This is a genomic window from Pseudoalteromonas sp. SiA1, from assembly GCF_018732205.1.
Taxonomy (GTDB): domain Bacteria; phylum Pseudomonadota; class Gammaproteobacteria; order Enterobacterales; family Alteromonadaceae; genus Pseudoalteromonas; species Pseudoalteromonas tetraodonis.
On the sequence record NZ_CP076085.1, the window covers coordinates 288,357 to 519,042 of the forward strand.

187 protein-coding genes and 4 pseudogenes (2 of these 191 only partly in view) are annotated in these 230,686 nt (G+C 40.1%); 112 read left to right on the forward strand and 79 right to left on the reverse strand.

Features of this window, described 5'->3' with window-relative positions; all coding sequences use genetic code 11:
* A protein-coding gene (locus KK487_RS16730; protein ID WP_036955546.1) for a heparan-alpha-glucosaminide N-acetyltransferase domain-containing protein crosses the window boundary here: on the forward strand, positions 1–570 show its 3' portion. Its footprint begins 510 nt before the window's first position; the window shows 570 of its 1,080 coding nt (coding positions 511–1,080); its start codon lies beyond the left edge, outside the window; its stop codon occupies positions 568–570.
* Positions 571–607: 37 nt separating this feature from the next.
* Here the strand turns inward: KK487_RS16730 and KK487_RS16735 are convergent, their stop codons facing one another.
* On the reverse strand, positions 608–1,474 hold the full coding sequence (locus KK487_RS16735; RefSeq protein WP_215522218.1) for a LysR family transcriptional regulator: 867 nt from the start codon (positions 1,472–1,474) through the stop codon (positions 608–610).
* Between the two features lie 104 nt (positions 1,475–1,578).
* Between KK487_RS16735 and KK487_RS16740 the strand changes: the two genes are divergently transcribed.
* Complete coding sequence (locus KK487_RS16740) at positions 1,579–2,079, forward strand: lactoylglutathione lyase family protein (protein WP_008130525.1); 501 nt, start codon at positions 1,579–1,581, stop codon at positions 2,077–2,079.
* A gap of 161 nt (positions 2,080–2,240) precedes the next feature.
* Positions 2,241–2,684 (forward strand): GNAT family N-acetyltransferase, encoded by a 444-nt coding sequence (locus KK487_RS16745; protein WP_033103202.1) that lies wholly within the window; start codon positions 2,241–2,243, stop codon positions 2,682–2,684.
* 38 nt (positions 2,685–2,722) lie between these two features.
* Here KK487_RS16745 and KK487_RS16750 read toward each other — a convergent pair whose 3' ends face one another.
* Positions 2,723–3,142 (reverse strand): hypothetical protein, encoded by a 420-nt coding sequence (locus KK487_RS16750; RefSeq protein ID WP_036955543.1) that lies wholly within the window; start codon positions 3,140–3,142, stop codon positions 2,723–2,725.
* 153 nt (positions 3,143–3,295) lie between these two features.
* On the opposite strand from KK487_RS16750, the gene KK487_RS16755 reads away from it, so the two are divergent.
* A complete protein-coding gene (locus KK487_RS16755) occupies positions 3,296–4,228 on the forward strand; it encodes a ChaN family lipoprotein (RefSeq protein ID WP_036955592.1) in 933 nt (310 codons plus the stop codon).
* A 42-nt stretch (positions 4,229–4,270) separates the two neighbouring features.
* Here KK487_RS16755 and KK487_RS16760 read toward each other — a convergent pair.
* The 6 genes and pseudogenes from KK487_RS16760 to KK487_RS16785 form a co-directional block, all read right to left on the reverse strand.
* Positions 4,271–4,611: pseudogene (locus tag KK487_RS16760) on the reverse strand (hypothetical protein); the annotation flags it as partial.
* A 197-nt stretch (positions 4,612–4,808) separates the two neighbouring features.
* Positions 4,809–4,982, reverse strand: coding sequence for a cupredoxin domain-containing protein (locus KK487_RS16765; protein ID WP_235190268.1), 174 nt, complete (start codon positions 4,980–4,982; stop codon positions 4,809–4,811).
* Positions 4,979–5,722 carry a HugZ family pyridoxamine 5'-phosphate oxidase gene (locus KK487_RS16770; RefSeq protein ID WP_036955541.1) on the reverse strand — a complete coding sequence of 248 codons (744 nt, stop codon included), beginning with the start codon at positions 5,720–5,722 and terminating at the stop codon, positions 4,979–4,981. Before KK487_RS16770 ends, KK487_RS16765 begins: the two co-directional genes overlap by 4 nt.
* Positions 5,719–6,507 (reverse strand): heme ABC transporter ATP-binding protein, encoded by a 789-nt coding sequence (locus KK487_RS16775; RefSeq protein WP_051894367.1) that lies wholly within the window; start codon positions 6,505–6,507, stop codon positions 5,719–5,721. The genes KK487_RS16770 and KK487_RS16775 overlap by 4 nt, the downstream gene beginning before the upstream one ends.
* Positions 6,504–7,556 (reverse strand): FecCD family ABC transporter permease, encoded by a 1,053-nt coding sequence (locus tag KK487_RS16780; protein ID WP_024602445.1) that lies wholly within the window; start codon positions 7,554–7,556, stop codon positions 6,504–6,506. Before KK487_RS16780 ends, KK487_RS16775 begins: the two co-directional genes overlap by 4 nt.
* Positions 7,553–8,362 (reverse strand): heme/hemin ABC transporter substrate-binding protein, encoded by an 810-nt coding sequence (locus KK487_RS16785; protein ID WP_036955535.1) that lies wholly within the window; start codon positions 8,360–8,362, stop codon positions 7,553–7,555. Before KK487_RS16785 ends, KK487_RS16780 begins: the two co-directional genes overlap by 4 nt.
* A gap of 137 nt (positions 8,363–8,499) precedes the next feature.
* Between KK487_RS16785 and KK487_RS16790 the strand changes: the two genes are divergently transcribed.
* On the forward strand, positions 8,500–10,581 hold the full coding sequence (locus KK487_RS16790; protein WP_036955532.1) for a TonB-dependent hemoglobin/transferrin/lactoferrin family receptor: 2,082 nt from the start codon (positions 8,500–8,502) through the stop codon (positions 10,579–10,581).
* A gap of 293 nt (positions 10,582–10,874) precedes the next feature.
* Here the strand turns inward: KK487_RS16790 and KK487_RS16795 are convergent, their stop codons facing one another.
* Both KK487_RS16795 and KK487_RS16800 read right to left on the reverse strand, forming a co-directional pair.
* A complete protein-coding gene (locus KK487_RS16795) occupies positions 10,875–11,483 on the reverse strand; it encodes a hypothetical protein (protein ID WP_036955530.1) in 609 nt (202 codons plus the stop codon).
* 260 nt (positions 11,484–11,743) lie between these two features.
* On the reverse strand, positions 11,744–13,819 hold the full coding sequence (locus KK487_RS16800) for a TonB-dependent siderophore receptor (protein WP_036955527.1): 2,076 nt from the start codon (positions 13,817–13,819) through the stop codon (positions 11,744–11,746).
* Positions 13,820–13,981: 162 nt separating this feature from the next.
* Between KK487_RS16800 and KK487_RS16805 the strand changes: the two genes are divergently transcribed.
* The 6 genes from KK487_RS16805 to KK487_RS16830 all read left to right on the forward strand — a co-directional run bounded on the left by KK487_RS16805 (position 13,982) and on the right by KK487_RS16830 (position 18,978).
* A complete protein-coding gene (locus KK487_RS16805) occupies positions 13,982–14,608 on the forward strand; it encodes a fused MFS/spermidine synthase (protein ID WP_036955524.1) in 627 nt (208 codons plus the stop codon).
* Entirely contained in the window at positions 14,595–15,491 is an 897-nt protein-coding gene (locus KK487_RS16810) for a spermidine synthase (RefSeq protein ID WP_036955522.1), read from the forward strand. Before KK487_RS16805 ends, KK487_RS16810 begins: the two co-directional genes overlap by 14 nt.
* A 77-nt stretch (positions 15,492–15,568) precedes the next feature.
* A complete protein-coding gene (locus KK487_RS16815; protein WP_036955519.1) occupies positions 15,569–16,282 on the forward strand; it encodes a type 1 glutamine amidotransferase in 714 nt (237 codons plus the stop codon).
* A gap of 91 nt (positions 16,283–16,373) precedes the next feature.
* Positions 16,374–16,850: a MarR family winged helix-turn-helix transcriptional regulator gene (locus KK487_RS16820; RefSeq protein WP_008110790.1), complete on the forward strand. Its 477-nt coding sequence runs from the start codon at positions 16,374–16,376 to the stop codon at positions 16,848–16,850.
* A 2-nt stretch (positions 16,851–16,852) separates the two neighbouring features.
* Positions 16,853–17,917, forward strand: a complete 1,065-nt coding sequence (locus KK487_RS16825) for an HlyD family secretion protein (protein WP_036955517.1) — start codon at positions 16,853–16,855, stop codon at positions 17,915–17,917.
* Between the two features lie 11 nt (positions 17,918–17,928).
* The gene (locus KK487_RS16830) at positions 17,929–18,978 is read left to right on the forward strand and encodes a DUF2955 domain-containing protein (protein ID WP_013462802.1); all 1,050 of its coding nucleotides are present in this window, start codon (positions 17,929–17,931) and stop codon (positions 18,976–18,978) included.
* Positions 18,979–19,036: 58 nt separating this feature from the next.
* On the opposite strand, the gene arfB is transcribed toward KK487_RS16830, so the two are convergent.
* Positions 19,037–19,450, reverse strand: a complete 414-nt coding sequence (gene arfB / locus KK487_RS16835) for an alternative ribosome rescue aminoacyl-tRNA hydrolase ArfB (protein WP_028834645.1) — start codon at positions 19,448–19,450, stop codon at positions 19,037–19,039.
* A gap of 163 nt (positions 19,451–19,613) precedes the next feature.
* Here arfB and KK487_RS16840 point away from each other — a divergent pair, with 163 nt between their 5' ends.
* Positions 19,614–19,943 (forward strand): hypothetical protein, encoded by a 330-nt coding sequence (locus tag KK487_RS16840; protein ID WP_215522219.1) that lies wholly within the window; start codon positions 19,614–19,616, stop codon positions 19,941–19,943.
* Here the strand turns inward: KK487_RS16840 and KK487_RS16845 are convergent.
* The 3 genes from KK487_RS16845 to KK487_RS16855 all read right to left on the reverse strand — a co-directional run bounded on the left by KK487_RS16845 (position 19,930) and on the right by KK487_RS16855 (position 24,556).
* Positions 19,930–23,148, reverse strand: coding sequence for an SdrD B-like domain-containing protein (locus KK487_RS16845; RefSeq protein WP_036955513.1), 3,219 nt, complete (start codon positions 23,146–23,148; stop codon positions 19,930–19,932). The genes KK487_RS16840 and KK487_RS16845 overlap by 14 nt on opposite strands.
* 3 nt (positions 23,149–23,151) lie before the next feature.
* Positions 23,152–23,919, reverse strand: coding sequence for a fimbrial biogenesis chaperone (locus tag KK487_RS16850; protein ID WP_232311369.1), 768 nt, complete (start codon positions 23,917–23,919; stop codon positions 23,152–23,154).
* A gap of 127 nt (positions 23,920–24,046) precedes the next feature.
* Positions 24,047–24,556: a hypothetical protein gene (locus tag KK487_RS16855; protein ID WP_036955510.1), complete on the reverse strand. Its 510-nt coding sequence runs from the start codon at positions 24,554–24,556 to the stop codon at positions 24,047–24,049.
* Between the two features lie 1,013 nt (positions 24,557–25,569).
* Here KK487_RS16855 and KK487_RS16860 point away from each other — a divergent pair.
* From KK487_RS16860 to KK487_RS16870, 3 genes are read left to right on the forward strand one after another with little or no spacing between them, the layout of a single operon-like run.
* The gene (locus KK487_RS16860) at positions 25,570–25,914 is read left to right on the forward strand and encodes a hypothetical protein (RefSeq protein WP_033103215.1); all 345 of its coding nucleotides are present in this window, start codon (positions 25,570–25,572) and stop codon (positions 25,912–25,914) included.
* On the forward strand, positions 25,911–27,500 hold the full coding sequence (locus KK487_RS16865) for a PepSY-associated TM helix domain-containing protein (protein WP_036955507.1): 1,590 nt from the start codon (positions 25,911–25,913) through the stop codon (positions 27,498–27,500). The genes KK487_RS16860 and KK487_RS16865 overlap by 4 nt, the downstream gene beginning before the upstream one ends.
* A complete protein-coding gene (locus KK487_RS16870; RefSeq protein ID WP_016899981.1) occupies positions 27,497–27,838 on the forward strand; it encodes a DUF3325 domain-containing protein in 342 nt (113 codons plus the stop codon). The genes KK487_RS16865 and KK487_RS16870 overlap by 4 nt, the downstream gene beginning before the upstream one ends.
* A gap of 207 nt (positions 27,839–28,045) precedes the next feature.
* On the opposite strand, the gene KK487_RS16875 is transcribed toward KK487_RS16870, so the two are convergent.
* On the reverse strand, positions 28,046–28,579 hold the full coding sequence (locus tag KK487_RS16875; RefSeq protein ID WP_036955505.1) for a lipocalin family protein: 534 nt from the start codon (positions 28,577–28,579) through the stop codon (positions 28,046–28,048).
* Positions 28,580–28,647: 68 nt separating this feature from the next.
* Between KK487_RS16875 and KK487_RS16880 the strand changes: the two genes are divergently transcribed.
* Positions 28,648–29,103 (forward strand): YaiI/YqxD family protein, encoded by a 456-nt coding sequence (locus KK487_RS16880; RefSeq protein ID WP_028834651.1) that lies wholly within the window; start codon positions 28,648–28,650, stop codon positions 29,101–29,103.
* Position 29,104: 1 nt separating this feature from the next.
* Positions 29,105–29,641 (forward strand): DUF6942 family protein, encoded by a 537-nt coding sequence (locus KK487_RS16885; protein ID WP_036955502.1) that lies wholly within the window; start codon positions 29,105–29,107, stop codon positions 29,639–29,641.
* 14 nt (positions 29,642–29,655) lie between these two features.
* Here KK487_RS16885 and KK487_RS16890 read toward each other — a convergent pair whose 3' ends face one another.
* Positions 29,656–30,300 carry a LysE family translocator gene (locus KK487_RS16890; protein ID WP_036955500.1) on the reverse strand — a complete coding sequence of 215 codons (645 nt, stop codon included), beginning with the start codon at positions 30,298–30,300 and terminating at the stop codon, positions 29,656–29,658.
* Between the two features lie 114 nt (positions 30,301–30,414).
* Between KK487_RS16890 and KK487_RS16895 the strand changes: the two genes are divergently transcribed.
* The 3 genes from KK487_RS16895 (at position 30,415) to KK487_RS16905 (ending at position 31,760) form a co-directional block, all read left to right on the forward strand.
* A complete protein-coding gene (locus tag KK487_RS16895; protein WP_013462814.1) occupies positions 30,415–30,867 on the forward strand; it encodes an Lrp/AsnC family transcriptional regulator in 453 nt (150 codons plus the stop codon).
* A gap of 289 nt (positions 30,868–31,156) precedes the next feature.
* Positions 31,157–31,366, forward strand: coding sequence for a cold-shock protein (locus KK487_RS16900; protein WP_008463923.1), 210 nt, complete (start codon positions 31,157–31,159; stop codon positions 31,364–31,366).
* A 184-nt stretch (positions 31,367–31,550) separates the two neighbouring features.
* Positions 31,551–31,760, forward strand: coding sequence for a cold-shock protein (locus tag KK487_RS16905; protein WP_007377377.1), 210 nt, complete (start codon positions 31,551–31,553; stop codon positions 31,758–31,760).
* 102 nt (positions 31,761–31,862) lie between these two features.
* On the opposite strand, the gene KK487_RS16910 is transcribed toward KK487_RS16905, so the two are convergent.
* The 4 genes from KK487_RS16910 to KK487_RS16925 all read right to left on the reverse strand — a co-directional run bounded on the left by KK487_RS16910 (position 31,863) and on the right by KK487_RS16925 (position 37,726).
* Positions 31,863–32,519 (reverse strand): class I SAM-dependent methyltransferase, encoded by a 657-nt coding sequence (locus KK487_RS16910; RefSeq protein ID WP_016899984.1) that lies wholly within the window; start codon positions 32,517–32,519, stop codon positions 31,863–31,865.
* Positions 32,520–32,528: 9 nt separating this feature from the next.
* Positions 32,529–36,179 carry an SbcC/MukB-like Walker B domain-containing protein gene (locus KK487_RS16915; RefSeq protein WP_215522220.1) on the reverse strand — a complete coding sequence of 1,217 codons (3,651 nt, stop codon included), beginning with the start codon at positions 36,177–36,179 and terminating at the stop codon, positions 32,529–32,531.
* Positions 36,176–37,423, reverse strand: a complete 1,248-nt coding sequence (locus KK487_RS16920; RefSeq protein WP_215522221.1) for an exonuclease SbcCD subunit D — start codon at positions 37,421–37,423, stop codon at positions 36,176–36,178. The genes KK487_RS16915 and KK487_RS16920 overlap by 4 nt, the downstream gene beginning before the upstream one ends.
* A gap of 66 nt (positions 37,424–37,489) precedes the next feature.
* Complete coding sequence (locus tag KK487_RS16925; protein WP_215522222.1) at positions 37,490–37,726, reverse strand: hypothetical protein; 237 nt, start codon at positions 37,724–37,726, stop codon at positions 37,490–37,492.
* Between the two features lie 428 nt (positions 37,727–38,154).
* On the opposite strand from KK487_RS16925, the gene KK487_RS16930 reads away from it, so the two are divergent.
* The 4 genes from KK487_RS16930 (at position 38,155) to KK487_RS16945 (ending at position 42,845) form a co-directional block, all read left to right on the forward strand.
* Complete coding sequence (locus KK487_RS16930; protein WP_033103223.1) at positions 38,155–40,599, forward strand: M1 family metallopeptidase; 2,445 nt, start codon at positions 38,155–38,157, stop codon at positions 40,597–40,599.
* 2 nt (positions 40,600–40,601) lie between these two features.
* Complete coding sequence (locus KK487_RS16935; RefSeq protein ID WP_016899988.1) at positions 40,602–41,096, forward strand: DUF6702 family protein; 495 nt, start codon at positions 40,602–40,604, stop codon at positions 41,094–41,096.
* A 251-nt stretch (positions 41,097–41,347) separates the two neighbouring features.
* Positions 41,348–41,965, forward strand: a complete 618-nt coding sequence (locus KK487_RS16940; RefSeq protein WP_215522223.1) for an HAD family hydrolase — start codon at positions 41,348–41,350, stop codon at positions 41,963–41,965.
* A 154-nt stretch (positions 41,966–42,119) separates the two neighbouring features.
* Complete coding sequence (locus KK487_RS16945; protein WP_013462824.1) at positions 42,120–42,845, forward strand: YebC/PmpR family DNA-binding transcriptional regulator; 726 nt, start codon at positions 42,120–42,122, stop codon at positions 42,843–42,845.
* 667 nt (positions 42,846–43,512) lie between these two features.
* On the opposite strand, the gene KK487_RS16950 is transcribed toward KK487_RS16945, so the two are convergent.
* The gene (locus KK487_RS16950; RefSeq protein WP_215522224.1) at positions 43,513–45,690 is read right to left on the reverse strand and encodes a malate synthase G; all 2,178 of its coding nucleotides are present in this window, start codon (positions 45,688–45,690) and stop codon (positions 43,513–43,515) included.
* Between the two features lie 239 nt (positions 45,691–45,929).
* On the opposite strand from KK487_RS16950, the gene KK487_RS16955 reads away from it, so the two are divergent.
* Positions 45,930–47,531, forward strand: a complete 1,602-nt coding sequence (locus KK487_RS16955) for an isocitrate lyase (RefSeq protein WP_036955489.1) — start codon at positions 45,930–45,932, stop codon at positions 47,529–47,531.
* A gap of 702 nt (positions 47,532–48,233) precedes the next feature.
* Here the strand turns inward: KK487_RS16955 and KK487_RS16960 are convergent.
* The 3 genes from KK487_RS16960 to KK487_RS16970 all read right to left on the reverse strand — a co-directional run bounded on the left by KK487_RS16960 (position 48,234) and on the right by KK487_RS16970 (position 52,954).
* On the reverse strand, positions 48,234–50,252 hold the full coding sequence (locus KK487_RS16960; RefSeq protein ID WP_036955486.1) for a S9 family peptidase: 2,019 nt from the start codon (positions 50,250–50,252) through the stop codon (positions 48,234–48,236).
* Between the two features lie 154 nt (positions 50,253–50,406).
* Positions 50,407–51,141 (reverse strand): 5-oxoprolinase subunit PxpA, encoded by a 735-nt coding sequence (locus KK487_RS16965; RefSeq protein WP_036955483.1) that lies wholly within the window; start codon positions 51,139–51,141, stop codon positions 50,407–50,409.
* Between the two features lies 1 nt (position 51,142).
* Positions 51,143–52,954 carry a glycoside hydrolase family 3 protein gene (locus tag KK487_RS16970; RefSeq protein WP_036955481.1) on the reverse strand — a complete coding sequence of 604 codons (1,812 nt, stop codon included), beginning with the start codon at positions 52,952–52,954 and terminating at the stop codon, positions 51,143–51,145.
* A gap of 303 nt (positions 52,955–53,257) precedes the next feature.
* Between KK487_RS16970 and KK487_RS16975 the strand changes: the two genes are divergently transcribed.
* The 13 genes from KK487_RS16975 (at position 53,258) to KK487_RS17035 (ending at position 64,795) form a co-directional block, all read left to right on the forward strand.
* The gene (locus KK487_RS16975) at positions 53,258–54,778 is read left to right on the forward strand and encodes a sensor domain-containing diguanylate cyclase (protein ID WP_215522225.1); all 1,521 of its coding nucleotides are present in this window, start codon (positions 53,258–53,260) and stop codon (positions 54,776–54,778) included.
* 86 nt (positions 54,779–54,864) lie between these two features.
* Entirely contained in the window at positions 54,865–55,518 is a 654-nt protein-coding gene (locus KK487_RS16980; protein ID WP_215522226.1) for a thermostable hemolysin, read from the forward strand.
* Between the two features lie 2 nt (positions 55,519–55,520).
* Positions 55,521–56,993 (forward strand): AMP-binding protein, encoded by a 1,473-nt coding sequence (locus KK487_RS16985; RefSeq protein WP_418889449.1) that lies wholly within the window; start codon positions 55,521–55,523, stop codon positions 56,991–56,993.
* Positions 56,986–57,675 (forward strand): iron-containing redox enzyme family protein, encoded by a 690-nt coding sequence (locus KK487_RS16990; RefSeq protein WP_016900001.1) that lies wholly within the window; start codon positions 56,986–56,988, stop codon positions 57,673–57,675. Before KK487_RS16985 ends, KK487_RS16990 begins: the two co-directional genes overlap by 8 nt.
* Positions 57,672–58,442, forward strand: coding sequence for an SDR family oxidoreductase (locus KK487_RS16995; protein ID WP_215522228.1), 771 nt, complete (start codon positions 57,672–57,674; stop codon positions 58,440–58,442). Before KK487_RS16990 ends, KK487_RS16995 begins: the two co-directional genes overlap by 4 nt.
* Positions 58,443–58,736: 294 nt before the next feature.
* Entirely contained in the window at positions 58,737–59,384 is a 648-nt protein-coding gene (locus KK487_RS17000) for a hypothetical protein (RefSeq protein ID WP_013462837.1), read from the forward strand.
* Positions 59,385–59,395: 11 nt separating this feature from the next.
* Positions 59,396–60,055 (forward strand): response regulator, encoded by a 660-nt coding sequence (locus KK487_RS17005; RefSeq protein WP_013462838.1) that lies wholly within the window; start codon positions 59,396–59,398, stop codon positions 60,053–60,055.
* Between the two features lie 62 nt (positions 60,056–60,117).
* Positions 60,118–61,419 carry an ATP-binding protein gene (locus tag KK487_RS17010; RefSeq protein ID WP_029609982.1) on the forward strand — a complete coding sequence of 434 codons (1,302 nt, stop codon included), beginning with the start codon at positions 60,118–60,120 and terminating at the stop codon, positions 61,417–61,419.
* Positions 61,412–61,765, forward strand: a complete 354-nt coding sequence (locus KK487_RS17015; protein ID WP_028834667.1) for a cupredoxin domain-containing protein — start codon at positions 61,412–61,414, stop codon at positions 61,763–61,765. The genes KK487_RS17010 and KK487_RS17015 overlap by 8 nt, the downstream gene beginning before the upstream one ends.
* Positions 61,752–62,492 (forward strand): FTR1 family protein, encoded by a 741-nt coding sequence (locus KK487_RS17020; RefSeq protein ID WP_215522229.1) that lies wholly within the window; start codon positions 61,752–61,754, stop codon positions 62,490–62,492. Before KK487_RS17015 ends, KK487_RS17020 begins: the two co-directional genes overlap by 14 nt.
* Positions 62,489–63,202, forward strand: a complete 714-nt coding sequence (locus KK487_RS17025) for a hypothetical protein (RefSeq protein WP_028834668.1) — start codon at positions 62,489–62,491, stop codon at positions 63,200–63,202. Before KK487_RS17020 ends, KK487_RS17025 begins: the two co-directional genes overlap by 4 nt.
* A 260-nt stretch (positions 63,203–63,462) precedes the next feature.
* Positions 63,463–63,672 carry a cold-shock protein gene (locus tag KK487_RS17030; RefSeq protein ID WP_008467029.1) on the forward strand — a complete coding sequence of 70 codons (210 nt, stop codon included), beginning with the start codon at positions 63,463–63,465 and terminating at the stop codon, positions 63,670–63,672.
* Between the two features lie 364 nt (positions 63,673–64,036).
* Entirely contained in the window at positions 64,037–64,795 is a 759-nt protein-coding gene (locus KK487_RS17035; protein ID WP_215522230.1) for a substrate-binding periplasmic protein, read from the forward strand.
* A 573-nt stretch (positions 64,796–65,368) separates the two neighbouring features.
* Here KK487_RS17035 and KK487_RS17040 read toward each other — a convergent pair.
* Complete coding sequence (locus KK487_RS17040; protein WP_013462846.1) at positions 65,369–66,592, reverse strand: NupC/NupG family nucleoside CNT transporter; 1,224 nt, start codon at positions 66,590–66,592, stop codon at positions 65,369–65,371.
* A 17-nt stretch (positions 66,593–66,609) separates the two neighbouring features.
* Positions 66,610–67,239 (reverse strand): uridine kinase, encoded by a 630-nt coding sequence (gene udk, locus KK487_RS17045; RefSeq protein WP_013462847.1) that lies wholly within the window; start codon positions 67,237–67,239, stop codon positions 66,610–66,612.
* A gap of 192 nt (positions 67,240–67,431) precedes the next feature.
* Here udk and KK487_RS17050 point away from each other — a divergent pair, with 192 nt between their 5' ends.
* The 5 genes from KK487_RS17050 to KK487_RS17070 all read left to right on the forward strand — a co-directional run bounded on the left by KK487_RS17050 (position 67,432) and on the right by KK487_RS17070 (position 72,237).
* On the forward strand, positions 67,432–68,649 hold the full coding sequence (locus KK487_RS17050) for a phosphopentomutase (RefSeq protein WP_013462848.1): 1,218 nt from the start codon (positions 67,432–67,434) through the stop codon (positions 68,647–68,649).
* Between the two features lie 65 nt (positions 68,650–68,714).
* Positions 68,715–69,416: a purine-nucleoside phosphorylase gene (gene deoD, locus KK487_RS17055; protein WP_036955453.1), complete on the forward strand. Its 702-nt coding sequence runs from the start codon at positions 68,715–68,717 to the stop codon at positions 69,414–69,416.
* A gap of 955 nt (positions 69,417–70,371) precedes the next feature.
* The gene (locus KK487_RS17060) at positions 70,372–71,115 is read left to right on the forward strand and encodes a ferredoxin--NADP reductase (RefSeq protein ID WP_016900123.1); all 744 of its coding nucleotides are present in this window, start codon (positions 70,372–70,374) and stop codon (positions 71,113–71,115) included.
* Positions 71,116–71,205: 90 nt separating this feature from the next.
* Positions 71,206–71,907, forward strand: a complete 702-nt coding sequence (locus tag KK487_RS17065; protein WP_215522135.1) for a nuclear transport factor 2 family protein — start codon at positions 71,206–71,208, stop codon at positions 71,905–71,907.
* A 9-nt stretch (positions 71,908–71,916) separates the two neighbouring features.
* Entirely contained in the window at positions 71,917–72,237 is a 321-nt protein-coding gene (locus KK487_RS17070) for a hypothetical protein (RefSeq protein WP_008467890.1), read from the forward strand.
* Between the two features lie 199 nt (positions 72,238–72,436).
* On the opposite strand, the gene KK487_RS17075 is transcribed toward KK487_RS17070, so the two are convergent.
* Positions 72,437–73,321 carry a tetratricopeptide repeat protein gene (locus KK487_RS17075; RefSeq protein ID WP_008467888.1) on the reverse strand — a complete coding sequence of 295 codons (885 nt, stop codon included), beginning with the start codon at positions 73,319–73,321 and terminating at the stop codon, positions 72,437–72,439.
* 920 nt (positions 73,322–74,241) lie between these two features.
* On the opposite strand from KK487_RS17075, the gene katG reads away from it, so the two are divergent.
* Complete coding sequence (gene katG / locus KK487_RS17080) at positions 74,242–76,422, forward strand: catalase/peroxidase HPI (RefSeq protein WP_215522136.1); 2,181 nt, start codon at positions 74,242–74,244, stop codon at positions 76,420–76,422.
* 590 nt (positions 76,423–77,012) lie between these two features.
* Here katG and KK487_RS17085 read toward each other — a convergent pair.
* The 4 genes from KK487_RS17085 to KK487_RS17100 all read right to left on the reverse strand — a co-directional run bounded on the left by KK487_RS17085 (position 77,013) and on the right by KK487_RS17100 (position 81,963).
* The gene (locus KK487_RS17085; protein ID WP_024601143.1) at positions 77,013–78,614 is read right to left on the reverse strand and encodes an ABC-F family ATPase; all 1,602 of its coding nucleotides are present in this window, start codon (positions 78,612–78,614) and stop codon (positions 77,013–77,015) included.
* Positions 78,615–78,756: 142 nt separating this feature from the next.
* Positions 78,757–79,488 carry a substrate-binding periplasmic protein gene (locus KK487_RS17090; RefSeq protein WP_215522137.1) on the reverse strand — a complete coding sequence of 244 codons (732 nt, stop codon included), beginning with the start codon at positions 79,486–79,488 and terminating at the stop codon, positions 78,757–78,759.
* Positions 79,489–79,633: 145 nt separating this feature from the next.
* Positions 79,634–81,145, reverse strand: a complete 1,512-nt coding sequence (locus tag KK487_RS17095) for an ABC transporter substrate-binding protein (protein ID WP_215522138.1) — start codon at positions 81,143–81,145, stop codon at positions 79,634–79,636.
* Between the two features lie 35 nt (positions 81,146–81,180).
* Positions 81,181–81,963 carry a substrate-binding periplasmic protein gene (locus KK487_RS17100; protein WP_215522139.1) on the reverse strand — a complete coding sequence of 261 codons (783 nt, stop codon included), beginning with the start codon at positions 81,961–81,963 and terminating at the stop codon, positions 81,181–81,183.
* 453 nt (positions 81,964–82,416) lie between these two features.
* On the opposite strand from KK487_RS17100, the gene KK487_RS17105 reads away from it, so the two are divergent.
* The 4 genes from KK487_RS17105 (at position 82,417) to KK487_RS17120 (ending at position 87,437) form a co-directional block, all read left to right on the forward strand.
* Positions 82,417–83,016, forward strand: coding sequence for a class I SAM-dependent methyltransferase (locus KK487_RS17105; protein WP_215522140.1), 600 nt, complete (start codon positions 82,417–82,419; stop codon positions 83,014–83,016).
* On the forward strand, positions 83,013–84,551 hold the full coding sequence (locus KK487_RS17110; RefSeq protein ID WP_215522141.1) for an HNH endonuclease signature motif containing protein: 1,539 nt from the start codon (positions 83,013–83,015) through the stop codon (positions 84,549–84,551). Before KK487_RS17105 ends, KK487_RS17110 begins: the two co-directional genes overlap by 4 nt.
* A gap of 499 nt (positions 84,552–85,050) precedes the next feature.
* A complete protein-coding gene (locus KK487_RS17115) occupies positions 85,051–86,550 on the forward strand; it encodes a ParB/RepB/Spo0J family partition protein (protein ID WP_215522142.1) in 1,500 nt (499 codons plus the stop codon).
* Complete coding sequence (locus KK487_RS17120; RefSeq protein WP_215522143.1) at positions 86,550–87,437, forward strand: DNA adenine methylase; 888 nt, start codon at positions 86,550–86,552, stop codon at positions 87,435–87,437. The genes KK487_RS17115 and KK487_RS17120 overlap by 1 nt, the downstream gene beginning before the upstream one ends.
* 70 nt (positions 87,438–87,507) lie before the next feature.
* Here the strand turns inward: KK487_RS17120 and KK487_RS17125 are convergent, their stop codons facing one another.
* Together KK487_RS17125 and KK487_RS17130 are read right to left on the reverse strand one after the other, a co-directional pair.
* The gene (locus KK487_RS17125; protein ID WP_215522144.1) at positions 87,508–89,073 is read right to left on the reverse strand and encodes an AAA family ATPase; all 1,566 of its coding nucleotides are present in this window, start codon (positions 89,071–89,073) and stop codon (positions 87,508–87,510) included.
* 24 nt (positions 89,074–89,097) lie between these two features.
* Entirely contained in the window at positions 89,098–92,250 is a 3,153-nt protein-coding gene (locus KK487_RS17130) for a DEAD/DEAH box helicase (protein ID WP_215522145.1), read from the reverse strand.
* Positions 92,251–92,610: 360 nt separating this feature from the next.
* Between KK487_RS17130 and KK487_RS17135 the strand changes: the two genes are divergently transcribed.
* The 3 genes from KK487_RS17135 to KK487_RS17145 all read left to right on the forward strand — a co-directional run bounded on the left by KK487_RS17135 (position 92,611) and on the right by KK487_RS17145 (position 95,311).
* A complete protein-coding gene (locus tag KK487_RS17135; RefSeq protein ID WP_215522146.1) occupies positions 92,611–93,486 on the forward strand; it encodes a nuclease-related domain-containing protein in 876 nt (291 codons plus the stop codon).
* 330 nt (positions 93,487–93,816) lie between these two features.
* The gene (locus KK487_RS17140; RefSeq protein WP_004589614.1) at positions 93,817–94,116 is read left to right on the forward strand and encodes a helix-turn-helix domain-containing protein; all 300 of its coding nucleotides are present in this window, start codon (positions 93,817–93,819) and stop codon (positions 94,114–94,116) included.
* Positions 94,106–95,311, forward strand: coding sequence for a type II toxin-antitoxin system HipA family toxin (locus tag KK487_RS17145; RefSeq protein ID WP_215522147.1), 1,206 nt, complete (start codon positions 94,106–94,108; stop codon positions 95,309–95,311). The genes KK487_RS17140 and KK487_RS17145 overlap by 11 nt, the downstream gene beginning before the upstream one ends.
* A 553-nt stretch (positions 95,312–95,864) precedes the next feature.
* On the opposite strand, the gene KK487_RS17150 is transcribed toward KK487_RS17145, so the two are convergent.
* The 3 genes from KK487_RS17150 to dgt form a co-directional block, all read right to left on the reverse strand.
* Positions 95,865–96,713, reverse strand: a complete 849-nt coding sequence (locus KK487_RS17150; RefSeq protein ID WP_215522148.1) for a substrate-binding periplasmic protein — start codon at positions 96,711–96,713, stop codon at positions 95,865–95,867.
* 162 nt (positions 96,714–96,875) lie between these two features.
* Positions 96,876–98,357, reverse strand: coding sequence for a hypothetical protein (locus KK487_RS17155; protein WP_058155688.1), 1,482 nt, complete (start codon positions 98,355–98,357; stop codon positions 96,876–96,878).
* A gap of 392 nt (positions 98,358–98,749) precedes the next feature.
* Positions 98,750–100,213 carry a dGTPase gene (dgt, locus tag KK487_RS17160; RefSeq protein ID WP_016899096.1) on the reverse strand — a complete coding sequence of 488 codons (1,464 nt, stop codon included), beginning with the start codon at positions 100,211–100,213 and terminating at the stop codon, positions 98,750–98,752.
* A gap of 150 nt (positions 100,214–100,363) precedes the next feature.
* Between dgt and KK487_RS17165 the strand changes: the two genes are divergently transcribed.
* The gene (locus KK487_RS17165) at positions 100,364–101,584 is read left to right on the forward strand and encodes an alkaline phosphatase family protein (RefSeq protein ID WP_028834310.1); all 1,221 of its coding nucleotides are present in this window, start codon (positions 100,364–100,366) and stop codon (positions 101,582–101,584) included.
* A 120-nt stretch (positions 101,585–101,704) separates the two neighbouring features.
* Here KK487_RS17165 and KK487_RS17170 read toward each other — a convergent pair whose 3' ends face one another.
* Positions 101,705–102,448, reverse strand: a complete 744-nt coding sequence (locus tag KK487_RS17170; protein ID WP_024602595.1) for a M12 family metallo-peptidase — start codon at positions 102,446–102,448, stop codon at positions 101,705–101,707.
* A gap of 72 nt (positions 102,449–102,520) precedes the next feature.
* Positions 102,521–103,234 (reverse strand): protease inhibitor BamI-like protein, encoded by a 714-nt coding sequence (locus tag KK487_RS17175; RefSeq protein WP_013462874.1) that lies wholly within the window; start codon positions 103,232–103,234, stop codon positions 102,521–102,523.
* 367 nt (positions 103,235–103,601) lie between these two features.
* Here KK487_RS17175 and KK487_RS17180 point away from each other — a divergent pair, with 367 nt between their 5' ends.
* Positions 103,602–104,759, forward strand: a complete 1,158-nt coding sequence (locus KK487_RS17180) for a benzoate/H(+) symporter BenE family transporter (RefSeq protein WP_036955364.1) — start codon at positions 103,602–103,604, stop codon at positions 104,757–104,759.
* 156 nt (positions 104,760–104,915) lie between these two features.
* Here the strand turns inward: KK487_RS17180 and hemH are convergent, their stop codons facing one another.
* The 4 genes from hemH to KK487_RS17200 all read right to left on the reverse strand — a co-directional run bounded on the left by hemH (position 104,916) and on the right by KK487_RS17200 (position 110,188).
* Positions 104,916–105,935, reverse strand: a complete 1,020-nt coding sequence (hemH, locus tag KK487_RS17185; RefSeq protein ID WP_013462876.1) for a ferrochelatase — start codon at positions 105,933–105,935, stop codon at positions 104,916–104,918.
* A gap of 78 nt (positions 105,936–106,013) precedes the next feature.
* Positions 106,014–107,351 carry a response regulator c-di-GMP phosphodiesterase, NosR family gene (gene nosR, locus KK487_RS17190; protein ID WP_215522149.1) on the reverse strand — a complete coding sequence of 446 codons (1,338 nt, stop codon included), beginning with the start codon at positions 107,349–107,351 and terminating at the stop codon, positions 106,014–106,016.
* Positions 107,352–107,597: 246 nt separating this feature from the next.
* Positions 107,598–109,007: a sensor histidine kinase gene (locus KK487_RS17195; protein WP_215522150.1), complete on the reverse strand. Its 1,410-nt coding sequence runs from the start codon at positions 109,005–109,007 to the stop codon at positions 107,598–107,600.
* A complete protein-coding gene (locus tag KK487_RS17200; protein ID WP_215522151.1) occupies positions 109,004–110,188 on the reverse strand; it encodes an FIST signal transduction protein in 1,185 nt (394 codons plus the stop codon). The genes KK487_RS17195 and KK487_RS17200 overlap by 4 nt, the downstream gene beginning before the upstream one ends.
* A 473-nt stretch (positions 110,189–110,661) precedes the next feature.
* Between KK487_RS17200 and KK487_RS17205 the strand changes: the two genes are divergently transcribed.
* The 4 genes from KK487_RS17205 (at position 110,662) to arfA (ending at position 117,176) form a co-directional block, all read left to right on the forward strand.
* Complete coding sequence (locus KK487_RS17205; protein WP_215522152.1) at positions 110,662–112,671, forward strand: EAL domain-containing response regulator; 2,010 nt, start codon at positions 110,662–110,664, stop codon at positions 112,669–112,671.
* Entirely contained in the window at positions 112,668–113,825 is a 1,158-nt protein-coding gene (locus tag KK487_RS17210; RefSeq protein WP_215522153.1) for an HDOD domain-containing protein, read from the forward strand. Before KK487_RS17205 ends, KK487_RS17210 begins: the two co-directional genes overlap by 4 nt.
* Before the next feature lie 438 nt (positions 113,826–114,263).
* A complete protein-coding gene (locus KK487_RS17215; RefSeq protein ID WP_215522154.1) occupies positions 114,264–116,792 on the forward strand; it encodes a TonB-dependent receptor plug domain-containing protein in 2,529 nt (842 codons plus the stop codon).
* Positions 116,793–116,975: 183 nt separating this feature from the next.
* Positions 116,976–117,176 (forward strand): alternative ribosome rescue factor ArfA, encoded by a 201-nt coding sequence (arfA, locus tag KK487_RS17220; RefSeq protein WP_013462885.1) that lies wholly within the window; start codon positions 116,976–116,978, stop codon positions 117,174–117,176.
* Positions 117,177–117,462: 286 nt separating this feature from the next.
* On the opposite strand, the gene KK487_RS17225 is transcribed toward arfA, so the two are convergent.
* Positions 117,463–118,446: a helix-turn-helix domain-containing protein gene (locus tag KK487_RS17225; protein ID WP_016899108.1), complete on the reverse strand. Its 984-nt coding sequence runs from the start codon at positions 118,444–118,446 to the stop codon at positions 117,463–117,465.
* 221 nt (positions 118,447–118,667) lie between these two features.
* On the opposite strand from KK487_RS17225, the gene KK487_RS17230 reads away from it, so the two are divergent.
* From KK487_RS17230 to eat, 3 genes are read left to right on the forward strand one after another with little or no spacing between them, the layout of a single operon-like run.
* Complete coding sequence (locus tag KK487_RS17230; protein WP_028834301.1) at positions 118,668–120,068, forward strand: ethanolamine ammonia-lyase subunit EutB; 1,401 nt, start codon at positions 118,668–118,670, stop codon at positions 120,066–120,068.
* Positions 120,069–120,070: 2 nt separating this feature from the next.
* A complete protein-coding gene (gene eutC, locus KK487_RS17235) occupies positions 120,071–120,955 on the forward strand; it encodes an ethanolamine ammonia-lyase subunit EutC (RefSeq protein WP_036955356.1) in 885 nt (294 codons plus the stop codon).
* Between the two features lie 37 nt (positions 120,956–120,992).
* Positions 120,993–122,405 (forward strand): ethanolamine permease, encoded by a 1,413-nt coding sequence (gene eat / locus KK487_RS17240; protein ID WP_036955353.1) that lies wholly within the window; start codon positions 120,993–120,995, stop codon positions 122,403–122,405.
* 64 nt (positions 122,406–122,469) lie between these two features.
* Here the strand turns inward: eat and KK487_RS17245 are convergent, their stop codons facing one another.
* Positions 122,470–123,195, reverse strand: coding sequence for a MauE/DoxX family redox-associated membrane protein (locus tag KK487_RS17245; RefSeq protein WP_036955351.1), 726 nt, complete (start codon positions 123,193–123,195; stop codon positions 122,470–122,472).
* A gap of 362 nt (positions 123,196–123,557) precedes the next feature.
* Positions 123,558–124,580, reverse strand: a complete 1,023-nt coding sequence (locus tag KK487_RS17250) for a LacI family DNA-binding transcriptional regulator (protein WP_036955347.1) — start codon at positions 124,578–124,580, stop codon at positions 123,558–123,560.
* Positions 124,581–125,088: 508 nt separating this feature from the next.
* Between KK487_RS17250 and KK487_RS17255 the strand changes: the two genes are divergently transcribed.
* From KK487_RS17255 to nagP, 5 genes are all read left to right on the forward strand, one after another.
* Positions 125,089–127,779 (forward strand): beta-N-acetylhexosaminidase, encoded by a 2,691-nt coding sequence (locus KK487_RS17255; RefSeq protein WP_036955345.1) that lies wholly within the window; start codon positions 125,089–125,091, stop codon positions 127,777–127,779.
* A gap of 163 nt (positions 127,780–127,942) precedes the next feature.
* Complete coding sequence (nagK, locus tag KK487_RS17260; RefSeq protein WP_024602607.1) at positions 127,943–128,854, forward strand: N-acetylglucosamine kinase; 912 nt, start codon at positions 127,943–127,945, stop codon at positions 128,852–128,854.
* Positions 128,854–129,852 (forward strand): glucosamine-6-phosphate deaminase NagB-II, encoded by a 999-nt coding sequence (gene nagB-II, locus KK487_RS17265; RefSeq protein WP_013462891.1) that lies wholly within the window; start codon positions 128,854–128,856, stop codon positions 129,850–129,852. Before nagK ends, nagB-II begins: the two co-directional genes overlap by 1 nt.
* Entirely contained in the window at positions 129,853–130,980 is a 1,128-nt protein-coding gene (gene nagA, locus KK487_RS17270; protein WP_013462892.1) for an N-acetylglucosamine-6-phosphate deacetylase, read from the forward strand. It begins immediately after the preceding gene.
* A 32-nt stretch (positions 130,981–131,012) separates the two neighbouring features.
* Positions 131,013–132,308: an N-acetylglucosamine MFS transporter NagP gene (nagP, locus tag KK487_RS17275; protein ID WP_215522155.1), complete on the forward strand. Its 1,296-nt coding sequence runs from the start codon at positions 131,013–131,015 to the stop codon at positions 132,306–132,308.
* A gap of 55 nt (positions 132,309–132,363) precedes the next feature.
* Here nagP and KK487_RS17280 read toward each other — a convergent pair whose 3' ends face one another.
* Positions 132,364–133,863 carry a phospholipase effector Tle1 domain-containing protein gene (locus tag KK487_RS17280; protein ID WP_215522156.1) on the reverse strand — a complete coding sequence of 500 codons (1,500 nt, stop codon included), beginning with the start codon at positions 133,861–133,863 and terminating at the stop codon, positions 132,364–132,366.
* 94 nt (positions 133,864–133,957) lie between these two features.
* On the reverse strand, positions 133,958–135,262 hold the full coding sequence (locus KK487_RS17285) for an NAD(P)/FAD-dependent oxidoreductase (RefSeq protein ID WP_013462895.1): 1,305 nt from the start codon (positions 135,260–135,262) through the stop codon (positions 133,958–133,960).
* 234 nt (positions 135,263–135,496) lie between these two features.
* Between KK487_RS17285 and KK487_RS17290 the strand changes: the two genes are divergently transcribed.
* The 4 genes from KK487_RS17290 to KK487_RS17305 all read left to right on the forward strand — a co-directional run bounded on the left by KK487_RS17290 (position 135,497) and on the right by KK487_RS17305 (position 139,489).
* Positions 135,497–137,437 carry a RecQ family ATP-dependent DNA helicase gene (locus KK487_RS17290; RefSeq protein ID WP_024602611.1) on the forward strand — a complete coding sequence of 647 codons (1,941 nt, stop codon included), beginning with the start codon at positions 135,497–135,499 and terminating at the stop codon, positions 137,435–137,437.
* A 107-nt stretch (positions 137,438–137,544) separates the two neighbouring features.
* The gene (locus KK487_RS17295; RefSeq protein WP_013462897.1) at positions 137,545–138,618 is read left to right on the forward strand and encodes a porin; all 1,074 of its coding nucleotides are present in this window, start codon (positions 137,545–137,547) and stop codon (positions 138,616–138,618) included.
* 11 nt (positions 138,619–138,629) lie between these two features.
* Positions 138,630–139,037: a substrate-binding domain-containing protein gene (locus tag KK487_RS17300; RefSeq protein ID WP_013462898.1), complete on the forward strand. Its 408-nt coding sequence runs from the start codon at positions 138,630–138,632 to the stop codon at positions 139,035–139,037.
* A gap of 149 nt (positions 139,038–139,186) precedes the next feature.
* Positions 139,187–139,489, forward strand: coding sequence for a YkgJ family cysteine cluster protein (locus KK487_RS17305; RefSeq protein WP_013462899.1), 303 nt, complete (start codon positions 139,187–139,189; stop codon positions 139,487–139,489).
* 32 nt (positions 139,490–139,521) lie between these two features.
* On the opposite strand, the gene KK487_RS17310 is transcribed toward KK487_RS17305, so the two are convergent.
* From KK487_RS17310 to KK487_RS17320, 3 genes are read right to left on the reverse strand one after another with little or no spacing between them, the layout of a single operon-like run.
* Entirely contained in the window at positions 139,522–140,886 is a 1,365-nt protein-coding gene (locus KK487_RS17310; protein WP_033103020.1) for a TrkH family potassium uptake protein, read from the reverse strand.
* Positions 140,887–140,888: 2 nt separating this feature from the next.
* Positions 140,889–141,542, reverse strand: coding sequence for a potassium channel family protein (locus tag KK487_RS17315; protein ID WP_016899132.1), 654 nt, complete (start codon positions 141,540–141,542; stop codon positions 140,889–140,891).
* 11 nt (positions 141,543–141,553) lie between these two features.
* Complete coding sequence (locus KK487_RS17320; RefSeq protein WP_036955330.1) at positions 141,554–143,008, reverse strand: TrkH family potassium uptake protein; 1,455 nt, start codon at positions 143,006–143,008, stop codon at positions 141,554–141,556.
* Between the two features lie 205 nt (positions 143,009–143,213).
* Here KK487_RS17320 and KK487_RS17325 point away from each other — a divergent pair, with 205 nt between their 5' ends.
* From KK487_RS17325 to KK487_RS17340, 4 genes are all read left to right on the forward strand, one after another.
* Entirely contained in the window at positions 143,214–144,539 is a 1,326-nt protein-coding gene (locus KK487_RS17325) for a DUF4118 domain-containing protein (protein WP_024602613.1), read from the forward strand.
* Positions 144,532–145,200, forward strand: a complete 669-nt coding sequence (locus KK487_RS17330) for a response regulator (RefSeq protein ID WP_024602614.1) — start codon at positions 144,532–144,534, stop codon at positions 145,198–145,200. The genes KK487_RS17325 and KK487_RS17330 overlap by 8 nt, the downstream gene beginning before the upstream one ends.
* A gap of 244 nt (positions 145,201–145,444) precedes the next feature.
* A complete protein-coding gene (locus tag KK487_RS17335) occupies positions 145,445–147,559 on the forward strand; it encodes an ATP-binding protein (protein ID WP_235420451.1) in 2,115 nt (704 codons plus the stop codon).
* Between the two features lie 19 nt (positions 147,560–147,578).
* Complete coding sequence (locus KK487_RS17340; protein ID WP_036955328.1) at positions 147,579–149,114, forward strand: HD domain-containing phosphohydrolase; 1,536 nt, start codon at positions 147,579–147,581, stop codon at positions 149,112–149,114.
* A 51-nt stretch (positions 149,115–149,165) separates the two neighbouring features.
* Here KK487_RS17340 and KK487_RS17345 read toward each other — a convergent pair whose 3' ends face one another.
* The 4 genes and pseudogenes from KK487_RS17345 to KK487_RS17360 all read right to left on the reverse strand — a co-directional run.
* Positions 149,166–149,783: a glutathione S-transferase family protein gene (locus KK487_RS17345; RefSeq protein WP_016899137.1), complete on the reverse strand. Its 618-nt coding sequence runs from the start codon at positions 149,781–149,783 to the stop codon at positions 149,166–149,168.
* Between the two features lie 48 nt (positions 149,784–149,831).
* Complete coding sequence (gene curA / locus KK487_RS17350) at positions 149,832–150,860, reverse strand: NADPH-dependent curcumin/dihydrocurcumin reductase (protein WP_024602617.1); 1,029 nt, start codon at positions 150,858–150,860, stop codon at positions 149,832–149,834.
* 171 nt (positions 150,861–151,031) lie between these two features.
* Positions 151,032–151,208, reverse strand: coding sequence for a GNAT family N-acetyltransferase (locus tag KK487_RS17355; protein ID WP_013462910.1), 177 nt, complete (start codon positions 151,206–151,208; stop codon positions 151,032–151,034).
* Positions 151,209–151,483: 275 nt separating this feature from the next.
* Positions 151,484–151,792: pseudogene (locus tag KK487_RS17360) on the reverse strand (GNAT family N-acetyltransferase); the annotation flags it as partial.
* Positions 151,793–151,945: 153 nt separating this feature from the next.
* Between KK487_RS17360 and KK487_RS17365 the strand changes: the two are divergent.
* Positions 151,946–153,151 carry an anhydro-N-acetylmuramic acid kinase gene (locus tag KK487_RS17365; RefSeq protein ID WP_036955325.1) on the forward strand — a complete coding sequence of 402 codons (1,206 nt, stop codon included), beginning with the start codon at positions 151,946–151,948 and terminating at the stop codon, positions 153,149–153,151.
* 36 nt (positions 153,152–153,187) lie between these two features.
* On the opposite strand, the gene KK487_RS17370 is transcribed toward KK487_RS17365, so the two are convergent.
* Positions 153,188–153,673, reverse strand: coding sequence for a hypothetical protein (locus KK487_RS17370; protein WP_013462913.1), 486 nt, complete (start codon positions 153,671–153,673; stop codon positions 153,188–153,190).
* A 429-nt stretch (positions 153,674–154,102) separates the two neighbouring features.
* Between KK487_RS17370 and KK487_RS17375 the strand changes: the two genes are divergently transcribed.
* The gene (locus KK487_RS17375) at positions 154,103–156,358 is read left to right on the forward strand and encodes a bifunctional diguanylate cyclase/phosphodiesterase (protein ID WP_013462914.1); all 2,256 of its coding nucleotides are present in this window, start codon (positions 154,103–154,105) and stop codon (positions 156,356–156,358) included.
* A gap of 1 nt (position 156,359) precedes the next feature.
* On the opposite strand, the gene KK487_RS17380 is transcribed toward KK487_RS17375, so the two are convergent.
* The 4 genes from KK487_RS17380 to KK487_RS17395 are packed head-to-tail and all read right to left on the reverse strand — an operon-like array spanning position 156,360 to position 162,168.
* A complete protein-coding gene (locus KK487_RS17380) occupies positions 156,360–157,367 on the reverse strand; it encodes an L-threonylcarbamoyladenylate synthase (RefSeq protein ID WP_036955322.1) in 1,008 nt (335 codons plus the stop codon).
* 8 nt (positions 157,368–157,375) lie between these two features.
* Entirely contained in the window at positions 157,376–158,173 is a 798-nt protein-coding gene (locus KK487_RS17385) for a DUF6671 family protein (protein WP_013462916.1), read from the reverse strand.
* Between the two features lie 3 nt (positions 158,174–158,176).
* A complete protein-coding gene (locus KK487_RS17390; protein ID WP_036955319.1) occupies positions 158,177–160,603 on the reverse strand; it encodes a DUF2309 domain-containing protein in 2,427 nt (808 codons plus the stop codon).
* Positions 160,600–162,168, reverse strand: a complete 1,569-nt coding sequence (locus tag KK487_RS17395; RefSeq protein ID WP_036955316.1) for an NADH-quinone oxidoreductase subunit L — start codon at positions 162,166–162,168, stop codon at positions 160,600–160,602. Before KK487_RS17395 ends, KK487_RS17390 begins: the two co-directional genes overlap by 4 nt.
* Before the next feature lie 96 nt (positions 162,169–162,264).
* Here KK487_RS17395 and KK487_RS17400 point away from each other — a divergent pair, with 96 nt between their 5' ends.
* The 3 genes from KK487_RS17400 (at position 162,265) to KK487_RS17410 (ending at position 165,740) form a co-directional block, all read left to right on the forward strand.
* Positions 162,265–163,143: a LysR family transcriptional regulator gene (locus tag KK487_RS17400; protein WP_028834276.1), complete on the forward strand. Its 879-nt coding sequence runs from the start codon at positions 162,265–162,267 to the stop codon at positions 163,141–163,143.
* A gap of 120 nt (positions 163,144–163,263) precedes the next feature.
* Entirely contained in the window at positions 163,264–165,219 is a 1,956-nt protein-coding gene (locus KK487_RS17405; protein ID WP_036955313.1) for a hypothetical protein, read from the forward strand.
* Between the two features lie 62 nt (positions 165,220–165,281).
* Positions 165,282–165,740: a TlpA family protein disulfide reductase gene (locus KK487_RS17410; RefSeq protein WP_029609904.1), complete on the forward strand. Its 459-nt coding sequence runs from the start codon at positions 165,282–165,284 to the stop codon at positions 165,738–165,740.
* 26 nt (positions 165,741–165,766) lie between these two features.
* On the opposite strand, the gene KK487_RS17415 is transcribed toward KK487_RS17410, so the two are convergent.
* Both KK487_RS17415 and KK487_RS17420 read right to left on the reverse strand, forming a co-directional pair.
* Entirely contained in the window at positions 165,767–167,077 is a 1,311-nt protein-coding gene (locus tag KK487_RS17415) for a DASH family cryptochrome (RefSeq protein WP_013462922.1), read from the reverse strand.
* Positions 167,078–167,208: 131 nt separating this feature from the next.
* Complete coding sequence (locus tag KK487_RS17420; RefSeq protein ID WP_036955309.1) at positions 167,209–168,936, reverse strand: DUF885 domain-containing protein; 1,728 nt, start codon at positions 168,934–168,936, stop codon at positions 167,209–167,211.
* A 436-nt stretch (positions 168,937–169,372) separates the two neighbouring features.
* Between KK487_RS17420 and KK487_RS17425 the strand changes: the two genes are divergently transcribed.
* Positions 169,373–169,879: a TFIIB-type zinc ribbon-containing protein gene (locus tag KK487_RS17425; protein ID WP_036955306.1), complete on the forward strand. Its 507-nt coding sequence runs from the start codon at positions 169,373–169,375 to the stop codon at positions 169,877–169,879.
* 54 nt (positions 169,880–169,933) lie between these two features.
* Here KK487_RS17425 and der read toward each other — a convergent pair whose 3' ends face one another.
* From der to ndk, 9 genes and pseudogenes are all read right to left on the reverse strand, one after another.
* Positions 169,934–171,403 (reverse strand): ribosome biogenesis GTPase Der, encoded by a 1,470-nt coding sequence (der, locus tag KK487_RS17430; protein WP_010389444.1) that lies wholly within the window; start codon positions 171,401–171,403, stop codon positions 169,934–169,936.
* Between the two features lie 93 nt (positions 171,404–171,496).
* The gene (gene bamB / locus KK487_RS17435; protein ID WP_028834271.1) at positions 171,497–172,675 is read right to left on the reverse strand and encodes an outer membrane protein assembly factor BamB; all 1,179 of its coding nucleotides are present in this window, start codon (positions 172,673–172,675) and stop codon (positions 171,497–171,499) included.
* 10 nt (positions 172,676–172,685) lie between these two features.
* Complete coding sequence (locus KK487_RS17440) at positions 172,686–173,306, reverse strand: YfgM family protein (RefSeq protein WP_036955303.1); 621 nt, start codon at positions 173,304–173,306, stop codon at positions 172,686–172,688.
* A 45-nt stretch (positions 173,307–173,351) separates the two neighbouring features.
* A complete protein-coding gene (gene hisS / locus KK487_RS17445) occupies positions 173,352–174,632 on the reverse strand; it encodes a histidine--tRNA ligase (RefSeq protein ID WP_036955301.1) in 1,281 nt (426 codons plus the stop codon).
* A gap of 185 nt (positions 174,633–174,817) precedes the next feature.
* Positions 174,818–175,936: a flavodoxin-dependent (E)-4-hydroxy-3-methylbut-2-enyl-diphosphate synthase gene (gene ispG, locus KK487_RS17450; protein WP_013462930.1), complete on the reverse strand. Its 1,119-nt coding sequence runs from the start codon at positions 175,934–175,936 to the stop codon at positions 174,818–174,820.
* 5 nt (positions 175,937–175,941) lie between these two features.
* Complete coding sequence (locus KK487_RS17455) at positions 175,942–176,811, reverse strand: RodZ domain-containing protein (protein WP_036955299.1); 870 nt, start codon at positions 176,809–176,811, stop codon at positions 175,942–175,944.
* Positions 176,812–177,197: 386 nt separating this feature from the next.
* Positions 177,198–178,103, reverse strand: a pseudogene (gene pilW / locus KK487_RS17460) (type IV pilus biogenesis/stability protein PilW); the annotation flags it as partial.
* Between the two features lie 118 nt (positions 178,104–178,221).
* The gene (gene rlmN / locus KK487_RS17465) at positions 178,222–179,352 is read right to left on the reverse strand and encodes a dual-specificity RNA methyltransferase RlmN (RefSeq protein WP_010389431.1); all 1,131 of its coding nucleotides are present in this window, start codon (positions 179,350–179,352) and stop codon (positions 178,222–178,224) included.
* Between the two features lie 183 nt (positions 179,353–179,535).
* On the reverse strand, positions 179,536–179,967 hold the full coding sequence (gene ndk / locus KK487_RS17470; protein ID WP_008111339.1) for a nucleoside-diphosphate kinase: 432 nt from the start codon (positions 179,965–179,967) through the stop codon (positions 179,536–179,538).
* A 270-nt stretch (positions 179,968–180,237) separates the two neighbouring features.
* On the opposite strand from ndk, the gene KK487_RS17475 reads away from it, so the two are divergent.
* The 7 genes from KK487_RS17475 (at position 180,238) to KK487_RS17505 (ending at position 189,439) form a co-directional block, all read left to right on the forward strand.
* A complete protein-coding gene (locus tag KK487_RS17475) occupies positions 180,238–181,563 on the forward strand; it encodes a methyl-accepting chemotaxis protein (RefSeq protein WP_036955295.1) in 1,326 nt (441 codons plus the stop codon).
* Between the two features lie 155 nt (positions 181,564–181,718).
* Positions 181,719–183,107 (forward strand): prephenate-dependent tRNA uridine(34) hydroxylase TrhP, encoded by a 1,389-nt coding sequence (gene trhP / locus KK487_RS17480; RefSeq protein WP_128583202.1) that lies wholly within the window; start codon positions 181,719–181,721, stop codon positions 183,105–183,107.
* A 14-nt stretch (positions 183,108–183,121) separates the two neighbouring features.
* Positions 183,122–183,367 (forward strand): YfhL family 4Fe-4S dicluster ferredoxin, encoded by a 246-nt coding sequence (locus KK487_RS17485; protein ID WP_016900100.1) that lies wholly within the window; start codon positions 183,122–183,124, stop codon positions 183,365–183,367.
* 279 nt (positions 183,368–183,646) lie between these two features.
* A complete protein-coding gene (locus KK487_RS17490) occupies positions 183,647–184,366 on the forward strand; it encodes an SIR2 family NAD-dependent protein deacylase (protein WP_090493440.1) in 720 nt (239 codons plus the stop codon).
* Positions 184,367–184,521: 155 nt separating this feature from the next.
* Positions 184,522–185,337: a TlpA disulfide reductase family protein gene (locus tag KK487_RS17495; protein ID WP_090493438.1), complete on the forward strand. Its 816-nt coding sequence runs from the start codon at positions 184,522–184,524 to the stop codon at positions 185,335–185,337.
* Positions 185,338–185,593: 256 nt separating this feature from the next.
* On the forward strand, positions 185,594–188,521 hold the full coding sequence (locus KK487_RS17500) for a TonB-dependent receptor (protein WP_215522157.1): 2,928 nt from the start codon (positions 185,594–185,596) through the stop codon (positions 188,519–188,521).
* 120 nt (positions 188,522–188,641) lie between these two features.
* Entirely contained in the window at positions 188,642–189,439 is a 798-nt protein-coding gene (locus KK487_RS17505; RefSeq protein ID WP_215522158.1) for a response regulator transcription factor, read from the forward strand.
* A gap of 26 nt (positions 189,440–189,465) precedes the next feature.
* Here the strand turns inward: KK487_RS17505 and KK487_RS17510 are convergent, their stop codons facing one another.
* The 5 genes from KK487_RS17510 to KK487_RS17530 form a co-directional block, all read right to left on the reverse strand.
* Entirely contained in the window at positions 189,466–191,553 is a 2,088-nt protein-coding gene (locus KK487_RS17510; protein WP_215522159.1) for a bifunctional diguanylate cyclase/phosphodiesterase, read from the reverse strand.
* Between the two features lie 182 nt (positions 191,554–191,735).
* Positions 191,736–192,416, reverse strand: a complete 681-nt coding sequence (locus KK487_RS17515) for an SDR family oxidoreductase (RefSeq protein WP_013462942.1) — start codon at positions 192,414–192,416, stop codon at positions 191,736–191,738.
* 258 nt (positions 192,417–192,674) lie between these two features.
* Entirely contained in the window at positions 192,675–194,021 is a 1,347-nt protein-coding gene (astB, locus tag KK487_RS17520) for an N-succinylarginine dihydrolase (protein WP_028834248.1), read from the reverse strand.
* A gap of 429 nt (positions 194,022–194,450) precedes the next feature.
* The gene (locus KK487_RS17525) at positions 194,451–195,545 is read right to left on the reverse strand and encodes an L-dopachrome tautomerase-related protein (protein WP_215522160.1); all 1,095 of its coding nucleotides are present in this window, start codon (positions 195,543–195,545) and stop codon (positions 194,451–194,453) included.
* Positions 195,546–195,592: 47 nt separating this feature from the next.
* Positions 195,593–196,027, reverse strand: coding sequence for a MarR family winged helix-turn-helix transcriptional regulator (locus tag KK487_RS17530; RefSeq protein ID WP_024602753.1), 435 nt, complete (start codon positions 196,025–196,027; stop codon positions 195,593–195,595).
* Positions 196,028–196,156: 129 nt separating this feature from the next.
* On the opposite strand from KK487_RS17530, the gene KK487_RS17535 reads away from it, so the two are divergent.
* The 5 genes from KK487_RS17535 (at position 196,157) to KK487_RS17555 (ending at position 201,640) form a co-directional block, all read left to right on the forward strand.
* The gene (locus KK487_RS17535) at positions 196,157–196,585 is read left to right on the forward strand and encodes an organic hydroperoxide resistance protein (RefSeq protein WP_013462947.1); all 429 of its coding nucleotides are present in this window, start codon (positions 196,157–196,159) and stop codon (positions 196,583–196,585) included.
* Between the two features lie 201 nt (positions 196,586–196,786).
* Positions 196,787–197,143, forward strand: coding sequence for a metalloregulator ArsR/SmtB family transcription factor (locus KK487_RS17540; protein ID WP_013462948.1), 357 nt, complete (start codon positions 196,787–196,789; stop codon positions 197,141–197,143).
* Positions 197,144–197,159: 16 nt separating this feature from the next.
* Positions 197,160–198,173, forward strand: coding sequence for an ArsJ-associated glyceraldehyde-3-phosphate dehydrogenase (locus KK487_RS17545; RefSeq protein ID WP_013462949.1), 1,014 nt, complete (start codon positions 197,160–197,162; stop codon positions 198,171–198,173).
* A gap of 15 nt (positions 198,174–198,188) precedes the next feature.
* Complete coding sequence (gene arsJ, locus KK487_RS17550; RefSeq protein WP_090493424.1) at positions 198,189–199,409, forward strand: organoarsenical effux MFS transporter ArsJ; 1,221 nt, start codon at positions 198,189–198,191, stop codon at positions 199,407–199,409.
* A gap of 113 nt (positions 199,410–199,522) precedes the next feature.
* Positions 199,523–201,640, forward strand: a complete 2,118-nt coding sequence (locus KK487_RS17555; protein WP_215522161.1) for a methyl-accepting chemotaxis protein — start codon at positions 199,523–199,525, stop codon at positions 201,638–201,640.
* A 124-nt stretch (positions 201,641–201,764) separates the two neighbouring features.
* Here KK487_RS17555 and KK487_RS17560 read toward each other — a convergent pair whose 3' ends face one another.
* Positions 201,765–202,352 (reverse strand): TetR/AcrR family transcriptional regulator, encoded by a 588-nt coding sequence (locus tag KK487_RS17560; RefSeq protein ID WP_013462952.1) that lies wholly within the window; start codon positions 202,350–202,352, stop codon positions 201,765–201,767.
* Between the two features lie 113 nt (positions 202,353–202,465).
* Here KK487_RS17560 and KK487_RS17565 point away from each other — a divergent pair, with 113 nt between their 5' ends.
* On the forward strand, positions 202,466–203,008 hold the full coding sequence (locus tag KK487_RS17565; RefSeq protein WP_215522162.1) for a carboxymuconolactone decarboxylase family protein: 543 nt from the start codon (positions 202,466–202,468) through the stop codon (positions 203,006–203,008).
* Between the two features lie 104 nt (positions 203,009–203,112).
* On the opposite strand, the gene KK487_RS17570 is transcribed toward KK487_RS17565, so the two are convergent.
* A complete protein-coding gene (locus KK487_RS17570) occupies positions 203,113–203,643 on the reverse strand; it encodes a hypothetical protein (protein WP_215522163.1) in 531 nt (176 codons plus the stop codon).
* A gap of 51 nt (positions 203,644–203,694) precedes the next feature.
* Here KK487_RS17570 and KK487_RS17575 point away from each other — a divergent pair.
* Positions 203,695–204,058: pseudogene (locus KK487_RS17575) on the forward strand (DUF1294 domain-containing protein).
* A 47-nt stretch (positions 204,059–204,105) separates the two neighbouring features.
* On the opposite strand, the gene KK487_RS17580 reads toward KK487_RS17575, so the two are convergent.
* Both KK487_RS17580 and KK487_RS17585 read right to left on the reverse strand, forming a co-directional pair.
* On the reverse strand, positions 204,106–204,450 hold the full coding sequence (locus tag KK487_RS17580) for a PEGA domain-containing protein (RefSeq protein ID WP_215522164.1): 345 nt from the start codon (positions 204,448–204,450) through the stop codon (positions 204,106–204,108).
* Positions 204,451–204,626: 176 nt separating this feature from the next.
* The gene (locus KK487_RS17585; RefSeq protein WP_058155785.1) at positions 204,627–206,600 is read right to left on the reverse strand and encodes a serine/threonine-protein kinase; all 1,974 of its coding nucleotides are present in this window, start codon (positions 206,598–206,600) and stop codon (positions 204,627–204,629) included.
* Positions 206,601–206,993: 393 nt separating this feature from the next.
* Between KK487_RS17585 and tagH the strand changes: the two genes are divergently transcribed.
* The 19 genes from tagH to KK487_RS17680 all read left to right on the forward strand — a co-directional run.
* On the forward strand, positions 206,994–208,265 hold the full coding sequence (tagH, locus tag KK487_RS17590) for a type VI secretion system-associated FHA domain protein TagH (protein ID WP_215522165.1): 1,272 nt from the start codon (positions 206,994–206,996) through the stop codon (positions 208,263–208,265).
* A 15-nt stretch (positions 208,266–208,280) separates the two neighbouring features.
* The gene (gene tssJ / locus KK487_RS17595) at positions 208,281–208,745 is read left to right on the forward strand and encodes a type VI secretion system lipoprotein TssJ (protein ID WP_013462959.1); all 465 of its coding nucleotides are present in this window, start codon (positions 208,281–208,283) and stop codon (positions 208,743–208,745) included.
* 15 nt (positions 208,746–208,760) lie between these two features.
* On the forward strand, positions 208,761–210,089 hold the full coding sequence (tssK, locus tag KK487_RS17600) for a type VI secretion system baseplate subunit TssK (protein WP_036955230.1): 1,329 nt from the start codon (positions 208,761–208,763) through the stop codon (positions 210,087–210,089).
* 22 nt (positions 210,090–210,111) lie between these two features.
* Entirely contained in the window at positions 210,112–211,392 is a 1,281-nt protein-coding gene (gene tssL, locus KK487_RS17605; RefSeq protein WP_013462961.1) for a type VI secretion system protein TssL, long form, read from the forward strand.
* Between the two features lie 10 nt (positions 211,393–211,402).
* Positions 211,403–214,912, forward strand: a complete 3,510-nt coding sequence (gene tssM / locus KK487_RS17610) for a type VI secretion system membrane subunit TssM (RefSeq protein WP_215522166.1) — start codon at positions 211,403–211,405, stop codon at positions 214,910–214,912.
* Complete coding sequence (gene tagF / locus KK487_RS17615; RefSeq protein WP_215522167.1) at positions 214,894–215,622, forward strand: type VI secretion system-associated protein TagF; 729 nt, start codon at positions 214,894–214,896, stop codon at positions 215,620–215,622. The genes tssM and tagF overlap by 19 nt, the downstream gene beginning before the upstream one ends.
* On the forward strand, positions 215,615–216,412 hold the full coding sequence (locus KK487_RS17620; RefSeq protein WP_033102984.1) for a PP2C family protein-serine/threonine phosphatase: 798 nt from the start codon (positions 215,615–215,617) through the stop codon (positions 216,410–216,412). Before tagF ends, KK487_RS17620 begins: the two co-directional genes overlap by 8 nt.
* 203 nt (positions 216,413–216,615) lie before the next feature.
* Positions 216,616–217,731: a type VI secretion system protein TssA gene (gene tssA, locus KK487_RS17625; protein WP_215522168.1), complete on the forward strand. Its 1,116-nt coding sequence runs from the start codon at positions 216,616–216,618 to the stop codon at positions 217,729–217,731.
* Between the two features lie 15 nt (positions 217,732–217,746).
* The gene (gene tssB / locus KK487_RS17630; protein WP_010389380.1) at positions 217,747–218,250 is read left to right on the forward strand and encodes a type VI secretion system contractile sheath small subunit; all 504 of its coding nucleotides are present in this window, start codon (positions 217,747–217,749) and stop codon (positions 218,248–218,250) included.
* Positions 218,247–219,737: a type VI secretion system contractile sheath large subunit gene (gene tssC, locus KK487_RS17635; protein ID WP_013462966.1), complete on the forward strand. Its 1,491-nt coding sequence runs from the start codon at positions 218,247–218,249 to the stop codon at positions 219,735–219,737. Before tssB ends, tssC (KK487_RS17635) begins: the two co-directional genes overlap by 4 nt.
* A 36-nt stretch (positions 219,738–219,773) precedes the next feature.
* The gene (gene tssC, locus KK487_RS17640; protein ID WP_028834236.1) at positions 219,774–221,300 is read left to right on the forward strand and encodes a type VI secretion system contractile sheath large subunit; all 1,527 of its coding nucleotides are present in this window, start codon (positions 219,774–219,776) and stop codon (positions 221,298–221,300) included.
* A 2-nt stretch (positions 221,301–221,302) separates the two neighbouring features.
* A complete protein-coding gene (locus KK487_RS17645) occupies positions 221,303–222,082 on the forward strand; it encodes a type VI secretion system accessory protein TagJ (protein ID WP_024602744.1) in 780 nt (259 codons plus the stop codon).
* A 15-nt stretch (positions 222,083–222,097) separates the two neighbouring features.
* Complete coding sequence (gene tssE, locus KK487_RS17650) at positions 222,098–222,583, forward strand: type VI secretion system baseplate subunit TssE (protein ID WP_013462969.1); 486 nt, start codon at positions 222,098–222,100, stop codon at positions 222,581–222,583.
* Positions 222,580–224,406 carry a type VI secretion system baseplate subunit TssF gene (tssF, locus tag KK487_RS17655; protein ID WP_013462970.1) on the forward strand — a complete coding sequence of 609 codons (1,827 nt, stop codon included), beginning with the start codon at positions 222,580–222,582 and terminating at the stop codon, positions 224,404–224,406. The genes tssE and tssF overlap by 4 nt, the downstream gene beginning before the upstream one ends.
* Positions 224,403–225,392: a type VI secretion system baseplate subunit TssG gene (gene tssG, locus KK487_RS17660; RefSeq protein WP_215522169.1), complete on the forward strand. Its 990-nt coding sequence runs from the start codon at positions 224,403–224,405 to the stop codon at positions 225,390–225,392. The genes tssF and tssG overlap by 4 nt, the downstream gene beginning before the upstream one ends.
* Before the next feature lie 22 nt (positions 225,393–225,414).
* A complete protein-coding gene (tssH, locus tag KK487_RS17665) occupies positions 225,415–228,033 on the forward strand; it encodes a type VI secretion system ATPase TssH (RefSeq protein ID WP_215522170.1) in 2,619 nt (872 codons plus the stop codon).
* Between the two features lie 220 nt (positions 228,034–228,253).
* Positions 228,254–228,733, forward strand: a complete 480-nt coding sequence (locus KK487_RS17670) for an Hcp family type VI secretion system effector (RefSeq protein WP_013462973.1) — start codon at positions 228,254–228,256, stop codon at positions 228,731–228,733.
* A 73-nt stretch (positions 228,734–228,806) separates the two neighbouring features.
* A complete protein-coding gene (tssI, locus tag KK487_RS17675; RefSeq protein WP_024602740.1) occupies positions 228,807–230,660 on the forward strand; it encodes a type VI secretion system tip protein TssI/VgrG in 1,854 nt (617 codons plus the stop codon).
* Positions 230,660–230,686: the 5' portion of a hypothetical protein gene (locus tag KK487_RS17680; RefSeq protein WP_016900103.1), read on the forward strand. 333 nt of this gene lie beyond the right edge of the window; the window shows 27 of its 360 coding nt (coding positions 1–27); its start codon is at positions 230,660–230,662; its stop codon lies beyond the right edge, outside the window. The genes tssI and KK487_RS17680 overlap by 1 nt, the downstream gene beginning before the upstream one ends.

Consider the following 230,686-nt stretch of genomic DNA (forward strand, 5'->3'; position numbering starts at 1 on the left):
CAATTTACGCTTTCACCTTATATTAGCGATTTGTTTTTTGCTAATAACTATCAAGTGTATTTTCCGGTATTTCCTTGGATAAGTGCGATATTAACGGGGTATGTACTTGGTCGTTTATACCTTAGTAATCAACAAAATGCCGATTACTTATATAAAGTATGTGCACAACTTGGTGCTGCTTTACTTGTTATTGGCGGCATATGGTTAGCCATTGATTTTAAAGGACAGTTTGGCAACTTTTTCCATTTAAATGGCGGCGGTATTAGCTATTTAGTTGGCTTAAATTTATGTGCCCTAGCGGCTATACAGTATATTTTTGCTGATAAATATAATGGTCCTATTACACGTGCTCTTTTATATGCCAGTAAACATGTAACCGCGCTATATGTTATTCAATGGGTACTTATTTGCTGGTTTATGGGGGCGCTTGGTTATCATACCCTTAGCCTTTGGCCGACACTTTGTATGATGGTACTAATGACTTTACTGACTTTTGCTGTGCATAAGGTTTATTTAAAAAGCAAACAGAGCTTCACAGACATTACGCAAAAAACTAAACGTACAGCTTAAGCTGTAAAGGGGCTTTACGGGCGCTGATTTGGGTGCCCTAGCCTGCTTTTATTGCGTTAATAACGCTATGCATACGCTTTGCTAATGGTCTATTTCGGTGGTGACACACATAAATATTTTCGCTAATTGGTTTGGTTAAATGATGCGTTTTAATAAGCGCAGGTTTATTAAAAGCACTTACTGCGTGTGCGGGTAAAACCGTAAAACCCAGCCCTAAACTTACCGGCTCCAGTATTAAACTTATTTGGTTAGAAAACCCCGTTTGCTTAATTTGATCAACATATTCAAATTCTGGGAAATTTTCACTTAATAAAAGCTGTGCATGATGTTTTGCATCGGGGTGGCTAATAAAACCTAGTTGATTTAATGCGCTCCATGTTGGGTTTTCTATATGTGCGGGCGTTACTAATAATAGGCATTCTTTACCAATTTTGTGGCTGGTAACTTCACTAAGGGTAGGCGCTTGAGTTAAAAAGCCAATATCGGCACTATGATTGGCCACTGCTTGTTCAACACTGGTATTTGGAGCAAAGCGGTAATCTATAATTAGCTCCTTGTACTCTACTTGCAATGCTAATAGTTGATTGTAAAACTTTAGCCCGCAACTGCCTGGCGACTGTATTTTAACTAAACCGCTGTAAGGTGAATCATCTTTTAATTGCTGCTCTAAAAACTGCCATTCTTTGAGTAACTGACTACCCTGCTGATATAAATTTTGACCCTGAATAGTAAGCGTAAATTGTTTACCGTGACGCTCAAGCAAGGCGCAATCTAGTTGCTGCTCTAACTTTTTTATATGTTGGCTTACGCCTGACTGGGTCATATAAAGGCGCTCGGCGGTTTGGGTAAAATGATTTACATCAACTAAAGTACAAAACGTGTTTAACCATGTCGGATTTATCATTACAAAATATACTCAAAATGATGATTAATGATAATTTTACTTAATGTTGGTCAATTCGTAAACTAACTCCATCAACTAAACATAGTTAAGTAGGAGTATTTATTATGAGTCATACATATCCACGTAGTTTTTCGCACATTGGTATTTCAGTACCGGATGTTGAAAAAGCCGTAGAGTTTTACACTAAGGTGATGGGCTGGTACACCATAATGGAGCCTACCGTGATCACTGAAGATAACAGCCCAATTGGCGAAATGTGTACCGATGTATTTGGTCCAAATTGGGAAAAATTTAAAATAGCGCACCTTTCAACAGGCGATCGTATTGGTGTAGAAATTTTTGAATTTAAAGACCAAGAAAACCCTAAAGACAACTTTGAATACTGGAAAACCGGTATCTTCCATTTCTGTGTACAAGACCCAGATGTAGAAGGCTTAGCGGATCGTATTGTTGCTGCAGGTGGTAAAAAACGTATGCCAGAGCCACGTTACTATTACCCTGGCGAAAAGCCGTACCGCATGATCTACATGGAAGACCCGTTTGGTAACATCCTTGAGATTTACAGCCACAGCTACGAGCTTATATACAGCGCAGGCGCTTATTAAACTTAGCTAGTCTAAAAAAGTTTAGCTAAAAACAAAGGCCGCAGTATTTATTACTGCGGCCTTTTTGTGCCTAAAAAGAATACATTGCCTAGATGTATTAGTGCTGATAACGTGATAAAACAAAACTACTTATAACTCCATGTTTGAAATTAAGGACAATAATGAACATTTTATTGGAAGATATCACCTCTGCTAATTACGAAGAGGTATGCGATTTAGACGTTACCGAAGCGCAACAAGAATATGTAGCGTGTAATATGTGGTCGCTTGTTGAGTCTCATTATAATGTTGGGCATACCTGTAAAGCTATTTACCAAAATAATGAGCCTGTAGGCTTTTTTATGTGGGTGCAAGAAACCCCTACAAAAGTTTCTATTTGGCGTTTTATGGTAGATGAACATCATCAAAATAAAGGTATTGGCCGCCAAGCACTTACCATGGCAATTGCAGAGATTAAAACGACTTCTAAGCTTGAACAAATCGAGATTTGTTATAACCCGAAAAACCCTGTTGCTAAGGATTTTTATTCTAGTTTTGGGTTTGAAGAAGTTGGCCTAGATGAAGATGAAGAAGATATGTTGGCCATTATTAATATAAAAAGTTAACCCAATTTTGTTTAGCGCGTTGCTTATTGCCATAAAAATTAGTGCTGAGTAAGATGTGGAGGATGTTGCAGTGCTAAATTTTTTAGCTGTGTAATGCATGAAAGCGCTAAGTCATGATATTCATCGTCACTATACAATATCTCGTTTAACAGATTAATAGATTGTATGAGTGCATTGTGCGCAGCACTTTGTTCGCCTAAAAAGTGAAGTGTGGAATAAAGGCGCTCTGTAAGAGAGGTAATTTGTATGATTTGCTGTTTATTCGCACAGTTATACATTTGAGCTAATAAGGACGCACTTTCAAGTGCACACCCCAAGTATGGCAATGCTTGTGCAAATTGGTATCGTTTAAACAGCGCTTCGCCACTTAGCTGTGCGTTTTGAATATCTATAATTGCTTGTTCTGGTTGACATAAAACATGTTGTTTGTGTCGAGCACATAAAAAAGGTAAGGCCATGGGGCGTTCCATATCTGTATATTTTTTAAGACTGTAAAACAGAAACCTCTAAAAACCAAATGATAATTGTTTTTATTTGTATTTGTGGGTTTGAAGCAGTTTGTTGTGTATACTAATGTCATTGTTTTGATTCTTATTTTTATAAAAACCGATATGAAAAACCCATTTTTAGCACTTCTTTTACTCAGTGGATTATCAGGCTGCAGTATAAACACAGTATCAGTATCTCAAAATTCATCCTTGTATAATTATGGGCTTTATAATGCAAAGGGTCAGCGAGTTAATTCAATATTGTCAGAGTCCACGCTTTTGAATGCCGATGTTGTTTTAGTCGGTGAATGGCATACACACCCCGGTGTGCACTTATTTCAGGCTCAGCTATTTCAGCAATTAAGCACACAAAATAAGCCTATTGCCTTATCGCTTGAGCAATTTAGTCGCGCTGATCAGCAAACACTAAACCTTTATCTTGAGAGTAAAATAGGTGAACAATACCTAATTGATAATACTAAGGCTTGGCCTAATTATAAGAGCGATTATCGTGCGTTAGTGGAATTGGCGAAGATACAAAATAGCGATGTAATAGCTGCAAATGCGCCTAAGCATATTGTTACCTGTATTGGTCGCCAAGGTATTAATTATATTAATAAACTCGACCCACAACAGCGTAGTTTTATTGCAAAAGAGATAGATACTTCTCCAAGCCTTTATAAAGAACGCTTTATGCAATCCATGCATCATGGAACGGCGAGTAAAAACGAAAAACTTTACGCCGCGCAAGTTACTTGGGACGAAACCATGGCTGAGTCTATCGTTAACTATATTAGTCAAAATAAGGGCACGCAGGTTATACATTTAGCTGGTGACTTTCATGTGAGAAATGGTGAAGGCATAGCGCGGGTAATTAAGCGAATTGCCCCAGAGCTTAATGTTGTATGGGTTTCGCCAGTATCAAAGGTACAATCTGAGCAAAGTGGTTATCAATTAGAAGTTAACGCTTTGCCTGCTCGCTATGTGCAAAAAGCACATCAACAAGCTGCATTTAAAGCTTTAGCCAAACGAGGGGAGAAAACACAGTGCCAATAATAGGTTGGCACTGTGTTTGTGTAATACACTTTTTAATATTTACTTAAGCGTAAATGTGCCTTTCATCATGGCGTAATGGCCAGGAAAAGAGCAAAAGAAAGTGTAATCGGTTCCGGCGGTTAAGCCGCTGGTTTTAAAAGTAACGTCGGTTGTTTTACCGCCGCCAATAATGTCTGTAGCACCAATCACACGACTATCATTAGGCTTTATGTAGTGGTTGCTAAGCCCTGCAGCGTTGCCATCTGTGATAATACCTTGCATGTTTTAATCGTAGATAGCACCCAGTTATGACCCATTACATTGGCAGGTAATTTACCGGTGTGGCAAGGGCGTGTTGATCTTTGATGGTTGAATTTGCAGCAGTGTGTTTGGTTTTTAGGCAAGACAGAGCCTATGAAGTGTGGTTATTCCACATAAATAGGCGATAACGCAGCATAAATACCAAACATGCGCTGTCCTTCGGGTTCTGCCTAGGGGCGATAAACTCATTGTTGCTCGATTTTTACTTAGCCCACCAGGTTACAAATCTCGCGCCGCGACTTAATCGCCCCTAGATTGAACAAATTCCAATCCGCAAAGTTCAACACGCCCTATGCTTTACGGTCACTTGCTTACAGCTTTTAGGGGCGCTTAGTGTTTTAGTTGAAAACTGCATCATATCGTTTGCATCTATATTTAGTGTGCATTCGTCTGCATATGCAGCATTGGTACTCAGTAGCAGTGTAGTGCTTAGTAAGGCTATTAATTTTTTCATACTGTCTGTGCTAGTTGGTTTGAGCTGTTTCGAGCTTGATTTGTTAAGGCTACAAGTGCTTTTCGCACGGCTAATGGGCTATCGCACTCGTTCGCAAAATTAATAAAGTAATTACGCTTGTGGCTTTGTATATAAAAGCCTGTGGGTAGTAGGCCGCTCATTATTGGGGTGTTATCGGCTACGTTATAGTGCTGCATTAATATCAGCGACATAGCATCTTGATGATCTTCATTCATATGAGTGATCATGCTTTGCTGCTGGCTTTCATCCCACTTTTTAGGCTGAGCTTGCCACTCGTTTTGCTCAAGCCAAAATATTTTTCCAAAACCGCCAATATAACGCACCCGTACTACATCTAATTGCCAAAGCTGAAAATCATGCGCATTGCGATAGCTTGCAGCCTCAGGGTACAAAGCTATATATTTATCAAGTAGCACTTCGCTTTGCTCTTTTGCCACAATAGAGCCATCACCTACGAGTGTTACTCGCCCATGTTCGTTTTGATCGCCATAATCGGCGGCATCAAAAATAGTCAGACTCATGCGTGAGTCCTGTTTTAAATTTTTGGTATGCTGAGCTATGTCACTAATAAAAAAGTAGATGCGACCTTGTTCGTCACACATATAAGGTGTAACAGAGCCAAACGGATAGCCGCGTAAATTATTTGAAATGGTCGACATTACGCCGGCATGGGTTTTAAAAACGAGCGTACGTGCGTCGTTTAATGCTTGTTCTCTCATGAAAACTCCTGACGTTGAGAAAAAACCATGGGCGCATCGTTATAAGGGTGAGGGTTAACGTGCAATTTCATGGCGTACATTTGTTGTAAGTTTTGTGCTGTTAAAACGGTATTTATAGATCCGCTTTGCAGCACTTTTTGGTTGTGTAATAAAATAGCGTTGGTTGCATAAAGGCTTGCTAAATTAAGATCGTGTATAGCAATAATGGCGCTGTTTCCTTGCTCTACAAAGGTTCTAACACAGCTAAGTAAAGCATGTTGATGACGCATATCTAGCGCTGATGTTGGCTCATCGAGTAACATTAATTTAGGCTCAGTTTGCGCAGTAAAAGCATCTAACTGGGCTAATGTGCGCGCCATATGAACACGCTGTTGTTCGCCGCCTGAAAGCGCACTCATTCGACGTGTTAGGTAATGGGTTAAATCCATAAGTGAGGCATATTTTTGAACTTTATTGGCTTGTGTTTTAAGAGACTCTGTATAGGGATAGCGACCCATAGCAATGAGTTCAAATACACTAAAATCAAAGCCAACATGGTTACTTTGCATCATTACAGCGCGCTTGCTAGCTAATTGCTCTTTAGAAAATGAATGCAAAGGCTTGGTATTAAATAGTATATCTCCCTCAAAGGGATGCATGCCTGCCAAAGTATGCAGTAAGGTTGATTTACCTGCACCATTTTCGCCTATCAGAGCGACAAGTTGTCCTGCTTGGATATTGCCGCTAATACCCTCTAAAACACGATGCGTGTTAAAGCCTATATTGAGGTTGTTAAACGTGATCATGACCAATCTCGCTTATTTTTAATGATTAAATATATAAATAGTGGAGCCCCAAGTAACGCCGTTATAATGCCTATCGGCAGCTCCGCAGGCATAACAACCAAGCGTGCTAACCAATCTGAAAGTAGCAACACAATCACACCTAAAAGCATACAAAGTGGCAGCATATTTCGTAAGTGTGGGCCAACCATGAGGCGTGCGATGTGAGGGACAACTAAACCAACAAAGCCAATTAAACCTGTTAGCGCAACCACCGCACCAACACCCAATGCAACTAATATAATGACGTATAATTTAAGCTTGCTGGTATCGACGCCTAAGTATTGAGCTTGTGATTCACCGATAAGAAGTAGATTCATTGGCTCTTTTAATCGCCATAGCCCGATAAGGCTCAGTAAAAGCAAAGGACTCGCCTGTTTTATATTATCCCAGCTCGCACCGCCTAATGAGCCCATGGTCCAATAGTTAATTAACCGCAGTGCGCTGTCATCGGCATAAAAACTTAATAGCCCAATAACAGCGAATGCCAATGCATTAATGGCGACACCGACTAATATAAGTGTATTTATATTAATTTGTTTTTGTTGTTTTGAGACTAAATATACCAGCGACGTTACTGATAGTGCGCCCAAAAATGAGGCATACGGTAAGTAGTGTTGGGCGTTAAAATTAAATTGTGCACTAAGGGCGATAAAAGCAACCGCGACCATTGCAGCGCCTGCGCTTATACCAATAATAGAGGGATCAGCAAGCGGGTTACGACACAGCGCTTGGGTTGCAGCCCCTGTTTGTGCAAGTACTAACCCCACCATCACTGCAAGTACAAAACGAGGCAGGCGTATTTGTGTAACCACATTGATTTGTAGCGCATCAAATTGACTAAAATGTTCAGGAGCTAGCCATGCAATCGCTAAACGCCAATCCCATCCTGCTGCTCCATAACCTATGCTAAGTAATGCTAAAGCAAAAATGCAGCCATAACTTAATAGCATCCACTTATGCGGATTACTGAGTGTTATGGCGTTAAAACGATTCAAAGTTAACGTGCTCATAAGCGTGTTTTATACTCATGCAATGCTTGAATCGCAGTTGCAATACGCGGCGACATGCCCAGTGAAAGTAAGCTGTCCATGACCAGTAACTGACACTCTTGCGCTGCTTTTAATAAACGTAGTGTAGGTTGCTTACAAAAGGCTTGTTTCCCACCAAGGCTTTGCACAACATGCGCTGGCGCCACTAAAAAATCGGGCTGACTTACAGCCAGTACTTCACTGTTAATTGCTTTAAAGCCTTTATGCGTAGCAGCTATATTGGTAATGCCCGCATAATTAAACAGTAAGTTGGGCACCGTTTCTTGCCCTGCTGCGACGAGCCCACGCTCATTAGCTGAAAGTAAAAATAAAGCGTTGTGAGTCTGTGTTTTTGCTTTAGTAGGTAACGATTTTTTTATTTTAGTAATCAGATTTTGAGCTTTTAGGTTTGCATCTAAATCACTACCAAGGTGCTTAATTAGCGCAAGCAGTTCATTTACAGATGTCGGTTTTTTATAGTGAATAACCTTCACTCCGGTCGCTTCTATTTGCTTTAACGCCTGCTCTCTTCCTGCACCTTCAAGTGCAAGTAACAAAGTTGGGCGCATTGAAAGCACTCCCTCTGCGGCTAGATCTCGATAGTAGCCTACCTGTGGCAACTGTGTTGCTTGTTGCGGATACATACTTGATTGGTCAACCGCTACTAAACTATTTTGTTTTTCTAGTGCGTAGATTATTTCAGTTAATGTGCCGCCAGCACTGATCACACGGTCTTTCGCGAGTGCTGATTGAGTGGCTAAAGCCAGAAAAAAAATTAGGTACTTCATAACAAACTCCGATTTTATTTTTTAGTATTATAACCATTTTAATCTAAATGAAAATGATTATCATAATCAATTGATCTTGTTTTGGGTTAGTTGTACCATTTAAAAGTAAATAATAACTATTATCATTTGGAGTGGAGATGAATCCCTTTTCTTTTAAATTTACAGCATTAGCCTCTTTGTTAATTAGCTCTGGTAGCGCACTGGCCGAAAATGTTATTGACGATCATATTGTGGTTAGTGGCTCTCGTTTTGAACAAAAGCTTGAAGATGTGACTGGCTCAGTAACGGTTATTACCGAACAAGATATTGAGCGTCAGCTCGCTGTAGATTTACAAACTATGTTTAAATACGATCCAAGTATCTCAAGTACTGGCAGTGGCGCAGGCGCGCAAACATTAACTGTACGGGGTGTTGGTGGCAATAGAGTTGTTTTTATTAAAGATGGAAGACGCACAAACGATGGCTACGCTGGCGGCGGCGGTTATTTAGTGGGTCGAAACTACTTTGATGTTGCAGGTGTTAAACAAGTTGAAGTTGCAAAAGGGGCGGCATCATCGCTATATGGTTCTGATGCACTAGGGGGGATTGTAGTAATAACAACTAAAGACCCGAGTGATTATTTAGCGGATCAACAAAGCTTGGTAAAAGTAGCGTTAGGCTACCAAGGCCAAAGTAATCAGGTTGCTGCTGATATTACAGCAGCAAAAGATTTAGGTGACTTTGCTATTAGCGCTGTTTATAGCCATCGCGATAGTGAAGAAGTACAAAATTACGTTGAAGATTTACCAGGTTACGATGCCCGCTCGGACGCTTTGCTGCTTAAAGTTGAGCAAAAGCTTGATGAAAAACGCACCCTTAAGTATACCTTAGATTACTTTAATCAAACGACAGAACAAGTAATCTCTCCATCCATTCAAGAAACCGAAGACGAAGACACAAATATCTCATTTGGACTCGATTATGATTCAGATATGGCAACAGCTATATTTGATAAATGGTATGGGCAACTATCTTATAGTCGATACGAGCAACAAAGTGACCAAATAAGCGCAGCTAGAAATTACATCGATTATAATGACTACGGGTTTGAGCAAGATATTCTAGGCCTAAAAGCGGTATTTAGTAAGGAAGTTAAAGGAGTAAATACCGAGCATGAATTTGTTTATGGAGTAGATATTGATTTATATGATACTACTCGACCACGCTTAAAAACCCGTGTATTAAATGATGGTACTGTTGATTTTACGAATGAAAAACAAAAAGCATTTCCTGGCGCCGATACTTCTTTAGTTGGTGTATATATGCAAGACAGTATTAAATTTAATGAGACTGATTGGTCGTTAGTTGCGGGTATTCGTTACGATTATTATGCACTTGAAGCAAAAAAAGATGCGCTATACGCTGACATCGAGCTTGATGATATTACCGAGTCTGCGTTTTCACCAAAGCTGGGTGTGATTTATCAGGTAGACGATAATTTATCTTGGTATGGGCAATATGTTCGAGGCTTTAAAATACCGCCACATGACCAAGCTTATCAAAGCCATGGTGTTGAGCCATTTTATCAAATATTACCAAACGCAGATTTAGACCCTGAAAGCAGTGACTCATTCGAGATCGGATTAAGATACGCAAGTAGCGATATTAGTGTAAATCTAAGTACTTTTTATGCTGCCTATGATGACTTTATCGAAACAACAATCGCGGGTGTTGAACCAACTTATATTCCTAATGTAAATAAAACATTTTACCAATATCAAAATATTAGCGAAACCCAGATCAGCGGTGTAGAAGCTGGTATTGCTATGTATGTTACCGACGATATTTTATTAGAAGCCAATGTTGCTTACGTAGATGGTGAAAACAAAGACTCTGACCAGCCACTCACTAGTATTAGCCCGTTAAATGGTTCTATATTAGTAAGCACTGAGTTTGGCAATGTTAATTGGACCGCTGCTTGGCGTTTAGCTAAGGCGCAGTCTGATGTAGTACTTGATACTAATGGTAATAAAACAACACAAGGTAACGGTTATGGTGTTGTTGATTTATATGCAAATTATCAGTGGCAAGCATGGCAAATGAATGTAGGTTTACTTAACCTACTCGATAAAGAGTACGTACCGTTTGAACTTATTGCTGGTCAATCCAAAGGTACTGATTTTAGCCAATATAGCCAACCAGGACGTAATGTTTCGGCTCGGATAAGCTATCAGTTTTAATTAATATTAAAAGTTGTATATATACCAATCGGCATAAATATCTGAATAATTTAACGGATTGAATTTTTTTATGTCTAAGCTGATTGGTATATAAAGCACTAGAAAACACTGCGTATTGCACCATAGTGTAAAGGGGGTTTACGTCTCTATAATTTTTGTACTGCTCATATATTTCAATAGCACTATGCATGCATTTTCAAAAGAGTGCGTTTAAATCAATATTGGTTTACTAAAGGCACTTATGGCATGCGTATTCAACACCAGAAACCTAAGCTAATTATAAAAAGGAGATATCAGCTCGAACAGGTTACATCACTCATATCAAAAGTATGCGTTAAACCATCAGAATTTTTATCAATTACTATCAGATTATTCTTTTCAATGTAAAACGTATATTCGCGCATCCAATTGAGTTTAGCAATTCGCTTTAGCTCATAACGGCCAAATGCTAGCGGGCAATTTAAATACGCATAATGGTAGGCTTTCCCCATTGCCCCAGGGTCTGCGGTGTAAATATAAATAGTACGATCAGTAAACGTGCTTTGTTTGTGAATATAATCAGGCGTTGATAATGAAGAACCATTGACTAAAATCCCTAAACACAAAAAAGGAATTTGTATTACACCGACTAATGTAAGAATGATATAGAACAACCACTGGGCTATTTTATTTTTAATTATGCTTTTAATTTTTTTAGGTTTGGTGAAAAGCAATATTAAACCCGTAATTACCAACACTAATTTTATATAAAGTAGATTATGGCTTAATGTATCCATAAGCCGTGGTGAGTGCCAATTTAACCCCCATAGCGCTCCACCATGCATGCTTTCTAGGAATGGTAACAATAAACATGCAGAAATAAGAAAAATAATTAACGAGCTATTATTGCTGCTTGTATCCATTTATTTTTGTCCTTTAAATCTAACCGGAGTCGCTGTATTTTAGTGTGATATTTATAACATGTTTTATAATACAGCGTACCTAAAATGTCATAATGCAGACAGCTATTTTATGATATGAAAGTGACTGTAAAGGGGGTTAACAGCGGCTATGTATTATACAAAAAAATAAAAAAAGCGCCTTAACCACTACATTAAGACGCTTTGGATGAAAAACTATAAATAACTAGACGTTAAAATAGCTAATCGGGACTATGAAATTGTTAGAATTGATAGGCCAATGACATCTTAAATTGAGTAGGCGCACCTGGGTAAACCCATAATGCGTTGTAGCTACTTTGGGCATATTCTTCATCAAAAATGTTGTTAACACTGATATTTAACTTGGTGCGCTCGGTTAAATTTACTTGTCCAAAAATGCCAACTAATTGATAACTCGGTAAGTTAAATGTTAAATCGGCGGCATCGCCTAATCGTTCACTGGTGTACTGATAACTAGCCCCTAGCTCAAGCTCTTTACCAAGAACGACCGTTTGATGGCTAAGCGTTAGATTTAAGTTATTTTTAGGCACATTTACTAATGGGCTGCCTTTTTTGATTGGCACGCCCCAATCAGCATTTATTATGTCGTTTGCAGTACTGGCATCTATATAAGCGTAAGATAAATTAAACTTTGTATCATCAGTAATGTAAGTACTTAAATCGAGTTCAACACCTTTACTGTTTGCTTTACCAATAGGCGCTGAAAAGCCAACGTTTACAGGGTCGGCTACTAACATATTACTTTTAGTGGCATCAAATAATGCCAGGGTACCCGCTATGCCTTGGTAGCTAAATTTAGCGCCTACTTCAATTGAGTCACTGTATTCAAAGCCAAATGGGTCGCCACTTGCATCTGTGCCACTTAATGGTAAAAAGCCTTCAGAGTAACTGCTGTATAAGGTTACAGCGTTGTTTAGCTCGTATACTAAGCCTATTCGCGGGCTTACCTGGCTCTGTGAGCTACTTGAAAGCACAGCACTTTTGGTTTCTAAAATGTCTTGATCTACGCTATCGAACCTAAGGCCAACTAATAGCTTAAATTTATCAGTCAGATCCATTTGATCTTGAACGTATATACCATAAGCATCTTGTTGTTCGTTGTTTTCGTAGAGTAAACCTACTTCAGGACGCGCAACGTTATAATTAGGTTGATAAATATCAATTGTGTAGGTGCCGTTACCGCCGCGATAACGATAAAGTCCAGTGCGTAAGTCGTATTTGTATGCGTCGGCTCCCATTAATAAATGATGGGTAATGCCTGCGGTATCAAAATGCCCGCTTAGCTCAAATTTAAGGCTGGTATCATCAACTTCATAATCGCGGTAGCGCTGTTGGCGGGTAAGTGTGCGGCCATCATCGAATAATGATTGGCGCGAGGGTGCAAGTTCAGCATCAGACGAAAACCCAGTTAGTGTAGAGCTGCGGTAGTTTGCGCCTACAACGAGTGACCATTCATTGTTTATATCATGATTTAAAGTCACTTGGTGACCACGAGAATATACTTGCGTGTCACCATCGTTTGGATTGCCTAAATAGCGTGAGCTAGGAACAGTATTAAAATTATCATTAAGTACAACAACCCCACGGTCAAATAGCTGGGCTAAATCAACGTATTCAAATTCATAAGTGATGCTGGTTGAAGCGTTTATTTGATGATAAATAGATGGCGTAATCACCTTTTTATGGGTGTACACCTCATCGCGGTAGCTGTCGCTATCTTGCCATGCGCCATTTATTCTAAATGCTGTGTTATCGTTAATGCCGTTTGTATAGTCACCTTCAACGCGATTAAAATTATCACTACCTAAGCTAAGTTTTAGCTCACCCTGTTGCTCAAATTGAGGTTTTTTGGTTACGATATTTACTGTACCGCCGGGTTCTGAGCGGCCATAAAGTGCAGAGCCTGGGCCTTTTAATACTTCAATGTACTCAATGTTTGATACATCACGAGGGCCGCTGAATCCGCGTCCACCGCTAAAACCATTAATTAAGTAACCCGATGGCATGTTTTCGTTACCCGATAATCCACGAATCGAAAAGCTATCCCATAATGCGCCACTGTTATTTTTACGTGAAATACTGGCAGAAAAATCCAGCGCATCTTGTAATTGAGTTATTCCTTTTTGATCAAGTATCGCGTTATCGAGGGTTTCGATTGATTGTGGCATTTGCTTTTGAGGAATATCGCCTCGGTAAGCTTGTTTATATGTAACCGCAATTTTCTCTATTGGTTGACTTTGGGCAAGGCTTTGTGCGCTTGCACTTAAGCAGGCTAAGTAAATTAATGAGTACTTCATAAAATGCTTTTTAGTAACGTTATATTATAACCAAAACTATAGCATGTGTTACTTTATAACAAAATGTTTTTTTGCGCTCTATGTGTGCGTCTAATTTTTACACTAGCGACTATGCAGCTATCACGTTAAGATGGATAAAAATAACACAATAAGAACAATATAATGTTAACAAAAACAAATGCATTAATTTACTTTTTAGCGTTTAGTAGTGGCTTTAGTATTATGGGAATAGAGCTATTAGGTGGGCGAATTTTAGCGCCTTACTTTGGCAGTAGTGTGCATATCTGGGGCAGTATTATTACTGTATTTATGCTTAGCTTATCATTTGGGTATTTACTGGGGGGAAAGCTGTCTATTCGTCATCCTTCGTTGACCAAATATGGGTTAATCTTTTTAGTTGCCAGTATTATGGTACTACCCATTGCTTTGTTTGCTGAGCCAATTATGGCATTTATTTTTTCGCATATTGAAGACAGTCGCTATGGCTCGTTACTCGCCTCAACCGCGTTATTTTTTATACCCACCATTATTTTAGGCATGATCTCGCCCTACTCTGTACGTTTGCTGGTTACCAATAGTGAGCGCAGCGGCCAAGTGGCTGGCGGCCTTTATTTTGTAAGTACCTTAGGCAGTGCGCTGGGCACCATTATTACCTCTTTTTATATGGTACTGGCGTTTGATGTTAACACCATTATTTTAGGTTTTGCTGGTGTGTTAGGCACGCTTGGGCTAATTGCTATTAGCTTTGATAAACTTAAAGTGCGAGAGGTCGTTTATGCACAAGCTTAAATTATTGTTTATTAGTATAATGGCGCTGCTATTTTCAGCTCATAGTATGAGTAATGTGGTGCATAAAGAGCGCTCTTTATATCGAAATTTACTCGTTGAAGAAACTGGCGATTTACGCTGTTTAAAGTTTGATGAAAAAACCCGACAAAGCAGCCAAAGTTGCATGTACATTAGCGACCCTAAAAAACTGGTATTTAATTATACTAAGTTGGCTTTTTCTAGTTTATTACTGATTGATAACCCTAAAAATGTGCTCATTATTGGTTTAGGTGGCGGTACGCTTTCTAATATGATTCATGAGCTATACCCAAAGGCACACATTGAAAATGTTGAAATAGATCCTTCGGTAATTAAAGTGGCGCGCGATTATTTTAACTTTATAGAAACCGATAACGTAACTACTAAAGTACAAGATGGGCGTATTTTTATTAAACGTGCGGCGCTTAAAAGTCAGCAATTTGATTGGATTATTTTAGATGCGTTTAATGGCGATTACATTCCTGAGCACTTACTCACAAAAGAGTTTTTTGAAGAGATAAAAAGCGTATTAGCCGAAGGCGGAATTGTGGCTGCTAACACGTTTTCATCAAGTAAACTCTATGAGCATGAGTCGGCAACCTATCATGCGGTATTTGGCGATTTTATTAATGTAACAGCCAATAATAATAGTAACCGTATTATTTTAGCCGGTTATAACAAAACCCCTACAGAGCAACAAATAGCACAGCGGGTTAAGCAACTAGCTCCGTTACTTGCCCCTTATGATGTCGATATAGAGGCAATTAGCCAACGTATGTTTTTCACTAAAGATGGTAAGGACTGGCCAAGTGATACTAAGGTGCTGACTGATCAATACTCTCCCGCTAATTTACTTAACTTTTAGCGGCTGATATCACATGGTCACTTATATCCGGTGACCCTAGGGTATTATTAAAAAGATAATATTTTAAGGAAACGGCAATGCACATTCACTTTATTATTCATGAACATTTTGAAGCGCCAGGCGCTTATGAAGCTTGGGCTAAAATGAATGGCCATACGTTGTCTTATACCCGTATTTATTTAGCTGAACCCTTACCTCAGCATACCGATGATATCGATTTTTTAATCGTAATGGGTGGGCCACAATCGCCCGCTACATCGCTTGCAGAATGCCCTTATTTTGATAGCAAAAAAGAACAAGCCTTTATTGCCAGTGCGATCACGGCAAACAAAGTGGTGTTAGGCGTTTGTTTGGGGTCGCAATTAATTGGTGAAGCGTTAGGCGCGACTTATCAACCTAGTCCAGAAAAGGAAATTGGTAAGTTTGCAATTACCCTCACTGATGCAGGTTTGAATCATCCGTTATTTAGCCATTTTGGCAGTGAGCTTAATGTGGGGCATTGGCATAACGATATGCCAGGGCTGACTGCTACGGCCAGTATTATTGCCTATAGCGAAGGTTGTCCAAGGCAAATAGTCGCTTATAGCGATTTAGTATTTGGTTTTCAATGCCACATGGAATTGACCACCGAGGTGGTTACCCTCCTTATTGCCAACGATGATTTAACCAATGCCCATAATTACCGCTTTGTTGAACAGCCCGAAAAGCTCTTAAGTCACGACTATAGTGAAATGAACAATAAGCTTTATACTTTCTTAGATAAGCTTGCCGTACACTATTTATCTAAATAATACTTATTTACGTGAAGTTAAAATACCAAATATTTACTTAGCCTGCTAACTAATGCTAAAATTTGCTGGATATTCACAAGCAAGAGTTCCTATGAGTAGCACTATTCCTTTTCATGAAACACTCGATTTAACCTTATGCGGCAATATGGGCCGAGTGCACCGCTTATGTCGAGAAGCGGTGACACTGGCGGTTGAACCCTTAGGTTTAACTCAGTCGCGCTGGACGGCAATGATTCACTTACATCATTTACCTTTAGGGGCAACACAGCAAGCGTTGGCGACCAGTTTAGGTATTGAAATGCCCTCATTAACGCGCACCATTAAGCAATTAGAGCAGCAAAATCTGGTTATTCGACAAGTTGATGAACACGATAAACGCAGTAAAAAATTGTACTTTACCGATGAGGGTATAAAGTTATTAGAACATTTAAAAGAGCTAACAAGCGATATTAAACAGCGTTTATATGCCGGTTTAAGTACTGAGCAACTTGATGGTATGGCGCACAGTTTAGTGCAAATGGAAGAAAACGCGCGGCGTTGTATTGCAAGCTTATCTGGAGATAAATAAGTATGACACCTGATCAAAAATTTGCCCGCTACGTTAAAGTTTCGCTTGTTGGTTTTATTGTTGTCTTTTTTTATTATATTGTTGCCGATGTGTGGTTGCCGGTTACGCCACAAGCACGGGTTTATCATCCGGTTGTGCAAATATCACCGCAAATAAATGGCCGTGTTACCGATGTATTGATCAGTAATAACCAAGCGGTTAAAGCGGGTGATGTATTATTTGAGATAGATAAAAATACTTACCAACTAGCACTTGAGCAAGCACAGCTTGCCCTTGACGATGCTAAACTTCAAAATAAACGCCTTGATACCAATGTAAAAGCGCTTGAGGCACAAATAAGTGCAGCTAACGCTAAATTGCATGAGCAGCAGCTATTAAAAAAGCGTGGCGAAACGCTTTATAAACAAAACTCTATTTCGGAACAAGAGCTTGAAAGCATTCGTGCAAATTTTGCAGCAAGCCAATCTAATTTAGCCGCCTTTGAAGCACAGCTCGCTGAAGCAGTTTTAGCGCGTGGCGACTCGGGGCAAAATAATTTAGCATTGCGCCATGCGGCCAATCAGTTAGCGCAAGCCGAGCTTAACTTATCCTATACGCAAGTGCGTGCTTTAAGTGATGGTGTAGTGGCTAATTTACAGTTACTTGAGGGTTCCTATGCTGTTGCGGGTAAGCCATTACTTGCTATTGTGGCAAGAAAAGCAGATTTAGTGGCTGATTTTCGTGAAAAGTCACTATTAAATATGCAGCCAGGCAGTTTAGCAAAAGTAGTGTTTGACAGCCGACCAGGTGAAGTATTCGACGCTAAAATTGAAACCTTCGAAGCAGGTGTTAGTGACGGGCAACTTAGTGCGAATGGATTACTTAGCACCACCGAAACCAGCAACCGCTGGGTTCGTGACGCTCAGCGTCAACGTATTCATTTAGTGCTGCCAAATAACACTCAGCTTATAAATAATATGCCCAGTGGTGCGCGTGCCACTGTGCAGTTACTTCCACAATCGGCTATAGGTCAATGGTTGGGATCAGTACAGATCCGCTTTATTAGTTGGTTACATTACATTTATTAGTGGGGCGAGTAATGACACAACATGTTAGCCAAGCGCCACAACTCGATTCAAATGGCTTACGCCAAGCGCTGCGGATTGCCGGTGGTTGCACTATTGGTTTTACTTTGTGCAAGTTAATGAATTGGCCCAATGGAATATTTTTTACAGTTTACCCTATGTTATTACTCGGTTTAGTGCCAAGTATTAACAAAGGCGTGATCCGTCAATTTGTTGCCAGTGCTGCCTACAGTGCGTTTATAGTGCTTATTTTACAGGGCTTATTTTCACACTTGCCGGTGTTAATGACGCTCATTATTTTTGCCAGCTTTTGTATATTGTTTTACTTAATGAGCTCTGGTGGTGCGTTTTTATTTGGTGCGTTAGGTGCGGTGAGTTTATCGATTCAGTTGCACTTTGCCAGCCATGTTGATCAAGGAAGCAGCATTTACCCGCTTATTTTAAGTAATGGTATGGCTATTTTTATTACTATTATTATTGCGCTCTTGATGCATGGTTTGTTTCCTGATGTGACAGCGCGGCCCATGCGGGCTGTGCCACACAAGGATAAAGAAAGTATTCGTCACGAGGTGTTGCTATGCGCTAGCGTTGCGACTTTATCATTCGTGGTTTTTCAGGTACTTGACTTACAAGATTCAATTTCGGCGCAAGCGGCGTCTATTTTAATTTTGTTTTCGTTGTGTTTTAAGGCTGCGGGCACCGCAAGTTGGCAACGTATTATTGGTACACTGATAGGCTGTAATGCTGCCTTAGTTGCGCAATTGTTTTTGTATAACCATACTGACGTTTTGCTTTTTCCGGTGGCTATATTATGGATTTTGTCTTTTATATTCAGTCGTTTTCATATTTTAGGCGGTGGTCCACCGGGTGTTGGGTTTGGGGTATTAACCACGTTTGGCATTTTATTTGGTCAGTCGTTAGGCCCAGGGCAAGATTTAATATACAGCGCCATGTATCGATTTAGCTCGGTGGCTGTTGCAGTAACAGTAAGCTTAAGTGCAGTGTATGTAGTGCATCGAATCCTCAACCGATTTAGCGTCACCCGCCATCATACTTATGATTAAATTAAAGGCTGCATCCGCAGCCTTTTTATATACTTAACCACAGTACAGGTTACTAAAGTTATAGCTTAATATTACCGCGTAGGGCTTTGGTTTGGCCGTGTTTGGTTTTTTTGTCCATGCGTTTACGCTGTGAGTTACGGCTAGGTTTGGTAGCACGACGTGCTTTATTAACCTTAGTGGCGCTTAAAATTAAATCTTTTAGCCGTTTTAATGCATCTTCCCTGTTGAGCTCTTGGGTGCGATGGCTTTGCGCTTTAATAACCAATACCCCTTCTTTGGTGATCCTTGAATCTTTTAAAGCAAGTAATCGTTCTTTATAAAAGTCAGGTAATTTAGAGCGATTAATATCAAAGCGTAAATGTATAGCACTGGCTACTTTATTAACATTTTGCCCGCCTGCACCTTGTGAGCGAATAGCGCTGAGCTCTACTTCCCATTCATCTATGGTTACGGTATTTGAAATAGTTAACATAGTGCCCCGCTCTTTTTGCAAAAAATGTATTATATCATCAGTACATTGACTTGTGGTGAATCAAGCGGTCATTGCTATTTACAGTCTAATATTTGTTAAATAAACACATAAAAACTAATTTATTCTACACTTACTATATTGCTTTTTAATTCGCTTTAATTATATGAAAAAAATATCTATTTTAATGTTTTTGGTGTGTATGCTCGCTATTTCATATGCTGTTTATGCTAAATCATCACAAACATTTAGTGCTGGTGTAATTGCACAAGAACAAGTTTATCCAATCAAAGTATTAGCTTTGGGTGATTTTCAGCGTTGCTTTGTTGTTGCTGCGCAAAAAGAAGATGCTCTGTATTCTGCGTGTTATATCAAAAAGAGCGCGCAATCGATTTGGGTTGCTGAATCTGCGGGAGCGCGTTGTGAAATAAAATGTGAGTCGCATTTAAACCGTGATGGCAAAACACAGGTGCAGTACTTTACTACTGATTTATAGTAAAAATGCTGTGCCAAGGTTTCTTTATCGCGGTGGTGAGCCCTTTTATTTGTTTAATCACTTGCGTATCACAAGCTGTTTGCTTTGCATTATTAGGTCCTGACAGCATCAAATAGTGGGCTTTACCTTTTATTGCTCGTTCTGCTATGAACAGTGATGGGTTTTCCCTTAGTAGTTTTTTGTTAACGGATTTTTTAGAGGTATATGCACCATACTGGCAAAAATAAGTCTCAGTATTTTTGGTTTGCATATCGCTCCACTCCCCTATTTTTCGCCACTGTGGTGAGGCATATCGCCTTGCATCAACCATAAAGCTACCATGAAGCGCTGGTATTGAATAAACATCATTAATGGTTTGTTGTGCTTTAGCTGCATTGTTATATGGGCCTGCAACGAGGTAATAGCTATCACGACGTTCATGCTTATATAACTGCAAAGCATAGGCTGCTTTATCAATTTTATTCGCAACAGTAAGTGCCGATTGAAACTTTTTGAATACGCCTAATTGCACAAAATAAGGTGTTTGTTGGTTTGATTCAGCCGCTATTGTAGCTTGTTCAGTTAAGGTATCAGCGTTATTTGTGTATACAATAATATCTTGCAATATTATGGTATCGCCGCTTTTTTCAGTGATGACCTGCTCAGGAAGATTTTTTATAGTTATGTTTTCTGAGAGTTGCTCATTTTTTTCTATTTCAAGTATATAATTTCCTTGAGAAACATTGGGGAAATAATAATAACCATCATATTCAGTGACCGTTGAATAATGCTTTTCGCCGTCTTTTTCTTTAAGTACAACCGTCAGTCCTGCGATAGGTTTACTCTTTTCATTGCTCGATAGATAAATAGTCCCCTCAACCTCGTTGTAGACCACTAAAGGAATATTTACTTTGGTTTGTCCGCCTCTATGAGCCAATGTTTTAATTTTTCCTAAAGAGGGCTGCAAGTAAGGATTAGACAACGAGCGTAAATTAACATCTAAAACCTGGCCACCGTAACTGCTTGGTAGCAAGACCTTTCCGTCATTATTGGTGTATTTATCTCGCCATAGGTAGTTGCCAGTAAAATTAACGTCTTGAATTGGCTCATCGCCTTGGTCAAAGATTTCATTTTCATTCCAATCTATGAACGAACTAACTTCTATTTGCCCGGAATTTAATGAGCGAGGAGTGTCAAAGTTAAAGTCTGCTTCTAAATGATCAAAACTAAATGTGCCATTTAAACCTAAAGATAAGCGCCAATCTCCTTGATTATCAACTTGCCCTGATACTTGTATATTAAATATCTCATGGCGGTAAGTATATTGATGATTTAAAAGCGTACTTGCCGCAGAGTTAGACTGATACGTCAGCTGGGTTTGATTAAAGGTACTTTGTGTTTGTGGCCAGCGTAAACTACTTCTCAAACGAGTGAGTTCTGCGCCATTATTAGCCTGCCAATCTAAGGTGTTGGTCCATTTCCAAGAGGCAATATCTATTGAAGAATAAAGCCGGTTTATTAGGTTATTGGTATCGTCATCATAAAATAGTTGGCTTGACCATGTTCCTGCGACATAACTTTTATTGATGCCTAATGAGAACCGATTTTTAGTGTTAGTATTTTTACGTACTTCATTGTTCCACCTCATATTCCAGTTAAGGGAGTTAAAAAAATCAGTGCGGCCATTGAGGCTCAGTGACAGCCTATTTTTGAGTGAGTTCTCTTTTGCTACAAATAAAGCGCTAGAAAAGTTATTAAGGGCACTGTATTCAACATTAACATTGATATCGTTATAAAGTTTATTAGAAAGTAGGCCTCTAAAACCGGCAAAATAAGCATAGCCAGCATCGAGTTGTTTTGTGGCTAAAAAACGGTAACTGCCGTGATCTGTAAGTGTGTTTAGCCCAGATGATAGGTAGCTGCTGTTATTTTGTTCAGTTTGCAAATGAGTAATTTGAGCGTCATAAGTAATAAACTCACTAATGCCATAAGAGAGATTACTTTTAAAGGCATTACTCATCGCCGTTGAGGAGTTACTGGATTGATTAAAAACGCTTTTATCTGTTTCTAAAAACTCCACCTGATAGCTTATTTTTCCGGGCGATAGTGCGTCTTGCCCTATTGTATATTTTTGAGTGCGTGTAATTTGCTCACCCTGTGAGCCAAAAAGTTTAATTTCAAAGATATTGTTGCCGTAAAAAGTTTCAACATCGGTAAATCGAACCAAATTTTCGTCGTTAGCTTGAGTCGTGGCAATAAATTGGCCATTTCGATGCAGCTCTGCTTGCCAGCCCGGTAGTGCCGGTTCTTCAATGGTGATAGTTGAAAAATTTTGTGCCGAATGCGGGTTAGCATTTGAAATATAAAATCCCCGGCCTTGGTTTGAGCTAGTAATAAGCTGATCTGACTGAGATTGAATATCTCCCAATTGGTAGTGAATGCGTGCCAGTGAGTGATCTTGTTCACTTAAGTTAAAGTCTTTAGTTATTTTTAAAAAGGTATTAGCGGTGTTTTCGTTTTTGTTGAATCGTAGTTCAGCTCGATGATGAAATAAGTCAAAGTAGCTATTAAGTCTGAGTAGTCCCTTATAACGATTATTAGACGATTTATAGCTTGCTGATAGCGAATATTCAGACACGGGGTAGGTTAGCGCTTGGTATTGGTCGTCTATAAAGTGGTCGTATTGCAGTGCTTTGGACTTAATTTTTTTTGTAATACCACTCGTTACTTGGTTGTTATTATAAGTAAGCAAGTTACTAGAAAATGAAACCTGCATCAGTGAGTAATCAAAGCGCGAGTCGGTATTTAAAAGTGTATTTATAACAGATAAATCAACATAGTGGTCGTAGTCATCGACAGCCCACAATGAAACATTTTCTGAGGGGGCTAAAGTTGAGGAAAGCTCAGCATTCAGCACCTGCTCACTTGAGTCAACGTTAGCAGACAGTGTATTTTGTGACACGTTTAAGCTAATTCCCATGGTCGATTTCAGGCCGCTTATGGGAAGTAGCAACTTATTTGATTTTGAGTAGTAAGCTTCTAAGTCGGAGACAACTGAGCGCCCATTTACCCTGACATTTATAATCACAAAAGACTCCTCATCAATAGGCCATTGATAAAGAGTCGGTAACTGCTTTGCGATGATTGCTTTGGGTACAATTAACAGTAATGTACAAAGTAACAAGCGAGCCGTTATACCATAGTATAAGGCATTAATGTGTAGCATTTGTTATTTGATATTAATAGGGATCGCTAACTCGATTTTACCGCCGTAAAGCTCGTTTTCTTTGTAATTGAGTGTCACAGGCCCTGTCACAGGGGCTTGTAAAGTGATGTATACCTTGCGACGTGATAAAGGGGTATAAACGGCCACATTGGCTATTTCACCAATCATTACATTATTCTCATCGACTAATTCAAAGTTTCCATACACAGAGCGATTCCCTGTGAGTGTTTGCCAAAATGTTAGAGTCGGACGCCCATTTTGAGTAATTAATTGCGGGTTTATTAATTCTGAGTCAGCCTCTAATTGGCCATGACGAACAATAACAGGCACGCTGTAAGCAACTTTAGGTCTAATGCTTATTCCATCAATGTCGGGGTTTTGTGACTCAGAGGCTATGATTTTAAGCACCGCCCTATATTCGCCTACAGCAAGCTCAGCTTTTTTGCGAACGGTCATTCTGATAGCTTGCATCCCTTTTGGGGCAATAGTGCCGCGACGTGGAGAAAACCGTAGCATGTTTTTGGCAGAGCGTCCTTCAACTTGTTGCGGAGTAACATCTATAAGTGCTCCTTCTTCGGTCATATCTTTATGGGTAACAACAAGTTTAAAATCGAGATTTTTATTAGAGGTATTTCTGATAAGTAGTGAATTATTTTTAGTACGTCCATCAAAGTATAAACGGTATTCAGACAGCGCAAGGTTGGCACTACAAATTTCAGGTAGTAAAAGAGTTAGGCAAAGGGCGGCCCAACAAAAAAGTTTAAGAATCATGGGACAACTCAACAACATGATAATAAAAAGTGGAGCGCGTTGCTCCACACATTTTATTTTTAATGCGCAATTGCGCAAAAAAATAAACTGAGGCTAACTAAGTAAGTTAGCCTCAGCTTTCATAGTCTTATTGGAAAGACACATCTACAGTGTAATCTACAGTGTAAGCAGCGCCCGCTGTCAGTGTAGAATCAACTGTCATATCACCATATACACTAACAGTAATATCGGTTGCACTTGCATCAGTAGTGAAAGCAGACGCAACATTGTCAGCAGTTGTTACACTGGTTGTGCCATCTGTAGCCGTTGTTACTGGAACAAAAGTTAAGTTAGTGCCTGTGCTTCCAGATACAGTAATATTCATTGCTGAATTTGGCGCTAAACCAGATACAGTAATTCCACCTAATTGAATGTTTGCATCTGACGCATCACAGTCACCCGATACAGCGCCTGCATTATCCATCGTACAGGTTGAGCTTGTAGATAAGCGAATTTTACCAAAGTGCAGTGGGCTATCTTCTGCAAAAGTAGGCTCAGTCCAACCATTTACACTTGCTTGAAATGTTTGGTTAGATGCAAGTAAAGAAGTTGATGAAATTGCTAGCAAAGCGGAAGCAGCAAAGATTTTTTTATTCATAGTTTTTCCATTTTTAAAAATTATTATTTTTTTACTTCCGTGCAAATTAGTTTTGAGGGTTATCTCAGTCCATTGTTTCGGATTTAAACACAATTGTTATCAAAATGAAATCTTTTGTTAACATTAAGGCTTTTTAAAAGAGATAATTAGTATGAAGTTATTAATTTTGACCAGCAAAATGCAACAAGAAAAATAGCACCGATGTTAATTATTTTTTAACGCTAGAGGGAGTTATTTTAAGGCATAGTCAAAGCGACTTAATTGATGTTGAGCCTATATGAATGTTTATAAACTATTTTTAATCTTTCATAACCACTTTGTAGTTTTTTATGGCAGTCGCTCTGTGCTTAAGCGGTGAAATAAAGTGACTGCAACATCTATGCGAAATGTTTATTTTTTGAGCATAATTTACGCGTTGTATCTCTATTGTTACCTTCCCAGTTAAAATCATTACGGATTAAACTGCATTTATCAAAGATCAGATTTTTACTAACATGTCGGTTTAAAAGTATAAAATTTAATTTTCCAAGCCTGTTTTTTCATCGTTTTGATTGTTTTTTAGCTTTCTTTGGTAATAAGTTAGTAAAAAATCGGTTTATGCCAGCGGTATTTTATGCCTTGTTGGTAAAATACTGATCCAGTGTTATTTGAGAGAAATTTATAGCTTAAAAGGTCTCTAATTATTAGCTTCTTATATCAAAATTACCTGTTAAGGCTATGGAAAAACTTATTAAATACAGTGCTTTATTTAACTTTTAATTTCATACACGGACGTGTGTTTACTGTGTCTTTATGTATTTAGCCGGTAACAGCAACGCATCCAGAGCAAGCATTCACTTAGATAGGTTATTTTATAGCTGACTTTTAATCTTTATATAGATCACTATTTAACTAACTCAATTAAATGCCTATTGCTGCATTCAAATACAAATAAGAATTACTATCTTTTGTATTTGTTGGCGTTATAATATCGCCATCTTTTTTTAGCTATGTTTAAAAGGAATTTGCAGTTTATGCAGGCCTCCAACCGTCTTTTAGACTTTCCCAAACCCGTTTTTTCTATGTTATGGCAATTTATGCAGCGCTTTAGCTATGAATTAGCGGTTTTATCGCGTTTTTTTATTGCTATTGTTGGCGGGTATTTTTTTACAGCCGTTAGTGTGTCGCTATTAAGTGCAGTAGTGCCTGTGCCTAAAGTTGACGCGGTTTTGCTTAGTGTGTCTGCGAGTATTTTAATTTATGCCCTAGTGTTTATTTATAGCTTTTATATTCATTCATTAAAAACTGTTTGGATCAGTATTTTACTAAGTATTGCAGCGCAACTTGTCGTGTTATCGCTATTGAAGGGATGGTTATGAAAGGGAGTTTTTTTCGTTCAATGACGTGGTTACATACATGGGTGGGTTTGCTCGTGTGTTGGTTACTGTATTTAATATTTTTTGCAGGCACTATTAGCTTTTTTAGAGATGAAGTGAGCTTATGGAATCAGCCAAGTGTCCATAATATTGAGCAGCAGGCAGATCGTATTGGCGCGCAAAAACAACAAATCGTGTCGGGTGTTGAGTATTTATATGCGCAAGCACCTAATGCGCCTAATTGGCGTATAACGCTTCCTGAGGAGCGTATACCTTATTTAACGTATGGTTATGCAAAACCAAAAGAGCCTGGACAACGCAGAGCGCAGTTTGAAAATGCCCGTTTAAATCCAAATACCATGCAGCCTTTAGCACCCTTTGTAGATACTCGAGGGGGTAATTTCTTTTATCGCCTGCATTTTGATTTGCATTATATTGATGTAAAAACGGCGCGTTGGATTGTCTGCTTTGCTAGTTTATTTATGCTCATTGCGTTGATATCTGGCGTCGTTATTCACAAACGTATTTTTAAAGATATGTTTGTTTTTAGAGCTAATAAAGGCAGCCGTAGCTGGTTAGATGTGCATAATTTAAGTTCGGTATTTGCCTTACCGTTTCATTTAATGATTACTTATACGGGCATTATTACCCTGATATTTATGATTTTCCCCTACCCCGCGCAAACCGTTTATGAGGATGGAATACGAGGCTTTTTTAATGATGTTTCGCCAAGTAGTTCTGCAACAGAGTCGTTGCAAGGCACTGCACCGTTAGTGCCTATCAATACTGTTTTGGATCAGGTTTATACTAAGTGGCCAGAGGCTGATATAACTCGGGTGATTATAAATAAGCCGAATAAGGCCGCTGCGACTATTATGGTTTTGGTCAGTCCTGGAAAAACATTAAGGGATCAAGCACCGCGTTTGATATTTAGTGGAGCGAGTGGTGAGCTTGTTGCTCAAACTGATGATGAACTCACCGGCAGTAAAGCGCTGTATGAGTCACTAAATTCAATGCATACTGGGCGTTTAGCAGAGCCATTATTACGTGTTTTATACTTTTTAGGCGGCATTGCTGGCTGCATAATGATAGCCACGGGCTGTATTATGTGGGCGAAGCGTATTCGGGAGCGAATGAAAAAAAATGCTCAGCCATCATGGGGTTTAAAACTCGTCGAAGCGCTTAATTTAGGAACTTTAATGGGGTTACCCTTGGCAACGTCTGCGTTCTTTTTAGCAAACCGATTAATCAGCACACGCGCAATGGAGCGCGCGGATAAAGAGATACTTGCCTTCTTTTTAACTTGGCTGTGTGTACTTATTATCGCTTTTGTAAAGCGTGACAAGTTGCAGTGGTGTGTTATGGCTGCCATAAACAGCATTGCTTGTTTTAGTGTGCCTGTGGTTAATGCGCTAACAACACAAGGGAATATAATCAGTTATTTACGTAATGAACAGTGGGCTTTATTTATGTTTGATAGTCTCTTTTTACTGTTTGGTTTGCTGTTTTTGTTACAAACCGAAAAATTACGTACTACGCTGCAAGCTAAAAAACCTAGTCCGATAAACACTCAGGAGCAAAAAGTATGATGGCATTGCTCCCTTTTAGTTTATGTTTGGTGGCTTTTAACTGCTTTGCACTGGCTAAGTTTAATCATTTCAAGGATGTTTTTAACAAGCGCCCTACTGATCAGCAGCGTTTAATTTTATTGAGTGTTGCTTGGATCAGTATTTTACTAAGTTTACTGCTTTGTGTTAGCGAATTACACGGCTATGGCGCTCTACAGTTTTGCGGGTTTATGTCGTTAAGTGCTTTAATTATAATGATTTTTTATAGTTTTTTAGTCAATTTAACTAAGCTTTTTAACTTGCTTGTATTATTGATATTAGCCACGAGTACGTTATTTTTTGGTTTAAATGGGCTTTAGTTAGTAAAAACCTGATCCCAAAGAATAGGCTAAATTGAGGTAAAAAAATGGCAAGCCATCAGGCTTGCCAATAAAAAAGGGGGATTGTCATTATGTCTTGTACTTGCCTGTCTCTTTGCAAGTGAGGCTAATATAGCCCCTCTTTATTTAGTTTACCTTACAGTAAGGTGAACGTTTTATTACAACCTAGGGGCATGTAAACCCCCTTTACAGCGATTTTTGATTTACCCAAATAATCTCATCTGTTGCAAAACCAAGCGTTTTTACTTGGCTTAAAAAGTGCTGCTTGAGCTCTTTACTCACTGTAGGTGTTCTCGATAAAAACCATAAGTAATCTTTGCTATAACTGGTAATAAAGGCATATTGATAATCAGGTTGGTCGAGCTCAAAAATAATATAGGCACCATAAAACGGGCCAAAAAATGACACTTTAAAATGCCCTGTATCGGCGTTTTCTACAAATTTAGCTAAGCCTTCAGCTTCGTCCCATTTTTGTTCTTTACTAATAAACCCTTTGTTTAATATCTTTACCGTTCCATCATCGTTAATTGAATAAGTGGCTGTTACTTGCTCCATTCCTTGTTCAAAAGAGTGGTCTAATCGTGCTATTTCATACCACTTGCCTTGGTATTTCTCTAAATCAAAGTTTTTAACAGGGGTTATTCCTTCGGGTGCGCTGGTACAGGCACTGAGTAAAAACACGGTGGTAATAAATAATGCGGTTTTAAAAGCGAGTTTCATGTTGTTTCCTTTTCTTTAGAAATTGCTATAGGATCGCCTTAATACTAAAGCAATTTAAAGAACTTAGCATGAAAATTTGGGTTGATGCTGACGCTTGTCCGGTGGTAATAAAAGAAATTTTATTTAGAGCCGCAGAGCGTACGCAAACAGAAACTATACTGGTTGCAAATCATGCCATGCGAATCCCACCGTCAAAATTTATTAGCCGACTACAAGTGTCATCGGGCTTTGATGTGGCTGATGATGAAATAGTAAAACGGATTGAAAAAGGCGATTTAGTGATCACAGGAGATATTCCACTGGCAAGTGAAGTGATTGATAATGGCGGCCAAGCACTTAATCCGCGCGGTGAGCTTTACACCACTGAAAACATTCGTTCATTACTAAATGTACGCGATTTTATGGATACTATGCGCTCAAGTGGTGTAGAAATGAGTGGTGGGCCGCCTCCATTAAGCCAAAGTGACAGACAAAACTTTGCTAACAATCTTGATCGTATTTTAGCGCAAAATAAGAGCAATTAAGGTGAGCAGCCAGTTAATAGGGTTAGGTGATGACTCATTCAGTGTTGCTGTGTATGTAGCAAAAGCGCCCCCTATGCCTTACTTTGAAACACTTGCGCAGCTAGAGCCAGTAGTTAGTGGGCAAATAAATAGCATAAACCAGCACTGTGGCAATGGCTGGCGAAAAGTTTTTAATGTGTACGCCAAAGTGTTATTTACGCTGCCAAGCGAGTATTACTCATTTGCTAAACAAGCAGTGAGTTGGCAAGCATATCGAGATGAGCTGTTGTTACAGCAGCATAGCGGGACTGCATTACTCTTTAGTGCGCCGGTGCTTACTGAGCATAAAAATCAATTGCACATTATAGCTGGGCGAACTCACGCTAAAAACTTGATACAACAAGGTAAGTTAAACGCCCAACTTGATTGGCTTGATGATGAGTTTGCTATAGATAAAAGCCAGAATATTATTGTATGCCCCTATTTTGATTATAGGCAGCTGAGTAATATTAAAATTGCCCGTTTGAGTGAATTAGTGGCTCAGTTGCGAATAATCTAAGCCACTTTCGTTTTTTAGGTAAGTGTTACGCTCAGTGTGTTAGCGCTATCAACTAGCATGAGCGAGCCCAAAATAAATAGGATGCAGGCCGATGCACGGCCAAATTTTAGTGAGAGCGCCGGATTATTGCTGAGGATTTTTCTGGCACTTACCCCTATTAACCAATATACCAGCGCACAGCCAACTAAATGAATAATGCTAAGTACCAGCAATTGTTCAGTAATAGAAAATGACAGTGTTGGTAAAACAAACTGCGGCAATAAGGCTAAAAATAACAGCATCACTTTGGGATTCAAGCCACTAATTATAAAGCCCTTTCTCATCCACTTTAGAGGCGTGTCTGAGGTGTGTTCTTGGCCATCGTTATAGGCTGCAGGCATTGGAGGAAATCGGTACAGTGATACGGCAATCCAAATTATGTACAAAGCACCAAATAAGGTTAACAGCTTTATAAACATGGCATGCGATGCTAATAACGCGCCTAACCCTATCACCACAATCAAACTAGCCATTAAATGCCCAAGTATTAACCCCGCTACTGCAGGAATGATTTTATCACCCGCTATACCTGCACTGATTGTATAAGCCCAATCGGCACCGGGGGTAAGTACAAACAAGATTGATACCAGCCAAAAAGAAAAAATAATATTAATATCCATACATATCCATGCACTAAAACCCAAAATAAGTGAGCTGCTATTTTATTTCTTTCTGATGAGTAAAAGTTACTGTATTTTACTGATATAAGCGTTCATTTTAGGAAATAATCAACTATGGATACCATAGATAGGAAAATTCTTGCTGAGTTGCAAGTTGATGGCAGGCTCACCCTCTCTGAATTGGCTGATCGTGTTGGGTTAAGCGTGTCACCTTGTCATCGTCGTGTAAAAGAGCTTGAGAAAAGCAAAGCAATTGTTGGCTACAGAACTGAAATATCACCTGAAAAAGTGGGTTTAAACTTTTCTGCGTTAGTATTTATTACTATTAAAGAAGGTGATAAAGCGTCGTTAAGCAAATTAGAGCAAGCAGTCGATGCTATCCCTCAGATCACCAATGCACAACGCTTATTTGGCACCCCTGATTACCTGTTACATGTTGTAACTAAAGATTTAGCCGCGTTTCAGCAACTCTACGATGACAAGCTATCAGCCTTACCGGGTGTACAACGTTTAACCTCAACCATTGTGATGAAAGATATTGTAAGAGCGCGTAACTTGCACTTTTAACAGGTTATGTTTTACACGAAGTTTAAAAAGTTAAACCGATGACGCTGCAAAGCCTATGGCAGCGGGCTTTGCCTAAATAGGTAAAAATAAAGTGTAAATAAAGCTTGTTATAAAGTGTATTGCTGTTATTCTGCTTGCCATCGGGTTGATAGAAAGCCCTGTTTATTTGTAAGTACCTCGTTGTTATTAGTAATAATCCTTCGCGATATCCTCAAGTTAAATGTTTGTTTTCTTCCTGTTAAACGCCTATTTTAAGGCAAATTTTTTATTATTTTTTTAGGATATTATTATGTCTAATACAACTACTGGTACAGTAAAATTTTTCAATGAAGCAAAAGGTTTTGGTTTTATTGAGCAAGAATCTGGCGCTGACGTTTTCGCACATTTCAGTGCTATCTCTGGCGACGGTTTCAAAACATTAGCCGAAGGCCAAAAAGTACAGTTTACTGTAACGCAAGGTCAAAAAGGCCCGCAAGCTGAAAACATCGTTTGCATCTAAATAGTTTTAATTGATGGGTTAGTGTTAACCCATCAATATTTATAAGTTTGAAAGAAGTTTTGTTTTATTTGTTAGTACCCCGTTGTTTTAGTAATAATCCTACGCGATATCCTCAAGTTAACTATTTTTTCGGCTCAATCGCCTCTTTTCAGGCACACTTTAATTAATTTTTAGGATACATATTATGTCTAATACAACTACTGGTTCAGTAAAATGGTTTAACGAAGCAAAAGGTTTTGGTTTTATCGAGCAAGAATCTGGCGCAGACGTTTTCGCACATTTCAGTGCTATCTCTGGCGACGGTTTTAAAACGCTAGCTGAAGGCCAACGTGTACAGTTTACTGTTACTCAAGGTCAAAAAGGCCCGCAAGCTGAAAACATCGTTTGCATCTAATTATAGAGGGAGTGGGCTTTAAAGCGCACTCACTCCGCTTAAACTAGTGTTAAGCAATAAAGCTAATATCATTATGATATTAGCTTTTTTTTTGACAAAAATTTATACAACGTAACCGCTAAAGCCAAGTGCTTTAAAATAAAGCTTTGGAATACCAAATCCACATTCATTCAGTAGTTCACTAAAGCGCATACGATCTAGGGGGTAAAACTCTCTTTCGAGGTTATGCCCCATTTGAGTTTTGCCAGCTTCAGTTAAGCCTAATTGAGCACAGGTGTTTAATTGTGACTCACGCTCAAATGTTGTTTCTGGGCGCATTAAATCAGCAATGTAAAGATTCGCTCCTTTTTTAAGGTTAGTTTTAATGCTTTTAAGAATTTGTTTTTTGTCGCCGTTATCTTCTACAAAATGCATCACCAGTAAACATAATACGGCGTCTGCTTTCGCTTTTACTTTATCAACTGGGCTACATTCAATAGTGACACGGCTATCAATACCTTGCTCTGCAAAGCGCTGTTTTGCAATATCGAGCATATCACTGGAGGTGTCTTGGGCAGTAAACTGCCATTTAGGATTTATTTGTGCTAATGCTAATACTTCCTTACCTGTGCCGGCACCAATCACTAAAATGTGTGCATCGTCGCTTAACGTGGTTTGCAGTTGTGCATTGGTTAGTTGATGAAGTAGCTCATAGCCTGGGACTAAACGGGTAATGCGGTTATCATATTCTTGTGCTTCTTCGCCTTTGAAAGTGGGCATGCTGTCTCCTTAAATTACGTTTATGGTGGAGTATCCACCCGGTTTTTTAGCGACATGAATTTGCGTAGCAACGCGTTCGCTCATTTCACTTACATGTGAAATTACACCGACCTTTCTACCTTGCGCTTGCAATGAATCTAGCGCGTCCATGGCAATACTGAGTGTTTCACTATCTAGTGTTCCAAAGCCCTCGTCAACAAATAACGAGTTAATTTGCACTTTGTTCGAAGATAGTGAGGCAAGTCCAAGTGCTAATGCCAACGACACTAAAAACGATTCACCGCCAGATAGCGTATTGACCGAGCGTTGTTCATCGGCCATATCGCGGTCGATAATGGCTATATCAAGTGACTCAGCAATTGCAGTGAGCTCATAACGCTTGTTAAGGGTTTTTAAATGGCTATTAGCATAATGCAGCAATATTTTGAGTGTTTGTGTTTGCGCTAAATTACGCATTGTTTTCCCTGTGGCATCACCTAGTACTTTATTAAGTAAATGCCATTGGTCGACCTGTTGCTTGAGCTGGCTCAGTTCAGCTTGTTTGCCCTCAAGCGCTTTTGCATTTTGGTTGTGCTGCTCAATCGCGGTGTTGATGGTGAGTAAGCTATTTTGCAATTGTGTTTGCTGGGTATTTAAGTGGTTTTGTTGCTCAATTAGCTGTGCTTCGCTTTGCGTTGGCTGATTATTTTGTTGATGCTGTTCATTAGCTTGTTGCTGTTGCTTTAACGCGGCACTGGCATCAACGACTGCTTGCGATAGTTGCTCGCCTTGTTTTAACTGAGTTTTAATATCGTCGTTGCTGATAGTTAGTAAAAATGTGACTTGTTCATGACTGATATCGCCATGAAGGGTGTTAAATTCTTTAAACCAGTCGTTGTAACGCGTTTCAAGCATCATTAACTCTTGGTGGTTATCTGCCAGACGATGCTCAAGGTTTTTAAGCGTAATGGCGTGTTCATCGCGTTGTTTTACGGCGCTGTCATGTGCCTGCTGGCTGGCACTTAATTGGTTTTGGCAGTGCTCTAGCTTTGCTGACAGTTTAGCTTGGTAGTCATCGGCGCTAATAGTTTGGTTATCAAACAAGGCTAAGCGCTGTTGCTGCGTATTATTGTGCTGTTGCTGTGTTTGAGTTAATTCTTCATTGAGCGTGTTAACTCGCTGCTCTGCTTTGGTTATAAGCGGTGTTAGTTGTTGTAACTGTACATTGGCGCTGTCGAATTGTTTTTGACTTTGTTCAAGCTGTGCTTGGATTTGCTGATATTGTTCTACCTGCTGAGCTAAATCGCTAAGCGGTAACGAGCCTGCTTGCAATGCGTGCCAAAAATCACTGTGTTCAAAATGTAAATTGAGCTCTTTTATAAGCGCTTCGATTTGAGTTGCTAGTTCATCGCATTTGTTATTAAGCTGAGATTGCTGATTGCTCAGCTCAACATGCTGTGTATTTAATTGTTGCTGTGTCGCTTGTTCTTTTTTAACTGTGCTTTGCAACTGGTTAACAGTTTCTTGCAAATTACTGAGCTGTTTTTGCGCCGAAAAATACTGTGTTTTTTGTGCACTTAATTGCTTATAAGTTTCATCAAGCTGCTCAACTGTTAACTCATTAAGCTCGGTTTTAGCCGCTTGCATGGTATTTTTAATTTCCAGCATTTTGGCTTGTGCATCACTAATGGCTTGGCTGTACTGAGCATGCTCTGCCACCAAAACCGCGTGTTGTGTTTGGTGCTGATGAAGCTGTGTTTGAGCATCTTGGTGTTGCTGCTTTTCGTTATTATATGCATTTTCAAAGTCGGTTATTAGGTTTGTAAAAGGTTGGCTTTGATTGCTCGCGAACGGGTGCTCTGTAGCCCCACAAACGGCACACGACTCATTTGGAACCAGTTGTGCACGTAAATGCTCAACATGCTCACTGGCACGAAGCCTCGCTTGATTAAGCGCTTGCTCTGCGTGTTTAAGTGCCTGCTCTTTGCTGGTTAAATGCGTAAGCAGCGTAGTTTTAGAGTGTTCACTGTGGCTGAGCTTTTCTGCCACATCACGTTGCTGTTGCACCGTGTGTTTTAACTCTTGGTTAAACTGCTTATAGCGTGTGCGCTGATCTTTTAAATAATCAATGTTTTTAAGCTTACTGTCGCATTGTTCAATATTAAATTGAGCGTGCTGCTGGTTTAGCTTATTTAGGCTTTGCTGCTGCGTTGTAAGCGTTTGCTCTGCTTGTTCGAGTTGTTTATTTTGCTCGCTAAGTTTTGCTGTGAGTATTGTTTGTTGCTCTGCGTGAGCCTGAGCTTGCTGCTGGGTTGTTTTTAGTTGTGTCTGAGTATTAAAAAACTGCTTAAAGCTATGATGAAAATAGTTCCAATCAGTTGCCAATGGCTTTAATTGACTCTGCTCGTTCAACCAGTGCTGATGCCCTGTGATTTGAGTTGTGGCTTGCTCTGCGCTTATTTTGTTTTGTTGTAGCTGCTGTTGTAAATCACTTAATTGTTGCTGCTCTTTGGCACTTTGTTGAGTCAGACTTTTTATAGTTTGGTTATATATTGCTAATTGGCTGTCGAGCTCTCGCGCTTTTGCAATCAGAGGCTCTGCTGTTAGCTTTTGTTGTTTTGCTGTATCTAATTCGTTTTGCTGTTTTTTAATGTTACTGGCTTGCTCGGTGATCAGCGCGTTGTGATCAAGCTCGTTTAATTGTTTTATTTGTGTATTTAACTGGCTATTTTGCGCTGTTAAGCTTTCACAGCGCTGGCGGTTATCTTTAATTTCAAGCGCACTTTGCGCTTGTTTTGCTTGCTCAGTTTGCGCTTTAACAGCATTGAGTGCGGCATGTGCTTGTTGCTCGCTTTGCTGAGCATTTTTTAATGTCAGCTCTAAGCTATGTGCTTGCTTATACCAATTAACGCCTTGCTCTGTCGTTGCTAAAGTTGTTTTAGTGTGTTCAATTTGTTGTTTTAAATCAGCCAGCGTTTGTTGTTTTTCACTCAGCTCATCGTCAGACAATAACGTATAACTGGCTAAACTTGCCGTTAGTAATTCAAATTTATCTTTAATAGCTTTGTTGCGCTCAAATATACGCTGCCCTATTCGACTAAATTTATCGGTGCCAGTCAGGCACTCTAAAAGCTGCGCGCGCTCATCGCCAGTGGCTTTTAAAAAGGCGGCAAACTCATGTTGTGCTAGTAACACCGCACGCGAGAACTGCTCAAAGGTCAAACCTATTTTATTTTCTATGGCTTTTAAGGTGCCACTTTTGTCAGCAATTAAGGTTTCATCGGGTAGGCTATGTAAAGTATGTTCGGCCACTTTAAGTTTGCCGGTTACTTTTTTATGCGTACGTTGAATACTATAACGAGCTCTGTAAAGCTGTTGGTCTTGGCCACTAAAATCTACTTCGGCGTACCCTTCCCATTTGCCACGGCGCAATAAATTGCGGGCATCGTTAAGCTTAATGTTATCGCCATTAAAATCAATTAGGTTACCTTTATCGCCTTTCAAACGCGCAGTTTTAGTATAAAGTGCTAAGCAGATAGCATCGAGTACGGTGCTTTTTCCTGCGCCGGTATCACCTGTAATGGCAAAGAGGCCTGCGTCTTTGAGTGGTGAGGCTAAAAAGTCGATTTCGGCATCGGCAATAGAGGCTAAATTATGAATACGAACAGCCGTTATTTTCATAGCAGTTGCTCCTGTTCAAGTTCTTCAATTACGTCGGTTAACAGTGCTTTTAATTCATTGGGCACGGTCGCTGCGGCCATATCTTTATCATTATTAAATGCTTGTTCGAGTAAGCTAATTGGGTTGAGCATTTCCACAAAACTTAAATCTTCAAATACCGTTTCTGAGGAATTACTCATTTGCTGGTCACGAACTCGCTCTATGCCACAAAAATTAACCTGTTTTCCTTTAAGTGCTTGCTCGATTTGTTCTCGAAAGGTGGTATCGATATCACTTGATTTAAGTTTTACTCGCAAGTAAGGAGCAATGTCGTATTGCTCTGTATCGAGTGCTTTTATTTGCTCACACAGCTGCGCTAAAGGCACACATTCTCCTTCAGGAAGTACAATTACTTCAGCTAAGCGCGGAATGTAAAGGGGGTTTACAGTGGTGTTTAACGGTTGGTTTTTTTGCTCGCTAAATTCAACCATATTTACTTGATGGGTATACTTTCTTTCTGAAAACGACATTGGAATAGGCGTGCCGCTGTAACGTATTTGCTCATTTTTAGCTACTAGTTGTGCTTTATGTAAGTGGCCTAGTGCGACGTAATTGGCTTGCTTACCAAATACCGACGCTGAAATAGCTTCTTCACCGCCAATGACCAAATTACGTTCAGAGTCACCGGAAATATTACCGCCTTTTGCATGCAAATGACCCATAACAATTAAAGGCGTATTTTCAGCGTTAAGTGTTAGCGCATGTTCAAGAGCAAGTTCATAGGCTTTTGCAACGCCCTGTGCGTAACTGGGGCCATTTTCGGTTTGGCTAAGCGTGCTTATGTCACTGGTGCGTAAAAAAGGCATAGCGAGTACCACAGCGCGTTTATCATCGTTATTAATCGTTATTACAACGTCACTGGGTTTAGCAGGATCAAACCGCCCTACCACATGAGTATCAAACTGGGCTAATAAGGGCTGTGCAGCCAAAATACGATTAGCGGAGTCATGATTACCCGCAATAATAACAACGTGTAATTGTGGGCACTGGGCTTTGGCGTTTTTTATAAATTGATAGAGTTGGTTTTCGGCGTTAGCACTCGGTGTGGCAGTATGATAAATGTCACCTGCAACAAGCAATAAATCGATTTGTTGGTTAACAAGGGTGGTTAACAGCCAAGAGAAAAAAGCATGGTGTTCATGACGGCGATCATGTTCATAAAATTGCTGACCTAGGTGCCAGTCTGAAGTGTGAAGAACTTTCATTTTGCGCTCTTAAAAAACCATAAGAGCGCCAATATACCCAACGCAATTAAAGATGCAAGTATCGCTTTAGGTTAAACTATACCAAGCTATAAAAATAACGGGCAAAGCAGCGAGCGCGATTGTTAAAGGCCACTTTAATGCTTTGGCTTTTTTAGCTTGTAATACTTGCAGTGCATTAGTTTCATTACAAGCAGCGACTTTATCAATATACAGATAACCCGAGTTTATATACTGCTTACAATTTTGCACGTCTGCTGGTATTGCAATTAGTTTTTGCTGCTTTTTTAGGACATAAAAATCCATAAACTCACCACACTTGTTACGACTAGTTAGAACAAAAAATATTTGAGAGAAACGCTAAAAAAATGCTCTCAAATTAAAAAAGTGGGCGATTCTAATTACAAACCATAGTAAAGATCAACCTAAAACTGCGTTATTTAGCTTTTTTAATGAAAATAGCTGTGTTTTTTGCTTTTATCTCTAATTTTAGTGATAGCCAGTGTGTTTTGTAAACCCCCTTTACAGTTTTGTTTGGCGTATTAATTGCCTTTGTTTTTTTATTCAATTTCTGACGAAATGTCCGTTCTTTTTTGTTGTATAAAACGCTATTTATTGTATTTACAAAAAGGTGGGGAATATCACCCTATAAAAGCAGGGTTTTATCGCTATTTTATTGAAGCTAAGCTGTAAATTTGTCACAGTAGCGTTACTAAAATCGATCAGGATTAACAATGAAGAAAAATTTATTTACACTGAGCGCGTTTGTATTGCCTTTGGCAATGGCAAGCTCTGTGCTTGCCTCATCTGTTGAGCAAACTAAAGGCAGCTATGTTGATAAGTTTCGTCAACTAGATGAAGCTTTACCTACGCCTAACGTTTACCGCAGTGCAGCTGGTGCCCCTGCTGAAAATTATTGGCAACAACGCGTTGATTACGATATTGATGTAAAGCTTGATGAGCAAAAGCGTCGCTTAACGGGGAGTCAAACAATTGAATATAAAAATAACTCTCCGCATACATTAAAGTATTTATGGCTTCAGCTTGATCAAAATATTTTTAAAAATGACTCAATTGCAGAAACCACGCAAACATTTAAAAGTACCCTACAAAACGAACCAGATGCAAAACCAGCTAAGTTAAGCTTAGGTGATTTACGTCGTCAGCAATTTATGGACGATAATGAACTGGGTTACACCATTAGCAATGTTAAAGATGAAGATGGTAAAGCGCTGCGCGTGACTGTGGTTGATACCTTAATGCGCATTGATTTAAATACCCCACTTAAACCCGGTAAGGATGTTGAGTTTAGTATGGACTTTGCGTTTAACCTCGTTGAAGAAGACGCGGTAGGCGCACGTGCAGGTTACGAGCATTTTGAAGAAGACGGTAACGATATTTTCTTGGTTGCACAGTGGTTTCCTCGCTTAGCGGCTTACACCGATTACGAAGCATGGACAAACAAACCGTTTTTAGGCAGTGGTGAGTTCACTTTAGAGTTTGGTGACTACGATGTTGAAATTACGGTTCCTGCGGATCATATTGTATCGGCAACTGGTAAGCTTGATAACCCAAGCTCGGTATTGACCAGCACTCAGCGCAAGCGTTTAAAAGAAGCTGAAACAGCAAAACGCCCTGTGTTTGTTGTTACCGAAGAAGAAGCGCTCGAAAACGAAAAAGCCGGTACAGACAAAACAAAAACATGGCATTTTAAAGCAGAAAATGTTCGCGACTTTGCTTGGGCATCATCACGTAAATTTATGTGGGATGCTAAAGGTTACCAGCAAGGTGGTGATGAACAACCACTCGTTATGGCGATGTCGTTCTTCCCTAAAGAAGGTGGCGACTTATGGAAGAAATACTCAACTGAAGCGGTTGTACACACGATGGAAGTGTATTCACAGTATTCATTTGATTACCCATACCCAACTGCGCAGTCAGTTAATGGCCCTGTAGGGGGTATGGAATACCCAATGATCACTTTTAATGGCCCACGTACAGATTTACAAGACGATGGTACACGCACTTACTCTCAAGCAGAAAAACGCTTTTTAATTGGTGTTGTTATTCATGAAGTGGGTCATATCTACTTTCCAATGATTGTAAATTCAGATGAGCGCCAATGGACTTGGATGGATGAAGGCTTAAATAGCTTTTTAGACGGTGTTGCTGGGCGTGAATGGGATCCAACGATTCCATGGGGCGTTGAACCACGTGACATTGTTGCTTACATGAAGTCAGAGACTCAAGTGCCTATCATGACGCAATCAGACAGCGTGCTACGTTTAGGCCCTAATGCCTATACTAAACCTGCTGCGGCATTAAATATTTTACGTGAAGTGATTTTAGGGCGTGAATTATTTGATTTTGCCTTTAAAGAGTACGCTCAGCGCTGGAAGTATAAACGCCCTACTCCCGCTGATTTTTTCCGTACTATGGAAGAAGCCTCAGGTGTTGATTTAGATTGGTTTTGGCGTGGTTGGTTCTACACCACAGACCATGTTGATATCTCGCTTGATAAAGTATATCAATTACGTTTAGACACCAAAAATCCAGATATTGACTTTAAACGTTTACGTGATATTGAAGCTGATAAGCCAAGTTCATTATTTGTTGAGCGTAATCGCGCTGAAGGTAAAAAAACGTGGGTTGAACAAAATCCAGATGTGACAGACTTTTATGACGAAAACGATCGCTTTACCGTTACAAACAAAGAGCGTAATACGTACAACAAGTTTTTAAAAGGCTTAAAGCCGTGGGAGCGTAAAACACTTGATCGCGCGCTTGAAGAAGACAAAAACTACTACGTGATGGAGTTTTCAAACCTCGGTGGCTTAGTGATGCCAATTCTTTTAGAGCTAACGTATGAAGATGGCACTAAAGAGGAACGTTATATTCCTGCAGAAATTTGGCGTCGTAATCACAAAAACGTACAAAAGCTGATTATTACCGACAAAAACAAACCGCTTACCTCAGTAACGGTTGATCCAGGCTGGGAAACAGCGGATGTTGATGTAGAAAATAACCACTACCCACGTCGTATTATTCCTTCGCGTATTGAAGTGTATAAACGTGAAAAGAGCAAGGCAAAAGTAAGCCGTGATATTATGCAAGATATCAAAACAGAGCTGAAAAAAGACGAGCCAAAAGACGAAAAAAATAACGACGAGGACCAATAATAATGCGCTTTTTGCTTATTATTGTTTGTTTTTTAATTGCTGCGCCAAGTATGGCGCATCAATTAAAATCATCCGTTACAACGGTGTTATTTAATCAGCGTACGCACAACATTGAATTGATGCATCGTTTTTATTTACATGACACAGAGCATGCTGTTGGTAACTTGTTTAAAGGCAAAGTGGATATTATGAGTAACAAGCGTGACCAAAAACGCTTTGCCAAGTATGTTGAATCTCATGTTGCCTTACAAACCTTGAGCGGTGAGCCCCTCACTCTTAATTATGTAGGTGCACAAGTGGATGGTAAGTTTTTTTGGGTGTACCAAGAAGCTGCTATTCCCGATGAGATTGAGGGCATTAGAATGAGTCATGGTGCACTGCGTGATTTGTGGCCTGCACAAGTGAATATGGTGAATGTTGAAGGGCGAGGACAGATAAAAACCTTAAACTTTAGCCAAGACGATACCTGGCTTGAAGCGAAATTTGAGCCGAAATAACCACTATTATTGCGCACCTTTAGAGGGTGCGCACTTTCCTTTATAGCTGATCGAGTTAATTAATTGCATCGTAAAGTCTTTACTATACCAGTTATACAAACCCAAACTATTACGTTATCAAATGAGCTATAATTAAATTTCAATGGACTGAGCTGTTTTTTATATGTTTATTGATATACTTTTTATTAAAGGTTTAGATAACCTAAGCCAAACCTAGCATACTGAGCTAATTATTTAGCGCAAGGAATGAAATGAAAACGCAAATTGAGGCAATCAAAGGTGTTATTTTTGATTTAGACGGAACTTTAGTATCTTCAGAATTAAACTTTTCATTGATAAAAGCCCAAGTAGGTTGCCCTGCAGAGCAAGACTTACTCGATTACATAGAACAACTGCCTTCCCCCTATATGCGTGAAGAAGCAATGAATATAGTGCATCAGCATGAGTTGTTAGATGCACAATCGGCTAAGCTTCTACCTGGCGTTGTAGAGGTTGTTAAAGCGCTACAAGCTAAAAACATACCTATGGCCATTGTTACACGTAATTTTGATAAGGCGGCGACATTAAAGTTACAGAATAACCCGCTACCAATAGAAACAGTACTCACCCGAACAGACGCACCAGCAAAACCCGATCCGAGCGCTTTATTAACGGTTGCAACTCAATGGGAAATGCCGGTTGATAATGTGATTTATGTTGGTGATTATTTATACGACATACAAGCGGCGCACAATGCTAATATGCGTGCCTGTTTGTATGCACCTGATGTAACCCCCGGGTATGCCGAACAAGCCGATTTTGTTATTCATGCGTTTGATGAGTTGGTGTCATTAATTGATAATTACGCTGAAAAAGTTGAGTTATGTTAAATTGAGCTTTGTTTTATTTATTTAATGACATAATGGGTATTATTTAAATTAATACCCAGCTGCTTTTGCACAGCATAGCATATTGAACCACTAGCCCAATACGGTTTGAATTGGTAAAATATCGCAAACCAAATGTATTCAATAGAGGCACAAGATGGGCAGAGCATTTGAAGTCCGCAAAAGTTCGATGGCTAAAACAGCCAACGCAAAAACTAAAGTAAATTCGAAGTACGGTAAAGAAATTTACGTTGCAGCCAAAAGTGGTGAACCTGATCCCGATGTAAATCAAACATTGCGCCGCTTAATTGAAAAAGCAAAAAAAGACCAAGTTCCTGCGCACGTAATCGAAAAAGCAATTGAAAAAGCAGCCGGTGGGGCAGGGGAAGATTACTCTTCAGCCCGTTACGAGGGTTACGGCCCTGGTAATTGTATGGTGATTGTTGACTGTTTAACCGACAACCCAAACCGCACAATTAAAGATGTACGTTTACCGTTTACTAAAACAGATTCAAAAATAGGTACGCCTGGGTGTGTTGCACATATGTTTGATCACCTTGCTGTTTTAGGATTTGCGGGCGATGACGACGAAGTTGTGTTAGAAGCCCTGATGATGGCTGACGTTGATGTAACCGATGTAGAAGCCGAAGATGGCAAGGTATCGGTGTTTGCACCGCATACTGAGTATTTTAAAGCTAAAACGGCACTGGAAGAGGCATTTGAAGGCATTAACTTTGAGGTTGATGAAATTACCTTTGTGCCACAAGTACATGTTGAAATCACTGATGAAGAAGTTATTGCCAACTTTGATAAATTTATCAATATGCTTGAAGATTGCGATGACGTACAAAATGTTTATCATAACGCGACTATTAAAAATTAATTCGTAGCGATTTGAATAGTGATTATTCACTAGCGTTATAAAAAATTAGCTTAGGGTCTGTTGACCTTTGCGGATTAAAATTTGTTCAAACTAGGGGCGGTTTAATCGCGGCGCGAGGTTTGTAACCTAGTGGGCTAAGTAAAAACCGAGCAAAGCTTCCGCGTCCTGCTCACGCCCCTTACCTACATCCATGTAGGCAACAAAGAGTAAATCGCCCCTAGGCAGAACCCTTCGGGCAGCGCCTGTTTGGCATTGATGCTGCGTTATCGCCTATTTATGGGGAATAACCACATTATACCCAAATTGCCTTAATATACAGAATTCAGCGTTTCACAGGGACTTAATATCAAGGCGTTCCCTTTGCAATAATGGTCCTCCCTTTTAAAAAGGAACAACGAAGGGAGTAAGTTCCTGTGAAACGCCCTACGGGTTGGTTTAAAAGCTATTTATGCTGCGTTATTGATTTTAACAAGGGAATAACCATTATTTTCAATCAATGCCTTGTCAAAATAGCTTTTAATTCCAACTGAAACTCGCAGATTAAGGTAATTTGGGTATAGATAGGCTCTGCCTTGCCTAAATACCAAACAGACTGCTGCAAATTTAACCTTGAAAGGTCAACAGACCCTAGTAAAGCTGATTTTTTATTTTTAGGTTAAGTTTTAAGTTAGTGCTGTGCTTTATATTTCAAGCGGTAGCTGTGTAGTAGCGGCTCTGTGTAACCGCTCGGTTGACTAACCCCTTCAAATACCAGTGCTAAAGCAGCTTGATACGCAATACTTTTAGCTAATGTCTGCTCATTAGTTGCCATTGGCGTGTAAAGGCTGTCATGCTCGTTTTGGCCATCAACAACCTTAGCCATCTTTGCCATCACTTTTTGTACTTGCTCTTTGCTACATACACCATGATGTAGCCAGTTGGCGATATGTTGGCTTGAAATACGTAAGGTGGCTCTGTCTTCCATTAAACCAATATGATTAATGTCAGGCACTTTAGAGCAGCCTATTCCTTGGTCAATCCAACGTACTACGTAGCCTAAAATACCTTGCGCGTTGTTTTCAAGCTCGCTTTGAATATCTTCTTTTGATAGCGTTTCAGGGTTGGGCATGAGCGGCGGTGTAAGTAAGCTCTCTAGGCTTGCTATTTGACGCGTGGCAATGCTTTGCTGCAGGCTAAATACATCAACATCATGATAATGCATTGCGTGTAATGTGGCGGCAGTAGGGGAGGGCACCCAAGCGGTATTTGCGCCAGATTGAGGGTGCGCTATTTTTTGCTCCATCATCATCGCCATTTTATCTGGCATTGCCCACATACCTTTACCAATTTGCGCTTTATGGCTTAAGCCACAGGCTAGGCCAATATCAACGTTGCGATCTTCGTAAGCGCTGATCCAAGGCTGTGCTTTAATAGCCGCTTTCGGCAGCACAACACCCGCTTGCATTGAGGTATGAATTTCATCGCCAGTGCGGTCTAAAAAGCCAGTGTTAATAAACACAACACGCTCTTTTGCTGCATGAATACATGCTTTTAAGTTGGCTGATGTTCGACGTTCTTCATCCATAATACCCATTTTAAGGGTGTTTTTAGGCAAGCTCAGCGCCTCTTCAACCATACCAAACAAGGTATTAGCAAAGGCGACTTCATCAGGGCCATGCATTTTCGGTTTTACAATATTAATACTTTGCGCGGTTGAATTTTTAATCGTGTTTTTAGTGTTTAAATCGTGCAAAGCAGCTGTTGCGGTGAACATGGCATCCATAATGCCTTCAAACACATCATTGCCGCTTACATCGGTAATGGCTGGATTTGTCATTAAATGTCCCACATTACGCACAAACATCATACTGCGCCCTTTGAGGGTCAGTTTTTGGCCATCAAGACCTGTATATTGTCGGTCAGCTTGTAACGTGCGGTCGATCATTTTGTCGCCTTTTCTAAACGTTTCAACCAAGTTGCCTTGCATTAAACCAAGCCAGTTTTTGTAAACTTGTACTTTATCTTCTGCATCCACTGCGGCAACCGAGTCTTCACAGTCCATAATGGTTGTTAGTGCGGCTTCTAGCACCACATCTTTTAACCCTGCTTTATCAGCTTGACCAATAGGGTGGTGATGGTCTATTTGCAGCTCAATATGCAATCCATTGTTTTTAAGTAAAATAACACTCGGGTTTTGTGCTTCACCTTGATAGCCAATCAGTTGCTCAGGGTTTTTAAGTGTGGTGTGCGAACTGTCGCGCAGGGTAATAGCAAGGGCGCCGTCAACAATAGAATAGTTAGTACTTTCAATATGCGAGCCATTTTCAAGCGGTAATGCTTTGTCTAAAAACTGCCTTGCGTAAGCCATTACTTTAAAGCCACGAACAGGGTTGTATTGGCTGCCTTTTTCGGCGCCGTCGTCTTCGCTTAATACATCGGTTCCATATAAAGCATCGTACAACGACCCCCAACGTGCATTAGCTGCATTAAGTGCAAAGCGTGCATTACTAACCGGCACCACTAGCTGTGGCCCTGCAGTCAACGCTATTTCTGGCTCTACATTTTGAGTTTCAATACTAAAGTTTTCAGGCTCATCAACTAGGTAGCCAATATCTTTTAAAAACGCTTGATACTGAGCTTGGTCAGCATTTTTATTTGCAAGGTGGTAGTCATCAATTTGCTTTTGTAGCTGTTCACGCTTAGCCAGTAGTGATTTGTTCAATGGTGTAAGTGTTTGCACTATGTTGGCAAAGCTTTTCCAAAACTGGTGTTCATCAAGATGAGTACCAGGTAATAATTGTTTTTTAACAAATTCAGCAAGTTGCTTATCAACGCTGAGTCCTGAATGGGTGAGAGTGTGGCTCATAATTAATATCCTTAAACGGTCCGACAGTGTGCAATTTTTTATATGCGTACACCTACCATATCGCAAAAAAGTGGCTTTGAATGCTTTTTAGTCATTCACAATATGTATAGCCACAATAAAAACTATAAATTTACTAAATCTAAAAAATAAGCCTAATGTTTAATTAAGCGCTACAGAGCTAACGCGATGTAGTCACTCTCTCAACAATAAATATTAATACCCGTTCGAAGGACTTTATTATGACAACATATCAAGGCGAAACAGATACACTAGCAACATTATGCCAATCACAGGGCAGTGCATGGAAAACAATTAATCCTGAATACGCAACACGTATGCGTTTACAAAATCGTTTTCGCTCTGGTGTTGATATTGCACAATTTACAGCAGACATCATGCGTGAAGACATGGCTGCATACGATAAAGACACAAGCCAGTACACACAGTCTTTAGGTTGTTGGCATGGTTTTACTGCCCAACAAATGATGATGGCAATTAAGCGCCATCAAAAAACAACTAAGCGCAGTTACGTATATCTAAGCGGTTGGATGGTTGCAGCGCTTCGCTCTGAGTTTGGTCCTCTTCCAGATCAAAGTATGCATGAGAAAACATCAGTACCGGCACTTATCGAAGAAATCTATACCTTCTTAAAGCAAGCGGATGCACGTGAACTTGACCACTTATTTAATGAATTAGACGACGCAAAAGCAAACGGCGGCGACGTTCAAGCAGTACTTAACAAAATTGATAACTTTGAAACGCACGTTGTACCAATTATTGCTGACATTGATGCCGGTTTTGGTAACGAAGAAGCAACTTACCTGCTAGCTAAAAAGATGATTGAAGCGGGTGCATGTGCTATCCAAATCGAAAACCAAGTATCAGATGCTAAGCAATGTGGTCACCAAGCAGGTAAAGTGACGGTTCCACATGAAGACTTTTTAGCAAAAATTAACGCAGTGCGTTATGCGTTCCTAGAGCTAGGTATTGATAACGGTATTATCGTTGCGCGTACCGATTCACTAGGTGCAAGCCTTACGCAAAAAGTACCGGTTTCAAAAAAACCAGGTGACTTAGCAAGCCAATACAATGCATTTTTAGAAACAACCCCAGTAAACAGTGTTGATGACTTGAATGAAGGCGAAACAGCAATGAAGCTTAATGGTCAGCTTTGTAAGCCAACACGCCTAGACAATGGTTTATACCAGTTCCGCGAAGGCACTGAAAAAGACCGTGTAGTACTAGATTGTGTAACGAGCCTACAGTCAGGTGCTGATTTACTGTGGATTGAAACAGAAAAACCACATGTAAAACAAATTGCTGAACTCGTTAATCGCGTAAAAGAGCAAGTACCAGATGCTAAATTAGTATACAACAACTCACCATCGTTCAACTGGACGCTGAAGTTCCGTGAGCAAGTATACCAAGAATGGCTGGAAGAAGGTCGTGACCTGAGCGCTTACCCAAGTCTTGATGATAACAAAGCGCTTATGGCTCCAGAAATGGATGCAACAGAGCTTGCAGCAGCCGCTGACTTATTAGTACAAAACTTCCAACGCGATGGTGCACGTGAAGCGGGTATTTTCCACCACCTAATCACGTTACCAACGTACCACACAGCAGCATTAAGCACAGATATTCTATCTGAAGGTTACTTTGGTGACTTAGGTATGCTGGCTTATGTACGTGATGTACAGCGTCAAGAAATCCGTCGTGAGCAAGCGTCTGTTAAACACCAAGACCTTGCAGGTTCAAACATTGGCGATACACACAAAGAGTACTTCTCAGGTGAGAATGCACTTAAAGCCGGTGGTGAAGCTAACACCATGAACCAATTTTAATTCAACTAGATAGTGTTACTTAAGGGCCGCAAGGCCCTTTTTTTATGCCTGCATAAAGGAAAAATTTAATAGATCAGTATTTTACTAGCCATTTGGTTAGTGAGATTTTTCAATGCAATGCAGGTTAAAAGTGTAAATAAAATTTAAAGGATGTTTATGCTCGGCTGGAGGGCTTTATGTTGATTACGCTTTAACACGGGTAAGCACAATAAATTACCCGCTTTTTACCGCATATAGATCAGAGTTTAACTAACTGACTTAAAGCAGATCACGATTTAACTAGCTGCTCTTAATACAGATCAGATTTTAACTAACCATGCTAATAACGGCCATTTTTTATTATTAAAGGGGGGTATTTGTCTTTCTAACCCACAATTTGGCCACTTAAACGATTAATTTAAAGGTTTTAGGCAGGTATCGAGAGAGTAATAAACCGATTTTTTACTAACTGCTGCAGCTTATAAAACCTTTTTTTACTAACTGAGGGCTTATAAACAGTGACTCAAACCGATTTTTTACTAACTCACAGCACTATTTCTTCTATAAACCGATTTTTTACCAACTCAGTTTGAAGCTAAGTCCGATATTTAGTTTGAGTATGTAAGGGGTCACTTACATTATTGCTGTAAAGGGGGTTTACACTTGTGAGCTTCGAGCTTCGAGCAACGAGCTTATATAGCTCGTCACTCATAACTCTGCGTTTTATTTCGAATGCTTATCAAACCACCATTGAATATATGCCACTTTGGTCATTAAGTTAGATGGACGGGCAGTAATACCATGTGAGGCGTTTGGAATACGCACCATCGCGGTATCAACCCCCTGCAATTTTAAGGCTTGATAAAACTGCTCTGTTTCTGAAATAGGCGTACGGTAGTCTGCCTCACCCGTGAGTAACATGGTCGGGGTTTTAACATTACCTACATAACTGATGGGTGAGCGTTTCATGTAATGCTCAATATGATCCCATGGTTTACCTGGGAACCAATAGTCAGCAAAGAATGGATAAAAATCGGCAGTGAGTACAAAGCTGATCCAATTTATCACCGGTTTGGCAACCACGGCTGCAGCAAAACGATCTGTATGACCTACAATCCACGCTGTTAATACACCGCCGCCAGAGCCACCGGTTACAAATAACTTAGATTCATCAATAAACCCTTTTGCAATAAGCGCATCAACACCCGTCATTAAATCATCGTAGTCATTGCTGGGGTAATTATGATGAATGGTTTGCGCAAACTCTTTACCGTATGAATCACTACCACGTGGGTTCATGTATAAAACCACGTTCCCTTTAGCGGCAAAAAGTTGTACTTCGGCACTAAAGTGCGGGCCATAATTAGCGACAGGGCCGCCATGAATTTCAAGCACTAGTGGGTATTTTTTTGATTTATCAAAACCCGGTGGGTAAGCAACCCAGCCTTGTATTGGCAGCTCATCGTGGCTTGATTTAAGCCATAATTCTTCAACCTCAGCGAGTTGCTTGGTTGCGAGTGCATCAGAATTTAAATCGGTTAAGCGCTGCGCTTTACCGCGCTTTATTGTGGCTACATCAGCAGGGCGCTGGGTATCGGCCAATGTAAATGCAACATGACCATTTTCACTAATATCGAAATCGCCACCGGAATAAGGGCGACCAAACGCCACACTGCCTATTTTTTCGGTAATCACTTTGCGTTTGCCACTTCGAGGTTGATAAGCCAGCGCAGTTTGCCCTTCATCGGCATAGCTAAAATAAAGCCCTTTTGAGTTCGCGCTCCACTTAATTTGGCCAACACTTCTATCAAAATCGGTGGTTAGGCTGTGAGTATTCCCTGTTTTTAAATCGCGAATATAGAGTTGGGTGTTTTCGTAATTAGTACGCTTGTCGTCATACCCTGTATAGGCAAGGTATTTGCCATCAGGTGACACTTTAGGTTGTTGATCGGGCCCATTACGCTCAGTTAGAGGGAAAATGGCTAGCGAGTCTAAATCGAGTTGATAGAGCTCAGTGTTAGTGGGCTTCAATTCATTATTTTCATTGCGATTAGCAGAAAAATACAATGTTTTACCGTCTTTACTAAAGCTGACTTCCCCACCATTATTAAAATTATCATTGGTGAGTTGTTGAGCATTACCGCCATTGGCATCAAGTGTAAATAATTGACTAAACCCTTTTTCAGTATAACCCCCTCCATCGGCACGATAATAAACATCGTCAATATATTTAGCAGGCTCTGCCCACGTGGCACCTTTTGGTTTTCCAGGTAAGCTGACAGGCGCAGACGCCGCCATTGGAACAAACATACTAAACACCAGCTGGTTTGAATCAGGAGTCCAAGTTAGTGAGCTTGGATTGCTAGTTAAATTACTAACCTTAGCGATAGCCCCTGTTTTTAACCATTTAATATATATTTGGTTGCTACCATCTCGGTTTGATATGAAAGCAAGTCGCTGTCCGTCAGGAGAGACTACTGGCGAGTAATCCATATATACACCAGAAGTTAATGGTTGTAGTTGCCCTGTGTTGTAATCAACAGACCAAATATTGCCTACTTTACGGTCGGTTTTAATATCCATGCGGTTGCGGACAAAATACACGGTTTTACCGTCTTCTGTTATGTCTATTTGGTTGGCATATTCAAGATTGAAGATATCTTGAAGTTGTAATGTATCGGTATTGGCAACAGCTAATTGACTGCTGCCCAGTATAAGACTCATAGCTAAAAGCGTTTTCATTATTTATCCCTGTTTTAAATCACTGCTCTATTTATAGGGTAGGAGAGGGATAATTAACAGTCAGATGCGACGAAGCCAGTATTTAAAACTACCAATGAATGAAGGTGATAAAAGAAAGTAAAAGCTGTAAAGGGGGTTTACAGCTTAGAAGAAGTTATACGCTTGCGCTACAAAGAGCCTTAATGTCTTCAATAAGCGCAACACCTTGGGCGTTATCACCGTGCACACAAATACTATCGGCGTTAAGTTTTAACGATTTTCCTGACTGGGTAGTCACACTGTTACTGGCCAAAAGCTGTTTAACTTGTGTCAATAATGCGTCTTTGTTATGCACACTGCCTGCTATATTTCTTGCTACGAGGTGCCCTTGGTCAGTATATAGCCTGTCTGCGAACGCTTCTAAAACAAGCGTTAGTCCAAGGTGACGTGCCATTGTATGGTGGTGTTTAGCATCGGCCGTGGCGAGTATCATTAACTTTAAGTTTGCAGGGTAACTGGCAACTGCACCCATAACAGTGGTGAGTAGCTGCTGGTTTGTCATCATGTCGTTATACAGCGCACCATGGGGTTTGACATAACGAAGGGTTAACCCTTGTACTTTTGCCATGCCATCAAGAGCAGCTATTTGGTAGTGTAAACACTGAGTGAGCTCGGCCACACTCAGGTTCATTGAGCGTCTGCCAAATCCTTGTTTATCGGGGTAGCTTGGGTGAGCGCCAATCATAACATTATGCTGTTTAGCGAGCTTAAGAGTATTGGCCATAACGCTAGGATCGCCCGCATGAAAACCACAGGCAATGTTTGCCATATCAATATGCGGCATTACTTGATCATCAAGCCCCATTTTCCACGCGCCAAAGCTTTCACCTAAATCACAATTGAGTTTCATATTAGTGGCTCTTTGATTGTTTAATAGTTACCGGTAAGCTGCCTTTAGCAGGGGCTTGACCGAGTAATACTTTAGCAAGTGCTGTAAATGCAGGCCCAGATACTTGCTCGTTTTTGTCTACGTCAATATTATAAGCATATGAAGCTAATACTGCATCGGCAGAGTCGCCAAACTGAGCAATATCATAAGGGGCTCGCAAACTAATAAACACGGTAGGTATTTGGTGCTTGTCAGCCATTTTAAGTAATGATTCAAGTGCTTTAGGTTGCTCTGCGTTATTGAGGGCAAAGTCTGGGTTATCGGCTAAATCATCCATCCCGCCAATTTCCACCGCGCTTTGATTAGGCGTGGCATTTCCGGCAATAATAATATCAGCTTGGTTTATATTACGCTGAGCATCGATTGGGTCAAAACCTTGTAAACTGCTACAGCTATAAACTAATGCGTGTGAGCTCAGTGCCATTATGGCTTGTTGTATGGCCATACATTTACGCGTATCGGGCATAATAATATGAATGTGTTGGCCTGCAGTAAGCTTAAGTGGCAAGGTGTTGTTGTTATTTTTTATTTGGGTGATCGCCGCTAATGCCAGTGACGCTTCTAATTCGCGATGTGCTTTATTACCAATAATGTGTTTGGCATTGGCTAATGCTTTAATGGGATCAGGAAAAGCGTTTAATTTAAATTTACTTTTAAGTGAGGTAATACGCTGTGCTGAATGCGCAATTTCCTGTGCGTTTAGTTGTTCTGATTTAACCGCACTGACTAATGACTCAATGAGAGCATCGAGCTTTTTAATGTCATCTGGCGTTCTAATCTCTATTGGCATCAGCGCAATATCAACCCCAGCGGCAAAGGTGTTTATAATTGCTTGAGTTGGACTAAAAAAGTGACTAATACCTGCCATATCAAGTGCATCGGTTACCACCACACCTTGATAGTTAAGTTCTTTACGTAGAATATCGGTCATGATTTTACGCGACATTGTCGCGGGCTTGATCATTTGTTTGCCATCAACATTAGTCAAGGTACTGCTATCGAGCTCTGGATACTGAATATGCGCGGTCATTATCATGCCCGGACTATGCTGCTCAATAATGTGTTTAAAGGGCGCTAAATCTTGTGCGTAAATCACCTCTTTTGAATGCATCACTTTAGGCAAGCCGGTATGACTATCTACATTGGTGTCGCCATGCCCAGGAAAATGCTTTAGTGCGCTAATAATGCCATTTTTTTCAAATTCACTAACTTGTGCGGCACCTAATACTGCTACATCATTTGGGTTTTCACTAAAAGAGCGGACATTAATGACAGGATTGTCTGGGTTCATGTTTACATCAACGGTTGGCGCGTAATTTACATTAATCCCCAATGCTGAAAGCTCTGTGGCAAGAACATTCGCGGTTTGAGTTGCGAAATAAGTGCCATGCTCAGGGTAGGTGGCGCCAATTGACATATTACCAGTAAATGAAGTGGCCACATCACGTGGCAGTCGAGCTACTCGTCCACCTTCTTGGTCAATTGAAATAAAAAGCGGTAAGCCTGATTTAGAGTGAGACGCAGCTTGTTGCAGTTGCTGATTAAGGCTAATTATTTGTTCAATACTTTGGGTGTTTTCAGAAAATAAAATAACCCCGCCAATATCATAACGGCTAATCGCTTTGGCTAGTGTATCTGGTAACTCGGTTAATGCTGTTCTGCAGCGCTTACTGCTGCCTTGGTGACAAAAATAGCGTAAATCGAGCATAAGTTTTTGCCCAAGTTGCTGTTCAAGCGACAGCGCAGAATCGGCAAAAGAAGATTTTATTGGCATGAAACATCCGATTAAAAAAAGAGAAGACGACAACAGGTACTTATTTAGCAACACACACCTCAAGGCTAAATAAAAATAAAGTGCATGCAGCTTAACTATTATTGAGCTTAACTGCAAAACCCGACATATATAATAAATGTCATTTTATTATTCCAAAAATAACAAAAATTAGGCTACTTAGTTTAATTTCTGTATTATATTTAGGATATATGTAGTACATAGCAGTCGTTTTTATTTGCTTAGGATGATAATAAGTTGCGTTTTCGATCACCATTTACTTTTAAACTTAGGCAATTAATTCTGTTGTTAGCTATCACTGCTACAGCCGCTATTTTGTTCAGTGGTTTATACATTAGTTACCAAGTACAAAAAGAACGGGTAATAGAAGATACTCTCAAAAGTAACCATGTATTTGCTAGTAAGCTTGCCTCGGCGACCGATCACTTTTTAGCCGCTGCGATGCAGCAACTTGAGTTTTCAGCCAAAATTATTGCTAAAGACATTACCAATACTGAGTTACTCCAAGCTGAAACCAACCGCCTTTTAAACCAAACACATAGCTTTAATTCGGTAGCAATTAACATGCAAGGTGTCGTTAAAGCGGCCTCACCTGTTTCATTAAATATTATTAATAAAACCGTTAATTCACCTCATTCTAAACAAGCCTTTAAACTACAGCGTCCATTGGTTAGTCGTCCTTATGTATCGCTTGCGAATAACTTAATTGTTGTACTTTCTTATCCTTTATTTGACGAGATGGGTAACTACTATGGCTATATTGGCGGTAGCTTTTATTTAGAGCAACAGAGCATTTTAAACGCCTTATTAAAACAGCATAGTTACGATGGCGGGGCATACTTTTATGTGGTGGCTGATAATAAAACCTTACTTTATCATCCTGAGACTAAGCGGATTGGCGAACAAGTCCTTAATAACCCTGTAATAGAGCGAGTATTGCAAGGCGAAAATGGATACACCCGAGTTTTAAATAGCCAAGGCGTGTCTATGCTTGCTGGATTTTCGCCCGTTAAACTTGCTAATTGGGGCGTAGTTGCCCAGCGTAGTGAGGTGGCAACACTTGCCACGTTAGATACTTTTCAAGGGCTGGTGCTTAAGCGAATGCTACCAATTGTATTAATTACTTTTGTATTGATTGGTGTGTTAGCGCATTTTATTGCTAAGCCCCTTAGGTTACTAGCTGACAGTGCAAATTTATCGACTGATCAACAAAACGTGGCGAATCTTAAAAGTATTAAATCTTGGTATTTTGAAAGTCAGCAACTTAAAGCAGCCATGTTAGAAGGAGTTAATATACTGCAGTCGAAAATGGGGCAATTACGCCAAGATGCACTCACCGATCCGCTAACTGGTGCGCATAATCGGCGAGGTTTGTATTTATTGTTAGATAAATTAATTCAAGAACAGATCCCCTTTGCGGTTCTAGAAATAGATATCGACTTTTTTAAACGGGTTAATGACACCTTTGGCCATGATGTGGGCGATGAGGTACTAAAAATTTTAACGTGTGTGATCAAGCAGCTATCTCGCAAAGATGATATTGTCGCGCGAACTGGTGGGGAGGAATTCTTACTTATATTACCGAATGAAAATAGCGATAGTGCGTTTGTTATTGCTGAGCGGTTACGTAATGAAGTGGCGAATACACCGATGGCCAAAGTTGGTTGTATAAATGTCTCCATCGGCATTGCTACATGGCCGCAGCACAGTGATGATATTGATCAAGTATACAAATGTGCTGACAAAGCGCTCTATCATGCAAAAGAAACGGGCCGAAATAAAACCGTTATTGCCAGTCTAAATTAAATTTTTAAAAAATTAATTTACCTTAAGTTTTATTTAAGTTTCGCCTATTAAATTCTACCTATAGATTTAATACAGGCGATGCTTTTATGCAATTAGCTCAACAACAGTCATCATCAACACTTTTTCAGTCGTTCACACAGTTTGTGAGCGCCAGAGAATGTGATGAACACCGTCAGCGCCTTGAAGATACAGTAAAACAAGGCTTTTTAGCTGCGTACAATGCCAGCCTAACTTCATTTATGCCATTACTCTGTCAGTATAAAACTCAGCAAGGGCATTGCACTTTAGGGCTTAGAAACGCCACTTCTCCTTTATTTATTGAACAATATTTAGCAGCGCCCATTGAGCAGTTTTTACCAATGGGCACACAGCGCAGTAAAGTGTTTGAGTTAGGTAATCTCTATTCAACACACAGAAAAGCCACATTATCGCATTTTATTATTGTTAATGAAGCTTTAAGAGCTATTGGTGCTACTAATTTGGTTTTTTGTGCCACCAAACATGTACGTGCTTTATTGCGTTTATTAGGGGTAACGTGTAATGAAATTGCATTGGCTAACAGCAGTGTTGTTGAGCAACCAAAAAGCTGGGGAAGTTACTACGCGAACCAGCCTACAGTATGCATTGTTAATTTAGAGCAAGCACATCTACAAGTACTTAATACGCCAATGCTACTTAATATTAAACAACAAAATACACATGGCATTACGGCATTAATCAATGCGCTGGAGGCGGTATGAGTATGTTAAATAGCTTAAATGATTTAGCTATTCAGCCGGCGGTAGTTGCGCATTTTGCGAATCAAACACAACAGTTCACAGGTGCTGAGCTGCTTCAAGAAATAAATAAAGTAGCGGAAATTTTTGCTAATTCAGATGCTGATGCAATTGCATTTCAACTTGATAACACACCTGCTTGGTTGGTACTTGATGCTGCGACCAGCGTTGCTAATAAAGTGGCTATACCGATCGCCCATTTTTTTAGTCAACAACAAACGCAATATGTGTTGGCACAGTGTGGTGCACAGCTGTTTATAAGTGATATGCCAAGGCTTTCTTTGGGTGCGCATACATTGTCTATTACTTTGTTTGATCATTACACCTTATATATTTATCAGCTCAACGTTAAAGAATCGATTAGTTACTTTGAGGGCACGCAAAAAATCACCTTCACGTCAGGCTCTACAGGCGAGCCAAAAGGGGTGTGTTTATCAACTCATAGCCAAATGCAAGTTGCACAATCGTTATGTGAGCAAATAGGTATAAGTAAACCAACTCACTTATGTTTACTGCCATTACCTGTATTACTGGAAAATATTGCAGGTATTTATGCACCATTATTAAGTGGCGGTTGTGTACATTTAATGCCGTTAAACGAATTGGGTTTTGTTGGCTCAGGGTTAAAAAATCCTGAAAAACTAATTAGGGCAATTGACAGTGTAAAACCTAACACCCTTATTTTAGTGCCTGAGTTATTAACGTGTTTAATTGCGTTTGCAAAACAAGGTTGGCAGCCGCCAAAGTCATTACAGTTTATTGCAGTTGGCGGAGCGCTCGTGAGTGATGCTTTAATTGCCACCGCCAGAGAGCTTAATTTACCTGTTTATCAGGGGTATGGATTATCAGAGGCGGCATCTGTCGTAAGTTTAAATACGCCCAAAAATGATGATTTAAAGAGTGCCGGGACTGTACTACCGCACATACAAACCAAAATCGAAAAAGGCCAGTTGTACATAAAGGGTGAGCTATTTTTAGGGTATTTAAATCAAGCGCCGCATAACCCAAATAACTGGTATGCAACAGGCGATTTAGTGACCCAGCATGGCAATAAGCTCTTCATAAAAGGGCGACTTAAAAACCTGATTATTACCAGCATGGGCCGTAATGTCAGTGCTGAATGGCCTGAGTCATTAATATTGAGTCAAAGCGCGATTATACAAGCCGTTGTTTTTGGTGAGGGCAAACCTTTTTTAACCGCGATTATTTATGCAATCCCTGAGTTGAGTGAGCAACAACTCAGTGAGCATATGAAATTTATAAATCAACAGTTACCCGATTATGCACAAGTTAAAAAGTGGCATCGGTTAGCTCAGCCTTTAAGTGTTCAGCAAGGGTTACTAACGACCAATAATCGTCCTAAGCGCCAGGCTATTAGCCAGCAATTTAACCTTATTTTTGAACAATTTTACCGACTTGGAGAAGTGATCCATGACTGATTTTTTTAATACATTAAAAGCACAAACTCAAAACGAGCGTGAGTACTTATTAGCTGCGCCAATTATACAGCGCGTTTTTAAAGGCCAAGCATCACTTGAAGAGTATGCGTCATTTTTAGCGCAAGCCTATCATCATGTAAAACACACTGTGCCATTAATGATGTCGTTAGGTGCCCGTTTAACCGACGAACAAGAATGGTTACGTGAAGCCGTAGCCGAATACATTGAAGAGGAAATTGGCCACCAAGAATGGGTGCTTAACGATATTGCCGCGTGTGGTTTTGATAAAGAAAGTGTGCGCCATAGTAAGCCACAATTTGCTACCGAAATGATGGTCTCGTATGCGTATGACAGTATCGCTCGTAAAAATCCATTAAGCTTTTTTGGCATGGTTCATGTACTCGAAGGGACTTCAATTGCCCTGGCTGATGGCGCAGCTTCAAATATTGCTGATGCAGTTGGTTTACCTAAAAAAGCATTTAGCTATTTAACTTCTCATGGTGCGCTTGATATAGAGCACGTAAAGTTTTTTGAAAACTTGATGAACAAAATTACTAATGAGGCCGATCAGCAAGCCATTTTACATGGCGCAAAATGTTTTTATCGTTTGTACGGTGATATTTTTCGCGCTTTAGATGACGAGCCGTTCTTTAAAGCATCAGCACAAGAGCAACACGCATGAATACCGGCTTATGTGTGTTAACAGGAGCCACAGGGGGAATTGGCCAAGCGATTGCCAAAACACTGCACGCACAAGGTTGGCAATTACTATTAGTAGGGCGTAATGGCGATGCGCTAAATGCGCTAAGTAGCCAGTGCCCAGGTAGTATGACTTTTGTGGGAGATTTAACTGTTGCAGAAAACATGCTGGCATTGGCAATTAAAGCCAAAAAATTGGGCGGTGCTAAATTACTTATAAACAATGCAGGCATTAATGTTATGCAAAGCTTAAGTCGTTGTAGTAGTGAACAAATTGATAATCTACTGAGCACTAATTTAGCCGTCCCTATGAAACTATGCCAGCTGTTTTTAGAGCAGCTGCAAGCGAATACAGGCACCATAGTTAATGTTGGGTCGTCTTTTGGCAGCATAGGTTACCCATATCAAACACTTTATTGTGCCAGTAAATTTGGGTTGCGTGGTTTTAGCGAAGCGTTATCACGAGAGCTTTCAGACACTGGCGTTAGAGTTACTTATTTGGCACCTAGAGCAACTGATACCGACATTAATGATGCTCAAACGCGGGCAATGAACAAAGCGCTTGGTAATCAAATGGACTCTCCGCAGTTGGTGGCTGATGAGTTAGTTGCGTTATTAAACTCAAATAAAACCAGACGATTTATTGGTTTTCCTGAGAAACTTTTTGCACGTATCAATGGCGTTTTTCCACGTATTGTAGATAACGCAATTGCTAAACAACTCCCTAAAATAAAAAGCTTTTTAGGTTAGTTGTTCACTAGGGTCTGTTGACCTTTGCGGATTGAAATTTGTTCAAACTAGGGGCGATTTAATCGCGGCGCGAGGTTTGTAACCTAGTGGGCTAAGTAAAAACCGAGCAACAAAGAGTAAATCGCCCCTAGGCAGAACCCTTCGGGCAGCGCCTGTTTGGCATTGATGCTGCTTTATCGCCAATTTATGGGGAATAACCACACCACATAGGCGCTGCCTTGCCTAAATACCAAACAGGCTGCTGCAAATTCAACCTTGAAAGGTCAGCAGACCCTAAATAATAGAGGATTTATTATGAAAAAATTTACTTTAGCAGCTTATTTAAGCATTGTTAGTGTGTTTTCATCGCCGGTATTTGCAGATGAACAAAGCGACTTACTCGCTATTCAACAGCAGTGGGCGGTCGCTAATTATGAGCTTAAAGATGACGCACAAATCAAAGCCTTTACTCAACTGAGTGAGCAAAGTGCTCAATTTATCGAAAACTATCCTAATTCAGCAAATAGCTATACATGGAACGGCATTGTGCTGGCAAGTTTTGCGGGTGCAAAAGGCGGCTTAGGGGCGTTGGGTTATGCCAAAGATGCAAAGGCATCATTAGAGCAAGCCCTTAAAATAGACGACAGTGCTTTAGGTGGCTCAGCGTATGCCAGCCTGGCAACCTTATACAGTAAAGTACCAGGGTGGCCAATCGGCTTTGGTGATGATGACACCGCCGATAAGTTTTTTAAGCAAGCACTCGCTTTTAATCAAAAAGGCATTGATACTAATTACTTGTATGGTGAGTTTTTATACGACGAACGTGAATATAAGCAAGCCAAAGCCCATTTGTTAGTTGCACAAGCGGCCGGTATTCGTGATACTCGCGCTAAAGCGGACAAATATCGTCAGCAAGCAATTAGCCAATTATTAGCTAAAGTTGATAAAAAACTAAAGAGATAACAAAACAAACAATGCATTTATTATTAGTTGAAGATGATCATCTTGTGGCGCAAGGGCTTTGCCGCTCGTTGCGCCAAGAAGGCTACAGTGTAGAACACAGCGCAACGGTTAAGCATGCGTTGCAATGTTTAGGCAGTGGCGAAATAGAGTTGGTTATACTTGACCTAGGCTTACCTGATGGTGATGGTTCGCAAATTTTAAAGCACATAAAAGCACAAAAAAAAGTCATTCCGGTGGTGATACTAACCGCTCGCAGTAGCATAGATGACAAAGTGCAAGGGCTTGATATGGGGGCTGATGATTATTTAGCTAAGCCATTTGAACCAGCCGAATTATTTGCTCGTTTGCGCGTAGCGAGCCGACGTGTAAATCAAGCTCAGTCGAGCTTATTACAATGTGGTGATGTTACTATGGATACGTCAGCGCACAGTGTCACACTTAACGATGAGCTACTTTCTCTGCCGCGAAAAGAGTACATGCTGCTAAAAGCGTTACTGGAAAACCAAGGTCGCGTGCAATCTAAGCAGCAATTAGAAAATAAACTCTATCAATGGGGTGAAGAGGTTGGCTCTAACACCATTGAGGTGCATATTCATCACCTACGAAAAAAATTCCCCAGCGATTTTATTAAAACTCTCCGTGGTATTGGCTATGTTGTGGGAAAGAGATAGCTCACGTGATTAAAACACCCCTAGATCGCACAAACTTGAATTTACAAAGGTAACCATGCTCTATGTCAATTCGTAAGCGTTTAACACTTATCTTACTGTCAATGATGGTGTTAACCTGCTTTTTAGCTTTAGTAAAAGGCTATCAAAAAAGTATGAGCCATGGTGAGCAATTACTCGATAGTGAGCTAAAAGTGGTGGCTGGAGTCTTGATGCAACAGCCTTTATCTATTAACGCTATGGCGCCAAAAATGCAAGAAAGCGCCCAGTTACTGTATCAAATTTGGCAAAGTGGTGAGCTACTTAGCGGTTCTGACGAATTAAATCTTGATTTGAGCCAATATCAAGCGGGTTTTCAAACGCTTAATATTGCAGGGCAGCGAATGCGGGTATTCGTTTTTGCTACTTCTTTACGCACTGTTATTGTTGCCGAGCCGATTGCTAAGCGGTTTGAGCTTGCCGAGGCGGTGATTTTATCAGCCATGTTACCCATGTTATGGGCGGTTCCTTTGCTTGCGCTATTTATTAGCTTTTTTGTTAAATATGCACTGGCACCGTTAACCCGTTTATCAAAACAGTTAGCCCTGCGCCAAGCAAATGATTTCACAGCGATCAATTGGCAGGTGACGGATGAAGAAATAAAACCAGTGATCAGCCGCTTAAACGACTTATTTAAACGCGTAGAAACGGCCTATTTACGAGAGCGTTTTTTTGCCTCAGATGCCGCCCATGAATTACGTACACCCCTGAGCAGTTTAAAAATTAATGTGCATAATTTGGCCGCCCAACAAGGTGATAACCAAGAATTACAAGCCATGACTCAAGGTATTAATCGACTCACCAATATAGTGGAGCAAATGCTAATACTAGGACGTACTCAGCCAGAGCAGTGGCAAAAGCAGTTTAAAGAACAGTCATTATTAGCGATCACGCAAGAAGTAGTTAGCCAACTATATGAAAAAATAGAGGCTAAAAATCACACTATTAGCCTTGAGGGAGATGACTTTACTATTAACGGTGATGAGTTTACCTTAGTGACGTTGATTTCAAACCTACTGAGTAATGCTATAAAGTACGCGCCTGCAAACGGACAAATAAAAATTACCCTAAAGCAGATGCACAGGCAGCGTATTTGGCAAATAGAAGACAGCGGTCCAGGTATGACTGACGATCAAAAACAACGGATATTTAACCGTTTTTATCGCGTTGGCGGTGACCAACATCCTTCGGGTGAACAAGGTGCGGGCTTAGGCATGGCAATAGTCCAGCACATTATTGCTATTTATAGCGCTGAAATTAATTTAACAGACAGCGATTTGGGCGGCTTAAAAGTACAGGTAGTTTTTGCAGGAGCTAAATGTGATTAAACGACTTATTCACCCCTATTTATATTGTTGCGTATTTTTATCATTTAACGCCGCCAGTAAAGACTATCTTATTGTACTTAAAGATCATTTGTTTTATCCCGCAGAAATCGTGGTGCCGGCCAATAAAAAGGTACGCTTGTTAATCGAAAATCAAGATAGTACGCCTGAAGAATTCGACAGTTTCGACCTCAACCGAGAGAAAGTACTTTACCCTAATCGCAAAAGCGTTATTTATATTGGGCCGCTAACTCCTGGGCGTTATGAATTTTTCGGCGAGTTCTCGCCCAATACGGCGCGTGGTGCTGTAATAGCGACCGAAAAGGAGGGTTCTGATGCTAATAACTAGCCTTGTGATGAGCCTCAATCAGTTATTGCCGGTGGCCATTTTACTTATTTTACTCCAAGTGATTGCCAAGCAAAGTTTAGTGAAGGTACTGGGGATGCTTGTTTTAGGTGTGGGGTTATCATTTTTATTTGTAAAAAGTGCTCCGCTAATTAGTCCCTTGTTCGACTACCAGGGGTTAGAATATACCCAAATTGCTTTATGTGTTTTAGTGTTTATCAGTGCGCTGTACTACGCCATTAAACAAGCAACGCCTGCATTTATGATTGCGATTATCAGTGTAATGACTCTTTATTTAAGTCATTACATTATTTACCTGATTGGCTTTTGGCAAAACAACGAAGCAGCACAAAGCTTATTTATTGGCACTTTTTTAGGCTTAGGGATATGCAGTAGCTTTAGTGTGTTGTTGTATTTTTTATTGAGTGCAATCAAACAGCGCTTTGGGCTTATCCCTTTATTGGTATTGTTAGCATTAAACAGTGCGGCAAAACTGGTTGTGGCACTTGATTTGGCGAGCCAAATTGATTTGATAGCAACAACGGCAACCGTATGGGATTTACGTGCTATTTTAACTGAAAACTCAGAGTTTGGACGGGTTTTGCGCGCACTTATCGGTTATGAGGCTACGCCTAATTTAACCAGTGTTTTAAGTTATGTGCTGAGCAGCGTGTTATTTTTATCAGTTTGTTATTTTTTTCCTAAATCAATAACTAAGGAACAATCATGAAAGCAATAAACCTATTTGCAGCCACTGTATTAATTGGTTTTTGTTTATTAATACCTAAGCTGGCTTATGCTGATGGCATAGTGGTTGATAAAGTTTATCATCCTTATGTGTTGCCGTTTGAGCGCGAGCTAGAGTGGCGGCTTGTGTCACATCAAACCGACAGTGGTAATATTTTAGCGCAGCGCGTTGGCTTAGGCGGCGCAATTAACGACACCATGGCATTGGAAGGCTATTTAGTGGGCGAGCGCGATGATAATGGTGACTTTGGCTTGCAAGCGTATGAGTTAGAACTTCGTTGGCAGTTAATAGAGCAGGGCAGGCTATGGGCTGATTGGGGCGCGTTATTTGAATTTGAAAAACAGCATGACGCCGACGCATACGAAGCAACCACCGGTTTTGTGATTGAAAAAGAGTTTGGTCGTGCAAGTCTCACTATGAATGCATTTTTAGTGTACGAGTGGGGCCAAGATATACAAAATGAGTGGGAAAGCGAATTTAGAGCGCAATATCGCTACCGCTATTTGTCTGCTTTTCAGCCCGCGGTTGAGGTTTACCTTGGCGAAGACTTTGTCGGTATTGGCCCCGGATTTATAGGGTTACATCGCTTTGATGGACAAAAACAATTAAAGTGGGAAGCCGGTTTTATTACCGAAATCAGCCAGTCAGAGAAAAATCATAGCTTTAGAATGGCACTAGAATTTGAATTTTAAGCTCTTTAAACAAGTACTTAATTTATAAAGCGGGCTGCTTAAGCTATTTTATAAATTAAATCGCATTAAGGGTTGACTTGAGTCTGTAACTCTATATAGTAGTCCGCAGCTAGAAAGAAAGCATGATAATTTATAAATCTCCATTTCGTTGTTGTATAAGTAATACTTGTAGTACCGTCCTGAAGTTTTTAAGTACCATCTCATTTTTTGCTACACCGCCCATTAGGGCACAATTTAATTTTTATATCAGGAATAATACTATGTCTAACATCGTATCAGGTACAGTTAAGTGGTTCAACGAGTCTAAAGGTTTTGGTTTCATCGAGCAAGAAAATGGTCCAGACGTTTTCGCACATTTCTCAGCAATCAAAAGCGAAGGTTTCAAAACTTTAGCTGAAGGCCAACGTGTAGAGTTCACTCTTTCACAAGGTCAAAAAGGTCCTCAAGCTGATAACATCACAGCTCTATAATTTTACTTTTAAGTAAAATGAAAAAAAGCGCTTAAGGCGCTTTTTTTGTGTCTAAAATTTAAGAATATCTCCCCACCATCTGTAAATTTATACCAATTCGCTTAATTAAGCGGTCTATTTTGAGGTAGGAAAAACGGGTTGATAGCTAGGCAAAAAATTCGCTATTTAGTTGTTCTAAATGAGAATTTTTTAACACAGATAGCGACACGTTTAGCCCCGCAAAATGATTGAGTATTATTGCGGATTGGTATTATTAACGATAGTCATTCTCAAATCACCTGCTATTTTTAACATTATAAAAGTGCTATAAATTAATAGTTTCTGTACGCTTTCTAGGTTAAGGTTATTACTTAAATTATAGGGGGTGTTTATTTTTAAATTTACATTATTAGCGTTAGGGTTGCTATTTAGCCATAATATCCAGGCTAATGCGCCTAAATTGGTTATTTATACCGAAAGCTTTGCCCCTTACAATTTTCAAAATGAAGCTGGGCAGCTAGCGGGTATTAATCATGATATAGTGAAAGATGCTTGTGCTCGTGCCGCACTAGAGTGCGAATTTATTATGTTACCTTGGAAGCGTGCTTACCAGTTAGTGCAAAATAACCCACACTCAGCCATCATTTCTCTAGCAAAAACGCAAGAACGTATTCCTCTTTTTGAATGGGTGGGACCTTTGGTATCGAGCCAAACCTACTTTTTTAAATTAAAAACTAGCGACCATATTGTGATGAATGATATTTCACAAGCTAAAAACTACTCGTTGGGCATAGTGCGAGGCGACATTTATGAAATGCTGGTGCGTCGACTTGGGTTTGTTACCGATAAAAACTTACTACTGTTTAGTGAAGCAGACTCATTTATGCGACTGTTTTTTAAAAAACGCATCGATTTAATTATTGGCTCTGACTTTACTATTGATCATCAAACTGAGCCATTTGGGTACTCTAGGGATGACTTGGTGAAGCTCAAGCAAATTCATGTGGATGAGCTTAAAGGCAACTATATTGGCTTTAACAAAGCCACTTCACCTGTGGTAGTAAAACGCTTTAATCAAGCACTTGAGCAGCTTAAGGCAGAGTCTGGCTATGAAGCTTACATTAAACGTTATGTAAAAAATTAAGCCTATAGACAATAATAAACACGCCTAAGCACAGAAAAACTCAAAAAGTTCCCACTCAATAATGCCTATATTACCTCTTCACAGCCATTCATTCTTGTTAACTTCGCTACCTTTTATACTCTCAAGTGCCTTGTAAAGGGCTAATAAGTAAATGCTTCTGCAGTTACACAGTTGTTCATATTTTTTAGTAATACCAATTCGCTTAATTAAGTGGTCTATTTTGAGGCTGGAAAAACGAGTTGATAGCTAGGCAAAAAATTCGCTATTTAGTTGTTCTAAATGAGAATTTTTTAACACAGGTAGCGACACGTTTAGCCCCGCAAAATGATTAAGTATTATTGCGGATTGGTATAAGTGCAATGATGGCTTTTGATGGCGTAAGGAGTGCGTGAATGAAAGCTTTGCTAGGGAATTTTTAGGTATGAATTGCTGAGGATTTAGAAAGTAGAGGCTATAAAAACGATAAAAGGGCCTTGCGGCCCTTGGTGAAGTATCGTTCAAGTCAGATAGTGCTTTAACCCCTTAAAGCGCTATCCTATTGTTTTGCAACAGTTGGATCGTCTCATTAAGTTTCTAAGCTAGCGAGAGGAAAAACCCAGCAATTGCTGCGCTCATAAGGTTAGCCATAGATCCTGCTAACACTGCTCTGAGCCCTAAGCGTGCGATATCCTTTCGCCGACTAGGCGCCATACCGCCTAATCCACCTAGTAAAATGGCTATCGATGATAAGTTAGCAAAGCCACACAAAGCAAAGGTAACAATTGCTTGTGTATGCGCACTTAACGTATCGCGATAATTTATAAAGTCTAAGTAAGCAACAAACTCATTCACTACTAACTTTTGACCAATAAAGCTGCCGGCTAAAATTGCCTCATTCCACGGTACACCTAATAACCATGCAACAGGGGCAAATAAGTAACCTAAAATTTCTTGTAGCGTTAATGTAGGGTAATCAAACAACCCACCAATACCGCCTAATAAACCGTTTAATAACGCAATCAGTGCAACAAATGCTAAAAGCATGGCACCTACGTTTAATGCTAAGTGCATACCGTTTGCTGCGCCTGATGCTGCTGCGTCAATAACATTAACCGGTTTATCGTCGCCTAAATCTATATCGGCTAAATCATCTTTAGGTGTTTCTGTCTCTGGCACTATCATTTTTGCCATTAAGAAACCACCTGGTGCTGCCATAAAACTGGCTGCAATTAAATATTTAAGGTCTACACCAATAATTACGTAACCGGCCATTACAGAGCCTGCTACGGTGGCCAAACCACCTACCATTACGGCAAATAACTCAGATTTGGTCATTGTCGCAATAAACGGTTTAACAATGAGTGGCGCTTCAGTTTGGCCAACAAAAATATTTGCGGTGGCTGAAAGCGACTCGGTGCGAGAGGTTTTCAATAATTTTTGTAAACCACCGCCTAAAATTTTAATTATCCAATCCATAATGCCTAAGTGATATAACACAGCAACCAACGCTGAGAAAAACACAATCACTGGCAATACTTGAATGGCAAAAATAAACCCTAGCGTATCTTGCGATGCTAATGGGCCAAATAAAAAGCCAATTCCATCGTTGGCATACCCAATAACCGATGAAACGGCGCGAGACATACTCGCTAATACATTTTTGCCTGCTTCAAAAAACAGTACAAAACCGCCGATAATGACTTGCATTAAAAATGCGATACCCACGGTTCTTAGTTTTATTGCTTTGCGATCAGTTGAGGCCGCAAAAGCGATGCCTAGTAGCACTAGCATGCCTACTAAGCTCATAAATGTTGTCATACAAACGTTTCCCGTTGTTATTCTTGTAAAATGTACTTTATTTTACTTTTTATAATATCAATCGCAACGCGATTCATACCGCCTCGAGTCACAACTAAGTCAGCGTTATGCTTTGAAGGCTCAATAAATTGATAAAACATCGGTCTAACAGTTGCTTGATATTGCTCAACAACAGATTGTAATGTTCTGCCTCTTTGTTCCATGTCGCGTTGCATTCGGCGCATTAAACAAATATCCAATGGCGTATCTATAAACACCTTGATATCAAATTCTTTATTAAGCGCTTTATCACTCAGTAATAAAATACCTTCTACAATGAGTATTTTAGCCGAAGCCACACGGCGCGTTTTATCGCTACGTGTATGCTGAGCATAATCATAAGTTGGTACTTCAACAGAGTGGCCATTTCGAAGTTGCGTTAAATGCTCAAGCAATAGCTCGTGTTCAAATGCATCAGGATGGTCGTAATTCGTTTGCGTACGATGTGCCATCGGCAAATGCGATTGATCCTTGTAATAAGCATCTTCTTCAATAATGGCGATAGCGCCTGGTTCAAGCTCATTTACCAATTCATTGTAAATAGTTTGGCTAAATAGAGATTTGCCGGACGCCGATGCGCCTGCAATAGCTATAATAGTTCGTGTCACTAAAGTTCTCACCCACACAGAAGGATATATTGTTGGTAGATCACAATAGCAAAAAAGACACGATTAATCTCTTTTGCTTCGCTTAAGAGTGCAAATTTATAATGTTTAGGTTTTATGAAACAGGACTTATGTCCTGTACGGAAAATTCGAAGAGCAGATAAAGTAACCACCTAGAACAGATGTGAGGTCACAATGGCAAGAGCAATTATCTTAATGGCGGATAGTTTAGGAATTGGCGCAGCACCCGATGCAGATAAATTTGGTGATGTTGGTGCTAATACATTCGCACATTTACTCAAGGCATATTATGACGAGACTGGCAGTAAGCTTTCGCTTCCTAACCTTTCAAAATTAGGGTTAGTGGATGCATGTGAAGCCGCTGGTAAAGAACCCTGTTTAGTTGCTGAGCGACATGAACCACAAGGTGCATGGGGTTACGCAAAAGAGCTTTCAAGCGGTAAAGACACGCCATCGGGTCATTGGGAAATGGCAGGCGTGCCAGTGTTATTTGATTGGGGTTACTTCCCTAAAACACAGCCGAGTTTCCCACAAGAATTTGTAGACGAGTTTATTGCTCGCACAGGTATTCCGGGCATTTTAGGCAATTGCCATGCCTCAGGAACCACGATTTTAGAGCAGCTAGGTGAAGAGCACGTAAAAACAGGTAAACCAATCTGTTACACCTCAGCTGATAGTGTGTTTCAAATAGCCGCGCATGAAGAATCATTCGGCCTAGAGAAGCTTTATCAAGTTTGCGAAATCGCACGGGCGCTGCTTGATGAAATGAATATAGGGCGAGTGATTGCGCGGCCATTTTTGGGTTCTAATAATCAAGATTTTGCCAGAACAGGTAATCGTCGTGATTATTCAGTATTACCGCCATCGCCAACATTGCTTGATGTACTTGCAAAAGACGGTGGCGAAGTTATCAGTATTGGTAAAATTTCAGATATTTATGCGCATCAAGGCATTACCCAAAAGCATAAAGCGCCAGGGTTAATTAACTTGCTAGAAAAAACCAGCGAAGTGGTGGCGACTGCGCCGGATCACAGTTTGATTTTTACCAATTTAGTTGATTTTGATGAAAAGTTTGGTCACCGCCGAAATCCTGTTGGCTATGCGAAAGCGCTCAAAGAGTTTGATGATTACTTACCCACTATTTTAGCGCAATTAAAGCCGGATGATTTATTAATGATCACCGCCGATCATGGCTGTGACCCGACCTTTCCAGGGTCTGAGCACACCCGTGAATATGTGCCGGTTATTGCCTATCAGACAGGGATGAAAAACACCCCGCTGGGCGAACGCAATAGCTTTGCCGATATTGGCCAAACGCTTGCACAATGGTTTAACCTTAAAGCGTTAGAATATGGTGATGGCTTTATTGATAAGCTGAACACAGTTAAGTAACTTAAAAATACGCTCGCTATTTTTAAAGTAATAGGGCTTTTAGCCAAACAAAAGGAAAACAATCGATGAGTACTCCGCATATCAGTGCAAACGTAGGTGATTTTGCCGAAACAGTATTAATGCCAGGCGATCCGCTACGCGCACAATATATTGCTGAAAACTTTTTAGATGATGCAGTGCAAGTAACCGGCGTACGTAACATGTACGGCTTTACTGGAACTTACAAAGGTAAGCCAGTGAGCATTATGGGTTCTGGCATGGGCATTCCTTCAATGTCAATTTATGCTCGTGAGCTTATTGTCAGTTTTGGCGTTAAAAATATTATTCGTATAGGTACCTGTGGTGGTATTGGTAGCGATATTAAAATTCGCGACGTAATTTTTGCACAAGGTGCAAGCACAGATTCAAACGTAAATCGTGCCCGCGTTCGTGGCACTGACTTTGCTGCCATTGCTAACTTTGAATTACTTTTAAACGGCGTAAATGCAGCTAAAGATTTAGGTATTGATGCAAAAGTAGGCAACGTATTTACTACCGATACTTTTTATCAAGCAGACGACACGTTTTATAAAGATCTAGACAAACTAGGTGTACTCGCTGTTGATATGGAAACAGCTGGCTTATACGGCGTAGCAGCAGAATACGGTGCAAAAGCAATGGCATTATTTACCGTCAGTGATCATGTAATCACAGGCGAAGCAACACCTGCAGATGAGCGTCAAACCACGTTCAACGAAATGGTTAAAATTGCCCTAGAGTCAATTTAATAAATACAACAGTTCCTTGGTAACGTATTCACTAAGTTTTGGAGACACGCCCAAAGTGAAGTGAGACTAAACCCCCAAAGCCGCATTTTATGCGGCTTTTTTTATGCTTGAAATTTAGGTGTGAGATTCGGGCCTCGGGGTGCGGGCCACGGGTTTCGAGCTACGGGCTTTAGGTTTCAGGTTCTAGGTTAAAGGTCAAAGGTCAAAGGCCAAAGGTTTTAGCAGTAGCTCGCAGCTCGTCACTCGAAGCCCGTTGTCTTCTCTTTGTTCAAACAGTTTTAGTGAATTTTGCACAAAGAGGGCGAAGAGACGCTGCGCTTTTAGAGGAAGAAAAACCTAAATATTGATCTGTAGCAGCGATTTTATATCGTGTCAGATATGTATTTACCACCGAGAACACAGAGTTCAAAGAGAAATGCTTAAAAAAATACCAATCTACCTCTGTGTAGCGCAAAGCGCCTCGGAACCCTCTGTGGTGAATAATTGTTTTTAGCAGTAAGTGCCTTTCGTAGCAGCGATTTTATATCGCGTCAGGTCTAGGATATTAAACACAAATGCGCGAGGTAAACTCCCGCCTACTGATATGGTTAACTTCTGAATTTACTGTAGGCGGAGCTTTATGCCGCGCAAGGTCATTATTCACAAAGAGGACAAAGAGACGCTGCGCTAAAAGAGTAGATTAAAGGTCTCAGGTTTTAGCACTAGCTCGTTGCTCGATACTCGTCACTCGAAGCTCGCTGCCTTCTCATTTATTTCCCTGTCAGTATTTATAACTTAATGCTAATGTTTAAGTTATAAAACTTGCTTTTAAAATGAACCACTTTAAAGTTTTAGCTGATAGCTGATAGCTGATAGCTGATAGCTGATAGCTGATAGCTGATAGCTGATAGCTGATAGCTGATAGCTGATAGCTGATAGCTGATAGCTAAAACACGTTTTACACTCTGGAGTAATTATGTCTAATTGGATTGATGCCACAGTAAAGTCAGTTAAATGGTGGAATGAATCGTTATTTAGCTTAACGGTTAACGCCGATGTAGAACCGTTTAAAGCAGGGCAATTTACAAAGCTCTCTGTTATGGACGGTGAAAAACGCATTGCTCGTGCTTACTCGTATGTTAACGCACCAGATGATCCAAATTTAGAATTTTATTTAATTAATGTAGTCGATGGCCAATTGTCATCGCATTTAGCACAACTAACCCCAGGTGACACTGTACTAATAGAGCGCCGTGCTAGCGGTTTTTTTACCCTTGACGAAGTGCCAGCGAGTGAACAACTTTGGATGCTTAGCACCGGCACCGCTATTGGCCCGTTTTTATCAATATTGCAGCAAAGTGAGGTATGGCAAAAATACAAACATATCAACTTAGTGCATGGGGTGCGCCTAAATAGCGATTTAAGCTATCAGGAGCTAATTAATAAGTTATTAAAGGCTCATCCTGGGCAGCTTAATTATGTGCCAGTAGTTAGCCGTGAGGAGCCTTTACAAGGTTTAGCAGGGCGAATAACCACAGTGATAAAAAATAACGCGCTATCTGAACATGTGGGGCTGTGTGCTACCCCCAATAATGCACAGTTTATGTTGTGTGGTAATCCACAAATGGTTAAAGATACCAGTGAGTTATTAGTGGCTCAAAACTATAAGCGTAATCGTCGAAAAGAGCCGGGGCATATTACGGTTGAGCAGTATTGGTAATGAGCTATAACGCTATAATAACTATCTCATGAGGGTAAAATTTGCTATGTTGCGCGTTAATTGCATTTTGTCTTTGTACTTAGGAAAACCATGAAACCTTCATTCATTATATATGCGTGTTTATTCGCCGCTTTCACATTAAACTGTCATGCCATAGAGCAATCGGCATCATCAAACAATGCTGAACTGACACAGCCAGAAAAAGTACAGCCGCAACAAGATGCACTTAATACGTTAACTCAAGAGGCTAACATACCTAAACAACCCGATGTAAAGAAAGTGACTGCAGATGATTCTAAAGTACTTGGCAGCGAATCAACGAAGCCGGTTGAACAGCCTAAAAGTAAAGTAGATAAAGCACAAGCGGTCGTCGAGGCTGAGCAAGCAGTGACGCAAGCAAAAGAGGCACTTACAGCAAGGCAACAAGCCAAAGCAAAACAGTCTCGTGAGTCACTTGCTGTTATCGAGCAATTAGTTAAAGCCTACAACGCGCGTAACATTGAAGAATTTATTCGTATGTATGATGAAGATGTTGAGTTTTATATTTTCCCGAATGAGCTATTATTTAAAGGTAAAGAAAAATTAATTGCGCGTTATGGCATTATGTTTAAAAAGCTAAAGTGTCTTCACTCATCACCTATTAAGCGTATTGTGCATGGTGACATTGTGATTGACCATGAGCTATCAGAAACCTGCTCTAACGATCCGAACGTGATAGATAAACGTTCAGAGCTTATTTCAAGCTATCAAATTAAAGATGGCAAAGTGGTTAGGGTATTATTTTTTAGGTAATTATTAATTATGCAGCTAAGTGACGAGAAAAAAATTCGTGTAATGTATCGTGTAGAGCCTGGCTGTTTAGGCCCTGAGGGCGCAGACCACATTGAAGACTTTTGTCGCTTTGCGAACAAGCATATTAAGTCGCCTTATTATGCGCAGTTATTATTTTTACCTCGATACGACAAGCAAAAAGATGAGCGGCAATACAGCGTTAAAAACCGCAACTTATCTCAAGTGCAGGCTAAAGCGTATTTAAATCATTTTGAAATCAACATAGAAGACTTTGAAGAGCAGCTCGACGAGCTGCTTACTAAGTCAATAGACTTATACTTTAAACGCTAAGCTCTATTGACCTTTGTAGATTGATATTTATTTAATCTAGAGGCAGTTTAATTGCTGCGCGAGCTTCTAACCTAGTGGGGTCGATAACTGCGCCTAAGTTATTCTACTGGCTTACATCCTTGTAATAATAAGTAAAAACTGAGCAAAACTTTCGCGTTTTGCTCACGCTTTTTACCACCCTCCCTGTAGGCAACGAAGTTTAGGCTTCGTTTGAAACTATCGCATTAAAGCTGTCGTTATCATGCAGACTGGCAAAGGCACTTTCATGAAGTAGCTCGTTTCGTAAGTTGGGTGAGTATTCAAGCGACATTTTTATATCGGCTAGAGCATCTGCATGCTCATGCGTTAAAGCATACGCACAGGCGCGCTGCCAGTATGCGTAACCATAGTCGCTATCTATATCAATTGCTTGATTACAAAGCTCAATAGCTTGCTCAGTCTCATTTAATTCTAATAAAGCATCCGCTTTGTAGGCAATGGCTTCTACATCTTCTGGTTTACGTTTTAAAATTTCATCGAATATTTCAATTTTATTCGCAATATCACTTTCAAGGTTGGCTCGCATCCATAACGAATGAACTTCATTAGTGATTGATATGCGTTCTTGGTTACTGAGTATTTCTTCAGAGCGTACTCGCAGTTTTTCTTCTAATATTTTCAAGCGATCTTCATACTCATCAGTAATAACACTCACTCGGGTGTTTACTATATCTTCTACTTTGTTCTTTACATCACGTAACGAGTTCCAGCCCACTAATACCAAAATAGACGCGGTGGCGGTAATAATAAAAAATACATTATTAATGGTATCTGTGGTGTAGGTAAGCGCCCGATCGGCGGTGTCTAACTGTGCATGCGTAACTTGTTTGGTCACGTCTTCACGAAGTTTTTGTTGATCTTGGCGTACCGACTTTAATTCGTCGAGAATATAACGTTCAAGTAATGGTTTGTACAAAGGGGCTTCTAGCTGTGCTAATTCACGCTGTTGTTGCTCGTTGAGTGCTGCGGTGTTTTTATCAGCAGCTTGCACCGCAGATGAAAAAACACCAATAAATACAATAAATAGTAAAAAATAAAAACGCATTGATATGCCTAGTTAAAAAATTAGTTAATCGCTTTGTTAACTTTAACATGCGCACATCATTGGTACTAGGGTGAGGATAGGGAAGCTGGAATTAACTCAAAAATCCTTTATTACATGCAAAAAAAATCCAGCCAAAGTTGGGCTGGAAAAAACTACATCAACATATCAAGGGAACAATAGGAGATAGGTGCTATTGTAAGTTTGCCTACCTGAATTTTTACTTAACTAAATTCAAATAGATAAAAATTAGAAAGAAATAAAGGTGCATAAGTAACTTATACACCTTTTATAACTATAATTTCATGGCGAAGGGGGGTATTCCACTGTGCACTTAAGAAAACCTAAGTCACTTTCAAACCCTTCACCGTACATTACGTGGCTATTTTTAATAACGATCATCTATTTTATAAAAAGTTTTAATATTTATTTACGCTAAGCACAAACATTGGCAGCATCATCATATTTATAAATGAGAGTAATCGTTTTAAAGCATTACTTTGCCCTAGCGTATCAAAGCAGCTACACGTATATTGAATAAGCAGAGACCATACACGTCATTAGGGTCTGTTGACCTTTTAAGGTTAAATTTGCAGTAGTCTGTTTGGTATTTAGGCAAGGCAGAGCCTATGTGGTGTGGTTATTCCCCATAAATAGGCGATAACGCAGCATCAATTCCAAACAGGCGCTGCCCGAAGGGTTCTGCCCAGGGGCGATTTACTCTTTGTTGCTCGGTTTTGACTTAGCCCACTAGGTTACAAACCTCGCGCCGCGATTAAACCGCCCCTAGTTTGAACGAATTTTAATCCACAAAGGTCAACAGACCCTAATATAATGGCAATAAAATAACAGCGCTCCCAATTGGTGAATACCAAAAGCAGTAAGCATGGGCGTTTTTATTTATACTTAAAAAGGAGCTCAATATGGATAATCATAAAGCGGGTAAATGCCCAGTTATGCACGGCAGTAATACTACAACCGAAAACACCAATACAGATTGGTGGCCAAACTCACTTAATTTAGACATTCTTCATCAGCACGATAGCAAAAGCAGCCCCTACGACAGCGACTTTAATTACGCCGACGCTTTTAATTCACTCGACCTAGAAGCACTTAAAACCGATTTAAAAGATTTAATGACTCAAAGCCAACCTTGGTGGCCAGCTGATTGGGGGCACTATGGAGGCCTGATGATCCGTATGGCATGGCACTCTGCGGGCTCGTACCGTTTAGCTGATGGTCGAGGCGGTGGTGGTACCGGTAATCAACGTTTTGCACCACTTAATTCGTGGCCAGATAATGCCAACCTAGATAAAGCGCGCCGTTTATTATGGCCAATTAAAAAGAAATATGGCAACAAGCTTTCATGGGCCGATTTAATTATTTTAGCCGGTAATATGGCGTACGAATCAATGGGATTAAAAACCTTTGGTTTTGCCGGTGGTCGTGAAGATATTTGGCATCCAGAAAAAGACGTTTATTGGGGCGCAGAAAAAGAATGGCTTGCGCCAAGTGATGAGCGATATACCCAAGTTGATAAACCCGATACCATGGAAAACCCATTAGCGGCAGTGCAAATGGGTTTAATTTACGTAAACCCAGAAGGGGTAAATGGTAAACCTGACCCACTTAAAACCGCAGAACAAGTGCGCGAAACCTTTGCACGTATGGCAATGAACGACGAAGAAACCGCAGCGCTAACGGTCGGTGGCCATACAGTAGGTAAAACGCATGGTAACGGCAAAGAAGAAAACTTAGGCCCAGAGCCAGAAGCCGCCGATGTGCACGAGCAAGGCCTTGGCTGGAATAACCATAAAACCCGTGGCATTGGCCGCGATACCATGACCTCAGGTATTGAAGGCGCATGGACAACCTACCCAACTAAATGGGATAACGGCTACTGTAAATTGTTGCTTAATTACGAGTGGGAGCTAACCAAAAGCCCTGCAGGGGCTCATCAGTGGGAGCCGGTTAATATTAAAGAAGAAGATAAACCCGTTGATGTGGAAGACCCTTCGATTCGTTTAAACCCAATAATGACCGATGCCGACATGGCAATGAAGCTCGACCCAGCGTACCGTAAAATTATTGAGCGTTTTAATGACGATTTTGAGTACTTTACTGACGTATTTGCCCGCGCATGGTTTAAGTTAACCCACCGTGATTTAGGGCCAAAATCACGTTATTTGGGCGCCGATGTACCCAGCGAAGATTTAATTTGGCAAGATCCTATTCCTGCAGTTGATTACACCCTAAGCGACGCTGAAATAACCGATTTAAAAGCGAAGCTACTTAATTGTGGATTAAGTGAAACCGACTTAATTAATACCGCATGGGATAGCGCCCGCACTTATAGAGGCTCCGATCACCGTGGTGGTGCAAATGGCGCCCGTATTCGCCTAGCTCCGCAAAATAGCTGGCAAGGTAACGAACCAGAGCGTTTAGCTAAAGTACTTAGCGCACTTGAAACACTGCAAGCGAGTTTAACTAAGCCTGTTAGTATGGCCGACTTAATTGTGCTTGGCGGCACCGCTGCGGTTGAGCAAGCGGCTAAAAAGGCAGGGGTTGATATAACCGTACCGTTTGCCCCAGGGCGTGGCGATGCTAGTGATGACATGACCGACGCAGAGTCATTCGAGCCATTAGAACCAATTCATGACGGTTTTAGAAATTGGCTGAAAAAAGACTATGCTGTATCCGCCGAGGAGCTATTACTAGAGCGCAGCCAATTAATGGGGCTAACCGCACCAGAAATGAGCGTATTACTAGGCGGTATGCGCGTACTAGGTACTAACTATGGCAATAGTGAACATGGTGTATTTACCGATAACGTAGGTGTACTCAGTAACGACTTTTTTGTTAATTTAACCGACATGAACAACCGCTGGGAGCCTGCAGCTAAAGGCGAGTACAACATAGTCGACCGCGCTAGTGGTAAAACTAAGTACACGGCTACGCGGGTTGATTTAGTATTTGGTTCAAACTCAATACTCCGTGCATTGGCAGAGTTTTATGCTCAAGACGATAACAAAACCCGTTTTGTACACGACTTTGTCGCCGCATGGGTAAAAGTGATGAACGCCGACCGGTTTGATATTAAATAAACCTAAGTAAAATTTAAAAAGGAGCAGCAATGCTCCTTTTTTATATTATTTAGGTTAAAGGTTAAAGGTTAAAGGTTAAAGGTTAAAGGTTAAAGGTTAAAGGTTAAAGGTTAAAGGTTAAAGGTTAAAGGTTAAAGGTTAAAGGTTAAAGGTCACGAGCTGCGGGCTGCGAGGTGCGAGTAAAATGCAGTGTCTATAAAATCGCTGCTGCAGGATAGTAGTTGGCTTTTTTATTTCCTCTAAAAGCGCAGCGTCTCTTAATCTCTGTGGTGAATAAATAACTTAAAACCTATTTGCACAAAGAGCAAAGAATGAGAGCAAACAAAAAATACAGCTTTTCTTTGCCTTTTTTATAAATAAATTACCAATTGCGTTTTAATTGATACCAAACAAAATTCTGCCGAACCCCGAACCCCGAACCCCGAACCCCGAACCCCGAACCCCGAACCCCGAACCCCGAACCCCGAACCCCGAACCCCGAACCCCGAACCCATAACCCAAATTACAGGCACAAAAAAACGGCGCTTAAACAAGCACCGCTTTTGAATGGTTTAGGCTATTTCTTTAACCTTTAACCTTTAACCTAGCTCTTAAGCTACTTTATTTTCTTCGCAGCTCGCTAGGTATTCGTCAAACGTACCTTGAAAGTCAATTACCTGCTTGTCTTTAATATCAACAATACGGGTTGCCAGTGACGATACAAACTCACGGTCGTGGCTTACAAAAATAAGCGTGCCTTTAAAGTCTTTTAGCGCATTGTTAAGTGCTTCAATGGCTTCCATATCCATGTGGTTAGTTGGTTCATCCATTATCAGTACGTTAACGTCTTGCATCATTAACTTGCCAAATAACAAACGGTTTTTTTCACCACCTGAACAGTTACGCGCTTTTTTATTTGAATCGTCTGCGGTAAATAATAAACGCCCTAACATACCACGTACCATTAAATCGTTGTGCTTAGCGGTGCGCCACTGCGACATCCAATCAAACAAGGTTAAATCGTTATCAAAGTCTTTGGTGCTGTCTTGTGGGCAATAACCAAACGTGGCGTTTTCTGACCACTTAACTTCGCCTTCATTGCTTTTAAGCTCGTTAACTAAACAGCGTAAGAAGGTGGTTTTACCCACGCCGTTTTCGCCGATAACCGCCAGTTTAGCACCGGCTTCGAGTAGTAAATCACCACCAGTAAATAACGTTTCACCGTCAAACCCATGGCCAAGCTTGGTTAGCTCAAGCGCTTGGCGATACATTTTTTTGCCCTCATCAAAGTTGAGTGATGGGCTCATACGACTCGATGACTTAACTTCATCAAGCTTAATTTTATCCATTTTTTTAGCGCGCGAGCTGGCTTGTTTCGCTTTAGAGGCGTTAGCACCAAAACGGTTAACAAAGTCTTGTAACTCGTCTATTTCAGCGCTCTTTTTCGCGTTTTCAGCAAGTAATTGCTCGCGTTGTAAGCCTGAAGCTTCAAGGTATTTTTCGTAGTTACCTGGGTAAATACGCAGCTCACCGTAATCAATATCGGCCATGTGAGTACATACCGAGTTTAAAAAGTGACGGTCATGGGAAATAATGATCATGGTGCATTTACGTTGGTTAAGCTCATTGGCAAGCCACGTAATAGTATGAATGTCCAAGTTATTAGTAGGCTCATCAAGTAGCAAAATATCAGGGTTTGCAAATAACGCCTGTGCTAACAGCACTCGTAATTTCCAACCTGGGGCTACGTTTGCCATTAAGCCATAATGAAACTCTTTATCGATACCCGCATCAAGCAGAATTTCTTCTGCGCGGCTTTCTGCGGTGTAACCGTCCATTTCAGCAAATACGCTTTCAAGCTCGGCTACTTTCATGCCGTCTTCTTCGCTCATTTCAGGCAAAGAGTAAATACGGTCGCGCTCTTGTTTTACTTTCCAAAGCTCCACATCCCCCATAATTACCGCATCAACTACGCTGTATTGCTCAAACGCAAACTGATCTTGGCTTAGGTTACCTAATTTTAGCCCCGGCGTAATAGACACATTACCTGCACTAGGCGTAAGCGCACCGCTTAAAATTTTCATAAATGTCGACTTGCCGCAGCCGTTAGCGCCAATTAAACCGTAACGGTTACCGTTACCAAATTTAGCTGAAATGTTTTCAAACAACGGCTCTGCGCCAAACTGCATCGTAATATTTGCGGTGGAGATCAAAAAAAGTAATCCTAGAAAAATAATGGCAGGGTTAAGCTGCAGCAAGGCGCCGCATAAATAAACAAGCAATAGAGTAAATAATAGGCCGCGAATTATACAGATCCGCGCTTCAAGATGAAAGGTAAAAGAATAATCTACGGGTTCAGTAATGTGGGTAAATGGCTTGTATAGCGGATTTATTTTGCTTAATTAACTCATTTATAGCTTGTAACTCTATTTGGCTAATGGTTTTTTTACTTAGCATTAAATGAATAGAACTCTTATTGATGGCCGCCATATTAGTAACCGCTTCTATTGCTGGGTATTGGTTTATAAAATATTGCGCTGCTAGTTCGTCTTCAATTGCGTAATCAACTCTATTTTTATTGAGCATTGCAAAACGTTTCTCGGCGGTAGGCATCATAATAACGTTAGCGGGGTGGTTCTGTTTAAACAGCTCAAACGCAACGCCATAATAACTGCCACGGTTAACCGCCAAGGTTAAATCTTTATAAAAAATATCGCTAATGTTATTTAAATCAGGCGATTCGGTGTATTTATACAGGCGAACTACTTCATCACGATAGGCAGCGCTAAAATAGGCAAAATCAGCTCTTGCTGATGTTTTACTGGCGGCAAAAATAACATCAATACGGCCTTCTTTTAATTCTTCAAAAGCGCGCGATGAGGTAGGCAGCAACATAAATTTTAAACAAAAAGATGAGCCGTTAAAAATCGTGTTTAACACGTCAATTTCAACGCCCGTCAGGTTACCGTTAACGGCAATTACATAGGGTGGCCAATTGTTTTCATTTGTGCCTACTTTAAGTGTTTTAAAGCAAGCAAATACGTTACAGCTGCTAAGCAGTAATACAACAAAAGCGACTTTAAGCATTTTATTACTCGAGGCTACAGCGTTATCATTACTAAAGTATAAACCAGACTACAAATTTAGCTCGTTTTACATCAATTAAGCAACAATGCTGGCTTCCTATGTTTTACTAATAATGGCAAGTACGTTAAATAATGCTATCGTGTGTTTAGGGGGTTGGCACTAGCCCTAACGACGCCCTATAAGCTTTTAGCTGTTTGTCGCGGCCAATTTCATCGGTTAATTTATTCCAGCCGGCCTCAATGTTTTCAACCGTTTGGTCTACGGTTTGGGTGTGCCTTAGGTATTTAGCCACTTCAGTGTCGAGTATGTCTCTAAAGTAGCGGTTGTTTTCAAAAATTCTCAAATCAAGAATAATATTGGCGTTATTAACGGTTTTAGAAATAGAGCCCAAGTAAAAATGCAGCGTACTTTCACTCATGCCTTGTTTAAGCCAGTTTTTGTGGTTAACCAATTGAGAGGTACGATACGGGTTCATACCGGTGGCACCTATGGTCACATCTTCATTCGATTGCAAAGGCTGAGTAACATACGACAAGTAGTTATAAGCGAGGTTTTTTTTGTGTTTTGAGCTGGCATTATTAATTGAGCCGACCCAACCACCAAAAGCAGCATAAGGGGCATAGTTAATATCGCCAATGGCAAACGGGCATAAGTTAGCATTGCAACGTTCAAGCTGGCCTGTTTTACGGTTTAATACCTCAGTAGCACCGGGCAATATACTCACTCCTGTTTTGTTTTTCACTTTAGACTCAGGTAACACGGCCATAGTACCAATGTCGCCCCATTCAATGGCTAAGGCGCAGCGCCCGCTAATAAACGCATACCTTACATCATTGGTATCAAAGTTAAGCTCATCAGCAGAGCCAAATTCAGTGGTTTTTTTATAAATTTTTAAGGCTTTTTTAAAGGCATCGTTATTCACTAATGGCGCCATAGTTCTTGTATTAAAAAATATGCCTTGAGAAGTACCTTTGCTTTGCAAAAAACTGCCCGCAATCGAAAGCAAAGACCAATACGATTGCTCATTGGCTTTTTTAGAAATGCACGAACCAAAATCGCCCTCGCCATCCCCGTTCATATCAACGCCATTTAATTGCTTAGCAATAGCAAGGTAATCATCCCAGGTTCTAGGTGGAGCCAAACCATATTTTTCTAAAATATCGAGGCGGTAATAAAGTAAATGTATATCACCATCGAGTGGAATCGAGTAAATTTGGCCGTTATATTTAGAGCTAAAGTCTCTAAAAAAACGCGATACATCATTCCATTCAATTAAAGGGTCGGAGGCTATGTAATTATCTAAACGCGCTAAGTAATTATTTTCTGCAAAATCCACCATCCAGAGTGAGGCGTAGGCAATAATATCGTATTGGCTCGTTGGCGAGCTTAAATCTTTGTTTATTTCGTTATATAACTGGCCAAAAGGCACTTTGGTGACATTAACTTTAATACCAGTTTGTTGTTCAAACTCTAAGCCTCGTTGAATTAAAGGTTTACTAATGAGGGTGCCTAAATCAACTGTAAGCACATTGAGCTGGGTAGTGGCTTGTTGTGGTGTGCTTGGTTGGCTTTCTATTTTAGAGTGGGGCAGGGTAATTTGTGCAACGCATTGAAAAGCCAACATTAAGCTTATAACTAAAGCAAATACAACTCTCATAAAAAACTCAACCACAGCAATATGTAATTACTACTCTAGTCTATATTTTGCGGAAAGGGAAAAGGCAGGTAATTGTAAGCAATAAACAACGCCTCTAACTCACCACTGGCAAGTAATTTTGCAAATCCGGCGTCAAAAATTTGTGCTAACTCGCGGCCTTTGGCGTTATCGGTAAAGGCAATGTATTGTTTTACAGGCACAATGTTTTCGATTTGATACTGCTGTGGGTCAAAATTCATTTTTGATAACTCAGTGGCGTTAGCAATCAGGGTTTGCTGCAGCGCTTTACGGTTATCTAAAAAGAAATCAAGCCTATCGAGCTTTAGCATTTTAATGCCTTCAATTCGCTGGGTAACCTGCTGCAAATCAATCGGCACATACAAATAATTATTGTAGTTAGCGCCCCTTAACGTACCCACCGATCTGTTTTGTAACGAGTATTCGCCTTGCCAATCTTTAAACCGATCTTTTTTAAACATCGCCGACACAAAAGTAATATCGTAATGCCACACCGGAAAGTACAAGCCTTCTACCTCATTTTGCCTAGCGCTCAACATGGCATCAGCATTGCCATTGGCCGTCCATCGATAAGCACGAGACTGAGGTACAATCATAATATTAAGTTCAATCGATTGCGCAGCAAAAATTTTAGTGAGCATATCAACATATAGGCCAGAGCCGTCTTTTTCTACCAGCCCGTCAATGGTGTCGGTAGCCAGTACAATTTTTTTAATATCGCTCGACGCCCAACCACTGCTAGGCACGCCTAAACAAAGCGCTAAAAGTACAGCTAATAACCACCTAAACCTAACATTCATTGTAAGTAACACCTCGGAACTTAAACACAGTAACACCAACGGTATATTCATACTAGAAAAAGTAGAATAACGATCTTATGGGTAAACATAGCACACTATAATGACCAATAAGTGAACGGTGTAAAATAGCATCATTTTAACCCTAAAGCATTTAATTAATACCCCTGTTTTTAAGGGGGATTAAAGCAAGTGTTTGCAGAGTTTAACAAGCGATAATGATTTAAATAGCTGCGAGTGTTTTTTATACAACCTAAACCTTTTCAAAGGTGTAGATCTATTAGGTAAAAGTGTAAATAACATGGATTTATAAGGTTAAACAGTGCTTTTTTGTAATAAAAACATACTACTTAGGGCGTATATATTGCTGTGGCTCTATATTTTTAAATGTTGATACTGTAGATTAGTTATAAATGAATACCAGATTAATAAATAAACCAAGGAGCGGTGAATTTAGTGCCTACTAAAACACTCAATTACTACAATCAAAACGCACAAAGCTTCAGCGATTCAACGCTTAATGTTGATATGTCGGCGCTTTACGCTGAGTTTTTACCGCTTATCCCTAAACACGGCCATATATTAGATGCAGGCTGCGGTAGCGCCCGCGATGCCATGTATTTTAAACAGCAAGATTTTACTGTTAGCGCATTTGACGCAAGTCCCGAGCTTGCAAAGTTAGCCAGTAATTACTTACAACAAGCTGTAGAGGTTAAAGCCTTTCAGCAGCTTAATTGTACCAATAAGTACGACGGCATTTGGTGTTGCGCCAGCTTATTGCACGTTCCAAAAGTAGAGTTACCGCAGGTGTTTTTAAAACTGCAAAATGCCCTAAAACCAAACGGTGTTTTGTATGTATCGTTTAAATATGGCACGCAAGAGCGTGTGCACAATGGCCGCGAATTTACTGATTTAAATGAAGATGGCCTAACCGCATTAATTGCCCACCACACCGAGCTTAAAATACTAAAACAATGGCAAAGTGTTGATCAGCGCCCAGAGCGCGAAAGTGAAGTGTGGCTCAATGCATTAATTAAAGCAGTGCCTGTTTTATGAGTCATGCAATGCAGCAACAACTCGACTTTATTGCGTATATTCAGCGTATGCTCGTTGAGGGCGATTTTAGTGCAACCTACAAATTTGCATTGCTGCATGCTTTGGCTGATGTATGTGTTGAACAGCCACTTCAGTCAGAGCAAAGTGAACTAGTCATAGAACTGCCAACTCTTGCTGACAAACTCATTACCTTGTATTGGCATCATGCAATGCCGTTTCCCTCAGAACATACTGGTGAAAGTGCATTGCTTTTACAAAATACCGGTGCGCAATCAAAAGTAATTAGCGTATTGTTTGAATGCCAACAAAACAATATTCGTAACTTACGCCAGCTAAAGCAAAGTGGTTTTTACAAGCCGACTTTTAATGCCGCTATGGCAACCTTAAAAAGTGGCCCACTTTGGCGCTTACAAATACTTGCCAAGCAAGAAGAGTGCTTTTTATATCCGCATACTAAAAACCCTAAATACATTACTTTGAATGCAGGCATTGCTAGTTGTTTTAGGCGTTTTTACGATCTAGTAACGTATTTAGCTAAAAATGCGTGGCTACAAAAAATTCAAAGCATAAAGCACAACCAAACACTTATTGGCCCGCAAAGCCAACTGCATGATTTTTTATTTGGCTTTGACCGTAACGCACTCACCAAAGCAAAACCTGTTTTGGTAGAGCTGCAATCAAACAGCTGTTTTTATTGCCAAAAGCCAATGAAAAACGATGTTGAAGTCGATCATTTTATACCGTTTGCCCGCTACGCAAACGACTTAGGCCATAATTTTGTGGCAGCGCATCGCACATGTAATAACAATAAACGTGACTTTTTAGCTGCACAGCAGCACCGCGAGCGTTGGCAAAAGCAAAACTTGGTTGTTAACAGCCAAATTATTAGTAACGAGCTAAGTGCGTATTTTCACTGCGATGCAGATAAATCTCTCGCAGTAAGCAATTGGGCCTATCAGGTGGCACAAGCCAACAACGCAAAATTATGGCTTGGGAATAAAGACCATTTTGAACAAGCAAAACCAACTGCTGAGTTGTTTACGTTTCCAAACGCACCACAACCTGAATTAGATCAAGTCGCTGAGCCCGAAGTTAACTTAAAATCAATTGATGATGTATTAAAGCTGCCGTACTTCCCCAATATAAAAATTGCCTGTGGGCATTTTAAAACAGGGGATGAAAGCGATATGGAATTGATGGACGCGCCATTTGGCGCTGGCAAGCTCGACCCTCAAGTGCATTTTTTAGCACGCGCATCGGGTAACTCTATGAATGGTGGTAAACACCCAATACTTGATGGTGATTTACTGCTACTTGAGCTTATAACTTCCGATAAAGCAGGATCGTTACGCGGCCAAATAGTGGCGATAGAGCGAGATGATATAGGCGGGGAAGGGCAGTATTTACTGCGCAAAGTTAATAAATTACCTAATGGGCAATATGAGCTAATTGCTCAAAACCCAGATTACGAGGTAATGATTGCTGATGAAAGCATGCGAACCTTCGCACGGTTTAAACAAGTGGTTGCAGGTTAGTTTGTAGTCGCGTTTTAGCTTGTAGGCGCAGAGCTTGCTCACGCGAAAAGCGCAGCTTTTAAATTTGTAGGTAGTGCCGTAGGCGGGAGTTTACCTCGTGCTTTTAAAGTGTAGGAATTTGCTTGAGCCGTGATTTTTACATGGTTTTGGGAAAAGGGATTTAATAACCTCTATTCGAGGTTTTATCGCGTTGGCGATGGCAACCAAAGAGAGGCTGCCGCCGACCTCTCTCTGGACTCTCTCGGCGCGCCCGAGGATCACACTGTGTCCTCAAGTTAAAAATTGATGTGAACGTAACCGCCGTGTATTCGCCATCCATGGCGAAGTCACGGCTTAACTTGCATCCATGCAAGTGATTACTCATCAATTTATAACTTTACGGGTGTGATCACGGGGAGTTGGAGTGTTTACAAGCTCTTATTATTAATGGTTAATATATTCTTGTTAAATAAACAGATAATCAAAATTAATTTAAGAAATTAAAGTTTAAGGCAAAATTATGGAAAAAGAAAATTGGTGGGAGAAGAGAGTATTACGTTCCGTAGATAATTTAAAACTCTGGATTGATAACCCTCGATTAGATCCGGCTGATCAGCACCTAAGGTTAAATGATTTTATTGATGACTTGATAAGCGACGAATCTGAAAAAAAAGAGTTTATGCAGTTGATTAAATCAATTTCTGAGCGTGGCTTTAGAGCGTTTGATCCTATTGTCGTTTGGAAAGATGAAAATGATAAGTATGTGGTTGCTGAAGGTAATAGAAGGGTTCTAGCGCTAAAATTATTACGAAACCCAGAAAAGGCTCCAAAATCAATTAGACGTTTCGTTATGGAGCAAGCTAGAGATATTGATCGTGACACTATAGAGAAAATTAGGGTGTGTGTATCTCCATCATATGATGAAACCAGATGGTATATTTTACAACGTCACTCTACCGGCTCACTCTTAAAAAAATGGCAGCGTTTACAGCAACAGCGTTTTATTCTTAATATTTATGAAGAAACAGACCAAAATATCGATAAAACAATTGAAATTACAAACCTTAAAAGGGGAGAAATTATTGAGGCGCTTAGGTATGTTGGGTTAAGAGATTTAGCTACTAAATATGAAGTAGCTAAACATTTAACAATTGAAGAGAAAGAGGATGTATATAGTCACAGAATAAACATGACTGTTTTAGAACGCTGGTTCAATAAGTTTATTAGAACTGAGTGGGGCATCGAATTTGATGAAATGTCTATTTTAATAAAGTCAAATTTAGAAAGCTTTTGTAATGCATATGCTAAGTTCTTAAAACTTATGCTAAACCCAAGTGATAATGAGTTGGGCTTTGCGATAACTACAAGAACTATTGATAATCGCTTTGATGAAATTTACTCTAAATTACCCAAGGTGGAATTTCCTAATAAAGAAACTAATGTTGTAATCGATACCAACGAGCTCAATTCTGATAAGATAGACAGCATTAATAACATCAAAGAAGATGAGCAGAAAGAAGATGTTGTTGAACAAAATGGGGCTGCACCAAGAGAATTGAAAGCTAATCCAGATAGGAATCAGCTTACGTCAGATTATTACCAAATATCGGTGTCTAGCTACAAATTATCTGCTTTATTTAAAGAATTTAAGAAGTTGCCAGTTGAGCGTTACAAGAATGTTACAGCCGCTTCTCTGAGAGTTTTTCTTGATTTGTCTGTTGATGAATTTATTACTACTCAAAATTTACAGGGAGAGGTTACTAATGCATACAAACAAGATTATAATGAAGTTAGTTTAATCCGACGTATCAAGTATCTTCAATCTGAACATATAAAAGATAAAGCTGCTAATAAGGTAATCAAAGAGCTATTGACGCACAGTAACGATTACAGTTTGAATACTTTAAATGATTACGTCCATGGAACAAAAACTCATAAAGTAAATCGTAAATTTTTAAATGGCTTTTGGGATATGCTTTTTCCCTTACTTAGTGTGCTTATTGAATTAAAGGAAAAGTAATGTTTTATTCTCCATTAAGATACCCTGGCGGGAAATCAAAGCTGACAGCATATGTAGTGGAAACACTTAAATTAAATAACCTGCAAGGCGGTACTTATGTTGAGCCATTTGCTGGTGGCTGTGCAATCGCTTGGTATTTATTATTGGAGGGCCATGTAAAAAAAGTATGGATAAATGATCTTGACCCATCTATTTACGCTTTTTGGTACTGTGTACTTTATAGGACAGAAGAAATTTGTGAACTAATCACTGAAACTGAGGTTACAATTACAGAATGGCATAGACAAAAAGAAATTCAAGTTTCTGGCAGTTCAAGTATTCTGGAATTAGGTTTCTCTACTTTTTTCTTAAATAGAACTAATCGCTCGGGAATAATAAAAGCAGGTGTAATAGGTGGTCTCGAACAAGAAGGTAATTATTTGTTAGATTGTCGCTTTAACAAAGAAAAACTTATATCTAAAATACAAGCAATTGCAGAGCGCCAAAGTGACATACTTTTAGCTAATGTTGATGCTGCAAGATTCATAGAAGAGTACTTACCTAACATAGAAGGTAAATGCTTAGTTAATATTGATCCTCCATATTATGTTAAGGGGAAAGGTCTTTATCAAAACTTCTTCGAGCATCAAGATCACTATAGGCTTTACGAGAGTGTAAAGAAAATTCAGCAGCCTTGGATTGTTACTTATGATGATGCCCCTGAAATTTGTGGAATTTACTCTGAGTTTGAGCCTCAGCATTTTGGGTTGACATATACAGCTCAGATAAAGCGAAAGGGCTCTGAAGTCATAATTCATAATCCAGATATAGCAAAAGTTATGTTTAAACCAGATATTAGCTTTAAAGAGTTAAGAAAACTGCAAAGACTCGGTAAAGCAGTCCTTTGAAATTATTAATTTGATTCAATCACATTTCAAACAGGACTAAAAGTTAAGTTAACATTTAGTCCTGTATTTACTATTTATCAAAAAAATCTTTATGCAACTTTGAAAAAGCGTTTAAAAATAAATCCAATTCATCAGGAATCGTTTTTAAGTAAAGTTTATAAAGCGCAGTCCCATTTTGTCCCCAGGCGTTCGTTTCTAGTTGCTCTCTATACCACTTTTTAGCTTTAATCCTATCAGATATAATATCTTGCAGCTTATAGTTGGAAAAACAAAACTGCTTTGAATAGCCTTTGATTCTTTCTTCCCAGAAAGCATTTTTATCTGATAAGTTATCAAGGTAATTTGCAAGCAAACTTTCAGGGTTTAGTTCACCTGGTAAGCAAATAAAATTCTTCAATCTTTTATTTTTTAAGTCTTGACGAGCATCCCCATCGAGTACAATAATTGAATTATTGTAAGTAAAACTAGGTACTTTCTTTATTCCTAATTGTATTAGATTTTTACAACCAAGTGATATGTCTAAAAACTCTAAATTCTTAAACTTTCTGCCGATCATTGCTTTCACAAATTGCATACATTCTTTATCCTCAGTGTAGATAGGCAGTTTTTGTATAGGAACATGTTTGTTAATTGATACATTTAAATTATTTACTATTTGTTCGAAACTAGGTGCTTCAACAATCTCAACATTTCCATCTACTTTTTTTAAATAGATAGTATTAAACTGTTTCTCTCGTCCTCTTTCCGCTTTAAGCTCTGATATTTTTTCTAGGAGGTGGATTGAATGTGTTGTTGCTATAAGCTGTATATTTTCTTTTTTACAAAGACGACAAAGAGCTTCTAGTAACTTTACTTGAGAGCCGGGATAAAGAGTGGCATCAATTTCATCAATTGCTAAAATCCCTCCTTGATATTCTTTTGGATATTCTGTTTTAAGTCTTTGAAAAGAAATAATAGCTAACAATATCCTTCCTAAGTTGTCTTGCCCGGCAGAGTTTGAATGCCAGTCGTAATGAGCAGTGGTCACACCTAAAGTATTTTTATTAGTACTCTCTAAATAATCAATCGACTCTAATTGGTCATTGCTCAGTAAAATTTTGTTATAATTTTCAGAGAACCATTTTTGCTCATTATTTGTTAACTCTTCATTTGTTTCTGATACTTTACCAGCTTCGGCAATTGGTATTAGTCTCTTTAAACTAAGGTAAATGACAGGTAATTGTATATAGCCGCTCCCTGCGTCTCTTTTTCCTTTTTGCCAAAAACGAATAGTCTCATTATTTCCAGATTTACGCGGGATACTTTCAATTGTAAACCCCCCTTCATCATCTAAATCAGAATGCAGCTTTAAATCATTAAAATATAGAGTCCACTCATGGCTGCCCGGTATATCTAAAGTTGGTGATAATCTGAATTTATCTTGAAATGAAGATCTAAAACTTCCACCTGTTAGAGGCTTTTCATCAGAAAAAATATGATCTTTTGTTGGTATTGTAAATGTCTGAGTCAATATCCCAAGCAAGGTACTCTTTTGAGTACCATTTTGACCAGCGATTAATGTTATGTGTTCTCCTAAGTTGAAAGATGTATCATTAAAGCCTCTAAACTTATTTATATGAATTTTCTTTATTATCATTTAACTATTTCCATTTATTTATATTTATCCAATTGCTAATTTCCCAGCTTCATGCCACATCTCACTTGGCATGGGGTTGGTTAACTCCCACGTTATATTCATCGGCTGGCTGCCGTTGTGGCTTTGGTATTTAACCTCGCCGTAGTTTACAAACCCCATGGTTCGGCCGTTTTCGTCTTTGCCTTGTTCGCGCACAAACAACAGGATAGTTTTGCCTGTTTGTTGGTGTTGTATGTAGCTTAAGCCGCGACCGTGTTCTGGGCGGGCGCTGTTTTGCGTTTGCCAATGGAACAGGGTGGGGCTGATTGCGTAGTCGTGATACAGCGTGGTGGGCGAGTAGGTTTTTTCGCATTTGTTGAGTGTTACAAATAGTAGCTCTAGGTTTTGGTTTTTAAATTCTAAAACACCTTCACGGGCGGTCGATTTTTTATCAAACGTGTGTGCACCAAACGCGGCGAGTATTTGTTGGCGTGTGTAGCGGCTGTGTAATTTGATTGCGTGATTAGGTAAGCACGTTAAATCGCTTTCTTGTTGATGAATGCGGTCTATCAACAGCGCAATCACTTGGGCAAGTTCCTGCTGTAGCTCTTTATGTGTAAGTGCCTGTAAGCTTTGTTCAAGCGTTTTAAAGCCTAAACTTGTGCTTGTGGTATCCCAAAAATTGTAATGCGCCATAAGCGCGTACTGTTGATTTTGTGGCGTTGGGGTAAAACTAAAGTCGTTGTTACATAAATCACGTAAAAAGCATAAGTAGCTGAGCGAGTCGCAGCCGAGTAATTGGGTGTTTATAGCGCGGTAATACGCGGCGTAAATGTCGGCTTGGTCTGCGAGTATTTCATCGCCTTTTAACCAGTGCCAGCCGCCGAGCTTTTTATCTTTTGGTTTGTATATATCTTCAAGCGTAACTTGCGGGTTTATGCGTAAAAAATTACTGAGCGTAAGCGCATCATTAGTATGTTGTGAGTAGCTATTTATCAGCTGCTGTAAACGGCGTTTAGAGTTTATAGCTTGCTGAATATTTTTTAATATTGTTTGTTGTGTGCGCTTTTGTAGCTCTATACGGCAACCCAGCGGTAAATGCGGGAAGTTGTTTTCAATCTCGGTTTTTATCGGTTGGTTGCTTTTACCAATTAGCGCGCGGAATTTACTGGCAAAGTCGTATTCTGGGCGGGCATTTCCTACAAAGTCGAGAACGGTGCAGCACTGTTTTTGACTGTTGTCGGGCAAGCGAAGGCCACGGCCGAGTTGCTGTAAAAATAGCGTTAAGCTTTCAGTTGGGCGTAAAAATAAAAGTGTATCGACCTCTGGAATATCGACCCCTTCGTTAAAAATATCAACCACACACAGTATTTGTATTTCACCTTGTCGCAGTGCTTGTTGTTTGGCTGCGCGCTCATTGGTGTTTTTGCTGGTCAGCACATCGGCGTTTATACCTGCTAAGTTAAATTTAGACGCCATAAACTCTGCGTGTTTTTGGCTTACGCAAAATGCCAGCGCTTTAATGTTGTAAACATTGGTTACGATATCTGCCAAGCTCGATATAATTTTGTTAGCGCGGCTGTTCTCCCCTGTATAAAGGTTACTCAATTCGGTTATATCGTAACGGCCGCCTCGCCATGTTATTTGACTTAGGTCGGTATCGTCATCTAGTCCAAAGTATTGAAACGGGCATAAATGGCGCTGGTTTATTGCCTCTGGCAAGCGAATTTCAGCTGCTATTATACCGCAAAAGTCATCGAGTATATTTGCGCCATCTTGTCGCTCTGGTGTAGCAGTTAAACCAAGTAATATTGTGGGCGTAAAGTGGTTTAAAATAGCGCGATAACTAGCTGCGCTTACGTGATGCACTTCGTCTATAACTATGTAATCGTAGTAATCATGCGTTAAATTGAGCGATTCAATTTGGCTGTTTAATGTTTGGATTGACGCAAATAATTGGTTGTATCGTTGTGGCTTATAGTTACCTACCCACAGCTCACCAAAATCGTTATTTTTAAGCACACCACGATAAGCGCTTTGCGCTTGTTTGAGTATTTCTTCACGGTGGGCTACAAACAAAAAGTGGGCGTTTGGGTTTTTGTCGTAAACGGCTTTAAAGTCAAATGCCGATATTATTGTTTTACCAGTTCCCGTTGCAGCAACCACTAAATTTTTAAAGCGGTTATGAACGCTACGCTCTACGCTTAGTTTTTCTAAAATAGCGAGTTGATGGGTTTTTGGCGTGATATCAAAATAAAACTGACTGCTTGCTTGGCCAACACCGCGTTGCTCATTAAGTGAATTTATGAGCTTTTCTTTACATTCAGCTTTGCCAGTAAACAGCTCGAAATCTGGCGATTGCCAGTAAGTTTCAAAGGTACTTTTGGTTTTGGATATAATGTGCGGAATTTCTTGCGCGGTAATTTTTAAGTTCCACTCAAGGCCGCTGGTAAGCGCTGAATGCGATAAGTTAGACGAGCCAATATACCCAGTATGAAAACCTGTATTACGCATAAACAAGTACGACTTTGCGTGGAGGCGTTCTTGCTGATTGTTATAACTTAGCTTTACCTCGGTATTTGGTAGGTTTGCTAAAAACTCAACCGCCTTTGCATCCGTTGCACCCATGTACGAAGTGGTAATTACTTTGAGTTTATTACCGCTTTTAGTAAACGCTTCAAGTTCGTTTTTAAATATGCGCAGCCCCGTCCATTTTATAAATGAGACAAGCCAATAAATAGTGTCGGACGATTTAATCTCGCGTTTTAGCTCGGTTTCGAGGGAGATCCCAGCATTTGCACCGCTAAATAATTCGCTTTGGGTAAGTCCTGTTAGCGGGAAAATATCGTGTGAGTAATCTTTAAGATTTGCAGCAATAGGGTTTTGAGTATTAAACAGTGCAGTAAGAATACGGCCTTGGCTGTCGATAAGGTTTTCGTTGATCAGCTCGTCATCGCGAATATGATCTTTAAGCCAAAGCACAAGGCTGTTTGCTAGGTTAATTTGCTCTTGTAAACGCCCGCTTGAATTAGGGATTGCATCGATTGCATGTTCAACAAGCTTGCCTAAAAAGCGCGAAAGCCACGTAGCCGCCTCAGCCGATTCTAGTTGGCGTTCGCCCACATAAAATTGGTCACGATTTAAATTTTGCTCAATTACTTGCGTAATTAACTGCTCGTAAATACCAATTTGCTGCATTAAATCGCTCCCTGTTTGCGAGCATTCAGTTTACTAAAAAATGCAATGTAAACAAGCATTAACTCATTATTGAATTAAGGCAGCTGTTAAGATAATTCCCCCGTCATTTTGCCCGAAAAGACTCAATTGATGAGTAATTAATTGCATGGAAGCAATTAAAGACGTGACTTCGCCATGGACGGCGAATACACGGCGTTTACGTTCATATCAATTTAGGCTTTGAGGAAAGTGCAAAATGCTCGGGGCGCCGTGGGGTTCCAAGGGGCGGTCGGCGGTATCCGCCCCTTGGTTGCCGTCGCCAACGCGACATGTAACTGTTTTTAATGTATAAAGTACAAGTTGTCATTATAGGAACTCGTCATGGATGATTTTTTAAACCATAGCTTAAGTGTCATGCTTATTGCTGCGTGCGTTTACTCTTTAGTAGGCGTGTTATTTTTTCGTATTTGGTCACATCAACGCAGTGCTAAACTTCCTATCGAGCGTCATAAATTAAAACGTGTTGCCGCGCAAACTCTTCAAGAGCAAGTGAATGACAAGATTGTTGATGTTATTGGCCTAATATTTTTAGCTGCACTCATTGTTATAATGCCTTTTGCAATTAAAGGGATTGCTGAAATGTTTGCTAGCGGCAAGTTTAATTACTTTTTAATTATTATGATCTTGCTAGGTTTAGCTTATGTAGCAAGAAAGCTTTGGGTTAAATCAAATCACTTAATAAAGCTAAAGCTTGGGCGTGATGCCGAACTTGCTGTTGCCTCTGAACTTATAGAGTTACAGTCACATGGATACCAAGTATTTCATGATATACAAGCTGATGGTTTTAACATTGATCACTTAGTCGTGGGGCCAAATGGTATTTTTGCTATTGAGACCAAGGGCAGGCACAAGCGAATAAAAGACGATACAAATTACAAAGTTAAATTTGAGAATAATCATCTAGCATTTCCCTCTTGGTTTGAAAGTAAGCCGCTAGAACAAGCCCAAAAGCAGGCTAATTGGGTGAACAAATGGCTACAAGAGGCAACGGGTTTTAACACGCAGGTTTTCCCTGTTTTGTGCTTTCCTGGTTGGTTTGTCGAATTAAAACAGCGCCCACTCTTTCCAATTGTTTCGCATAAACAAATAGTGAAAACGATTCTTTCGATGCGACAAGTAAATTTAAACCAAGAGCAGCAACGTGCTATTTGTTATCAAGTAGTTCAGCGTTCACTGCATGAAAGTAAAGCAATTTAAAAGCTGCGCTTTTCGCGTCAGCAAGCTTAACGCCTACGTTAATACAAGGCGCTAGGCTGTGTTCGCTGCCCGTCGCTCGCTGCTCGAAACCCGTTGTCTTCTCTTTGTGCATATATGGTTTTAAGTGATTTATTCACAAAGAGGTTATGAGGCGCTGCGCTGAAGAGGTAACGCAAAAGGGACTAGGCGCTATAAGCTCGCTGCTCGAAGCTCGAAGCTCGAACCTCGAACCCCGAACCTCATTTCGTATCTATTTAAATAATATTGCAATCATATTAAATACCGCTAAAATAATCATTAGTATATTAATGACCGATTAGGTAGTCATTTATGAGATCTGAACAAGCATTAAAACTGGCGCGTCGATTGGGTGATTTAATTCGCCAGCATCGTACTTTACTTTATACCCAGAGCACATTCGCTAAGATGATTGGTGTATCTCGCTCCACGGTACAAAAGCTTGAGCAAGGGGAGGTAGTAAAAAGCGATATATTGTTTGAAGCCCTTGTTGTACTTCAATTGCAAGGCTCATTGCTGGATGAAATTAACGAGCTTGCCGCAGATGTGGGCGGTTATAATGCAAGACAGCGTAAAAGCAATAAAACTCAGGTGATTAACGATGACTTCTGAAGCTTATGTATTTATTGACGGTTTAGAAGACAGCCCGGTAATTTGTGGCTTTTTTAAGTTAAATACACAAACAGGCCGAGGTGAGTTTAATTATGGTAAAAGTTACCTTGCGCGCTCTGATGCGTTTGCGCTCGATCCGCTGCATTTACCACTACAGCCTGGCATAGTTAGTTATTCTGCCAATAAAGGTGTGTTTGGGGTGTTAAGTGATGCGGGAGCTGATTCGTGGGGGCGTAAGCTTATACTGTCGCTGCATAATACCAAACCAAAAAATGAGCTAGAATTTTTACTCGCAGGGTCTGGGTATGGTGTTGGCGCCTTGGTATTTAGTTTGTCGCGCAGCGCATCAAAACATAAAGCGAATAAAAATACACTAGCCGATTTAGCTTTGTTAGATCAAGCAAAGGACGATCTGCTCGCCAATAAAACGATTTCACAGGAAGCAAAAAAAGCCTTTGAATTTGGTCAAAGTATGGGGGGAGCAAGACCTAAAACCTCTGTGAAAATTGACCAAAAACTTTATTTGGCAAAGTTTAATCGTCAAGACGATTTGTTTAATTTAGCTAGGGCTGAGCATGGCGCTATGTGTATGGCTAATGAATTGGGGATTCGCACTGCAAATACCCGTATTCATGAAACAGAAAATGGCGATGTTCTGTTAGTTGAACGTTTTGATGTAAGCGATGACTTACCAACTCATCACTTTTTAAGCGCCAATAGCTTATTACAAAAACCAAAAGTCGCGATAAACGACTTAGCAACATACTATAGCTACGGTGAATTGGCTGAATTTATTCGCCACCACACAGGTGAGTTCGCTGCTGATGCTACAGAGCTCTACAAGCGAATGGTATTTAACGTATTTATTGGTAATACTGATGATCACAGCCGAAATCATGCATTTTTGTATCACTTTTCAGGGCAAACGTGGCGTATGAGCCCCGCTTATGATATTACCCCTATTAATAACTCAAAGCAGCATGGCATAGGGCTTGGTGATGATGGCCGATATGCTAGTATCGATAATTTACTGTCGCAAGCCAAACGCTTCGGCCTCAACAAGGCTCAAGCAACAAAAATAATTGCCGAGGTTGAGAGTTATACTCGCCAGTGGCCAGCGCACTTTAAACGTTTTGCTAATATCAGTGATATTGACATAAAACGCTTAGAAAGCGTAATACCCTCTATAAGTTAAAGGCTAATAAAGCAGTCATTAGTGGTTTAATGACTGATTAAGTGCTCATTTATTAATTGGCGCTTATATGAACCTCAAAGCGGGAATGAGAAGGCAGCGGGCTTCGAGCGACGAGGCGCGGGTAAAATGCAAAAGCCTATAAATACGCGATATAAAATTGCTGCTACAGAATAATATTTGGCTTTTTTATTTTCTCTAAAAGCGCAGCATCTCATAACCTCTTTGTGAATAAATTACTTAAAAATTATTTGAACACAGAGAAGACAACGGGCTTCGAGCGACGAGGCGCGGGTAAAATGCAAAAGCCTATAAATACGCGATATAAAATCGCTGCTACAGAATAATATTTGGCTTTTTTATTTCCTCTAAAAGCGCAGCGTCTCATAATCTCTTTGTGAATAAATTACTTAAAAATTATTTGAACACAGAGAAGACAACGGGCTTCGAGCGACGAGCAGCGAGCTTGTACAAACACTAAAACCTAAAACCTAGCTCGTAGCCCGAAACCCGCGTTCCAAACATAAAACGCGCTGCATAAAGCCCTGCCTACAGGTTAGTCGGCCAGGGCGCTATTTGTGGGTTGATAAGCGCCATTATCTAACGCATCAAAGTAGGCTTGATAACGGCCGTTTTGTTTAAATTTAAGTAATTGCTGGTTAAATATTTCAAGCCGCTGTTCACTGAGTGGGTTATTTTTAGGGAACATCATAAAGCTTTGGTTTACCAACAATGCTTTGGGGTGGTGATTAATAGCGCTGAATAGGTCAGGTAATTTACTCGCTAATGTGAAATAGCCTACGCTTTGCTCTTCGGCAAAGGCGTCGATTCTGCCCATAGCTAAGCGTTTAAAGTTTTGCTCTGTGGTACTTACTCGCGACATATCGAATAAGCCTTCATCGGCTGCTTTATCAAAGTCTTTGCCGTAACTGTAGGCAAGCCCACCACCGAGTAATAAGCCTTTTAAATCGTTTAGATTTTGCCAATCAAAAGGGCGTTGTTTATGATAAAAAAATACAAAACGCTCGTTTAGCACTGGCTCACTGTAAAAATAATCCTCAGTACGTTGTTGTTCAAACATCCATATTGCAGTGGCTGCGTATTTATCATTAATGGTGTCGTGGTAGGCACGCGGCCACGGTAAAAAGGTAAAGTTAACTTTAATGTTAGCTTGTGCAAATATATCGGTAATTAAATGCGCAACCACGCCTTTGTGAGGCAGCGATTCGCTTAAAAAAGGCGGCCATTCGCCTGTACTTATATTTAAAGTAGCATGGTGATTAGGCGCTTTGCTTGAGGGTTGTATTGCTTCAATTGCGTGCGTGTAATGACTGGTAAAAGCCATCAGCAAAAAAGATGCGATATAAATACGGTATCTTAATTTAGCTGATAACATAACATGCATGTGTATAAGTCTCTCCTTCTATTAAATATACCCTTTTTGGATATAAAGCGGCTTTGAGCGTTGCTTAAAAAACAGGCTATTTTAAAGGCGTTAACTGAATGTAGGCTTAAGGGCTATACCGTCGCTTTACAGACTTATTTTAAGTATTTTTATGTTACCGCGTTATTCTTTTGTTTGCATGTTTTTTGCGCGTTCTTCTGCATCGATGAGTGCTTGTGATTTAGGCGCGCGTTTTTTTTCTTCTATTTTTGGTTTTTGTGGAGAATTTGGATCCCAGCTTTCATCAAGCGATAAATTAGCAAATGGATTGCTGCTTTGTGGTGAGTTATCGGGCTTACTTGGCTCTTCAGGGGCAACCTTTACTTGCTCAGGCATTACTTTAGTTTTTTTAGTTGGTAGTGGCGCGTCGGGATCGAAAGTGCGTACTTCCGGCTCTTTAAAGTCGTGTTCAGTGGTTGAGCTTAATGATGAACGCTGCGTTTTTGCAGGATGGAAATCAGCTTGTGGCTGATGGGGTACAATGGGTTCAGGTGCGCTGTGTGAAGGCTTTATAGGCGCTTCTTGTCGTACCTTTTTGATTGGCTGATTTATAGGATTACGCTGAATTTTGGTTTGTTTGGCTTCGGGGTCAAAATCTCTTACTTGTGGCTCGGCAAACTCTGTTGCATTTTTTATCCGCTCTAAGGTTGCTTTAGCAGCTGCTTCAAACTCTGCCGTGTTAGGCTCCGGCTTTATTTTCACTGTATTAACTCGACTAGAATCAGGCTCTTTACCCTTGCTTTCGACGGCTGGGTTTTGCAGATCAGAGCCAGTCACCATCGGCTCAGTAACAACACTGTGAGTTTGATCATTGTCGTGACTTGGGGGCATTTGCAATGGTATGCCAGTATCAGCCGCTTGTTTATTTTGCTTAATATTGCGCAGGCGCATTAATACCACAACCGTAATTACCACAATTAACAATAGTGCCACACTTGGTAATACTAGCGAGATTATATTAGCCCCTTTGGGCATTGAAGAGGCAATAACGGCTGTTTGCTCGCTGGCTTTTATAGTAATAGGTACGGCGGTTTGTGCAGGCTCAACGGTGGCTTTTTTTACCTCTGGTTGCGTATTTTCCTCAGTGTTTGATAATTCACTGACCGGTATTTTGCTGGGCTGTGCATTTTTTTCAGAAGCGCCGCTTTGTTCAGCCGCTGCTGTTACATTGACTTGTGACTCATCAGGTGCTGTTGTGGTTGATGCTACTGGGGCATTTTTTTTAGCTTGCTCTATAGTTTGAGTGGCGCTTTTTTCGATTACATTATTTTGGGGTCCAGTTGCACTTTGCTCAGTTGCAGCGTCTGGCAACGTTGGCTGTAAAGTGGGTTCTGTTTGTTGTGGTTTTACAACCTCCGGGGTCGATTGTTCAATAACCGGCTGCGGTTTAGGCTTTGGTACTGGCAAAGTGCGTGCCGCTTGCGGATCACTGCAGTTTTTTTCAAAGTCTCGCGCAGCATTACGGTATTTACGGCTGGCTTTATTATTGCTGTGTTGCTGCATTTCTTGTTTTATAAGAATACACATAGCTTCGTTATAAGCGGCACTGCTGGCACTATAAAACAAAGCAAAACAAAAAAGTAAGCAACTCAGTAACGGTTTCATAAAACTCAAAAGTAGTTAAGCATCAATGCCCTAATCTTAAGCGTAAAGTGAAAAATTATCTAGAAGCGCCTAGCGTTAATTAGGGTCTGTTGACCTTTGCGGATTACAATTTGTTCAAACTAGGGGCGGTTTAATCGCGACGCGAGGTTTGTAACCTAGTGGACTAAGTAAAAACCGAGCAAAGCTTCCGCGTCCTGCTCACGCCCCTTACCTACATCCATGTAGGCAACAAAGAGTAAATCGCCCCTAGGCAGAACCCGAAGGGCAGCGCCTGTTTGGCATTGATGCTGCGTTATCGCCTATTTATGGGGAATAACCACACCACATAGGCTCTGCCTTGCCTAAATACCAAACAGACTGCTGCAAATTTAACCTTGAAAGGTCAACAGACCCTAGTCAATTACCATTAAGCTTCGGTACTCGTCGTAAGCAAATTGATCGGTCATACCGCTAATGTAGTCTTGAATTAACCGACAGCGATAATAAAATTCATAGGCGGCAAAATGATCGGGCTCTTCTTGCATCGCATTTATGGCATGCTGATAGCTACTTAAATGCTTTTTAGAGAGTTTTTTAACGAGTCTCGATTCTATTAATAAGCGGTTGTCGCCATGCAATGCACGTTTAAAGTCATCGCTACTCAAAAGCAGCAAAGGTTTATAACAATCGAGTAGGCCATTAATAATACGGTAGCCTTGCAGTTCGAGCTTTTCGACTTCTTTGTGCGAAAATACATGCTCAAGCGCGACTTGTTTGAGCGCTTGGGTTGCTGCATGCAGGTAGCTGCGATCTTCTAATAATGCATGGTTAAAGTCGCCATGATAAATTGGCTCTATGTTTTCAATAAAGCGTTTTGCGGCATGGTTTACTAGCGGGTGCAGTAATGACACGCGTAAATAAATAAAAAACTCACTATTAAAATTAAAGGGCTGTGCTTGTGCTCGTTCTATGGCGTAGTTTATAGCGTCGTCCACAAAGCTTTGGTGTTGAGTGTCGTTAAGAGCGAGGTTAATTAATGCTTTTTGATACTGCTTTTTTAGTTGCTCGCATAATAACTGTGTGGTGATAATGTCTTTTTCTACGGCGTCTTCTATGTCGGCAAGGCAATAAGAAATATCGTCAGCGGCTTCCATAATATAACTGGCAGGGTGACGGCAATAGGGCTCCATTTTCAGCTCAGTTTGCAGTGCTTCAACAAAGCTTTTTTCACTGTAGTAATACCCCACTTTTTTCATAATGTAGTTTTTATTTTGAGGAATATCTTGCTTCGCTAAACTAGCCGGACGGGTGTACTTTAAAATAGCGGCAGTTTGGCTATAGGTTAAATTTAGGCTCAGCAAAGAGTGAATAATGCGTATGCCTTGAGCGTTGCCTTCAAAGCTGCAAATATCTTGGGCTAAATGTTTAAAAATAACGCCAATGCTGCTGTTTGTGGTTTGGCAACGCTCAGGCGTAATGCTGGCTAAATTAGCATTAAACCAATTATTAATAGCCGCTTCGCCAAAGTGACCAAACGGCGGGTTACCTATATCGTGCATTAGGCAGGCCATTTCTACTAGGGTTTCTAGTGGGCGCTCTAAACCCGATAAACCATATTCTTTTTGTTGCTGGTAATTTAAATTGGCAAAGATGCGCTGCACAATAAAGCGGCCAACTTGCTGAACTTCTAATGAGTGAGTTAGGCGCGAACGCACAGCCGCGTTGCGCTCCAGCGGAAATACTTGGGTTTTTTGTTGCAGCCGACGAATGGCTGCACTATTAATAATTCGGCCACGATCGCTCTCAAGCGCCATTTGTAAATTGGCAGTGGTGCGCTGCATACGTGCAGGGGTTACTTTGCTACTGAAGTTGATCATGGTAATCCTTTTTTATGTGAATTAAGCACTTATTAAACGCACGATTATTTATTTTTAATAGTTTGCTTTAATTTATCAGCATGTATCATAAAGTAACAACTTGCTTTAGTATTATTTTTTATAAAATTAACATACATCTAGGTATTTAAAATGAAGTTGTGGATCACTAAGGTAATGTGTTTTTGCCTTTTATTGGGTGTGAATAGTGCGTTTGCCGCTAAAGAGCAAACGGTTGTTATGATCTCTATTGATGGCTTGCGTTGGGATTACATTGAAAAGCACGGTGCGCCTAATTTAAAAGCAATGGGTGAGCAAGGCGTAAGAGCGCAAAAAATGCAGCCTGTTTATCCTACTAAAACGTTTCCAAATCATATTTCGGTGATCACCGGTTTACTGCCAGTTAACCATGGCATTGTAGATAATAAGTTTTGTGACAAAGCGCGCAATAATGAATGCTACAGCATGGGGAAAGGACAAAAAGACAGTACCTGGGTACGCGGCACACCACTGTGGAATTTAGTTAAAATGCATGGGCTTAAATCGGCGGTATACTTTTGGCCTGAGTCGGATGCGCGCTTTAATGGTATGACGCCTGACTATTATTTTCACTACTCTAAACAAGGTGACTACCAAGACCGAATTGATCAAATCATTCAATGGTTAAGCTTACCTAAAGCACAGCGCCCGCGTTTTGTGGCAAGTTATTTTTCGTTAGTGGATAGCATGGGGCATGAATATGGCCCTGATGCGGTGCAAACGCGTGATGCCGTTAAACAGCTAGATGCGCTGATGGGGCAATTAAAAACCCGCTTGAGTAAGTTAGAGCAAGAGGTAAATCTGGTGATTGTGTCTGATCATGGTATGGCACAAGTTGAGCCTGAGCAGAGCATTGTTGTGAGCAGCTTACCTAAAGATGATAACTTTATGGTTGTAAATACCGGTCCTCGATTACTTATTTATACTAAAAGCGATGCTAAAAATGCAGATGTTGAGGCTTATAAAGCCCGTTTACAACATGCAGCAAAAGGACGCTACACGGTACTAACAGAGGAGCAGCTTGCAGGATATCACTATAATAAAGGCACTCGTGTGGGCGATATTGTGGTACAAACGACAGCGCCTGCGGTATTTAGCAGTAGTGCTAAAGTGCCTTACTTAGGAACGCATGGCTATGCCTATACCGATGATATGGCAGCGACATTTATTGCTACCGGGCCGGCGTTTAAAAAAGGGGTGAGCATTGAGCGAGTGAATAATTTAGATATTTACCCTGTGCTTGCTAAGGTGATGGGTTTAAAGCTAATGAGTAAAGTGGATAGCGATGGTGAAACCTTACTCCCTGCCATAAAACAGAAAATGATTAATCATTAAAAAAAGAGCGCCGAGGCGCTCCGCAAGGGAAACTTAATTGGTCAGCATGGATTATTAACCCATGTTTACATTGTTATTTAAGCTGAATTTTGAGAATACATTTATTATTCAGCATTGAGCTTATTTAAAGTTAGCGATACTGGTTTTTGTGTCGGTAACGGTACGAATGGCGTACGACTGATTGGTCACCCCAAATGGGATACCGTTTACGCTCCAGTTAGGGTTTGAGAAATAGTCGTACTGCGTTGCACTGCCAAATACAAATGGGTAGGCCATAATACTGGCAAATTCATTTTGTACACCGTGCCCCATACCATCAACGTATACACCACCGGCTGTATCGCCTTGCTTACGTGAATGCGCTAAACCTTGGTTATGACCAAGCTCATGAACAAAGGTTGTGGCTCCACAATCGATTGCGGTGATTGAGTACATGCGGCTGCTCATTGAGCTGTATAAATTACCATTTGTGCCTTGGCCAACCCATGCTAAGCCACATGAAATTAAACCGTTACCTGCACTTTGGCCTGTACCGAGTACGGCAACCATGTCGGCTTTCCAATCATTGCGTAAACCATCTACGTAACTACTATTTGTGACGGCATTTAACCAATCTTCAGAAGGGGTTACTGCATAGTCACCTAAATTTTGAGTCCCAACTAAACGTAGCGTAATGTCAACGCCATTTTGGCTGTATACCTGGTTACTAAAAGCAATAAGCTGATTAATTTTGGTATTGATATTACTGGTAGCTGCTGCAGATTGATCGGTATATAAAATACCAATATCAATGGTTTCTGCTGACACTGTGCTGGCCGCACATAGCGCCGTTGCAATAGCGGCTGTTGAAATTACTTTTTTCATTGTTGTATTTCCTTACTTTTTACGATTGCAGTGTTTACTGCTAGGTCTTGTTGCCTGCGTTGACAGGTTTGTTTAAAAAGAGGGCGTGTTTTCAGCACGAGGTGCAAATGGGTCTGTGTCATCCGCATTTTTTGGTGCAGGTTCACCAACCTGATGCTCTATATGTGTTTTATATAGGTCACGCTTAGCTGCAATCCAGCCATATTGACCTTTACTTTCAAAAACATAATTACCACTTGGGGCTGTAAATTGACCGTAAACCGCATCATTGCCAACGGTTAATATGGTGGTGTGCATTGCGCCATTGGCCCCAATAACCTGACCAACAATGCTTTTATCGCCGTTACTGGCATGGGTTACATTGGTTATTTCAGCGCTGTAGGTTTCTGCGGTTTGTGGTATTGCAAGGTCAAAATTATCACCCGTTTTGAGGGTTTTTAGCGCCGCTAGATCAAATTCTATGTAGGCTTCATTTTGTAAATCGGTTGGCAGTACTTTTGCCGCTTTAAGTATTTCTTTAGCCTTTGCTGAAGGTTTATTAATTGCGTCAAATGAGTTTGAAGGTACGTTTGATTCAATGTTAGCGGGTTTTGCTGCAATAGGGTCTTTACTCATATCAATGGGCGATGGGTTATGTGTTTTTTTTGCAAACTCAGAATCAACAGGAACGATATCAATAGCAATGGGCGCTTCTACCTCATCGGTTTTTTTCTGATCATTAAGCAGCGTATACAAGGCAAATACAGACAAAGGAATAGCGATAGTTAAAACAATGTAACGTTTCATCTGTTTCTCTTTTAGGTTAAATGGTGAACTAATTGTTAAGTTTTATCTTAAAAAAAGAATTAGATCAAATTTAAATTGTAATCATAAAGTGGTAATTGCTTTTTTTATAACTTATTGTAAGTATTTGCTTTACCTTTTTTAGGTATATTTTTTTGGTTTAATAGGATGGCTTTTTTGTAGTAATGGTGCACCCTGTGGCATGTTTTTGGGTACGTGTGTTTTTTAAATCACACCGATTTTGACAAGCAAAACTGACCAATAAAATTTTTTAGTAACGTGATCATTTTTCATTATTCAAAGGGCTAATTGCAAAGTATAAATAGGCAAAGTATGTTGTATCGTTAAACACCTATTAAAAGAGGGAATTATGGCAGGGACTGATCAGTTACTTAGTCGAATTATGGCAGGACTTGTTGCGGTCATTATTGGTTTTTCAAGTTCTATTGCATTGATTTATCAAGTGGTGATCACCTTAGGTGGTACACCTGAACTTGTGGCAAGCTGGATATTAATGCTGGGGCTAGTAATGGGCGGTACGTCTATTGTGCTGTCGTTTTATTATAAGGTGCCCATTTTAATTGCATGGTCGACCACCGGTGCAGCATTACTGATCTCAAGTGCCCAGGGCTACAGCTTACATGAAGCGATAGGCGCATTTATGCTATCAGCCTTATTGGTATTGGTATCTGGCATTACCGGTTGGTTTGAAAAAATCATGAACCGTATTCCCAGTGAACTGGCCTGTGCTATGTTAGCGGGGGTATTAGTCACATTTGGTATTGATGTGTTTAACTTTATGAACGACTTGCCATTAGTGATTGGTTTAATGGTGGTGGTGTACTTTATTGGCAAGCGCTTTTTTGCTCGGTTTGCAATGCTAAGTGTATTGTTAGCGGGTATATTTTTAGCCTGGTATATGGGAAATATCGATACCAGCACCGTGCAGTGGCAGGCAAGCAGCTTTGCTTATATTGCACCAAGCTTTAGTTTGCAGGCATTTATAAGTATTAGTATTCCTTTGTATATAGTAACTATGACTTCACAAAACTTACCCGGTTTCGCTATTTTAAAAGCGCATAACTATAAAGCGCCAATATCATCGTCATTAACTGTGACCGGGTTAATAAATTTAGTAACCGCGCCATTTGGCACTTATTCAATTAATTTAGCGGCCATTACGGCTGCTATTTGTATGAGCGAAGAGGCCGATAAAGACCCTGATAAGCGCTATTGGGCGAGCATTGCTGGTGGGATGTTTTACATTATTATGGCGCTGTGTGCTGCAATGCTAGTGGCGATTGTAGCAAGCCTGCCGCAAGCACTGGTATTGGCGTTAGCGGGTATTGCACTGTTTGGCACCATCGCTAATAGTTTGCAGCAGTCTTTGCACAGTCCTGAATATACAGAGGCGGCCATTATTACCTTTTTAGTTACGGCTTCTGATTTAACGTTATGGTCAGTCGGCTCTGCATGCTGGGGGATAATAGCAGGAGCACTCACGTTAATGGTGACACGTAAGAGCTAAGAGCAGATTTTAGGTGTTAGGTGCGGGGATCGGGTGTCGAGCAACGGGTTTGGTACTGTGCGCGCGAGGTAAACTCACGCCTACAGTCGATCACCGCACTTAGCTGATCTCTTGCTGATCGCTGACAGCTAAAACCTAACCGCTGCTGTCCCCGTTTTATAGCATTGGTTTTAACACATCAAACATGGCGTCTATGTGATCGTCACGGTCGTTAAGCGCTGCTATATAACGGTATTTTTCGCCGCCGGCTTCTTCAAAAATCTCTCGGTTTTCACCTTCCAATTCTTCAAGTGTTTCTAGGCAGTCGGCGCTAAAGGCTGGGCTGATAATAGCCACATCTTTAATTCCTTCGCCAGGTAAGCTCTCAAGAGTTGCATCTGTGTAAGGTTTTAACCATTCAGCTTTACCAAAACGGCTTTGGAAGGTGGTGATCACTTTGTTTTTATCTAGGCCTAGCTTTTCTACCACTAAACGGGTGGTTTGTTGGCATAGGCAGTGATAGGGGTCGCCATTATCTAAAAACTGTTTAGGCATACCATGATATGAAAACACCATTTTTTGTGGCATGCCGTGTTTTTCTAAATCTTCGCTAATGCTGTTAGCAAGCGACTCTAGGTAGGTTGGGTTTTTGTGATACCCATTTACAAAGTGTAGCTCTGGCACCCAGCGCCATTTTTTTAATACATTTGCCACGGCATCAAATGTTGAGCCTGTGGTTGGACTTGAATATTGTGGGTAAAGTGGTAACACAATAATGCGGGTTAAGCCTTTATCTCTGAGCTCTTCAAGGCCCGCTTCGATTGATGGATTACCATAGCGCATCGCCATAACCACTTCGGTGTTGGTATAGCCGTGCTGTTTTAATAAGGCATTTAATTTAATGCTTTGTTGGCGTGTAATGTGGGTCAGTGGTGAGCCATTTTCAGTCCATATGCTTTTATACAATTTAGCTGAGCGCTTTGGGCGTATACGCAAAATGATGCCATGCAGAATAAGCATCCACACAATACGCGGTATTTCTACGATACGAGGGTCTGACAAAAACTCACGTAAGTAAATACGCAATGCACTTGCTGTTGGGGCATCGGGGCTACCTAAGTTGGTCAGAAGTATTCCCGTTTTTTGGTTAAAACGCCCGTCGTGGGGATTGTCGGTAACGGCAGAAAATCGCGACACGTTGTGCTCCTTCAAGCAATGGATTTAGAGGTATCTATTTAGGCTTAGTATAACGAATAAAAGAGTATTTTAGATCAATCATTTAGCCATTTTAACCATAATTCTAAATGGGGTCGGCTTTTTAGCTTCGAGTTGTTGTAGCTTAACAATCGATTTCGTATTGAAAATATGTCCTTTAGGCAAAAGCATAATACCTGTATGGCTGTGCAGTGAGTTTGCCAATATCATATTTTCTTCGAGTTCTTGTGCGCTCATCACCTTTATTGAACCAATAGAGCTGTCAGAGGTAATGAGTTTAGCGTGGCTGGCTTCAAGTGCATCGACAATACGCGGATGATATAAGCTGCCACTGTTTGATTTAATACTATTGAGCGCAAATTGATGGCGTTGTTTTGTTGTCAGTAGCGGCTCACTTTGCTCGTAACCCTCCCAATAGTCACGAGCAACACTGAGCACCATAGCACCAATGGGAATATCGTTTTTAGCAAGTCCTTTGGGAATACCTTGGCCATTGTAGCGTTCGAATTGGTGGTAAATTGCATCAGACACATCGCTTAAATGAGTCGCAGGCATGAGCATTAATTGTGAAATACTTGGGTGGGTGTAAAACGTTTTTCTTTGAACTTCATTAAGCTCGTTAATGGGTTTGTTGTAAAGCTCAGGGTCCATAGCAAGTAAACCAATTTGAGCCAAATACCCCGCAATAGGCGCAAGTTCAATGCTTTTTTGCGATACGTTAAGGTAACGCGCTATTTGAGTACATGTACCGGCTATATTTTCTGCTCTTTTACCATCGAGATAAGGATTCGCATTGATAAAATTATAAAGCAGTTCAACAGTAGATTGGTGCTCTCGTTTTTCACTTTCATTAGCGACTTCAAGTTTTTTTAATACGCTTCTAATTTGTTTTGTCCGCTTTTCGACGAGTTGCTCTAGGTTAGTATTCAGCTCTTTTAATTGTTCATTTTGCTGATTTACATGGCGCTGTAAAATCTCATTTTGCTTTTTGAGTCTAAACTTTTCGACGCCTGATTGGATAACGCTAATTAAGTGATCGTTTTGCCAAGGCTTTTGCACGTAGGCGTGAATGCCTCCTTCATTAACAGCACTAATTGTTGACTCTAAATCAGAAAAACCAGTTAACAAAATACGCTGGCTATCGGGGGCAACTTTTCTTGCTTTAGCTAAAAACTCAGCACCGCTCATTAGTGGCATACGCATGTCGCTAATTACGACATCAAACTGTTTTTTTTGCATTTTTTCAAGTGCATCATGGCCACTGGTTGAAACACTCACATCAAATTTATACTGGCGTAAAAGTCGTACTAAAGATTTGAGTACATTAGCCTCATCATCCAGGCATAAAATGCTCGGCGGCTGTTCATTTAATTGCTCTAATACATCAATGTCCGTCATTTTTTTACCAATAAGATAGTGAGTTTTATAGCTAAATTTAGTCTAAGCTTTGGTTGTAAACAACTGATTTATTTAAGCCGTTTCCAAGTATACTATTTGAACAATACGCAAATCATTGTTGTTAGGATTAAATAAGGTAACGCTGTGTTGTAGTTTGCATCTATTTTTACTGTAATTCTCTGTAATTTAGATGAGTACTTATTTAAATAAAATCGAATCTAAGCAAAATCGAGAGTGTGACATAGCTTACTCAATTTGTTTGTTGGCATGTAATATGGTCAGTACGTCGTCAGTTAATGTGGGCTTTTTAGGTAACGTAATATAAAAAGCAGTGCCTTGGTTTAACTGGCTTTCAACTCGAATTTGGCCACTATGTTGCTCTATAATTGCTTTACTTATAGCTAGCCCTAACCCTGTGCCTTGGCCTATTGGTTTTGTAGTATAGAAAGGGTCAAAAATTTTATTTAATTTGTCCTCATCAATTCCACTGCCATTATCGGCAATAGTTATATAGGCATTTTTTTTATCGGCTTTAGTGGTAATACTGATGACACCGACTTTGTCGCAAATGGCTTGAGCGGCGTTAAAAAATAAATTTAAAAATACCTGAGAGAGCTGGGTCGAACGTCCTGTGATGATAACGGGTTCTGTGTCGTAGTGTTTTTCAACGTTGGCGTTGTATTTAATTTCATTCCAAGCAACACGTAATGTATTATCAATGAGCTCGGTTATATCAATATCGCCAATTTGGGTTTGATCCGGATGAGCAAATTGCCTTAATCCTTGAACAATCTCCTTAACACGATCAGCCCCTTCAGTCATTTCAGCAATGATATCGCTTGAGTCTGTTTCTAATTCATCAAATTGATAATGTTGCAGCGTATCTGCTAATGGTTGCTGCGCTATGGCTTTTTCAGCTTTGAGTGCGTTAATTAAATGACTAAATTGCTCAAGGTTGTAAGCCAAATTTTGGATATTACTGACAATGTAGCTTAAAGGGTTGTTTATTTCGTGTGCAACGCCTGCCGCCATTTGCCCTAACGAAGCCATTTTTTCAGAGTTGATTAACACTTGTTCAATGTTACTTTGTTTTTCTTCCATTTCTTTTTGTTTAACAAGTAAATTTCGTTTTTCAAATTGTGAAATTGTATTCCCTGCAAAGCTGACAAAGCGTTGCATTAAAGTAATATCGTGCTGATTAAATGCGCCAATTGTTTCTGAAAAAATATAGAGCTGGTAGCTTTCTGTACTGGTACTTACTGGGGTGGTGAGCATTGCATGCTGCGAATGCCAAAAAGGATCAGTTACTTGCCAATCAGGAAGTTGGTGTAAGTTAAATACATTTTTAATGTTTCTATTGGGTTTATTTAGTGCTTTGAGTTGGGTAATTATTTCATCACTTTGTGGGTGCGATGCTGTAATTAACGTCGTGGTTTCATTGCTGGGGTTTATTTTAATTAAAATAGCCGCAGAAAAAGCAATGGCTTGATGCAAAATATCAAAAAACTCAGTGAGTAAGGTTTCAGTTTTGTCGTTCTTTAAAATGGCATCTAAGCCATTTAAGATCAGGCTATTAAAGGCACGGTTTTCTTCAAGTGCTAAATTATGAACTTGTAATAAGTGTAGCTTTTCTAACAGTATTTCATTGCTACTCATTCAGGGCCACCAAAGATTTCGCATGAAATCATTAAATTACCATGTTTACTTGTTGAATCGCTGAATGTGCCGAGCTCCCCAAAAGTAAAGCCCATAATAAATGGGGTGTTGGGTAGTTGTGCTGCAATAGACTCTTTTACTTCTTGCATGGCGTCTTTAATTGACAGCATACAGCCTCCGCAAAAAATAATAATAGCGCCGGTAATATTTTTTATGGCATGGAGTTCTGCCAATTTAGTTAATGAGGTGACAACCATATCACCTCGTTTAATTAGTTGCTCTGGGCTTCCCGAAGCTAAATAAATAGTATCGCCAACGCTTAAATTTGAAAATAATTCTAGCGTGCCATTTTCAGCTACCGCTGGATGACTTAACAGTAATCGAGGGATTTCATCATTTAAAGAAAGGGCGCTTGCCAATGGGGTCATTGTTGATTGAGCAAGAATATTTCCTGAAGTTAAGGCGTTTAAACCTATGTTTTTTCGCCACTGATTATAAACATCAAAGGCGGGCTGGTTATCAATTGTTTTTAATAAACGACCATCAACGTCTGTCACTGTACCTTGCTGGTCGGTTTTATCGTAGCCTGAACTATAAAAGCCGAATGTTTCTACACTGGGGTATAACACCGCAATAATAAAGCCTTGTTGGTATACATTACCCGTATCGCTAAAGCACCATTTTGCTGAGATGTCGTTGTCGGCACAACTTCCTCCAAAAACAGGTATACGCTGCCCGATAGCATCTTGAATTCCCTGCAAAACCAGCTCCTCATTACCTGGGACTTGAAAGCACCAGACCATTTTTGGGGCGAGGCCTGCTTGGCCTGCATTAGCAATGGCTTTAAGTACAGTTTGAGCGGCATTTTCTCTTAGGTTATCGGTTGCATTACAACTAGCAACACCATAATGCCCATTTGAGTCTATAATCGAAAATAAACTAATACTTTGCTCATTTAATGATAGGGTTTGGTCGGTTGATGACCCAAGACACGAAGAGATGATTAAACAATTGTGAGTGTTTTTTAAAAAGCCTGGCTGGTTATTAAAAAGGTATTTAATGGTATCGGTTGTAGCAAACCCAAGCAGTAAATCTGGGCTGTTGTTCGTAAACTGACTAACAGGTTGGATAAATTTATCTATATCGCTGCCGTGAGTATGAAAAGTATCAATGGCGAACATAGATGCCCCTTGGTAATAACAATAGCCACAACCGTGGATGTTTTAATTATTAATAATCGCTTAGAATTTATTCTAGACTATATATTAAATAGAATGAATTTAGCTGCTAATTATTAGTCGATATCACCTTTGCCCACGAGTTTTATTTGTCGTGCTGCGTTTAAATTTATGTTAGCGTTGCGTTAAAATCAAGCTAATGATATTGACATTTTCAGCCCCGGTAAAGCTGAATAAGGTTGCTAATTACTTATATCCTCATCAGTGTATAGAAACACTGGATTAATTTAGGAGGCCTAAAAGGGCACTCATTAGCTGAGCGAGGTAATTATAGCTACGAGTAAATAACTTTATTGCTTATGTGTTTAGGCACAACATGCTGATGTGAATTTATTTAAATCATTAAGTAACGATACATGGATGAGCTGTGTGAACAATTTACTAGGCACAAGTAAAACTCATTTGAGGTATAAATAGTGGCTTTGCGAATTTTATTGGTAGACGATGAACTTAATGTATTGAAATCTTTAAAGCGAGTACTTGTTCGTTCTGGTTATGATGTAATAACAGCATCCAGTGGTTTTGAGGCACTTGAAATATTAGCGGCTAATCAAGTTGAGATAATTATTACTGACTTTAGAATGCCAGAAATGAACGGCGCTGATTTATTACGCCAAGTTAAAATTAATTGGCCCGATTGCGTAAATTTAGTGCTCAGCGGGTATGCTGATTTTAAGTCTGTGGTTGAGTTATTAAATCAGGGATTGGTATTTCGTTTTTTAGAAAAGCCATGGGTCGATAGTGAGTTACTTGAGAACATTAGCGAAGCAAAAGTTAAATATGAACAGCGCCGAGCTAAAAGAGTAAGAGATCAGTTATTAATGGGCAGTATGTCTGGCCTAATAGAGATAGACAATAACGGAATTATTAATCGTTTTAATGCACCTGCCGCTGAAATCATTCCTGATATTCATCTATATGAAAACAAACATCTCGCCTATTTAGATACAGCTCAACACAAAGCGGTAAGTCAGTCGTTTATTGACAAGCAAAGCAGTACACTTTTTATTAATTATGCACGCGCCTCTGATCTAGCGAAAAGCGAAGAAGTTATGATAGAGCGTTGTTTAAATGATGATGCTTTCCAACTTTTGAAGCTATCAATTAACTCAAATAGTATGAGTAATATTTTTCAACTTAGCAGAACACCATCAGTGGTGACTAACGAGTCTGATTTTTATCATCATTTAGCCCTGTGTGAAGCGAATAAAGAATGTTATGCCCTCGTTTATATAGGTATTTCGCAATTTCAATTAATTAATGATTTGCTAGGGGGCGAAGATGGCAGCCACCTTATAAAATTGGTTCTGGAGGTGCTAAAAGGCGTATCAGAAAGAGCGATCAAAGTTCTTCATAAGAGCGCCGATAGGTTTGTATTATTTGTTCCTGAAATTAAATCTGATAGTGAAATTTTAACCGTTCTAAATAAGGCGATGAATGATCTGAAAAAAGCACTTCCTAGTAAATATACCGATGCCCACGTGCAGCTTTATGGTGTGTATGGTTTGTTTCCTGAGGATAGTTTAGAGGGAAAAGAGCTCGTTAATCAAATGCAGTTGACGATGAATTACCAAGTAGGTGATCAGCAGCGTATTTGTTCTCGCTTTGACCCTCAGTTGGTCGCAGATTATAAAAAGAACTTTGAGTTAAGCCGTTTATTATTAACAGCGGTAAATAAAGATGAACTGTCATTACGTTTTCAACCAAAAGTTGATACTAAAACAGGGCTAGTACTTAGTGCTGAGGTGCTTATTCGCTGGTATGAGCCAACTAAATATGGCTGGGTTCCCCCTGCACATTTTATCCCGATTGCTGAATGCGATGGTCAAATTATATCAATAGGGCGCTGGGTTATCTCTCAAAGTTGTAAAATACTAAAATATTGGGCAGAGAACAATACAGGCGTGCGTGTATTGGCAATTAACTTATCTGCTAGACAATTAAAAGATGATCCGGACTGGATTGACTACATGAACGAGTGCTTAAATCGCGATAATTTAGAGCCATCACAGTTGATTTTTGAGCTAACAGAAACCTATTTAATAGAAGATTTTGCTACCTGCGAACAGCAATTAATAAGACTAAGGGCTTTGGGGTTTAGGCTATTGATTGATGACTTTGGCGTGGGTTATTCATCACTTGGCTACCTTTCTAAGCTGCCAGTAGATGGCGTTAAATTGGATAAAGCGCTGATTACTGATATTGAATCGTCTTTAGCAATGCAAAGTATGATTCGTAATATTACGCGTATGTCACATGATCTAAATCTTAAAGTTGTTGCTGAGGGAGTAGAGACTGCCTTTGAATGCGAAATGATTAAAAAATTAGGCTGTGACTACATACAAGGCTATTACTATAGTGAGCCTTTAGAGCAGGATGATTTTTGTAATTACTTAAGCCATTTCAATTCTCAAGGTGCGCAATGAGTTCGATAGCGGTCGTCATATTAGACGATGATGCTTTTTTATTAAAAGTATTACAAAGGACTATTCATCGAGCCTATCCAGAGGTTGATATAATGACAACCTCTGATATTGATGAATTTTGGCAGCTGCTAAACACTAAGCAAGACTTAGATTTAGTATTAAGTGATTATTTAATGCCGCAAATGAATGGATTGGATGTTTTAGAGCAATGCTCTTCACAAAACCCCTATCCAGTCAGAGCATTACTTACTGGTGATATGACATTGAGCACCATGATGCGACAACCTAATGTTGTGCATGCTTACCTTGCTAAACCGTTTAATGAGGCAGACATAACCGCACTTTTTAACAATGTGGCGGCGTTAAAGTCGTTACCCTTTGCTTTTAATGTGCGCAGGCAGTTAGGGGCTATGATCAGCTTTCCTGTTTATCCTCTTATTTTGAAAGAACTCAGGGAGTTAGTACAAAGCGATGAATTTGATTTACACGACATTGCCCATGTTGTTTCTCAAGAGCCAATAATAACTGCTAAATTGTTGCAACTTGCAAACTCATCTTATCTTGGGTTTGTAAGGCCAACATCGTCAATTGATGAAGCTGTGTCGAGGCTCGGAACAACGATATTAATGGCTATCACCACTTCTTTATTAGTTGCCAAAAATTTTGAATCGTCTATTCCTTCGGCTATCCATGAGAAACAATTGGATATAGCGGCGAATTACGCTAGTTGTGTTAAGCGTTTTGCTAAGCAGGCAGGTTTTAACTTACATGATCAAGAACTATTATTTTCAGTGGCATTATTGAGTTTTGTTGGCAAAATTATTTTGCTGTCTCAAGGGGAAAGTGAAGCGTCTTTTGAGCATGAAAAAGCCGTGAGTGATGAATATGCTAGTTCTAACTTTATTTCGGCCTATGTTTTAAAGTTATGGGGATACGACACGAAAATGTGTAGCTTATTAATGAGTTGCCATGATTTAGCCGCCACTGATGATAATGAGTTAATTCCGCTTAATCATACGTTATTTATTGTTAGGCAAATTCTTTTTGATAAACACTCCCCCATGCAGTTACGCGCATACTGTGACTCAAAAGGTGTAGACCCTATACTTTGCCATCTAATTAGTGAATTTGATTGGCATAGTTATACCTCTTAAATAGGCCTGTACAAAATATTGTTTAAAAATGGACAGTACTACATAACTAGCTATGTATAGTTTTTTCTGAGTACCCTTTCTTACCTTTATTACCTACTTTAGTCTTATAAAAACCGCATGAAACCTCATTTGAAGTGTATTTTTTGCTCATTGCAGAGTGAAAAATATACAAAGCCGTTATTTTCACTAATTATGAATAAAACCTCATTGTTAACATTGTATTAACTTTGGGTGCTGTGATATTAAATTGCTACTTTGGTTGTATTTTGAGCTTTTATAGGTGTTATTTTCCTGTTTTTAAAGTTATTTGCATTCTTATGCTAATTTTATCAAGTTTTTTGTTTCTTTTTGTTTGTGTATGTTGCTAGGATGTTGGCAATGGGGTACAGGAATATACCCCACACACATTATAAGAATACACAAAACAGGGTCATCATTATGTCAACATATAGTTTAAACACCTTGGCTGTAGCGGTTGCTTTTGCTTTCAGTGCGCCAAGTATGGTTAATGCACAAGAAGCGCCTGCTAAAGCTGAAAAAAATATCGAACAAATATCTGTGTTAGGGTCGCGAGTTTCTAACCGAACAGCAACAGAGTCGTCATCACCTATTGATTTAATTGACGCGGATGATTTAAACAAAGGCGGCTTTACCGAGCTTGGGCAAAGCTTACAAGCGACAGCGCCATCGTTTAACTTTTCTCGTACACAAGTTTCTGACGGTTCCGATTTATTTCGCCCAGCAACATTACGCGGTTTACAGCCAGATCAAACGCTGGTTTTAGTCAACGGTAAGCGCCGCCATAATCAATCTATTTTTGGTTTAACTAGTACCGTGGGCGGTGGCTCAGCGGGGACTGATATGAATGCGATCCCGCTTATTGCCTTAAAAGGAGTTGAGGTTTTACGTGATGGTGCGGCGGCGCAGTACGGCTCAGATGCGATTGCGGGGGTTATCAATTTATCACTTAATAACTCAACAGATTTAACCACAGGTTATGTGCAATACGGTGAAACGGCAGAAGGCGATGGGGAAACAATTTCTGCAGGTTTAAATCGTGGTTTTGAACTAGGCAACGAAGGTGGATTTATTAATTTATCGCTTGAGTATCGCGATGCAGATAAAACCAATCGTGCCGAGCGAGATACCGGTGGTTCACTTAATGTCGCACCAGGTACTTTATCGGACGAAGTTCGTTGGGGACAAGGTAATGCAGAGAGTGAATTTACTTCGGTATTTTACAATATGGCATTGCCAATGAGTGAGGGCGAGCTTTACTCATTTGGTGGCTATTCTGAGCGTACTGCACTAGGTAACGGCTTTTATCGTAACTTTAACGAAGCATCTAAAAACGTGATTCAAGTCTATAGCGATGGATTTTTACCGCAAATAGACAATGAAGCACAGGATATTTCTGTTTCAATCGGTTTTAGAGGTGATATTAACTCTGATTGGAATTACGATGTATCGGCGGTATATGGTGAAAATCAATACGACTTTACCTCACGCAATACATTAAATGCCTCTTATGCTGCTGAGTACTTATTTAATAACCCAGGTGCAAGTGATGCCGATATTGCTGCTAATGCAGGGCCAACTGAGGGGTATTCGGGTGGCTTTAGGTTTGACCAAACAACATTCAACGCGGATGTGAACGGGATTGTTGATATTGGCCGCAGTGAGCCTGTGTACGTGTCAATTGGTGCTGAATACCGTAAAGAAAACTATGAAATTGTACCCGGTGAAGAAGCCTCATACGCGTGTGGCACTGCTAACACAGATACTTCATACCCATCAGTGAACGATCCGAATCAATTTGCACAATGTGGTTTTCAAGCCTACAACGGCCTTCGCCCTGAAGCATCAAATAAAAGTGATCGCGATAGCTACGCCGTTTATATTGACGCAGAAACTATGGTTACCGATGCGTGGAATGTTAGCGGTGCACTTCGTTACGAAGATTTCTCTAATGCGGGTGACGACATAATTGGTAAAGTAGCCACGCGTTATGAATTTAACGATGATTTTGCGGTACGTGGTGCGTTATCAACGGGTTTTAGAGCGCCATCATTACAGCAAAGCGGTTACACTGCGTTTACCACTAACTTAGGTTCTGACGGCACGTTAAGCCAGTCGTTTACAGCAACAACGGGCTCAGCATTTCCAGCTGCATTAGGCGTTGATAACTTAAAGCTTGAAACATCAACGAACTACAGTGCAGGCTTTGTTTATGATGTGACGAGTGATTTATCGTTAACGGTGGATTTTTACCGTGTAGAAATTGAAGACCGTATTACACTGGGCAGCTTGTTATCGGCTGATGATGTGGCATTTAGTCCTGATGCAGTTGCCGCGCTACAGGCAACGGGGGCAGTACAAGCGAATTACTTTTCAAACTCAGTGAATTCGACAACGCAGGGTGTTGACATTATTGCGTCCTATCGCACCGATTTATATGAGGGTAATTTCTCTGCTACGTTTGCCGGTAATTTAAACGAAACTAAAATTGACAGTGTTAATGCAGCACCGGGTATTCCTGAAAATGTAGCACTTGATGATATTCAAAGTAGTTTTTTAACTGATGGGCAGCCGGGCGAACGTGCAACGTTAACGTTTGATTATGAGCGTGACGCGTATAGCTCAATGATCCGCTTTAATTACTTTGGCGAAACCGATGTGAAGTACTTTGGTAATGACCATATTGAACTTGCAACAGATGGCTCATTTAAAGCAACCAGTACGGTAGAATCAGCCGTATTAGTGGATTTAAATGTAAGTTATCAAATTAACGATATGTTTGCTCTATCGGTAGGTGCAGACAATGTATTTGATGAAACACCGGATGAATTAGGCGATGATGAAGTATTAAACGCTATTTCAAATGGGGCATTTAAATATCCGTTACGAGCCGTACCCTATGGCTTTGATGGTCGTACTTACTACGCAAAAGTAAGCTTTAGTTTTTAATTTTTAGGTTAAGTTAAACCAGCAAAGGCGCCGTTTATAAAGGCGCTTTTTTTATGGCTAAAATATATTTAAAACAGCATTAAAAATGATTGCATGCTTGAAAATTAAGCATACAATCGCCATCAATAACACAGTGGGATATATATCCCTCGTTATACTCATTTTATTAATAGGAAAAAATAAATGGCGAAAAAAAGCAAAGCAAAAGCGGTTAACAAATCCGCAGTAGACACTGGGCGCGGTGTGATAAAACACAACGCATTGGCAGCACTGGTAACCTCTAAAGTATTTAAACCGCAAGTGGTTAAAGCCAAAAAAGGCAAAGGCTCGTTTAAACGCAGTAACAAACATGCAGGACAAGAGTCCTATTTAATCGCGGCTTAAATAGCACCGATCAAATAGGGCTTTTGTTGCGAGTTAGCTAAGTGTTTGCTGAAATAAGGCGGGCTTCGGGCTTCGAGTCACGAGCAGCGAACACAACCTAGCGCCTAGTTACTTCCCTAGAACCTAGCGCCTTTAGCCTTCTCTTTCAGCGCAGCGTCTCATAACCTCTTTGTGAATAAATCACTTAAAACATGTTTGCACAATGAGAAGTGAGTGAGGGTTAATGAGAAAATATAAAAACAGGAATGCTCTTCCCGTAGCTCTTAGCCCGACACCCATCTCTTATTTACCCGTGTATTATCGATTTAGAATTCGCCAAATAAGAAGCATGGTTGCTTAGTGTTTGCGAAGGGTTTTCACCAAATAATTGGGTGTAATCTTTAGTAAATTGCCCTGCATGCCAAAATCCCCAATTGGCTGCGATGACAGAAATTGGCTTATCTTGTTTTGCTAATTTTAGTTCTCTTCTGACGTTATTTAATCGGGTTAAACGTAAAAATCGCAGCGGATTAATCCCTAAAATACTTTCAAAACTGTATTGTAGCGTGCGCCTGCTAACAAAAGTGAGCTCACATAGCTGAGTAATGGTCACGCTACTTTGTGGGTTTGCATTTACATACTCTTTAACTTTATCAACCACCGCTTTTCGGTGTTTATAACTGGGAGCGATACGTTGACACGGAGTTTGTTCGTTTAGTAAATGTAATGCCAACATATTAAGCATGTCTTGCTGTAAATCGGCATTTAGGCCAAAAGCGTTACTGCTAACCATACTGTTTATTATACCCCGGGCACTTTTTAACATGGCGTTGCTTGTTGTATGTCGCTCAGTACCTGAAGAGGTTATATTTTTCAAGTATATCCCTTGTATCTGAGCCATATGTTCTAACGATTGCGTGTCTATTACTAAACCATAAATATTAAACTGCTCAGGTGTAATAAGCTCAAAGTTACTCTCACTGGTTCGACACATAAATTGATTACTTGCCACATTTAAGCCATTAATTTTGCTCTGCTGAGACTGCTTTGGGATCCCAAGCCAAATAGATTGCGGCGCTATTGCACATTGTTGGTGAAGAGCACGCTCTGTGTATTCTTCAAATGCATGAATATTAGAATAATCCACGCTCTCTATACGCCCAAAAAATCGCCCTTCACTGAGCTGATCATATTTTTGCTGCCACTGCGTTAGGTTATTCGCTTGCTCATCTATATCTTGGGTATGCACCATGCTCTTTTGTGGTGCGCTAGCTAAATCTTGCTGCGTCATAATGGAGTTACTCTTTGCTTTTTTTATTTTTATTAAGATTAAGTTACCACCAGTAACTATAGTTAACTATATGAAATAAAGCCAAAAATGATGATTTGCCAAAATTCGATAGTGTCTTGGTACGAATTAAGCTCTCTTGAAACTAAACAAAATTGATTTATAGCTTATAGGTCAGCAAAACCTGTACCAAGGTTTGAACTAGTTGTTATGTGGAGTAGATCATGGGGCAAAGGTACCGATATACGTTAGGCACGCAGGTGTACAATTTTAAAAACTTGGCTGAAGTAATGGCAAAGGCTACCCCTGGGCGATCGGGCGATCGTCTTGCAGGAGTGATAGCAGGCTCAGCACAAGAGCGAGCTGTGGCGCAAATGACACTGGCAGATATTCCGCTTAAAACGTTTTTAAATGAGGCGCTGATTGCCTATGAAGACGATGAGATAACCCGCTTAATTATGGACGATCACGACACCAATGCATTTATGGCGATTGCTCATTTAACCGTAGGCGATTTTCGTAACTGGTTATTAAGTGACTTTGCAACTCCCGCTGTGTTGGCAAGTGTTAGGCAAGGGATCACCCCTGAAATGGCTGCGGCTGTAAGCAAAATAATGCGAAATCAGGATCTTATTTTAATTGCTAAAAAATGCCATGTAACCAGTGCGTTTAGAAATACCATTGGCTTACCAGGGCACTTATCCACGCGATTGCAACCTAACCACCCTACGGATGATATTAACGGTATTGCCGCCTGTATTTTAGATGGGCTTTTGTACGGTAATGGTGATGCGGTAATAGGTATAAACCCTGCAACCGATAACGTAGCGCAGGCCATTAAGTTGATGACATTGATGGATGAGGTGATTCAAAAATATGAAATTCCTACCCAAAGCTGCGTCCTTACTCATGTTACTAACACGATTGAATGCATTGAAGCAGGAGCGCCGGTTGATTTAGTGTTTCAGTCTATTGGTGGAACAGAAGCAACCAACTCGAGCTTTGGTTTTAATTTAAATACCTTAGCTGAGGCACAAGATGCCGCACTGAGTTTAAAGCGCGGAACTGTAGGCGATAATGTGATGTATTTTGAAACGGGGCAGGGCAGTTCGCTTTCGGCTAACGCACATCATGGGCTTGATCAACAAACCTGCGAAACCCGTGCTTATGCCGTTGCACGAAAATTTAATCCGCTACTAGTTAATACCGTGGTGGGCTTTATTGGTCCTGAATATTTGTTTGATGGTAAAGAAATTACTCGCGCAGGGCTTGAAGATCATTTTTGTGCCAAGTTATTGGGTATTCCGATGGGCTGCGACGTGTGTTACACCAATCATGCCGAGGCCGACCAAAATGATATGGATAACTTACTTACGCTACTTGGGGTCGCAGGGTGCTCGTTTGTGATGGGCATTCCGGGCTCTGATGACATTATGCTTAATTACCAAACCACCTCATTTCATGATGCGTTATACGTGCGCCGAGTACTGGGCGCACGCCCCGCGCCAGAGTTTGAAAAGTGGCTTACTGATATGAACATTATGCGCAACAGTCACGATATTATTTTATCTGATACGTTACCTGCCGCTTTTGCTAAACCACTGAATGCGATTAAAGGGGGCTGAGTATGAAATCAAATTTTAACGCAACGTCTGTTACAAACAACAGCGATAATACACATAAAAATAATGGCAACGTGGTGCATAACCCATGGCGCGATTTACGCCGTTTTACTGATGCACGGATTGGCCTTGGCCGCGCAGGAATAAGCTTACCGACCAGTGAAATGCTGGCGTTTCAATTATCCCATGCACAAGCGCGTGATGCGGTGAACTTTCCGCTCGATATTAATGCAATAACCAAACAGCTTAGCAAACTCAGTGCTGAGAAACAGCTGGCTGCTCCTTTGCGCTTACATAGCCAGGCTGTTGACCGAATGACGTATTTACAACGCCCCGATTTAGGACGCAGGTTAGATGAAAACGGCCGACAAACCCTACTTAATTTCACCGCTGGGCAGCAAAACACGGCTGCAAAATATGATTTAGCCATCGTTGTGGTTGATGGCTTATCGTCGCTAGCGGTGCAAAAAAATGCTTATCCTTTTATTAATGAATTATTAGCGCAGCTAGGTGATAACAGTGAGTTAAACATTGCGCCTTTTAGTGTGGTTGAGCAAGGTCGGGTGGCGATTGGTGACGACATTGGAGAGCTTTTAAATGCACAAGTAGTCATGGTGTTAATTGGTGAGCGACCAGGGCTTAGCTCGCCCGATAGCCTTGGTTTATATTTAACTTGGGCACCTAAAACAGGTCTTAACGATGCCTGTCGCAATTGTATTTCAAATATTCGCCCTGCGGGCTTGCCTTACTGTGAGGCTGCAAGGCGTGCAGTTTATTTATTACGTGAGGCAAAAAAATTAAAACTAACAGGAGTGAACTTAAAAGATCGTACACAGGATGATGTGATTGAGCATCAACAATCGAGCAGTCATTTTTTAAATGCGGAATAACGGTAACTAAAAATAAAAAATCGATAAAGAGGATGTTATGTCTACTAATAATTCAGAGTACTTAGCAAAAAGGCAACTTAAAAGTGGCACTGCGGGTTGGTTATTACTGGCGGGGTTAGGGGTATCGTATGTGATTTCAGGAGACTTTGCTGGGTGGAACTTTGGTATTGCAGAAGCAGGCTGGGGCGGCTTTGCCATAGCGGCAGTATTAATGGCTATTATGTATCTCACCTTAGTGTTATCGCTGGCTGAAATGTCGGCTGCTATTCCCGCTGCGGGAGGAGGGTATAGCTTTGCTCGCCAAGCAATGGGGCCAACGGGGGGTTATTTAACCGGCCTTGCGGTATTAATTGAATATGCGTTAGCACCGGCTGCTATTGTTATTTTTATTGGCTCTGCGGTGGAGGCGTTAACGGGGTTTAATGGCCCTTGGGTTTATGCGCTCTTTTACTTGGTGTTTGTGGGTATTCACTTAGCTGGGGTTGGTGAAGCGCTAAAAGTAATGATGGTAATAAGCGGTTTGGCGGTACTTGCCATTGTTGCCACCGCTGTGGTGTTAATCACCAATTTTGATGCGACAAATTTATTTGATATTGCCGTAACCGATGCTGCTGGCGCGAGTGAATTTTTACCTCTGGGTTGGTATGGTGTATGGGCAGCATTACCTTTTGCTATGTGGTTATTTTTAGCGGTTGAAGGGGTACCATTGGCGGCAGAAGAGGCAAAAGATCCGGCGAAAGATGTGCCTAAAGGCATTATTGGCGCTATGGTGTTTTTATTGTTTACCGCGTTATTAGTGGTTGTATTAGTACCCGGGGCAGCAGGTGCAACAGCAATGGGCGCAAGTGCAGTTCCGCTGGTGGATGCGTTAAATGCGACGGGCAATAACGATTTAGCAACCGTGGTTAATATATTAGGGCTAGCAGGGCTGGTGGCTTCATTTTTCTCTATTATTTATGGTTATAGTCGATTGGTGTTTGCGTTGTCGCGTGCGGGATATTTACCTCGTTCGTTATCAATTACTACCGCGCGTAAAGTGCCCGCACGAGCGCTTATTGTACCTGCTGTATTTGGTTTTTTAGCTTCACTGAGTGGTGAGGGCGATTTAATGTTAGCTATGGCGGTGGTTGGTGCAACCGTATCGTATGCGTTAATGGCGCTAAGTCATATTTTACTGCGCTATAAGCAGCCAGATTTACCTCGTCCTTATAAAACGCCTGGCGGGACTGTGACTTCAAGTATTGCATTGTGCTTATCGTTGATTGCACTGACCGGTGTGTACGCCTTTGATCCCCGTGCTTTTTTATACACTATGGTGTTATTTATAGTGGGAGCTGCGTATTACTTTGGCTTTAGTTCTAAACATTTAGTGGCCAAAAGTGCAGATGAAGAGTTTGCTATGCTAGCCGATGCAGAGGCCGGTTTAAACATCCCCATAAGTGAGAGTTAATTTTACTTTATAAATACAGACTTAATAGTGGCGCGGTAGGTTTTAAACCTATCGCGCCTTTTTATTATTTAACTAGCATCCAGATACCGGCTGCTATCATAAATAGGTTTTCGGTTAGTGAAATAAAGCCAAGCGGTACATTGCTATCGCCGCCAACACAGGCACATTTAAGTTCGCGTTTGTCTATATACACGGCTTTAATAACGGATATTGCGCCGACACTACCAATAAACAAAGAGATAGGTGCAACCAAGTAAACTGGAAGTGATGCAATCATGGCCACGCCAACAAAAGCTTCTAAAAATGGGTAAACATAGGCATAGGGGATCACTTTCATGGCGAGTAAATCGTAAGTGATAAAGGAATTTGAAAAACTGTTTAAATCTTGCAGCTTTTGAATGGCCAGTACCGCCATGGTTAACGCAACAAATAACTCAAGTGTATACATGCTTAGCCCTGCACCACTTAACGAAAAGGCTAAACTGAGCAGCAAGGTAACCGCGAAAATAGCAATGACCGGCGTATACGTTGTGCCTTGTTGGCCTGCAGGGGATTTATTAAAGTATTCTCTGAGTTCATCATACCCACCGATACGCTCATCATCTATAAATGTTTGTGGTGTTGTTTTTACATCGTATTTTTGTTTGAAGGTATCGGTATCGGCTCTTGAAGTGAGTAAATGATCGTCTACTTCAAAGCCTTGACGTTCAAGTAAATCTTTAGATTTTAAACCAAATGGGCAAATATGTTCATCGGTTGCCATTCTATACAATTGGGCTGACTTGGCCATATTTTACTCCTGTATATTTATACCAATTTGCAATAATACTTAATCATTTTGAGGGGGCAGATTAGACGCTAACAGCGTTAAAAACGTCTCATTTAGAACAACTCAATAACGAAATTTTTTGCCTTGCTATCGACACGATTTTCCTCCCTCAAAATAGCTCAGTTAATTAAGCGAATTGGTATTAGAGGGGTTAACTGAGTTATATAACCTTGAAAGATCAACAGACCCTAAGTGTAAAATTTACAACATGTGCCGTTTTATTGTTAATAAACTCAGTGGTACAGGCTATGCGTTCAAAAATCAGGCCGCTTTTAATGCTTTAAGCGCTGAAGGGGGACTTGCAGCGCGTGCCAGCTAATTAATTATAAAGCTATAGGAGGGGCTGTTGAATCTCTGACAACCAGTTCTGGTGTGTATAGTTTAATAATATCGCGGTCATTGCCATTACGAATTTGCGCTATCAGTAAGCTGGCTGCATCTTCAGCAATTTTATTATTTGGCTGATGCGCTGTAGTGAGCTTTGGCCATGTTTGGCGTGAGAATGGGCTATCCTCAAACCCTGTAATAGAAAGCTCGCTGGGTATATCAATGTTCATTAATCTGGCTGCAAATAACGCACCGGCGGCGATTTCATCGTTACATGAGACGATAGCGGTTGGCCTGTTTTGTTGAGTAATGAGTGTTTTAGCACCCTCAACCCCGGATTCAAATGAGTATTCGCCATCAATAATTAAGCTAGGGTCTATAGTAATGTCGTATTGTTTTAAAGCCGCTTTGTAGCCCTCTAAGCGCTCTTTGGTGGAGTTATGTTCGCTGCCCCCAGCTAAAAAGCCAATGCGTGTGTGGCCATTATTTATAAGGTGTTCGGTAATTGATTTAGAGGCGAGGTTATCGTCAATCATAATACAGGGCGTTAATGTATCGGGCGCGTCGTGTCCTGATAAAATACGCACAACTTTTAGGTCAAGCTGTGTCAGCTTTTCAACAAAATGTGGCATCTCTGAAAATGGCGGCGTGAGTAAAATACCGGCAATTCGGGTGCGTTTTATCATGCTGGTTATTTCGTCAATAATATGTGCTTCTTTGGCATCGCATGGGTGGATAAGTAGTTCAAATCCTTGCTTTTTACACGCATCTAAAATGCCGTTTTGCATATCTATAATATAGTAGGCATTTGGATTGTCGTAAATGTAAGCAATGCTGTAAGCTTTTGTTCCTGCGAGACTTCTTGCAGCAAGGTTAGGCTGAAAGTTCAACTTTTTAACCGACGCCATGACTTTCTCACGGGTGTTGTCACGCACCGAGGTTTCGTTATTTATTACTCGTGATACCGTTTTTATTGATACCCCGGCATCTTTTGCCACGTCGTTTATTGTTGTTCTCATAGGCTTAATAGACCTTTACATATCATTTTGGGTACTAATTTATCTTTATCGGTTAACAACTACAGCAAAAGCAGTTAACAGTGCTCGGTTTTTATTATTTGACGGCTAAATTATAAAGACATCATTGAATATTAACAGTTAATTTATACGCCTTTCTTGTGAGAATGGTAGATAAAGTTTTAGGTAATAATTTAGTAATATTTAAATTTAATTTAAATACAATAGTTTAAAAGAATATTAAGCACATACATGTAAATTTTTTGTATCTTTTTTGCCCTTCTGTGTAGCTATAAAAGAAAAAAAAGGATACATTAACAACTTTATGACAGCGTTGTCATAAGTTGGTGCGCGCTGTTAATTATTATTTAAACCCTAAGGTAGCGGATTGTGTGCGCTAAGGTAGCAATTGCTAGATGTGAATAGTGATTGATTTAAAAGCGGGATTAATTTAAGTATCTGAAAGAGATACTTGAGTGACTAATTAATAACAATAGAGGGAAAGTAGCGAATGAAGATTAAATCATTACTGACAGCATGCTGCTTAGCACTGGGTTTGAGTGCGTGTCAGGGCAATGTTGATGAACAAAATACTGTATCGGTTCAGCTAAGCCCCGCAAACGATAGCGCCGTAGAGTTACTTGCTAAAACGTTACAAATAAAATATCAGCAGGTTGATAACCGTCCATCAGCACAGTGCGATCCAGATATAGAAAACGGTCACTGTTTTAAAGCGTATTTACATTTAACCGCCAACTCGGCGATTAACGTTGACCAATGGAAAATTTACTTTAGTCAAATTACACCTATTCAAACGGCGGTTAGCGATGAATTTACTATTAAACGCGTTAATGGCGATATTCATGTCATTGAGCTTAAAGACGGGTTTACTGGCTTTAAAGCGGGTGAGACTAAAACGATTACTTTTTATGCGCACTTTTGGTCATTATCGCAAAGCGACGCAATTCCTAATTATATAGTTGTTAATAATAATGACACCGCTAAAGTGATTGAAAGCACAAAACCTAAAATTGACCCAGAGACAGGGTTAGAGGTGTTGCCACATGTTATGCCTTACACCGATTATGAACGTCAGTTTAAACGTACCGCGAATGATAAAACGCAGTGGCTTAGCGCTGAACGCTTGTTTGAGCGCAATGAAAAATATGACTTTTCTGCTTATTTAACGTCGCAAAATCAAGTGAGCAATGTGATTGCTCAACAAATTATACCCACTCCACGTTTTAGCGAATTTAGCCAAACTCAAACGCTAGATATAAGCCAAGGGCTTAATATTAACTACTCAGGAATAGATAAAACACATTTATCTGCCGCAACACAAAGGTTAGCACTACTAGGTATTAATATAAGCGATGATGCAGCGGCCATTAAGGTCACACTTAATACAGTAACTAAAAATGATGAATTTGAAGGCAGCTATAAGTTAGCGATTAAAGCTGATGAAATTGTGATTAATGCCGCTGATGAAACGGGCATTTTTTATGCTTTGCAAAGCTTAGCGAGTTTGTATCAGGTTAACAGTAATATGTTACCTGTGGGAGAAGTAATTGATGCACCGCATTATCAGTTTAGAGGTGTGTTGGTGGATGTTGCGCGTAACTTTCGCGACAAAGGCTTTATTTTAAAGCTGCTTGATCAAATGGCGGCTTATAAACTTAACAAGCTGCATTTACATTTAGGTGATGATGAAGGTTGGCGTATAGAAATCCCATCACTTCCTGAACTTACAGATATAGGGGCGAAGCGTTGTTTTGATCAAAGCGAGCAACAATGTTTAATGCCACAGTTGGGCGCAGGGCTTGATACTTCAAGTGCAGCAAACGGCTATTATTCGGTGGCTGATTATCAAGAAATACTTAAAGCGGCGAGTGCGCGTCATATTCAAGTGATCCCATCACTTGATATGCCAGGGCATTCTCGCGCTGCAATTAAAGCCATGCAAGCGCGTTATAATAAATACATAAAACAAGGCGATAAACAAAAAGCCGAGCAGTTTTTACTTTATGATCCGCTTGATACAACCGTGTATTCGTCGGTACAGCACTATAACGACAATACGATTAATGTGTGTTTAGACTCATCGTATGCGTTTATTCGTGAAGTAATGGAACAGGTAAAAGGCATACACAGTGATGCACAGCATCCGTTAACCCGTTATCACATAGGCGCCGATGAAACCGCCGGAGCGTGGGTTGACTCACCAGCTTGTGCTGATTTTATTAAACAAAATAAGTTAGAAATTACTGAAGCGAGTCAGCTGGGCAGCTATTTTATTGAACGTATTGCGAATATGTTGGCTGATATGAATATTGAAACTGCTGCATGGAGCGATGGTTTATCGCATACTAACCCAGAGAATATGCCAGAGGTTGTACAAGGTAATAGCTGGGATTTATTAATGTGGAACGGCCATCAACGTGCCCATGAATTTGCTAATAGAAATTGGCAAGTGGTGCTCTCGTCGCCAGATGTGCTGTATTTTGACTTTCCGTATGAAGCAGACCCACAAGAACACGGTTATTACTGGGCTTCAAGGCATATAAATACCGAAAAAATATTTCAGTTTATGCCAGATAATTTACCTATTCATGCTGAATTTTGGCTCGATAGAGAAGATAACCCCTATGTCGCTGATGACACGTTACAGCGTGATGAGCAAGGCAAGGTAGTATCAGCGCCTTTGGCAAAAGATAAACGCTTTATTGGTATTCAAGGGCAGTTATGGAGTGAAAATACGCGCACCAATAATATGGCCGAATATAAGCTCTTCCCACGGTTATTATCGTTGGCACAAAGAGCATGGCATAAGGCAGATTGGGCGGTACCGTATGATCACAATGGCTTTGTTTATAGCCAACAAACAAATCGCTTTAGCTCAGCATTAAAACAGCAGCGCGATCAGCAATGGCAGACTTTTGCAGCCACAATGGGACTAAAAGAATTTCCTAAGCTAGAAATGGCTGATGTGCATTATCGTCTTGCAAATGCGGGCGCAAAAATTGAGAACGGCATGTTGTACGCCAATATTGCCTACCCTGGTTTGGTAATTGAATACAAACAAGGAAGCGGCCAATGGCAAACCTATAAACAACCCGTCAAAGTAACACAAGATGTATGGATTCGCTCTAAGACTCCATCAGCAAGTCGTGTAAGCAGAAAGCTCAAAGTAACGCACCGATAAGGTGCGTTTTCCTTTAAATTATTGAAGATGAAAGAAGTTGTTTATTTGTAAATAAAAATAATGACAACGCTGTCATTTGTGCTAGTATAAGATTCATACAGTATGACAGTCCGGTTTTATTTTCAGTGTTTTGCAAAACGGTCGAACAAATTAAGAGGCAAAAATGATCACCAACAATATTAATAACAATGAACTCTTTGTGGGGATCGATGGCGGTGGCACTAAATGTAAAGCAATTATCGTCAATAGCTGTAATGAAATAGTAGGCACCGGTGTGGCAGGCCCTGGTAACCCGTTACATGGATTTAGCCAAGCAACGCATTCCATTGAGCAATCAGCGCGTTTAGCCTTGCAAGATGCAGGACTCAAAGAGACGCCTTTATCTGCATTAATCGCAGGGGTTGGCCTGGCGGGAGTTAACTTACCAAGTTTGCATAATCAAATGACCCAGTGGCAACACCCATTTAAAACTATGCATTTAACGACTGATTTACTCATTGCTTGTATGGGCGCTCATCAAGGTAGTGATGGCGCAGTGATGATTGCAGGTACTGGCTCGTGTGGATTTTCATACGTTAATGGTCAATCGTTTATGATTGGTGGTCATGGTTTCCCGCATGGCGATAAAGGCAGCGGTGCATGGATAGGCTTTACTGCTTGTCAGCAGGTGTTGTTAAGCCTAGACAAGTTAATCCCAAGTGGTGCGCTTACTAATTTGATTATGAAGTATTTAGAAGTGCGTGATGCAATGCAACTAGTTGAAGTGATTGCGAATAAACCAGCCGCCTTTTTTGCGCAACTTGCAGGTTGTGTTTTTCAATCAGCACAAGCAAACGATGCCATTGCGATTGCCATTTTAAAAGAAGGTGGCGCTTATTTAAGCGACATTGCACGACAATTATTAGATAAAAAGCCACCAAGGCTTTCGTTTATTGGTGGCTTATCAGCCGTGATGACAACATGGTTAGATCCAGACATTCAAGCTATTTTATCAGCCCCATTATCGTCACCAGAAATGGGGTCTGTACTTTACGCTAAACAACAGCACGTTAATTACAGCAGCCAGGAGTTATGATGTTTAACACCCTAATGGAAAAAGAAGCGGCGCAAACGCCAAATGTTATTGAAAAGCAAATTATTGCCAACCAACCTTTAGTGGAAAAAATTGGTCATAAGCTTCGCGATATGGCCCCTAAGGTGGTGATGATGATTGGTCGCGGTTCATCAGATCATGCTGGCGTTTTTGGTAAATACTTAATTGAAATTGAAGCCGGTGTACCGGTCAGTTCAGCAGCGCCATCAGTGGCGAGTGTATATGGTAAAACATTAAAGCTTGAAGGCGCTGTGGTGATTGTAATTTCTCAATCAGGACGCAGCCCAGATATTCTCGCTCAAGCAAAAATGGCGAAAGAGGCGGGCGCTTATTGTATTGCACTGGTTAACGATGAAGCGTCACCATTGCAAGACATAGTAGATGATTTTGTCCCCCTTAAAGCCGGTGATGAAATTTCGGTGGCGGCAACAAAAAGTTACTTAGCCACGTTATCGGCATTGGTACATATTGTTGCTAATTGGACGCAAAATGAGTCATTATTACAAGGGCTTAAAGAGCTGCCTAGCGCGCTTGATGCAATGATAGACTCGCCAACTCAGTTACAGCCTAGTGAGTTTGCAAACATTAAGAACATGGTGGTATTAGCCCGTGGTTTAGGGTTTTCTATCTCAAAAGAAATGGCACTTAAGCTTAAAGAAGTGTGTGCTATTCATGCTGAGTCATTCAGTAGTGCAGAATTTTTACATGGTCCGGTAACCTTAGTTGAGCAAGGGTTAGTGATTTTAGATTGCTCGGTTGATGATGAAACTAAAGAGTCACATCAGCAGCAAATTGCTGAGGTTAAAAAACGCGGTGCACACGTGATTAGCCTTAATCAAAACGGTATTAACGTACACCCTCGATTAGCGCCATTTTTAGTATTGCAGCGTTTTTATCTTGATGTGGCAAAAGTAGCGTTAAGCCGTGGTTTTAACCCTGATGAGCCTAAGGGGCTTAAAAAAGTAACAAGGACATTATAAATGTCAGTAAAACGTATTCATGTAGCAGAGTTTTTTGATGGCGAGCAATTTGTTAACGACAAAGTGTTGAGCATTGATGCGGGTATTATTACGGCAATAGATGATAACGTGCAACAGGCAGATGAGCACCTAACGGGGTTAGTTGCGCCAGGCTTTATTGACTTGCAAGTGAATGGTGGCGGTGGTGTATTGTTTAATCGTACTAGCAGTGTTGCTGGGGTGAAACAAATGCTGCTGGCACATGCCAAGTATGGCACAACTGCCATGTTGCCGACTTTAATTACTGACACGGTTGAAGTGATGCACCAAGCAGCCGATGTCATTGCTGATGCTATTGCTTTGCAGACTCCCGGTATTATTGGCATTCACTTTGAAGGCCCGCACTTATCTGTTGCAAAAAAAGGCGCTCATAGTGCTGATTATATTCGCCCTATTTCTGAACAAGAATGGCAGGTATTATCTCGCCAAGATTTAGGTAAAGTGGTGGTAACAGTTGCACCTGAAAATGTTCTGCCAAGTGATATCGCTAAAATGCGTGAGGTAGGCATACACGTTTGTTTAGGTCATACCAATGCAAGCTTTGCTCAAGCTCAGCGCGCGGTTGATGCTGGCGCAACCGGATTTACGCATTTATATAATGCTATGTCGCCATTACAGGGGCGTGAGCCAGGTGTTGTAGGCTGTGCATTATTAAACGATGACACCTATTGCGGCCTAATTGTTGATGGGCATCATGTTGATTACGCTGCATGTCAGCTTGCGTTAAAAGCAAAGCCAATGGGTCGTGTTTTTTTAGTCACTGATGCGATGCCACCAGTGGGTACGAATGACACCGAATTTGCTTTTTTTGACCGTACCGTCACCTTAGATAATGGTAAGCTCACCTCTACCACGGGTGAACTGGCAGGATCTGCGCTTGATATGGCAACCGCAGTAAGAAATACAGTAACCCATTTAAAGCAGCCATTAGCGCAAGCGCTTAATATGGCAAGTTTATATCCTGCTCAGTATTTACAGTTGCCCGCCACACACGGGCGATTAATACCGGGCAGTCCAGCAGATTTTGTACAATTAAACACACAACAACAAGTCATTAGCACGTGGATTGGCGGCGCTCAGGTTTGTTAACAACATAATAAATATAAATAAAGGAAAATAACATGACAACCAATGTTATGGATACGTCCAAAAATAGTAGCTTGGTTCCAATGGCCATTGTTGCGGTATTATTTTTTATACTGGGCTTTGCTACTTGGCTAAATGGCTCATTAATGCCGTATTTAAGTCAGATTTTACAGTTAACTCCGTTTCAAGGGTCGTTAATTTTATTTTCCTTTTATATTGCCGTCACCTTTACTGCGCTTCCCTCGGCCGTGTTAATTAAAAAAGTTGGCTATAAGAATGGGATGGCGCTTGGCATGGGGTGTATGATGTTAGCGGGTTTACTGTTCATTCCTGCTGCTATGTCACAGTTTTTTCCTCTGTTTTTATTAGCCCAGTTGGTGATGGGGGCAGGTCAAACTCTATTACAAACTGCGGTTAACCCGTACGTAGTGCGTTTAGGGCCAGAAGAGTCGGCTGCTGTGCGTATTAGTATTATGGGTATTTTAAATAAAGGCGCAGGGGTTATTTCTCCGATGGTATTTACCGCCTTAATTTTAAGCAACTTTACCGGTACGGTAGGCACAGAGCTTAGCCAAGAGCAAGTTGATGATATGGCCAACGGCCTTATTTTACCTTACTTAGGCATGGCCATATTTATTGGTTTATTAGCTTTTGCGGTTAAAAAGTCGCCGCTACCTGAACTTATTAATGATGAAGTTGAAGCAATAAACGATAAGGGTGAAATTCGTGAAACACTATCTCATCCAAACTTAGTGTTAGGCGCTATTGCGATATTCTTGTACGTGGCGGTTGAGGTTATTGCAGGCGATACCATAGGTACTTTTGCACTATCGCTGGGAGTCGAAAAATATGGGGTAATGACCTCATACACTATGATGTTTATGGTGTTTGGTTATATTTTAGGTATTTTACTTATCCCTAAATTTATTTCTCAGCAGAGCGCTTTAACCGCATCGGCTGTATTAGGGATTGTTATTACATTATGTATTTTACTGCTCGATGCACAGTCGTTTGTTATTGCCAATGCGCTATTGGTGCCTTTAGGCGGCGCTAATTTGCCTGATGTTTTACTGCTGATTGCCTTTTTAGGCTTAGCAAACGCGATTGTTTGGCCTGCGGTGTTCCCACTAGCATTATCAGGATTGGGTAAACTTACTAGTACTGGTTCTGCGCTTTTAATCATGGGGATTGCCGGAGGTGCATTTGGTCCCGTTTTATGGGGGCTACTGAGTGGCTTTACCTCGTTACAAACAGGCTACTCGGTGTTGTTACCTTGTTATCTATTCATATTATTTTATGCCGTGAAAGGCCATAAAATGAAAAAGCAATAACCTCCACCAGCTATCCCTAGCTCAGTGCACTTTGCAGTATAAAGTGCACTGATTATCAGCTTAATCGCGTTACTTTAAGTTTTATCCTACCGGCATTCGCACCATAAAAACGACTTAAATCATTAGCAAAAGGGCAAAACTCTCCCGATTTTTTAATGGTTATTTCAACGCCTTCAGCAATTTCAAAGGCATGTTCATCGCTTTGACCAATCGTGCCGATCAAGCTAAACCACTGCGCTGTAGCTAAACGTCTAAATGGCTCAAGTAATGCCATGGGGATTTCTTTAACGCCGAGTTGCACGTTATCGCGATGCCACCCAGAAGGAGAGCACTTTATACCATCGTCATACCAATATTGATTAGGATAAGGTGTAAAACGGTAGGTCGCACCTTGGGCAAGCATTAAGCCGGTGGCGTTGTAGGCTTCACTGGCATATACCATCACATCTTGGCTTTGGTTTATGCTAAGTAAACTCATATTTTGGTTGGCTAGCATTATATGGGCACTGAGTCCCATAAAGTTTAACGTGCTGTCGTCGCTGTAAATCATTTTATAATGTAAGTTTTTTAACGATTCGGGGCGATAGCTGGTTAGTTTATTAATTCGCTGTGCAACACTGTGATGTATTAATGGGGCGACGTGGCTGATTTCATCGTCAATTAATACACAGCACTGCCTATCAACAAGTTTAAAAAATGGGTTTAGCCAAAAGTAATTTTGCTGATGACTTAACGCCAGTGGATCGGGAATAACAGTCACATCGTCTTGGGCAACCAAGTTACTCTCAGGTAAAAGGTTTTCGTAATCGATGTCATGACTGGTTAGCAATGAAACTGACAGCGGCTGAGCAATAAGCCACTCAAATGCATAACGCAAGCAAATATCGGCAAGTCCATCGCGATAGTAGCCGCCTCCCACATCGGAATGGGCTCCTGCGAACCACAGCTCGGTAATGTTAGCTTGCTGGTTCATTAACGTCGGTTCAAAGGCGCGACGTTTTTCATCAAGCGCTACACAGTGCAGCGCCTCAGAGACATTACTGGCAATGGTGTGATTTTCAAAAATAACATGCTCTGCACCCCAAGTGGCTTTACTCACCTTTGACATGCCAATCGAGGCCACTGTATCAAACACACATAAATACACCTTTTCATGTATGAGTGGCTCTAAGCACTTTGCAAATCGCCGCGCTAATGCAGCGCCTCGGCTAAAGCCGGTTAGTAGGAGGGTATCGCCGCTTTGGTAATACTGTTTAAAATCATTAATAGCTTGATTTAAAATGCTGGCTACATCGTCTGAACGTGGGGCGAGCGCTTGATTTAAAATTCGTTTTAAACGACTACCTTTAGTGCCTATGCCTTGGTAATAAAAACTTAACTGTTTGGAAAATGGGGTGGTGGGAGAATCATCAAGTTTACCACCGAGCAATAAGTGTAGTTTTAAAATATTAGAAATACTGGCGTCTTCTTTAAAATGCTCTGTACTAAACTGATCTGCGTCTCGGGGTTCACTGCCGGTACCATCAAAATTAAAAATAAGCGTTTTATCCGACATAGCCTGTTTCCTTAAAATTTTTGTGTACTTTATATAGCTAATATTAAAAATTAAAGACAGTGGTAACTTAAATTACCACTGTCTTTAATTTTGGCTAGTGCAGCTTCATTTTAGGACGCACAACACGCAGCACTTTTTCGCTGATCCACAAAGCAAAGGTTTTGGCACTGCCATGAATAGCGCGCTGATGCATTCTATATAATGAAATATACATAAAGCGGGCAATTTTACCTTCAATAAAAAAGCTATTACTGGTTAGGTTACCCATTAAGCTGCCTACTGTGCTGTAGCGCGATAAATTAACCAGTGAGCCATGGTCGTTATACTCGAATTTTTTAAGGGGCTGCTCACGTAATGTGGCGATTAAGTTTTTTTCAACGCATTGTGCCATTTGATGTGCCGATTGTGCGCGTGGCGGCACTTGCGTACCATCATCTTGCGTAAACGCGCAGCAATCACCGAGCACATATATTTGTGGGTCAAGGTTGCTTTGTAAGTACTCGTTTACTTTTATTTGGTTATTACGAGTCAGCTCAAAAATACCCAGCTCTTTAATAAAGTCAGGTGCTTTTACGCCCGCCGCCCACACCATAATATCCGCATTTATTTGCTCATCATCATTGGTGATAAAGCCATGTTCGGTTGCTTGTTTAACTTGGGTATTTTCCCGAACGGTGACGCCTAATCTTAATAACTCACGCTTGGCCGAACTGGCAATTCGCTCAGACAGCGCCGGAAGAATCCTGGGGCCCGCTTCAATCAGATGAATATGTAAACGCTTAGCCGACATATTGGTTAAACCGTATATTTTTAGTAAATCAGAAACATGATACAGCTCAGCCGAGAGCTCAACCCCAGTTGCTCCACCGCCAACAATGGCGATGTTTAATGAGTGTAATGGGTCATCGTCTTGATGAAGGCGAGTAAAGTTATCCAGCAGCGCGTGTTGAAAGCGCTCTGCTTGTTGATTTGAATCTAGGTAAAAACAATGCTCTTTAATGCCTGGCGTATTAAAGTCGTTACTCACACTGCCAATAGCAATAACTAAATGATCATAGTGAACGGTGCGTTTAGGTAAAATTTGATGCCCTAACTCGTCATATAGAGGGCTTAAGGTGATGGTTTTATTGTTGTTATCGAGGTTGCAAAAGGTACCAAGTTGAAAGTTATAGTGATGTTTGGCAGCATGCGCGGAGTAAACAACCCCATCTAAATCGGCATCAATAGAGCCAGTTGCAACCTCGTGCAATAACGGTTTCCATATATGAGTGCGATTTTTATCGATGAGTAATATATTTGCGTGTTGTTTCTTTCCTAGTTTGTGACCTAACTGAGTTGCTAGCTCCAGCCCACCAGCGCCACCGCCGATGATGACGATTTTTGGTATGGTTATATCCATGACTATGCCCTTAAAAATAATATACCGAAGCAATTTCTGTACGTTGATTTTTAAAATGACTTGGGTATCAAAAAATTATTTTGGCAAAGCACGTTTTTATGGGGCTATAGTGTGCGCCTAATTAAAGGATATGTCAGCAATAAATCACGTCATTTGATGTATACTGATATGCAAATATTTCATCTACTGCGCATTTACAGCATTTATGGGCACCGACATAAAAAGGACGCTTTTATGAGTACCTCGCTAGTTCAGTCTCTTGAGCAACATTTTGGTTTTAATCAGTTTAGAGCAGGACAACAACAAACCATAGAGCAGCTGCTAAATGGCCAATCATCATTGGCAATATTTCCTACAGGATCGGGTAAGTCGTTGTGCTATCAACTCACCGCGTTACATTTACCGCATTTAACGCTGGTGGTATCGCCGTTATTGGCCTTGATGAAAGATCAAATTAGCTTTTTAAATAGCAAAGGAATCTATGCCGCCAGCCTCGACTCAAGCCAAGACCAAATGCAAAGTAGCACTGTAATGAACGACGTACGAAGTGGTAAAGTTAAAGTGTTAATGGTGTCGGTTGAGCGCTTTAAAAACGAACGCTTTAGGGAGTTTATAAGCCAAGTGGCGCTTTCTATGTTGGTTGTTGACGAAGCGCATTGTATATCTGAATGGGGGCATAACTTTAGACCCGATTACTTAAAACTACCTCGTTATCGTGAAGAGCTAAATATTCCGTTAGTGCTACTATTAACCGCTACCGCCACTAAAAAAGTAAAACGCGATATGGCCGAGCGCTTTGCTATTGAGCCACAATGTATTGTGCAAACGGGGTTTTATCGCGCTAATTTAGATTTAAATGTGCTGAGTGTTAAAACGGCGGATAAAAACAATGAGCTTACTAAAATTGTCCGTGCGCAAACCGGCCCCGGTATTGTGTATGTCACGCTGCAGCAAAGTGCTGAGCAAGTGGCCAATATGTTAAGCGCGCAGGGCCTGCAAGCAGTGGCGTATCATGCAGGGCTTGAAGACACCCTACGCGGGCAAATTCAAGACGATTTTATGGCAGGCAAAATAAATGTAGTGGTTGCTACCATTGCCTTTGGTATGGGGGTTGATAAATCAGACATACGCTTTGTAATTCACTACGATTTACCTAAATCAATAGAAAACTACAGCCAAGAAATTGGCCGCGCAGGGCGTGACGGCAACCCATCAAATTGTTATACCTTGGCTAATTTAGATGGCTTAAATACAGTAGAAAACTTTATTTACGGCGATACCCCAGAGTACAGCAGTATTGAATATGTTATTAACGATATTCGCCAAGCTCAACAGCAATGGGAAATGCAAGAATATAGCCTTTCAAGCGAGAGTAATATTCGCCAACTTGCCCTTAAAACCTTGCTGGTACAGCTTGAAATGCAAGGCGCAATAACCCCGCAGTATGCTTATTATGCCGATTTTAAGTATAAATTTTTGGTTGATAAAAATGAGTTACTTAGCCAGTTTGATGAGCAGCGCCAAGCTTTTTTAACACAAATATTTAGTCATACCGACTTTAAAAAAATATGGGGCACACTTAATTTTGACTCCCTAACGCAAGCCGCGCAGGTTGACCGTAAACGTGTGGTAGCCGCGCTTGACTATTTGGCTGAAAAAAACCTTATCACCCTTGAAACCAAACGTATTACTCACGTGTACAAAGTGCATAGCGAGGTGATTAATAATCCTGCACTTGCCCAGCAGTTACACGATTATTTTACCGATAAAGAGCAAGCGGAAATAAAACGGATTGCTGCTTTAGTACGCTTTTTTGAGCTGCAATCTTGCTTAAGCTATAACTTAGCCCGTTACTTTGATGATGCGAATGCGCCACAGCAGTGTGGACATTGCTCGGTGTGTCGTGGGCATTCAGTTAAGCTTGAATATTCAATTCCCCCTGCAACGATTGATACAGCGCTTATTTATCAAAAGGTCGATGAGTTTTTAGCGCACATGGCAACTAAAGGTGTACACAATGTGGGTATTGAAACCCAATGCCGGTTTTTAGCGGGAATGAGCGTGCCACTGTTTGCGCGTAATAAAGTACGTCAACTAAGTGGTTTTGCACTGTGCGAGCAACAGCGCTACAGCGAAATTAAAGGGACATTGCTATCAAGGTCGATGGCTAAATAATATTAGAAATCAGTATAAAAATAAAAGAGTGTTAATTTTTTGTTTCTTTTTCTTGCTTTACTATACTCAAGTTGGCTATGACAGCCATTATAATAATGAGGTGATCAATGAAACTGCAAAAAATTATACTATTGGGAGCATTTATATCAGCAAGTAGTTATGCTGAAATTAATATTTCGGGTTTTGCAAGTATTAATGCAGGTAAGGTACTGAGCGGTACAGGTGTCCCGCAATATGGCGTTGAACCAACATTTCTTGCGGACTATCCAAATGTTAGTGCATACACTGAAGATTTATCCTTTTCGCCAGAGTCTTTGATTGGATTACAGGTATCAGGCGATTTGGGTGAAGGTCTTTCTGTAACAGGTCAGCTAGTTGCCAGAGGAGTCAACGACTTTGAGGCAAATTTTGAATGGGCTTATATTTCTTACGATATTAATGATAATTGGACTATTCAAGCAGGTAAGAAGCGTTTACCACTATTTTACTACTCAGACTTTTTCGATGTAGGTTATGCATATGTATGGATGCGAGCCCCTGCAGATAACTATACATGGCAAGTATTTAACTACGAGGGCGTTAATTTACTCTACTCAGGTTCTATAGGTGACTGGGGAGTGTCTGCGAATATTTATACCGGTAAAGAGGACGATGACGATAACAAGCTATTATCAGACTTCTTCTTTCAAGAGCCAACAAGAGAAATTTGGGAAGATATGTTAGGCGGCGTACTGTTACTAAATCGTGACTGGCTCGAACTAAGAGTGACCCACATGCAATACACCAACAAGCGTTTTCGTGCGGGTGAACCGGTTTTGTGGGACGGCAAAGATAGCAGAGATGGTAAATTTTATGGTTTAGCTGCAAATCTTGATTTTGGTGATTTTTTCGTTTTAAGTGAGCTTAACCGCTTAGACTTAGATGGTAATCTCGACACTTATATGATCAGTGCGGGCTATCGTTTTGACTCTATTACACCTTATGTCATGTTTTCAGACTTCGAACAAGAAGGTGAAGGTGATACAGAGCAGCATAATACATTTGCTGTTGGTGTGAGGTGGGACTTTCATCCGTCAGCTGCATTTAAAGTGCAATACGATAGAGTCAAAGATGACTCGTTTGATTTAGCTGTGGCCGGTGATAGTAAAGCTATCACGCTTGGTGTCGATGTTGTATTTTAAGGAGAAGTAAAATGAAAAAATTAATATTAAGTGTAATATTCCTGTTTACGAACTTCGCCTATGCAGATTTTGCTATTATCGTGCATCCTTCAAATGAAAGTAGCTTTGATGAGTCTGTTATCAGCCGAATTTATACAGGAAAAGAAAAGTCATTTAGCAATGGCAATAAGATCATTCCAATATCTCAAGAACCAAGTAGTGCTGCAACCGAGCAATTTAATAGTAAATTACTTAATAAAACGTCTTCTCAGTTAAAAGCATATTGGTCAAAACTAATTTTCACAGGAAAGGGCACACCACCTAAAGAGTTAGAAAATGACAGTGAAGTAATCAAAATGGTCGCAGCTAACCCTGACACCATTGGCTTTGTCTCTTCATCAGCTGTATCGGATAACGTTAAAGTGGTTTTCAATTTTTAATCTTAAATAAGCGTGCTGGTTAATCAGCACGCTTTTTTAGTGATTAGTTAATTACAATATAACGATGTTTAATATCTGACATTATTTTACTGTCACCCTTGCCTCGCTCGTGTATCCTATAGCTTGTATATCATTTATCAAAAGTCTGTATGCCAAACTCAATCATTGCTGTTGAAAATATCAATACCCAACCAGTCACTTGCGCTAACTGCCAAGCGTGTTGCTGCCAATTAGAAGTGCGTATTGTCACTGATACCGGTGTTCCTTTTCGATATATTGATTACGACAAATGGGGCAGTGAGGTCATGAAGCGCGGCGACGATGGCTGGTGCGAAGCACTTGATAGAAATACCCTCATGTGTACTATTTACGAAAATCGCCCATTAACGTGTCGAGAATTTGAAATGGCATCGGGTGAGTGTATTACTGAGCGGGAGCTAGCGGGTATTTAAAACGCGGGCTGATTAACCCGCGTGAATGTTTGTTAGCCAATAGAGAGTTGCGCGCTTGGGTATCTTAGCTTTTTAGTGCGTGGACTTGCTAAAAAATAGGCGATAGTGAGCGGACCTATTCTGCCCATGAACATTAAAAACATAATAATAAACTCTCCCAGTGGTGATAGCGAGGATGTTAAACCACGTGAAAGCCCTACCGTCCCCAGTGCAGATACCGCTTCAAAAGCAACATCTAAAAAAGGCGCATCTTCGACGACCAGTAAGGTAAAAATAGCTAACCAAGTGACTCCTGCTGAAATAATGGTTAAAGCTAATGCTTTATACACAGATTCTTTGTCTATTTCTCGGCGTAACACAGTGACGCCTTTGTCACGTCTTAGGTAGCTATAGGTTGCTAAAATTAAAACGATAAACGTAACGACTTTAATGCCACTTGCGGTACTTAAAGAGCCGCCACCAATAAACATAAGCATCATAGTTAAAGCGGTGCTGGCATTTTTTAATTCTTCAATAGCAATGGTATTGAATCCCGCAGTACGGGGAGTGACAGCTTGAAACCAAGCAGCTAACCATTTACCTACTTCAGACAGTGGTTGCAGTGTTTTTGGATTATCGTATTCAATCGCGTAAATAAGCAATAATGCAATAACGTTAATAATAACTGTGCTGATCAACATTAATTTACTGTAGGGACTGAGCTTTGCCCAACGCTTTGATTTATATAAATCCATTAATACGGTAAAGCCAAGCCCACCAATAATAAACAAACCGGTAATAGTTAAATTCACAACGGGGTCATCAACATACTGCATTAAGCTGTTAGGACTCAATGCAAACCCTGCATTGTTAAAAGCGCTAATGGTATAAAAAAGAGCATGAAAAAAGCTTTTCTGTAAACCCATTTCAGGTAGCCAATACAGCGTTAAAATAACAACGCCTATGGATTCTACGATTAGTGCAAACAGTAAAACAGACTTAGCGGTATTGACCAACGTAGATGTATCTGTTTGATTAAAAGCAGCTTTGGTGACTGTTTTTTGAATAAAGCCAACTTTATTACCCAGTGCCATTAAAGTTACAACCGCAAAGGTCATTAACCCCAGACCACCCAGTTGAATTAATAACGCAATAACGCCTTGTCCAAAAGGGGTAAACACTGAACCGGTATCCACTACAACCAGTCCAGTTACAGTCACCGCAGAGGTTGCCGTAAACGCACTTTGTATCCATGAAATAGGCTCATAGGTTGCAAAAGACAGTTTTAATGCCAATGCTCCTAGCGTTATTAATATTAAAAAACTGCAACATAAAATAAGAGGCGGAGCCGCATTGATTTTTTTATGCCCACTGACTTTGCGCTCAATAGGCGTTTTGAGAGGGTGCCATAAAACCATGATTATAAGAGCCTTGGAGCTAGATAGTTTAATTCGACTCGGCTACCTGATAGCAGTAAGGTGTCGTGGGTATGTAACTCAAAGTCGTCATCAAGTTTGACAAACGTTTGCTTGGCGCGCTTTACCAATAGAGGGTCTACAGTGCCTTTTATTTCTCTGAGTAGATGCCCTAGTTTTGTTTTATGTAGGTGAGCTTTTATACTTACTTCAACAACGTATAAGCCATTGCCTAATGAAATATAGTCGTTCACTATCGGGTAATTAAGCGCTTGTGCAACGCGCACCCCCATTTCTTCCTCAGGGTGAATAATGCGTGTTACACCTAATTTAGAGATAATAGTGTGATGGGCTTTAGTACTCGCTTTTACCCATATTTGCTCAACAGCTAAGTTTTTTAATGCAAGCGTGCACAGAATGCTCGATTGCATATCTTCCCCAATCGCCACTAAAACAGCCTGACTACTCGCTAAATCAAGCTCTTTAAGCGCGGCTTCATCGGTGGAGTCGCAAACGACGGTTTCAGATAAATGCTCAACATACTTTTCGGCGAGTTTTGGGTTACTATCAACGCCAGTCACTGTGTGCCCTAAATGAATTAACTCAAGACTTGCTGCAATGCCGAAGCGACCTAAACCAATCACTGTAAAATGTGCCATATTATTCCTCGTTATTTTTTCCAAAAGCTATGAGTAAAAAGTGCAAAAACAGTAAAATATTCTAACCGGCCCACGATCATAGCGACCGAGAGTATCCAAATACCGGTATCTGAAACGGGTTGAAAGTTAGCGCCAACTTCACCAAACCCAGGGCCAAGTACATTGACGCAAGCAGCTACCGCAGTAAATGCACTCCAAAAATCAAGACCCGTTGCCATAAGCAACATTGTAAACAGTAAGCTTGTACCAACAGCAAAGGTCATAAATGCCATAATTGCATGGCGTACATCTTCTTTAACGGGCGAACCTTGATATTTAAGTGTAAATATCGCTCTTGGATGAAGTAGCTGTTTAATATTGTTATTAATCATTCTGCCAACAATAATGTTACGAATTATTTTATTTCCGCCAGCGGTTGAACCTGCGCAACCACCAAGATAGCCAGCAATAACCAGCAAAAACCCAGCCTCAGCTGGCCAGTCAGTAAAGCCTGCTGCGCCATAACCGGTGCTGGTAATAAAAGAAATAATATGAAATGTGGAGAAACTAAATGCTTCAAGTACATTTGAGTAGCTGTCTTTAAGCAGCAACATGGTGGTTAAAAGAACTGATAAAAATACGACGATATAAATAAAATAACGTGTTTCTTCATCGTGATAATAACTAGTAATGGCTCTTTTGTGCGCCACTTTGAAGTGCAAGGCAAAGTTAATCGCACCTGCAAGCATAAAGACATTAGCTATCCACAGCAGTAAATGGCTGCGGTAATACCACATACTGGCATCATGCGTTGAAAACCCCCCAGTTGAAACTGTGGTAAAGGCATGTGCAATCGCATCGTATAAACTCATTCCGCCAGCGTAATAGGCTAAAATACAAAGTAGCGTGATTGCAAAGTAAACACCCCATAAATAATGCGCGGTACTGGCAACGCGCGGAGTTAATTTTTCGTCTTTAATGGGGCCTGGGGTTTCTGCTTTTAGTAATTTCATGCCACCAATATTCAACATAGGTAAAATAGCCACTACAAAAATTACTATGCCTAAACCGCCCATCCATTGTAAAAATTGTCGATACAATAAAAAGCTAGCAGGCATGTTATCGAGCCCTGATAGCACGGTTGCACCAGTGGTAGTTAAGGCGCTAATTGACTCAAATACTGCATCGCTAAAGTTAACGCCAGTGACAACCAAAATGGGAATAGCGCCTAACACACCGGCTATAATCCACGTTACTGTGGCGTAAATGAGTGCATCTCTGAATGTTGCGCCGGTATAATCTGTTTTACGTAAATTGATAAGTAGCACTAAAGCGACTGAGATCATCGTTGCGCCAGAAATAAGAAACGCACTAATAACGCGATCTTTAAAAATAAATAATGAAAGCGCTGCGAATACTAGTTGCACCACTCCCATCCAAATAATAGGAAAGGCGAGTAGTCTTAAGGTGATTTTCCAATTTATCATCAATACGCCTTATCAAATACCTATTGCAGGTAACACGCAATCACTAAAGTTGAGTTGAATATACGGGATCAAATACTAAAGTCAGCGCTGCACTGCAAAGCTTTATAAAGATTTAACGAACGAGATAAAAAACTTTATAAAAACTTTATAGAGGCAATATCGAAAAGGCAGTAACCTAAGTGCTCAAATGTTAGAGGAATAATTAATGAATCAGGTCGAGGCCAAACCAAGGTGGTATAAAGCATTTTTTTTGGCGTTAATAATGCCATTAATTGTGGTTATGGCCATTTTCCCTGTACGTAACTGGTTTACTACTACCGATATTGTAATGCTTCAGTTATTGTGGGTGACTTGGGTTGCTGTACGTAGTAACCGTCGCCTTGCGATACTGACCACCTTAGTAAGTGTCGCATGTACAGATTGGTTTTTTGTTGCCCCTAATTTTACTTTTCATATTGAAAACATAGAATATTTAGTAACTTTTATTGTTATGCTAATTGTTGGTTTTGTGATCAGTCAATTGGCGGGGGAGCTCAGTACTAAAGTCAGAGATGTGCAATTACACGCAAGTAATAGCCGCACCTTGTATGAACTGGCAAAAGACCTAAATAGCCTAGATACGCTGGACGAACAAAAAAAGTACTTTGTACAGCGGATCGGTAAGCATTTAAATGCATCTTGCACATTTATGCCTGCAGCACCGCGAGGCAACAGTGAATTTATATTACTTAGTGAGGCTAACCCGAGCTGGGGCGGGTTTAATTTTACTAAACGGTTAACGCAAGGGCAAAAAGCTTTTGCTGATACCGCTATCTCGCTGCTTTATCAAGTACATGAAAAAACGATATTACGCCAGCAGTCGGCTGCTATTTCGGTGCAAGCGGAATTAGAGCGCGCTAAAAATGCACTTTTACGTAGTTTGTCACATGATTTACGCACACCATTGGCAACTATTATGGGCGCATCCAGCATGCTTGCAGATGATGAAATTACCCTCAGCGACAGCGTGATAAAAGAGCAAGCGAGTAATATTTATGAGCAAAGTAAAATACTTAATCAGCACTTTGATAAAGTCATGGAGTTAAGCCGAGTTAATAAAATGGGTGAAAACCTATGTTGGCAAACAATAAACTTACAAGCATTACTCAGTGAAGCCAAAGCTCGCAGACAGCAGCAACTCACTCATTTTGTTATAGATACCAATATAGACGCTCAGTCAAAATGCATAGGGGATGTGACTTTATTAGAAATTGCGCTAGCTAATATGCTCGAAAATGCATGGCGTTATGGTGATGGGAAGGTGAGCGTTGAATTTACTCAAAGTAGCAATCAGCAAAAGGTATGTTATCAGTTACTTCTCACTAATAACGTGATCACTAAAGCGCAAACAAGTAGCGATGAAGGCGTTGGGCTGGGCAGTATTATTTGTGATGTGGTAGCTAAATTTCACCAAGGTACATTTACATTAACAATTAACAACGAGACACAGATGGCGTACGCAAAATTGATCTGGGAAAAAGACAATGACTAAAATCTTAATATTGGAAGACTCTCCCCCTTTACAAAGCTTTTTAAAAACCTTGTTGCAAGCCAGTGGTTACGAGCTAAGTATTTGTGATAAAGGCTTAGATGGTTTTGCACGTTTAAGTGAGCAAAGTTATGATCTTGTGTTATTAGACTTAGGCTTGTTAGATATGGACGGTCAAGACTGGCTGATTGAGTTTCGACAATGGAGTGCCTTACCTGTTTTGGTGCTGTCAGCGCGAGATGGCGAAGTTGAAAAGGTAACCGCGCTTGATAATGGAGCAAATGACTATATTACCAAACCGTTTAGCGCGAATGAGTTACTCGCCAGAATTCGGGTGTTATTGCGCACCCAAAGTCAGCCGAGTGTGGCGTTTACCTGTGGGAATATAAAAATAGATCCACAAAAGCACATAGTAACCACCTCGGGGAATGAGATAAAACTGACTAAAAAAGAGTACGCAATATTATTATTGCTGTTTCAAAATAAAGATAAAGTACTCACTCATAATGCAATTTTAAGCCATATTTGGGGAGCGCAGTACATAGACCGTCCTGAATATGTGCGGGTACATGTAGCGCAGCTCAGACAAAAACTAGAAGCTAACCCTGCTAGTCCAAAATACATATTAACTGAACCCGCTGTGGGTTATCGGTTGGTCGATTAAACAATAAGAACTTTACAGTCTGCTCTACAACTCAGCGAGTCTGATAAATTATATAAATAACGCTTTTGTTTCCAAGCGATACTCTATTTAACAACCTTGTCCGTTATATAGCGGGTATTTTAATACCCCGCTTCTGCATTAATTTCTACACAATTGATTTGCCTAGAAAGTTTTTATAGTCTAATTTTTAAGCTTAATACTTCAGATCCTCAGGATGTTGGCTTGCTTGTTTAAGCCTAAAATTATGCGACTACCACTCATACACTCTTTGCAAGGAAAGATGCTGCTGTATTTGGCATTGCCCGTCATGCTCATTATTGCCAGTATCTTGAGTTATTGGTATTCAACTAGCCTTAATCAGGCTGTTATACAAGCAAAACTAAATTTAAGCCAGACGGCAGATACGATTGCCGCGAAGGTAAATGAAGAAACGCAATTAGCGGTACGCACTACAGAGATTATGGCCTTAGCACAGCAAAATGGGTTGTTTGGTGATAGAGAGGCAAGTATTAATTTTGTTCGTGCAGTGCTTAAAATGAACCCTTCATTTGTGGGGGCTTCGTTTGGTTATGAGCCTAATGCCGATAATCAAGATCAAGCCTATATTAATGCTCCACCGTTAAAAGAGGGCGTTTATGTAGACCAAACTGGCCGTTTTTTACCTTATTGGCATCGTGATTTTAATGACTCTGAACGTTTGTTACTTGAGCCCTTGGTCGATATGGAATCAAGTCTTTATTATGAGGGAGTACGTCAACAGTTTTTACGTGATGGTAATACCGAGACGATGATCACTGAGCCCTATGTTTACGAGGGAAGAATGCTGGTTGAACAAAGTTCGCCAATTATTATTAATGGCGAATTTGTCGGTATGGCAAGTGTAGATAGAGCACTTGCTGATATAACGGAATTCTTACAAACCATAAAGCAGCAACTAAAAATTGATGTTTTGTTACTCAGCCAACGTGACAACGTGATTGCCACGACATTAAATCATTCAGGACTAAAAACGAAAGCCATTTTAGACACAGATTATGCAAGTATAGCCAAACAGCTAAAATCACAGGGGCAAGCAAGAGAAATATTATCTGCTAACGATCCTTTTGATTCTGGAATATTCTATTTTGATAAAGCCAAGGTTGCCACTGGGCATTGGACAGTGATAGTGCGTCGCTCTGAAACCGATATTATTGGGCCTATTCAAGCGCAATTTAGCCCATTATTGGCAGCGGCTTTTGCAAGTGTATTACTGGTGTTTTTACTCTTTTGGTATTTTATTAACCGAACAACCAAGCGTATTAATATTGCGATTAAATCTGTTGAACAGCTAGCTAATGGAGATTTATCTATTCATGTTCAAAAGTATATGACTCAAAAGGATGAGCTTGGCACCATGTTTAGAAGCTTTGAGCGTTTAATTAAAGCCAGTAAAGATATTGATCAGGTTTGCTCTGCGATTGCAGCTGGGGATTTTTCTCAAACAGTTTCTAAGCGCAGCCCTTATGACAGTTTAAGTGATTCTATTAATTTAATGTCGAGTAAACGCCATGAGGCAGAGCAGGCTCTACTTGAGCAAACCATAGAGCTTCGTCGCACTCAGCAGGAACTTGTTGAAGCAGAGAAAATGTCTTCACTTGGAAGTTTAGTCAGTGGTGTGGCACATGAGGTGAATACACCGTTAGGTGTTTGTGTGACAGCGACATCTCATTTGCGAGAAATGTTAATCGAAACTAAAAACAAAGTGGCTTCTGGCACCTTAAGTAAAACAGAGTTTAGTGAGTTTATTAGTGAAGTTGATTTAAGCTGTGACATTTTGCTAAAAAACATGCAACGTGCCGCTGATTTAATAAGCAGTTTTAAACGTGTAGCGGTTGATCAAACAACCGAAGAATTACGTAATTTGTATGTAAGTAGTTATTTTAATGAGGTGCTAAAAAGCCTCTATCATACCCTTAAAGCAACACCGGTTGATATTACCATTAGTGCAACGGAGCCTGAGCCAGAAGTGTATTCTGATCCTGGTGCCTTAGCGCAAATTTTCACTAATTTAGTAATGAATTCAATTATTCACGGTTTTCAAAATGGTAGAAAAAAAGGGCAGATAAGTGTTCATATTGAGTACTCAGACTCTGTCTGTATTCATTATCAAGACAGTGGTCAAGGCATGACAGATGAAGTTCAGAAAAAAGTGTTTGACCCGTTTTACACTACAAATAGAGCGGGTGGCGGCAGTGGCTTGGGGATGAATATTGTTTATAACCTCGTAGTTCACCGCCTGAAAGGGCAAATTGCAGTAAAGCAAAAAGAATCCACAGGCGTTTATTTTTTCATTCAATTTCCGGTAACGCCACCGAATTAATAAATAGCAGGGTGTGTTTATGGAGTGGTTACAAGATGATGTAGTGTCAGATAAAGCGGTTGCCAACAGCAATGCTAAGCCATGGAAAATCTTAATTGTTGATGACGATGACTCGGTGCATCAGGTAACTCAACTTGCAATGAAGCGCTTTGAATTTGAGCAACGCCCTGTTGAACTACACAGTGTTTACAGTGCATCTGAGGCGAAAGAGAAACTACAAAGCTCAGAACGTTACGCATTAATTTTACTAGATGTCGTAATGGAAACAGAACATGCAGGATTAGATCTTGCGCGATTTATTCGCCAAGACTTACAAAATGGTTATAGTCGAATTATTTTGCGAACAGGTCAGCCTGGGGTTGCGCCTGAGCGCAGTGTTATTCGCGATTATGATATTGATGGCTATAAAGCGAAGAGCCAACTGCAAAGCCAAGATCTTGAATTGATTTTTTATACCTCTTTACGAGCCTACCGCGATATTTGTATGCTACAAACTCACCGCTATAATTTAAAAAGACTAATAAAAGCTATCTCTACCATTACCCAAATTGGTGACTTGGTAGAGTTTACCTCTGTTGTCATGGAAGAGTTAAAACTTGTACTGAATATGAGCTCGGCCAATTTATATATTGATGCGCCTAAAGTATTTGGTATTTGTCAGTTAGATGAAAAGTTGCAAATGATTGAAGGGGAAGTCTCAGGTATACATCTGTTCACGGGAAGTGGTATTGATAGTATTCCGAAAAAGCATCAAGAGTACTTTTTAAGGGCGAAACAAACCAAGCAGAATTTTATTGCAGAAGATCATTATGTTTATTTTCATCATTCACAAAAAGGTCTAGATTCAATACTCGCATTTCAATCATTGCAACCGGTTAAAAAAGAAGCGCAACAGCTTGTTGACTTGTTTTTGGGCAATGTTGTTCTCACATTTGAAAGTTTATTATTAGCTAATTCAATTGAAGAAACCCAGCAGCTGGCTATTTTACTGATGGGAGGTGCCATGGAGTCGCGCTCCAAGGAAACGGGATCTCACGTAATTAGGGTTGGCTTATATGCAAAATTACTCGCGCAGCTGCATAATCAAAATCAAGCGTACTGCGATAAAATTAGCCTAGCTGCGCAATTACATGATGTAGGAAAGGTAGGTGTACCAGATCTCATTTTAAACAAGCCGGCAAAATTAGATGCTGACGAGTGGGAAATTATGAAACAGCATACCACTAAGGGCTGGGAAATTCTCAAAGGGACAGCTAATCCTGTTATTGATATGGCTGCAAACATTGCGATTGATCATCACGAGCGTTGGGATGGAGCCGGTTATCCGCACGCAAAAAAACAGCAAGAAATCAGTTTAGAGGGACGAATTACTGCGATTGCTGATGTGTTTGATGCGTTATGTTGTCGCCGTTGTTATAAAGAGCCTTGGAGTATGGATGACGCAAAAGCGGAAATAATTAAAGGTGCAGGTAATCATTTTGATCCAAACTTAGTTGCACTTTTTGAAGCACATTTTAATGATTTTAAACAAATCTACCTGGATAGGCCTGAATAGAAAAGCGGGTATCGCTTTGACTGTGAAACCACAATCAAAGCGAAAGGTAAGTTAGTCGTACTTGGCTTCTAACTCGTTAGCGGTATGAAATTTTTCATGAGATTGTAATTGCTCATCGTATTTAACCAGGTTTTTAAAGTGCTCTAACTGGCCTGCATTTTTAACGATTTCAACAATAAACGACATCATAAAATCGGCTCCGGTTAGGGTCTCGCCCACTAAATAACGCTTGCCTTCAAGACGGCTGTTAAAATAGCTAATCACTTTAGCGGTTTCTGCATCAGCATAGCCCTCTAAAAACTGGGTTTTAGCACCATCTTTTTGCACAAACATTTTGAGTAAAAGCGGTAAAATTGCTGAGCTTTCTGCAAAATGTAGCCATTGCTGGTAGTCAACGTAATCAGGGGTGCCTGCTTTTGGGGCAAATTTACCTTTGCCATATTTAGTGATCAGGTAATCTGTGATAGCGCCAGACTCGGCAATCACTAAGCCATCATCTTCTATAACTGGCGATTTACCCAGCGGATGCACATTTTTAAGCTCATCAGGGGCTAAAAAAGTCTCAGTGTTACGTTGGTAAGCAACAATTTCGTAATCGACCTCAAGCTCTTCTAGTAACCAAATAATACGTTTAGAGCGAGATTTATTTAAATGGTGTAGTTTAATCATTTTCTTCCTTATTGAGCTGTGTTGAATTACAACACAGCCTGAATGTTATTATAGTGGGCTGTTAATCCTTACTACGGTTTTACCAAAGTTCTTCCCACTGATCATGTCGTTAAATGCACTGATGGTGTTTTCAATGCCTTCTACTAGATGTTCGCGGTATTGAATTTTTCCGTCTTGTAGCCATTTTTGCATGTCTTGTGCAAATTCGTCATAGCGGTGGCCATAATCATCAAAAATAATAAAGCCTTGCATTTTGATGCGCTTAGTTAGTAATTGTCCCATTAACATGCCCATTCGGTCTGGGCCCTCAGGCAAACTGGTCGCATTATATTGCGATACCAAACCACAGATAGGCACGCGCGCTGAGGTATTAAGCAAAGGTAATACGGCGTCAAACACTTTTCCGCCCACATTTTCATAATAAACATCAATGCCTTGGTCACATGCTTTTTCTAATTGCTCGGCAAAGTCATCGGCTTTGTGATCAATACAGGCATCAAAGCCTAGCTTTTCAACGGCATGAGCACATTTTTCGCTGCCACCGGCAACTCCAACCACTTTACAGCCTTTAATTTTAGCAATTTGGCCAACCGTTGCACCAACAGGTCCCGTTGCTGCTGCAACGACCACGGTTTCACCTGCTTTAGGGGCGCCAATATCGAGTAAACCCATGTAGGCGGTAAAGCCAGGCATACCCATAATACCCAATGCGTATGAAGGGTTTGTTGGTTCTTTACCTAATGACATTAAGCCTTCGCCATTTGAGATGGCGTAAGTTTGCCAACCTGTGTACGCTAATACCCATTCGCCTTCGCTAAATTTATCGTTTTTAGATGTTTCTACTTGGCACACCGTTGCACCAACCATTACATCACCAATTTCGACAGGGTCGGCATACGATTTAGCATCGCTCATACGGCCACGCATGTAGGGGTCTAATGATAAGTAAATTGTACGCAACAGTACTTCGCCCTCTTTTAACGATGGAAGCTCTTTGCTTTTAAATTCAAAGTTGTCATTGGTAGGGGCGCCATGTGGGCGCGAGGCTAAAGTAAATTGACGGCTAGTTGTAGACATAAAAATCTCCAAAATAAAGTGAAAAACCACCTATTACCGAATGTTTAAGCTTTAAAACAATACACGGCTCAACAATAATGCGCGGATAGGCAGATAAAATTTGTACCTTGATACACGAGCTTTGGGCGAGAGGGGGTTAATTCAACCTTTGCAAACATTTAATTAGAATAATTACTCTGTTTTTAGCATGCTAAATATATGGCTATCAAAATAGTGACCATTTTTATAAATTGCTTGTTTTAAAATAGCCTCGGTATTAAAGCCACTTTTAAGCAGCGCCTTTATTGAGCCCGCATTACCAGCAAATACAGCCGCATAAATACGGTTTAAATTAGTACTTTTAAACACTTCTTTAGGGTCTGTTGACCTTTGCGGATTACAATTTGTTCAAACTAGGGGCGGTTTAATCGCGGCGCGAGGTTTGTAACCTAGTGGGCTAAGTCAAAACCGAGCAACAAAGAGTAAATAGCCCCTAGGCAGAACCCGAAGGGCAGCGCCTGTTTAGCATTAATGCTGCGTTATCGCCTATTTATGGGGAATAACCACACCTCATAGGCTCTGCCTTGCCTAAATACCAAACAGACTGTTGCAAATTTAACCTTGAAAGGTCAACAGACCCTAATAATCAACCCAATGGCTTGGGTGATAATACCTTGCCCCCAATATTGCTGACTAAGCCAATAGCCAATTTCGCCACTGCGGCTATACTCAAATTCACCAGGAATAACACCAATACAACCAACACACAGGCCATCAACTTCAATGGCTTTAATGATGCCACATTTTGCTCCCTCGTTTATCCACCAATTCGCATCTGCCTGCGTATACGGAAATGGAATTTTAGAGGACAAATAGCGAGCTACTTGTTGATTGTTCAAAATGGTTACGATTTGAAAGGTATCGTGTTGCTTGAACTCACGTAAAATCATCATATGGTAAATAAGTTTATTATTATCAACCAATAACCTAGTAAGCTTTAGGCGTTTAAACAATGAAACTATCTTTTTAAAATTAAAGTGTATACAGCTATAACTTTGCTTTAAACTCTTTTAAAATATAATAAAAAGTACCTACACAGAGTCACTATGCACCCACACATTGCCGCCCTTTATAATAGCGCTAAAAAGCCTAGTCGTTTAATTATTGGCCTAATGAGTGGCACCTCTTTAGATGGTTTAGATGTGGCGCTATGTAAAATAACCGGAGCGGGTTTGCATACCCAAATAGAGGTATTAAAATTCACCACGGTTGAGTACAACGATGAGTATAAAACTAAAATAAAACAGGTGTTTGCTAAGCGCGAATGCGATTTAGAAGTGCTGACTTTGTTACATCCGTGGGTAGGTAAATTCCATGGTGCTATGGTTAATCAGTGTTTAGCACTGTGGCAAGTAAATCCAGCCGATATTGATGTAATAGCCAGTCACGGGCAAACTATTTATCACTGCCCGCAATCCCAACATAACCACCACGATTTTAAAAATGGCACGCTACAAATTGGCGACAGCGATCAAATAGCGGTTACTACAGGCATTACCACGATAGGTGACTTTAGGCAAAAGCATATTGCTGCTGGTGGTGAAGGTGCACCATTAGCTGTGTATGGAGATTATTTGTTTTTTGCCAGCCCAAATGAAAATCGTATTTTACTCAACATGGGGGGCATTGCTAATTTAACATTTTTACCTAAAAACGGCGATACTGGAGCGGTCTTTAGCTCTGACATTGGCCCTGGCAATACTATTATGGATGCTTATGTACAGCATTATTTTAAAGGGCTCCATTATGATGAGGGAGCTAAACTTGCCAAAGCTGGTAAAGTGAATACAAAGCTTCTTGCTGCGCTTACCGATAACGCGTTTTTTAAATTACCTCTGCCTAAAACAACCGGACCTGAGGTGTTTAATTTAGCTTATTTACGGGCGGCACAAATGCATTCAACGACACAAAGACTAAACCACGAAGATGTTTTAGCGACTTTAAATGCCCTTTCTGCCACTACGATTGCTAAGGCATTAAATGACTGTGCTCAACATACTCAAGACTGTGTAGTGTATGCCAGTGGTGGAGGTATTCATAATCCATTATTAATGGAGCAATTATTGATGCACTGCCCAAACATTAAGGCGTTTAAAAACACCGAGAGTTTAGGCGTAAATCCTGATGCCAAAGAGGCCGTGCTGTTTGCTATTTTGGCAAATGAATGTTTGGCAGGGCAACGTCAAAGCTTAAATAATAACAACCAAGGTATTTTAGATATCACTATGGGAAAAGTGAGCTTTGCCGATTGAGTAATAAAAAACCAGTGGAAAAGTGTGCGCCAATAACTAAAAAAGCGAAAGTAAAGCTGTTCCCATATTAGCGAAATACTGACGTACCCGATGCGGCCTAGGCGGCGCTATATAAGTTGCAGGTGCAGTATAACCACTACCAAATTGGTTAATATGCATATCAAACTGCAAACTATTTTTTAACGTGCCGTGCTTACCATGCAAAATCATTTGCATCACAAAATCATGACTATGTGCTATTTGACTCAAAGTTAGGTTGACTCGCCCTTGTTCTAGATCAGATAGGTTGAGTGTTTTTTCTGTGTAGTATTGAGCCGCTCGTGCATTTGGCTCAGTTGCGCTGAGTGAAATAATATCACTTTCATGAGCAGCCTCAGGTAAAACGCATTGCAGTGTGATTTGATGCTGACTGTTAGCATCCTGCGATAGCGTTTCAAATTCCATGCTGTGACTCATTGCCGCAGACATAGGATCTTCAAATGACGGAAGTGCAAAGGTAAGTTGCACTATAGATTCGCTCATGAGGGGCTTCAAATGCTATTTTTGATTAATAATGCAGCTATTATTACCGATCATTATTGCAAAATTATGACTAAACAAAACGACTTCATACATGAGCTGGTTTAAATTACATTTTACAACTAAAGCTATTGTTTTAAATCAATATTATATTTAATAAATAAACTACAATGGTCGCTTAATAATATCGTTTATTAAATGCAAGGACACAACGAGGCCTTAGCTTAGCAATAACAATAATGCTTTTATCGAGCTTGCTGGTTGTTAATTAATGTTGCCTTTATTGTTAATTAAAGGTGTTTATTTGTGTGTGTTTTCTTAATTTTGCAATAAAATTGCTTGAAAAAAAACCAAGCTAGCCATAAAGTGCTTTTAAGAGCCCAAATACATAACACACTACCAAACAGGTTGTGGCGGGGTTGTGAGAATTAGATGGCACTAATAAAAAATAATTTATGGAAACTCTTCTGTTTTTTGCTGTTGGGTGGCTTAATTTTATTAAGCGTGCTTTTGGTTTACGAGTGGAAAAACATCAAAAAAGATTACCGCACGAGCTCCCAAAATCGTGTGGAATTTTCTGCGCAAGCACTTAAAAGCACCCTTAGAAATAAAGAGCTGATGCTAGATTTAATTGGTAGAGATATTCTCTCTAATAATAATTTACATGAAAAAACGTCGACAATTAAACTTCTTGATAATATTTTGCTCGAAAATCCCGTGTTATTAGGCTTTGGACTGTTTAATCCGCAAGGCGAGATTATTTATTACAGCTCAAACTTAAACGCTTCAACCATGATCAACCTGAAAGAAAATAAAAATACACGCCAAAGCTTTGCGCAAACCCTCGTATCAGACAAAATGGTATTAGGACAGACTTACTTTAATGAATCTTTACAAGAGTGGGTGATCCCAATAAGAAAAGCATTACGCGATAAGAGCGGCACAGTAATCGCGGTTATGACGGCAGGTATGGCGGTGTCGAGAGGGACTAAGTACTTAAATATTTTGCAAAGTAATCGTGATGATTACATCATGCTAGCAAGAGAAATAGATGGCTTTATTCAATACAGCTCGGTTAGAGATGCAGATATAGCAAGTTATATAAAAACCCAGACTAAAGAGGCATTGGGGTTATCGGGTAATGCTTTGATAGAGCAAACAGGTAAAACAAAGCAAACACTTAAATCTTCCGAGGAAGTGTTTAGCATAGAAACGACGGTAAAAGGCAAACCGTATATCACCTCAGCAAAATTTGATAACCGTTATCAGTTGTGGACTCTGTCACAAATGGCGATGCAACCAATAAAAAATCTGTATTATTGGAAAGTTGGCTTGTATGTCCTAGTTTATGTGTTTATTTGTATGGTGCTATTTTTTGGTTTTAGGCTTATTGCACGTGCTGAAAAAAAGCGTATTGATGAGCTATTCCATCTTTCAAGACATGATGATTTGACCAAACTCCCAAATCGAAAAGCGTTACGAGATAGCTTTGAAGAAAAAAAAGAAACATCGTTTAGCTTAGCAATCATTAACATTACCAACTTGCGTTCTATGAATAATCGCTTTGGCATGGAGTTTGGCGATAAAGCGATAAAAACCTTTGCTGGCTTTTTAAAAACAACATTTTTATCACCCTATTTAGTATTTAGAAATAGTGGGAATGAATTTTGTATTATTGCACCTCACACTTTTGATGAGCAAAACAGACGTGCATTCGAGCATATTTTAGAGTCAGCAATCCAGCAATATGAAACCAACAATAGTGAACGATTACTTAATATAAGTGTGGGCATAGCCTGTTATCCAGAGCATGGTATAACAAAGAGTAAGCTCGTACGAAGTGCGCATTTAGCTAACCAGTGGGCAAAAGATACCGGCCAATGGCTGTGTCATTATCATGCTGATATTAAACAAGCTTACTTACGTCGTTTAAAAGTAGAAGAGCGGCTTAATATGGCGTTAAACGAGCAGTCATTGTCTATGGCGTATCAGTGCCAAGTAAATGAACAGGGTAAAATCCATGCTATGGAGGCGCTCATTCGTTGGCAAGATGGTGAGCTTGGTATGGTATCACCCGCTGAGTTTATTGCTATTGCAGAGCAAAGTGATTTAATTTTTAAAATTGGTGACTTTGTTTTAGCGCGATCTATTGGTGAGTTTGCAAAAATGCAGCAACACAGCGATACCCCTCTTGAATTGGCAATAAACATTTCAGTAATGCAATTTCAAAGTAGTGTATTTATTCCTACATTATTACACAGTTTAGAGACGCATAATGTTACTGCGCAAAGTATCATTTTAGAAATAACAGAATCCCTCTTTATGGATAATCTTGAACATGTGATTGATACGATTAAGAGCTTAAAGTCACGTGGAATACGCTTTTCAATGGATGATTTTGGCACAGGCTATTCATCACTGAGTCTTTTGAGACGCTTACCGATAGATGAACTGAAAATAGATAAGAGCTTTGTTGATGATATTTTGGTGGACTCTAAATCAAATAGTATGGTGCAAAGTATTATTGCCATTGCCAACAGCCATAACTTAAGTGTTATAGCTGAGGGCGTGGAAGAGCAAGCACAGTTTGATATGTTAGTTGATATTGGCTGTAAACGTTTTCAGGGGTATTACTTTTATAAACCAGTGGCAGCAGCAACGGTTATTGAATACCTAACGGTTAATTAACTTATCCTGCAAATACTGTGGTGGCACGGCTAAGGCGGTCATTCACAGCCCCCCACTTACTGCTTACTGGCGGCTTTTCGATATAAATATTCATCGGTGTTGTCTCATCGATATTATGCAGCGTTTTATACATGTTTTTAGCATACTCAACAGGGCAAGCACTGAGCTTAGTAATGTACTGAGGCGAAATGTGATTAGCTAATAACTGTTGCTCTGCCTTGGTTGAATAGATTAAATAATGTGTTTGCAAATGGGGAGTGTTACTCAAAACACTTTGAAAGTCTGCGCTATTAATAAGTATTGCAGGAGCATGGGGCTGATAATGCGCCTTTACATTGCCAGGCACTGCCTCATTATGTGAAAGCGGTGTAGTGACATTCAGTCCGGTTTTTTGCAAAATATCTGCAGCGGATATAGGTCCTGGGCGTAAAATGCGAAGCTGCTCAGTGGTGGCATCAACAATCGTTGATTCAATACCCACATCACATTGACCGCCCTCTAATACCGCGCTAATTCGGCCATTTAAATCGCGCATAACATGGGCTGTGTTTATTGGGCTTAGTTGTTTGTAGCGATTAGCTGAGGGAGCTGCAAGCCCAGTATTTAATTGTTTTAAAACGGCTAAAAATTGCGGATGTGCTGGTACGCGTAAACCAATGCTATTCAAGCCACCTGTTACAGGGCTATTTAAATTATCTTTTGCATTTAAAATAAGTGTGAGCGGGCCTGGCCAAAAGGCTTCAGCAAGTGTAATCGCTGCCTTATTTACATTTTTTGCCCAGTAGTGCACATGTGATAGTTCAGGAATATGCACAATTAATGGGTGGTTTGTTGGGCGCCCTTTAGCGGCAAATATTTTTGCTACAGCATCACTATTGCTCGCATCGGCAGCAAGGCCGTACACAGTTTCTGTGGGTAAGGCAACGCATTCGCCCGCTTTTAATAGTGCCACGGCTTGGTTAATACGCTCTTCAGTATTCAAAAATTGAGTGGGTTGTAATGATGTCATAATAACTCTTAAGGATTACAAAACTGGCAATATGTTGCATCAGCAACGCGTTTTTTATTCGTTTCAATGTGGCTAAAGCCGCAACTATCACATACTGAAGTAGTTGATTTCATTTGTTCTGTTGGCATATTACATAGCTCACAGGGCAAGCCTTTTGTGACCTGTTTAGCAACAAAGTTAGGGTTTTGGCACTGTGGGCATGTTGATGATAACCGCCTTGCAAGATCTTCTGCAGCTCGGCTAATAATTACTTGGCGTTGCGGGCTATACATGGCCCTCAGATCAGGCGTGATTGTACCTGTGCTTGGCGTTTTTTCTGTATACAAAGCAATAAGCGCTTCTATGCTAAGCCCTTTATGAAGCGTTTGGGTGTCGTCAAGTATCCAATGCTGGTTTTCATAGCGCTGACATGCAGTAGTGATTGATTCAGCACTGGTTTCACTGCTAATGCTTAAGCTGCTCGGCGAAAATGGCCCACCAGCGTATCCATAAATAGCATTGTTATTGTGTTTATCATAAAAACAAATAACTTCTTCGTCCCAGTTCATTAAACCCGGATACGGCCCACCCCCAAAACTGCCTTCACTGCCAAGCCCAAATTGCTCGCCTGTGAGTTCACATGCGCGCTGAGCTTTTGTCAGTGCCGCTGTGTTGGCACTACAATGACGTTGTACTTCGTGACTAAACATCCCAAGTGTATCGGTATCAAATAAATCAGTAGTGAATACCTCAAAACCAAGTGGCTCCAAAGCGGGAGCTACTAAAGGCGCCTTTTTATGTTTCGTGGCAATGACTATCTTTGGCATAGCTTATATTGGCTCATTAGAGGCTGAAATAGTTGAGAAATGTCCATTTTCGAACTGCTCTAGGGTATTATCATCGCCCCAGCGAATGAGAGTGAGCCAATGGTTATCAATCAGCTCCTTTACCATGACATGTTTGTTATAAATTGCCGCGATTGCCGATTGCGGCGCAGCAATATATACATTAAGGCGAATTGGTTCGTGCATCCATTTTTCCCCATTGTGCAGTGACTGCATGGCTAAGCCAATACGAAGGTCACCGCCATTACCTTCAAATAATCCAATATTACCGCCGACTGCATTGTGGAGTATTTTATTACCACTGCCGTATTTATGGTTGTCGGTAACCGAGGCATTATATTGACTATTGATCCAATGGGTTACTATCATGGGTGCGGTCATGATCAGTTCTAATACCGCAAATTCGTTATCGTTTTCCCATTCATAATCATGTAAAAAACAGCGTCCTTGTAAGTTAACACTGCGAGTCCATGTTCGTGGTGCAACAATAAAGGCGGCGTTATTAGCAAGCCCCCATTCTGGGCGTACTTGCGACCAATCGCGGGCACGCTGATGATAAGCATGGTTAATTTCATCCGCGGTTTTATTAACTAACTGCGGGTCGATATTTACTAAGCGTTCTTGCTGAGCGGTTTGCGTGGCAACAGTTAGCCATTTTTTCAGATTGTCATTAAGCTCGGTATCGTAAGCGGTGATGACATCCGTGGTTGTGTTATGAATAGCGGCAATAAATTGCGTGCTATGTGCCAGTGTTAGCCCTCGCTCTTTAAGCGCTTGGCGCACTTGGGTATCGTTTAGTAAGTTAGCCAGCACGCGTACATTAACTTCGCCACTTTGCCCTCCACAGGCTCCACATTCTAGGCCAGCGCTGTGCAAGTTATTAGTTGTATGACTGGCGTGACCTACCAACATAACATGCGGCGCAAACTCTTTTATTCCTAAGGTGTTAAGCACTTTTTGAGCTAAGTCGGTTTTGTCTTTTAGTGTCAGTTGTTGCTGGTTTTGTGTTAATTGCCAGTCGGTGGTTGCGCACTTTTTAGCTTTACCTTTAGATAAAAAGGTATTTTTTATTAATTTAAATGCATACAGCCAGCCTGCTGATTCAACCATAGAAAACGATGAGGGGGCTGATTTTGACCAACTTTGCCATGTAGCACTATTTTGACGAGATGCTTCAAGCGCCGCGTCTTTGTGTGTTTGTGTGGCATGTATGGCTGGTTTGAGTAGCCCTGGTAGTTGAGGACGAGTAATTGCACTACCATTTTCTTGATATTCTAGTGGCAAGCCAAAAAAACCGGCAAAGCCGAAGGTTTCTATATTTTTACTTTGCGATTCAAGCGCGCGGCGAATAACCTCTGAGCGTACATCAATACAAAACACCGCTTGTAATTGAGCGTTGTTCACTGGTGTTTTAGTGGCGCTTTGCAGTGCATGATTAAGCGGGTATTGATAGCTCAGCTCCAGTGCTTTTGCCCACACCCATAATGGCTTTTGTGCTAATTTGTGTGCATGCAGGCGCTCAACTACGAGTGACTTTTCTTGCTGCCACTGACTTTGTAGTTGTTTAAATGAAGCACTATCATGATCTGCCAGATACTGCCAAATAACCAAGTCCCATGCCATTCGCATGGCCAGTAGCTGTTTCATATCATCTTTGGGTTTAGCGTAAAGTTGGCCTTGGAATCGCAAATACGCCAACCACGATGCCCAACCATTAATATCTAAAAGCAGCGAATGAGCATATAACTCTAACGAGTCGTTATCTATATTAAGGGTTGAGAGTGTTAGTGCAATCAGTTCATCAGCGCAAGTGGGCAGTCGCTTAAAGTAGCCATTTAAATGCTTTTCATCCATTACAATACTAATGCCTTTATCCGCTTGAATAACGGTTAACCAATGGCGATATAAAGGTGATTGTGATGATGTGTCATCACCATGAAGCATAGGGCCAAGCTGCTGATAATGCGCGGCACAAAACTGGCTCAATTGATGGGTGATTTCATCATGCCAAGCCATTTTATGTTTATTGCGCTGCTGGTCGAGTAAATCTGCAATGTTGTGCCAATCCACTAAAGGAACATCAATGTGAAGGGTTTTTATGAGTTGCTCATGCGTAAAGTCACTGTTAAGTAACTTGGCTGCATCGGCTAAGTGGTTATCAGTAATTATGCCGTTGTCGTACTTGTGCTGATAAAAGTCTTTAGGCATGAGCATATTGGCATTACATAAGGTATCAATGCGTGCGCTTACATCTTCAATAGGCAGGTGGCGCATTTCCCAAAATGGGTTAACGGCAATCATCTGATCTAAAGGCCAGTTTGGTGCTATGTAACCGCATACTTTATTAAGTATGTTGTTTTCAGTGTCACTTAACGATAATGCCGTGTGATTTGAATGCGTTTGATTGCTCATTTTGATTCCTCAACGGTGATTCCAGCTGCATGATTTTTTAAATCGGTGTGGCCATTATTAGGTAAATTTATCGGCCATATTTTTAGGGTTAACCGCGTAAACCACTCATCTAAATACAAACCTGCAAATAATAGGGTGGAAAGTGATTTAACCTGTGGTCGCCAAGACTGGTAGCGTAAAAAGTAGCTGGCAATCATTAACGTTAAAATAAGGGCTATTACCCAGCTATCGGCGAGGCTAAATGCAGCTTCGCGCCACTGCTCAAGCTCTAGTGCTAAAGTAAATATATTTTTAGCAACCACATAGCTAAAAACTACTAAGAGTGCAATTAACAACTTTTTACTGCGAGTTTGCACGTTAGAAGCGCCATGTTGGTTGGCCAGTAAAATAGTTAAAGCCGATGCTAAAAGTAGCCACACACTGACCGCGCCTTGATAGCCGCTAATGAACCATGCAGCGCCAACTAGGGTAATCGACACCAATGCCCCCGTTAACCAAGCAAAGCACGTGGGTGATTGTTTTGGAATGTGGCGGCGAATCAGATCTTCGTTTACACCGTTGCCTGAGTTTAAAAATGCAAAGGCTTTATAGGTTGAATGAGTAACAAGGTGAAGCAGAGCCAGTTCAAATAATCCCAGCGCACATTCTATGAGCATTAATCCCATTTGCGCACTGGTAGACCAAGCAAGCCTTACTTTAACGCTTATTCGGGTAGTCATTATCAAAGCGCTGATCACCGTAGTTAAACCAGCAATAATTAAAATTAACCACTGTGCAGCCGCAGCTTGAATAAACAAAGGCGCAAATAAAATTAATAAAAAGCCACCTAAATTTATCACCCCAGCATGCAATAAGGCACTGACGGGTGTAGGCACCTCAACCACTTTGATTAGCCAGCCATGCATAGGCAACTGAGCACATTTGATTAAAGCTGCAAAAGCGATTAAAAAGGCTGCGAGTTGTTCAGCCAAAGATAGCGGTAGTGTGTTGGTGTGATAAAAAGTAGTGATATCGCTAATGTATAGGCTATTGTGAGTAACCGATAAAATAATAAATGCGACGAGTAATAAGGATTCAGCTACGCGTGCCACAATAAACTTTTTATGAGCGGCGAGTACCGCACGAGGGCGCTCAGGATAAAACATTAATAGTTTATGCAGTGCTAAACTAATTGCCACCCAGCCTAGCCAAAATAGCGCTAAGTGATTGCTCATAACTACAATCAGCACTGCGGTTACGGTTAATAGCAGCCAGCGCCAAAAATAGTTTACACGTGGCTCACCTTGCATATAGTGTTTGCAAAACCGAATTAATATTAGCGTTATGAACAGGATTAGTCCTAGCATAATAGCGCGGGTCACTGAGAGCGATAAGAAACTCAGTAAATCAAAGGCATAAATACGATAAAGTGCAACGGCACTGATAAATGCAACACTATTAAATAGCATCACTTTAAACAGTACATTGCCATTTGAGGCACAAGGTTGTCGGCCAATTAGCCACGCTGCTAAAAATGTGCTTAATGGCATCATTAGTAATAACAACGAAATAATATACTCGCTCATTCAGTGCTCCTTATTTAGTTATTGGAGTATGACAAACTAGATAACTAAATAAAAATAGATATAATGCATATAAACGTTCTATAAAAGAGAACTATAATGAGCCGTTTGAACTACCATCACTTGTATTATTTTTGGTCTGTTGCCCGAATTGGTAACTTAACCCAAGCCGCTAAAGAGCTGCATTTATCGCAGTCAGCGCTCTCCACTCAAATTAAACAGCTAGAGCACACCATTAATATTGAGTTATTTGAACGTAAAGGACGTACCTTGGCATTAACCGATATGGGAAAGCGGGTGCAAATGTACGCTAACGATATATTCACTAAGGGCGAAGAACTGTCGTCTTTTATTCATAAAGGGATGATTTCCCAAACTCAGCATTTATCAATCGGGGTGCTTAATACGCTCTCTCGTAACTTTATCGAGGAATTTATTAACCCTTTAATGAGTAACGACGAAGTACGCTTTTCGCTTACTGCAGGGCGTATGGATGGGCTGTTAAATGGTTTGGCAGAGCACGAACTGGATTTAGTTTTAACCAATAAACCCATCGGACTTGAGCACTACGATCAACTGTGGCAAAGCCAGTTGGTATCTCGTCAGCCATTAGCCATAGTGGGCCCTGCAGATAAAAAAACACGCGGTCAATTTCCTACCGGTTACACAGATGCACAATGGGTGCTACCCAGTAAAACCTCCGCGATTAGAGACTCATTTAATGCTTTGTGTGCCCGCTGGCAATATCAGCCAAAAATAAAAGCAGAGGCTGATGATATGGCTATGCTGCGATTACTTGCTCGTGATAGTGGTGCACTATCGGTATTGCCATCAGTTGTAGTAAAGGATGAAATAGAACAAGGCCTATTAGTTGAATACCAACGTTTACCTGATGCATTTGAGCACTTTTATGCCATTACCGCACAGCGCAAATTTGTGCCTGATATACTCAAATCATTGCTCGCCAAAACGTGTTAATTACTTTTAAACTACCGTTTTTATTAAAATATTTTATGCTTAAATAATAAAAAAAGAATTAAAGCTTTTAATTCGTCGGCCGATACCGTATTTATATTGTACTGAAGATTAAGGATAATCATGGTTAATAAACTACAAGGCAATTATGCTAACCTAAATGCGTTGCTTGCCCAATCAGTCAATAATTCAAACCAAACCAGTATGCCCACAGGTTTGCAATCGCGTGCTCACTTAGCGCCAAGCACGGCAATAATCACCGATGAAATGCTCAGTCAGTTTAGTGACGAACAAGTCGATGAAATACTTAATCAGCAATTATCCTCTTTACTCACGATTTCCAGCGCACCCAGTGGCTCAAATTATAAACTGTCCAGTGAAGAGGTTGCGCTGCGAACGGTTATAAGTTCTCAGCAAGAGGGCCTATTAAAAAATGAACGTAGTGATCAGTTAATTGAGCGTTTAAACAGCTCGGTAAAAAATATTCAGGGCGCTTATGCTAACACTAGCGATATTTTATCAAACTTGGGGCAGCTTGGGTTCAATCAAAAAACGTTTTTAGCGTCTAGTCAGCAGCGTGTTGAACGCTCGCTAGACCCCTTTATGGAAAGTTTTAACCGCGAGCGATATGAGGATGATGATAACTATGGATTTGAGCTGTCGGTAAAAACCAAAGAAGGTGATGTTATTAAAATCACTTTTCATTCTGCGCAAGGTTACGATGAGGAAACAGGCGAAACCACTGACGAATTTAGCGTAAGTTATGAAGTAGATGGCGACTTATCTGAGGCTGAACACCAAGCATTAACACAAGTATTTTCTGGTGTAGGCGAAATGGCAGATGAATTTTTTAAAGCTAAACAAAGCGCTTACAGTCGTTATGTACCCGCAAACCAAACTGATTTAGATTTAAGCTTTTTAAGCAATTTTGATAATAAACAGCTTTCGGGTTTTGATTTGTATTTTTCAACGTCAGAGGGAAATACTGCCGATGCTGATGGAGCGCTACTTGGAAAAGACAATGAGCTTAATTTAAGTTATACCCTTGATGAAGATTCAGAGCAGCAAATACTCGAGTTTGAATCGGTAAATGGTCAGAACAACATTGATTTTTCGCTCGATATGTCAACCATTGGCGCGCAAGACAAAAGCCAAATGCAGCAATACATAAAAGCGCTCGATAAAAGTTTAGAAGATAGCCAGCTCAATAGCTCAGAGAAAAGTACGCGTTCGGCGTTTGGTCACAAAAGTGATGAAGTGATGAAACAAGGGCTCGCTGTTTTTAAAAGTGCGTTTAGTAGTATGTCATCAGCCGCTGAGCGCTATAGTCAAATAGAGTCAGTTGCTACACAGCAGTTTACTAACGGACGCGAGCTGGTAGCTGATTTAGTTGACAATATGATCACCCGTGATCCACGTTATCAAGGACTAGGAAGCAGTGATAAAAATTCCCTAGGCGATGGGATTTCTAAGTTAGCTGATTTTGATGCGAAATTTTCTTTTGCAATGGATCAAGGTGATTACATAGCAACAAGCACCACAAAGCTGAGCCAAAATACAGAACACCAAAAATCAGCAGGGTTAACTGGAGTTACTCAAGATAAAACGGCGAGCACGCGTTTTAATTATGAAGAAGGTAACCGCTCTGATATCCCCCCTGATTATTATGACAAACAAGAAAATTACACTATTGGTACCGCTGTAAAAAATAACGAATTGGTTGCCCTTGATCAGGCTCATGAGGTGGATGTAGATAAAAAAGTGTATCAGTTTAATCCCGAAATATCTCAATACGAGCTAAAAAAGGAATTGAAAGAAACAACCACCAGTGAGAGCAATATTCGTGTTATTAACGATATTTGGCTCGAGAAAAATGAAGATAGTCATAGTATGGATGAAAGAAAACGACTCAGTGGTGTGGGGGCGTCGAACGAGTTTAGAACAACATCGAGTTATTCACATACGCAATTAGTAACGTTAATCGGTGACTTAGATAAATTAGAACAAAACAAAGAAGCCAAACGTGAGTACTTAGCCGTTTTATCGCAAGTGGATGATTTTATGGATAAAAGCAAGTAACTTTTATTTACTTAAGCTCGATTATGGGTATAGTAGCTAAAACACTATTTAAGTATAAGGTTATGTTAAAACAATTAATTTTACTCTTTATTTTGACTCTACCACTGGCAGCGAATGCAACGTTCAAACCACACTCAGACGCTGTTACTGCTAAGCGTTTATTAAGCGAGCACGATAAATTTGCTAAGCAATACCAAACATTCTCGCCTACACCGCAAGACGTTGTATTGATGCAAAAATTAGCAGGTAAAGAGTTGTTAGTGCTTTTAGGTAGCTGGTGTCATGACAGTGCTCGCGAAGTACCTCGATTAATAAAGTTACTTGATGAGTCTAAGGTTGAACTTTCGAAAATAACCTTTGTTACTGTAGGTTATGACAAACGTGATGAGGCAGGTATTGCGCTAGCGCATGACTTACAATATACCCCCACTTTTATTATTAAGCATAACGGGGTTGAAGTTAACCGCGTAGTAGAAAAACCCAGCGGCACTCTCGCCCAAGATTTGACCTTGGGCTTATAGCCAGTATTATGTTCGAGGTTTTATTATTACACAGGCCAGTCGGCGGCGTCTAAATCATCTAACTGTGCATCGCAGTGCTCATTCCCTTGCCATTTGGCAATATATTCACCGTGTGGGTCGTATTGCTGGGTTTGTTTTGCCAAATTAAAGTGTCGCCCACCGCGCGGATCGACCCCAACCCCAGCAATATATTGCCAGTTGCCCCAATTAGCGGCTACATCGTAATCAATAAGTTGTTGTTCAAAGTAAGCAGCGCCATAGCGCCAGTCTAGTTGTAGTTCGTTGACCAAACAGCTGGCTGCAATTTGTCGTGAACGGTTAGTGATAAAGCCCGTTGCGTTAAGCTCTTTCATAATAGCGTTAACTAGCGGAAATGGGGTACTGCCTTGGCACCATTTTGCAAAACGGTTCGGGCTAAACGTGGTCAGTGGCGAGCTTTGTTTTTTACCTTTAAAAGTAAATAACTGATGCTTCACATTAATTGCATGCCACTTAAAATACTCACGCCAGAGCAATTCAAACTTGATCCAGTATGTTGATTCATTTTCCCCATGCTGCGCTTCATAAGCATCGACTGCACAAAAAATTTGCTTGGCACTAATACAACCAAAAGCCAGCCAGCTACTAAATTTAGTCGAGTTATCAAAGCCACCCAGCTCATTACGGGTGATTTTATAGCTGCTTGGTAAAGCTGATGAAAAGTACTGTAGACAATGCGCAAGGCCGGCTTTGTGTCCACCTTGGAGTAAAGGGTTTCCTGTTGGCGGCTCTGATATAGGCTGTTTAGCACATAAAATAATAGGCGGTGGAAGTCTTTTTGCTGAGAACGGCACTGAGGATAAACTGATACCAGTGGCTTCGATTTTTTTTCTAAAAGGGGTAAAGCCGGTTGGTAAATCAGCAAGTTCAAAGGGCAGTTGTTGCTGTTGATATAAGGTATCTTGCATCACAGATTTAAATACCACAGTAGCGCATTTCGATTTAAGCGCGGTAATTTGGCGTTGCTCATAAACGCCTATTTGCTCGCTATAAACAACTTCATCAATGCCAAGCTCATTAATACGCTGTGTTAATACCCTTACCGGATCGCCTTCTAAAATATGCAAGGTTTGGCCAAGCCCTAAAACAGACTCCTGTAGCTCGTATAGGCTTTGCATTAGAAAGCGTTGTTTATGTACACCATAGGGTTTTTGTTGATAGTTATTGCTTTTAAACCAAGCAGGATTGATCACAAATACGATATCAAGTTCACATTGTTGTTGTGATAAATCATTGAGTATGGGGTTGTCATCAATGCGCAAATCATTTTGCAGCCAATACAGAATACGTTTTTTCATACTTAAGCTCTGGTTTTTAAAATCATTAACTTTACGAAGCAAAAGCGGGTAGGGATTAGTTTTGAGGTGTTTAATAGGGCTTTAAAAAGAGGCGGTAACAATACCGCCTCTCAATTTGTTCTAGCTTTATTTTAAATAGCTGATTTTTGCTGTGCTATCCAGTCATTAATTACATCTTCAAGTACCGCCATAGGGAGTGAACCTTGACCAATAACGGTATCGTGGAAGCTGCGTATATCAAATTGTGCGCCTAGCTGTTTTTCTGCTTTGGCACGTAGTTCGCGTATTTTAATTTCGCCCATTTTGTATGAAAGCGCTTGGCCTGGCCAAGAAATATAGCGGTCTATTTGATCTTCCACTGCGCTTTGTGGCAAAGCGGTATGATCAGCCAAATAATCAATCGCCTTTTGGCGGCTCCAGCCAAAGGCATGAATACCGGTATCAACCACTAAGCGTACTGCGCGCCACATTTCGTAGCCTAAACGGCCAAAGTCACTGTATGGGCTTTGGTAAAAGCCCGCTTCTTTACCTAAACGCTCTGTATAAAGTGCCCAGCCTTCGCCAAAAGCAGAGTGGCTCAGTGTGCGTCTAAACTCAGGAACGTCTAACTCCATCGCAATGGCGTTTTGTAAATGATGCCCAGGTATGGCTTCGTGTAGGCTAAGTGCTTCTAAATTATATAAAGGCTGCAGTTTTGGAGTTGAGGCTAAAAAGTAAGTCCCCGGTGAGCGATTATCTGGCGGTGGCATATAAAATGCGCCACGACTAGCAGAGCCTTTAATGGTAAAAGTATTGCGCGGTAAGTGGCCAAAGTAAGTAGGGAGTTTGCCGTACATTTTTTGGGTTATAAAGGCGGTTTTTTCGAGCAAGTCTTGGGGATCGGTTGCGTAAAATTGCTCATCGGTTGCCAAAAATTCTAAAAACTCGCTATAGCTGCCATCAAAGCCAACTTCATCAATAATACTTTGCATTTGCGCTTTGATGCGTGCCACTTCTTTAAGGCCAAGCTCATGGATTTGCTTGGGGGTCGCATTTGTTGTGGTGTAATAATTTACTGTATATTTGTAATAATCAAGGCCCCCTTTGATGCTTGCAATACCGGGCTGCGCTCTACAATGTGGCATATACTCGTTTTCAAAAAAGTCGTAAAAGTGCTCGTAAGCAGGCACGACTTTTGAGGCAATTAACGCTTTAGCTTTATTTTGGTAAGTTTCTTTTTGCGCTGCGCTAAATGTATTAGGGATACGAGTAAATGGCTCATATAAGGCGCTATTCTCAGGTTGTTTAACTATATGGGCGCTAATACTTTGGCCATAATTTTTAAATGTTTCGCAGTAGTGGGTAAAACCAGTTTGAATGCCTTGCTTCAGTAAATTAATGTTTTGCTGATTAAAGCGCGGGTAATCACCAAGGCTCACTAAAAAGGCATCGTAATCCTCGGCGGTTAAAAAGGCCATGTTAGCCGGCGCTTCTGCAAAGTAAGTATGCCAGCCACTTAAAAAATTAACCGGAAAGTATTTATCTTGGTAAAGGTAGCTTTGCTGCTCGGTTTCTCGCTCATATTTAAACAAGCGGTAGTTCATTAACTGCTCGCTATTGAGCGTTTTAGGATCAATGCTGGCTAAGTTTTTTAGTACGCTGTTGTTGTAAGCTTGGCGCTTCGCAATGGCTTGCTCGCTCCAATCGGGTAGGGTGCCGTTTGGTTTCCAACCGTCTGGATCGGTTCTAAAAAATATTTTCTCAGCTTTGGCGTTTTGCCAGTGGTTATCAATAATGGTTTTTAAATCGCTGTTACTGTCGGCTAAGCTTGGCAGCGAGGTGGCTGCTAAGGCAATAGCTAAGATTGTTTTTTTTAGCATGTTGAATTTCACTTTTTAAAATTTTAATTATTACTTATGCGCGCTGATTTTATGATAATAACAAGTTCACTCAATTAATGCGTTGGTTTTTAACAACAGCCTAGCTTATTGTTCTACTGGTGTTTAAAATGAAAAAAGCAAAACATACTTTAGTAGCCATGTTTAATATCGCAATTTCGCTAATCGAACAGGTGAATAGCCAACACCCATATATTTATTGAGCTTTACATGTTTAGCTTTGCAGGTTCAAAACCTGATTATGATGAAGAAAAATGGATTGGGATTATTCGCCACACGTGACAAAAAATGTCAGATGATGCACATGAGTTTGTATTGGCAGGTCATACTACATTGCTACCACCATTAATTGGCCTGATACACAAAGCATTAGAATAACTATTTAACTTTACGTATTAAAATAAAAAGGATTTTGAAAATGTTGTGCCCTCGAACGAATACACCATTGGAGCCTATATTAGTTGGCGGAATCACTGTTTATACATCGTCATTAGGCGGCGTATTTTTTGATAACAGCCAAATTTTTAAATTTAGCTCGCCAGAGTTAAAACATGGTCAGGTTTTACTTAAGTATTTGAGTAATTATGCAGAAGGTGAGGGTGAAGTCGCAATGCGAGTAAATTGCCCTAAATGCCCAAGCATAGTGATGATGCGTAGGTATTTTTCACCGCTAAAAGCAGTTGAAATAGATGAGTGCCCAAGCTGTGCAGGAATATGGCTTGATAATGGTGAACTGGAAAAAATACACGAAAATCATCTAACGCCCAAAGAGCGTAAGCTATTAGCTAATGAGATGGCTACAAATCATGGTTTCATATCCATTAAAACGCCAAAATCGAAATATTACCCTAAAGCGCCTAAAAATCTTCAAGGCACCACAGTTGAACGGCTGGTGCAATTAGCATTAATTAATTTTGAATCATAAAAAACGGCGTACTATAAAGTACGCCGTTTTATTAAACTGACTTAATCAAAATCGTTATGACTTATTGCGGTTTTCTTTACTAAACGCACGAATTTTACGTTTTTGCGACAGGGTTACTTTATTAGTACGCCCTGCAAATGGGTTATCGCCTTCTCTAAATTCAATTTTGATTGGCGTACCCATAATCTTAAGTGCTTTACGGTAGTAGTTCATTAGGTAGCGTTTGTAGCTATCAGGTAAATCATGAACTTGGTTACCATGAATGACGATACGCGGCGGATTATAACCCCCAGCATGCGCATATTTAAGCTTAACACGACGACCGCGAACAAGTGGCGGCTGGTGATCCGCTTGTGCCATGTCCATGATACGACGTAGCATAGCGGTGCTTATACGTTTAGTTGCCGACTCATACGCTTCGTCAACTGATTCAAATAAATGACCAACACCCGTACCATGTAGCGCAGAGATAAAGTGCAAGCGGGCAAAATCAATAAAGCCCAAACGACGATCAAGCTCAGTTTTAATACGATCTTTAACGTAGTTATCTAGGCCATCCCACTTGTTCACGGCAATCACCAATGAGCGCCCTGAGTTAAGGGCAAAGCCTAATAAGCTTAAGTCTTGATCAGAAATACCATCGCGGGCATCAACCACTAGTAACACGACGTTACAATCTTCGATTGCTTGTAGCGTTTTAATGACTGAGAATTTCTCAACCACGTCACTTACTTTTTTACGTTTACGCACACCAGCGGTATCGATAAGAATATATTCTTTGTCGTTACGGGTCATCGGAATGTAAATTGAGTCGCGGGTTGTACCTGGCATATCGTATACAATAACCCGGTCTTCACCTAGTATGCGGTTAGTAAGGGTTGACTTACCAACATTTGGACGACCAATAATAGCCAGCTTTACCGGCTTGTCGGCAAACGCTTGGTGATCAGTGTCATCTTCTTCACCTTCTTGATATAAGTCGATAAGCTCTTCATCGTCATCGGCTACATCTTCATCAAGTGCGGCAAGTTCAGCAATAACTGGCTGAAGTGTTTGTTCGAGCAGTAAAGTAATACCACGACCATGAGCGGCTGCAATATGATGAACTTCACCGAGTGAAAGTTGATAAAACTCAGCACAGTTCGAGTCAGCATCAATGCCGTCTGTTTTATTGGCTACCACAAAGCACTTTTTCTCTTGCTTACGCAAGTGGTTAGCAATAGCTTGGTCAGCCACTGTCATACCTACGCGAGCATCAACTAAAAATAAAACAATATCCGCTTCTTCAATGGCTAGTAATGACTGATCAGCCATTTCGGTTTCGATACCTTCTTCTGAGCCATCAATACCGCCCGTATCTACCACGATAAATTCAAAGCCATCGTAATTTGCTTGGCCATATTTTCTATCACGCGTTAAGCCAGGAAAGTCGGCAACGAGTGCATCACGAGTACGTGTTAAACGGTTAAATAATGTGGATTTGCCCACATTGGGTCGCCCTACAAGAGCGATCACGGGAAGCATAAACTACCTCTTTAAAAAACAACAAAAGGCTTCGCAGTGCGAAGCCTTACAAAAAATAATTAACTATTAGTGCCTTACACTAATAGTAGACAGTTAGTTCGGTATTTTTACCGCGCTAACTTCACCATCACGGGTGTATAAAATCAACTTATCGTCAGCAACAACAGGCTCAACAAAAAAACCTGAGCTGTCAAAGTCTTCACGAGATACTAGCTCGCCAGTGTCTTTATTTAACCAATGCAAATTGCCTTCTTGGTCACCTAACGCTAAATAATTACCGGCAACTGCTGGGCCTGTTAAGTACCAGCCACGAAGAGCGGGTTGGCTCCAACGTTCAATGCCTGAATCTTTATCAAGTGCATAAACAACGCCGTTACTATCAACAACGTAAATTGTTTGCAAATCCATGGCAATTTCACGGTAGCTGCTGTATTCACGTTTCCATACAACATTACCAGAACGAATATCAACTGCTGATAAGTTACCATTGTATGCAATCGCATAAGCAAACGGGCCACTAATAAGTGGTTGTGTATCAACATCAACTAAACGCTCAAACTCTGATGCGCCTTTTGCTACTGCAATTTCTGCGCTCCACGCTGAGTAGCCGCTCTCAGAAATTAAAACACTGAGCTTACCTGTTTCAAGGCCAACCAACACACCACCATTAGCGACGGTTGGTGAACTTTGACCGCGTAAGGTAAGTGCTGGCACTTCTTGCTCAAAGCTCCAGCGCTCTTCACCCGTATCAGGATGCAGGGCCAGTAACTTACCTGATGCTAAATTAACAAACACTAAACCATCGCCTGCAGCAGGTTTAGACAGTGATTCGCCTGGCACTTTTTTACGCCATACCTCTTTACCTGTCTCACGATCAAGGGCAATGACATAGCCATGTTCTGAACCTAAATAGATTTTACCATAAGCTTGTAATATTCCGCCTGATAATTTTGCACTATCGTTATCGCTCCAAGGCCAAAACGATAAATCATGACGAACATCGGTTTCCCAAAGCGTATCACCATTGGCAAGTGATAACGCTTCTACTTGGCCTTCGCGACTCGCTACATAGACAGTATCTTTATAAACAGCTGGTGATAGGCGTGAGAAGTAATGCTCTACACCGCTACCTATTGATTCTTGCCAAACAACTTCTGTTTCAAACTGATTGGCTATTTCAGGAAGTACCAGTTCTTCTTCATCATCACTTGATGAACAGCCCATAAGTGTTGCCATACAAAGGGCGAGCGTTGCTGTTGTTATTTTTCTCATGCCTAAAACCTTATGCCGCTGGGCTAGTTACTGCTAGGTCATCTAACTTAATTTGTAATAGAGGATTGCTGGTTAATCCACCGGCATCAACCGCAGCTTGGTAGGCTACGCGTGCTTGTTCTTTATTGCCTTGCTGAGTGTAAATATCGCCTTTTAACTCTGCAACATTTGCATTAAATGCCTCTGGCAACGGCGAATTTAACGTGGTTAATGCATCATCGTATTGTTGTTGAGCAATTTGCACACGCGCTAAACGCGTAGTGGCAATGGCTTTTAACTGCGCGTTATCGACATTTGATACAATCCAGCTTAGCTTTTCATTCGCTACATCTAATTTTTGTGCATCTACCGCTTCTTTTGCAGCAACAAATGCCGCTAAAGTTGCGTACTGAGTGTCTTTATTTTCACTGATGAAGGCATCAGCAGAGGCTAATACGTCATCACTTTCAACAAGCTTAGTGTAGGCATCAGATGCTTGCTCTGCTGTTGTTATTTGGTTTTGCTTGTAGGCCTTCCAACCGTACAAACCACCTAAGCCAACAATTACACCTAACGCAAGTGATAGGCCGTTTTCACGAAAAAAGCGTTTAATCGCTTCTGCTTGTTGTTCTTCAGTTGAATAAATTTCCATGCTTACCTCTATTAAAGCGCTTTACTCGCAGCGCTTTATGTAATTTTAGCTATTAATTAGTTCTGCAAGTAGCGCTTTAGCTTGTTCTAGTTCTAATGTGACTTGTTCTTTACGCTCACGTAAATACTTTATGGTCACAACGCCTTGCTCTAATTCATCTTCACCGATAATAACTGCGACTAATGCATCGCTTTTATCAGCACGTTTTAATTGTTTTTTAAAGTTACCACCGCCAGCATGCACCATAACGCGTAATCCAGGTACGTCACGACGTAACGTAGATGCAATAATGGGCGCTTGAATGCTGGCTTTGTCGCCCATGGCTGCTAAATATACATCAGCACTACGGCGTATGTCACCTACACATTCAAGTGCTTGAAGCAATAAAACTAGGCGCTCTAATCCCATCGCAAAACCAACTGCTGGGGTTGATTTACCGCCTAATTGCTCAACTAAGCCATCATAACGACCACCGGCACATACTGTACCTTGTGCACCTAAGCTATCGGTTACCCATTCAAATACAGTACGGTTGTAATAATCTAAGCCACGAACTAGCTTTTCATTAACCGTGTATTTGACGCCTGCGGCATCTAATCGTTCACATAAATTTTCAAAATGTTCTTTTGATTCAGTATCTAAATATTCAGATAATTTTGGTGCATCGACTAAGATTGCCTGTATATCTGGGTTTTTAGTATCCAAAACGCGCAGCGGGTTAGAGTACATACGACGCTTAGAGTCTTCATCTAGTACATCGGTATGTTGTTCTAAAAAGGCAATTAAGGCATCACGATACTGCGCGCGCGCTTCATTTGAGCCTAATGAGTTAAGTTCTAAGCGTACATGATCGCTTATGCCAAATGCTTCCCAAAGTTGCGCCGTGAGTAATATAACTTCAGCGTCTATATCGGCGCTGGCAATACCAAAGGTTTCTAAACCAAATTGGTGAAATTGACGGTAACGACCTTTTTGTGGGCGTTCATGGCGAAACATAGGGCCCATGTACCAAAGGCGTTGTTCTTGATTGTATAACAGGCCATTTTCGTTACCTGCACGTACACACACCGCGGTACCCTCAGGGCGCAGAGTTAAATTATCACCGTTACGATCGGCAAAGGTGTACATTTCTTTTTCTACAATATCGGTTACTTCACCAATAGAGCGTTTAAATAGGTCGGTTGATTCTACAATTGGAAAACGAATTTCTTGATAACCAAACGATGATACGGTCTCGCGTAAAATGTGCTCTACTTTCTGCCAAACTTGCGTATCGCCTGGCAGGCAATCGTTCATACCGCGAACTGCCTGAATTTGTTTTGCCACTGATAAATCCTAAATCTGTTTATGTGCAGTCTTAGACTGCAACTACGTAAAACTAAAAAATCGACCGCGCATTATAACCCTAACTACAAGGTAATTGCGAGTATAGCGGTGTGTATGTAATTTGTACTGCGCTGTGAATGCCGCTACTAAAAAAGTCAATTGAATGCATATTGCTGGCGTTTAAATCACTCTACGATTTTTATATCGATTGGTGTTTGTTGCTGCTTTTGCTCGATAAAATCGCGCACATAGCCTTCGAGCTGATCAACAATATTATTGTTATCAATACGGGCTTTTTGGCGTTCGCCATTTATGTATAAGCCTGAGCGACGGTTTGCACCGGCAAGGCCAATATCACTGACTAGCGCTTCGCCTGGGCCGTTAACAACACAGCCAATTACAGACACTGAAACCGGTTCAATAATGTCTTCTAAACGTTCTTCAAGTTGGTTCATGGTGCTCACCACATCAAACTCTTGGCGTGAACAGCTTGGGCAAGCAATAAAGTTAATCCCGCGCGAGCGAATACGCAGTGATTTTAATATATCAAAGCCAACTTTTATTTCTTGTACTGGGTCTGCAGCGAGAGATACGCGCAGCGTATCACCAATGCCTTCTGCTAATAACATCCCTAAACCAACGGCCGATTTAACAGAGCCAGAGCGCATGCCGCCAGCTTCGGTTATTCCTAAATGCAGTGGTTGGTCGATTTCTTTAGCGAGCAAGCGATACGCGCCTACCGCTAAAAATACGTCTGATGCTTTTACTGAAATTTTAAATTGATCAAAGTCTAAACGGCGTAATATATCTACGTGGCGCATAGCCGATTCTAATAGGGCTTCTGGAGTAGGTTCGCCGTATTTCTCTTGTAAATCGCGCTCAAGTGAGCCGCCATTTACCCCTATTCGAATAGGAATGTTATGCTCACGCGCTGAATCAACTACCGCTCTAATGCGCTCTTCACTGCCAATGTTACCTGGGTTGATACGCAAACAATCAACACCGTATTTTGCTACTTTTAATGCAATGCGATAGTCAAAGTGAATATCGGCGACAAGGGGTATCGACACTTGCTCTTTAATACTTTTAAATGCCTCAGCGGCGTCCATGGTAGGTACTGACACGCGAACAATATCTGCACCGGCATCTTGAATAGCTTGAATTTGGGCTACAGTGGCATCAACGTCCATCGTATCTGTGTTGGTCATCGACTGCACGGCAATAGGTGCACCATCACCAATAGGAACATTACCCACATTTATGCGTGTGGATTTTCTGCGTTTTATAGGAGATTCTGAAAACATAGCGACTACTCTGCTAAGGGTAATTTAAATTTAGCTAAACGGTTTTTAGGAAAGGCCGAAATATCAACTGGCTCACCATTTAGGGTAATACGAACAACATCATGCTTGCCTAATACCACTGAAAAAGGCGCTACTCCGGTTAGGGTCATTTCGTAGCCTGCTTTTTTTACACCAAAAGCAATTTTTTCATCATTGGCATCGTGAATTTCTACCCAGCTCTCATCGTTAAACATCATAAAAATGGTGCTTAAATCACTGTTTTTTGGCTCACTGGTGCTCTGTGCATTATTAACTGGCGCAGCTTGAATTGTTTGTTGTTCATTTTGTAATGCAGAATCTACTTCTTCTGTAGATTCAATGTCATTTAATAGTGCCTCGTCGGCGGCTTCAGCTAACAGCTTGGTGTTTTCTTGTTGTTGAGTTATGAGCGAGTTATTAGCATTAATAGTTTTAGTTTGTTCATCAATAGGCATTGCATTTTGCCACCACCACACTGCAGAAGAACCAATAACGATAGCTAAAATTAAGTAACTTACGGTCATAAGTCGGCTGTCATGGGCTTCTTTTTCTGTGCGCCTTGAAAAGCTTTGCATATCGACCGGTTTATCTGATGTGCTAAAGGCCGGCAGCATCGCTAAAATAGCTGCGCTATCAATGTTTAGTGTGCGGCAGTAGTTTTTTATATAGCCTTTAACGAACGTTTTTGCACCGAGTAAATGATACTCGTCGCTTTCAATATGCTCAACTTGTGATTCTGTTAGCTTTAATAGCGAGGCGATTTCAGCAATGCTGATATTTGCATTTTCTCTATGCGATTTTAGTATTTGTCCTACAGAGGGTTCGTCGCTCTGCGGTTGTGTATTATCTTCATTCATAATATGTATGAGTCTGGATCCACGAGTAAAAGTTAATGTTTTGGCTTAATAACCAGAGTAAGACTTTGTTTTTATTTTTTAGTGTTCGTTTATTCTTGCTACTAGAATGCACGCTTTTAAAGGGTATCATCAGCTGCGGTTTTATAAAAACGTTAGTATCGCCCTTTTAAAATTTTTGCTGTTTTTATTTTTAAAGCCCTTTAATGCACCTAACATATAGCAGTTTAGCATTGAATCACACTGAAATGCTAAATTGGTTTACAGTAAAACGAGCGATATCAACCGATACACTCGTTTTTACTCTTATTTATACTAATTTAAAAAGGTATTTGTGTCTCTGTTGTATTTTATGCAGCTTACTTTACTGAATCATCAGAGTTTACAGCAGATGTTGGGCTTTTTTTACGAATAATTTTTATTTTTGGCTCCACAATAATTTGATTGTTATTACTGCTTTCTTGCAATTCATCAAGTTGTGCTTGACGGTACTTTTCTCGCAGCACTTCAAACTCTGTTTGCCTTAATTGGTTGTCACGAATGGCGTTAGCTTGAACACTATTTGGGTACGTTTGCAAAATGGTAGCTGCAATTTTTTCAGCATCTTCTATTCTACCCATGCGTTGTTTAACCAAGTAGCTGAGTAACAATGCTCGCGAAGAAACCTGTGCAGTATCGTCATAACGTTGTATTAAAGTACTGGCTTTATATAAGTCACTTTTGGCGTAATACAAAGCCGCTAAGCTTATTAATGTAGAGGCGCGTTGCGAGCTGTGGTTTAGCGCTTGTTGAAAGTAGCTTTCTGCATTGGTAAAGTCATTAAATTCAATGGCGCATAAGGCTAAATTTTCATAGCTTTGTGCTACACGAATATAGCTAGGAATTTCAATCGCTTTTAAAAATTGATCGGTCGCGCGATCATACTCATCAATACTACATAAAAACGTACCGTAGTTATTTAGGGTGTTCGGATCGTCAGGCTTAATCGCCAACGCTTTTTGATAGGCTTTGTCGGCTAATGCATTTTCGCCAACTTGTTGGTAGTAATAGGCTAAAGAATAATGAACTTCGGGAAGATTTGGTGCATATTCGCTCGCACGCTCAAGGTTGTATTTTGCTTGGGAATTATTACCGGTGTTTAAATATTGTAATGCCAAAGCAATGCGGGTACGTGCTGCGCCTGCGTTGTTTATTTTATTTTCGACGACGGGTTTGTCACTGCCGTTGTAACTATTTTCAGTCACACAACCGCTTAAAAGTAGTGTTGATAGTGCTAAAGCAAGTAAAGATCGCATTACCTTGTCTCTTTATTTATTTCCATAGCCTCTATCTTACCTCAAAGCCTTTGTGTTGCATCATTTATTTAAAAATAAACAATTTATCACAAAGGCACAAAGGCACAGAGTTACTTAGTTAGGCTTGGTGAATATTTACTGCAATTGCATTGTCATCACGCATTTTCTTTTTAGCCATACGTTTTGTTCTATCAACCACATCGCCAGCTAACTGACCACAGGCAGCGTCAATGTCGTCCCCTCGTGTACGACGAACAATACAGGTAATCCCCGCAGCTTGTAATACCTTTGAAAAACGGTCAATTCGGCTGTTGCTTGAACGCGTATACTCATTACCTGGGAACGGGTTAAACGGAATAAGGTTTACCTTAGATGGCGTACCTTTTAGCGTTTTAACCAGTTCATGTGCTTGGTCGGTACTGTCGTTTACGCCATTAAGCATAACGTATTCAATGGTGACATCTTTATTGGCTTTTGAGCCATCAATATAACGACGACAGGCCGCTAAAAATTCTTCAATTGGGTACTTTTTATTGATCGGTACTAAAATATCACGCAGTGCGTTATCAGGAGCGTGAAGTGAAATAGCCAGTGCTACGTCTATTTTTTCTTTTAATAAATCAAGGGCAGGTACTACACCCGAGGTACTTAATGTAACGCGGCGCTTAGATAAACCAAAGCCCCAGTCGTCCATCATCAGCTCCATCGCCGGGACTACGTTTTTAACATTCAGTAGCGGCTCGCCCATTCCCATCATAACGACGTTAGTGACAGGGCGTTTTTCACTGTTTCCATCAAGGCCAATGTCTTTGGCTACACGCCATACTTGGCCAATAATTTCAGACACTTTTAAATTACGGTTAAAGCCTTGTTGTGCCGTTGAGCAAAAAGTACATTCCAGTGCACAGCCCACTTGAGACGATACACATAATGTGGCGCGATCTTTTTCTGGGATCCAAACAGCTTCAACTTCTTGGCCGCCCTCAAGTACGAGTGCATATTTAATTGTACCGTCGCTGGCTTGCTGGCGAACTGAAATTTCAGGTGCAACGATTTCACACTCATTTTTAAGCTTTTCTTTTAGCTTTTTGTTTACGTTGCTCATTTCGTCGAAATTATCTACGCCAAAATGATAAATCCATTTCATCACCTGATCGCCACGAAATGGCTTTTCACCGAATGATACAAATAACTCTCGCATTGCATCTCGGTTTAAATCTAATAAGTTAATCTTTTTTTGCTCGGTCATGTAACAACCTCAATCGGTGGCGGTGATGGTAAAAATTTACAAGGGCGAATTGTACACAATTCATCCACTATAATCATTAAGTAAAACATCATAAATAAACGGTTAATACTTTACGTAATGACTAAAAAAGGGCTCGAAAGCCCTTTTCATACTTTGCATCACAGGGTTAGCTGTGAACTCGAATTAACGAGTACGTGGGCAAAGTTCTTCGTCAGCGAAGAAGTACGCGATTTCGCGAGCAGCAGATTCAACAGCGTCAGAACCGTGAACCGCATTTTCGTCGATGCTATCAGCGTAGTCTGCACGTAAAGTACCCGCTAGTGCTTCAGCTGGGTTAGTAGCACCCATGATTTCACGGTTTTTAAGAACAGCGTTTTCGCCTTCAAGAACGGTAACCATTACTGGGCCAGAAGTCATGAAAGATACTAAAGCACCAAAGAAAGGACGCTCGCTGTGCTCAGCGTAGAAACCTTCAGCTTTCTCTTGTGAAAGGTGAACCATTTTAGCTGCAACGATTTTAAGACCTGCAGTTTCGAAACGGTTGTAGATTGCGCCGATGTGGTTTTTAGCAACTGCATCAGGTTTTACGATTGAAAAAGTACGCTCTAAAGCCATCTTTGTGCTCCAATAATTTAAATAAAAGGTTGAATATTAACGGGCGCGAATTATACGCGTTTTAGTCAAAAAAACCTAATTTATTCTACCTTGCTTGCTTTTTTTAATTTGCTAACCCCGATTTATGAACTAAAAACAATGTTTTTACGTTTACTATGTGTTTATAAACATGAGCTATACTTTTGTTTAAGTGGTGAGACTTTTTATTCATAGTACACTTTTTATAGACTCAATATGCATGCCGATACATTTAAACACTAAGGTAACAATATGTTTTTTAACCAATCTTTAGAAAATCAAATCGCTGATTTACAAAGTAAGCTTTCTGTAAGGGAGCAGGTTAAGCAAAGCTTAGACAGTGAAATGCTGGTGTTAGAGCTTGATAAGCAAGGTGCTATTTTAAGACAAAATAAAAATTTTGAGCGAGAGTTTAACTACTCAAATAACAAAATAATTAATAAAAATATTTTAGACTTCATTCCTGAAAATGCTAGAAATAACGCGGATTTTCATGCCTTTCAAAAAGCGCTAAGTAAAGTAGAACATTTTGCCGGCGCTATCCAAGTATCCCACCCAAACGGACAACGAGATTGGTTACGCTGCATTTTACATCCTATAAAAAACGAGCAAGGTCAGCTTGAGTATTTAACCCTGCATTGCACTGTGCTTACACAAATAATTGAGAGTTCAAGAGAAAACGAAGATTTAATCAAAGCATTGCATCGTTCAACAGCGGTTATTGAGTTTGATACTCAAGGTATGGTGTTACGTGTTAATGACAACTTTTTAAAAAGTATGAGTTATTCAAGACAAGACGTGGTGGGCAAGCATCATGGTATGTTTTGTGACGAACAAGAAGCGAGTAGTAAAGAGTATCAGGCCTTCTGGCAACGTTTGCGTAATGGTGAGTTTATTGCGAGCAGATTTAAACGTATTGATAAACACGGCCATGTAGTTTGGTTAGAGGCTTCATATAATCCGATTTTTAATGAAGCAAATGAGCTCTATAAAGTAGTTAAATTTGCCACAGTGATCACTGACCAAGTAGAAAGAGAACTGGCTACAGAGCAAGCGGCGAGTATTGCGCATGGCACTTCTATCGAAACTGATAATAACGCGGATAAAGGTGCTGAAGTGGTACAAAAAACAGTTCAGGTTATGAACGAACTGTCGGTGCAAATGGAGCAAGCTGCTCAAGAAATTTCAGCATTAGATAAACAGTCGCAACTCATTGCGAGCATAGTGCAGAGCATTAGCAGCATTGCTGATCAAACTAATTTATTGGCGCTTAATGCGGCTATTGAGGCCGCGCGTGCTGGCGAGCAAGGCCGTGGGTTTGCGGTGGTGGCTGATGAAGTGCGTTTACTTGCCTCCAGAACCAGTAAAGCGACTGAAGAAATAGTGGACGTTGTACAGCAAAACCAAAATTTAACTCAATCAACCGTTGCAGTAATTGAGCAAGGTAAAAATAAAGCGCAACAAGGTCTAGCGCTCTCCAAAGAATCTGGTGATGTAATGAGTGATATTAAAAAAGGCGCGCAACAAGTTGTTGATGCCGTTAGTCAATTCTCGAACCAATTAAGCAGTAAAAAATAACTTAAATTTACAGCTCTTTATTTATTAGCGCTGAAGAGAAATTTTGATGATCTTGATCAAGGTTTCTCTTTTGCCATCTCATTATACTTGCGCGCTTTATTTCCCTTAATTATTCATGCAACCGGCTTGAACCCGGTTCGATGTATGGAGCGCACATGTCAGCTGTTTCTTCTTTAACCTTATTTGTACCTGAATTACTTTGCCCCGCAGGCAGCTTAAAAAACATGCGTTATGCCTTTGCCTATGGTGCCGACGCGGTTTATGCCGGTCAACCTCGTTACAGTTTAAGGGTTCGCAATAATGAATTTGATTTAGATACATTACAAATAGGGATTAACGAAGCACATGCGCTGAATAAAAAGTTTTATGTAGTGTCGAATATTGCCCCGCATAACGCAAAAGTTAAGTCGTATTTACGTGATATAGAGCCGGTGATTGCTATGAAACCGGATGCATTGATCATGTCAGATCCTGGGTTAATTATGCTAGTACGTGAAAAATGGCCTGATATGCCAATTCATTTGTCGGTTCAAGCTAATGCAGTGAACTTCGCAAGCGTACAGTTTTGGGCAAAACTAGGTATTGAGCGGGTGATTTTGTCTCGCGAGCTATCGCTTGAAGAAATCAGCGAAATTCGTGCTCTGTGCCCAGAAACAGAACTAGAAGTATTTGTTCATGGCGCACTGTGTATGGCTTATTCAGGGCGTTGTTTACTCTCGGGCTATATTAATAAGCGCGATCCCAACCAAGGCACCTGCACCAATGCATGTCGTTGGAAGTATGATGTTAAACCTGGCACTGAGAACGAAACCGGTGAAATGGTACATAAAATTGACCCTAAAACGGTTATACCTACGTTAGGTGAAGGCGCACCAAGTAACGATGTATTTATGCTAGAAGAGCAAGGTCGCCCGGGTGAATATATGCCTGCATTTGAAGACGAGCATGGTACTTATATCATGAACTCAAAAGACTTACGCGCCGTGCAATACGTAGAGCAGCTAACAAAAATGGGGGTGCATAGCCTAAAAATAGAAGGGCGTACTAAGTCATTTTATTATGTTGCGCGTACCGCTCAGGTGTATCGTAAAGCGATTGACGATGCGGTTGCAGGTAAACCATTCGATGCTGATTTATTTAAAACTCTTGAGAACCTTGCACACCGCGGTTACACCGAAGGATTTTTAAAGCGCCACGCTCATCAAGATTATCAAAATTACGAATACGGTCACTCTGTATCTACCAAGCAGCAATTTGTAGGTGAAGTATTAGAACGTAATGCTAATGGTTTGGTTGAAATAGATGTAAAAAATAAATTTTGTGTTGGCCATTCATTAGAGCTAATGACGCCGAAAGGTAATATTAGCTTTGTGCTTGAATGTATGGAAAATAAAAAGGGCGAAAGCATTACTGATGCTAAAGGCTCAGGCCATATCGTAAAAATCCCACTGCCTGACAACATTGATTTAGAGCACGCGATACTTATGCGCAACTTGGATGAAAACCAAGACACCCGCAATCCTTTCAAACAAGCTGTTTCATAATAGAGAGTTTAATCATGGCTTTACTTATAAACAGCAAATGCATTAACTGTGATATGTGCGACCCCGAGTGCCCAAATGAAGCCATTTATATGGGCGCTAAAATTTATCAAATAGATTCAGATAAATGCACCGAATGTGTGGGTCATTACGACAAGCCAACGTGCGTGAGCGTATGCCCCATTGATTGTATAAAGCCTGACCCTAATCACCGAGAAACTATAGATGAGCTGGCAGAAAAATATGTGAGGTTAATGGGTTAGTTACTTAATTAGTAGATTAATTATATGTTTTTCTGAGAAAGCTAAGTGCATTGTAACTAATTAGTTATTGTTTATTTTTGGCATAGTTCCCACATACAATTAAAAAAGGATTTAAAGTGCTCTTGAGCGAAATTAAAAATATAAAGAGCTTTCTTGGTGCCCAACTTTATTTTCAGCTAAATGGCCGAAGCTTAAATAATTTAATAGCTAAAGAGTAAAGGTCACAAATATACAATCTTATAAAGTATTATAGGGTTATTGAATATAAGAGATGACTTTATGAATACATTATACATTACTGGAGCAGGTGTAAGTGCTGCTAGCGGTATTCCCACCTTTCGCGGTGAAGATGGTTTTTGGACTATTGGTAGTAAAAACTATACGCCAATGGAAATGGCGACACGTGCAATGTATGAAAATAATCCAAGTGAGTTTTTAGCTTGGTATTATCATCGCTTTGCAACTTATCGTCATCATGGTCCTAACGAAGTGCATCATTGGCTTAGTGATAAAAACTTAATAACTCAAAATATTGATGGGCTAGATGGTAAGGCGGGTAATAAAAATTACATTGCGATTCATGGTCGGCTTGATCAAATGACTGTATTTCATCATCAAGGTGATAACGTTACACCACAAGCTACGCTATGGAGTAATGTTGATGAGAGCAACTTACATCGCTCTCTACTTGCGTTATTCAATATTGAAAACCATCAGCCAAAGCTTAATCATTCTTTAAAGCCCTTTGTGTTGTTATTTGATGAATATTACACCGAGCTATACCGCATTACTGAAGCGCAGCAGCGAATGATTGATGCCGATAAAATGGTGTTTATGGGTACTTCGTTCAGCGTTAATATTACTCAAATGGCGCTCGAGATTGCGCGAAGTTACAGTATTCCTATTGAAATTGTTGACCCCGACCCTACTCATGTATTGCACTCAAATGTAAGTTATAAAAAAATGACTGCGTTGGAGTACATACAGCAACAAGGTTAACTGGGTAAATAGGTTTTGTATTGCTGCTGGTATACATAACCTATTATGCGTTATTAATAATCAGTACAGCTTAGGCTATGTTATTGTTAGCCTTTAATTCACACTATGTACCGGTTATTTTAAGTACTAAAATACATTATAAGTAGACGACAGCAATGTTAAGTATTTCTCTTGGGCCTTTGGTTATTTCCATTTCACAGTTGATCATTTTTTTAGGGTTAGGCATTTTTTGGGGGCTTACCTATTTATTAACACGCCAACATCCATTACAAAAAGCGATTTTAGATACGGTTTTTAAAGCAATTGTGGTGGGCTTTTTAGTCTCGCGGTTAGCGTTTGTGTTTACTATGTGGGATGCTTATCAAGGTAACTGGTGGCAGCTTTTTAATATTAGCGATGGCGGCTTTATTGGTTATTATGGTTGGCTCAGCGGTATAGTGGTTTTAGCGTTTTATGCACGTGGTAAAAAAGCGGTAATGAAACACTACGCTATTGCTGGGTTTGTTGGTTTTTGTTCAATGATTATTCCTAATTTTGCGCTGTCTATTTACCAAACGGGTGTGCAGTTACCGCAGTCTGTTGTGCATAATATTCAAGGGCAGCAAGTTAACTTACAAAACTTCAAAGGTAAGCCGGTGGTGATTAACTTTTGGGCGTCTTGGTGTCCGCCGTGTCGAAAAGAAATGCCGGTACTGCAAGCGGCTCAAAAAAATAATCCAAACATTACAGTGGCGTTTGTCAATCAAGGCGAAGACTTACACACGGTAAAAGCGTTCCTTGATGAACAGCAACTCGACCTAAATCATGTGTTTTTTGACCAAAGTAGTAATGTGAGTCGCGAATCAGGTGCTGCGGGCTTACCAACAACTTTATTTTATAATAGCCAAGGTGAGTTAGTTACCAGTCATATGGGAGAACTTTCTCATGCGAGTTTAGGCTATTATATTCAGGCTATTAGTGATAAAAAATAACGGTGTATTGCTGTTTAATCGCGTCATTCCTTTTTTATGCTCTTTTAATAAGCAGCTAAATAGCAATTTTGCTGCTTAACTTCCTACCTTTATTTGAATTGACTATTTTTTGATAGTTTATTCAGTTACTTATCAGTTTACATTAACAAACTATTAAGTTTGGTTGTGTAAAATACAGCTACTTTTTTCGTATCAGCTTTAGCCGGTACGCTCATCTTTAAGTATTAACTGTATTTTAAATGGAACTGTTAAAACTATGACCGCTCATCGGATAACCCACGCTGCACATCACTCTCTTCCACTTTTTATTAAATCAACGCTATGCGTGTCTATTCTATCTGTTATCAATCATGCATATGCTGATGAAGCAGAAGATAAAACATTAAAAAGCAAAGATATGGAAGTCATTGAGGTGCGTGGTATTCGTTCCAGTATGGCGGCTAATTTAGATATAAAGCGTTTATCGAGCTCTGTGGTTGATGCCATAACAGCAGAAGATATTGGTAAGTTCCCTGATAAAAATGTCGCTGATTCATTACAACGCGTACCTGGCGTGGTGATTGACCGTGACGGAGGCGAAGGCTCATCGGTAAGTATTAGGGGGTTATCATCTGAGCTAACCTTTTCTCAGCTAAATGGTAATTTTATTGCGTCATCACCAGGTGAGCCGTCTCGCTCATTTGATTATGCATTACTGCCCTCAGCCATGATTGAAAGCGTGGAAGTGTATAAATCGCCAGAAGCGCGTTTAGATGAGGGGGGCGTAGGCGGCACGGTATTAATGCATAGTCGTAAACCGCTGAGTATGGAGGCAAACTCTGGGGTAATTAACATTGAAAGCACCTATGCCGATGTGACTGAAGAATCTGAGCCGCAGTTAACCGCGCTTTATTCTTGGAAGAACGAGGCTGATACCTTTGGCATGTTGTTTGGTTATACCTCACAAAAACGCACTAACCGAACTCTCTCAGGAGGCACAGATGCAAACGTATGGCGCTTTGCCGGTGATAACCCGGTAGATACCAATGGCGAGCTGGTTGAAAACAATAATCAGTGGGACTCAATAAGTGATGCTCAGGGTAATAATTATAACGATGTTTGGTTTCCTCAAGTGGTTCGTGGCTCAATTGTAAACGAATTACGTGAGCGAGAAGGGGTGCAATTTAGCACGCAGTGGCGCCCAACCAGCCGTGTTGAAATTGGCTTTAACTATTTTGGATTTTCACTTGATAAAAATAGAACAGAGTCGGTGATTGATATACCTGAATGGTCTTTAAATCCTGACTTTTTAACCGATGTAAGTTTGGATGAGTCGGACACTATTATCAATGGGATGCAATTTGATGCAGCTGCGAGTGGCGCAGAGAATGATATGCAATTGCCGTGGATGCGAGGCCGTTATGTGCGTGAAGAGTCGACCTCAGACACCTTCGATTTTAATTTAACCTATGAAGGCGATTATTTTAAAGCCCGTTTTGTGGCGGGCAATACGCGCTCTGAAGGCGGGCCAAAGGAGAGTTGGGAAGCGGCGTATAAAAGTTCAAACGCCGGTGAAAATGAAAGCCGTATAGAAAATGCATCGCAAACAGCGGGTTGGCAAATTAATGAAAACGATATTAGTTTAAATATAGACCCTAATACGCTAGCAAACCTACTTAATGGCGTGGGAGGCGGTCGCGATCCGGGCTCGTCAAATTCAAGTTTTGTACGCAGTGAACTCGAAGAAGATTACTACCAAGCTGACTTTGATATTTATACCGATTGGGGCATTTTAAGAACAATTAAAACCGGCGTAAAGTACCGAGAAGCTACACTGCATCGCGAAACCGGTAATACCTTCTTTTTAGATCCTAATTTTGATATTGCTGCAGGAGAAGCCAGCGAGGGGGGGATCACACGTTTTGACAGTTATCAGTGGAATAACGGTATGCCACTAGCACAAGATGTGTTTATTAACGAAGGTAACATTGCTGGTGGTTTTAATATAAACCAAATGCCCGGTATTGATTGGCAAAAATATCGTGACATTGTGACCAGTCATTATGTGCCGTATACACGCAAAGAAGATAACTTTATTTATGATATTGAAGAGCAAATAGCGGCGTTTTATCTGCAAGGTGACTTTGAGTTTAATAGCGTGCGAGGTAATTTAGGGGTGCGTGTGGTGCGCACTAAAACCATGACATCATCAACCGACCTATATACTTATTTATTAGATCATACTGATGATGACAGCGGCGAGCCGGTAACGGGAGATGATCGATTTGTTGAAGACTATCAACTTATTACTCAAGAGAGTACCGATACTCAAATTCTTCCTAGCTTTAATATTGCATGGGATATAAGTGATGATGTAGTGGTGCGAGGCGCGGTTGCTAAAGTGATGTCTCGCCCTGATTATGCCGATTTAGGCGCACAACAACGCATTACGTTTGTCTCAGATGAGTGGGCAGACGATAGAGCTGAGTTTAATGAAATTCCGGGTTTTAGTGGCAGTGGCGGTAATAAAAACTTAAAGCCATTTGAGTCGGTGCAAGCTGATTTATCTATTGAATATTACTACAGCGAAGGCTCTGCCATTGGTTTAGCGCTGTTTCATAAAACTGTTGATAATTTTGTTGTACCCTTAGTCATTGATGTACAACAAGATTTTGCTGGTAAAGAGGGCGTTGTTGAGGCAGGAAATATTACTATATCGCCATATAGCACAGTAGGTAATGGCACTGATGCCGTATCTAAAGGGGCGGAAGTATTTATACAGCATGCCTTTGATAGTGGTTTTGGTTTTTATGCAAACTACACTTATAACAAAACCAATAAAGCCGATGTAGAAGTGGATGGTAAAGAGTTTGGTAAATCGCCACTAATAGGCAGTGCTAAGTATCAATACAATACCTCGATATATTATGAGGGAGATGCCTTTAATATTCGAGCTTCTTATAATAAACGCGGTGAAACTGTGTTGGGTTTAAATAGCGGCTTAAATGTATACCAAGACCCATATGAGCAAGTTGATGTAAATGCTTCGATTAATTTATTAGAGGATTTGAGTTTGACCGCTGCAGTTATTAATTTAACTAAATCTGAGTCGGTAAAGCGCCTAGGTAATGACACTGAGTCTCGGTTATTAAACTCAAGCTATTCGGGCAGACGTTATTATGCGGGCATAAACTACCGTTTTTAAGCTGAGTGTGTTGAGTTTGGGTAAACAAGCTGTTTTGTTGCTGTTTTAGCTTTTTCTTGTAAGTTATTACTTTATAATGAGCGTTATAAAAATTATAGAATTAATATTAACAGGATTGAAATGAGTGATTTAACGGCAATAGCCAACTTATCTATTTTATTAGTTGAGCCTTCTGAAGTTCAACAAAAGCTAATAAAAAAATCACTGGCTCAGTGCGGTGTTACACAAATTGAAACGGCCAGCACTCAAGAAAACGCGCTGGCTGCTTTATCAAATTATCACCCTGATTTAGTCATTAGCAGCATGTACTTAAGTGATGGCACAGCTGATTCTTTATTACAGGCAATACGCAGTAATAGCGATACCGAGCAACAGGCATTTATGTTGGTATCGAGCGAGCGTAATAAGCGCCATTTAGAGCAACTTAGGCAATCGGGGGTATTAGCGATTTTACCTAAACCGTTTAGTGCCGACGAAATAACCCGAGCGCTTAAAGCTACTTTAGATATTATTAGCGAGCAAGAAGTGGAACTAGAGCACTTTGATGTGACGCTTCTTAGAGTGCTTGTAGTTGATGACAGCCGTTTTGCACGAAAACACATAATAAGAGTGCTAGCGGGGATGGGAATTCCAGCACCGGTAGAGGCCGAAGACGGTAAACAAGCAATTGAAATGTTAAACAGCCAATCATTTGATTTAATTGTTACTGACTACAATATGCCAGAAATGGATGGTAAAGAATTAACTGAATCGGTAAGGCAATCGAATGCGTACTCGCATATTCCAATCTTGATGGTGAGCTCAGAAGCTAACGATACCCATTTAGCTAATATTGCTCAAGCGGGTGTGGACGCAATATGTGACAAACCGTTTGAGCCCGCTACTGTGCGCGATTTACTCTTTAAAATCATGAGCTAAGACATAACTATAAAAGCACTTTTTAACTAAAGTGCTTTTAAGTAACGCAATGAAAAATTGAGCAGCTTGGCGGCCGGCAAGGGCTTACTTAAATAAAATCCTTGAGCAATATCGCAGTTTAGCTCGTTGAGTAAATCTAGCTGCTCTTTGGTTTCTACCCCCTCAGCCACTACTTTTATTTCTAGGCTGTGTGACATAGCTATGGCCGCTTTCACTAAATTACAGTCTGCCTTGTTATCTGTTATGCCAGTAATAAAGCTGCGGTCAATTTTTAGCACATCAAAAGGGTATTCTCGTAAGTAACTTAATGATGAATACCCTGTGCCAAAGTCGTCCATTGACAGTTTTATGCCCAGCTCATCAATTTGCAATAAGGCATCATGAATTGACGCTTGGCTATTCATCAGCACCCCTTCGGTAATTTCCAGCTCTAAACATTCATTATTAATACTATTTTTATGCAGAGTGTGTTTAATTATATTGACCAGTTCAGGGTCTCTGAATTGGCGCGGTGATAAATTAATCGCCATGGTATAGTTTTGCTTGTTAATTGATTGCCATTCATTTAAAAAGCGTAAGGCTTGTTGAAGAACAAATACACCAATAGGCGTAATTAAGCCGGTTTGCTCTGCAATTGGGATAAACTCATCTGGGGTTATTTCCCCTAACACTATATTATGCCAACGAAGCAAGGCTTCAGCGCCAACGATGGTGTTTGTTTTTACATCTATTTGTGGTTGGTAATAAAGCTCAAATTCATTACGCTCCAGTGCACCATGCATTTGCTCTTCTATTTCAAAGCGGCGGCGCATGGCGACGTTCATTTGTGGGGTGAAAAAAGAGGACGTGTTTCGCCCCATGGTTTTTGCTTGGTACATAGCGGTGTCGGCATTTCGTAACAACACCGAGGCGCAGGTGCCATCCTTAGGGGAAATAGCAATCCCAATACTTAATGTCAGTATTAAGTCTCTACCTACAAGTTTAAAGGGTTTCCTAAATGCTTGAAGTAACCGCTCAGCAATCGCTAAAGCATCGTTTTCATCATTTAAATTGGATATTAAAACAATAAACTCATCGCCGCCCAATCGGCCTATTGTGTCACTTTTTTTAAGTGTTTGCTGTAATCTTGCTGCTGCCGCAATTAATAGTTCATCGCCCACTTCATGGCCTAAAGAGTCATTCACTTTTTTAAAGTCATCAAGATCTAAAAAGAACACCGCGGCTTTTTCGTGGCTCTTTTGTACTTCCAGTAATATTTGTGATAAGCGGTCTAGGGATAAAAAGCGATTAGGTAAATCGGTTAAACTATCAAAGTGGGCCTGATGGCGAATTAGTTCAGCGGAGCGGTGTGGTTCGCTAATATCACGAATAATCACCATAATTTGGTTTTTTTTGGGCAGTAAACGCAATCTCGCTTCGTAATAAATTACGCCTTCAGGCATGCTTAATTCGTATTCAAAACTGACCATACTGTCTTGTGTTATCGTTTTTTCTATATGAACCTGAAACTTTTGCGCTACTTTTTCAGGTAATACATCCACCATTTTTTTACCAATAAACTGGTTAGGTGAAATATATAAATCGTTTTCATTATTTGCATGGTAGTCAGTAATAGTGCCATTTTGCTCTAGTACAAAAAATAAATCAGGAATTGCCTCAAATAAAGTTTTGAGCATGGTGGCATTAAATACGGCTTCTGCTTGTGCTTTGTGAACCTCAGACAGATCAATATCAATACAGTACATTTGTTTGGTATTGTACTGATTGGTAAACATAACATGGCTTGAAAATACGGCTACATCATTGCCATTTTTATGGCTGAGTATGAGTTCTGATGCGGGAATTTCAATATCATACTTAATCCAATTACTATGCGCTTTAATAACGGGCTCTCGCATTGGCGCGGGTATAATTAAATCTTCGAGTTTTTTGCCAATGGCTTCTTGGTGTGTATACCCATAAAGTAATTCGCTGCCTTTATTCCAATAAATAACACGTCGTTGCTCATCGTAACCTTGTACTGAAATAGAATCGACAGCATCAAAAAGTTGATGCAACGGGTCATTAGTAACATATTGATGAGCTGGCATATTATTAGTTTTATTGGGAGCCATTAAATGGGTTCCAGTTATTGAATTACTTTCTTTATATAATAGACATAAAGTTGTGATTTAGCATGGTAAGCGGCGTTTCAATAAGTGATTTTTTATTGATTGAGTAGATAGTGATTTGAATAAAGCACAGGTAAGCACTTTTATAGCAAAGGCCAATAAACATTGGCCTTTATATTTTATTATTAGTTGGTGGGCATTAAATAGATTTCGCGTACGCTATTACGCTGATTAGCTTCAATGGCAAACAAAACGGCATCGGCCACGTCTTGAGGGTCGAGCTTATCTGGTTTTGCTTCATCAAAAAATGGTGTATTCACCATGCCTGGGGCTATGGTTGTACATCGGCCATGCCAAGGTTTCATTTCTTCCGCAAGGTTTTGACCAAAGCCATGGGCAAACCATTTAGTGGCACCATAAATAGAGCCATCAATGGGTCTTCGCCCTGCTGCAGAGCTGGTTAAAATAAAATGCCCTTGGTTTTCACGTAAATGAGGCAAAGTGAGTTTGGCGGTCCACAGTAGTGCTTTAATATTAAGGTCAACCATGGCTGACCACTCTTTAGGATCGCCATTCTCTGTACCAGGTGATGACACACCCATGCCGGCGTTAGCGAATGCTGCGTCTAATCGCCCAAATTTTTCAACGCCTTTACTCACTACATTCTCAAGTTCATTAAATTCAGTGGCATCGGCTGAAACGCTAAATGCATTTTCATGGCCTAACTCGTCAACTAGTTTATTGAGTTTATCTTCGCTGCGCGCGGTTAAGATCACTTTGTGGCCATTATTAACTAATGTTTTAGCGGTTGCCTCGCCAATGCCGCTCGATGCGCCGGTAATTAAAATTACTTTCTGTGTTGCCATGGTTTGTCTCCTTTTTTGGAATTCTGCCAAGCTTGAGTGTATAGACTCAATTAAATGAGTTAGTTAGGGTTAATTGAGTGACAGTAATGTCGTTTAAGCATGCTATCAGGAGTAATTCATTACCCTAATAGATAGAATCATATTTATTTGAATAGTTAAGCTATAAGTATAATTATATAAACTTAACCTTAATTGAATTTAGAGAGATTAGCGATAAGGGTTTGAACGTATGTTTCAAACCCTAGTAGCCGAAAGCAATTAAGCTTCTAGTTGAAATGGGTATACCGATCCTAGGCTAAGTAACTGGGTTAACTCATCAAGCGCTTGATAACTTTCGGTTAATAACGCTGGATCGGCAAAATCGTTAGCACCGAGTTTATCGCGGTAATGGCGCGTAGCCCAATCACATAATTGGGTGTACTTTTGCTCATCTAAAATAACCTCAGGATTTACCGCTGCTAATTCTTGGCTATTAAGCGCCACACGTAAACGCAAACAAGCAGGTCCGCCGCCATTTTGCATGCTTTGGCGTAAATCAAAAAACTGCACTTGATTTATGGGGTTATCGTCAATAATCATTTCTTCAATATACGCTTTTACAGCAGGATTACGCTGGCATTCTTGTGGGGCAACGAGCAACATTTTATCGTCACTAAGGCTAACCAGTTGGCTATTAAATAAATAGCTACTAACGGCATCTTGAATACTCACTTTGCTGGTTGGCACTTCAATAATATAAAGCTGTTTGTTACCTACATAAGCTTCGCGGATATCGTCTAATGCTTGCGTTTGATTTAAAAACGCCTGCTGATGGCATAATAAAACATTGGCGTTACCCACCGCGATTACATCATTATGGAACACCCCTTGGTCAATCACATCAGGGTTTTGTTGTAATAGTATTTGGCTGGTATCTTTTATATTGTGCAATCGACAAATGGCTTCAGACGCTTCCAAGGTTTGCCTTGCAGGGAACTTAACGGGTTTAACAAGCTGACTGTTAAAGGCACTTGCACCAAATACAAATAATTCTAGCCCGGTTTCACCATGGCTGTCGCACAGGCGAGTATGGTTTGCTGCGCCTTCATCACCAAAAAAACCTTGCTCAGGCAAATGTGAATGGTGTGCAAAGTATTGTTCGTTATTAAACATCGCTTTGAGCAAACGTGTAGTGGTGTTTGGCTCTAAAGAGCGATGAAATTTATTATTTAGATTAGCCGCAGTGAAGTGTACTTTGCCGTCGTTAGTATCAGGTGAAGGCGATACGGTGGCTGCATTAGCGGTCCACATGGCTGAGGCAGAGTAACAAGCGCGCAATAAAATAGGATCGGCTTTAAAGGCTTTATTAATGACTTGTGCATCGTTGCCAGTAAACCCTAAACGCCGCAATACATTTAAATCTGGGCGAGCATGAGGCGCAAATACCCCTTGGGTTAAGCCTTTATCGTGCATGGCTTTCATTTTAGCCAAGCCCTGCAATACTGCTTCTTGCGGATTTGAAAAGCTCGCCGCGTTATTTAACGAGGCAACATTGCCATACGACAAACCTGCGTAGTTGTGAGTAGGGCCGACTAAGCCGTCAAAATTAACTTCTAAAGCATGCATACACGTTCCACTAACCAATTAAATAGTCTTTTACAATACAACGCTATGACTTAGCTTGCAAAGTCTGTTCAAAAATAGTTTTTAACGCGAGTAGATACGCTCTTTCTCACTGGTGGTATGCGTATTTGTTGGCTCATTAACTTGCCACACTGTGATATCTAAGCGCCATAAAAAATAAAGAGTGTTGTATAAATTAGACATAATTTTTTTCCTTGGTGTAACTAATGACAATTAAATATAAGGAAGAAGTATGCCAATTGTTTATTGAATATTTTATGAATATAAATCAGATATTTACTATTATTTCTTTAATACCTAGTTTGGTTGAGGCACCAAATTGGGGGAGTAATTATAAAATATGCACTTTTTTGGTGTGATGTTATAAAGCCCTGCATTACATGACAGGGCTAGGGTAATTGCGTTAAGTTATTAACGACCTACTTTACCTTTTACAAGGGGCGTAAACGACATCACTTTAAACTTATTAGGGTTTTGAGTTTTATCATTGCTTAACACCGGCGAGTTGTGCAAATCGTTTACTGTAAAATATATTTTATGATCTGCACCATAACTAAAGCCATCTGGCCAGCTTAGGCGATCATCTTTAAATAACACTTCATAGTCGCCATTTGGTTTTACGACGCCAATTGCACCATTGATTATATCGGTCACATAGACGTTACCGCCCCCATCCACCGTAATGCCGTCGGAAATGGGTTTAGTGCCGTAGCGCATTACTTTAGCTTCTAGCGCTTTTGCTGAAAGCTGCTCGTTGTTAATTGCGCTGGTGGCAATACGATAAACCGAAGTCCCCGACATTGACCCAAAGTAAAGCCAGTCTTCGTTAGGATCAAGCGTAATTGGGTTAACACCTAAACGCGCAGGTTGTCCGCCCAGGCGCATTGTTCGGCCATTAATAACCATATCAATATTTTCGGCGGTGGTGTATTGGCTATCTTGTAATACTCTTCGCGCTTCACCGGTTTTTAGGTTTACTATAATAATCGCAGCCTGACTGCCTTGTGCTGTATCGGCAATGTAAATAACGCCGTGTTTATTATCGATAACTAAATCGTTTAAAAACGAGGTATCGGTAATTGTTGGTTTGGCTAGGTAAATAATTTTATGCAGTTGCTCTTGGTTGGTATCCCAACCAACTAATCTCCCCGCATGATCAGGCCCTGAGGTATCAAGCATCCACAGTATGCCGTCGCTTGATACATTAACACCGAGTACCCCGTAAAAGCCTTTACCCTTGTTGTATGCGTAAGCCCATTGCTCATTAGGGTAGGGTTTAGTGGTGCCATCACTTAATAGCTCCATGATTTTTTGATTTTGCCCATAAAAACCATGTATAGATAAAAACTTACGGCCAGATGGCGTAATGGCTATGTTGCCAGGCGGGTGTTGTGCATCAAATGTCGCAACAGTGGTTAATTCACTATTATTGGCAAGTGCTCCATTACTTACCAGTAATGTAATGCTGTAAGTAATAGCAATAAGTCGTTTTTTTAAATGAGTCATTAATTAACGCCTTGTTTGTTAAGTTATAGCTGGGTAAAGCTGGGTTTTTAGTCGGTCAGATCATTGACCACTAAGTCGAGTAACTGCATTAATTGTTGTGCTTGGGTTGTGTCGATACTGTCAAATTTGCAAAAAATCCTTTTTGGGATGTCGGCAGCTTCAAGTTTTAAAGAGTGACCCGTGTGAGTCAGTTGCACCAAACGCTTACGCTTATCGTGTTCGTCTTTTATAACGTTAAGTAATGACTTGTCGGTCATTTTTTTTAATATTTGAGTAAGCGCGCCACCATCAATTGCGGTTTTATCTATTAGCTCAGCGATAGTTACTTCATCTTGTTCCCACAGCGCCATCATAACAACATACTGAGGATAGGTAAGGTTAAGCTCAGCTAGAGGTTCTCGATAGGCACGGGCTATGCTGTTGGACGCCATATATAAACGATGGCATAACTGATTCTTTAATTTTAACTGTTCAAACGACATCGCTTTATCCTTCATTTCAATACAGAGTATTTTAGTTTGTATGCAAAGTATTTGCAATCGGAATTTAGTTGATCTATTATTTTGCATGCAAAGTAATTAACTTAGAAATTTTAATCTTAGGAGTTCACTATGAATGTATTACAAAATGTAGCTTATACAGCAAAAGCAACGGCAACAGGCGGACGTGAAGGCGTTGCTAAATCGGATGATGGTCGTTTAAATGTTAACTTATCAACACCTAAAGGGTTAGGTGGTGACGATGGACAAGGCACTAATCCAGAGCAATTATTTGCAGCAGGTTATGCTGCCTGTTTTATTGGTGCACTTAAGTTTGTAGCGGGTAGCGAAAAAATTGCGTTACCAAGTGATACTTACATTAACTCTGAAGTGTCTATTGGTGCGATTGATGCCGGTTTTGGTATTGCTGTAAAATTGGCTGTATCACTAGGTGATATGGACAAAGCAGCGGCACAAGCCTTGGTAGAGAAAGCACATCAAGTATGTCCATATTCAAATGCAACTCGTGGCAATATTGAAGTAGAGCTGTCGGTTATTTAATTAACCTCTTTATATTGTTTATAAAAACACGCCATGAGTGATCATTGCGTGTTTTTTATTGGGCACACCTCTAAAAGCCAAACTTGAGTTGACGCGGAAAATAGATAACTTTACCTGAATATATGAAATTTCATATATTCACTATTCCATATGTCTTTCTTTTCATATATTGTTGTTGTATGCAAAACAAGACTACACTGTATGAATCAACTAAATCCTCTGCATTTTTTTAAATGTATCGCTGACGACACCCGCTTAAAGACAATACTGCTTATTGCGCATGAAGATGAGTTATGTGTATGTGAATTAGTGGCGGCACTTGATGTAAGCCAGCCTAAAATTTCACGGCATTTAGCTGTATTACGTCAATGCGGTTTGCTTGCTGATCGTAAGCAAAATCAATGGGTGTTCTATAGCTTAAATAAATCACTACCTGATTGGGCGAAAGATGTAATTACAAAAACATTACATGCCACCCCTACATTTTATGAGCATCAATTACAGCGTTTAAATGTGATGGGCAAGCGTCCTGAGCGAATTTTAAAATGCTGTGACTAACTAAAGGAATTTTATAATGACGATTAAAGTAGGCATAAATGGTTTTGGACGAATCGGACGTTTAACCTTACGAGCGGCAATTGATTGGCCTGAGGTTGAATTTGTACATGTTAATGATGTGGCTGCTGATGCGAAAACACATGCCCATTTATTAGAATTTGACTCGGTTCACGGGCGCCTAAAATATGAGGTGCAAGCCGATGATAATAGTTTTTCTGTAGCAAAGCATACGGTTAAAGTAACGAATAATAAATCGATTGCAGAGACTGACTGGTCACAATGTGATGTGGTGATTGAAGCCAGCGGTAAAATGAAAACAACAGAATTACTCAACGCTTATTTAGCGCAAGGTGTAAAGCGTGTGGTTGTTACTGCCCCAGTTAAAGAAGAGAGTGTTTTGAATGTGGTAATAGGGGTGAACGATCATCTTTATAATCCGCAGTTACATAAAATTGTTACCGCGGCTTCATGCACAACAAATTGTTTAGCGCCTGTGGTAAAAGTATTGCAAGAAAAAGTAGGGATTAAGCATGGATCCATAACAACGATTCATGACATTACCAACACCCAAACCATTATAGATGCACCTCATAAAGATTTACGTCGCGCGCGCTCATGCGGAACAAGTTTAATTCCTACCACTACCGGCAGTGCAACGGCTATTACGCAGATATTCCCTGAGCTCAAAGGAAAATTAAACGGCCATGCAGTTCGAGTCCCCCTAACCAATGCATCAATTACTGATTGCGTGTTTGAACTAGAGCGTGGTGTAACCGAACAAGAAGTGAATGGATGGTTTAAGCAAGCTGCTAACAACGAGCTAAAAGGCATTTTAGGCTATGAAGAAAAGCCATTGGTATCTATTGATTACAAAACAGACCCTCGTAGCACAATTATAGATGCGCTTTCGACAATGGTTATAAACCACACTCAACTTAAACTCTATGCTTGGTATGACAATGAATGGGGTTATGCCAACCGGACTGCTGAGCTGATGCTCAAAGTAGGACAAAGTGATTTAGTAAACTAGTTCAGAGTATTGAAGATGTTTTCACAAATCGCCAATTTACCATCGGCTTTAAAACAGTATGGCATTATTACGGGTAATTACTGGGCTTTTACGCTAACAGATGGCGCACTTCGCATGCTGGTGGTGCTGTATTTTCATCAGTTAGGGTATGGCGCGCTCGCGATTGCCATGCTGTTTGTGTTTTATGAGTTATTTGGGGTTATTACTAACTTAATTGGCGGTTGGTTAGGTGCGCATTTAGGTTTAAATAAAACCATGAACATAGGATTAGGGTTGCAAGTTGTGGCCTTAGCTATGTTGTGTGCACCAAGCGATTGGTTATCGGTAAGTTATGTAATGTTAGCGCAAGCATTAAGTGGGGTTGCCAAAGATCTCAATAAAATGAGCGCTAAAAGTGCGATTAAATATTTAGTTCCCGAAGGTGATAATCAGCAAAGCCAATTATACAAATGGATTGCTATATTAACGGGCTCTAAAAATGCATTAAAAGGAGTTGGCTTCTTTTTAGGGGGGCTATTACTTACTTTACTAGGATTTGTTGGAGCGTTAGTTGCTTTAATTATGCTTTTAACTATCGCTTGGATCATTAGCTTAGTGTATTTAGAGGGTGATATAGGCAAAGCTAAAAATAAACCAAAATTTAAAGCGTTATTTTCTAAGTCTAGGGCAATTAATTTACTTAGTGCCGCTCGGTTTTGTTTATTTGCTGCTCGTGATGTATGGTTTGTTGTTGCACTGCCTGTTTATTTAGCCTCGCAATTTAATTGGCCACACTGGTGGGTTAGTGGTTTTATGGCACTATGGGTGATTGCTTATGGGGTAGTGCAATCTCAAGCACCAAAAATTACGGGTAAGTCACTTGTCAGTAATGATGCGATAAAGAAAGCGTTTTACTGGGGGGGAGTATTGGCGTGTGTCACCTTGTTATTAGCTTGTTTGATGCAGTTTAATATAGCTGTAAACACTACGCTAATTGTTGGGTTATTTATTTTTGGTGCTGCATTTGCTATTAACTCATCATTACACAGTTATTTGATTGTCAGCCTTGCTAAAAGTGATGGTGTTTCTTTGGATGTAGGTTTTTATTACATGGCTAACGCTGCAGGAAGACTGGTCGGGACAGTACTTTCTGGTTTTATGTATAAAGTATATGGGCTGCAGGCCTGTTTGTGGGTAAGCGCTAGCTTACTTTTGCTCGTTTGTTTAATCACTCAACGGTTAACTAAACAAAGTTAGCCGAACACTAAATACTAAAATAAGTCACTAAACGGTATTTCTGAAATATTTTATAGTATGTTCTTTTAATTGGTCTAAACTAAAAAATACATATGTAAGGTAAGGTAATTTTAATGCGGGAAATAGCGTTAGCAAAAAAGTTATTGTGGATAAGTGTTGGAAGTATACTTTTAACGGTTGTACTATTTTCAGGAATATTGTGGTCTAAATTATCATCAAGTAATGCACAAACCTCTTCAGAGGCAGAAACATTAATTGTCAGTGAAGTAGATGGTCGCTTAACCGCAAATGCAGCAGCATACGGTGAGAAAATTGCGGCATTTATCAATGAAGCTTATCGGATCCCATACTCTCTTGGCAGTATTTTAGAAGACGCCGATAAAACATCCATAAACAGAGAATCTGTCGCTCTACTAAATCGCTCAATACTAGAAAGCAATGATGTTATTTCTAGTATTTACTCACAGTTTGAAAAAAATGGCTTTGATGGCAAAGATAGTGATTTTACCCAAGGGTACGATCATTCAGTTGCTGGAGCTGGCACACTAGAGGTTTATCTAACGAGAAATTCGAACGGCGTTGTTGAACAACAAGTAGTAGAAGATGCCTCAGAAAAATATGTTGATAAAATTAATGAATTCGGTTTACGTGAAGCCGAATGGTACTTATGTGCAAAAGACAAATTAAAACCCTGCATTATGGAACCCTACCTCTATGAAATAACACCGGGTTATTCTGAAATGATGACCTCTTTAGTGGTGCCTATCATTAAATCAGGCCAGTTTGTAGGGGTAACAGGCGCAGATATTACACTACCTGTATTTCAAAAATTGACAGAAGAGCTTTCAAAAGCGCTTTATGATGGTAAAGCAAAAGTAACGTTACTTAGTCATTTGGGTTTAATTGTCGGTACGAGCCACTACAAAGAAAAACTAGGTCGCCCTTTAAAAGAAGCTGTTAGCGCTAAAAGTTATGAGAGTTATAAAGCTCTAAAAGGCACCAAAGGAATAAACAAACAAGGCGCTGAAATAATGGTGTCTTACCCGATTGAAATTAAGCTTGCTGATGTGAAATGGATGCTGCTAATTGAAGTACCCGCTGAACTTGCCTTTGAAGGACCTATTCAATTAACTGCTGGGATGTCTGAGGCTGCAAAAGAGCTGGGTGTGATTATTTTGATCACGGGGACTGTGATTGCGGTATTGGCATTTATAGTAATGAAACTTGTAGTAGGCAGTGTTGTGGCGCCACTTAAACAAATACAAGAACGTGTAGATAACCTAGCCAGCTCTGAAGGTGATTTAACACAAACACTACATGTGGATACGCATGCTGAGCTTATAGCTTTGGCCGGAGGATTTAATAAGTTTTTATCAAAACTGCGTGAACTTATTAGTGAGCTAAAAGCGGTCTCGGATCAAACCAAGCATCAAGGCGAAGTTACCTCAAATATTGCCGTAGAAACCAAGCATAATGTTCAGGCACAGTTTAAAGAAATTGAAAGTGTGGTGACGGCAATGAACGAAATGAGCGCGACAGCACTTGAAGTGGCAAAAGCTTCTGAGCAATCTGCGCAACAAGCTGATGAAATCAATACCTTAGTGGTTAGCAGCGAGTCGAGTTTATCTTCTGCGATGACTCAAGTTAAAACAATGTCTGAGGAAATCAAAGAAGCCAACCAAGCAGTCGAAAAAGTGGCCTCACGTAGTAATGATATTACGCAAATTTTGGATGTGATCCGAACTATTTCTGAGCAAACAAATTTACTGGCATTGAATGCCGCCATTGAGGCTGCACGTGCCGGTGAACATGGTCGAGGTTTTGCTGTTGTTGCGGATGAAGTTAGGGCTTTAGCGTCTAAAACTCGCTCATCCACCGACGATATTAGCAGCCTAATTGATAGCTTGTTATCAGAAGTAGGAAATGCATCAACTGTCATCGAAAAAGGCGTTGTACGTGCTGAAAATGCAGTTGATGAAACTTCTACTGCCTTTGATGCACTGCACAGTGTTGTTGTAAAAGTGGATGAAATAACTAACCAAATCACCCATATTGCAACCGCAGCTGAAGAGCAAAGTTTGGTCACTGAAGAAATAAATCGTAATTTAACTATTATTTCTGATGCGGCATCTCAGCTCTCCGATTTATCTGCTCAGGCAGGCGATAGCAGCCAAGAACTCAATAAGTTGGTTGCACAGCAAGACGCTGAGCTGAATAAGTTGAAAACGTAAATTTTTTATTTAGAGTTAAATAAGCGGCTAATTTAATACAGATTAGCCGCTTTTTTATACGCTGAATAATCAAACTGAATATAAAAAGAGTTTATTTAAGCGCAAAGACAAGCACCCAATAGGATTACAGTTTTTTGATTAGTACAAACATTTGGTTGATCATCGGCATCGCCAAATGCTCGACTGCAGGGCGATTAAAGTAACCTCGTAATCCTGTAAATTGCACTTGGAAAAATTGTGCGTATGCAGTTGCAGTTAAATCACCGCTTAGCTCACCATTTTCAATAGCGCGGGTAAACAATGTGGTTAAATAAGATTCAAATTTAGTCAGTAAGCCTGCGCTTAACTCACTTAAAGCCGTGTCTTTTTCAGCAAATTCGGTATTTGCTTTTACTAACATACAAATAGCACTTGGACTGCAGTCCTTGGTTTTAATAATTACATTTTCAACAAATGCCCGCAAACCACCTAAAATCGAATCAGAGTTTGCTATAAAGCCCTCAATTTGGCTTTTCATCTGTACGGTGTAGTCTTTTAAAGATTCACTGTATAACCCTTCTTTAGAGCCAAATGCAGAGTAAATACTTCCTGGGCGCATATTTATAGCTTCCTGTAAATCGCGGGTAGAAGTAGCATGAAAACCTTTCTCCCAGAACAGCTGACTTGCCACGCGAACAACATGTTCACGTTCAAATTTAATTTTATTGGCCATAATAGTTTCTATTAATTTGAGCGACTGTTCAATTTTAACTTGAGCGACCGCTCAAAATCAAATAATATGTTTCTCAACACGACTTAATACTATTTATTATATAGGAGCAAACTATGGCTGAATTTACCTTATACACGCAAGAAAATGCATCAGCAGAGGCAAAACCTTTATTAACAGACTCTGTCGCCGCTTTTGGAATGTTGCCTAATCTTCATGCTGTGATGGCTGAGGCACCAACATTGCTAAAGGGTTATCAAGTACTGCATGAGTTATTTCAAAAAACATCGTTTAATGCACAAGAGTTAACGGTTGTTTGGCAATCAATTAATGTTGAGCACGAGTGCCATTATTGTGTGCCAGCACACAGTGGTATAGCCGCTGCCATGAAGGTTGATGAGAATATTGTGGATGCATTAGTCAATAAAACCCCGCTTGCTGATCCTAAACTTGAGACACTTCGTGAGACAACGCTTGAAATGACACGAGAACGTGGTGTGTTAAGTCAGTCACAGCAGGAAAAGTTTTTTGCAGCAGGGTATACAAAACAACAGCTTCTTGAAATTGTGTTGGGTCTTGCGCAAAAGGTGATGAGTAATTACACCAACCATCTTGCAGATACGCCTGTTGATAATGCGTTTAGAAAATTTATAAAGTAACTTAAAATCAGTGTTCTAGTTCAAAATCGTAATTATTAATGGCTAGAACACTGTTTTTTAAAGAACTAATACGTTTTTAGGTATTACAAGGCAATAAGTAAAACTTATTTAAACTTTACTTCTTTATTGCTGCGATGGTAGGTGCGAATTTGCGGCTTAGTCCATTCACCTTTTTTTAAATAACTGGTGGAAACAACAAATTGCTCATCCTTGAATTCACTAGTTGATTTAACTTTAGTGATTCCCTCTTGGCTGCCAGTGACGTCTTCATAAGCAACAAATTGTGTTGGGCTCAACACTTTCATGACTCCTTTGGTATAAAAGCCAGCCGTAGTAAAATAATAAAATACTAATGACTGTTTTTTGCGATCATAGAAAATCATTGATTCGCCCCCATACTCACCTTCATTTATAGAATGCGTAGTGCGAATGGCTTTACCATTTAAGGTGCGCTCCCATTTGGTCACATCTTGAGTTGGAAGCGGGTTTTTATCTATATGAAAATCAGCTTGCCAAGTACCTAAGTAAGGAGTGAATACCACAAGCTCAGGCTCTAGTAAATCCGTTTTATTATTTGCTTGAATACTGAATATACATAGTGAAAACAGCAGCATCGAAGCCTTTAAATATGTCATAATTTAACCTTGGTGTTTCTTTTAATTATCTTCATTATAGGCGATTATTTTTTGATAAAAAGTAGCTTAATTATATTTTCCAGCTTGTTTATAGCCTTATTTTGGTTAGCTTACTTAAATAATGAAGTTGAAATGTACTTACCCATATATGTTTCTTTGATCAGCTGTATTACATATATATTACGCATGGGATAAGCGAAAAGCGGTACAATCAAACCATAAAAAGGTGAGTCGTATACCTGAACGACACTTACATCTATTGGCTTTATTTGGAGGGTGGCCCGGTGCACTTATTGCGCAGCAAAGTTTACGGCATAAGTCACAAAAACGAGTTTTTATTGCAGTGCTATGGGTATGTATTGTAGTTAATATTAGTGTAATTAGTTATGCGTGGTTTGCCTATTACCGTATTTAAAATGCCTTTATTGAGCGTAATAAAGGCATTTTAAATTGATAATTCGCTTATTGCGCAGACTGGCTTAGCTGTTTTTCATCTAGCTCAATAGTTAAGATGGTTTTTTTGTCAACCGTTACCCATTTTCTATAAGTCACATAGCCTGCCTTACTTACTTCAATATCATATTTACCTGCATCTAGTTCTATAGCGTCTTGATATACAGGCACTATATTCATAATGCGTACTCTAGAGTCTGCAGGGTTAGTAATAACAGTCAGTGATATCGGCGCATTCTCTTCGCTAACTTGAGACGTTGGCTCAATAACTACTTCCTCTGTTTTATTTACACTAGAAGTTGTCGAACAACCCGTAAGTATAACGGCTGCAGCTAATAAGCTTAAATTTTTCATAGGTACTCCATTAATTATAAAAAGTCTAAATATTTTAAAATCTTGGCGGAGTGTATGATGATGAAAATACACTCGTCGTCCTTGACTTTATTATGTATATTTTGGGTTAGTCTAATAGCTAACTAATCTATATTCAATTATATCTGTGTTATTTTTGAGCAATAAATAAGAGTTGTTTAAAGCATATTGTCTAACGATTGCGTGATGGCCTCACTTTTTTCAACCAAACGTTCAGCTGCTTTATACATTCTTTTTTTCATTAAATCGTTCGCTGTACTAATGTAACGTCTCGATAATTCTTTTCTCAGTGATACTAAAAGAGAAAAATCGTTGGGTAGTGCTGTCGATTCGGATTTAATAAACTCTTCAAATTCCATTAAAGCTTTATGATCTTCAATAGTTTCTAATTGTGCAGAAAAGCGTTGAAACTTTGGACCATAAAAAACGACCGCATCGGCACGAGGAAACTCGGCTTGTTCGCCTAAATTAATCTTTTGTTGGTATGCGGTTAGTGCATTAATTGCAGACTCACGCTTCATTAAATTAGCAAGAAGCTCTTCTGCTTTTTTGTTATTTGAAAATACAATTTTACCCACATTTAAAAGTACTTTTTGTGAGATGACATCATCGCTTTCTATGGCTGTGTTTAACGCAACAGTAAAGTTATCAAGATGCAGATCTGTTGGTTGATAACGGTAAGTTTTATCTACTTCTTTTAGATCTTTAACGAGATGAGCAATACTATTGGGCTGGTCTTCGTTGTAGCGTGATTGTTCGAGTAATAAATCTATTCTCGCGGTAATATCAAAAATAATTGATTGGCGCTCCCTCAATACACTTTCTAATTGCATCGAAAGTTTTTCTGAATCGGGATAGTAGTTCAGTGCATTAGAATAGACCGCTATTATTTTATCAAAATCTTTAAATTTACGGCCCGCAATATTATTAAACTGGCTTGCTTCATCATTAAAGCTATCTAATATACTTTGCTGATTTGATCTGAGTAATCCTTGTTTAAGCACCTCATACTGTGGCGGAATTTGTTCTAGTTTGTTTAAAATAGTAGGGCCTTGCCAAGACATCCATGCTTCCACTTGTTGGTTGATTGCCTTGGCGTTATCAAGTTGTGCCTGTAATTGCTTGGTATTATCTGAGCTTGAAAAATAATTTTGAGTGATTAAGGCAATAATTGCCACACTAGCCACACTGGCAAAAATAGCGGGTTTTAAGTTCACTTTTAGCGTTTTTGAAATTTGTTCTAGTGAATCGAGTCTTTGGCTGGCGCTTAAAGATAATGCTTTATGTAAATTTTTCCATAAAAGGAGAGGGCAATTACTTGGTTTTTTTACAGTAGTATTTTTAGGAACTTTATCTGCAGCAATGCGGTTAAATGGGTGCTTACTGCTTAGAAGCTCATAAGCAATACAGGCAAATGAAAATACATCATCTTTAATGGATGCTTCGCCGCCTTTTAGCTGCTCAGGGCTAGCATACGTTGGAGTATAACCACCAATGGTTGCAAACTCACTTTCGTTTTTAACAGCATATTGGTCGTCCAAACTTTTGTGTTTAGCAATACCAAAATCAAGCACTTTGAGGTTACCATTAGAGTCAAAAATAATATTCGAAGGCTTAAGATCATTATGTATTACGCCACGTGAGTGGGCATATATAAGGGCGTCAGTTAATTGTTCTAAAATAATTTTCGCTTTTTTAAACGCTAAACCTGAGGGTTTATTTCGCTTAATAATTTGTTCTAGAGTTTCTCCCTCAATGAGCTCCATAGTGACATAATATAAATCGCCATCAGAGTCTGCTGAGTAAACTTTTACAATACTAGGGTGAGCAAGTTGTTGTGTTTTTGCTGTTTCATCTTTCAATAATGAAATAGCTTCTTCAGAGTTGGAAAACTCTTCTTGGAGCACTTTTATAGCGACCGATGCTTCAGAGCGACCGCTGTTTTCTAAAAAGGTATCTCGCGCACGATATATGTAACACATTCCACCTTGCCCGATGAGCTCTTCAATTAGGTAGCGATCGGATATCTTTTTGCCGAGGAGGTTTTGTTTATGGATGCTTGATGTTTTTTTTGTGCTGGAGTCTAGAGAAGCAATCTGAGTTTTATCGTTGTTATCATTAATATTGCTCATTAAAAAATCCTTTTATTGTGTTTAGTTAAATAATTACAAAGGTAAATAATCTCTACTTACCTATCAATTTTCCCTCTGATATAAGCATGTATTTTACAAAAATATACAATTATAGCAATGCCTGAATAGCATATTGTTGCCGGTGAACTCGCTTTATAGTGAATTGAAAAAGTCGATTTAAAGCCAGAAGATGTCTCTAAAGCGTTTATTTTTGGTCTAGTTAAAAAGCATTAAAATTAAAAGTAACAAACGCCGTCGATGAGTATATAGGGCGTATTGTTTTAGAGACAAAATCTACAATGCGACATTTTCCTGTGTTAATTTCAATGTTGACAATAGTTTCGCTTCTACTTTATCCTGTTCACAATAATGCTATAGGGACTGACTTATCAAATGGAACTGATACTAAACATCACTAGTTATCACAGACTTTCGCCTGAAATCGAAGCTACCAAAACGGTAAAAGATTCACTCACTTTTGGCCGTTCTGAGGGATGCGATTGGCATCTCCCCGATCCTGAAAAAATTATCTCAAGTAAGCACGGTAGAATTGAAAAAGAAGGCGATTCTTTTTATATATACGATAATTCAACCAATGGTTTGTTTATTAATTTTGCAGTGGCGCCTTTAGGCCAAGGTAATAAACAACGTTTGTCAGATAGTGATGTCTTAACTATTGGTGATTTTCAGGTTGATGTTAGTTTAGCTGATGAGCCACACGCAGATATTAGTAATCTTATTACTTCAAACAGTTCTCAACAAGTAAGTACATTTGCTTCACATAGTAGTCAAACTGCAGAGTCTGCGCCGTTATTCAATGATTCAATTATGAATGAGTCTATGCCTGCGGTATCTGTAATTTCACAACAAGCAACAGCGGATAATCATATTCCAGAAGATTGGGATGAGCTAACTCGCCTTATGAATACCGATGAGTTTGATCTTGGTAATGACGAAGTGAATTCTTCAGCGCCAGTTGACACTCCAGCTCCAATAAAAGAAAGTGCGCCGACTAAACGTTATAATGCTGAGCAGCAAGCTGTAAAACAAACAGCGCCTGTAAAAAGCTTTGCTCAAAATGATAAAGTGTTTTGTGATGCCTTTTTAAACGGATTGGGGATTAAGGATGAGCTTAAAAGTGCTCTAGATAATGAAAAGCTGTGGTTTGAGATGGGGCAGGGCTTAAGTTTGTTACTGACAGAGCTTATGGAATCTTTACGCCAACGCGCGATTGTAAAGAACAAATTAAGACTGAACCATACAATGTTTCAGACCGAACAGAACAACCCATTGAAGTTTTCTGCCAATATTGATGATGTTATTCAGAACTTGTTCATAAAAAATAGTGCAAGCTTTCTGTCTTCGAATGAATCTATTAAAGAAAGCTTTGTAGATACACGCAAGCACGAGCAAGCACTGCTCGCTGGTGCAGATGGCGTGCTCAAAGGGATGTTATCGCAAGTTTCTCCCGTGCAAATTAATCAACAGGCAAACGATAATTCTAACGTGTTAAAAATTATTCCAGGCCAAATAGAGTCTAAATGCTGGAAGTTATATCAAAGTTTATATGATGATATTTCTCAGGAAGTTAACGCGAAAGGCGCTATGGCTATGTCTGATGATTTTTTAAAAGCATATAACGATCGAATCAAAGAAACGCTCTAGAAAGGAAAGTAAATAATGCATAAAGTTAAGCTCTATTTAATGAGTTTTAGTTTACTATTTTTGGTACTGGGATGTACTACGATGAATAAAATCGTACCTCCTTCTACAGATCTGATCATCAATGTATCTAAAAATGTTAATCCTGATACATCAGAACGTCCTTCTCCGGTGGTGATGAAAATTTTTGAGTTGAGCTCAAGAACAATTTTTGACACGCAGGATTTTTTTAGCTTATACGATACGCCAGAAAAGATATTAGGCCCTGATTTATTGAAAAAGGATGAGTTAGAGCTTCAGCCTGATTCAGTACAGCAATATAAAATGAGCCTTAATCGTAATACTCGTTATGTTGGGGTTGTTGTTGCTTACAGAAATATAGACCAAGCAAGGTGGAGAGCGGTTATTGAAGTTGACCCCACCGGTTATGACGACATCAATGTAAATGTAGAAGCGATTGCTACATACATGAGAGAGCAATAAAAAAGGATTTTTAAAATGAGTGATAACACTCGTGTTGCTTGGACTGAGGGGATGTTTTTAAGACCTCAGCACTTTCAGCAATCAGATAAATATATTTCAAATGTGATTAAGCAAGTATGCAGTGGAAACCTTGCTGATCCATGGGGAATAATAGATATTAGTATTGATAATGAATTACTTAACAGTGGTCAATTCGCTGTGGATTCATTAACTGCAATTACCCCAGATCTACTGCCAATTGATATGCCTCAGTCAACCTCTTTACCTGAGCCTTTAGTGGTTAATAAAGATGTGTTTGACGAAGTTGTTTATTTGGCTATTCCTGCGCTAAAAAATAGTGGCGTTAATATATCGTCAACTGACGATAATATGGTTACTCGCTATAAGCTTAACGATTTGGCAGTGAGTGATGACTTATTGGGAGCGCAGTCTCAAGAAATAATTCAAGTTGCAAAAGTATACAGTAAGTTGATGTTGTCTTCTGATGATCATTCAGGGTATATCGTGTTGCCTTTAGCACGAATAGTGGATGTGAGCAGCGAAGGGCAAATAAAATTAGATGCTAAGTACATTCCTCCCTCTTTAAAAGTAGGGCAGTGTAAACCTTTATCGGGGCTAGTGAGAGAAATTGGCTCAATGATAAAGCAACGCGCTGAAAGCATTGCTGCTAGGTTGTGCCAAGGTTATGCGGGTAGTACGTCAGTTGCAGATTTTATAATGCTGCAAACACTAAATAAATATGACGCGATATTTAATAATTTGCTCAGCGTTAATAGTTTACATCCGAACGTGTTTTATAGCCGCTTAATTGAACTGGCAGGTGAGTTATCAACCTTTAGCACGGCTAATAAAAGAGTGCCTAAATTACCTAATTATGATCACACAAATTTAGGGCAAGTGTTTAGTGAAGTGGTTAACTTTTTATACCAATCATTAAGCCATGTAATTGAGCAAACCGCGACTGAAATTAAGCTTGAACAAAGTAAGTTTGGTATTTCGTTTGGTGCCTTAAAAGATAAATCTATTTTAAATTCAGCGCAGTTTGTTTTAGCAATTAAAGCAAGCGTTCCGCATGAAGAGTTGAGAAAAATTCTACCTTCGCAAATTAAAATTGGCAGCGTTGAAACCATTCGTGATCTTGTTAACAACCAGATCCCAGGTATTACAATTAGTAACTTGCCAACAGCGCCAAGACAGATCCCTTACCATGCTGGTTTTCATTATTTTGAATTAAATCGCCATGGTGAACATTGGGAAAAACTGCGCTCCAGCGGAGGAATTGCTATCCACCTCTCAGGAAGTTACCCAGAACTCCAATTAAGCCTTTGGGCTATTAGAACTTAACTTTTTAAAAGGAAGAGTTTCAATGGACGAAACCATTATAAAACCACGCCCTGGCCGACTAGGGCGAAATACCCCAAGCAGTGGTGCAGCGCAAAATGATGCTGATAAAACCGTTATGTCGGTTGAGCCACCCTCTGCAAAGCCGATGAGCAATAATAAGGTATCAATTTTTAAAAATCCCTTGTTAGAAGCGGCAACAGATTGCTTTTCTCTTGTGATATCCATAAATCAATCGCTTGAAATGAGCAATCTAGCAGCGCTCAAACACCGCTGTGTTGAGGCTATAAAGCGTTTTGAAGTGGAAGTCCGTAACCAGCACCTATCAAAAGAAGTAATTAATAATTCACGCTATTGCCTATGCGCTATTCTTGATGAGTCTGTATTGAATTCAAAGTGGAGCTCAATGGAGTGGGCTGATGAAAGTCTACTGTCGACTTTTCACAAAGAAACCTTTGGTGGTGAATATTTTTATACTCTACTTGATGCCGGGTTAGGGCAACCTGAAAAAAACAAACAGTTTTTGGAGTTGCAATACCACTGTTTAAACTTAGGCTTTAAAGGGAAATATCGATTAGATGCCGGCGGCGATACAAAAGTCGAAGAGTATCGTTCACAGCTTTATCATTTACTCAATCAGCTTGATGGCCCGATTAATAATAAACTATCTCCAAACTGGCAACAAAGAGTTGCTGCAGGTGTTGAACTAAGAAATCAAGTGCCACTGTGGGTCATATTTTCTGTGCTGGGGCTGATATTATTGATGATTTATCTATCAATAAATATGAAGCTAAATAACGATGTTTTTGCGATTAATGAAAAACTAGCGGGCATTCATCCGTTAGCTGTTAATCAAACGGTTGATAAAAAAGATCAGCAGCTGCGTGTACTTGAACAGTTACTGCAAACAGAAATTAAAATGGGGATTGTTGCTGTTGCAAAAAATTCCGATGGGATCCGCATAACGATAAACAGTGAAAATTTGTTTAAACAAGGGGATTCACAACTACTTCCATCATTTCAGCCTATTTTAGAAAAGTTAGCGTTAAGCTTAGAGGGAACTAAAGGGCGAGTGCTTATAACGGGCCACACAGATGACTTACCAATTAGTACAGATAAGTATCCTTCTAATTGGCATCTTTCTTTAGCCAGAGCAACACAGGTTGCTAATTTAATGGCTAAAAGTACCAACTTAAGCGGTCGTTTATGGCCAGAAGGAAAGGGCGCTGCAGAGCCTATCGCCAGCAATTCAGATTCAGCTTCTCGGTCATTAAACCGACGAATTGAAATCGATCTATTATTTTAATGAGGCTGCAATGAGTTTCTCACAAAAATTTAAAAAAATAACCTACGCACTAACATCACGAACCGCTATATTAATTATCGGCTTTTTAGCCTTATCATTATTAATTTGGTTTGGTGGCCCTTTAATCGCAGTGGCAGACTATGTACCGCTTGCAGGTTTAGCATCACGATTATTAACTATTTTATTGGTATTATTAGTTTTTTCAGTGACCAAAATTTATCGTCTTATGCAGCAAAATAAGCGCGATGAAAAAATGGCAGATGAGTTAATTGATAACAATGATGCCAATAGTAGTGAAGTAAACGAAGAAATTACTACTCTTAAAACGAGAATGAATGAAGCTATAGATCTACTAAAAGATGTAAAGCTATTTAAAGGTAAAAATATATACCAGTTACCTTGGTATATTATGATTGGCCCTCCGGGTGCAGGTAAAACAACGGTTATTCATAACTCAGGCCTCGATTATCCATTAAAAGATAAGCTAGGCGTTGACTTAGTTCATGGTGTAGGCGGTACCCGTAATTGTGACTGGTGGTTTACCAATAAAGCGGTATTAATTGATACCGCAGGGCGTTACACAACACAAAGTAGCCACGCAAAACATGACTCAAGAGCATGGGAAGGTTTTTTAGGGTTATTAAGAAAGCATCGCCCGTTACGTCCTATTAATGGCGTGATGATCAGCATGGGTATTTCTGAGCTAATGAGCCAGACCAAAACTGAGCGAAACCTACATGCTCGTGCTATAAAGCAGCGTCTTCAAGAATTACAAAACCAACTAGGGATGACATTTCCTGTTTATGTTATTTTTTCTAAAGTTGATTTAATTGAAGGCTTTAGAGAGTTTTTTGCTGAGCTAACTGAAGAAGAATGTGAGCAGGTTTGGGGAATTACCTTTGAACTTGATTTAGATAAAGATACTCAGGTAGATGCGTTCAATAAAGAGTTCCATGCTTTAATTTCTAAGCTTACAGAGATGTTAAATCGTCGGCTTATCAATGAGCGAAACGAAGCTATTCGTGCCAAGATTTTTGAATTCCCTCGACAGTTACGGGTATTGCAGGGCGTAGGTGATGACTTTTTAAAAGAAATTTTCACCCCCAATGCCTATGAAGAATTACCCATGTTCAGAGGGGTGTACTTAACCAGTGCGACGCAAGAAGGGACACCGTCAAGCTTTTTAAATGATGCGAGCGCAGGGAAAACAGATTACATAAATCAATCTAAAAGTTTCTTTATTAAGAATGTTTTAGAAAGTGTTATTTTTCCTGAGCAAAACTTAGCAAGCACTAACAAACATCATGATAAGCAAAATAAATGGCTTCGCGTTGCAAGTATTTCAGCTGCGTGTGTTGCTTTATTAGGTTTTTCAGTTTCGTGGTACTTTAGTTTTGCATGGAATAGCAACTTAATAGACGCCACCGATGAGGCAATTACTACTTACCAAGAGCTCGATGCCTCTTCGTTTGATAGAAATAATTTATTGGTGTTGAACGACAGACTAAATGCACTGAGAAATCTACCTGCTACTAACCCTGAGCTCATTAACCCTGAGGATGCTTCATCAGTTGGTTTTAATAAGTTAACCGAAATTAAAGAATCTTCTACTAATGCTTACAAGCGTTCTTTACAAACGTATTTAGAGCCATTTGTTGCTAATACTTTAATTAAGGAAATGGAAGCGCATCCAGAACACTTAAGCTATTTATATGAAACGCTAAAGTGTTACTTAATGTTGTTTAAACCTGAATACTTTGAAAGTGAAGATATTGTGGTGTGGTTCAGTGCTTATTTAGACAGAAACTTACCCGGTGATTTGAATATGCAAACGCGTGGTGAGTTAATGAATCATATTTCAGCTTTACTCAATGAGGGAATCACGCAAACCGAAATAGATAACCAAGCTGTGCGAGTTGCACGTGCAGAGTTAACTAAACTACCGATTGCGGAAAGAGCATACCAGCGTCTTCAAGCTGATTTTCTCGATAGTAGTATTCCGCCTTTCAGACTAACCGATATTATTAGCTTTGAAAGTGCACAAAAGTTTACTTTTCGTAATAACGGCGACTTAACGCGAAGCATTCCAGGGTTATACACTTTTAATGGTTTTCATGGCATTTTTAATATTGAAAAAGGAAAAATGCTTGGCAACTTAATGGCTAGTAGCTGGGTTTACGGGCAAGAAGCCTCAGGAACTTACGATATTTCTAAAGCGGAGATAGAGAAGAAACTAGAGCAGCGCTATTTCCAAGATTACATTTATTATTGGCAGTCATTTTTAGATGACTTGAGTCTTAATCAATACAGCTCACCCGCTGAAGGCGTCAATATTACTGATGTATTAGCAGGCTCTGAAGCGCCGATTAAAAATATCATTAATGCGGTGAAAAAGAATGTTCAGCTTACTAAACTACCAGTATCTGAAAATCAAAAAGTAGCCGGTGATGTGGCAGCCAATGCTGCTAAAGTCGCTATGCAAACTAAAGCAAATCGAATTAAGCGCTTTTTACCTGATGAAGCTCCAAAATTTGAAATTGATCTACCAGGTTACCAAGTAGAAGAAGCCTTTGAAGATATTATTGATATTGATGTTCAGCAACTTGATAATATTCAGAAAAATTTAAGAGAGTTAAATATTTATTTAACCAAGCTTGATAGAGGCGATCAGCTTAAGTATTCCATTAAAGATCAAATAAGCGGTAAGAGTAAACCTAGCTTTATTCGCCAATTAGAGTATCAAAGCAGCGACTTACCTTATCCATTTAATAGTTGGTTACTGGATATTAGTAGAGATACTAGCAACATAACCAAAAATAGTGCTAACAGGCATCTAAATGAAATTTGGAAAAGTAAAGTTTTACGCGAGTATAACGCGGCGATTGTGGGCCGTTACCCATTTGCTCCGCAGGCTGAAAAAGAAGTCAGCATTAAAGACTTTACCCGCTTCTTTGGTCCTAATGGCACCATAGACAACTTTTTCAATAGCTACGTAGCCCCGAGTGTGGACATGAGTTCAACCCCTTGGAAGTTTGAAAAAGATATTGGTATTAGCAACAACACGTTAAAAATGTTCGAGCATGCTTACAAAATTCAAACCGCATTTTTTGACCGTGGTAGTAATACTCCAAGAATTGAGTTTGGCTTGCGTACCTTTAAATTAGACAAAACGGTCTCAAGCTTCATGATTGAAATTGATGGCCAATCTATGATTTATCGTCATGGTCCGCTTAAGGTGACCAATTTTGTTTGGCCTGGTGCAAGTGGTCAAAGCAAAACTCGAGTGGTGTTTACTCCACCAAATGGTGGGCGTTCAATTAACACCACCTACCAAGGTGAGTGGTCACTATACAGAATGTTAGATGAACTGAGTGAAAAGCGAAGTAAAACGCGAGAAGACTTAGAGCTGCATTTCTCACTAATGGGTAACAATGCAAAAGTAGAATTATTGCCGAGTTCAATCAGGCATCCTTTTTGGAATAGCAGTGTAGAGAAGTTCTCATGTCCGACCCGATTGTAGATATTGGTTATCTTGGCAAAGTCCCTTGTTTAGGCGACTTTGTTCAAGATAATGTTACTAAAGAGTTTTCAGAGCATTGGGAGCAATGGCTTCAGGCTGCCATTGCTGTAAGTAAAGAACAGCTTGGTGATGTTTGGCAAGAAAACTATTTAACAGGTCCCGTTTGGCATTTTGCCTTAAGCCCAAATATTGTGGGTGATACTGGCGTTATGGGCACGTTATTGCCAAGTATGGATGCTGTGGGGAGGCATTATCCTCTCACGGTAACGCGAACAACACATATTGCTCCTGTCGATGTGCTTCATTCTGGTGTTTTTTCGTTGGAGTACGAAGATGCAGTACTCAAAGTACTTGATGGCTCCGTTGATTTATTTTCTTGGCGCAATGAGTTAGCTAATACTTTGAGCGAAATTACTTCAACTAAAAAGCAAGTTAGTTTTGCAAACTCGCTAGATAAGAATAAACAGGCTACAGCATTGGAGTTTTCTGGTACCGAATTAAGTGATCACATTTTACAAGATGCCATGCATGCCATTTTATATAAAAAGTATGGTGATTACAGTGTTTGGTGGACTCATGGCTCATGCAATATTAAGCCTATGGTGTTGATCACTTCGGCTCTACCGCCTGTAAATCAAGTGGCCGCTATGCTAGATGGACGATGGAAACATTGGGAATGGAATTTTACACAGGTAAAAAATAGTGATTAATAATTTAAGCTCAAGTTATGCCATTACCCACCGAGGTGCTGTTAGGCAACTTAACGAAGACGCGCATGTAGAAATTAACAGCCATAATTTATGGGTAGTAGCTGATGGTATGGGAGGACATGAAGCGGGTGAAGTTGCCAGCCAATTAGTTGTTGATGTTATAAGAACCCATGTTGAAAAGTTTAAACTAGAAGATTTAAACGTCAGTGACATTGTTAAAGCCATTGAAGATGCAAATAAACAATTAACTGAATATAGCGCGCAATACTTAAGCAACAAAACAGCGGGCAGCACGGTGACAGCTTTGTTTGTTAAAAATGAGCGCTATTACATTTTATGGGTTGGCGACAGCAGAGCTTATTTGTTACGCAACAGTAAGTTGACTCAAGTTTCTAGAGATCATAGTCAAGTTAACGACTTAATAGATGAAGGAATGATTTCTGTTGAAGAAGCTAAAAATCATCCACTGTCTAATGTAATTACCCGTGCCGTAGGGGTAATGGATGAAGTAAAAGTTGATGTTGTTGAAGGGGATATAAACACAGGCGATATTTTTTTACTGTGTTCAGATGGTCTTACTGGCGAGTTATCAGATGAAGAAATATGTTTGTCATTAGAACCCTCTAGTATTATTGATTCAGGAATGGCGTTAATGCATTCTTCGTTAGTCAGAGGAGCCAAAGATAACGTGACCTGTATTTTAGTGAAATATGATGATGTGGATGCCAATCAATCGATACAATCTTGCAATTTGCAAGATGAGGCAACGATTCCATTGTTCACTAAGTAGCTGATTAAGCCTGTTTTAGTATAATCAAGAAAAAAAGTTGTAAATAAATCAGGAACAAAAAAACTGTTATTTCAATTATTTATAAAATAACATTAGCCAGCTTATCGGCATAATAGCGTCAAGGCTTGTAATTTAATTTAAAGAATGTAATATAATTTCCGCTTTGCTTCTTAGAGCACATGGATAATATTTAGGACAATGGAATGTTTTTATTTGAAGAGTATATTTCCCCTATTTCAGATGCTGAGTTTGCAGGTATTGATCCGCGCTCAGACGTCTCTCCAACGTCTACTTACTATGCCTTAAAAGATTTAAGAAACCAACTTCGTGCGGCTGAAAGAAATGCCTTAGTCGATGAAGAGGGAATTGCTTCACTTTCGCGAGATTGGCTGCCATTACTTGAACAATGCAGTGAGGCAGTTAAAAGCGAAAGCAAGGATATTGAATACCTTGCATGGCTAATTGAAGGTTTTTGCCGCGTTCACGGGTTTAAAGGAATAGCGTTTGGTTTTCGCGTTGCCAAGTATTTGCTTGAACACCATTTTGAATCCCTTTATCCAACACTTGATGACGGTGATGAAATTTCAGACAAAGTGTCTGCCTTAGTTGGCTTAAATGGTACAGCCGGTGAAGGCACGTTGATCATCCCAATAAAAAGCATTTATATGACAGACAGTGTCAGTATGGATCCTTTTTCTTTTTGGGAGTATCAGCAAGGGTATGATATTTCGCGTTTAAATGATGAAAAGCGCGAAAAGAAAATAGCCCAAGGCGCAGTTGATTTTGAGCAATTAGAAAAAAGTGCCGCTGAGACCAGTACCGAATTTTTTGTGTCTTTAAAAAACGATATTGAAGATGCGATAGAGCAGTTTGCTGCCTTGAGCGAAGTTATGGATGAGGTGACAGGTGAGCCACAACCGACGTCTAACATCAAACAAGCATTAGAAGTGAGCTTAGCGGCGGTAAAACACGTAGCAGCAGATAAGCTTGAAGCAGCGCAAACTGCACTAGATAAAGCTAACGCTGAGCCTGAAGAGGAACTCGTTGAGGATGCGATTCAAGCTGACTCAGAGCAACCTAAAAAGCTTAGCAGTGATGAGATTAATTCAAGAGAAAACGCAATTAAAAAACTTCAAGAAATTGCGACTTTTTTCAGAAAGACTGAACCTCATTCACCGATGTCTTACACGATAGAACAAGTTATTCGATGGAGCGAATTATCGCTACCTGAGTTATTAAATGAGTTAATTACAGATAGTGATGCTAGGACTGGATACTTTAAGTTGTCTGGCATTAAGATCAGCGAAACTGAAACATAGTAAAAGGAGTTCTCAATGAGTATCCATGATAAGTTAAAACGAGTTCGTAAACCTAGAGTACATATCACTTATGATGTGGAAACTGAGGGCGCGGCAGTAAAAAAAGAATTACCCTTTGTAGTGGGTGTAATGGGCGATTTTTCTGGTGATAATACAGAAGCGCTTAAGCCACTAAAAGATAGACGTTTTATTCAAATTGATCGTGATAACTTTAATGATGTTTTAAAGCGTATGAGCCCATCTCTACGTTTAAAAGTAGACAACACATTAACGGATGATGGTTCTCAGTTTGAAGTTAATTTGAACTTCAAATCGATTGACGATTTCGAGCCTGCAGCCGTTGTAAATCAAGTAGAGCCGTTACGAAAATTGATGGAAACGCGTAACAAGCTTCGTGACTTGATGACGAAGATTGACCGCTCAGAAGAACTTGAAAACGTACTAGAAGAAGTATTAAGCAACACAGCAAGCTTAGACTCGATGGCGAAAGAACTTAACTTAGAGGAGACTGATAAATGAGCACTGAACAATTAGCAACAGAATCAGAATCGGTAGCAGAAGTTAGTTCTTCACTTTTAGAGCAAGCAATTGGTGCGACTAAACAAACAGAGTCAAGCCGTGCTGAAGAGTTACTGAAAACGTTAACTGAAGAAGCATTAAAAGGTACAGTTCAATGGAACAAAAACATGACTGTGACGTTTAATGAAGCAATTCAATTAATCGATCAAAAAATCTCAAAGCAGTTAAGTGTCGTAATGCACACGGATGAGTTTCAAAAACTTGAAGGCTCATGGCGCGGATTACATCACTTAGTGATGAATTCTGAAACTAGCTCAACATTAAAAATTCGTGTTTTAAACATGAAAAAGAAAGAGCTGCATAAAGACTTAAGTAAAGCTGTTGAGTTTGATCAAAGCCAAACCTTCAAGAAAATTTACGAGTCAGAATTTGGTACCCCAGGTGGTGAACCGTATGGCACGATTGTAGGTGACTTTGAATTTACGAATCACCCAGAAGATGTTGAAACATTAAGCTTAATGTCTAATGTTGCAGCTGCTGGTTTCTGTCCATTTATTGCCGCATCATCACCGTCGTTATTTGGTTTTGATAATTGGGAAGAATTAACTAAGCCACGTGATTTAGAAAAAGTGTTTGAATCACTAGAATACACTAAATGGCGTTCATTTAGAGACAGCGATGATTCACGCTTTGTATCACTTACTATGCCGCGTTTCCTTTCGCGTTTACCTTATGGTGCAGCGTCAAAACCAGTTGAAGAATTTAACTACGAAGAGTTTGAAGTTGAAGCGAAAGATGGTCGTTCAGTCAGTACTGATAATAGTGATTACTGTTGGAGTAATGCCGCATACGCTATGGCAACAAACATGACCGCTGCTTTCTCTCAATATGGCTTCTGTACTGCTATTCGTGGCGCAGAGGGTGGTGGTAAAGTAGAAGGCTTACCAACGCACATATTTACAAGTGATGATGGCGATCCAGATCTTAAATGTCCAACAGAAATTGGCATTACAGACCGTCGTGAGGCCGAGCTAAGCCAGTTAGGTTTCTTGCCTTTATGTCACTATAAAAACACTGATTATGCTGTTTTCTTTGGTGGCCAAAGCTGTCAAAAACCAAAAATCTACTCAACACCTGATGCAACCGCTAATGCTGCCATTTCAGCACGCTTACCTTACTTAATGGCGACTTCTCGTTTTGCTCATTACCTTAAAGTAATGGCGCGCGATAAAATTGGTAGCTTTATGGAAGCCGAAGACGTTGAATCATGGTTAAACCGTTGGATTCTGTCTTATGTAAATGCGACAGAGGGCGGTGGTCAAGATATTAGAGCACGTTACCCTCTTGCTGATGCGAAAGTATCTGTAAAAGAGATCCCAGGACAACCTGGTGCTTATAACGCTGTTGCTTGGCTTAAACCTTGGTTACAAATGGAAGAGCTTACTTCTTCTTTACGCCTTGTAGCTAAAATCCCAGAGATCGGTTAATAATACCGCTCTCTGCATTAAGGATGATGCAATAGAATGAATCACGAAGAGTTTTCATTTATCAATCAAGACTTCACTTTTCAACAAAAGTCGCAGTCTCGAATAAGTGATAATGACGCTTTACTCGATAGGTTTTTGAACGAAAAAAACCTAGATAAAGCGTTATTATTATGGCTTGAAGGCTCTTCTGATTCTCCACTTTCTTGGAATAAGGAGTCATTGAGTCCTTATTTACAGCGTGTGATCATTGAACTCGATCAACTGATTTCTGCACAACTCAATCATATAATTCATGCAAAAAGCTTTCAAAATTTAGAAGCTAGTTGGCGAAATCTATGGTGGCTATTATTACAAACAGAGCAACAAGACAAAGAAAAAAAAGTAAAAGTTAAATTGCTTAATTGTGACTGGCCAACGCTCTCAAAAGACGTAAATAAAGCGATAGATTTTGATCAAAGTACGTTTTTTCAATTACTCTATCAAAACGAATTTGACAGTGCCGGCGGCGAGCCCTTTGGTATTGTGATTGGTGATTATGAAATTAGTAATGGTTGCTCAGCGGGCACTATTTACAACGATATAGATACGATTAAAGAAGTGTCAAGAACGGCTGCCGCCGCATTTTCTCCTTTTATATGTTCGGCATCGGCTAACTTATTTGGCGCTGATAGCTTTTCCGACTTAGGTTATTACTCTGATTTATTTAATCATTTTGAGCAGCCTGAATATATAAAATGGCAAAGCTTTAGAAAAATGGAAGAAGCTAGATTCATGGGTTTTACACTCCCTCATGTGCTAGTTAGGCCGCCTTATGCTAATGACGGTAAGCGCCATCAAGAATTCTATTTCAAAGAACAAATTATTAATCCAGAAACCGATATGCTGTGGGGAAATGCAGCCTATCAATTTGTATCAACAATAATCAGAGCTTACTGCGATAGCGGCTGGTTTGGGCATATACGTGGTATAGAGCCAGGGAAAGTGTCAAAAGGCTTAGTCACAGGGCTAGCTCGCGATAGCTTTGCAAACGATACTTATCAAAAAGAAGCCAAGCCGCCACTGGATTTGTTAGTAACCAGTAAGTTTGAAAAGCAATTTTCTGAACTCGGTTTTATCCCTGCCTCTTCGGTTACAAATACCGAACATATTGTTTTTTACAGTAATGCGTCGGTTCAAAAGACAAAAAATTACGACTCAAGCGCTGCTAATATCAATGCGCGCTTATCGTCTATGTTGCAATACATTTTATGTGTATCGCGCTTTGCGCACTATTTAAAATTATTGGCCCGAGATCGTGTTGGTTCTTATAGCACAGCACAGGCCTGTGAAAGAGATTTACAAGCGTGGATCAATAATTACACAACCGCGTCAGACTCTGCGTCTGAGCACATTAGAAGTAAATACCCACTCAGTAATGCAAAAATAAAAGTAAGTGAAAACAAGGCTAATCCGGGTCATTACTTTTCGGTTTTGCAGTTACAGCCCCATTTTCAGTTAGACCAAATGGTCTCGAGTATTAAGTTAATAACAGAGCTCAGTCCTCATCATAAAATAAAGGAATAGTAATGAAAAAAATACATAGTTTAATTCGCGAGGGAAAACTTGCTGATGCTTTATTATGTTGCGCTACAGAGTTGCAAGATGAGCCTTTAAATTTTGATATTAGAAGTCTTTATTCTGAATTACTTTGCATTAACGGTGAACTTGAAAAAGCAGATAAACAGCTAGATTTTATGGTGCAAAAGAACCCTGAATTTGCTGTAGGTGCGGTTAATCTTAGGCATTTAATTCGCGCACAACAATCGCGTGTAGATTTTTATCAAGGTAAGGGCATTCCTAAACTCTTTCATGAAGCTAATGAGCTAGACACCTTGTTCTTAAAAATGCACGTAGCCTTACTTGAAGGCGAAACATCTGAAGCGGCAACGCTTGCAAAACAAATGGAAGCACTTCGTCTTGAAAGCGTTGATGATGAGCATTCAGCAATTAGAGATTTAGATGATAGCTTAAGCCCATATTTAGAAGTGCTAGGCACGAATGGCGAGTTTTACCTTGCAAACTTTAATGAAATTGAAACATTAAAAGTAGAACCTGTAGCGTCTTTATTAGAGAGCATTTGGTTACGCGTTGAGATCACTATCAAAGACGGTCCTTCAGGCACGGCACATTTACCGCTGGTTTATGCAAACTCAAATACTGAGCTGGAAAAGTTAGGTCAGGTTTCTGATTGGGATGAGCTACAAGATGAGTTTATTGTAGGTAAAGGAATGAAAATGTTATTTGTCAACGATGAGGCAATCACCATTCCCAGTCTAAAAATCAACGCCGTTGAAACAGCAGAGTAAGCGCAATAAACGATTATGATTGAACATAAGCAGCAACTCCAAGCATCTATTTTAGATAGGCTCATTGACGATGAGCCTGACTTTCAAGATGCGCCTTCTCGTACTGAGGGGATCAGCATTAGTGAGCTGAGAAAAAATGTGCGTAGAGACATAGAAGCGCTGCTAAATGCTCGAATTCAGTGGCATACCTGGCCATCACAATATGCTGAGTTGTCGACTTCGTGTTTATCATATGGTTTGCCTGATTTTTCGAGTATGTCTGTAAGCTCACACGAAGGGCGTGCACTTTTATGCGAAACCGTAAGAAATACAATTTTAAAATTTGAACCACGGTTTATTGAAGTAGAAGTGTTTACCGATGATGAAGTACCCGTGAACAGAGTATTAAACCTAAGGATCAACGCCTTGTTGTATGCCGATCCAGAACCTGAATTTATTAGCTTTGATTCTGAAGTTGAGCCAGTTAATTTAGGTATGAAGATTATTGAGGCCTCTTTATGAACGATGAGTTATTGAAGTACTACAATCGCGAACTAGCGTTTGTTCGCCACATGGGTAAAGACTTTTCTGAAAAGTACCCTAAAGTTGCCGGGCGATTAAAGTTAAGTGATGACCATATTGAAGACCCTCATGTATCTAGATTAATTGAATCGTTCGCATTTTTAACTGCTAATATTAGGCAAAAACTCGATGACAGCTTTCCTGAGCTAACTGATGCTCTATTGGGACAGATGCTGCCAGACTACCAAGCGCCTATCCCTTCTATGTCGGTGGTAAAATTAGAGGCTGAAAATCTGTCCACCACGGGTGTGGTCATTCCAAGAGGCAGTGAAGTAGAAACCAATGTTGAGTCGATGAAGCAATGTAAGTTTCAAACCTGTTACGAAACTTATTTATGGCCTGTTGAAATTACAAGTGCCCAATTTGATAATAGTCCGTTTGTTGCCCCTAAGCCTCGTTGGCATGAAAAAGCTAAGTCAATTTTCAAACTTGAGCTAACCGGTGAATATCCGGGTGTATCATTAGCTGAAACCGGGCTGGAAAAATTACGATTATTTATAAATGGCCAATGGCATCATACGCTTAAAGTGTATGAACTATTATTTAAACACGCTATTGGTATTGCTTTTGATAATGGTGAAGAGGGTATAAAGTACCTTTCTAAAAACCAGTTAAAAGCCGTAGGCTTTGATGCAAATGAAGCGGTGGTGCCCTATTCGCAGCGATCAAGTGCTGGTTATCGGTTACTGGTAGAAAATTTTACCTTTCCGGAAAAGTTTCGTTTTGTTGAACTTGAAAATATTCGTTCATCACTGCCTAAAAAGTCTAACAAATGCAGTGTGTATATTTATCTTGATTCAGAGTCAACCGAGCTTGAAAAGCAAGTGGACAAAAATATGTTTTTAATGGGATGTACGCCCATTATCAATATGTTTGAGCAAGAACTAGAACCTATTCGCCCTGAACTGAGCGAATACGAATACCAATTAACGCCGCGTTATATGGACTCTGAGATTTCAGAAGTAATTGGTATTTCAGAAGTAATTGCCTTTGATCATAAGGGAAATAAACAAATAGTTTGTCCGTTTTATGGACAAACTCATCCACGATACCAAGGCCATGATGATTTGTTTTGGCATATCCGCAGAGAAACTGCCTCATGGGCAGGGGGTTATGTTGAGTCAGGTACGGAATCGTTTCTATCATTGGTAGATGCACGATTTGAAAATAGCGCTATGGATTATGCTGAAGGGAACACGGTCCTAACCGTACGTGCTAATTGCAGTAATCGAAACCTCCCTGCAAGCATGCCTTTTGGAGACGATGAGCTAGGCTTATTGATGCCAGAACGCGGTGATGTAATTAAAAAAATTAGGTGTTTAATTCCATTTACTCATGCAGTTAGACCGATATTAGCCGATGCAACTCGTTGGCAATTAGTTAATCATTTAACGCTCGACGCGTTTAGTGGAGATGATGCATGTAATAAGCTTAAAGAAGTGCTACGCCTTTATGACTTTAGAGCTTCACCGCAAACAAAAGGCCTTATCGATAATATTTACCGCGTGATTGTAGAACCCGCAACGGCGCGTGTTGTGCAAAAAGGGCGAGTAAGCTTTGCAACGGGAAGTGAAATTGAAATTACCTTCGCCAATGATGATTTTTCGGGAAGTGGCATGTTTTTCTTTGCCTCTATTCTTGATCATTTCTTTGCACAATTTGCGGCAATCAATAGTTTTACGCGTGTTAGTTTAAGGCTCAAAGAACAAGAGCAAGTGTATTATCAATGGCCTGCTCGAGTTGGGGAAAGCCCGTTAATATGATCCAGCATATTATTTCTCAAGCGTCACAAGTTGATTTTTATAAAGCTGTTTTCATTATTGAAAACCAGCTGAAAAAGCATGGCTTAGAGTATCGCTATGTAGGGTATGACAGTAGCCCAAAGCAAGAGTTAATTAAATTTACCGCAACACAAAAATTTGGTTACCCAGGTAACGCTATCACAAAATTAGAGCAAGCTAGCTTTGAAGATGGGTTGCATAAAGTCAACATGCAGATCTCTTTTATGGGATTAACGGGTTGCTCGGGTGCTTTACCCCAATTTTACAGCGAGCTGGTGATGCAGCGTCTTCGCTATAAAGATACCACCATGCGTGACTTTTACGATATGTTTAATCATCGTTTGGTGTCTTTATATTATCGAGCGTGGAAAAAATATAAGCCGTCTTTAAATCATGTGAACAAAGATAAAAACAAAGACCCATATACACAAATATTGGGACTTTTAAGTGGCGGCTATAATGATCATCAGTTGCACTTTTCAGGCCTTTATAGCCGAAAAATTCGCAACGCTTTTGATTTAAAAAGTGTATTGAGCTCTTACCTTGGTTGTGATGTTGTCATCAAACAAATGATAGGAAAGTGGCATGATTTGAAGCCACAAGAACAAACTTGTTTAGCAAGTGAGCGCCTATATGAGGGACAACATGCTCGCTTAGGCGTTGATACCGTAATAGGTAAAAAGATATGGGATATTTCTTCTAATATTGAGATCCATATCAGCACTACTGATATTGATAAAGCAAAATCCTTGTTACCGAAAGGCAAGTTATTTGAGTTAGCTACAAAGATTGTAAAAGATTATGCGGGCAATGCGATTTCATTTCGACTTGTTATTGAGTCAGATTTTCAACAACTTGATGCGGTGCAGCTGTCAAAAAGTGAATGCCAACTAGGCGCAAATAGCTTTTTAATGGCGAGTAAAAACACCCCTAAATTTAACCCTACTAAGTTATCGTTTAAAGGATAATTAAAATTAAAAGGAACAGTGTATGTCAACGATGACATTAAACAAATTAGTTGAGAAACTAAGCCCAGATTGTAGAAAGAGCTTAGAAGCAGCGGTCGCAATTTGTAATAGCCGCAGCCATTTTACGGTTGAATTAGAGCATTGGCTGTTAGCTATGATTGAGCAGCAACTAGACGATGTTAGACTCATATTCGGTGCTTTCGATATTGATATTGATCAGGTAAAGCAAGATTTAAATCAATCATTAGAGTCATTTAAAACGGGCAGTGATTCGTCGCCTAGTCTATCGGTACATGTTACTACTTTACTTAGACAATCATGGTTAAGCACCAGTATAGAATTTACTGATGAGCAAATTCGCAGTGCTTACGTTATTTATACGCTTACAAAAGACGATACCTTGTCTAGTTTAGTAACGCGTTGTAGCAAGCTTTTCAATAATATAGAACCTGGACAACTACTACATGCATGGCCTGAAATTGTTGCCCAATCGCAAGAACGTAATACCACCACTGCAAGTGCTACAACACCTGCAAATGGTTCATCTAAAACACCAAGCTTAGATCAATTTACCGTCGATTTAACCGCTCAAGCAAAAGCAGGAAAAATAGACCCAATTTTAGGTCGTGATTTCGAAATACGTCAGATGGTAGATATTTTAACTAGACGTCGTCAAAACAATCCAATATTAACGGGTGAAGCGGGTGTAGGTAAAACCGCTGTGGTTGAAGGACTTGCCCTAAGAATCGCTCAAAAAGATGTACCTGCAGTATTACAAAACGTTAAGTTGCACAGCCTAGATTTGGCTTTGCTGCAAGCGGGTGCGGGCATGAAAGGTGAATTTGAAAATCGTTTAAAGTCGCTAATTAATGAAGTTAAAAACGCTGTTGACCCTGTGATTCTTTTCATAGATGAAGCTCACACTATGATTGGTAGTGGCGGACAAGCGGGTCAAAATGATGCTGCTAACTTACTTAAGCCTGCTCTAGCAAGAGGGGAGTTACGTACTATTGCAGCAACAACGTGGGCTGAATATAAAAAGTTTTTTGAAAAGGATGCTGCACTAACACGTCGTTTCCAAGTGGTAAAGGTTGAAGAGCCAACGCCAGAAAAAGCGGTTGCTATGCTACGTGGTTTAGTTCCTGTTATGGAAAAGCATCATAAAGTGTTTATTTCAGAGCAAGCACTTGAAAGTGCGGTGCATCTATCGCACAGATACATTACTGCCAGGCAACTTCCCGATAAAGCAGTTGCATTGTTAGATACGGCCTGTGCTCGTGTTGCTATGAGCCAAGCATCGACACCTAATGCGATTGAGCAGTTAATGAATAGACTTAGTGAAATTGAAGCGCAAGTTTTAATGTTAAATCGTGAGCAAAAAACCGGTTTAGATCACAGCGAACAATTATCAGCACTTAAATCTGAACTAGTTGAGATTGAACAGCAACTTGAACCATTAAATGAGCAGTTCAACGTTGAAAAAGGCATCGTTGCAGAATTAAACCAAGCGCTTGAATCGATTAACACCAACGATGCAGACTCTTCTGCTGAAGTACTTGAGCAGTTAAAAGAAAGCAAGCTTAAGCTTGCCTCGTACGAACATAATATGGTGCATTGGCAAGTTGATGAAGAGTTGATTGCACAGGTTATTTCTGATTGGACTGGTATTCCTGTTGGTAAAATGCATGAAGATGAAATTCATGGCATTTTAAATTTAGCTGCGCAAATGAAACAACGTGTAGTTGGTCAAGATCATGCGCTTGAACTCATGGCTAAAGTAGTACAAACCTCCCGTGCTCAGCTTGCAGATGAAAGTCGCCCTAATGGTATATTTATGCTGGCAGGCCCAAGCGGAGTGGGTAAAACAGAGACCGCACTTTCACTAGCACAAGAAGTGTATGGCAGTGAAGATAACGTAACGGTTATCAACATGTCTGAGTTTAAAGAAGAGCATAAAGTGTCATTACTACTTGGCTCACCTCCAGGTTATGTTGGTTATGGCGAAGGCGGTATTTTAACCGAAGCAGTAAGAAGAAAACCATACAGTGTAGTGCTACTTGATGAAATGGAAAAAGCGCATCCTGGCGTGCAAGATATTTTCTATCAAGTATTCGATAAAGGTACGATTAAGGACGGTGAAGGTCGCGATATCGACTTTAAAAATACCATCATTATTATGACCTCAAATGTGGGTACTGATACCACAATGAGCTTATTTGAAGATGAAGAAAGTAAGCCAAGTATTAAAGGCTTATTAAAAGCATTACAAGATGATTTATTAGGGGCATTTAAGCCTGCATTTTTAGGACGAATTAACGTTATTCCATATATTCCGTTAAGTGATGAAATTCTGATCCAAATTGCAGCGTTGCAAATTAGTAAAATAATAAAGCGTGTTAAAAAGCACTATGATGCGCAATTAACGTATAACGATGATGTGATTGAGCACATTATTGCAAATTGTCAAAATGCCGGATCGGGTGCACGAAATATTCACACGATATTACAGAATAAAGTACTACCTCTATTGTCTGAGATCTTGCTTTCGAGCATGGTTGAAGGTGAAAAAGTAACATCTATCTCATTGTTAATTAAAGATAATGAGTTTGATATTGAGTTAACTAAAGTTAATTCAAAATAACTTGTTTTTAAGGTTGTTTCTTTAGTTTTAGGGCATTATAATTCGTGTGTCTTATATAGAAACAAGGAATTTTTGAGACATTGTCTTCATCTAGGGAAAGGAATTCTGAAGACCTTTTCATTGCTGTTTTAAAGATAATGATTTCAAGGAATTTTGGGTAACCAAAGTAAACGAATCCACATAATGGATAATATTGTTTAATAAAAAGGAGCATTATCAAATGCAAGCAAATACATATTTAAAATACGGTTCAATCAAAGGCGAAACTACTGCTGAGTCTTTCAAAGATTTAATTACAGTTTTATCTTTAGATTGGAACGTTAGCCGTGAAATTAGCGCAGCGACTGGTACGGCGATGGATCGTGAATCTAGCTCTACTCGTTTAGGCGATGTGACTATTACTAAACTTCAAGATAAAGCATCTCCGGATCTTTTCAAAGAAGCAACTATTGGTAAAGGTCTACCTGCTGTTTTCCATATCACTAAACAAGGTGATAAAGTTGAAGAAATCATGAAAATCGAACTTACAGATGCCATGATCTCTAGCTACTCAGTATCAGTTCAAAACGACCGTCCAATTGAAACAATCACTATCAGCTACACTGAAATGATGATGACTGTTACACCAACTGACGACCAAAACAACATCACTGCACCACTTGTATATGGTTACAGCGGTGTTAAAGGTCAACAAATGTAATATTTGTTACCCGATTGTAGCTCTGGGCTTTGCCCAGGGCTTTTTTTGATCTTCAGGATGGGAAAAGCAAGGAATGCAAAAAGCAACACAAGATAAAAACGTAATTCAAATTAGTACTCCTGTTGGTAAAGACGCCCTTTATTTAACACGCTTCGTTGCGCAAGAAGCCATGTCAGATTTGTTTGTTATGTCGGTCAATATGTACACCATAGGCCAACAAATTGCACATGAAGATCTGGTTGGCAAGCCTGTTTCTATCAAGGTAAAAAATGCCGAGGGTGGCGGAGAGCGTTATTATCACGGTATCGTGAGTCAGCTTGTTTCTAACGGAAGCCGTACGGCGGATGTTGATGAGCAAAAAAATTACATTGATTATCAAGCTACCATTGTGCCTTTTGCCGCTTCTATGCGTAATCGTAAAAACAGTCGCATTTTCCAAAAGAAAACAATTAAAGATATATTTGCTGATTTGTTTGGCCAACACAATGTGGCTTTTTCAGATAAAACCAGTAAAACCTACCCCAAATACGAATACTGTGTGCAATACCAAGAGTCAGATTTTGACTTTATCCAACGCTTATTACAAAGCGAGGGGATTTTTTACTTCTTTGAGCATACAAAAAGTAACCATACATTAGTTTTAGCAGATGATATTACCGCATATGAAATGTGTGGTGAGGCTAAAGTTGTTCATTCAACTGGCCATTTAAGTGAGTCTCATGTTTCGCGTTGGCAGGGCGGATTAAGCTTAGCGCCAGGTAGTTTCAAACGTTTGGGCTACGATTTTAAACAGCCATCACGTTACCCTGATGCAGAGCAAGCAAACGCAGAATTACCGACCCAATCGGTATCAGAAATTTTTGAATATACAGCTGAAGCAGAGTGTCATCCCCGCGCGGCTAATTTGGCATCAGTTCAACTAGAGTCACTGCAAAGAGACATGAAGCTCTCGAGCGGGCGCAGTGACTGCCGCTCATTCTCTGTTGGTAAACTGTTTAGTTTCAAAAAACATGAAGACCCACGCCTTGAAGGTAAAACCTTTGCTATCACCTCGATGATGACGTCGATTGTGGTACCAAATCAATCAGGCGCTGCACAAGCATCGAGTGAAGAAGTGTATTCTAACCACTTTGAATGTGTGCCAAAAGACATTCCATACAGAGCGCAAGTGAGCAAAAAGAAACCGGTTATCAACGGCGTACAAACAGCCATAGTAACGGGTGATAGCGCCGATGAAATTATGATTGACCAATATGGCCGCGTTAAGGTGCAATTTGATTGGGATCGTGAAGGTAAAAAAGACTCTAAAAGTTCATGCTGGATCCGAGTTGCACAAAACTGGGCTGGCAAAAAGTGGGGCGCCTTTTTCTTTCCCCGCGTAGGTCAAGAAGTTCTGGTTGATTTTATTAATGGCGACCCAGATCAACCTATAATAAGCGGTGCTGTTTATAACGCAGACCTAATGCCTCCGTACGCATTACCTGGTGAAAAAACGCAAAGTGGTATTAAGACTCGCTCAACTAAAGAAGGTGGAGCAGATAACTTTAATGAGCTGCGCTTTGAGGATAAAAAAGGCAGCGAGCTTGTGTATATGCAAGCCGAAAAAGATAAACAGCTTTACGTTAAAAACGATCAAAACGAAAAAATAGATAACGACCGTAATGTTGAAATTCTTAATAACGATAATCTCAAAGTCACAGCTAACCGTGTTGCTGAAATGGGTGAAAATGACACCTTAAAAGTCGGTAAAACGCTTAATATTGAAGCGGGTGACGAAATAGTGATTAAAACAGGCTCGGCGCAAATTAAAATGAGCAGTAGTGGCAATATTACTATTGAAGGTACAAACATTGATATTAAAGGCAGTAATGTAAAAGTAGATGGCAGTGCCATTACCTTATCTGCTGGTGTAATTAAGTTAAATTAATGATGGAAATAGTCAATAACTTTCAA

What these genes read in the sequence shown, in the direction of transcription:
- KK487_RS16735 (WP_215522218.1), bottom strand. Translation starts at nt 1,474, where the DNA reads ATGATAAATCCGACATGGTTAAACACGTTTTGTACTTTAGTTGATGTA.
- KK487_RS16740 (WP_008130525.1), top strand. Translation starts at nt 1,579, where the DNA reads ATGAGTCATACATATCCACGTAGTTTTTCGCACATTGGTATTTCAGTA.
- KK487_RS16745 (WP_033103202.1), top strand. Translation starts at nt 2,241, where the DNA reads ATGAACATTTTATTGGAAGATATCACCTCTGCTAATTACGAAGAGGTA.
- KK487_RS16750 (WP_036955543.1), bottom strand. Translation starts at nt 3,142, where the DNA reads ATGGCCTTACCTTTTTTATGTGCTCGACACAAACAACATGTTTTATGT.
- KK487_RS16755 (WP_036955592.1), top strand. Translation starts at nt 3,296, where the DNA reads ATGAAAAACCCATTTTTAGCACTTCTTTTACTCAGTGGATTATCAGGC.
- KK487_RS16765 (WP_235190268.1), bottom strand. Translation starts at nt 4,982, where the DNA reads ATGAAAAAATTAATAGCCTTACTAAGCACTACACTGCTACTGAGTACC.
- KK487_RS16770 (WP_036955541.1), bottom strand. Translation starts at nt 5,722, where the DNA reads ATGAGAGAACAAGCATTAAACGACGCACGTACGCTCGTTTTTAAAACC.
- KK487_RS16775 (WP_051894367.1), bottom strand. Translation starts at nt 6,507, where the DNA reads ATGATCACGTTTAACAACCTCAATATAGGCTTTAACACGCATCGTGTT.
- KK487_RS16780 (WP_024602445.1), bottom strand. Translation starts at nt 7,556, where the DNA reads ATGAGCACGTTAACTTTGAATCGTTTTAACGCCATAACACTCAGTAAT.
- KK487_RS16785 (WP_036955535.1), bottom strand. Translation starts at nt 8,362, where the DNA reads ATGAAGTACCTAATTTTTTTTCTGGCTTTAGCCACTCAATCAGCACTC.
- KK487_RS16790 (WP_036955532.1), top strand. Translation starts at nt 8,500, where the DNA reads ATGAATCCCTTTTCTTTTAAATTTACAGCATTAGCCTCTTTGTTAATT.
- KK487_RS16795 (WP_036955530.1), bottom strand. Translation starts at nt 11,483, where the DNA reads ATGGATACAAGCAGCAATAATAGCTCGTTAATTATTTTTCTTATTTCT.
- KK487_RS16800 (WP_036955527.1), bottom strand. Translation starts at nt 13,819, where the DNA reads ATGAAGTACTCATTAATTTACTTAGCCTGCTTAAGTGCAAGCGCACAA.
- KK487_RS16805 (WP_036955524.1), top strand. Translation starts at nt 13,982, where the DNA reads ATGTTAACAAAAACAAATGCATTAATTTACTTTTTAGCGTTTAGTAGT.
- KK487_RS16810 (WP_036955522.1), top strand. Translation starts at nt 14,595, where the DNA reads ATGCACAAGCTTAAATTATTGTTTATTAGTATAATGGCGCTGCTATTT.
- KK487_RS16815 (WP_036955519.1), top strand. Translation starts at nt 15,569, where the DNA reads ATGCACATTCACTTTATTATTCATGAACATTTTGAAGCGCCAGGCGCT.
- KK487_RS16820 (WP_008110790.1), top strand. Translation starts at nt 16,374, where the DNA reads ATGAGTAGCACTATTCCTTTTCATGAAACACTCGATTTAACCTTATGC.
- KK487_RS16825 (WP_036955517.1), top strand. Translation starts at nt 16,853, where the DNA reads ATGACACCTGATCAAAAATTTGCCCGCTACGTTAAAGTTTCGCTTGTT.
- KK487_RS16830 (WP_013462802.1), top strand. Translation starts at nt 17,929, where the DNA reads ATGACACAACATGTTAGCCAAGCGCCACAACTCGATTCAAATGGCTTA.
- arfB (WP_028834645.1), bottom strand. Translation starts at nt 19,450, where the DNA reads ATGTTAACTATTTCAAATACCGTAACCATAGATGAATGGGAAGTAGAG.
- KK487_RS16840 (WP_215522219.1), top strand. Translation starts at nt 19,614, where the DNA reads ATGAAAAAAATATCTATTTTAATGTTTTTGGTGTGTATGCTCGCTATT.
- KK487_RS16845 (WP_036955513.1), bottom strand. Translation starts at nt 23,148, where the DNA reads ATGCTACACATTAATGCCTTATACTATGGTATAACGGCTCGCTTGTTA.
- KK487_RS16850 (WP_232311369.1), bottom strand. Translation starts at nt 23,919, where the DNA reads ATGATTCTTAAACTTTTTTGTTGGGCCGCCCTTTGCCTAACTCTTTTA.
- KK487_RS16855 (WP_036955510.1), bottom strand. Translation starts at nt 24,556, where the DNA reads ATGAATAAAAAAATCTTTGCTGCTTCCGCTTTGCTAGCAATTTCATCA.
- KK487_RS16860 (WP_033103215.1), top strand. Translation starts at nt 25,570, where the DNA reads ATGCAGGCCTCCAACCGTCTTTTAGACTTTCCCAAACCCGTTTTTTCT.
- KK487_RS16865 (WP_036955507.1), top strand. Translation starts at nt 25,911, where the DNA reads ATGAAAGGGAGTTTTTTTCGTTCAATGACGTGGTTACATACATGGGTG.
- KK487_RS16870 (WP_016899981.1), top strand. Translation starts at nt 27,497, where the DNA reads ATGATGGCATTGCTCCCTTTTAGTTTATGTTTGGTGGCTTTTAACTGC.
- KK487_RS16875 (WP_036955505.1), bottom strand. Translation starts at nt 28,579, where the DNA reads ATGAAACTCGCTTTTAAAACCGCATTATTTATTACCACCGTGTTTTTA.
- KK487_RS16880 (WP_028834651.1), top strand. Translation starts at nt 28,648, where the DNA reads ATGAAAATTTGGGTTGATGCTGACGCTTGTCCGGTGGTAATAAAAGAA.
- KK487_RS16890 (WP_036955500.1), bottom strand. Translation starts at nt 30,300, where the DNA reads ATGGATATTAATATTATTTTTTCTTTTTGGCTGGTATCAATCTTGTTT.
- KK487_RS16895 (WP_013462814.1), top strand. Translation starts at nt 30,415, where the DNA reads ATGGATACCATAGATAGGAAAATTCTTGCTGAGTTGCAAGTTGATGGC.
- KK487_RS16900 (WP_008463923.1), top strand. Translation starts at nt 31,157, where the DNA reads ATGTCTAATACAACTACTGGTACAGTAAAATTTTTCAATGAAGCAAAA.
- KK487_RS16905 (WP_007377377.1), top strand. Translation starts at nt 31,551, where the DNA reads ATGTCTAATACAACTACTGGTTCAGTAAAATGGTTTAACGAAGCAAAA.
- KK487_RS16910 (WP_016899984.1), bottom strand. Translation starts at nt 32,519, where the DNA reads ATGCCCACTTTCAAAGGCGAAGAAGCACAAGAATATGATAACCGCATT.
- KK487_RS16915 (WP_215522220.1), bottom strand. Translation starts at nt 36,179, where the DNA reads ATGAAAATAACGGCTGTTCGTATTCATAATTTAGCCTCTATTGCCGAT.
- KK487_RS16920 (WP_215522221.1), bottom strand. Translation starts at nt 37,423, where the DNA reads ATGAAAGTTCTTCACACTTCAGACTGGCACCTAGGTCAGCAATTTTAT.
- KK487_RS16925 (WP_215522222.1), bottom strand. Translation starts at nt 37,726, where the DNA reads ATGGATTTTTATGTCCTAAAAAAGCAGCAAAAACTAATTGCAATACCA.
- KK487_RS16930 (WP_033103223.1), top strand. Translation starts at nt 38,155, where the DNA reads ATGAAGAAAAATTTATTTACACTGAGCGCGTTTGTATTGCCTTTGGCA.
- KK487_RS16935 (WP_016899988.1), top strand. Translation starts at nt 40,602, where the DNA reads ATGCGCTTTTTGCTTATTATTGTTTGTTTTTTAATTGCTGCGCCAAGT.
- KK487_RS16940 (WP_215522223.1), top strand. Translation starts at nt 41,348, where the DNA reads ATGAAAACGCAAATTGAGGCAATCAAAGGTGTTATTTTTGATTTAGAC.
- KK487_RS16945 (WP_013462824.1), top strand. Translation starts at nt 42,120, where the DNA reads ATGGGCAGAGCATTTGAAGTCCGCAAAAGTTCGATGGCTAAAACAGCC.
- KK487_RS16950 (WP_215522224.1), bottom strand. Translation starts at nt 45,690, where the DNA reads ATGAGCCACACTCTCACCCATTCAGGACTCAGCGTTGATAAGCAACTT.
- KK487_RS16955 (WP_036955489.1), top strand. Translation starts at nt 45,930, where the DNA reads ATGACAACATATCAAGGCGAAACAGATACACTAGCAACATTATGCCAA.
- KK487_RS16960 (WP_036955486.1), bottom strand. Translation starts at nt 50,252, where the DNA reads ATGAAAACGCTTTTAGCTATGAGTCTTATACTGGGCAGCAGTCAATTA.
- KK487_RS16965 (WP_036955483.1), bottom strand. Translation starts at nt 51,141, where the DNA reads ATGAAACTCAATTGTGATTTAGGTGAAAGCTTTGGCGCGTGGAAAATG.
- KK487_RS16970 (WP_036955481.1), bottom strand. Translation starts at nt 52,954, where the DNA reads ATGCCAATAAAATCTTCTTTTGCCGATTCTGCGCTGTCGCTTGAACAG.
- KK487_RS16980 (WP_215522226.1), top strand. Translation starts at nt 54,865, where the DNA reads ATGCAATTAGCTCAACAACAGTCATCATCAACACTTTTTCAGTCGTTC.
- KK487_RS16985 (WP_418889449.1), top strand. Translation starts at nt 55,521, where the DNA reads ATGTTAAATAGCTTAAATGATTTAGCTATTCAGCCGGCGGTAGTTGCG.
- KK487_RS16990 (WP_016900001.1), top strand. Translation starts at nt 56,986, where the DNA reads ATGACTGATTTTTTTAATACATTAAAAGCACAAACTCAAAACGAGCGT.
- KK487_RS16995 (WP_215522228.1), top strand. Translation starts at nt 57,672, where the DNA reads ATGAATACCGGCTTATGTGTGTTAACAGGAGCCACAGGGGGAATTGGC.
- KK487_RS17000 (WP_013462837.1), top strand. Translation starts at nt 58,737, where the DNA reads ATGAAAAAATTTACTTTAGCAGCTTATTTAAGCATTGTTAGTGTGTTT.
- KK487_RS17005 (WP_013462838.1), top strand. Translation starts at nt 59,396, where the DNA reads ATGCATTTATTATTAGTTGAAGATGATCATCTTGTGGCGCAAGGGCTT.
- KK487_RS17010 (WP_029609982.1), top strand. Translation starts at nt 60,118, where the DNA reads ATGTCAATTCGTAAGCGTTTAACACTTATCTTACTGTCAATGATGGTG.
- KK487_RS17020 (WP_215522229.1), top strand. Translation starts at nt 61,752, where the DNA reads ATGCTAATAACTAGCCTTGTGATGAGCCTCAATCAGTTATTGCCGGTG.
- KK487_RS17025 (WP_028834668.1), top strand. Translation starts at nt 62,489, where the DNA reads ATGAAAGCAATAAACCTATTTGCAGCCACTGTATTAATTGGTTTTTGT.
- KK487_RS17030 (WP_008467029.1), top strand. Translation starts at nt 63,463, where the DNA reads ATGTCTAACATCGTATCAGGTACAGTTAAGTGGTTCAACGAGTCTAAA.
- KK487_RS17040 (WP_013462846.1), bottom strand. Translation starts at nt 66,592, where the DNA reads ATGACAACATTTATGAGCTTAGTAGGCATGCTAGTGCTACTAGGCATC.
- KK487_RS17050 (WP_013462848.1), top strand. Translation starts at nt 67,432, where the DNA reads ATGGCAAGAGCAATTATCTTAATGGCGGATAGTTTAGGAATTGGCGCA.
- deoD (WP_036955453.1), top strand. Translation starts at nt 68,715, where the DNA reads ATGAGTACTCCGCATATCAGTGCAAACGTAGGTGATTTTGCCGAAACA.
- KK487_RS17060 (WP_016900123.1), top strand. Translation starts at nt 70,372, where the DNA reads ATGTCTAATTGGATTGATGCCACAGTAAAGTCAGTTAAATGGTGGAAT.
- KK487_RS17065 (WP_215522135.1), top strand. Translation starts at nt 71,206, where the DNA reads ATGAAACCTTCATTCATTATATATGCGTGTTTATTCGCCGCTTTCACA.
- KK487_RS17070 (WP_008467890.1), top strand. Translation starts at nt 71,917, where the DNA reads ATGCAGCTAAGTGACGAGAAAAAAATTCGTGTAATGTATCGTGTAGAG.
- KK487_RS17075 (WP_008467888.1), bottom strand. Translation starts at nt 73,321, where the DNA reads ATGCGTTTTTATTTTTTACTATTTATTGTATTTATTGGTGTTTTTTCA.
- katG (WP_215522136.1), top strand. Translation starts at nt 74,242, where the DNA reads ATGGATAATCATAAAGCGGGTAAATGCCCAGTTATGCACGGCAGTAAT.
- KK487_RS17090 (WP_215522137.1), bottom strand. Translation starts at nt 79,488, where the DNA reads ATGCTTAAAGTCGCTTTTGTTGTATTACTGCTTAGCAGCTGTAACGTA.
- KK487_RS17095 (WP_215522138.1), bottom strand. Translation starts at nt 81,145, where the DNA reads ATGAGAGTTGTATTTGCTTTAGTTATAAGCTTAATGTTGGCTTTTCAA.
- KK487_RS17100 (WP_215522139.1), bottom strand. Translation starts at nt 81,963, where the DNA reads ATGAATGTTAGGTTTAGGTGGTTATTAGCTGTACTTTTAGCGCTTTGT.
- KK487_RS17110 (WP_215522141.1), top strand. Translation starts at nt 83,013, where the DNA reads ATGAGTCATGCAATGCAGCAACAACTCGACTTTATTGCGTATATTCAG.
- KK487_RS17115 (WP_215522142.1), top strand. Translation starts at nt 85,051, where the DNA reads ATGGAAAAAGAAAATTGGTGGGAGAAGAGAGTATTACGTTCCGTAGAT.
- KK487_RS17120 (WP_215522143.1), top strand. Translation starts at nt 86,550, where the DNA reads ATGTTTTATTCTCCATTAAGATACCCTGGCGGGAAATCAAAGCTGACA.
- KK487_RS17125 (WP_215522144.1), bottom strand. Translation starts at nt 89,073, where the DNA reads ATGATAATAAAGAAAATTCATATAAATAAGTTTAGAGGCTTTAATGAT.
- KK487_RS17130 (WP_215522145.1), bottom strand. Translation starts at nt 92,250, where the DNA reads ATGCAGCAAATTGGTATTTACGAGCAGTTAATTACGCAAGTAATTGAG.
- KK487_RS17135 (WP_215522146.1), top strand. Translation starts at nt 92,611, where the DNA reads ATGGATGATTTTTTAAACCATAGCTTAAGTGTCATGCTTATTGCTGCG.
- KK487_RS17140 (WP_004589614.1), top strand. Translation starts at nt 93,817, where the DNA reads ATGAGATCTGAACAAGCATTAAAACTGGCGCGTCGATTGGGTGATTTA.
- KK487_RS17145 (WP_215522147.1), top strand. Translation starts at nt 94,106, where the DNA reads ATGACTTCTGAAGCTTATGTATTTATTGACGGTTTAGAAGACAGCCCG.
- KK487_RS17150 (WP_215522148.1), bottom strand. Translation starts at nt 96,713, where the DNA reads ATGCATGTTATGTTATCAGCTAAATTAAGATACCGTATTTATATCGCA.
- KK487_RS17155 (WP_058155688.1), bottom strand. Translation starts at nt 98,357, where the DNA reads ATGAAACCGTTACTGAGTTGCTTACTTTTTTGTTTTGCTTTGTTTTAT.
- dgt (WP_016899096.1), bottom strand. Translation starts at nt 100,213, where the DNA reads ATGATCAACTTCAGTAGCAAAGTAACCCCTGCACGTATGCAGCGCACC.
- KK487_RS17165 (WP_028834310.1), top strand. Translation starts at nt 100,364, where the DNA reads ATGAAGTTGTGGATCACTAAGGTAATGTGTTTTTGCCTTTTATTGGGT.
- KK487_RS17170 (WP_024602595.1), bottom strand. Translation starts at nt 102,448, where the DNA reads ATGAAAAAAGTAATTTCAACAGCCGCTATTGCAACGGCGCTATGTGCG.
- KK487_RS17175 (WP_013462874.1), bottom strand. Translation starts at nt 103,234, where the DNA reads ATGAAACGTTACATTGTTTTAACTATCGCTATTCCTTTGTCTGTATTT.
- KK487_RS17180 (WP_036955364.1), top strand. Translation starts at nt 103,602, where the DNA reads ATGGCAGGGACTGATCAGTTACTTAGTCGAATTATGGCAGGACTTGTT.
- nosR (WP_215522149.1), bottom strand. Translation starts at nt 107,351, where the DNA reads ATGACGGACATTGATGTATTAGAGCAATTAAATGAACAGCCGCCGAGC.
- KK487_RS17195 (WP_215522150.1), bottom strand. Translation starts at nt 109,007, where the DNA reads ATGAGTAGCAATGAAATACTGTTAGAAAAGCTACACTTATTACAAGTT.
- KK487_RS17200 (WP_215522151.1), bottom strand. Translation starts at nt 110,188, where the DNA reads ATGTTCGCCATTGATACTTTTCATACTCACGGCAGCGATATAGATAAA.
- KK487_RS17210 (WP_215522153.1), top strand. Translation starts at nt 112,668, where the DNA reads ATGAGTTCGATAGCGGTCGTCATATTAGACGATGATGCTTTTTTATTA.
- KK487_RS17215 (WP_215522154.1), top strand. Translation starts at nt 114,264, where the DNA reads ATGTCAACATATAGTTTAAACACCTTGGCTGTAGCGGTTGCTTTTGCT.
- arfA (WP_013462885.1), top strand. Translation starts at nt 116,976, where the DNA reads ATGGCGAAAAAAAGCAAAGCAAAAGCGGTTAACAAATCCGCAGTAGAC.
- KK487_RS17225 (WP_016899108.1), bottom strand. Translation starts at nt 118,446, where the DNA reads ATGACGCAGCAAGATTTAGCTAGCGCACCACAAAAGAGCATGGTGCAT.
- KK487_RS17230 (WP_028834301.1), top strand. Translation starts at nt 118,668, where the DNA reads ATGGGGCAAAGGTACCGATATACGTTAGGCACGCAGGTGTACAATTTT.
- eutC (WP_036955356.1), top strand. Translation starts at nt 120,071, where the DNA reads ATGAAATCAAATTTTAACGCAACGTCTGTTACAAACAACAGCGATAAT.
- eat (WP_036955353.1), top strand. Translation starts at nt 120,993, where the DNA reads ATGTCTACTAATAATTCAGAGTACTTAGCAAAAAGGCAACTTAAAAGT.
- KK487_RS17245 (WP_036955351.1), bottom strand. Translation starts at nt 123,195, where the DNA reads ATGGCCAAGTCAGCCCAATTGTATAGAATGGCAACCGATGAACATATT.
- KK487_RS17250 (WP_036955347.1), bottom strand. Translation starts at nt 124,580, where the DNA reads ATGAGAACAACAATAAACGACGTGGCAAAAGATGCCGGGGTATCAATA.
- KK487_RS17255 (WP_036955345.1), top strand. Translation starts at nt 125,089, where the DNA reads ATGAAGATTAAATCATTACTGACAGCATGCTGCTTAGCACTGGGTTTG.
- nagK (WP_024602607.1), top strand. Translation starts at nt 127,943, where the DNA reads ATGATCACCAACAATATTAATAACAATGAACTCTTTGTGGGGATCGAT.
- nagB-II (WP_013462891.1), top strand. Translation starts at nt 128,854, where the DNA reads ATGTTTAACACCCTAATGGAAAAAGAAGCGGCGCAAACGCCAAATGTT.
- nagA (WP_013462892.1), top strand. Translation starts at nt 129,853, where the DNA reads ATGTCAGTAAAACGTATTCATGTAGCAGAGTTTTTTGATGGCGAGCAA.
- nagP (WP_215522155.1), top strand. Translation starts at nt 131,013, where the DNA reads ATGACAACCAATGTTATGGATACGTCCAAAAATAGTAGCTTGGTTCCA.
- KK487_RS17280 (WP_215522156.1), bottom strand. Translation starts at nt 133,863, where the DNA reads ATGTCGGATAAAACGCTTATTTTTAATTTTGATGGTACCGGCAGTGAA.
- KK487_RS17285 (WP_013462895.1), bottom strand. Translation starts at nt 135,262, where the DNA reads ATGGATATAACCATACCAAAAATCGTCATCATCGGCGGTGGCGCTGGT.
- KK487_RS17290 (WP_024602611.1), top strand. Translation starts at nt 135,497, where the DNA reads ATGAGTACCTCGCTAGTTCAGTCTCTTGAGCAACATTTTGGTTTTAAT.
- KK487_RS17295 (WP_013462897.1), top strand. Translation starts at nt 137,545, where the DNA reads ATGAAACTGCAAAAAATTATACTATTGGGAGCATTTATATCAGCAAGT.
- KK487_RS17300 (WP_013462898.1), top strand. Translation starts at nt 138,630, where the DNA reads ATGAAAAAATTAATATTAAGTGTAATATTCCTGTTTACGAACTTCGCC.
- KK487_RS17305 (WP_013462899.1), top strand. Translation starts at nt 139,187, where the DNA reads ATGCCAAACTCAATCATTGCTGTTGAAAATATCAATACCCAACCAGTC.
- KK487_RS17310 (WP_033103020.1), bottom strand. Translation starts at nt 140,886, where the DNA reads ATGGTTTTATGGCACCCTCTCAAAACGCCTATTGAGCGCAAAGTCAGT.
- KK487_RS17315 (WP_016899132.1), bottom strand. Translation starts at nt 141,542, where the DNA reads ATGGCACATTTTACAGTGATTGGTTTAGGTCGCTTCGGCATTGCAGCA.
- KK487_RS17320 (WP_036955330.1), bottom strand. Translation starts at nt 143,008, where the DNA reads ATGATAAATTGGAAAATCACCTTAAGACTACTCGCCTTTCCTATTATT.
- KK487_RS17325 (WP_024602613.1), top strand. Translation starts at nt 143,214, where the DNA reads ATGAATCAGGTCGAGGCCAAACCAAGGTGGTATAAAGCATTTTTTTTG.
- KK487_RS17330 (WP_024602614.1), top strand. Translation starts at nt 144,532, where the DNA reads ATGACTAAAATCTTAATATTGGAAGACTCTCCCCCTTTACAAAGCTTT.
- KK487_RS17335 (WP_235420451.1), top strand. Translation starts at nt 145,445, where the DNA reads ATGCGACTACCACTCATACACTCTTTGCAAGGAAAGATGCTGCTGTAT.
- KK487_RS17340 (WP_036955328.1), top strand. Translation starts at nt 147,579, where the DNA reads ATGGAGTGGTTACAAGATGATGTAGTGTCAGATAAAGCGGTTGCCAAC.
- KK487_RS17345 (WP_016899137.1), bottom strand. Translation starts at nt 149,783, where the DNA reads ATGATTAAACTACACCATTTAAATAAATCTCGCTCTAAACGTATTATT.
- curA (WP_024602617.1), bottom strand. Translation starts at nt 150,860, where the DNA reads ATGTCTACAACTAGCCGTCAATTTACTTTAGCCTCGCGCCCACATGGC.
- KK487_RS17365 (WP_036955325.1), top strand. Translation starts at nt 151,946, where the DNA reads ATGCACCCACACATTGCCGCCCTTTATAATAGCGCTAAAAAGCCTAGT.
- KK487_RS17370 (WP_013462913.1), bottom strand. Translation starts at nt 153,673, where the DNA reads ATGAGCGAATCTATAGTGCAACTTACCTTTGCACTTCCGTCATTTGAA.
- KK487_RS17375 (WP_013462914.1), top strand. Translation starts at nt 154,103, where the DNA reads ATGGCACTAATAAAAAATAATTTATGGAAACTCTTCTGTTTTTTGCTG.
- KK487_RS17380 (WP_036955322.1), bottom strand. Translation starts at nt 157,367, where the DNA reads ATGACATCATTACAACCCACTCAATTTTTGAATACTGAAGAGCGTATT.
- KK487_RS17385 (WP_013462916.1), bottom strand. Translation starts at nt 158,173, where the DNA reads ATGCCAAAGATAGTCATTGCCACGAAACATAAAAAGGCGCCTTTAGTA.
- KK487_RS17390 (WP_036955319.1), bottom strand. Translation starts at nt 160,603, where the DNA reads ATGAGCAATCAAACGCATTCAAATCACACGGCATTATCGTTAAGTGAC.
- KK487_RS17395 (WP_036955316.1), bottom strand. Translation starts at nt 162,168, where the DNA reads ATGAGCGAGTATATTATTTCGTTGTTATTACTAATGATGCCATTAAGC.
- KK487_RS17400 (WP_028834276.1), top strand. Translation starts at nt 162,265, where the DNA reads ATGAGCCGTTTGAACTACCATCACTTGTATTATTTTTGGTCTGTTGCC.
- KK487_RS17405 (WP_036955313.1), top strand. Translation starts at nt 163,264, where the DNA reads ATGGTTAATAAACTACAAGGCAATTATGCTAACCTAAATGCGTTGCTT.
- KK487_RS17410 (WP_029609904.1), top strand. Translation starts at nt 165,282, where the DNA reads ATGTTAAAACAATTAATTTTACTCTTTATTTTGACTCTACCACTGGCA.
- KK487_RS17415 (WP_013462922.1), bottom strand. Translation starts at nt 167,077, where the DNA reads ATGAAAAAACGTATTCTGTATTGGCTGCAAAATGATTTGCGCATTGAT.
- KK487_RS17420 (WP_036955309.1), bottom strand. Translation starts at nt 168,936, where the DNA reads ATGCTAAAAAAAACAATCTTAGCTATTGCCTTAGCAGCCACCTCGCTG.
- KK487_RS17425 (WP_036955306.1), top strand. Translation starts at nt 169,373, where the DNA reads ATGTTGTGCCCTCGAACGAATACACCATTGGAGCCTATATTAGTTGGC.
- der (WP_010389444.1), bottom strand. Translation starts at nt 171,403, where the DNA reads ATGCTTCCCGTGATCGCTCTTGTAGGGCGACCCAATGTGGGCAAATCC.
- bamB (WP_028834271.1), bottom strand. Translation starts at nt 172,675, where the DNA reads ATGAGAAAAATAACAACAGCAACGCTCGCCCTTTGTATGGCAACACTT.
- KK487_RS17440 (WP_036955303.1), bottom strand. Translation starts at nt 173,306, where the DNA reads ATGGAAATTTATTCAACTGAAGAACAACAAGCAGAAGCGATTAAACGC.
- ispG (WP_013462930.1), bottom strand. Translation starts at nt 175,936, where the DNA reads ATGTTTTCAGAATCTCCTATAAAACGCAGAAAATCCACACGCATAAAT.
- KK487_RS17455 (WP_036955299.1), bottom strand. Translation starts at nt 176,811, where the DNA reads ATGAATGAAGATAATACACAACCGCAGAGCGACGAACCCTCTGTAGGA.
- rlmN (WP_010389431.1), bottom strand. Translation starts at nt 179,352, where the DNA reads ATGACCGAGCAAAAAAAGATTAACTTATTAGATTTAAACCGAGATGCA.
- ndk (WP_008111339.1), bottom strand. Translation starts at nt 179,967, where the DNA reads ATGGCTTTAGAGCGTACTTTTTCAATCGTAAAACCTGATGCAGTTGCT.
- KK487_RS17475 (WP_036955295.1), top strand. Translation starts at nt 180,238, where the DNA reads ATGTTTTTTAACCAATCTTTAGAAAATCAAATCGCTGATTTACAAAGT.
- trhP (WP_128583202.1), top strand. Translation starts at nt 181,719, where the DNA reads ATGTCAGCTGTTTCTTCTTTAACCTTATTTGTACCTGAATTACTTTGC.
- KK487_RS17485 (WP_016900100.1), top strand. Translation starts at nt 183,122, where the DNA reads ATGGCTTTACTTATAAACAGCAAATGCATTAACTGTGATATGTGCGAC.
- KK487_RS17490 (WP_090493440.1), top strand. Translation starts at nt 183,647, where the DNA reads ATGAATACATTATACATTACTGGAGCAGGTGTAAGTGCTGCTAGCGGT.
- KK487_RS17495 (WP_090493438.1), top strand. Translation starts at nt 184,522, where the DNA reads ATGTTAAGTATTTCTCTTGGGCCTTTGGTTATTTCCATTTCACAGTTG.
- KK487_RS17500 (WP_215522157.1), top strand. Translation starts at nt 185,594, where the DNA reads ATGACCGCTCATCGGATAACCCACGCTGCACATCACTCTCTTCCACTT.
- KK487_RS17505 (WP_215522158.1), top strand. Translation starts at nt 188,642, where the DNA reads ATGAGTGATTTAACGGCAATAGCCAACTTATCTATTTTATTAGTTGAG.
- KK487_RS17510 (WP_215522159.1), bottom strand. Translation starts at nt 191,553, where the DNA reads ATGGCTCCCAATAAAACTAATAATATGCCAGCTCATCAATATGTTACT.
- KK487_RS17515 (WP_013462942.1), bottom strand. Translation starts at nt 192,416, where the DNA reads ATGGCAACACAGAAAGTAATTTTAATTACCGGCGCATCGAGCGGCATT.
- astB (WP_028834248.1), bottom strand. Translation starts at nt 194,021, where the DNA reads ATGCATGCTTTAGAAGTTAATTTTGACGGCTTAGTCGGCCCTACTCAC.
- KK487_RS17525 (WP_215522160.1), bottom strand. Translation starts at nt 195,545, where the DNA reads ATGACTCATTTAAAAAAACGACTTATTGCTATTACTTACAGCATTACA.
- KK487_RS17530 (WP_024602753.1), bottom strand. Translation starts at nt 196,027, where the DNA reads ATGTCGTTTGAACAGTTAAAATTAAAGAATCAGTTATGCCATCGTTTA.
- KK487_RS17535 (WP_013462947.1), top strand. Translation starts at nt 196,157, where the DNA reads ATGAATGTATTACAAAATGTAGCTTATACAGCAAAAGCAACGGCAACA.
- KK487_RS17540 (WP_013462948.1), top strand. Translation starts at nt 196,787, where the DNA reads ATGAATCAACTAAATCCTCTGCATTTTTTTAAATGTATCGCTGACGAC.
- KK487_RS17545 (WP_013462949.1), top strand. Translation starts at nt 197,160, where the DNA reads ATGACGATTAAAGTAGGCATAAATGGTTTTGGACGAATCGGACGTTTA.
- arsJ (WP_090493424.1), top strand. Translation starts at nt 198,189, where the DNA reads ATGTTTTCACAAATCGCCAATTTACCATCGGCTTTAAAACAGTATGGC.
- KK487_RS17555 (WP_215522161.1), top strand. Translation starts at nt 199,523, where the DNA reads ATGCGGGAAATAGCGTTAGCAAAAAAGTTATTGTGGATAAGTGTTGGA.
- KK487_RS17560 (WP_013462952.1), bottom strand. Translation starts at nt 202,352, where the DNA reads ATGGCCAATAAAATTAAATTTGAACGTGAACATGTTGTTCGCGTGGCA.
- KK487_RS17565 (WP_215522162.1), top strand. Translation starts at nt 202,466, where the DNA reads ATGGCTGAATTTACCTTATACACGCAAGAAAATGCATCAGCAGAGGCA.
- KK487_RS17570 (WP_215522163.1), bottom strand. Translation starts at nt 203,643, where the DNA reads ATGACATATTTAAAGGCTTCGATGCTGCTGTTTTCACTATGTATATTC.
- KK487_RS17580 (WP_215522164.1), bottom strand. Translation starts at nt 204,450, where the DNA reads ATGAAAAATTTAAGCTTATTAGCTGCAGCCGTTATACTTACGGGTTGT.
- KK487_RS17585 (WP_058155785.1), bottom strand. Translation starts at nt 206,600, where the DNA reads ATGAGCAATATTAATGATAACAACGATAAAACTCAGATTGCTTCTCTA.
- tagH (WP_215522165.1), top strand. Translation starts at nt 206,994, where the DNA reads ATGGAACTGATACTAAACATCACTAGTTATCACAGACTTTCGCCTGAA.
- tssJ (WP_013462959.1), top strand. Translation starts at nt 208,281, where the DNA reads ATGCATAAAGTTAAGCTCTATTTAATGAGTTTTAGTTTACTATTTTTG.
- tssK (WP_036955230.1), top strand. Translation starts at nt 208,761, where the DNA reads ATGAGTGATAACACTCGTGTTGCTTGGACTGAGGGGATGTTTTTAAGA.
- tssL (WP_013462961.1), top strand. Translation starts at nt 210,112, where the DNA reads ATGGACGAAACCATTATAAAACCACGCCCTGGCCGACTAGGGCGAAAT.
- tssM (WP_215522166.1), top strand. Translation starts at nt 211,403, where the DNA reads ATGAGTTTCTCACAAAAATTTAAAAAAATAACCTACGCACTAACATCA.
- tagF (WP_215522167.1), top strand. Translation starts at nt 214,894, where the DNA reads ATGTCCGACCCGATTGTAGATATTGGTTATCTTGGCAAAGTCCCTTGT.
- tssA (WP_215522168.1), top strand. Translation starts at nt 216,616, where the DNA reads ATGTTTTTATTTGAAGAGTATATTTCCCCTATTTCAGATGCTGAGTTT.
- tssB (WP_010389380.1), top strand. Translation starts at nt 217,747, where the DNA reads ATGAGTATCCATGATAAGTTAAAACGAGTTCGTAAACCTAGAGTACAT.
- tssC (WP_013462966.1), top strand. Translation starts at nt 218,247, where the DNA reads ATGAGCACTGAACAATTAGCAACAGAATCAGAATCGGTAGCAGAAGTT.
- tssC (WP_028834236.1), top strand. Translation starts at nt 219,774, where the DNA reads ATGAATCACGAAGAGTTTTCATTTATCAATCAAGACTTCACTTTTCAA.
- KK487_RS17645 (WP_024602744.1), top strand. Translation starts at nt 221,303, where the DNA reads ATGAAAAAAATACATAGTTTAATTCGCGAGGGAAAACTTGCTGATGCT.
- tssE (WP_013462969.1), top strand. Translation starts at nt 222,098, where the DNA reads ATGATTGAACATAAGCAGCAACTCCAAGCATCTATTTTAGATAGGCTC.
- tssF (WP_013462970.1), top strand. Translation starts at nt 222,580, where the DNA reads ATGAACGATGAGTTATTGAAGTACTACAATCGCGAACTAGCGTTTGTT.
- tssG (WP_215522169.1), top strand. Translation starts at nt 224,403, where the DNA reads ATGATCCAGCATATTATTTCTCAAGCGTCACAAGTTGATTTTTATAAA.
- tssH (WP_215522170.1), top strand. Translation starts at nt 225,415, where the DNA reads ATGTCAACGATGACATTAAACAAATTAGTTGAGAAACTAAGCCCAGAT.
- KK487_RS17670 (WP_013462973.1), top strand. Translation starts at nt 228,254, where the DNA reads ATGCAAGCAAATACATATTTAAAATACGGTTCAATCAAAGGCGAAACT.
- tssI (WP_024602740.1), top strand. Translation starts at nt 228,807, where the DNA reads ATGCAAAAAGCAACACAAGATAAAAACGTAATTCAAATTAGTACTCCT.